This is a genomic window from Streptomyces sp. Wb2n-11, from assembly GCF_001049855.1.
Lineage (GTDB): Bacteria > Actinomycetota > Actinomycetes > Streptomycetales > Streptomycetaceae > Streptomyces > Streptomyces altiplanensis.
In genome coordinates, this window is sequence record NZ_CVPB01000001.1 from 5,876,888 (window position 1) to 6,103,097 (window position 226,210).

209 protein-coding genes, 7 tRNA genes, 5 pseudogenes and 1 riboswitch (1 of these 222 only partly in view) are annotated in these 226,210 nt (G+C 71.5%); of the genes and pseudogenes, 133 read left to right on the forward strand and 88 right to left on the reverse strand.

All coding sequences use genetic code 11. The features are described from left to right. Positions 1 to 318: 318 nt before the first annotated feature. Positions 319 to 549, reverse strand: a complete 231-nt coding sequence (locus tag BN1555_RS26785; protein WP_255306189.1) for a hypothetical protein — start codon at positions 547 to 549, stop codon at positions 319 to 321. A 218-nt stretch (positions 550 to 767) separates the two neighbouring features. On the opposite strand from BN1555_RS26785, the gene BN1555_RS26790 reads away from it, so the two are divergent. After that, positions 768 to 1,034: a hypothetical protein gene (locus tag BN1555_RS26790; RefSeq protein ID WP_093801756.1), complete on the forward strand. Its 267-nt coding sequence runs from the start codon at positions 768 to 770 to the stop codon at positions 1,032 to 1,034. Between the two features lie 4 nt (positions 1,035 to 1,038). Here the strand turns inward: BN1555_RS26790 and BN1555_RS26795 are convergent, their stop codons facing one another. The 18 genes and pseudogenes from BN1555_RS26795 to BN1555_RS41365 all read right to left on the reverse strand — a co-directional run bounded on the left by BN1555_RS26795 (position 1,039) and on the right by BN1555_RS41365 (position 13,521). Further along, the gene (locus tag BN1555_RS26795; protein WP_093801757.1) at positions 1,039 to 1,527 is read right to left on the reverse strand and encodes a hypothetical protein; all 489 of its coding nucleotides are present in this window, start codon (positions 1,525 to 1,527) and stop codon (positions 1,039 to 1,041) included. A gap of 66 nt (positions 1,528 to 1,593) precedes the next feature. Beyond that, positions 1,594 to 2,535, reverse strand: a complete 942-nt coding sequence (locus BN1555_RS26800; protein ID WP_093801758.1) for an SPDY domain-containing protein — start codon at positions 2,533 to 2,535, stop codon at positions 1,594 to 1,596. Between the two features lie 119 nt (positions 2,536 to 2,654). Then, positions 2,655 to 3,497, reverse strand: a complete 843-nt coding sequence (locus tag BN1555_RS26805) for a winged helix-turn-helix transcriptional regulator (protein ID WP_093801759.1) — start codon at positions 3,495 to 3,497, stop codon at positions 2,655 to 2,657. A gap of 25 nt (positions 3,498 to 3,522) precedes the next feature. Next, a complete protein-coding gene (locus BN1555_RS26810; RefSeq protein WP_093801760.1) occupies positions 3,523 to 4,344 on the reverse strand; it encodes a hypothetical protein in 822 nt (273 codons plus the stop codon). Continuing rightward, positions 4,341 to 5,009: a hypothetical protein gene (locus BN1555_RS26815; RefSeq protein WP_093801761.1), complete on the reverse strand. Its 669-nt coding sequence runs from the start codon at positions 5,007 to 5,009 to the stop codon at positions 4,341 to 4,343. The genes BN1555_RS26810 and BN1555_RS26815 overlap by 4 nt, the downstream gene beginning before the upstream one ends. Beyond that, positions 5,006 to 5,482 (reverse strand): hypothetical protein, encoded by a 477-nt coding sequence (locus tag BN1555_RS26820; RefSeq protein WP_093801762.1) that lies wholly within the window; start codon positions 5,480 to 5,482, stop codon positions 5,006 to 5,008. The genes BN1555_RS26815 and BN1555_RS26820 overlap by 4 nt, the downstream gene beginning before the upstream one ends. Then, positions 5,479 to 6,270: a glycosyl hydrolase gene (locus BN1555_RS26825; protein WP_093801763.1), complete on the reverse strand. Its 792-nt coding sequence runs from the start codon at positions 6,268 to 6,270 to the stop codon at positions 5,479 to 5,481. Before BN1555_RS26825 ends, BN1555_RS26820 begins: the two co-directional genes overlap by 4 nt. Beyond that, positions 6,267 to 6,872 (reverse strand): DUF4913 domain-containing protein, encoded by a 606-nt coding sequence (locus BN1555_RS26830; protein WP_093801764.1) that lies wholly within the window; start codon positions 6,870 to 6,872, stop codon positions 6,267 to 6,269. Before BN1555_RS26830 ends, BN1555_RS26825 begins: the two co-directional genes overlap by 4 nt. A gap of 93 nt (positions 6,873 to 6,965) precedes the next feature. Further along, positions 6,966 to 7,310 carry a hypothetical protein gene (locus tag BN1555_RS40640; RefSeq protein WP_255306190.1) on the reverse strand — a complete coding sequence of 115 codons (345 nt, stop codon included), beginning with the start codon at positions 7,308 to 7,310 and terminating at the stop codon, positions 6,966 to 6,968. 321 nt (positions 7,311 to 7,631) lie between these two features. Continuing rightward, positions 7,632 to 7,862: pseudogene (locus tag BN1555_RS40645) on the reverse strand (DNA cytosine methyltransferase); the annotation flags it as partial. Positions 7,863 to 7,983: 121 nt separating this feature from the next. Further along, positions 7,984 to 8,166: pseudogene (locus tag BN1555_RS40650) on the reverse strand (DNA methyltransferase); the annotation flags it as partial. A 1-nt stretch (position 8,167) separates the two neighbouring features. Then, the gene (locus BN1555_RS26840; protein WP_255306191.1) at positions 8,168 to 8,758 is read right to left on the reverse strand and encodes a hypothetical protein; all 591 of its coding nucleotides are present in this window, start codon (positions 8,756 to 8,758) and stop codon (positions 8,168 to 8,170) included. Positions 8,759 to 8,795: 37 nt separating this feature from the next. After that, positions 8,796 to 9,965, reverse strand: a complete 1,170-nt coding sequence (locus tag BN1555_RS26845; RefSeq protein ID WP_176710143.1) for a DnaB-like helicase N-terminal domain-containing protein — start codon at positions 9,963 to 9,965, stop codon at positions 8,796 to 8,798. Next, positions 9,962 to 10,201: a hypothetical protein gene (locus BN1555_RS26850; protein ID WP_093801767.1), complete on the reverse strand. Its 240-nt coding sequence runs from the start codon at positions 10,199 to 10,201 to the stop codon at positions 9,962 to 9,964. The genes BN1555_RS26845 and BN1555_RS26850 overlap by 4 nt, the downstream gene beginning before the upstream one ends. After that, a complete protein-coding gene (locus tag BN1555_RS26855) occupies positions 10,198 to 11,985 on the reverse strand; it encodes a type IV secretory system conjugative DNA transfer family protein (RefSeq protein WP_176710144.1) in 1,788 nt (595 codons plus the stop codon). The genes BN1555_RS26850 and BN1555_RS26855 overlap by 4 nt, the downstream gene beginning before the upstream one ends. A gap of 95 nt (positions 11,986 to 12,080) precedes the next feature. Continuing rightward, entirely contained in the window at positions 12,081 to 12,737 is a 657-nt protein-coding gene (locus BN1555_RS26860) for a hypothetical protein (protein ID WP_093801768.1), read from the reverse strand. A 50-nt stretch (positions 12,738 to 12,787) separates the two neighbouring features. Then, positions 12,788 to 13,270: a hypothetical protein gene (locus BN1555_RS26865; protein ID WP_255306192.1), complete on the reverse strand. Its 483-nt coding sequence runs from the start codon at positions 13,268 to 13,270 to the stop codon at positions 12,788 to 12,790. After that, entirely contained in the window at positions 13,267 to 13,521 is a 255-nt protein-coding gene (locus tag BN1555_RS41365; protein WP_304364447.1) for a hypothetical protein, read from the reverse strand. The genes BN1555_RS26865 and BN1555_RS41365 overlap by 4 nt, the downstream gene beginning before the upstream one ends. Positions 13,522 to 14,104: 583 nt before the next feature. Between BN1555_RS41365 and BN1555_RS26870 the strand changes: the two genes are divergently transcribed. Then, positions 14,105 to 15,106: an IS630 family transposase gene (locus BN1555_RS26870; protein ID WP_093801769.1), complete on the forward strand. Its 1,002-nt coding sequence runs from the start codon at positions 14,105 to 14,107 to the stop codon at positions 15,104 to 15,106. Between the two features lie 2,879 nt (positions 15,107 to 17,985). On the opposite strand, the gene BN1555_RS26875 is transcribed toward BN1555_RS26870, so the two are convergent. The 11 genes and pseudogenes from BN1555_RS26875 to BN1555_RS26925 form a co-directional block, all read right to left on the reverse strand. Then, the gene (locus BN1555_RS26875) at positions 17,986 to 18,585 is read right to left on the reverse strand and encodes a hypothetical protein (RefSeq protein ID WP_255306193.1); all 600 of its coding nucleotides are present in this window, start codon (positions 18,583 to 18,585) and stop codon (positions 17,986 to 17,988) included. 97 nt (positions 18,586 to 18,682) lie between these two features. Then, complete coding sequence (locus BN1555_RS40660; RefSeq protein ID WP_255306486.1) at positions 18,683 to 19,828, reverse strand: hypothetical protein; 1,146 nt, start codon at positions 19,826 to 19,828, stop codon at positions 18,683 to 18,685. A gap of 188 nt (positions 19,829 to 20,016) precedes the next feature. Continuing rightward, positions 20,017 to 20,622: pseudogene (locus BN1555_RS40665) on the reverse strand (hypothetical protein); the annotation flags it as partial. Positions 20,623 to 20,648: 26 nt separating this feature from the next. Further along, the gene (locus BN1555_RS26890; protein WP_255306194.1) at positions 20,649 to 21,101 is read right to left on the reverse strand and encodes a hypothetical protein; all 453 of its coding nucleotides are present in this window, start codon (positions 21,099 to 21,101) and stop codon (positions 20,649 to 20,651) included. A gap of 33 nt (positions 21,102 to 21,134) precedes the next feature. Then, entirely contained in the window at positions 21,135 to 22,640 is a 1,506-nt protein-coding gene (locus BN1555_RS26895; protein ID WP_176710145.1) for an ATP-binding protein, read from the reverse strand. Positions 22,641 to 22,665: 25 nt separating this feature from the next. Then, positions 22,666 to 23,118 carry a DUF6238 family protein gene (locus BN1555_RS26900; RefSeq protein WP_093801770.1) on the reverse strand — a complete coding sequence of 151 codons (453 nt, stop codon included), beginning with the start codon at positions 23,116 to 23,118 and terminating at the stop codon, positions 22,666 to 22,668. A 35-nt stretch (positions 23,119 to 23,153) separates the two neighbouring features. Next, positions 23,154 to 24,620, reverse strand: coding sequence for an SCO6880 family protein (locus tag BN1555_RS26905; protein WP_093801771.1), 1,467 nt, complete (start codon positions 24,618 to 24,620; stop codon positions 23,154 to 23,156). Positions 24,621 to 24,789: 169 nt separating this feature from the next. After that, positions 24,790 to 26,175, reverse strand: coding sequence for an SCO6881 family protein (locus BN1555_RS26910; protein WP_093801772.1), 1,386 nt, complete (start codon positions 26,173 to 26,175; stop codon positions 24,790 to 24,792). A 27-nt stretch (positions 26,176 to 26,202) separates the two neighbouring features. Then, positions 26,203 to 26,889 carry a hypothetical protein gene (locus BN1555_RS26915; RefSeq protein WP_093801773.1) on the reverse strand — a complete coding sequence of 229 codons (687 nt, stop codon included), beginning with the start codon at positions 26,887 to 26,889 and terminating at the stop codon, positions 26,203 to 26,205. Next, positions 26,889 to 27,197 carry a DUF6112 family protein gene (locus BN1555_RS26920; RefSeq protein ID WP_093801774.1) on the reverse strand — a complete coding sequence of 103 codons (309 nt, stop codon included), beginning with the start codon at positions 27,195 to 27,197 and terminating at the stop codon, positions 26,889 to 26,891. Before BN1555_RS26920 ends, BN1555_RS26915 begins: the two co-directional genes overlap by 1 nt. 97 nt (positions 27,198 to 27,294) lie before the next feature. Further along, a pseudogene (locus BN1555_RS26925) lies at positions 27,295 to 28,439 on the reverse strand (C40 family peptidase). A 578-nt stretch (positions 28,440 to 29,017) separates the two neighbouring features. Between BN1555_RS26925 and BN1555_RS26930 the strand changes: the two are divergent. From BN1555_RS26930 to BN1555_RS26935, 3 genes are all read left to right on the forward strand, one after another. Continuing rightward, positions 29,018 to 29,764, forward strand: a complete 747-nt coding sequence (locus BN1555_RS26930; protein WP_093801775.1) for a DNA-methyltransferase — start codon at positions 29,018 to 29,020, stop codon at positions 29,762 to 29,764. Positions 29,765 to 30,164: 400 nt separating this feature from the next. Next, a complete protein-coding gene (locus BN1555_RS38550) occupies positions 30,165 to 31,991 on the forward strand; it encodes a hypothetical protein (protein ID WP_141662886.1) in 1,827 nt (608 codons plus the stop codon). Positions 31,992 to 32,304: 313 nt separating this feature from the next. Next, positions 32,305 to 33,501 (forward strand): IS110 family RNA-guided transposase, encoded by a 1,197-nt coding sequence (locus tag BN1555_RS26935; RefSeq protein ID WP_093801776.1) that lies wholly within the window; start codon positions 32,305 to 32,307, stop codon positions 33,499 to 33,501. An 8-nt stretch (positions 33,502 to 33,509) separates the two neighbouring features. On the opposite strand, the gene BN1555_RS26940 is transcribed toward BN1555_RS26935, so the two are convergent. Then, positions 33,510 to 34,445: a DUF5655 domain-containing protein gene (locus tag BN1555_RS26940; RefSeq protein ID WP_176710312.1), complete on the reverse strand. Its 936-nt coding sequence runs from the start codon at positions 34,443 to 34,445 to the stop codon at positions 33,510 to 33,512. 319 nt (positions 34,446 to 34,764) lie between these two features. Here BN1555_RS26940 and BN1555_RS26945 point away from each other — a divergent pair, with 319 nt between their 5' ends. Next, positions 34,765 to 35,598: a DUF5677 domain-containing protein gene (locus BN1555_RS26945; RefSeq protein ID WP_141662887.1), complete on the forward strand. Its 834-nt coding sequence runs from the start codon at positions 34,765 to 34,767 to the stop codon at positions 35,596 to 35,598. 543 nt (positions 35,599 to 36,141) lie between these two features. Here BN1555_RS26945 and BN1555_RS26950 read toward each other — a convergent pair. Next, positions 36,142 to 36,999 carry a 3-hydroxybutyryl-CoA dehydrogenase gene (locus BN1555_RS26950; protein ID WP_093803678.1) on the reverse strand — a complete coding sequence of 286 codons (858 nt, stop codon included), beginning with the start codon at positions 36,997 to 36,999 and terminating at the stop codon, positions 36,142 to 36,144. 179 nt (positions 37,000 to 37,178) lie between these two features. Between BN1555_RS26950 and BN1555_RS26955 the strand changes: the two genes are divergently transcribed. Continuing rightward, complete coding sequence (locus BN1555_RS26955) at positions 37,179 to 38,429, forward strand: glycoside hydrolase family 10-like protein (protein WP_093801778.1); 1,251 nt, start codon at positions 37,179 to 37,181, stop codon at positions 38,427 to 38,429. A 92-nt stretch (positions 38,430 to 38,521) separates the two neighbouring features. Here the strand turns inward: BN1555_RS26955 and BN1555_RS26960 are convergent, their stop codons facing one another. Together BN1555_RS26960 and BN1555_RS26965 are read right to left on the reverse strand one after the other, a co-directional pair. Next, positions 38,522 to 38,722 carry a DUF1918 domain-containing protein gene (locus tag BN1555_RS26960; protein WP_093801779.1) on the reverse strand — a complete coding sequence of 67 codons (201 nt, stop codon included), beginning with the start codon at positions 38,720 to 38,722 and terminating at the stop codon, positions 38,522 to 38,524. A gap of 83 nt (positions 38,723 to 38,805) precedes the next feature. Further along, positions 38,806 to 39,759: a DMT family transporter gene (locus BN1555_RS26965; protein WP_093801780.1), complete on the reverse strand. Its 954-nt coding sequence runs from the start codon at positions 39,757 to 39,759 to the stop codon at positions 38,806 to 38,808. Here BN1555_RS26965 and BN1555_RS26970 point away from each other — a divergent pair. Continuing rightward, a complete protein-coding gene (locus BN1555_RS26970) occupies positions 39,758 to 41,200 on the forward strand; it encodes an aminotransferase-like domain-containing protein (protein WP_093801781.1) in 1,443 nt (480 codons plus the stop codon). The two genes, BN1555_RS26965 and BN1555_RS26970, sit on opposite strands and share 2 nt — an antisense overlap. Positions 41,201 to 41,236: 36 nt before the next feature. Here BN1555_RS26970 and BN1555_RS26975 read toward each other — a convergent pair whose 3' ends face one another. The 4 genes and pseudogenes from BN1555_RS26975 to BN1555_RS26990 form a co-directional block, all read right to left on the reverse strand. After that, a complete protein-coding gene (locus BN1555_RS26975) occupies positions 41,237 to 42,394 on the reverse strand; it encodes a methyltransferase (RefSeq protein WP_176710146.1) in 1,158 nt (385 codons plus the stop codon). Then, positions 42,391 to 43,230 (reverse strand): VOC family protein, encoded by an 840-nt coding sequence (locus BN1555_RS26980; protein WP_093801782.1) that lies wholly within the window; start codon positions 43,228 to 43,230, stop codon positions 42,391 to 42,393. The genes BN1555_RS26975 and BN1555_RS26980 overlap by 4 nt, the downstream gene beginning before the upstream one ends. Further along, a pseudogene (locus BN1555_RS40670) lies at positions 43,227 to 43,514 on the reverse strand (hypothetical protein); the annotation flags it as partial. The pseudogene BN1555_RS40670 and the gene BN1555_RS26980, both read right to left, overlap by 4 nt. A gap of 294 nt (positions 43,515 to 43,808) precedes the next feature. Further along, on the reverse strand, positions 43,809 to 44,657 hold the full coding sequence (locus BN1555_RS26990; RefSeq protein ID WP_255306195.1) for an alpha/beta fold hydrolase: 849 nt from the start codon (positions 44,655 to 44,657) through the stop codon (positions 43,809 to 43,811). A 57-nt stretch (positions 44,658 to 44,714) separates the two neighbouring features. Here BN1555_RS26990 and BN1555_RS26995 point away from each other — a divergent pair, with 57 nt between their 5' ends. After that, on the forward strand, positions 44,715 to 45,206 hold the full coding sequence (locus BN1555_RS26995) for a MarR family winged helix-turn-helix transcriptional regulator (protein WP_093801785.1): 492 nt from the start codon (positions 44,715 to 44,717) through the stop codon (positions 45,204 to 45,206). A 109-nt stretch (positions 45,207 to 45,315) separates the two neighbouring features. Beyond that, positions 45,316 to 45,576, forward strand: a complete 261-nt coding sequence (locus BN1555_RS27000; RefSeq protein ID WP_141662888.1) for a hypothetical protein — start codon at positions 45,316 to 45,318, stop codon at positions 45,574 to 45,576. A 181-nt stretch (positions 45,577 to 45,757) separates the two neighbouring features. Here BN1555_RS27000 and BN1555_RS27005 read toward each other — a convergent pair whose 3' ends face one another. Beyond that, entirely contained in the window at positions 45,758 to 46,258 is a 501-nt protein-coding gene (locus tag BN1555_RS27005) for a hypothetical protein (RefSeq protein ID WP_093801787.1), read from the reverse strand. Positions 46,259 to 46,380: 122 nt separating this feature from the next. On the opposite strand from BN1555_RS27005, the gene argC reads away from it, so the two are divergent. From argC to BN1555_RS27030, 5 genes are read left to right on the forward strand one after another with little or no spacing between them, the layout of a single operon-like run. Continuing rightward, a complete protein-coding gene (gene argC, locus BN1555_RS27010) occupies positions 46,381 to 47,409 on the forward strand; it encodes an N-acetyl-gamma-glutamyl-phosphate reductase (RefSeq protein ID WP_093801788.1) in 1,029 nt (342 codons plus the stop codon). After that, positions 47,406 to 48,560, forward strand: a complete 1,155-nt coding sequence (gene argJ / locus BN1555_RS27015) for a bifunctional glutamate N-acetyltransferase/amino-acid acetyltransferase ArgJ (RefSeq protein WP_093801789.1) — start codon at positions 47,406 to 47,408, stop codon at positions 48,558 to 48,560. Before argC ends, argJ begins: the two co-directional genes overlap by 4 nt. Further along, positions 48,557 to 49,462 (forward strand): acetylglutamate kinase, encoded by a 906-nt coding sequence (gene argB / locus BN1555_RS27020; protein WP_093801790.1) that lies wholly within the window; start codon positions 48,557 to 48,559, stop codon positions 49,460 to 49,462. Before argJ ends, argB begins: the two co-directional genes overlap by 4 nt. A gap of 38 nt (positions 49,463 to 49,500) precedes the next feature. Further along, positions 49,501 to 50,658, forward strand: coding sequence for an acetylornithine transaminase (locus BN1555_RS27025; RefSeq protein WP_255306459.1), 1,158 nt, complete (start codon positions 49,501 to 49,503; stop codon positions 50,656 to 50,658). 5 nt (positions 50,659 to 50,663) lie between these two features. Further along, on the forward strand, positions 50,664 to 51,206 hold the full coding sequence (locus tag BN1555_RS27030; RefSeq protein WP_069929634.1) for an arginine repressor: 543 nt from the start codon (positions 50,664 to 50,666) through the stop codon (positions 51,204 to 51,206). Between the two features lie 18 nt (positions 51,207 to 51,224). On the opposite strand, the gene BN1555_RS27035 is transcribed toward BN1555_RS27030, so the two are convergent. Together BN1555_RS27035 and BN1555_RS27040 are read right to left on the reverse strand one after the other, a co-directional pair. Next, positions 51,225 to 51,806 (reverse strand): pyridoxamine 5'-phosphate oxidase family protein, encoded by a 582-nt coding sequence (locus tag BN1555_RS27035; RefSeq protein WP_093801792.1) that lies wholly within the window; start codon positions 51,804 to 51,806, stop codon positions 51,225 to 51,227. Between the two features lie 59 nt (positions 51,807 to 51,865). Beyond that, positions 51,866 to 53,224, reverse strand: a complete 1,359-nt coding sequence (locus BN1555_RS27040; RefSeq protein WP_093801793.1) for an NAD(P)/FAD-dependent oxidoreductase — start codon at positions 53,222 to 53,224, stop codon at positions 51,866 to 51,868. Between the two features lie 678 nt (positions 53,225 to 53,902). Here BN1555_RS27040 and argH point away from each other — a divergent pair. The 3 genes from argH (at position 53,903) to BN1555_RS27055 (ending at position 57,601) form a co-directional block, all read left to right on the forward strand. Next, entirely contained in the window at positions 53,903 to 55,330 is a 1,428-nt protein-coding gene (gene argH, locus BN1555_RS27045) for an argininosuccinate lyase (RefSeq protein WP_093801794.1), read from the forward strand. Positions 55,331 to 55,502: 172 nt separating this feature from the next. Continuing rightward, on the forward strand, positions 55,503 to 56,054 hold the full coding sequence (locus BN1555_RS27050) for a TetR/AcrR family transcriptional regulator (RefSeq protein ID WP_093801795.1): 552 nt from the start codon (positions 55,503 to 55,505) through the stop codon (positions 56,052 to 56,054). Further along, positions 56,051 to 57,601 (forward strand): MFS transporter, encoded by a 1,551-nt coding sequence (locus BN1555_RS27055; RefSeq protein ID WP_093801796.1) that lies wholly within the window; start codon positions 56,051 to 56,053, stop codon positions 57,599 to 57,601. Before BN1555_RS27050 ends, BN1555_RS27055 begins: the two co-directional genes overlap by 4 nt. 81 nt (positions 57,602 to 57,682) lie before the next feature. Here the strand turns inward: BN1555_RS27055 and BN1555_RS27060 are convergent, their stop codons facing one another. Continuing rightward, positions 57,683 to 58,354, reverse strand: coding sequence for a lysophospholipid acyltransferase family protein (locus BN1555_RS27060; protein ID WP_093801797.1), 672 nt, complete (start codon positions 58,352 to 58,354; stop codon positions 57,683 to 57,685). Positions 58,355 to 58,604: 250 nt separating this feature from the next. Here BN1555_RS27060 and BN1555_RS27065 point away from each other — a divergent pair, with 250 nt between their 5' ends. The 3 genes from BN1555_RS27065 (at position 58,605) to BN1555_RS27075 (ending at position 60,951) form a co-directional block, all read left to right on the forward strand. Beyond that, positions 58,605 to 59,768: a glycerophosphodiester phosphodiesterase gene (locus BN1555_RS27065; protein ID WP_093801798.1), complete on the forward strand. Its 1,164-nt coding sequence runs from the start codon at positions 58,605 to 58,607 to the stop codon at positions 59,766 to 59,768. Positions 59,769 to 59,855: 87 nt separating this feature from the next. Continuing rightward, positions 59,856 to 60,410: a sigma-70 family RNA polymerase sigma factor gene (locus tag BN1555_RS27070; protein WP_093801799.1), complete on the forward strand. Its 555-nt coding sequence runs from the start codon at positions 59,856 to 59,858 to the stop codon at positions 60,408 to 60,410. A gap of 37 nt (positions 60,411 to 60,447) precedes the next feature. Then, positions 60,448 to 60,951, forward strand: a complete 504-nt coding sequence (locus tag BN1555_RS27075) for a GNAT family N-acetyltransferase (protein ID WP_093801800.1) — start codon at positions 60,448 to 60,450, stop codon at positions 60,949 to 60,951. Between the two features lie 92 nt (positions 60,952 to 61,043). On the opposite strand, the gene BN1555_RS27080 is transcribed toward BN1555_RS27075, so the two are convergent. Continuing rightward, positions 61,044 to 61,472 (reverse strand): hypothetical protein, encoded by a 429-nt coding sequence (locus BN1555_RS27080; RefSeq protein ID WP_093801801.1) that lies wholly within the window; start codon positions 61,470 to 61,472, stop codon positions 61,044 to 61,046. 2 nt (positions 61,473 to 61,474) lie between these two features. Next, positions 61,475 to 61,834, reverse strand: coding sequence for a hypothetical protein (locus tag BN1555_RS27085; protein ID WP_093801802.1), 360 nt, complete (start codon positions 61,832 to 61,834; stop codon positions 61,475 to 61,477). Between the two features lie 88 nt (positions 61,835 to 61,922). On the opposite strand from BN1555_RS27085, the gene BN1555_RS27090 reads away from it, so the two are divergent. The 9 genes from BN1555_RS27090 to BN1555_RS27130 all read left to right on the forward strand — a co-directional run bounded on the left by BN1555_RS27090 (position 61,923) and on the right by BN1555_RS27130 (position 74,708). Continuing rightward, complete coding sequence (locus tag BN1555_RS27090; protein WP_093801803.1) at positions 61,923 to 62,570, forward strand: HAD family hydrolase; 648 nt, start codon at positions 61,923 to 61,925, stop codon at positions 62,568 to 62,570. Positions 62,571 to 62,956: 386 nt separating this feature from the next. Further along, positions 62,957 to 64,021, forward strand: a complete 1,065-nt coding sequence (locus BN1555_RS27095) for a methionine ABC transporter ATP-binding protein (RefSeq protein WP_093801804.1) — start codon at positions 62,957 to 62,959, stop codon at positions 64,019 to 64,021. Next, on the forward strand, positions 64,018 to 64,689 hold the full coding sequence (locus tag BN1555_RS27100; protein ID WP_093801805.1) for a methionine ABC transporter permease: 672 nt from the start codon (positions 64,018 to 64,020) through the stop codon (positions 64,687 to 64,689). The genes BN1555_RS27095 and BN1555_RS27100 overlap by 4 nt, the downstream gene beginning before the upstream one ends. 81 nt (positions 64,690 to 64,770) lie before the next feature. Then, complete coding sequence (locus BN1555_RS27105; RefSeq protein ID WP_093801806.1) at positions 64,771 to 65,634, forward strand: MetQ/NlpA family ABC transporter substrate-binding protein; 864 nt, start codon at positions 64,771 to 64,773, stop codon at positions 65,632 to 65,634. Between the two features lie 161 nt (positions 65,635 to 65,795). Then, positions 65,796 to 66,443 (forward strand): GNAT family N-acetyltransferase, encoded by a 648-nt coding sequence (locus tag BN1555_RS27110; protein ID WP_255306196.1) that lies wholly within the window; start codon positions 65,796 to 65,798, stop codon positions 66,441 to 66,443. A 125-nt stretch (positions 66,444 to 66,568) separates the two neighbouring features. After that, on the forward strand, positions 66,569 to 67,804 hold the full coding sequence (cbiE, locus tag BN1555_RS27115) for a precorrin-6y C5,15-methyltransferase (decarboxylating) subunit CbiE (protein ID WP_093801808.1): 1,236 nt from the start codon (positions 66,569 to 66,571) through the stop codon (positions 67,802 to 67,804). 340 nt (positions 67,805 to 68,144) lie between these two features. Further along, positions 68,145 to 71,957: a nicotinate-nucleotide--dimethylbenzimidazole phosphoribosyltransferase gene (cobT, locus tag BN1555_RS27120; protein ID WP_093801809.1), complete on the forward strand. Its 3,813-nt coding sequence runs from the start codon at positions 68,145 to 68,147 to the stop codon at positions 71,955 to 71,957. Positions 71,958 to 72,509: 552 nt separating this feature from the next. Further along, on the forward strand, positions 72,510 to 73,784 hold the full coding sequence (cobA, locus tag BN1555_RS27125) for a uroporphyrinogen-III C-methyltransferase (RefSeq protein WP_093801810.1): 1,275 nt from the start codon (positions 72,510 to 72,512) through the stop codon (positions 73,782 to 73,784). 105 nt (positions 73,785 to 73,889) lie between these two features. After that, a complete protein-coding gene (locus BN1555_RS27130; protein WP_093801811.1) occupies positions 73,890 to 74,708 on the forward strand; it encodes a TrmH family RNA methyltransferase in 819 nt (272 codons plus the stop codon). A gap of 20 nt (positions 74,709 to 74,728) precedes the next feature. Here BN1555_RS27130 and BN1555_RS27135 read toward each other — a convergent pair whose 3' ends face one another. Beyond that, positions 74,729 to 76,054, reverse strand: a complete 1,326-nt coding sequence (locus BN1555_RS27135; protein ID WP_093801812.1) for a serine/threonine protein kinase — start codon at positions 76,052 to 76,054, stop codon at positions 74,729 to 74,731. A gap of 231 nt (positions 76,055 to 76,285) precedes the next feature. On the opposite strand from BN1555_RS27135, the gene BN1555_RS27140 reads away from it, so the two are divergent. The 4 genes from BN1555_RS27140 to BN1555_RS27155 all read left to right on the forward strand — a co-directional run bounded on the left by BN1555_RS27140 (position 76,286) and on the right by BN1555_RS27155 (position 78,616). After that, positions 76,286 to 76,552, forward strand: coding sequence for a hypothetical protein (locus BN1555_RS27140; protein WP_093801813.1), 267 nt, complete (start codon positions 76,286 to 76,288; stop codon positions 76,550 to 76,552). Between the two features lie 188 nt (positions 76,553 to 76,740). After that, positions 76,741 to 76,947, forward strand: a complete 207-nt coding sequence (locus BN1555_RS27145; RefSeq protein WP_093801814.1) for a hypothetical protein — start codon at positions 76,741 to 76,743, stop codon at positions 76,945 to 76,947. A 365-nt stretch (positions 76,948 to 77,312) separates the two neighbouring features. Then, on the forward strand, positions 77,313 to 78,260 hold the full coding sequence (locus tag BN1555_RS27150; RefSeq protein ID WP_093803680.1) for a phosphotransferase family protein: 948 nt from the start codon (positions 77,313 to 77,315) through the stop codon (positions 78,258 to 78,260). A 68-nt stretch (positions 78,261 to 78,328) separates the two neighbouring features. Continuing rightward, complete coding sequence (locus tag BN1555_RS27155; RefSeq protein ID WP_093801815.1) at positions 78,329 to 78,616, forward strand: TFIIB-type zinc ribbon-containing protein; 288 nt, start codon at positions 78,329 to 78,331, stop codon at positions 78,614 to 78,616. A gap of 18 nt (positions 78,617 to 78,634) precedes the next feature. Here BN1555_RS27155 and BN1555_RS27160 read toward each other — a convergent pair. The 5 genes from BN1555_RS27160 to BN1555_RS27180 all read right to left on the reverse strand — a co-directional run bounded on the left by BN1555_RS27160 (position 78,635) and on the right by BN1555_RS27180 (position 79,115). Then, positions 78,635 to 78,709, reverse strand: a tRNA-Val gene (locus tag BN1555_RS27160). Positions 78,710 to 78,746: 37 nt separating this feature from the next. Beyond that, positions 78,747 to 78,818: transfer RNA gene (locus BN1555_RS27165), tRNA-Val, on the reverse strand. Between the two features lie 38 nt (positions 78,819 to 78,856). Continuing rightward, a tRNA-Val gene (locus BN1555_RS27170) sits at positions 78,857 to 78,928 on the reverse strand. A 1-nt stretch (position 78,929) separates the two neighbouring features. Continuing rightward, a tRNA-Cys gene (locus tag BN1555_RS27175) sits at positions 78,930 to 79,003 on the reverse strand. Positions 79,004 to 79,042: 39 nt separating this feature from the next. Then, positions 79,043 to 79,115: transfer RNA gene (locus BN1555_RS27180), tRNA-Gly, on the reverse strand. Positions 79,116 to 79,259: 144 nt separating this feature from the next. Here BN1555_RS27180 and BN1555_RS27185 point away from each other — a divergent pair. From BN1555_RS27185 to BN1555_RS27195, 3 genes are read left to right on the forward strand one after another with little or no spacing between them, the layout of a single operon-like run. After that, entirely contained in the window at positions 79,260 to 80,318 is a 1,059-nt protein-coding gene (locus BN1555_RS27185) for a chorismate-binding protein (RefSeq protein WP_093801816.1), read from the forward strand. After that, the gene (locus BN1555_RS27190) at positions 80,315 to 81,136 is read left to right on the forward strand and encodes an aminotransferase class IV (RefSeq protein ID WP_093801817.1); all 822 of its coding nucleotides are present in this window, start codon (positions 80,315 to 80,317) and stop codon (positions 81,134 to 81,136) included. Before BN1555_RS27185 ends, BN1555_RS27190 begins: the two co-directional genes overlap by 4 nt. 52 nt (positions 81,137 to 81,188) lie before the next feature. Further along, on the forward strand, positions 81,189 to 82,028 hold the full coding sequence (locus BN1555_RS27195) for a GNAT family N-acetyltransferase (RefSeq protein ID WP_093801818.1): 840 nt from the start codon (positions 81,189 to 81,191) through the stop codon (positions 82,026 to 82,028). 39 nt (positions 82,029 to 82,067) lie between these two features. On the opposite strand, the gene BN1555_RS27200 is transcribed toward BN1555_RS27195, so the two are convergent. After that, positions 82,068 to 82,574: a DsbA family protein gene (locus BN1555_RS27200; RefSeq protein ID WP_093801819.1), complete on the reverse strand. Its 507-nt coding sequence runs from the start codon at positions 82,572 to 82,574 to the stop codon at positions 82,068 to 82,070. Between the two features lie 156 nt (positions 82,575 to 82,730). Here BN1555_RS27200 and BN1555_RS27205 point away from each other — a divergent pair, with 156 nt between their 5' ends. Continuing rightward, entirely contained in the window at positions 82,731 to 83,180 is a 450-nt protein-coding gene (locus BN1555_RS27205; protein ID WP_093801820.1) for a hypothetical protein, read from the forward strand. Positions 83,181 to 83,369: 189 nt separating this feature from the next. Then, the gene (locus tag BN1555_RS39140) at positions 83,370 to 83,522 is read left to right on the forward strand and encodes a hypothetical protein (protein WP_167368049.1); all 153 of its coding nucleotides are present in this window, start codon (positions 83,370 to 83,372) and stop codon (positions 83,520 to 83,522) included. Between the two features lie 4 nt (positions 83,523 to 83,526). On the opposite strand, the gene BN1555_RS27210 is transcribed toward BN1555_RS39140, so the two are convergent. Beyond that, positions 83,527 to 84,084 carry a CGNR zinc finger domain-containing protein gene (locus BN1555_RS27210; protein ID WP_093801821.1) on the reverse strand — a complete coding sequence of 186 codons (558 nt, stop codon included), beginning with the start codon at positions 84,082 to 84,084 and terminating at the stop codon, positions 83,527 to 83,529. A gap of 191 nt (positions 84,085 to 84,275) precedes the next feature. Then, complete coding sequence (locus tag BN1555_RS27215) at positions 84,276 to 84,689, reverse strand: SsgA family sporulation/cell division regulator (protein WP_003987206.1); 414 nt, start codon at positions 84,687 to 84,689, stop codon at positions 84,276 to 84,278. A gap of 190 nt (positions 84,690 to 84,879) precedes the next feature. Between BN1555_RS27215 and BN1555_RS27220 the strand changes: the two genes are divergently transcribed. Together BN1555_RS27220 and BN1555_RS27225 are read left to right on the forward strand one after the other, a co-directional pair. Beyond that, positions 84,880 to 85,335, forward strand: coding sequence for a TIGR02611 family protein (locus BN1555_RS27220; protein WP_093801822.1), 456 nt, complete (start codon positions 84,880 to 84,882; stop codon positions 85,333 to 85,335). Positions 85,336 to 85,412: 77 nt separating this feature from the next. Next, positions 85,413 to 85,484 (forward strand) — tRNA-Val (locus BN1555_RS27225). Between the two features lie 71 nt (positions 85,485 to 85,555). Here BN1555_RS27225 and BN1555_RS27230 read toward each other — a convergent pair. Continuing rightward, on the reverse strand, positions 85,556 to 88,000 hold the full coding sequence (locus BN1555_RS27230) for an SCO7613 C-terminal domain-containing membrane protein (protein ID WP_093801823.1): 2,445 nt from the start codon (positions 87,998 to 88,000) through the stop codon (positions 85,556 to 85,558). A gap of 93 nt (positions 88,001 to 88,093) precedes the next feature. On the opposite strand from BN1555_RS27230, the gene BN1555_RS27235 reads away from it, so the two are divergent. After that, positions 88,094 to 88,537, forward strand: coding sequence for an SRPBCC family protein (locus BN1555_RS27235; RefSeq protein WP_093801824.1), 444 nt, complete (start codon positions 88,094 to 88,096; stop codon positions 88,535 to 88,537). 39 nt (positions 88,538 to 88,576) lie between these two features. After that, a tRNA-Val gene (locus BN1555_RS27240) sits at positions 88,577 to 88,648 on the forward strand. Between the two features lie 87 nt (positions 88,649 to 88,735). Here BN1555_RS27240 and BN1555_RS27245 read toward each other — a convergent pair. After that, positions 88,736 to 89,464, reverse strand: a complete 729-nt coding sequence (locus BN1555_RS27245; RefSeq protein WP_093801825.1) for a 3'-5' exonuclease — start codon at positions 89,462 to 89,464, stop codon at positions 88,736 to 88,738. A 187-nt stretch (positions 89,465 to 89,651) separates the two neighbouring features. On the opposite strand from BN1555_RS27245, the gene BN1555_RS27250 reads away from it, so the two are divergent. From BN1555_RS27250 to thrS, 3 genes are all read left to right on the forward strand, one after another. Further along, positions 89,652 to 90,218 carry a DUF4365 domain-containing protein gene (locus BN1555_RS27250; RefSeq protein ID WP_093801826.1) on the forward strand — a complete coding sequence of 189 codons (567 nt, stop codon included), beginning with the start codon at positions 89,652 to 89,654 and terminating at the stop codon, positions 90,216 to 90,218. After that, positions 90,218 to 91,462, forward strand: a complete 1,245-nt coding sequence (locus BN1555_RS27255; protein ID WP_093801827.1) for a hypothetical protein — start codon at positions 90,218 to 90,220, stop codon at positions 91,460 to 91,462. Before BN1555_RS27250 ends, BN1555_RS27255 begins: the two co-directional genes overlap by 1 nt. An 89-nt stretch (positions 91,463 to 91,551) precedes the next feature. Next, entirely contained in the window at positions 91,552 to 93,528 is a 1,977-nt protein-coding gene (gene thrS / locus BN1555_RS27260) for a threonine--tRNA ligase (RefSeq protein WP_093801828.1), read from the forward strand. A 45-nt stretch (positions 93,529 to 93,573) separates the two neighbouring features. On the opposite strand, the gene BN1555_RS27265 is transcribed toward thrS, so the two are convergent. After that, the gene (locus tag BN1555_RS27265; protein ID WP_255306198.1) at positions 93,574 to 94,236 is read right to left on the reverse strand and encodes a potassium channel family protein; all 663 of its coding nucleotides are present in this window, start codon (positions 94,234 to 94,236) and stop codon (positions 93,574 to 93,576) included. A gap of 66 nt (positions 94,237 to 94,302) precedes the next feature. On the opposite strand from BN1555_RS27265, the gene BN1555_RS27270 reads away from it, so the two are divergent. Next, the gene (locus tag BN1555_RS27270; RefSeq protein WP_176710313.1) at positions 94,303 to 94,863 is read left to right on the forward strand and encodes an HIT family protein; all 561 of its coding nucleotides are present in this window, start codon (positions 94,303 to 94,305) and stop codon (positions 94,861 to 94,863) included. 37 nt (positions 94,864 to 94,900) lie between these two features. Here BN1555_RS27270 and BN1555_RS27275 read toward each other — a convergent pair whose 3' ends face one another. Both BN1555_RS27275 and BN1555_RS27280 read right to left on the reverse strand, forming a co-directional pair. Continuing rightward, positions 94,901 to 96,556 (reverse strand): Rossmann-fold NAD(P)-binding domain-containing protein, encoded by a 1,656-nt coding sequence (locus BN1555_RS27275; protein WP_093801830.1) that lies wholly within the window; start codon positions 96,554 to 96,556, stop codon positions 94,901 to 94,903. Between the two features lie 175 nt (positions 96,557 to 96,731). Then, positions 96,732 to 98,942, reverse strand: coding sequence for an elongation factor G-like protein EF-G2 (locus tag BN1555_RS27280; protein WP_093801831.1), 2,211 nt, complete (start codon positions 98,940 to 98,942; stop codon positions 96,732 to 96,734). Positions 98,943 to 99,211: 269 nt separating this feature from the next. Here BN1555_RS27280 and pgsA point away from each other — a divergent pair, with 269 nt between their 5' ends. From pgsA to BN1555_RS27355, 15 genes are all read left to right on the forward strand, one after another. Next, positions 99,212 to 99,892: a phosphatidylinositol phosphate synthase gene (pgsA, locus tag BN1555_RS27285; protein ID WP_093801832.1), complete on the forward strand. Its 681-nt coding sequence runs from the start codon at positions 99,212 to 99,214 to the stop codon at positions 99,890 to 99,892. After that, entirely contained in the window at positions 99,889 to 100,800 is a 912-nt protein-coding gene (locus BN1555_RS27290) for a phosphatidylinositol mannoside acyltransferase (protein ID WP_093801833.1), read from the forward strand. The genes pgsA and BN1555_RS27290 overlap by 4 nt, the downstream gene beginning before the upstream one ends. Further along, the gene (locus BN1555_RS27295) at positions 100,797 to 101,957 is read left to right on the forward strand and encodes a glycosyltransferase family 4 protein (protein ID WP_093801834.1); all 1,161 of its coding nucleotides are present in this window, start codon (positions 100,797 to 100,799) and stop codon (positions 101,955 to 101,957) included. Before BN1555_RS27290 ends, BN1555_RS27295 begins: the two co-directional genes overlap by 4 nt. Before the next feature lie 96 nt (positions 101,958 to 102,053). Continuing rightward, a complete protein-coding gene (locus BN1555_RS27300) occupies positions 102,054 to 102,602 on the forward strand; it encodes a hypothetical protein (RefSeq protein WP_093801835.1) in 549 nt (182 codons plus the stop codon). A 98-nt stretch (positions 102,603 to 102,700) separates the two neighbouring features. Then, positions 102,701 to 103,609, forward strand: coding sequence for a pyridoxal 5'-phosphate synthase lyase subunit PdxS (gene pdxS / locus BN1555_RS27305; protein ID WP_093801836.1), 909 nt, complete (start codon positions 102,701 to 102,703; stop codon positions 103,607 to 103,609). 8 nt (positions 103,610 to 103,617) lie between these two features. Further along, a complete protein-coding gene (pdxT, locus tag BN1555_RS27310; RefSeq protein WP_093803682.1) occupies positions 103,618 to 104,208 on the forward strand; it encodes a pyridoxal 5'-phosphate synthase glutaminase subunit PdxT in 591 nt (196 codons plus the stop codon). 62 nt (positions 104,209 to 104,270) lie between these two features. After that, positions 104,271 to 105,023 carry a YebC/PmpR family DNA-binding transcriptional regulator gene (locus BN1555_RS27315; protein WP_093801837.1) on the forward strand — a complete coding sequence of 251 codons (753 nt, stop codon included), beginning with the start codon at positions 104,271 to 104,273 and terminating at the stop codon, positions 105,021 to 105,023. A gap of 157 nt (positions 105,024 to 105,180) precedes the next feature. Beyond that, positions 105,181 to 105,726: a crossover junction endodeoxyribonuclease RuvC gene (gene ruvC / locus BN1555_RS27320; RefSeq protein ID WP_093801838.1), complete on the forward strand. Its 546-nt coding sequence runs from the start codon at positions 105,181 to 105,183 to the stop codon at positions 105,724 to 105,726. Then, positions 105,723 to 106,352, forward strand: a complete 630-nt coding sequence (gene ruvA, locus BN1555_RS27325; RefSeq protein ID WP_093801839.1) for a Holliday junction branch migration protein RuvA — start codon at positions 105,723 to 105,725, stop codon at positions 106,350 to 106,352. The genes ruvC and ruvA overlap by 4 nt, the downstream gene beginning before the upstream one ends. 16 nt (positions 106,353 to 106,368) lie before the next feature. Continuing rightward, positions 106,369 to 107,436 carry a Holliday junction branch migration DNA helicase RuvB gene (gene ruvB / locus BN1555_RS27330; RefSeq protein ID WP_093801840.1) on the forward strand — a complete coding sequence of 356 codons (1,068 nt, stop codon included), beginning with the start codon at positions 106,369 to 106,371 and terminating at the stop codon, positions 107,434 to 107,436. 166 nt (positions 107,437 to 107,602) lie between these two features. After that, the gene (gene yajC, locus BN1555_RS27335; RefSeq protein WP_093801841.1) at positions 107,603 to 108,088 is read left to right on the forward strand and encodes a preprotein translocase subunit YajC; all 486 of its coding nucleotides are present in this window, start codon (positions 107,603 to 107,605) and stop codon (positions 108,086 to 108,088) included. A gap of 144 nt (positions 108,089 to 108,232) precedes the next feature. Beyond that, complete coding sequence (secD, locus tag BN1555_RS27340; protein ID WP_093801842.1) at positions 108,233 to 109,969, forward strand: protein translocase subunit SecD; 1,737 nt, start codon at positions 108,233 to 108,235, stop codon at positions 109,967 to 109,969. Between the two features lies 1 nt (position 109,970). Then, the gene (gene secF, locus BN1555_RS27345) at positions 109,971 to 111,092 is read left to right on the forward strand and encodes a protein translocase subunit SecF (protein WP_093801843.1); all 1,122 of its coding nucleotides are present in this window, start codon (positions 109,971 to 109,973) and stop codon (positions 111,090 to 111,092) included. Further along, the gene (locus BN1555_RS27350) at positions 111,089 to 111,631 is read left to right on the forward strand and encodes an adenine phosphoribosyltransferase (RefSeq protein ID WP_093801844.1); all 543 of its coding nucleotides are present in this window, start codon (positions 111,089 to 111,091) and stop codon (positions 111,629 to 111,631) included. The genes secF and BN1555_RS27350 overlap by 4 nt, the downstream gene beginning before the upstream one ends. A 108-nt stretch (positions 111,632 to 111,739) precedes the next feature. Beyond that, positions 111,740 to 114,403 carry a RelA/SpoT family protein gene (locus BN1555_RS27355; protein WP_093801845.1) on the forward strand — a complete coding sequence of 888 codons (2,664 nt, stop codon included), beginning with the start codon at positions 111,740 to 111,742 and terminating at the stop codon, positions 114,401 to 114,403. Between the two features lie 69 nt (positions 114,404 to 114,472). On the opposite strand, the gene BN1555_RS27360 is transcribed toward BN1555_RS27355, so the two are convergent. Both BN1555_RS27360 and BN1555_RS27365 read right to left on the reverse strand, forming a co-directional pair. Then, positions 114,473 to 115,702: a DUF349 domain-containing protein gene (locus BN1555_RS27360; RefSeq protein ID WP_093801846.1), complete on the reverse strand. Its 1,230-nt coding sequence runs from the start codon at positions 115,700 to 115,702 to the stop codon at positions 114,473 to 114,475. Between the two features lie 143 nt (positions 115,703 to 115,845). Beyond that, complete coding sequence (locus BN1555_RS27365; protein ID WP_093801847.1) at positions 115,846 to 116,658, reverse strand: peptidylprolyl isomerase; 813 nt, start codon at positions 116,656 to 116,658, stop codon at positions 115,846 to 115,848. 161 nt (positions 116,659 to 116,819) lie between these two features. On the opposite strand from BN1555_RS27365, the gene BN1555_RS27370 reads away from it, so the two are divergent. From BN1555_RS27370 to BN1555_RS27385, 4 genes are all read left to right on the forward strand, one after another. Beyond that, complete coding sequence (locus tag BN1555_RS27370; protein WP_093801848.1) at positions 116,820 to 117,509, forward strand: MBL fold metallo-hydrolase; 690 nt, start codon at positions 116,820 to 116,822, stop codon at positions 117,507 to 117,509. A 13-nt stretch (positions 117,510 to 117,522) separates the two neighbouring features. Then, on the forward strand, positions 117,523 to 118,785 hold the full coding sequence (gene hisS / locus BN1555_RS27375) for a histidine--tRNA ligase (RefSeq protein ID WP_093801849.1): 1,263 nt from the start codon (positions 117,523 to 117,525) through the stop codon (positions 118,783 to 118,785). A 360-nt stretch (positions 118,786 to 119,145) separates the two neighbouring features. Continuing rightward, the gene (locus tag BN1555_RS27380; protein WP_093801850.1) at positions 119,146 to 119,781 is read left to right on the forward strand and encodes a vitamin K epoxide reductase family protein; all 636 of its coding nucleotides are present in this window, start codon (positions 119,146 to 119,148) and stop codon (positions 119,779 to 119,781) included. Between the two features lie 39 nt (positions 119,782 to 119,820). Continuing rightward, positions 119,821 to 121,191, forward strand: a complete 1,371-nt coding sequence (locus BN1555_RS27385; protein ID WP_093801851.1) for a replication-associated recombination protein A — start codon at positions 119,821 to 119,823, stop codon at positions 121,189 to 121,191. A gap of 30 nt (positions 121,192 to 121,221) precedes the next feature. Here BN1555_RS27385 and BN1555_RS27390 read toward each other — a convergent pair whose 3' ends face one another. After that, positions 121,222 to 121,911: a DUF2470 domain-containing protein gene (locus BN1555_RS27390; RefSeq protein WP_093801852.1), complete on the reverse strand. Its 690-nt coding sequence runs from the start codon at positions 121,909 to 121,911 to the stop codon at positions 121,222 to 121,224. Positions 121,912 to 122,096: 185 nt separating this feature from the next. Here BN1555_RS27390 and rpsD point away from each other — a divergent pair, with 185 nt between their 5' ends. Next, positions 122,097 to 122,711 (forward strand): 30S ribosomal protein S4, encoded by a 615-nt coding sequence (gene rpsD / locus BN1555_RS27395; protein ID WP_028814090.1) that lies wholly within the window; start codon positions 122,097 to 122,099, stop codon positions 122,709 to 122,711. A gap of 27 nt (positions 122,712 to 122,738) precedes the next feature. Here rpsD and BN1555_RS27400 read toward each other — a convergent pair whose 3' ends face one another. Further along, positions 122,739 to 124,946, reverse strand: a complete 2,208-nt coding sequence (locus BN1555_RS27400) for an ATP-binding protein (RefSeq protein ID WP_093801853.1) — start codon at positions 124,944 to 124,946, stop codon at positions 122,739 to 122,741. A 147-nt stretch (positions 124,947 to 125,093) separates the two neighbouring features. Here BN1555_RS27400 and BN1555_RS27405 point away from each other — a divergent pair, with 147 nt between their 5' ends. The 15 genes from BN1555_RS27405 (at position 125,094) to nusB (ending at position 138,550) form a co-directional block, all read left to right on the forward strand. Further along, the gene (locus tag BN1555_RS27405) at positions 125,094 to 125,528 is read left to right on the forward strand and encodes a DUF948 domain-containing protein (protein ID WP_093801854.1); all 435 of its coding nucleotides are present in this window, start codon (positions 125,094 to 125,096) and stop codon (positions 125,526 to 125,528) included. A 7-nt stretch (positions 125,529 to 125,535) separates the two neighbouring features. Beyond that, positions 125,536 to 125,847 (forward strand): DUF6167 family protein, encoded by a 312-nt coding sequence (locus BN1555_RS27410; RefSeq protein WP_093801855.1) that lies wholly within the window; start codon positions 125,536 to 125,538, stop codon positions 125,845 to 125,847. Then, positions 125,847 to 128,516, forward strand: a complete 2,670-nt coding sequence (alaS, locus tag BN1555_RS27415; RefSeq protein WP_093801856.1) for an alanine--tRNA ligase — start codon at positions 125,847 to 125,849, stop codon at positions 128,514 to 128,516. Before BN1555_RS27410 ends, alaS begins: the two co-directional genes overlap by 1 nt. Continuing rightward, a complete protein-coding gene (gene ruvX, locus BN1555_RS27420; protein ID WP_093801857.1) occupies positions 128,516 to 128,980 on the forward strand; it encodes a Holliday junction resolvase RuvX in 465 nt (154 codons plus the stop codon). Before alaS ends, ruvX begins: the two co-directional genes overlap by 1 nt. 126 nt (positions 128,981 to 129,106) lie before the next feature. Beyond that, positions 129,107 to 130,771: an endolytic transglycosylase MltG gene (mltG, locus tag BN1555_RS27430; RefSeq protein ID WP_093801858.1), complete on the forward strand. Its 1,665-nt coding sequence runs from the start codon at positions 129,107 to 129,109 to the stop codon at positions 130,769 to 130,771. Continuing rightward, entirely contained in the window at positions 130,749 to 131,591 is an 843-nt protein-coding gene (locus BN1555_RS27435; RefSeq protein WP_093801859.1) for a shikimate dehydrogenase, read from the forward strand. The genes mltG and BN1555_RS27435 overlap by 23 nt, the downstream gene beginning before the upstream one ends. Positions 131,592 to 131,633: 42 nt before the next feature. Beyond that, positions 131,634 to 131,822, forward strand: coding sequence for a hypothetical protein (locus tag BN1555_RS38555; protein WP_141662889.1), 189 nt, complete (start codon positions 131,634 to 131,636; stop codon positions 131,820 to 131,822). A 128-nt stretch (positions 131,823 to 131,950) separates the two neighbouring features. Then, positions 131,951 to 133,135, forward strand: a complete 1,185-nt coding sequence (aroC, locus tag BN1555_RS27440; RefSeq protein WP_093801860.1) for a chorismate synthase — start codon at positions 131,951 to 131,953, stop codon at positions 133,133 to 133,135. Positions 133,136 to 133,173: 38 nt separating this feature from the next. Next, entirely contained in the window at positions 133,174 to 133,656 is a 483-nt protein-coding gene (locus BN1555_RS27445; RefSeq protein ID WP_093803683.1) for a shikimate kinase, read from the forward strand. Next, positions 133,653 to 134,747, forward strand: a complete 1,095-nt coding sequence (gene aroB, locus BN1555_RS27450) for a 3-dehydroquinate synthase (RefSeq protein ID WP_093801861.1) — start codon at positions 133,653 to 133,655, stop codon at positions 134,745 to 134,747. Before BN1555_RS27445 ends, aroB begins: the two co-directional genes overlap by 4 nt. Next, on the forward strand, positions 134,744 to 135,184 hold the full coding sequence (gene aroQ, locus BN1555_RS27455) for a type II 3-dehydroquinate dehydratase (protein ID WP_093801862.1): 441 nt from the start codon (positions 134,744 to 134,746) through the stop codon (positions 135,182 to 135,184). Before aroB ends, aroQ begins: the two co-directional genes overlap by 4 nt. A 130-nt stretch (positions 135,185 to 135,314) precedes the next feature. Beyond that, a complete protein-coding gene (locus BN1555_RS27460; protein WP_093801863.1) occupies positions 135,315 to 136,211 on the forward strand; it encodes a Pro-rich N-terminal domain-containing protein in 897 nt (298 codons plus the stop codon). A gap of 160 nt (positions 136,212 to 136,371) precedes the next feature. Continuing rightward, a complete protein-coding gene (locus tag BN1555_RS27465; protein WP_093801864.1) occupies positions 136,372 to 137,481 on the forward strand; it encodes an aminopeptidase P family protein in 1,110 nt (369 codons plus the stop codon). Positions 137,482 to 137,552: 71 nt separating this feature from the next. Further along, positions 137,553 to 138,119, forward strand: a complete 567-nt coding sequence (gene efp, locus BN1555_RS27470; RefSeq protein WP_093801865.1) for an elongation factor P — start codon at positions 137,553 to 137,555, stop codon at positions 138,117 to 138,119. A 2-nt stretch (positions 138,120 to 138,121) separates the two neighbouring features. After that, a complete protein-coding gene (nusB, locus tag BN1555_RS27475; RefSeq protein WP_093801866.1) occupies positions 138,122 to 138,550 on the forward strand; it encodes a transcription antitermination factor NusB in 429 nt (142 codons plus the stop codon). 173 nt (positions 138,551 to 138,723) lie between these two features. Here nusB and bldD read toward each other — a convergent pair whose 3' ends face one another. Continuing rightward, positions 138,724 to 139,224: a transcriptional regulator BldD gene (gene bldD, locus BN1555_RS27480; RefSeq protein WP_093801867.1), complete on the reverse strand. Its 501-nt coding sequence runs from the start codon at positions 139,222 to 139,224 to the stop codon at positions 138,724 to 138,726. Between the two features lie 221 nt (positions 139,225 to 139,445). On the opposite strand from bldD, the gene pyrR reads away from it, so the two are divergent. From pyrR to BN1555_RS27550, 14 genes are all read left to right on the forward strand, one after another. Continuing rightward, positions 139,446 to 140,021, forward strand: coding sequence for a bifunctional pyr operon transcriptional regulator/uracil phosphoribosyltransferase PyrR (pyrR, locus tag BN1555_RS27485; RefSeq protein WP_093801868.1), 576 nt, complete (start codon positions 139,446 to 139,448; stop codon positions 140,019 to 140,021). Positions 140,022 to 140,119: 98 nt separating this feature from the next. Next, on the forward strand, positions 140,120 to 141,106 hold the full coding sequence (locus BN1555_RS27490; protein ID WP_093801869.1) for an aspartate carbamoyltransferase catalytic subunit: 987 nt from the start codon (positions 140,120 to 140,122) through the stop codon (positions 141,104 to 141,106). A 2-nt stretch (positions 141,107 to 141,108) separates the two neighbouring features. After that, entirely contained in the window at positions 141,109 to 142,395 is a 1,287-nt protein-coding gene (locus tag BN1555_RS27495) for a dihydroorotase (RefSeq protein WP_093801870.1), read from the forward strand. Continuing rightward, positions 142,392 to 142,973 (forward strand): PH-like domain-containing protein, encoded by a 582-nt coding sequence (locus BN1555_RS27500; protein ID WP_093801871.1) that lies wholly within the window; start codon positions 142,392 to 142,394, stop codon positions 142,971 to 142,973. Before BN1555_RS27495 ends, BN1555_RS27500 begins: the two co-directional genes overlap by 4 nt. After that, on the forward strand, positions 142,970 to 144,106 hold the full coding sequence (gene carA / locus BN1555_RS27505; protein ID WP_093801872.1) for a glutamine-hydrolyzing carbamoyl-phosphate synthase small subunit: 1,137 nt from the start codon (positions 142,970 to 142,972) through the stop codon (positions 144,104 to 144,106). The genes BN1555_RS27500 and carA overlap by 4 nt, the downstream gene beginning before the upstream one ends. Continuing rightward, positions 144,099 to 147,410 (forward strand): carbamoyl-phosphate synthase large subunit, encoded by a 3,312-nt coding sequence (gene carB, locus BN1555_RS27510; protein ID WP_093801873.1) that lies wholly within the window; start codon positions 144,099 to 144,101, stop codon positions 147,408 to 147,410. Before carA ends, carB begins: the two co-directional genes overlap by 8 nt. A gap of 84 nt (positions 147,411 to 147,494) precedes the next feature. Next, positions 147,495 to 148,604, forward strand: coding sequence for a quinone-dependent dihydroorotate dehydrogenase (locus BN1555_RS27515; RefSeq protein WP_093801874.1), 1,110 nt, complete (start codon positions 147,495 to 147,497; stop codon positions 148,602 to 148,604). After that, positions 148,601 to 149,440 (forward strand): orotidine-5'-phosphate decarboxylase, encoded by an 840-nt coding sequence (gene pyrF, locus BN1555_RS27520; protein ID WP_093801875.1) that lies wholly within the window; start codon positions 148,601 to 148,603, stop codon positions 149,438 to 149,440. The genes BN1555_RS27515 and pyrF overlap by 4 nt, the downstream gene beginning before the upstream one ends. A 302-nt stretch (positions 149,441 to 149,742) precedes the next feature. Beyond that, positions 149,743 to 150,066, forward strand: a complete 324-nt coding sequence (locus BN1555_RS27525; protein WP_093801876.1) for an integration host factor — start codon at positions 149,743 to 149,745, stop codon at positions 150,064 to 150,066. A 39-nt stretch (positions 150,067 to 150,105) separates the two neighbouring features. Then, the gene (gene gmk / locus BN1555_RS27530) at positions 150,106 to 150,699 is read left to right on the forward strand and encodes a guanylate kinase (protein ID WP_093801877.1); all 594 of its coding nucleotides are present in this window, start codon (positions 150,106 to 150,108) and stop codon (positions 150,697 to 150,699) included. A gap of 29 nt (positions 150,700 to 150,728) precedes the next feature. Then, positions 150,729 to 151,001 (forward strand): DNA-directed RNA polymerase subunit omega, encoded by a 273-nt coding sequence (gene rpoZ / locus BN1555_RS27535; RefSeq protein WP_028814064.1) that lies wholly within the window; start codon positions 150,729 to 150,731, stop codon positions 150,999 to 151,001. Positions 151,002 to 151,104: 103 nt separating this feature from the next. Then, the gene (gene coaBC / locus BN1555_RS27540) at positions 151,105 to 152,328 is read left to right on the forward strand and encodes a bifunctional phosphopantothenoylcysteine decarboxylase/phosphopantothenate--cysteine ligase CoaBC (RefSeq protein ID WP_093801878.1); all 1,224 of its coding nucleotides are present in this window, start codon (positions 151,105 to 151,107) and stop codon (positions 152,326 to 152,328) included. 252 nt (positions 152,329 to 152,580) lie between these two features. After that, a complete protein-coding gene (metK, locus tag BN1555_RS27545; protein WP_093801879.1) occupies positions 152,581 to 153,804 on the forward strand; it encodes a methionine adenosyltransferase in 1,224 nt (407 codons plus the stop codon). A gap of 110 nt (positions 153,805 to 153,914) precedes the next feature. Then, positions 153,915 to 156,059 (forward strand): primosomal protein N', encoded by a 2,145-nt coding sequence (locus tag BN1555_RS27550; protein WP_093801880.1) that lies wholly within the window; start codon positions 153,915 to 153,917, stop codon positions 156,057 to 156,059. Positions 156,060 to 156,281: 222 nt separating this feature from the next. Here the strand turns inward: BN1555_RS27550 and BN1555_RS27555 are convergent, their stop codons facing one another. Then, positions 156,282 to 156,839, reverse strand: coding sequence for a hypothetical protein (locus BN1555_RS27555; RefSeq protein ID WP_093801881.1), 558 nt, complete (start codon positions 156,837 to 156,839; stop codon positions 156,282 to 156,284). Between the two features lie 277 nt (positions 156,840 to 157,116). On the opposite strand from BN1555_RS27555, the gene fmt reads away from it, so the two are divergent. The 5 genes from fmt (at position 157,117) to BN1555_RS27580 (ending at position 163,228) form a co-directional block, all read left to right on the forward strand. Continuing rightward, complete coding sequence (gene fmt, locus BN1555_RS27560) at positions 157,117 to 158,067, forward strand: methionyl-tRNA formyltransferase (RefSeq protein WP_093801882.1); 951 nt, start codon at positions 157,117 to 157,119, stop codon at positions 158,065 to 158,067. A 37-nt stretch (positions 158,068 to 158,104) separates the two neighbouring features. Next, on the forward strand, positions 158,105 to 159,565 hold the full coding sequence (locus BN1555_RS27565) for an RsmB/NOP family class I SAM-dependent RNA methyltransferase (RefSeq protein ID WP_093801883.1): 1,461 nt from the start codon (positions 158,105 to 158,107) through the stop codon (positions 159,563 to 159,565). Between the two features lie 187 nt (positions 159,566 to 159,752). After that, positions 159,753 to 160,439, forward strand: coding sequence for a ribulose-phosphate 3-epimerase (rpe, locus tag BN1555_RS27570; protein WP_093801884.1), 687 nt, complete (start codon positions 159,753 to 159,755; stop codon positions 160,437 to 160,439). Between the two features lie 79 nt (positions 160,440 to 160,518). Continuing rightward, complete coding sequence (locus BN1555_RS27575) at positions 160,519 to 161,601, forward strand: sugar-binding transcriptional regulator (protein ID WP_093801885.1); 1,083 nt, start codon at positions 160,519 to 160,521, stop codon at positions 161,599 to 161,601. Positions 161,602 to 161,785: 184 nt separating this feature from the next. Next, on the forward strand, positions 161,786 to 163,228 hold the full coding sequence (locus BN1555_RS27580) for a GuaB1 family IMP dehydrogenase-related protein (protein ID WP_093801886.1): 1,443 nt from the start codon (positions 161,786 to 161,788) through the stop codon (positions 163,226 to 163,228). Positions 163,229 to 163,354: 126 nt separating this feature from the next. Here the strand turns inward: BN1555_RS27580 and BN1555_RS27585 are convergent, their stop codons facing one another. The 4 genes from BN1555_RS27585 to BN1555_RS27600 form a co-directional block, all read right to left on the reverse strand. After that, entirely contained in the window at positions 163,355 to 163,657 is a 303-nt protein-coding gene (locus BN1555_RS27585; protein WP_093801887.1) for a hypothetical protein, read from the reverse strand. Beyond that, the gene (locus BN1555_RS27590; RefSeq protein WP_093801888.1) at positions 163,644 to 164,414 is read right to left on the reverse strand and encodes a class I SAM-dependent methyltransferase; all 771 of its coding nucleotides are present in this window, start codon (positions 164,412 to 164,414) and stop codon (positions 163,644 to 163,646) included. Before BN1555_RS27590 ends, BN1555_RS27585 begins: the two co-directional genes overlap by 14 nt. A 245-nt stretch (positions 164,415 to 164,659) precedes the next feature. Beyond that, positions 164,660 to 165,031, reverse strand: a complete 372-nt coding sequence (locus tag BN1555_RS27595) for an ATP-binding protein (RefSeq protein ID WP_255306201.1) — start codon at positions 165,029 to 165,031, stop codon at positions 164,660 to 164,662. A 106-nt stretch (positions 165,032 to 165,137) separates the two neighbouring features. Further along, positions 165,138 to 166,184 carry a GDSL-type esterase/lipase family protein gene (locus BN1555_RS27600; RefSeq protein ID WP_093801890.1) on the reverse strand — a complete coding sequence of 349 codons (1,047 nt, stop codon included), beginning with the start codon at positions 166,182 to 166,184 and terminating at the stop codon, positions 165,138 to 165,140. 326 nt (positions 166,185 to 166,510) lie between these two features. Between BN1555_RS27600 and BN1555_RS27605 the strand changes: the two genes are divergently transcribed. Together BN1555_RS27605 and BN1555_RS27610 are read left to right on the forward strand one after the other, a co-directional pair. Beyond that, entirely contained in the window at positions 166,511 to 167,971 is a 1,461-nt protein-coding gene (locus BN1555_RS27605; RefSeq protein ID WP_093801891.1) for an amino acid permease, read from the forward strand. Positions 167,972 to 167,981: 10 nt separating this feature from the next. Further along, positions 167,982 to 168,437, forward strand: a complete 456-nt coding sequence (locus tag BN1555_RS27610) for an Lrp/AsnC family transcriptional regulator (protein ID WP_069929730.1) — start codon at positions 167,982 to 167,984, stop codon at positions 168,435 to 168,437. Here BN1555_RS27610 and BN1555_RS27615 read toward each other — a convergent pair. Next, positions 168,434 to 169,009 (reverse strand): Repetin, encoded by a 576-nt coding sequence (locus BN1555_RS27615; RefSeq protein ID WP_093801892.1) that lies wholly within the window; start codon positions 169,007 to 169,009, stop codon positions 168,434 to 168,436. The genes BN1555_RS27610 and BN1555_RS27615 overlap by 4 nt on opposite strands. 323 nt (positions 169,010 to 169,332) lie before the next feature. On the opposite strand from BN1555_RS27615, the gene BN1555_RS27620 reads away from it, so the two are divergent. Together BN1555_RS27620 and BN1555_RS27625 are read left to right on the forward strand one after the other, a co-directional pair. After that, a complete protein-coding gene (locus BN1555_RS27620) occupies positions 169,333 to 170,130 on the forward strand; it encodes a carbon-nitrogen hydrolase family protein (protein WP_093801893.1) in 798 nt (265 codons plus the stop codon). Positions 170,131 to 170,182: 52 nt separating this feature from the next. Then, the gene (locus BN1555_RS27625; protein ID WP_093801894.1) at positions 170,183 to 171,874 is read left to right on the forward strand and encodes a flavin monoamine oxidase family protein; all 1,692 of its coding nucleotides are present in this window, start codon (positions 170,183 to 170,185) and stop codon (positions 171,872 to 171,874) included. Between the two features lie 165 nt (positions 171,875 to 172,039). Here BN1555_RS27625 and BN1555_RS27630 read toward each other — a convergent pair whose 3' ends face one another. The 3 genes from BN1555_RS27630 to BN1555_RS27640 all read right to left on the reverse strand — a co-directional run bounded on the left by BN1555_RS27630 (position 172,040) and on the right by BN1555_RS27640 (position 175,621). After that, positions 172,040 to 172,753 (reverse strand): DUF5995 family protein, encoded by a 714-nt coding sequence (locus tag BN1555_RS27630; RefSeq protein WP_093801895.1) that lies wholly within the window; start codon positions 172,751 to 172,753, stop codon positions 172,040 to 172,042. A gap of 103 nt (positions 172,754 to 172,856) precedes the next feature. Then, complete coding sequence (locus BN1555_RS27635; RefSeq protein WP_093801896.1) at positions 172,857 to 174,257, reverse strand: uracil-xanthine permease family protein; 1,401 nt, start codon at positions 174,255 to 174,257, stop codon at positions 172,857 to 172,859. A 146-nt stretch (positions 174,258 to 174,403) separates the two neighbouring features. Beyond that, entirely contained in the window at positions 174,404 to 175,621 is a 1,218-nt protein-coding gene (locus tag BN1555_RS27640) for an MFS transporter (protein ID WP_093801897.1), read from the reverse strand. Between the two features lie 95 nt (positions 175,622 to 175,716). Here BN1555_RS27640 and BN1555_RS27645 point away from each other — a divergent pair, with 95 nt between their 5' ends. Further along, positions 175,717 to 176,889 (forward strand): ROK family transcriptional regulator, encoded by a 1,173-nt coding sequence (locus tag BN1555_RS27645; RefSeq protein ID WP_093801898.1) that lies wholly within the window; start codon positions 175,717 to 175,719, stop codon positions 176,887 to 176,889. A gap of 102 nt (positions 176,890 to 176,991) precedes the next feature. On the opposite strand, the gene BN1555_RS27650 is transcribed toward BN1555_RS27645, so the two are convergent. Next, a complete protein-coding gene (locus BN1555_RS27650) occupies positions 176,992 to 179,328 on the reverse strand; it encodes a chitinase C-terminal domain-containing protein (RefSeq protein WP_093801899.1) in 2,337 nt (778 codons plus the stop codon). 186 nt (positions 179,329 to 179,514) lie between these two features. Further along, positions 179,515 to 179,645: riboswitch (FMN riboswitch) on the forward strand. A 170-nt stretch (positions 179,646 to 179,815) separates the two neighbouring features. On the opposite strand from BN1555_RS27650, the gene ribD reads away from it, so the two are divergent. The 10 genes from ribD to BN1555_RS27700 all read left to right on the forward strand — a co-directional run bounded on the left by ribD (position 179,816) and on the right by BN1555_RS27700 (position 188,346). After that, positions 179,816 to 180,934: a bifunctional diaminohydroxyphosphoribosylaminopyrimidine deaminase/5-amino-6-(5-phosphoribosylamino)uracil reductase RibD gene (ribD, locus tag BN1555_RS27655; RefSeq protein WP_369688997.1), complete on the forward strand. Its 1,119-nt coding sequence runs from the start codon at positions 179,816 to 179,818 to the stop codon at positions 180,932 to 180,934. Further along, entirely contained in the window at positions 180,935 to 181,552 is a 618-nt protein-coding gene (locus tag BN1555_RS27660; protein WP_093801900.1) for a riboflavin synthase, read from the forward strand. It begins immediately after the preceding gene. After that, positions 181,549 to 182,202: a nicotinamide mononucleotide transporter family protein gene (locus BN1555_RS27665; RefSeq protein ID WP_093801901.1), complete on the forward strand. Its 654-nt coding sequence runs from the start codon at positions 181,549 to 181,551 to the stop codon at positions 182,200 to 182,202. The genes BN1555_RS27660 and BN1555_RS27665 overlap by 4 nt, the downstream gene beginning before the upstream one ends. Continuing rightward, the gene (locus BN1555_RS27670; RefSeq protein WP_093801902.1) at positions 182,199 to 183,488 is read left to right on the forward strand and encodes a bifunctional 3,4-dihydroxy-2-butanone-4-phosphate synthase/GTP cyclohydrolase II; all 1,290 of its coding nucleotides are present in this window, start codon (positions 182,199 to 182,201) and stop codon (positions 183,486 to 183,488) included. Before BN1555_RS27665 ends, BN1555_RS27670 begins: the two co-directional genes overlap by 4 nt. A 29-nt stretch (positions 183,489 to 183,517) precedes the next feature. Beyond that, entirely contained in the window at positions 183,518 to 184,003 is a 486-nt protein-coding gene (gene ribH, locus BN1555_RS27675) for a 6,7-dimethyl-8-ribityllumazine synthase (RefSeq protein WP_093801903.1), read from the forward strand. 35 nt (positions 184,004 to 184,038) lie between these two features. Then, a complete protein-coding gene (locus BN1555_RS27680) occupies positions 184,039 to 184,320 on the forward strand; it encodes a phosphoribosyl-ATP diphosphatase (protein WP_093801904.1) in 282 nt (93 codons plus the stop codon). Between the two features lie 63 nt (positions 184,321 to 184,383). Beyond that, positions 184,384 to 185,241 carry an ATP phosphoribosyltransferase gene (gene hisG / locus BN1555_RS27685; RefSeq protein ID WP_093801905.1) on the forward strand — a complete coding sequence of 286 codons (858 nt, stop codon included), beginning with the start codon at positions 184,384 to 184,386 and terminating at the stop codon, positions 185,239 to 185,241. A gap of 41 nt (positions 185,242 to 185,282) precedes the next feature. Beyond that, positions 185,283 to 185,735, forward strand: a complete 453-nt coding sequence (locus BN1555_RS27690) for a PH domain-containing protein (protein ID WP_093801906.1) — start codon at positions 185,283 to 185,285, stop codon at positions 185,733 to 185,735. Positions 185,736 to 185,917: 182 nt separating this feature from the next. Beyond that, positions 185,918 to 187,255 (forward strand): hemolysin family protein, encoded by a 1,338-nt coding sequence (locus BN1555_RS27695; protein ID WP_093801907.1) that lies wholly within the window; start codon positions 185,918 to 185,920, stop codon positions 187,253 to 187,255. Beyond that, the gene (locus BN1555_RS27700) at positions 187,252 to 188,346 is read left to right on the forward strand and encodes a hemolysin family protein (RefSeq protein ID WP_093801908.1); all 1,095 of its coding nucleotides are present in this window, start codon (positions 187,252 to 187,254) and stop codon (positions 188,344 to 188,346) included. Before BN1555_RS27695 ends, BN1555_RS27700 begins: the two co-directional genes overlap by 4 nt. A gap of 22 nt (positions 188,347 to 188,368) precedes the next feature. On the opposite strand, the gene BN1555_RS27705 is transcribed toward BN1555_RS27700, so the two are convergent. Together BN1555_RS27705 and BN1555_RS27710 are read right to left on the reverse strand one after the other, a co-directional pair. After that, positions 188,369 to 190,282: an AAA family ATPase gene (locus BN1555_RS27705; RefSeq protein ID WP_093801909.1), complete on the reverse strand. Its 1,914-nt coding sequence runs from the start codon at positions 190,280 to 190,282 to the stop codon at positions 188,369 to 188,371. A 327-nt stretch (positions 190,283 to 190,609) separates the two neighbouring features. Continuing rightward, positions 190,610 to 191,263, reverse strand: coding sequence for a uridine kinase family protein (locus tag BN1555_RS27710; protein ID WP_093801910.1), 654 nt, complete (start codon positions 191,261 to 191,263; stop codon positions 190,610 to 190,612). A gap of 189 nt (positions 191,264 to 191,452) precedes the next feature. On the opposite strand from BN1555_RS27710, the gene BN1555_RS27715 reads away from it, so the two are divergent. From BN1555_RS27715 to BN1555_RS27720, 3 genes are all read left to right on the forward strand, one after another. After that, on the forward strand, positions 191,453 to 192,826 hold the full coding sequence (locus BN1555_RS27715) for a peptidase C39 family protein (protein ID WP_093801911.1): 1,374 nt from the start codon (positions 191,453 to 191,455) through the stop codon (positions 192,824 to 192,826). Positions 192,827 to 192,899: 73 nt separating this feature from the next. Continuing rightward, on the forward strand, positions 192,900 to 193,052 hold the full coding sequence (locus BN1555_RS38050) for an SCO1431 family membrane protein (RefSeq protein ID WP_107081108.1): 153 nt from the start codon (positions 192,900 to 192,902) through the stop codon (positions 193,050 to 193,052). Between the two features lie 304 nt (positions 193,053 to 193,356). Further along, a complete protein-coding gene (locus BN1555_RS27720) occupies positions 193,357 to 194,529 on the forward strand; it encodes an acyl-CoA dehydrogenase family protein (RefSeq protein WP_093801912.1) in 1,173 nt (390 codons plus the stop codon). A 361-nt stretch (positions 194,530 to 194,890) separates the two neighbouring features. On the opposite strand, the gene BN1555_RS27730 is transcribed toward BN1555_RS27720, so the two are convergent. Then, positions 194,891 to 195,322, reverse strand: coding sequence for a hypothetical protein (locus BN1555_RS27730; RefSeq protein ID WP_093801914.1), 432 nt, complete (start codon positions 195,320 to 195,322; stop codon positions 194,891 to 194,893). Positions 195,323 to 195,525: 203 nt separating this feature from the next. Between BN1555_RS27730 and BN1555_RS27735 the strand changes: the two genes are divergently transcribed. The 4 genes from BN1555_RS27735 (at position 195,526) to fxsA (ending at position 199,587) form a co-directional block, all read left to right on the forward strand. Continuing rightward, a complete protein-coding gene (locus tag BN1555_RS27735) occupies positions 195,526 to 195,966 on the forward strand; it encodes an Lrp/AsnC family transcriptional regulator (RefSeq protein WP_093801915.1) in 441 nt (146 codons plus the stop codon). 56 nt (positions 195,967 to 196,022) lie between these two features. Beyond that, a complete protein-coding gene (locus BN1555_RS27740; RefSeq protein WP_093801916.1) occupies positions 196,023 to 197,669 on the forward strand; it encodes an amidohydrolase in 1,647 nt (548 codons plus the stop codon). Between the two features lie 531 nt (positions 197,670 to 198,200). Next, the gene (locus BN1555_RS27745; protein WP_093801917.1) at positions 198,201 to 198,968 is read left to right on the forward strand and encodes a polyprenol monophosphomannose synthase; all 768 of its coding nucleotides are present in this window, start codon (positions 198,201 to 198,203) and stop codon (positions 198,966 to 198,968) included. Between the two features lie 46 nt (positions 198,969 to 199,014). Beyond that, on the forward strand, positions 199,015 to 199,587 hold the full coding sequence (fxsA, locus tag BN1555_RS27750) for an FxsA family membrane protein (protein WP_093801918.1): 573 nt from the start codon (positions 199,015 to 199,017) through the stop codon (positions 199,585 to 199,587). A 134-nt stretch (positions 199,588 to 199,721) separates the two neighbouring features. Here the strand turns inward: fxsA and BN1555_RS27755 are convergent, their stop codons facing one another. The 4 genes from BN1555_RS27755 to BN1555_RS27770 all read right to left on the reverse strand — a co-directional run bounded on the left by BN1555_RS27755 (position 199,722) and on the right by BN1555_RS27770 (position 203,224). After that, positions 199,722 to 200,096 (reverse strand): RNA polymerase-binding protein RbpA, encoded by a 375-nt coding sequence (locus BN1555_RS27755; RefSeq protein WP_014044757.1) that lies wholly within the window; start codon positions 200,094 to 200,096, stop codon positions 199,722 to 199,724. A 268-nt stretch (positions 200,097 to 200,364) separates the two neighbouring features. Continuing rightward, positions 200,365 to 201,756 carry an MFS transporter gene (locus BN1555_RS27760; protein WP_093801919.1) on the reverse strand — a complete coding sequence of 464 codons (1,392 nt, stop codon included), beginning with the start codon at positions 201,754 to 201,756 and terminating at the stop codon, positions 200,365 to 200,367. A gap of 53 nt (positions 201,757 to 201,809) precedes the next feature. Next, positions 201,810 to 202,580, reverse strand: a complete 771-nt coding sequence (locus BN1555_RS27765; RefSeq protein ID WP_093801920.1) for a glycerophosphodiester phosphodiesterase family protein — start codon at positions 202,578 to 202,580, stop codon at positions 201,810 to 201,812. Beyond that, the gene (locus BN1555_RS27770) at positions 202,577 to 203,224 is read right to left on the reverse strand and encodes a membrane protein YczE (protein WP_369688998.1); all 648 of its coding nucleotides are present in this window, start codon (positions 203,222 to 203,224) and stop codon (positions 202,577 to 202,579) included. Before BN1555_RS27770 ends, BN1555_RS27765 begins: the two co-directional genes overlap by 4 nt. Positions 203,225 to 203,334: 110 nt before the next feature. Between BN1555_RS27770 and BN1555_RS27775 the strand changes: the two genes are divergently transcribed. Then, positions 203,335 to 204,834: an SCO1417 family PLP biosynthesis transcription factor gene (locus tag BN1555_RS27775; protein WP_093801922.1), complete on the forward strand. Its 1,500-nt coding sequence runs from the start codon at positions 203,335 to 203,337 to the stop codon at positions 204,832 to 204,834. Between the two features lie 32 nt (positions 204,835 to 204,866). On the opposite strand, the gene BN1555_RS27780 is transcribed toward BN1555_RS27775, so the two are convergent. After that, the gene (locus tag BN1555_RS27780; protein ID WP_093801923.1) at positions 204,867 to 206,447 is read right to left on the reverse strand and encodes a hypothetical protein; all 1,581 of its coding nucleotides are present in this window, start codon (positions 206,445 to 206,447) and stop codon (positions 204,867 to 204,869) included. A 37-nt stretch (positions 206,448 to 206,484) separates the two neighbouring features. Next, complete coding sequence (locus BN1555_RS27785; protein ID WP_093801924.1) at positions 206,485 to 206,679, reverse strand: hypothetical protein; 195 nt, start codon at positions 206,677 to 206,679, stop codon at positions 206,485 to 206,487. A 260-nt stretch (positions 206,680 to 206,939) separates the two neighbouring features. Here BN1555_RS27785 and BN1555_RS27790 point away from each other — a divergent pair, with 260 nt between their 5' ends. The 3 genes from BN1555_RS27790 (at position 206,940) to BN1555_RS27800 (ending at position 210,202) form a co-directional block, all read left to right on the forward strand. Continuing rightward, positions 206,940 to 207,332 carry an ankyrin repeat domain-containing protein gene (locus BN1555_RS27790; RefSeq protein WP_093801925.1) on the forward strand — a complete coding sequence of 131 codons (393 nt, stop codon included), beginning with the start codon at positions 206,940 to 206,942 and terminating at the stop codon, positions 207,330 to 207,332. 257 nt (positions 207,333 to 207,589) lie between these two features. Further along, complete coding sequence (locus tag BN1555_RS27795) at positions 207,590 to 209,008, forward strand: HEAT repeat domain-containing protein (RefSeq protein ID WP_093801926.1); 1,419 nt, start codon at positions 207,590 to 207,592, stop codon at positions 209,006 to 209,008. A 345-nt stretch (positions 209,009 to 209,353) separates the two neighbouring features. Continuing rightward, the gene (locus BN1555_RS27800) at positions 209,354 to 210,202 is read left to right on the forward strand and encodes a hydantoinase B/oxoprolinase family protein (RefSeq protein ID WP_093801927.1); all 849 of its coding nucleotides are present in this window, start codon (positions 209,354 to 209,356) and stop codon (positions 210,200 to 210,202) included. Positions 210,203 to 210,237: 35 nt separating this feature from the next. Here BN1555_RS27800 and BN1555_RS27805 read toward each other — a convergent pair whose 3' ends face one another. Genes BN1555_RS27805 through BN1555_RS27825 form a run of 5 tightly spaced genes read right to left on the reverse strand, consistent with a single transcriptional unit; the run spans position 210,238 to position 214,573 of the window. Beyond that, on the reverse strand, positions 210,238 to 211,107 hold the full coding sequence (locus tag BN1555_RS27805) for a 5-oxoprolinase subunit C family protein (protein ID WP_093801928.1): 870 nt from the start codon (positions 211,105 to 211,107) through the stop codon (positions 210,238 to 210,240). Further along, entirely contained in the window at positions 211,104 to 211,730 is a 627-nt protein-coding gene (locus BN1555_RS27810) for a 5-oxoprolinase subunit B family protein (protein WP_176710148.1), read from the reverse strand. Before BN1555_RS27810 ends, BN1555_RS27805 begins: the two co-directional genes overlap by 4 nt. Further along, positions 211,727 to 212,491, reverse strand: coding sequence for a LamB/YcsF family protein (locus BN1555_RS27815; protein WP_093803686.1), 765 nt, complete (start codon positions 212,489 to 212,491; stop codon positions 211,727 to 211,729). The genes BN1555_RS27810 and BN1555_RS27815 overlap by 4 nt, the downstream gene beginning before the upstream one ends. A gap of 19 nt (positions 212,492 to 212,510) precedes the next feature. Continuing rightward, positions 212,511 to 213,299 (reverse strand): putative hydro-lyase, encoded by a 789-nt coding sequence (locus BN1555_RS27820; protein WP_255306202.1) that lies wholly within the window; start codon positions 213,297 to 213,299, stop codon positions 212,511 to 212,513. Then, complete coding sequence (locus BN1555_RS27825) at positions 213,296 to 214,573, reverse strand: MFS transporter (protein ID WP_093801930.1); 1,278 nt, start codon at positions 214,571 to 214,573, stop codon at positions 213,296 to 213,298. Before BN1555_RS27825 ends, BN1555_RS27820 begins: the two co-directional genes overlap by 4 nt. A 174-nt stretch (positions 214,574 to 214,747) precedes the next feature. Between BN1555_RS27825 and BN1555_RS27830 the strand changes: the two genes are divergently transcribed. The 5 genes from BN1555_RS27830 to BN1555_RS27850 all read left to right on the forward strand — a co-directional run bounded on the left by BN1555_RS27830 (position 214,748) and on the right by BN1555_RS27850 (position 223,198). Next, positions 214,748 to 215,461 (forward strand): GntR family transcriptional regulator, encoded by a 714-nt coding sequence (locus tag BN1555_RS27830; protein WP_093801931.1) that lies wholly within the window; start codon positions 214,748 to 214,750, stop codon positions 215,459 to 215,461. A gap of 92 nt (positions 215,462 to 215,553) precedes the next feature. Then, on the forward strand, positions 215,554 to 217,080 hold the full coding sequence (locus BN1555_RS27835; RefSeq protein ID WP_093801932.1) for a hypothetical protein: 1,527 nt from the start codon (positions 215,554 to 215,556) through the stop codon (positions 217,078 to 217,080). Continuing rightward, positions 217,077 to 217,334, forward strand: a complete 258-nt coding sequence (locus BN1555_RS27840) for a hypothetical protein (protein WP_093801933.1) — start codon at positions 217,077 to 217,079, stop codon at positions 217,332 to 217,334. The genes BN1555_RS27835 and BN1555_RS27840 overlap by 4 nt, the downstream gene beginning before the upstream one ends. Next, the gene (locus BN1555_RS27845; RefSeq protein WP_093801934.1) at positions 217,331 to 218,305 is read left to right on the forward strand and encodes a hypothetical protein; all 975 of its coding nucleotides are present in this window, start codon (positions 217,331 to 217,333) and stop codon (positions 218,303 to 218,305) included. Before BN1555_RS27840 ends, BN1555_RS27845 begins: the two co-directional genes overlap by 4 nt. A 78-nt stretch (positions 218,306 to 218,383) precedes the next feature. Beyond that, positions 218,384 to 223,198 carry a hypothetical protein gene (locus tag BN1555_RS27850; RefSeq protein ID WP_093801935.1) on the forward strand — a complete coding sequence of 1,605 codons (4,815 nt, stop codon included), beginning with the start codon at positions 218,384 to 218,386 and terminating at the stop codon, positions 223,196 to 223,198. A gap of 122 nt (positions 223,199 to 223,320) precedes the next feature. Here the strand turns inward: BN1555_RS27850 and BN1555_RS27855 are convergent, their stop codons facing one another. Continuing rightward, on the reverse strand, positions 223,321 to 223,803 hold the full coding sequence (locus BN1555_RS27855; RefSeq protein WP_093801936.1) for a hypothetical protein: 483 nt from the start codon (positions 223,801 to 223,803) through the stop codon (positions 223,321 to 223,323). 428 nt (positions 223,804 to 224,231) lie between these two features. Here BN1555_RS27855 and BN1555_RS27860 point away from each other — a divergent pair, with 428 nt between their 5' ends. Then, on the forward strand, positions 224,232 to 226,210 hold the 5' portion of the coding sequence (locus BN1555_RS27860) for a sensor histidine kinase (RefSeq protein ID WP_093801937.1). 718 nt of this gene lie beyond the right edge of the window; 1,979 of the gene's 2,697 nt are visible here — the first part of the coding sequence; it begins with the start codon at positions 224,232 to 224,234; its stop codon lies off the right edge, out of view.

Here is a 226,210-nt window from a genome sequence, read left to right on the forward strand (position 1 = left end):
CCGGGTTGCTTCATCTCCTAGTCGCCGCAGGAGCAGATGGCCTGCGTGTACACGCGACCAGGGCAGCCGGGGCGGAGCGGCTTACCTGAGCTGGTGTGCTTGTGCCCCGCCGGGCAGAGAGTGCCGTCGGCGTGATGGTGGGTGAGCGGGGCACGGTACGCCATGGAGGGGCCTTCCGAGACAGAGGTCGGTAGCGCGGTCAGCGGCTGGGGGTGGCGATGAGCGCGCCGAGGAAACCGGCTACGGCCTCGGAGGGGGTGTAGAGGCCGAACTCCTGGACCCACGGGTCACCTTCGGGGTGGGCTTTGCCCGGATCTGTCAGACGATGCCGCGCTTCCAGGCAGCGGTGTCTTCGGGGAGCCAGCCGACGTAGACACGGCCGTCCGGGCTCGTCGCGTGGACGTTGGCCTCCGGGGTGTCGACGACTGCCCAGCCGAGGGCGTCGAGGAGGTCGAGCACCGGGCCCACGGAGTGGTCGGAGGAGAGCCAACAGCGGTCTTCCACGGCGGGGCGGACGACGGCGGGCAGGGGAGTGGCGGAGGTGTTCACGGTTGGACGATCCCTTCGTTGACCTGCGGTTTTTCCCGACACCCGTACGTTGGCATGCGGTGTGCCGAAGTGCGTAGTCGTTTCCCAGGGGTGACGTCTGCCGTGGGCGAACTCGCGACTGCCAGCAGGGGGCCGGCGGCCCGGGAATGGATCGGCGAACGCGGTTGTCGTACCTGGGTTGCGGCGACGGGCCGCATGGCAGTGAAGGGGGAGCAGGGATGGCAGAGGCGAGCAGACACTGGGACGGAGCCGGGCTGGAGCGCAAGATCCGTGCTGCCGGGCGGCCGTGGACGGTGGGCGACATCGCGATGGTCGCCGACGGCCAGTGGGGCGTCGGCGCGCAGCCCGACAGGTGGCCGGACGAGGAGACGGTGGTGGAGCGCCGGGTCGCGGAAGGCTGGCGCGTCGAGCTGACGCTGGAGGAGCTGGCCCGCGCGGTGGGCCCCCGCACCGAGGACGTCCACCACGGCGAAGACCTCGCCTGACCGTTCAGCGACGCGGCCCCGCAGCGGGCGCCGACGGCCCTACGACGGCCGAAGGAACGGACGGGTCGGGCACCTGGCCCGGGGCGTGCGGCGCGTGCCCGGAGCGGGCGACAGCGACCTGGGTCAGGCGAACCGCCGGGGCCCGGCCCGCGGGCGCGGCGGCTTCACGGGCCTCGACCACGCGCCTGATCGCTTGCAGGTACGTACGGCTCTCCGTGTGGGCGACGCGGAGGTCGGCCGCTGAGTCGGTGATTCGGTCCAATTCGTAGAAGGCTGGCACGTACCCGGGCTGGGACAGGGCGTGCAGACGGTCCTGGTGAACGGTCACCGAGTTGTCGGTGACGGCCAGGGCCGTACGGGTGTGCATGGCCGCGCGCAGGAGCGGGTCCTCGCAAGGGTGTCGGACCGCGAGGACTTCCAGGACTTCGATGGGCTGACCCCAGGCTTTCTCGATCATGGCCGTGGCCTGGTCGAGCATGGTGGCAGTGGGCATGACGGAACTCCCATTGTGCAGAGGCTGTTTCGGGCGGAGACGGTGTCCGAAGATCCGGGGCGGGAGTCAGCGGCCGTGCCGTGGAGGCGGCGAACTGGCTGGCGGCCGGGCGGCGGCTGCAGGTGCGAGGCTGCCCGACCGGTGCTGCGCCGCACCCGCGGAGCGGCTTTGGGCAGCCATCACCCGGAGGGCGGTTGCGGTGCGCGGTGCGCGCGCTGCGCGGTGGACGGCCTGGGTGACCGCGGTGCGGCGCACGTCGAGCGGGGTCGGAGCGCGAGAGACTTGGGGACCGGCGACCTGGCCGACCGGGGTCAGCGTGACCAGGTGCTCCATCCGTTGGTCGATCTGGTGCCGTTCACGGATCACCGGGGCCGACTCCGCCATGACGGCCGCGGTCGCGGCGATCAGGTGAGACGGGGTGCCGGCCGTGAAGATCGCCTCCGCCCGAGTGCCCCAGCCCGATGGACCGGCCCACAGGGTGACGGTCTCGTCGTCCCAGCCGGAGAGACGGTTGTCGATCAGGACGCCGGCCTGGCCGTCGAGGGCGACGATCTCGACGGTGCCGCGCTCAGCGCCGCCGTCGCGTGTCCAGCCGGCTTCGGTCAGCGGCCGGACGGCGTCGGCCCAGTACCTCGACGGGTTGACCAGGAAGCGTCCGTTGACGTCGTAGGCGTCGGCCTCGGCGTAGTCGCGGGCCAGAGCGGTGGTGAGGCCGGCGACGATCTCGGGTGGGGTGACGTGGTTGAAGGTGGCTGTCCAACGGGGTGCGGAGATGGCCTCCTTGGCGGCGGTGATCTTCCACAGCTCGAAGTCGTCGCCGAACCAGCCGATCCGAATTCGCTGGTCGGGTGAGGTGACGACGAGCTGGCAGGGGCCCTCGTCGAGGTAGTGGTGTGGCCAGTGAGCGACCGGGGCGAAGCCGGCGTCTCCGGCCCCGCTGGAGCCGGCCAGGTACATGGGGCTGACCAGGACCTCCTGGTAGCGGTGCGGGTCATCAGGGGCGTGCATGGGCGAAGCTCCGGGCGCGTAGGAGGGGAACGCGCCGCGTGCGCGGCGGAACGAACGACTGGTGCGCACGCGGACGTGGTGGCGGCGGTGAGACGGCTCTGGCTCTCAGGCCCACCGGGTCACCGGCCCGGGCCCGGTGCCGACTGGGCGGTCACGGCCGCCCGCACCCGCGGCTGCGGCTGCGGCGCATGGCTGAACAGGGCGTTCGGCGCGGCAGCGCTCCGCCGCAGAGCCGCCGCGGTCCGGGCGCCATCCGCCGCCAGCGGGACGCCGACATGGGTGCGCGTGGCCGCTGCGACGCGGGCTGGCGTTGACGAGGCCCTCCGCGCGGTGACGGGCTCGCTCCAGTGCTCGACACTCGCGTAGACGGCCCCCAGCGCCTGACCGGCATCGGTCAGCACGTAGGGGTCGCCGTGGCGCGGGCCCGTGCGGGCGACCAGGCCGTCGGCCTGGAGCCGGAGGAGCCGCTGCCGGGCGAAGCCGTTGTCCAGGCCGGCCTCCTCGGCGATGTGGACGAACCGCATCGGGCCGCCCGCGTCGAGGACCTGGATCACGGCGGTCGAGTGCCGAAGATGCAGACGGCGCAGGGCGTCCTCGACGCGTTCGGCTTCGGCCATCGTCCCGAGCGACAGGTGGGCATGGGACCAGTCCGACACGGTGTGGTGCACGGGAGACAGCGACTTGCCCAGCGCGCTGAGCCGGTAGGGGGCCCCGCGATGGTCGTCGTCCCGGGTGACCAGCCCGTCGGCGTGCATCGTGGCCAGTCGTTTGCCGACGAACTGCTCGCTGACGAAGGGGAGCCGGGTGGCGACGTCGCGCACCCGCAGGGGGCGGCCCTCTTGGGCCAGGGTCATCGCTGACCAGGCGGTCCACTTCGGCCCGATCAGGGACAGCGCGTCCTCGACACGCTGAGCATCGATCGAGCCGATGGAGAAGGCGGGAGGCTGTACGGGGGCGGGCACGGGAGCGTCCTCTCTCAGGAAGGGGTTAGCGGGAACGGGAGGGCTTGCCGACCGCCGTGGTGACGGGCAGGGCGGTCGAGTTGGCGAGGGTGCCGGAGTTCGCCGGGGCGTTGCTGCGGCTGAGGGCGGCGGACACGCGTGGCGTGGCTGTACGCGCGTCGCGGAGGGCGGCTTCGCCCTGTGGCGTGAGGGAGAGGAGCTGTCCGGGCCGGTACCGGTTCTCGCTGGTGTCCTGGTGCAGCAGCCCGTCGGCGACCAGCCGCTGGACGGTCGCGGCCAGCGGCTGGGGACGCCGGCCCGGCCCGTCCGAGAGATAGGGGTCGTCGCCGATCGCCGTCAGGCGGAACCGGAGGCCGCCGGCCTCGACAGCTTCGAGAGCCGTGAGCCGGTGATCACCCGCGATGGCCCAGTCATCGTCCCGACCGGAGTCCAGTTGGTGGTGCAGGTCATGGACCTTCGTGTTCGAGTGCGGGGCAGCATCTGGATCGGGCAGAAGACGGTGGTACGCAGAGATGGTCCGGGTGAGTTGCTCGTAGGCCGCGCCCCGGCGAGCGACCAGCAGCTCGATCTGCGGACCGGTGGTCTGCAAGATGCCGTGCCAACCGCGCATGCTCGCGTGTTCGCCCCGGGCAATGGGCGCCAGCAAGTCGAGGGCGGACTGGGCGGCGCGGGTCAGCTGGCCGTGCAGCTCGTCCACATCCCGAGCGGCCTTGGCGACCATCCTGCCGACCAGATCGAGAGGATCGCGCAGTGGATGGTTGTCACTCAGCGCCCAGGGGTCTTCGATGCCGAACTCCTCGGCGACCAGGTGGGCACCAGGCCGTTCGGTCGCGTCATGCGGGTTCACTGCGCCGCCTCCATCCGGGCGAGCAGGGAGCGGACCAGGGTAGGCAGGCTGTTGGGCCCGTCGCCGATCCAGACGTGGTCGGTTGCCTCGTCGAGGACGTACGCGGCGTCTTCGAGCAGGCCGCTGGAGATCTCCATGCAGGCGTCGGTGATCCGGGAGGCGGCGAGCAGTGACTGGGAGAGGACCTCGACGTAGTCGTCCGGCGTGAGGCCGGCGGCCTGGGCCGCAGTGCGGATCGCCGTTAGTTCCAGCGCGCTGAACGCGAAGTCGAACTCTTCGTCCCGCTCGGCGCCATCGGTCGCGGTGAGGACCGGACCCCGAGGTTCGGTGGGGATGCCCACGTGGGTGCAGATCTGGTCGACCGAGGCGGTCAGCTCGGCGAAGGACTCGGTGAGCCACCCCAGCGCGGAGGCGTAGGAGGCCAGGGTGAACAGGCCCGCCGGTGTGGCGGGGCGTGGCTCGGCGGCCACGAACCCTTCGAGGCGGTCGTTCAGCTCGCCGACGACCTGGGGCCCGGCGGACAGCGGGCCCAGCACGGGGTGCAGGTAGGAGCGGCCAGCGGCCGTCGGGTACTCGGCGGTGAGGATGCCGGAGACGCTCTGCGCGGCGCCGGTGAGAAGGTCCGCCAGTTCGGTACGGGTCAGGGGAGTGCGGTCGGCGGTCATCGCTGGGGAACCTTTCGGGGGGCGGCGGCCGGGGGCGGGGCCGCTGCTGGAGAAGTTGCCGGGCCCGTTGTAGGCCGGTCGACGGCGAGCGACGACCGGGACCGGGCGGCCTGCACTCGGGCCTGGGTGGCGGAGTCGGTCTCGACGTCTTGCTGGAGGCCGGTGCGCAGGTGGGCCGAGCGGTAGACCGCGTAGTCCTTCCGGCTTCCGGTGGCGACGAGGTAGATCTCGCGCTGGTGGGTCGAGGTCGGCGGGGCCGGGCGGAACTGGACGACCATCCGGTAGGCGACGGACGGGTCGACGTAGACCTTGTGGAAGCCGGCGAGGCGGCCCTTCAACGGCAGGCAGTCGTCGCTGCCGTGGACCAGGTTCTGCAGTTCCAGCAGCGCCAAGTCACGGATTTCATCAGGAAGCTCACGCAGGTCGGTGATGGCGTCGGGGTGCGCGGCGAAGGCGAAGCGGGCGCGGCTCACAGCAGCCTCCCCTGTACCGGACGCTGGACCGGTCCCGCCGGCGGCGTGCGAGGGGAGTCGAGGCCGGCCTTCGGTGCCACGGAGGCACCGGCCGACCGGGCGAGGGCGATACGGGCGACGCGGGCCCGGCCGACGGCGCCGTCATGATTGCGGTATTCCGGTGGCTCGGGCAGCGGGCCGCTACGGTCATCCAGCCAGCAGCGGGCGGCGCCCACGTCGGCGAAGGCGCCCTCGCGCATCGTGTACGTGTCGGCGTCGTAGTCCCACTCTTCGAGGAAGACCCGAACCGGTGCCTGACCGGCACGGGAGTCACGGGCCAGCGCCCACGTCTCGCACGGGTCGGAGTCCGAGGTGTAGGCGTCAAGGACCTCGTAGCGAGTGCCCGACTCCCGGATCTGCTGCTCGACCTGGAGGGTCAGGTCGTCGGCGGGCTTCACGTAGCCGTCGCCGACCTGGGCGATCCGCTCGGGCGGGCAGCCGCGTTCGACCAGCCAGTTCTGGGCGAAGGGCACCGTGGCGTGGTAGCTCGTCTCCAGGGTGAACGTGAACTGGCTGAGATCCCGCGCGACCGCGATGGCAACCACCTGCGGCGCACCGGGTACCCCCCACGTGGCCGACCGGTCGTGGGCGACGACGAAGCTGTGGGAGCCGTTGGGCGTGGTGCGGTGCTGGGACAGCGCCGTCAGGTCACCGGACCAGAACCTCTCCGCCGCCTCCTCGGAGGCGGCATCGGCGGGCGCGAGTTCGTCGAGGTCGAAATCGAAGGCGAAGTCGAGGCCGTCGTTCACGCCGCCACCCCCGACTGCTCGGGCGCCGGGGTGGCCAGCACGCGATGGTTGGGTCGGTTAACGCTCGTCGTGCACGCCGCGAAGGGCCCGTCGGGGGCACGGAGGTGCACCAGCGTCTGGTCCAGGTGGTCGCGGTGCCAGGTCGACGGACCGGAGAGGCCGGCCTCCGTATCGCTGAACTGCTGCCATGCGAGCCAGAGCGCGTGGAGTCGGGCGACGGCCTCGGGGTGTTCGTGCCACTGTGCGCACCACGGACGCGTGGTGCTGATCTCCCGGCCGTAGACCGGGAGGAAGAGGTAGTTCACCCAGTCGCTGAGGGCGGCTAGTTCGACGGCGTATGCCTCCCCGCCCAGGGCGAGGATGAACACCGAGGCGGGGCCGTCCGCCTGCTCGGGGTCGGCCGCCCCGGCTCCCGGAGCGCTGTCCGCCTGCTGGCCGGCAGCAGGCAGGGGATCGGGCTCGGAGCCGAGGCGGTCGAGGATGACGCCGTGCTGCCTGACCTCGGCCATGGTCTTGGCGAGGGTGCTGGCAAGGTCGTTGAGGTCCCCGTCGGGAACGCGGAACGGTTCGGGACCGGGGATGGTCGGGCTGGTGTCGGACATCGGGGCGTGCTCCATCTGTGAGACGGCGACATGCCCGAGAGGATCCGGAGAAACCGCGGCTTGGCCCGGCCGGAGAAACCCGGTAGTGGAGCGCTACCCGCCCGCGCAGCGAGGGCAGCGCGGGAAGGGCGGCGCCAGCAACTGCAGAGCCCGAGCCGCCTGTTGCGGCACGACGCCGTTGCCGAGCGCGGTGAGCTGGGCCGGTCGCCCGAGCCCCGGGGTGGCGGTGACCCAGCCGTCGTCGAGGCCCTGCATCCACTCGACGAAGTCGGCACGGAGCCGGCCGGCCGCGTCCGTGGGGGCCGGTGCGGGGCGGGTGAGCCTCTCCCATCGGGTGATGGCGGCTGCGTACGCCCCCCATCGCCAGCCTGCTCCTCGGCTTCCGGGGTCGCCTCCGTCCAGAGCGGCAGCACCACCGCCGACAAGGAAGGGCGCCACGCCTTGCCGGGGCGACGGTCCGGGGTGCCGGTGTCGCTGGCCCGCGGTGTGGGCAGCAGCGACGCCGCCGCACTGGGCAGGGTCATGTCCCCGTTGCCGTGCCGCTGGTTGGGCGAGCCCTTGATCCCGTCCGACGCCTTCGGGGTGGGCAGCAGGAGCCACTCGACCTCGTCGGCCAGGTTCGGGCCGTGGCCCCCGCTCTTCCTCTTGGACGGGTGCTGCGAGCCGCCGTTCTTGCCGATGTTGCTGGTCGGCGTCTTGAGCAGGGTGTCCGGCGGGCCAGGCGGCGAGGAAGGTCCGCTCGCGGCGGTGCGGGGCCCCGATATCGGAGGCGCGAAGCACGAGCCACTTCGCGTCGTACCCGAGGTCGGCCAGGGAGCCGAGTACGGCACCGAGTGCCCGCAGAGGAGGCTGGCCTGGGGTGTCTCCCAGACACCACGGGCAGGGTTCCACGTCGCCAGGGGAGCCGACGGGGGAGGTGAGGAGGCCGCGCACATTCTCGATCACAACCAGGCAGGGTCGGAGGGCCTTGACCGCACGGGCGACGTGCAGCCAGAGCCCGGAGCGGGTCTGGGCGTTGAGTCCGGCCCGGCGGCCGGCGACCGAGACGTCTTTGACAGGGGAAGCCCGCTGTCAAGACGCACACCCGGGAAACGGTGGACCAGTCGACGGTGGTGATGTCGCCCAGGTTGGGGACGCCGGGCCAGTGGCGGGCCAGGATGCGCGAAGCGTTCGGATCGACCTCCGCGTGCCAGGCCAGCGTGCCGCCGAAGGCAGCCTGCACGCCCAGGTCGAGGCCGCCGTACCCCGAGCAGAGCGACCCGATCAACGGGGGGTGCGCGAGGGTGGTGTGCATGTCACCGGCCCCGCGCGATCCGGCCCGGAGGAGCTGCTGCCGGGGCTGGAGGCGGAGCAGGGGAGGAAGGGAACGCTGCGGTCGTGGACCGGCTGCGGGCGGCCTGGGCACGAACGGATTCAGGCGAGATGGCCGCCGACGCGGAGCGCAGGGAGTTGGCGGTCTCGCGCAGGGCCTTGTCCGCCATGCCGAGCGCGTTGCCCATCACCAGCCTGTCTGCCTCTCGCGCGTCCTTGGCTCCGGACTCGTCGCCGAGGTGCTCGGCCTGCTCCAGAACGGAGAGCCGGTGCGCCACCGCTCCGAGAGCGGACGCCGCCTCGCAGGCAGGCCGGACGGCGGCGGCGAAGCCCACGACGGCCGGGGCCGTGCCTCCTTCCCGGCGCTGCTCGGCGGCCCGGTGAAGAACCTCGTCGGCCAGGTCGGTGATCAGCGTGCCGAGGTCGGAGAGCTGGCGGGCGACGGTGACGCTGTCGAGTGAGTGGTCGGGATTCCCGGTGACCGGGAGCTTGCCGCGCACGGCATCGAAGCCCGATGCCGTGGCGCGAAGGGCTAGGGCGTCGGAGGAGGAGGTGTCGATCAAGGCGAACTCCATGGGGAAGAACTGGAGAGGGGCTGGACGCTGAGGGGCGTCAGAGGTGGCCGCGCGAGGGTGGCCGGGCGGTGGCCGGCGTGGGAACGGGGCCGGTCCGCGCCGAGGGTGATGGGGCAGGGTGCGGTGTGCTGCGGGCGCGGGCGGCGTGCACCCGGGCCGGAGGGGGTCCGTCCGGCGCAGGCGCGGAGGCCGGCGGCTTCGGAGGTGGACTGCCGTTCGCGGTCTGCCAGCGGGCGCGTACCTCGTCGAGCGGGCCGAGCGCGTGCAGGGCGTGGTTGATCAGCCGACCGGGGACCAGGGCTTCGTCTTCGGCCAGAGCCCGGACGGCTCGCGCGGAGGCGGCTGCGGTGCGCGTGAGGGAGGAGCGCATCACCCGTTCCCCGAGCCATTCGGCGCTGCCCGGGATCACGTCGTCGCAGATGGCGGTGAGCTGGTCGGCCGAGAGCGTGCCGTCGGCCAACAGGCCACGCCGCTGCGCCTCCCAGAGCAGGGTGATTCGGTCGATGGGCTCGCCCCGGTGATGCAGCGCGCCGAGGCACCGGTAGAGCTGCCCGTGCGCCGGGCCGGCGAAGTCACCCGGTCGCAGCCAGGCCACCACCTCCTCCATGGCCCTCGGCTGCTCGGCGAGGACGGCCAGGAGGAACCGCTCGTCCTCGGCGACCTGGTCGGCTTGGACCGGCGGCGTGGCCGGGGCGGCAGCCGGCGCAGCGGCGGGCGCGACCGGACGCGGATCGGTCCCCCAACGCCGCGCAAGATCGGTGAGCACCCCGGTCAGGACATCCGCAGAGCGCAGCGTTCCCTCGACCTCCCCCTGCAGGGCGTCGGCTCGAGCCACCTGGTGGAGACGGATCGCGTGCTGAGCGACCGTGCGATGGATCGCCCCCTCCAGCACCATGCGGCCGTACACCGGAGCGTGCGCGGGACGCGGGCAGGCCGATATCAGGGTGTGGGCGTACACCGCAGTCAGCCCCCGGACGTGGAGGCCGGCCTCGCCGACGGCGTCGGTCACCCACGACAGCGGCACCGGCCCATCGGCTGAGAGCGCGGGGTGGCCGTCGCTGCGGAGCTTGCGGAGCGCGGCGAACAGCGACCGATGAACGGGCCGGTCGAAGTGATCCGGCGCGAGCCAGTCCAGGTGCGCGAGCTGGTCCGGGTCGAGGAGCACGGAGCCGAGGACCGCCTGCTCTGCACTCAACAGCGGGCTCATCGCCGGCCTCCCAGGTCTCCCGGGTCAGAAGTGGAAGACTCGCTCTGCCGGATGCGGAGGTCGGCGACCGCCCGGTCGGCAGCGGCCATCGCCTGGGCGAAGTCGTCCAGCACCGCGGTGAACGCGGGATCGGAGGCAGGGATCGAGCCGGCCCTGCCGACCAGCCACCACCGGCCGTCGCGCAGAACGACCGGCGAGTGCGGCAGCCGCCCGGGACGCGGCATGGGCGCGCTCATGCCGACAGCCCGAAGTCGTCGTGGCCGATGCTCTTCGCGAGCGCCCGCTCGGTGATGGCCTTCGTGGCGCGGGTGGAGGCCGGGCCGACCACCTTGGCGGAGGGCTCCTTGTACCAGGGCTTGAGGTTGAGCATGGCGACCCGGATGCCGGTGGCCAGCAGCAGCACCTTCCCCTTGGGAAGGGCGCGGATCGCGTCGGGCGGCAGGATTCGCTCGGTGCGCATGCTCACCGAGGTGGACTTGCCGCTCTCGCTGGTGGACACCGAGGTGGTTTGGACGTCGTGGTCACCGACCTGCCGGCTGAGTCGGTCGGCGAAGTCGGCGTCGTCGATGCCCGATCCGATGATCTTGACGGTGGCGGCGGAGTACAGGGCGTCCATGCCGGCCTCGCCCCAGCACCGCTGGCCCTGCCGATAGGACTGCAGGATCATCATGGGGATGACGCCCCGGCTGCCCAGGTGGCTGTACAGGTCCGGGAGATCCGAGATGCGGCACACGTTCGCTGCCTCGTCGAGGACGCACAGGGCGGGCGGGTCGAGCCGGCCGCCGGAGCGCTCGGCGACGATCACGGCCGCGCGCATCACGGCGTCGGCCGCCGCCGCGATGATCGCGCTCGCGCTGCCACCGCCGTCCTTGCTCAGCAGGTACAGGGTGTCGCGGGAGGTGGCGAAGGCGAAGGGCCTGAACTCGGGGAGATCCTTGCTCGGTGTGACCCAGGCTGCGATGTCCGGGTCGAGCAGGCAGCTCGCGTACTGCCTTGCCGTTTCATAGATGCCGTCGCGGGTCTCGGTCGCGCCGGAGACGGTGCCCTGGAGCTGGGCGGCGACCGCGTCGTGGCCGGCGTCGGTGAGCAGGTCCACCGGGGTGCGGTCGGCCGGCATGGCGAGCCAGGCCAGGACGTCGGTGATCGGCCGCCGGTGGGACGCGGCGGCCAGGAACAGGGCACCGAGGGTGTTGCTCGCGGCGGTGGACCAGAAGTCGGAGCCGCTCGACTCATCCACGCTCGCGGCGACGAAGTGCCCGGCCAAGCGTTTCGCCCCGGCCAGATCGCGGGCATCGGCCAAGATGTCCCACCACATCTCGCGCGGGTGGTGCGCGATTTGCTGAGGGTCAAGCGTCCAGATAGTGCCGACCTCGGCACGGGCGTCCACCGTCGCGGTGAAGGCGTCGTTCGCAGCCTTGTTACTGGTGAGCAGGACCGGACCGGGCGCCGAGAGGATCGCGGGGATTGCCAGTCCGGAGGTCTTCCCGCTTCGAGGGGCCATGACCGCGACGATCACGTCCTCCCAGGACGCGCGGACCTCCGCCCGCCCCGGGGCGAGAGTACCGAGCAGGATGCCGCGGTCAGCGGGAGCGACTTCTTTACACTCCTGGCTACTCAGGGACGGCCGCAGGCTCCTGGCCTTGGCGGTGATCTCTTTGTCCAGCAGCGGCGCCAGGTCGGCCTTCCGGGCGAGGCCGGTCTGGGAGCCGGAGCGCCAGCGCATCCACAGCACCACGCCGGTGGTAGCCAGGGCCAGGGTGAGCAGGCCGGGCACGACGCGGACGCCGACCAGCAGCGCGGTGGCGCTAAGGGCCGGCCACAGCACCTCGGGGTGCAGCAGGGCATCGGTGGCGCGGAACGGGGCCCACGGTCCGCTGCCGACGGCGGAGTTGGTGAGGTTGCCGGTCAGCCAGGCGAGGGAGCCAAAGGCCATGGCGGCGCCGAGGACGCCGAACAGGAGGTAGAGGAGCGCGTCCGACCCGGTGGTGGTCGAGGGCGCGCTGGTGCGCGGGGAGGGCACGGCGGTTCCTTGGGTGTGCGAGCGGGCGGGGGCGGGGCGCGCTCGGCTCTCGTGCAGTTCATGGGCCTACTCCTTGAGGATCGGGTGGAAGCGTTTCAGCGGGGGCGGGTGGCGGGGCGTGTCGCGGACGGGGGTGGGGCGGTGGCCGGGGTGCTGGTCGGCGACGACGGCCGTCGGGGGCCGACCTGCGGCGAGGAGGTACGGGCGGCACGCTGCCGGTCCGCTTCCGGATTTCGGGCGGAAGCCGGTACGGGGACTGTGCCGGTGCCGAGGACATCGTCGAGCAGTTCCCGGTTCTGCAGGACGTTGACCCTTTCGTGGTGCCTGGGGTCGGTCCGCTCGGCGGGGCATGCGGCGACCCCGTCCTCGGCGACCTCCAACTGCTCCTGGACGTCCAGGAGCATCACGTGGGCGGCGGCCAGCCGCGTCCAGGTCTCGAAGACGGGATTGTGGTGCGGGTCGTCGAACGCCAGACGGACACGGGTCCAGTCGGCGGCAGCAGCGACGAGTTCGGTCAGTTGAGGCAGGGCCCCGACCAGTGCACCATTGACCTCCTCGATGATCCCCGCGACCTCGTCGGGCGTCGCGTCCTCGGTAAGACGGGCAATCATCCCGGTGACGGAGTGGGGGTCGGCGGAAGCGCTGGGCAGATGACGGACCTGCAGTGGCTTGTCGGGGCCGTGGGCGAGGCGGATGTTGTGCTGCATCGCGGCACCGACGGCATCGCCGATGTTCGGATAGAACTCGGGCACGAGTGCTCCTTGATGGTTGTCCTGGGCGACCAAGCCGGGTGGGTGCCGGATCACCGCCGCGGACCAGGGGCGTGCGGCGGGCGTACGGCCGCGCTGGAATGCGCCACATCGACGCCGAGGGCCGGGGAGACCTTGGCCTTCGCCGCGGCCAGCGACGTGGCCAGAGCAGTCCGGTGGTCGGGCAACTTCGGGGCGTGCGTCCGCGTCTCGGTCTGGGGCTGCTGCGCGTTGCCGACACGGCGCAGCTCGACCTCGGAGCCGACGAGTTCGGACTGTGCCGAGCTGACGAACTCCGAGGCGAAGCCGAACCGGTTGGCGAGCGCGTAAGCCTCGTCATCGAGGTCGTTGATCTGCTCGCCCGCTGCCTCCAGCGCTTCCCGTACGCGCTCCAGAGCGCCGTGCTCGGGGTGAAGGAGGTGGTCGACCGCTTGCTGGAGAGCGGCACCGTTCTCGGCCGACCTGATCCGGTCCGTGATCTGGAGGAGTTCCGATCCGGCGGCGTAGGGCCCGAGGGGGTGTGCCGGAGTGCTCATCCGGGCCATGTCCAGGGAGGGAGGGCGACGTCGTAGCGGGCGGCGCGGAGCATCTCGGCCGCGTGGGTGGCGATGGCGACCTTGTCGGCGATTGTGGTGGTGGTGGGAAGGCGATGACGCCGGCCGTGCCAGTCGTCGATCTGCTGGAAGCCGGCGTGCTTCAGGAGTGAGGCGGAGAGATCGTCGGTGGCCCCCTTGGCCACGACGCTGCCGCTGAACTCGGACGTGATGGTGATCGGAGGAGCAGGCACGTGGGCCTCCTGGGCTCGGCGGGTCGGGTCAGAAGCGGCGGGCAGGTGCCCCAGCTCGGAGGCGAGCGATGGAACGAGGGCCCGATGGGTGGACTGTCAAGGAGAGAGTCCGCCGATTCCGGGATTTGGACCGGCCGAAGATCGCTGGTAGAGGCCGGCACTCGCCCGGCGCATCAGATCGCCGACGGGAAGAAGGGGGCCGGTGCCCCACCGCAACGGGACACCGGGCGGTCAGAAGTGAGGGTTCTCGGTCGGCCGGTCGGCCTCGGTGGCGGCCTGGAGCAGCTCGGTGAGGTCGTCCAGCTCAGAGGAGCGCTGATCGATCCATCATCCGGCGCGAAGTGTGCTGTGATCACCAGGCACCAGAGATCTCCCCTTCGATCGTCAATCCGTATCGCATTAGTTGCAGTCGTGTGCGATAAGAATCCTTATTAAGGGGCACTAGATGCATCGTCGCCCCCGGGTTACCTGCATTGAGCGCTATTGATCCGAAACGGTTTGGGTTCTGGGTCGTTGGTGGGGTGTGAACGATCTGGTGGGGGATGCGCGGCATTTGTCGCCGTCGGCGCAGGAGGTCCTGCGGTTGCGGGCGGTGGCCGCGTTGGTGGCGGGGCGGGACCGTGAGGATGTGGCGGCGGTGTTCGGGGTGTCGCTGAAGGCGGTCGACAAGTGGTGGGCGAAGTGGCAGGCCGGCGGACGAGAGGCGCTGGTCATGCAGCCGCGGGGCAAGCCGGTCGGGGTGCACCAGGTGCTCGGGGAGGCCGAGCAGGCCGCGGTGCGGCAGGCGGTCCTCGACCACCGACCCTGCGACGTGGGGCTGAGCGGACAGTTGTGGACGCGGCGGCTGATCGGTGACCTGATCGCGAAGCTGTACCGGGTGCGGCTGACCGAACCGGGAGTGGGCAAGTACCTGAAGCGGTGGGGCCTGTCCTTCCAGCGCCCGGACAAGCGGGCCGTCGAGCAGGACCCGGAGGCCGTCCGGCGCTGGCACGAGGAGACCTGGCCGAAGATCCGCGCGAAGGCGAAGGCCGAGGGCGGTGAGGTCCTCTTCGCCGACCAGGTCGGCATTCGATCCGACCAGGTCACCGGCCGCACCTGGGGAGAGAAGGGCAGGACACCAGTGGTGCGGCGGAGCGGGAACCGGTTCTCGGTGAACGCGATGTCGGCGATCAGCACCAAGGGCCGGATGCACTTCATGGTCTTCACCGAGAGCTTCACCGCGGAGGTGATGTGCCGCTTCCTGGACCGGCTCGCCGGCCACTTCGAGACCAAGGTCCACCTCGTCGTCGACGGGCACTCCGCCCACCGCTCCAAGAAGGTCCGCGACTGGCTCGCTGCCCACCCTGACGACATCGAGCTGCACTTCCTGCCGCCGTACTCGCCCGAGCTGAACCCCGACGAGCTGGTCAACGCCGACCTCAAGCACAGCCTGCCCCGGCAGCACCGGGCCCACGACCAGGCCGAACTCGCCGCCGAGACCCGCCGCTTCTTCCGCAGACGCCAACGCCAGCCGCACATCGTCCGCGGCTACTTCGGCGGCCCACACGTCCGTTACACCCTGGACGAGAACCCCATGAGTTTCTGATCAATAGCAGTGCCAAGCGGCTTGCCTCAGCATTGTCACCGACTGCAGCCCTTCTTCCAGCCAGCCATTCGAGAGCCCTGAGATTGCCAGCATCGGCGGCACGAACTATCAAGTGGTCGATCTCCTCAGCCTTGGCCTCAGTTTCTAGGCGCACTTCCGCTATGTTCAGCCATGCCCAGGTGGCCCCAGCCCTCGCGGCCTCCTCCGCAAGGCGCTCGGCTTCTTGCTGCAGTCCGGCGACTTCGGCCAGTACCCACGGTGCACGTCCTGAGCTGGCTGGGTAAGACCACACGGGAGTGTCGTACCAATCTTGTGGACTTCTGCGTGTTCGGCGACGCTGGAGGGCGACTTCGTCACCAGGAATATTAAAAGAAGCTCCTCCGGTCCGCTCCTTCCTGTTCGCCAATATGCGGTCCAACACGTTCAGAGTGTTGGGTTGGCCGGCATCAATGGCTTGGAGGGCGAACTTTTTGGCCTTATCTCGGACCCCCCTCTCCGCATACGCTATGGCTATCTGAATTCGTGGGAGTGAATCGCCGAAGTCCGTTTGTATGCAAGCTAGGCTTTGTAGATCTTCGTCTTTTTCTGCTTCGATAAGTAGCTTGATTAATTCCGTCATCGCCTTGGGGTGAGTGGCGATAACTCGCCCATAGAGCTCTGCCGCCAGTTGCTTTCGCCATCTGATATGGGCGGCGTTGGCGAAATTCATGAGATAATCGGGTGCATGGATGTGATCTGTTACAGCATTCCAGAAACCTTCAGGAGGTATGAGATAGCGGCGCTCCAGCTGGCCATGTTGTTCGATGTAATCGGCCAGCCGATACGTGGGCAAATCTAGTTTCGTGGTATCAGGTCCGGGCGGGCGCTGTCGGCGACGAGCCAGCAGGCCACGAACTCCGTGTACAGCGGCGGCGGTGTAGGCCAACGCCTTCTCCAGCCAGTCGTCGCCAAGCTGGTCCTGCTCAAATTCGTCGAGATAGGCCCACGCCGCGCTTTCTAGGAATGTCATGGGGAGGTCTAAACCGTGGCCCAGCCGGCGGGCGTCCAACGCAGCATTGACTAGGGCCCGCGCCGCTGGCGGTGCGGTCTCGTAACGCTCGACAAGGCTGGGGCCTCCGGCAAGATACTGTGTAATCCTCCCCTGCTCAGCCTGGTCAACGGCCTGACGGAGGCGTGCGTCGTCGACAGCTGCGGTCCGCAGGCTTCGCAGTGCCGCCTCGTCGAAACTTGACGACACGCGGATGGCAGTCCCGGATAGAAGTGCACGGGTCTGGGCGTGAGCTTGTGGCACGTCGCCTGATGAGGGTGCAGCAGTCAGCACATCCCAGTGGTTCGGCCACATTGTGCCCAGGACGAGGATCGGAGCACGATCAGGATCGCGCATCACGTCACGCAGGCGAGCTGCAACCTGTTCCCCGGAAGCGCCAAGGTAGTGCTGGGCTTCATTGAGCCACACCACAGTGCGCGGGCCGATCATAGGCAACTGATCAAGGACTGCCTCCGAGTGACTTGGGTCAATGGGATGCCACAGCCGCCAGTCCGCAGGCAGATACTGAACCGCTTCCCAACAAGCGCGGGTCTTACCGGTAGATGAGCCACCGACCAGGACAGCGATTCCAGTAATCCCGGCTGCCGCTCGATCAACCACCTCCCGCAGCTTCTTGTCGTGTGCACGCTGCACATACGTCGGCAGCTGCGGCAACTCAGCCCCGTCGTTTACCAGTGATACGTCAACGGCACGGTGGACTTCCAGCGCAATGGGGTCGCACTCGGCGATCGGCTGCCCCAGTGGCACAGCCATGCGGGCCTGCACCCACAAGTCCCGTGCACGCGCCCGAGCGTCGTTCGGATCCCACGCCGCCATCCGAGCCAACACCGCCGCAATTGCGGCTACATCGGCCTGGCTTGGCGGAACTTCGGCCGATACCAGGCAGCGGTGCACGGTGTCCTTACTCGGCGCACCCAGCAGTCCATCGTCTTCTGCGATCGCCGCGGCCACCTCGTCCATGCGCGGCGCGTCCGCTTCCAGGTACAGCCTGTACAGCAGCTCCTTGAGGTCTCGCAGCGGCCCCGCGGCAAGCCGCGGACGCGCGATCACACGTGGGCGTCGCGCCGTCTCTCTCCTCTTATCTCCACTCATCGCGCCATGTTCTCGCTTGTCGTCTGGGGCGGTGGCCTGAACAGCACATCCACGGTTTCGTGATCGTCCCCCATCGCAACTGAGCTGCGCTGTCCCTGCTCCAGGAATCGTGGGCTCGGAGCTGGCCAGCAGCTTGTCACAAACTGCGAACCATGGAGGTTCTCAATGCCCCATAGCCGAGACGATCGCCCGAAGCGACGAGCGCGTACCAAGGTTGCCTTCCCTGCTCTTGCCGCCATCCTCTCCGGCGCCACCCGGGCTGTGATCGGCTGGCTTTTGGACCACGCGCTGTAATCGAGTGCTGGTGCGCCGCCACCATGCTTGTCTGCGGCGGTGCACCAGCACTGACGGCACCTGCGGGCCGAAGTGGGGGCTGGAGGCTGGCTCGCCGAAGGGTCCCTCCGTCCGTGGGCCTGCTACGGATGAGCCGGGCTCTGGGCATCCAACAGCGGTAATGCAAAGCTTTGTGCTTGTACGCGCACTTCACGGGCAGCGCCTTGCTTCACAAGATGTGGCTGGCATTCCATACGTTGCGATAGTCCGGCTTACCGGCAACGGCCATGGGAATTGCTCCTTACGGGAGTTGGATCAGCGGGGGCGGGAGAACGTGATGCGGGGGTCGACCGGCCGGGCCGCCGCAGCGGGGACCGGTGCCTTGCCCGGCAGGCCAGCACGGGCCGGGCTGGCGGCGAGCGCGGCGGCGCTGACCGGAGACGTGCGGGGAGTGCCCTGGCCGCGCTCACGGGACGCGGTCGGCGCGGCAGCAGGGCGGGGGGCGCGCTGCTACGTCCTGAGCGAGGCGGGGCTGCACCGCGACCTGGACGCCGGACCGGTGCAGCGACAGCGTGGCGCCGGCGACCTTCCCCAGGGCCTCGTCACGGCTGGTGGTGGCGGGCAACGTGTAGATGTCCAGGCGCGGGTTGTGCCGCCAGCCGTGTTCCACCAGGGCGAGTCCGGTGAGCCCGGAGGCGCGGTCGTCGATGGCCGCGACGATGCCGAGCCGCGGATGCTCGGCGAAGGCGACATCGGGTTCGCCGAGCGGGACCCGGTCGCGGACGGGCGCCGCATCGGGTGCCAGCGAGGGATCGAACACAGCGTCCACGTCGACTCGATAGCCGGACTTGCGCAGCAGCGCGACTGCTCGGGTCGTACGACCCTGTCCGTCACGATTCTGATCGGTCAGGGCGTACAACGTCGGCTGGCTCGGAAGGGGGTGGAAGTCGAGCCTCTCCAGCATCCACGCGCTGGCCGCGAGGTTCTTCGGGTTAGCGGCGACGATGCCGTAGACGGAGTGGTGGCCGAAGGCGAGATCGGGCAACACGTCGTAGTGGCTGGGCATGGCGGATCCATCCGGGGTGGGCTCGGTCGCAGTGGTGGTCGAGGGCCGAATCACTTCTGCCGGTGCGGTACACGGAGAACTCCAAGGCGGTGGGTGGTCAGCGACCGGGGGTGGACGAGGGGCGTACGGACGGCAGCACGGTGCGCGCGGACGACTCTGCCGGCGGACGGACCGGGACCGTGCGCTGTCCGAGCGACGGTGAAGGTGCGAGAGCGGCGCTCACTCGTGGTGAGGCAGAGGGCGGCGGAGCGGTCCGGTCCGCCTGCGCTCGAGCCTTGTTGGGGTGGGTGGTGTGGCGGTCGGCCAGGTAGTCGCGTATCGCTCGAAGCTCGACCGCGTAGGAGTCCAAGTCCCCGGCGATGAGGCGCAGGCGGTCCGCGTAGCGGTGGTCGGCTGTGTCGCCGAACCCCTCCCACCAGCCAGCTGTCGTGTCGAGGATCTCGACGACCCGCTGGAGAACACCGTCGCCGGGAGCGGCCAGCTCGCTCAGCGAGGCGACCGCCTCGCTCGTGTGCGTTGCCGCCTGGATGGACTGGGCCAGGTGCCCGAGACGGTCGCCGAGACTCATCTCGTGGGTCAGGGCAAGAGGGAGGCTGGGTTCCAGGAGGGCAGGGGCACAGGCGAGGTGGAAGCCCTCGGCCTGCAGCATGTCGAAGGCCCGGGTCACCACCTGCCGTTGCTCGGCCGGGTCGGTCATGGCCGAGGGCAGCCGGTAGTAGTGCGCACCGCCGAACGCCACGGCGGGGACGAAGCCCGCGCGGTAGAGCACCGTGCCGGCGGCTCGTTCCTCAGCGGATCGTTTCTGCTCCGGTCGCGGAGGCACGCCGAGCCGGTCCAGGCGCGCGTCGACGGCGGCGAGCAGATCCGGGACGCTGCCGCCGTGCTGGGCATCGGGGCCGTCGGGCTCCGAGTCGTAGATCACTTCGTACACCGCGGGCTCGGCGGACCGGTGGCGGGTCACCGTCCAGCTCTCGGGGGATTCGGGGTGCTCGGAGGGCGGTTCCTGCGGGGGAGAGATGAGCAGCGAACTGCCGTCGGGAAGCTCGGCGTGGACGACGTAGTCGCTGAGGCCGTACTCGACGGTGCACTCCAGGCCGCGCTGCCGGAGGGGAGCAGTGAGGTAGTCGTACCGGTGGTCCCGTTCGGAAGCGTCATCCGCAGGTGAGACGGACGATGTACTGATCCATGCGAGGACGTGTGAGCCCTCCTGTTTGAAGGTGATGAGGGCGTTATCGGGGTGCATGGGGTTTCTCCGTTGCCGGTTGCCCCCGGGTCGGTGGTGGGAGCCGCAGATCTGTGGGGGCTGGAAGGGGAGCGGCGATTTATGAGGATCCGGCGATCGGTTGGTTTGGCGCTGCCGCGACTCGGTGCTAGGAGCGTCAGCGGGAACGACCGGGGACCGGCGGGTTCGACGCCGCGGGCGCCGGAAGCGGACCGGGCGAGGGCCACGCGCGCACGTTCGGTCTGCGAAGGCTGCTCGGGGTCCGCCCGGTCGGCCAGGTACTCGGCGGCCCGGACGAGCGCCGGGCCCTGGTAGGACAGCTCGTGCGCGTAGTGCCAGCCCTCGGAATTGCGGTGCTCCTCCGCGCGCTCCTGGTAGAGCTGGAGTGATCCCGGTTGCGAGGCGTCCATGAGCGCCATGATCTGGTCCCACTCGTGCCGGAGCTGACCTGCTCGTACCAGGGTGGTGTCGATCCCGCGCAGCCGTCGGAGGTCGTCGCTGATCGGCCCCTCGACATAGTCGGGACCGCCGGCGGCGGCGCGGACCCCGGCCAGCACCTCGGGGCCGTGATCGAGGAAGACCTCGGCGTGCCTCCACGCCTCGGCGTCGCGCTTCACCTTGCCGTCCTCGTAGCCCTTTTGGTCGATGGGCCAGCCGTCCTGGACGCAGAAGGAGTCCGAGACCGCGTCCCAGGCGTCGGACGCCTGGTTGATGCCGGCGGCGGCCGAGGCCAGTGCCGGGAGATGCCGCCGCCACTCCAGGTGATCGGTGGCCGACGGCGGCTGGTGGTCGGCCGATGGGGAAGAAGTAGACATGATCGGTCCTTGTTCCTGGCCGGTCTTCACCGTGAGCACGGCAGCGAGCGGACGGTGGCCGGAGGCAGAGGAGCAGACGTCGCGGTTGGCGGACCGGCGGAAGCTCCTCGTGCCGAGACGGCCGGGGAGGTACGGGCCGCCGTTGCCGCCCGATGCGAGCGGATCTCGTGGCCCACGCCCTCCCGCACGAGATGCAGCTCCTCGCCGAGATCGGCTAGGCGTCCGGCGAGGGCGTCCAGCTCGGCAGCGCTGCCGCAGGCGCCGTGAGTGCGGCACCACCCGGAGGCGGTTTCGAGTGTCTGGTGCAGCCGGGCCACCGCGCCGGAGTCCTCCGTGAGGATCGTGGAGAACAGCTCCTCGAACTCCTCGGGCCGGGCGGCGACGAGACGGTCGTTCCTGTCGGCGGCCGGTGTGTCGGCGACCGGAGTTCGGACGTTTTCGTGAGTCCGGTGGCCTGCCCGCAGTATGGTTGAAGGCAAGAGGCAACTCCCTTATAAAAGTGGCTGGTTGAGCTAGGCCGACATGCGGGCGTCGGTATCGAACAGCTCACGTTCCACCGGGTGCAGGATGTGCTGGGTGATGAAGCTGCGGCCGGCGACTTTCCACAGGCCCCGGCCCTTGGTCAGGGCGGACACCGCTTGGGTTTCGACTCCGGTCAGGCCGAGGAGCGACGCGGCGGCGGCGAGCTGGTCGGGTTCCTGGCGGTAGATGATGCGGGTGGAGCAGTCGGCCAGGAGGCCCTCGGCCAGTACCCGGCCGCGCGAGCCGGCATCACCCGCGCTGAGCAGGTCCGACAACCTATGGATGACCATCAGATTCGCGATGCCGAGTCCTCGGGAGAGCTTCCATTGGCTCTGCATGCGTTCCAGTAGGCCGACGTGCCGCATCAGCCGCCAGGCTTCGTCGTAGATCACCCAGCGTCGGCCGCCGTCGGGGTCGGCGAGGGCGGACTCCATCCACGCGCTCGCGCAGGTCATCGCGAGGACCAGCGCGGTGTCGTCGCCGGAGCCGCCGAGGCGGGAGAGGTCGATGGACAGCATCGGCGTGGTCGGGTCGAAGGCCACCGTCGAGGGGGCGTCGAACATGCCGCTCAGATCGCCGTGCACCAGGCGGCGCAGGGCGTGCGCGAGGTCCTGGGCGGCCGACCCCAGGCGCCCGCCTTGGTGGCCGAGGGCCAGGTCGAGGCGTTCGGGCGAGCCGAGGGCGTGGGCGATCTTGCCGAGCAGGGGCACCGTGCCATGGGCGGTGGCCTCGGCGACGACCAGGTCGAGGGCGAGGTCCAGGGCGGTGTGCTCCATCGGCAGCAGATCGCGCTTCAGCACGGTGCGCGCCAGGCCGGCCAGGAGCAGCAGGCGCCGCTTTCGGACCTCGGTCGACCAGTCCTCCTCGCTGACGGAGGCGGGCCGGGCCGGGGCGTCCAGCGGGTTCAACCTGCCCGGCAGCCCCGGGCCCAGCGCGATGCTGTAGCCGCCGAGGGCCTGCGCGACACCGGTCCACTCACCCTTCGGATCGCACGGGATGTAGATCCGGTAGCCGTGGGCGATCGACCGGGTGGCGATGGACTTCGCGAGGGCGGACTTGCCCATGCCGATGATCCCGGCGAGGACGACGTTGGGGTTGGTAAAGCCTTCGATCCGGCCGCTGCTGTACAGCGAGAACGGATCGAAGCAGAAGGCGGCTTCGGCGTGGACATCGCGGCCGATGAAGATGCCCTCCGCCCCCAGGCCGCCCTCGGCCACGAACGGGTAGGCCCCCGAAGCCGTGGCGGTGGTCATTCGGTGGGCGGGCAGGTTGAGCTTGCCGCCCCGGGCCGAGGCCGGACCGGGACGACCCGACGGCGGATAAGTCGGCCGTAGCTCCGGGTCGAGGGTCTGCTCGGCGCGGTGCTTGAGCGGGGTTCCGGCGAGGCGGGCCTGGCGGCGGGCCTCGGCGAAACCGGCGCGGGCGGCCCTCTGCTCGGCCCGTGAAGCCTTGTGCGGCACGAACAGGGGGGAGGCGCTGGCGCGGGTGCGGGGCATGAACGTTTCTCCAGGCAGAGGTGGGTCAGCGGCGGACGAGGCCGGTGAACGGCGCGTGCAGGTCGGCCGGGGTGGTGCGGCGGCGCACCAGGTGCGCGGTGCGCTGGTGGCGCTGGCAGATGGTCAGCTCCGGCGCCCCTTCAGGCAGACCTGCCTGGCACGCCTCACGCTCGGGCACCTCACCGGAGTCCGGCCGGGGCGCCGCGTGGTAGGCGGCGTGGACGTGGTCGGCGGCCTGCCAGATCCGGGTGCGGGCGGTACCCAGCTGGTCACCCTCGGCCGGCACGAGCTGACCGGTGCGGGCGGTATGGGCGTCGAGCAGGCCGTGCAGCGAGACGAGGTGGGCGTGCAGGGCGTCCAGCTCGGCGCGGGTGGTGACGAGCGGGCCGCCGGGGAGGTTGAGCGCGCGGTGGAAGTCGAGCGCGGCGGTGGCGAAGGGCACGAAGTCCTGCGCGGTCGGGCTGGCGGTGCGGGACATGAGGGTGCTCTTTCGAGGGGAGGGAAGGGCCGACGTCAGGCGGCGAGCGCGAGCGGCAGGGCGGCGGCGGTGAACGCCTCGGCCTGCTGCCAGGTCAGCGGCCGGACGTCGAGCTGGGCGCCGACGGCGGCGGTCTCCACGACCGTGCAGGCGGAGCGGAGTTCGTCCTCGGAGTCGGCCGAGACGGTCAGCAGCCCGGTCAGAGCGACATCGGCGTGCCCCGCGATGAGCTGGCGCTCGCGGGACTTGATGTCCTGGTACTCGATCGAGTCCGCCTCGGAATCGACCTGACCGCGCCGGGCCCGCTCGGCGACATCGGCGATCACGCTGGCCTTCTTGCGCTGAACGTCGCGCAGGGCGGCGTCCAGTCCCTTCGGCTCGTAGGAGAGCGACAGAGTGCGCCGGACCCCGCCGGTGAACAGGAGCTGGTGCAGGAAGCCCGCGCTGGTTTCGGTCCTCGGCCAGTTCTCCACCCAGTACGTGGCGTGGACGGCCGAGTCGGTCGCGATGTGGTCCGCCTTCTCGACCACCACGACGGGTCCGGCGGCGGCGGGCTCGGCCTCGGGGCGACCGGCGGGCGACCATCGGTCCAGCGTCGCGAGGGACTTGGGGTCGTATGCGGTGCGCACGACGGCCGCGATCTCGCGCGAGGTGAGCCACCCGGTGGGGTTGAGCCCGGCGGTCCGCGCAGCCTGATCGAAGGTGGAGGTCAGCTGCGCCAGCACACTGAAGGAACCCGTCAGACCGCCGCCGGCCTGATTGATCAGGCGTCGCGCCGCCTTGGCGTCCAGCGACACCGCGACGTACGCCTCGTGCGGGGCCGCCGCTGGGCCCGCGCTCTGGATCAGCTCGTTGTAGATCGCGCCGGCCATGGGGGCGTCGGGCTGGCCGTGCTCTTCCCAGTAGCGGCGAAGCGCGTCGCCGGAGTCCGGGACGGTGCGCTCGATCACCTGGATGCGGGTGACCTGACCGGTGCGGGCAAGCGCGGCCAGCGCACGCCCCCAACCGCTGACGTTGGCCTGCTGGGTACCCGGATCCAGCAGCGCGTAAGCACGGGAGGAGACCTTGACCACGGCGGTCAGCGTGCCGCTGTGCGGATCGTGGACCGCACCGTACCTACCGTCGGGCGCGGTGACCACGCGCAGGCTGGCGGCGGTGCCGGGCAGGTGAAGGAGACCCTCGCGGGTCGGCCGACGGGAGGGCCGGGTGAGCCAGAGGAGCTGGCCGCGCACCCGGCGCAGGACGTACCGGGTGACGATCGGCGCCCAGTCCGCCAGGGCACGGCCCCGGTGACGGACGAAGACAAGGAGGGTGATGACGGCCCACAGCGGGATGAGCTGCAGAGCGCCGACCACGCCGCGGGCCAGGACCACGGCGAGCAGAAGAAGGCCGGTGAGACCGGCGACGATCAGTTGCGGGGCGGTCAGGCCGAGAAGGATGCCGCGCCTGCTGCGGTGGGGGAACTTCACGGTGGCTGTAGGTGTCTGGTGCTTGCCGGACATGGTGGTTCCAGTCGGTGGGAGCGGGCGAAGGACGGGGTGCATGGCACTCTTCTGGACGTCATGGCGAAGCTCCTCTGGTAGCCGGGCGGGGTGGGGGCGGGCCGTGGGGTACAGCCCACCCCCTGGGCGTGATGGGTCAGGAACCCGCAGGCGGCTGAGTGGGGAACACCTAGTTCGTCGGCGTCGGAGAACCGGCGGCCGACGGTCCGGCGGGAGGTGGCGGCGCGGCCGGGGTGCCGGCGGTCGAGGGCGCGGAGCCGACAGGCGGCATGGAGGTCATGTTGCCGCCCGGCGTCGACGCGCCGGCGAGATGACCGGAGCCACTGGTGATGCTCTGGACGGTCGCCTCCGACCCTTCCGCTTCGTCCTCGCCGGGACGCGTGATCAGCGGTGGGATCCCCGGTCGCTGGATCAGGGCCCGGCCCTTGTCGCCGGTGGCGTTCGGGTCCTCGCCGTACCGGAAGCGGGCCTGCTGCCTGGGCGGCCCGGCGTCGATGCCCTCCTTGCTGAGGCTGCCGCCGGCGGGATTGATCCCGGAGGCGACCCCGTCGGCACCCGCACCGGGGACCTGGTTCGGACCCTGCGGAGCGGGGGCGCCGGTGCCGGCCTGCATCGCCAGGGTGCCCGCGGTCTTCGCCGCTCCTGCGGCGACCGCCATGCCGGCGACGCTGGTGCGGTGCAGGTCGTCGTGGCCGCCGCCGTCGCTGGCCCAGTGGACGAACTTGTACGTCGCGTACGGGCACAGCAGCACCAGGACCATCACGACGATGCCCGCCATCGCGTCGGACAGGGCCGACATGCCGTCATTGGCGTCGGTCTTGCCCATGGCGGAGACACCGATCAGGAAGACCACGGTCATCAACAGCTTGGAGACCACCAGGGTGGCGGTGGCCTCGATCCAGCCGCGCCGCCACCGCTTGGCCACCTCCCAGCCACCGCCGGCCCCGGCGAAGACGGCGAGCGCGACCATGATCAGGACGCCGACCTTGCGGGCGACCATCACACCCCAGTACAGGAAGGCTCCGATCGCACACCCCAGGGCGACCAATGAGGGGACGCCCCAGCCCAGGCCGTACATCGCCCCCAGTTCGTTGACCTTCACCACGCGCCGGATCGCATCGTCGACGGAGGTGTTGGCCGCTTGGAACAGGCCGTCGGACAGGGCGTCGACCACGGTGATGGCCACGGTGGTGAAGGCGATGGCACAGAAGCTGAACAGGACGCCGGTCATGGTGCCGATCGCGGCCTGGGCCAGGGCGCGATCGTCCCGCCGCCAGGCGGCGAACATGAGCTGGATGCAGAACGTCCCGACGGTCAGCGCGAGCCCGATGGGCAGCAGCAGCTCGTAGTTGTCCCTAAACCATCCGGCGTTGAGGTCGATGGCAGTTGTCTCGTTGACGGCCTTGGCGGCGAGATCGGCCGCGCTGGCCGCCAGTTCACCGGCCGACTTCGCGATCCACGCGCCGATGCCGTCGGTGACGGCTCCGGCGGGGTTGGCGGCGAAGTCGACGGCGCCGCACACCTTGTCCATCAGCGGGAAGTCGCAGACTCCCATGGTCGTACCTCCTTCCTTGAACGGGGGTCAGGGCGCGACGGACGGCATGACGCCGACCAGAGCGCAGGGCTGGTGGGGACGGCACTGGACCGCGAGGGTAGTGGAACGGCTCTCCGCACCGCCGGCGGGCGAGCCCTTCCAGGCGATCGACTGCTTGCCGGAGACCGTGACGGCGTAGACGTACGCCTGGGTGATCGCCCCGGGGTCTTCCTGAAGGGCCCGGGTGAAGGCGTTCGGGAAGTGCCCCTCGTGCACCTTGGCGGTGGCCAACTGGCCGTTGGCGGACATCTCCTTCCACAGCACGGGCGAAGGGACGGCCTTGTCGACCGAGGCCGGGTCGGCGTACTTCGCCTCCGTGGTCAGCCACCCGCGCAGAGCCTTCCGCAGCTCTGCCTGGGAGTACGCGCGGGTGTCGTAGGACCACAGCGCTACTGCGGCTGCCTTCCCGAACGCGATCGGGTCACGGGTCTTCGGCGGGACCGGCAGGGCACGAGGACGGGTGTGCGGCGCGAGCGGCCCGGACGAGGAAGCTGAGGAGGAAGCCGTGGGCGAACTCGACGGTGGAGCAGGGGCTTCGGAGGGACCCCTGCCGTCACGGGTGAGGTACGCGGCCAGGCCGGCGAGGGCGACGAGCACCACCAGGACGACGGTGCCGAGCAGCGCCCGGCGGCGCACACCAGATGCGCCGCCGGGGTGAGTGGAGTGAGAAGCCATCAGCGGACCTGCGTCCCCAGCGTCGAGAAGAACGCCACCACGCCATTTGCCGCGCCCAGCAGCAAGGCCGCGCCGGCGCCCACCAGCACACCCTTCTTCCCGTTCGCCTCCGCCTGATGACCGCCCGAATGGTGGCCCCAGGCCCACACGCCCGCGCTGACGGCGAGGGCGCCGACCGCCGCGACGAGGCCGAAGAGATTGATCGAGCCCATCACCTGCTTGAGGACAGACAGGCCCGGCAGACCGCCCTCGTTCGGCTTGATCCCGGGATCGTAGGCGAGCTGAATGACCTGATCGGCGAGATACATGAAGAACTCCAGTTCGATTGAATGCACGCCAAAGCCCGCGAGGGTGGAGCGGCGGTGCGAGGAGAGAAGAGGGGGAAGGGAGAGGGAGAAGCGCCGGTCAGAGGACTCGGCGGGCCGCGAGAATCCGCGGCTTCCAGGATGCGAGGGTCGTGATGCGGACCACGTTGCCGGTGTGCGGGGCGTGGACGATCAGGCCCTGCCCGATGGCCATGCCGACGTGCTCGGGCACGGCGGCCGTCCCCTCGGTGAAGAGGAGGTCGCCCGGCCGAAGGGCGTCGACCGATACCGCCTTGCCCTCCTTGACCTGCGTGTACGTCGTCCGTGTCAGGGTGACCCCGGCGGCCTTGTACGCGCCCTGCATCAGAGAGGAGCAGTCGCACCGGCCCATCGGGTTCTTGCCGTGGGAGTCGGTACAGCTCCCGCCCCACTGGTACGGCGTGCCGAGCTGCCCGAGCGCCCACCTGATCACCGTCTGGACTTCTCGCGGAGCGTCGGCCGGGATCTTGTACTCGGCCGGCATCGCGCCGGGCGGGATGGTGCCGAAGTCGGTCCCGTCCCCGTCCGCCGGACAGCCGCCTGCGGTACCGGGGGAGGACTACCGGTGCCGGCCGAGCCGGACGGCGAAGGACTCGGCGAGGTGTCGCCGGCCTTCGGCAGCAGGGGCTCGATGGCCTTCTGCAGGGCGGTGGCCAGCGGCTCCCACTTGGCGTACGCCTCCGGGAAGCCCGAGCGCTGCACCGCCTGGGCGGCCTGGGTGACCGACAGGGACTGCCAGCCCGAGACCTTCCGCAGCTCCTCATAGAACTTGGTCGAGGCGTGCACCGGGTCGAGGATCTCGTTCGCCGTGCCCCAGCCCATCGACGGCCGCTGCTGGAACAGACCCAGCGAGTCACGGTCGCCGTAGGTCAGGTTCCGCAGACCGCTCTCCTGCAGGGCGGTCGCCAGGGCCACGACCTGCCCCCGGGCCGGGATGTTCATCGCGACGCCGGTGGCCTGGATCGTCTTGGCGTGGGGCACCTGCTCGGCCGGGTCGTCCAGACCCGGCACGGAGACCGAACCCTTGTCGCCGCCCTCCACGATGGCCTTCACCTGGGTGGCGACGGCGGCGGTATCCACACCCTGTGCGCCGTCGGTCGAGCAGGAGGCCGAGGCGCTCCCGGCCCCGAAGGCAAGGACCGGAACGGCCAGCAGCAGCGGACCGGACGCGCACAGACCGAGGACGGCTCCGGTGGTCTTCTTCATCGCCGCCGCCGTTCACCGAGGCGGCGGTGCCGGCCGGGTGACGGCGGTGGGTCGGGGTGCGGGCGTATCAGGGCATGCTGCATCGCAGCGGCTCCTCGGTGTTCGTAGGAGACGCGGTGCCGACTTCTCGTGCAAAGCCGTCGGCACCGCGCCGATGTGCATCCGCCTCTCGGGCGGGCCCGGCGTCAGAGGAGTTGGTAGCTCCCGGACGCCGGTCTCAGGTCATGCGCGGCAGCCGGCCGCGCTCGTAATCTCAGGCAGTACACCGGGGCTCCTGACGGCGTGCGGAACGAGGGACGATGCCGTCTTACCCGCTGCTCGTTCGGACGAGACAGCACGGATAAGCACAGGCCAGCGGGTGTGGAGCGAGGCTCTGGCCCGGTGACACGGTGAGACAGTAGACCGGGATTTCGGCCGCGCCAAACGACTCCCGGACCCGGGCTTGCAGCGCGGCCCGCCTCGTTAGGTCGGGCCGGAGATCGCCGCTAACCTCCGGCTCAACCCCGCCCGAGATGGACTCCGTTGAGCGCTGTCCGGAGTGGGCCCAGATCCGCCGTGCCCTGAGAGAGACCCTTCCCATGAGCTACACGCTGCACCGAGGCGACGCCCTGACCGTCCTGAAGTCCCTCCCGGACGAGAGCGTCAACGCCGTGATCACCGACCCCCCGTACAACTCCGGCGGACGAACCAGTTCGGACCGCACCGGCCGCACCGCGCGAGCCAAGTACGTCACCAGCAACTCCGCCCACGACCTCGCCAACTTCCCCGGCGAGAACCGCGACCAGCGAAGCTACCGAAGCTGGCTGACCGCCCTACTCACAGAGGCGTACCGAGCCTCCACCGAGCACGCCGTCGCCATGGTCTTCACCGACTGGCGCCAGGAGCCGACGACGACCGACGCCCTGCAGATGGCCGGCTGGACTTGGAGCGGCACGATCCCGTGGATCAAGCCTGCCAGCCGACCCCGCAAGGGCGGGCCGAAGCAGGACTCCGAGTTCATCATCTGGGGCGTCAAGGGGTCCCTCGACAACACCCGCGACCTCTACCTGCCTGGGCACTACATCGCATCCCAGCCCCGTAAGGGCCGCGTTCATATCACCCAGAAGCCGGTCGAGATCATGCAGCAACTCGTCCAAATCTGCCCGGAGGGCGGCACCGTTCTCGATCCCTTCACCGGCAGCGGCTCCACTGGGGTCGCTGCCCTGCGCGAAGGCCGCCGGTTCGTGGGAGTCGAGCTGTCCGAGCACTACGCCGGTGTCGCAGAGGAGAGGCTCCGCGCGGAGTTGGCGCAGGACGAATTCGTCCTGGCTGGACCGGAGGGATGATCACGAGAGCGGAGAACCCAGGGCCGGTGGCCCGGAGATGCCGAGGGGCGGTTGACACACGGGAGACCGGTGCATCAGCCGCCCTTCGTCGTTGGTGTCCACCAACGGCTCGCCATGGAGTTGCTGGCCGGACGGTACGGGCGGCGTTAAGCGCCACACGCTTGCGGGTCTGCTGAAGCATCCGAGCATGCGATGGGTGTGGTTCAATATCGATGCCTGGCCTCTGTACGCGGCCAGACCTGAGCGTCCGGACCCGACCTTGCGGCGCTGACAGGCAATCCACGTACATGTCAGACACCTCGCAAGCAGTACGTCGTCACTTTGTGGATCATGTGGCCCTGAGTCCGTTCCAAGCAGCCTGGTCGGGAGGCAGCGGAATGTGACCAAGGAGCGCGCACCCATGAACACTTACCTCAACGTCAATGCCACTGCCGTCACCGACCTGACTGGTGAGGCATTCAGGTCGGCGAGCAACCGCCTCGCTGACCGTCGCACATGGACGCATCTTGTGGCTTCGGCCGGTCAGGATCAAGCCTTGCTCGAAGCGCTGATCTTTAGCGGGTTGGCGTCGTATCGCTCGTCGGAACGTCCTTTCGGTGTTGTGGAGGCGTTTCGTGCGAAAGGGGATCTGCTGCACCTGCGACTGGAAAGCGCCAGGGCTGTCGAAGGGCTGCTCGACTTGCTGCCGTATGCAGAGAAGCGCGGAACGAGGCGCGGCGTTCCGGGAATGCAGGCTTACATGATCGGAAAGCAACTCGAGCTGACCGCCTCGTTCGGCAACAAGATCGGCATCCGGTGGAATGTCGCAGACCCGAAAGTGCGCATTCATCTACAGGGGGACGAGCCCCTGGCTGCCGTGCTTCAAGCACGTCACGACCGTGCGATGCAGGAACGCTGCACTCCACATTGGGTACCCGGCAAGGAAGTCGCACCGCCGAGGCGCCGTCCGCCTTTGTCCCGCGATGTGATTTCCCAGCACCGTGCGAGTGCGCAGTTGGCGAGCGCGCTACTGCGCCGCCCGCGGATGTGGACAGCGCTTGTGGGGCACGATGGACTTTCGGTGAGCAGCACGGTCTCTGAGCACGGTCTGGACTGGACATTCGTACGGACAGTGGGAGGCGGGGTGGCACTGCACGATGAACGGCTCGTCGAGCTGCTTCAGGATGCAATCACAGGAGCTGACCTACAGCTCCTTGATCACGCCTGCGAGCCGAAGACCTGCACACTACGCTTCGTCGGGTATGGCGGGCGCGTCGACGGCTGGAGAGGCGTCCTCACCGTCCGCACCGAACACGGGGAATCGGCTGCGGGCCGCTCCGGGCGTGCCCTGGCTGCCCTGGGCGAGGAGCGTTCCCCCAGCCGCCCCGCCCATCGAACCAGCACTGGGAGCCGACCTGAGCCAAGGCGATGCTTCGTTCTGACATCCGGTCCCTCGTCCTCGGAAGCCGTGCACGGTGTGGCTGGGCCTGCCGCCGTTCGGCTGGTGACCGCCTGGGCTGCCGAAGGGCACGTAGCTGCCGTGCTGACCATCAACGACGCCGACTTTGATTTCAGTTGGTACAGCAGCCGAGCCTGGCCGAAGGCCAGTGTGCCGGGGTCTGCGGGTCACGTTATGCGCTGGAACCGCCTGCGCTTGACTCCGGGTAAAGGAGAAGCCTGGAGGGCGAGCCTGAACCCGGGCCAGGGTTTCTTCGCCGTCACAGACGATAAAGCCATTGATGCCGCTCTCGACGCTGCACGTGAGCGTTGCAGCCGCATCCTCGTGTTGGATCAGCGACCCTCTGCCTGGGAAGGTGGGATCACGAACAAGGGGGTTGACGGCTTGATCTTTTCCTTCGGGGCCAGCGAGTATCCAAGAAGGACGACAACTCCGGCGTGGCGCCGAGCGATTGACGGAGATCGTGGCGTGGACCTTGCGCCGGAAGATTCCGCTGCTCTTTGGCGAGAACGTCACCTGGGCCAACACGACCTGTCACGACTGCCTCTGGCAGGGCTCGTGCTTCTCCACAACCGTAAGCAACAAACGCTTTCGGATGCCTTCACGGAGCAAGTGGAAGATCACCTCAGTCGCTACGGGACCCCCGTGCTCGGATGGCTTCCTCCGGAGCCCGGAGAAGCTCGTCTTCTGCACAGCGACGCAACGAAGACTGCCCTCGACCACATGAGCCAAGAGGACCGAGCAGCCGAGGTTGCGGCAGCTTCAGCTATCGGCGGCAAGCTGTGGTGAACCCGCAGCGAATGCTGCTCTGAGTCGCCGGTGGGCTGGCGCGACAAGGAAGGTTGACGCGCCACCCTCCGCGGACTCAGGCCGCTCTACCTTCTTGATCGGGCTGATCGAGCCATTCGTAGGGTTGGGTCACCCAGGGGCGCTGGGTGTGGCTTTCAGGCCGCTGCCGTCTCGTGGCAATCGAGGCTTTGCCGCTCAGCGCCCCACGACGACTCGGCCGCCGATTAGGAAGTGCGAACAAGTCGCTGTGTAGAGCAATGCCGGCGAGGTCGTCCGTGGCACGAAGAGTACGAACACGCACGTCAGGAGCGCGATGAGCCGGATATGGGCGGGGATTGACGTCGGCAAGGGCCACCATCACGGCCTTGCCCTGGACATGGACGGCAAGACACTGCTGTCGCGGCGGGTCGCCAATGACGAACCCGAGCTGCTGAAGCTGATCGGGGATGTCCTGGACCTGGCCGACGGGCGTGAGGTCACCTGGGCGATCGACATGACCGGCGGGGAACCCGCGTTGCTGCTGGCCTTGCTGGTCAGCCACGGCCAAGAGGTCCTCTACATGCCCGGCCGACTGGTGAACCGGGCTTCCGACGGTTACCGCGGCGAGGGCAAGACCGACGCCCGTGATGCCTACGTGATCGCCGACCAGGCCCGGATGCGCCGCGACCTGCGGCCCATCCGTCCCGGTGACGAGGCAGCCATCGAGCTGAAGCTGCTGACCGGGCGCCGGTCTGACCTGGTCGAGGACCGCACCCGCGCCGTGAACCGCCTGCGCGGCACTCTGCTGAGTATGTTCCCGGCCCTGGAGCGGGCCTTGGACGTGACCAACACCGGCCCGCTCAAGCTGCTGACGGGCTACCAGACCCCGGCTGCGATCCGCCGGGTCGGCGTCGCCCGGCTGACGAAGTGGCTGGCCAACCGCAAGGTCCGCAGCGCCAGGGACCTGGCCGAAGCGGCGGTCGAGGCCGCCGCACGCCAGCACACCGCCGTGCCCGGGGAGAAGACCATCGCGAAGCTGGTCCATACCCTGGCTGAGGAGGTGATGGCCCTCAACGCGCATATTTCCGAGATGGACAAGCTCATCGAGGGCCGGTTTCGCGAGCACGAACTCGCCGACATCGTCCTGAGCGTCCCCGGCATCGGTGCGACTCTCGGTGCCGAGTTCCTCTCCGCCGTTGGCGGCGATCTGGACGAGTTCGACTCCCCGGACGCCCTGGCGGCCTTCGCCGGCGTTGCCCCAGCACCTCGCGACTCGGGCAAGGTCAGCGGCAACCTCCACCGGCCGGCCACCTACCACCGCCGACTCCAGCGCGTCTTTTACACCTCCGCGCTCGTCAGCGTCCGCTACGACCCGAACTCACGGCAGTTCTACGATCGCAAACGCGCCGAAGGGAAGAGGCACGTCCAGGCCGTGCTCGCCCTCGCCCGCCGACGTGTCAACGTCATCTGGGCCCTCATCCGCGACCGACGGTGCTACGAAGTGACACCGCCGATGGCTACGGCCGCTTGACAACAACATTAGGAAGCCTCGAACGCCCGCCGAATCAACGGCGCCGCCTTCTCCAGGTCGGCCGCCGAGCCGAGGCGCACCTCCAGGTCCCCGGTCCCCAGGTGCCCGATGCTGCGCATGTCTCGGGTGAAGCCCTCCTCCAGCGTGACTGTGCCCGGGTCGAGTCTGAGATAGACCAGGATCGCCCCGTGCTTCGGACGGAAGATCACCGACGCCACGTTCACCAGCCGTCGGTAGGCGATGTAGTGCCGCAGCGGCGCCACCTCGACCTCGCCCCACGCCGTGAGCGCGTCGTCCAGCTCCGCGTACAGGTCCCGCAGGCACTCCGGGACGAGGCCGGTACCCGTCGGCGGCGAAGTCGCCGGGGCCGTCGGCGCGCTGCCGGCCGTCGCGTTCCGCTCCCGGCCCCGCCGAGACGAAGCGGCGCTCGGCGAGCCGGGCGAGGAATCGACGAGCAGCAGGCCCAGCAGGCCACCCTCGAACACCCGATAGCGCACCAGGTCGATCCGCTCGGGCAGCCACTGCACGGCCACGCGGTCGTGGTGGGAGAAGCCGGCCGCGATGCAGACCATCCGCGGACGACGCCAGTCGATCGACTCGGCGGCCTCCGCGCCCAGCACCTTCCGCACGAGCGCCTCGAACTCGTGCTGCGCCGAGCGCAGCCAGGACAGGTAGGAGACGGCCTGCGACAGCACCCCGCTGTCGGAGCCCTTCTTGAACTCGATCACCACCGGGCTGCCGTTCTCATCCAGCCCGAGGGTGTCGATCCGCCCCCGATGCCACGGACCGGTCGCGTACTCCGACGCCACGAACCGGATGCCGAGCATCTGCTCCAGCCCGGCCTCGACCCGCCGCTGCAGCTCCGCCTCCAGCGCTACCGTCGAACCGGACAGCTCGACATCCCGCCCGTCCGCGTCCCGCCGGAACAACATCAGCTCCGCCACCAGCGCCCCCTCCCGTGCTCTTTGCAAGGAGACCAATCGAACGAAGGCACTGAATATTCCACCTGCGGTCGGCTGGCGCGGAGCGGCTTCGAATAGATATAGAACTGCCAGCGCCCCTCAATACCGTGCGTCGGGGCCCAGGCGACTTTCCAGTCGTCACCGGCGCCAGTACGGCGGAGCCTGGCGGCATGCATATCGATGGAGATGGGCGTCGGGACGACACGGCACCGGCATGCGACGGCGTAGCGGGGACGCCCGGCCCTGACCTGAGATCGAAAACCGGCGGCCGTCTGGCCGATCGCTCCGTACCGTCTGAGTCATGACGTACAAATTTGGCGCCAACCGGCAGTGTGCACGCCGGGTCGATGCGGTGCTCCCCAGGTTCCTCGACAGCGCCAATGAAGTGCTCAGCGATGAGGTGACGACGCTGGAGGAGCACCGAGAGATCTTCCCGCTCCTCATGGGCTGGTGGCTGTTCACCCGGAGTACGGCGGCAGCCATGATTCACCTGTACCGACAGGGCTTCACGGTTGAGGTCAAGCCGCTGGCGAGGAACCTCATTGCCCACGCCTTCGCGATGAGCTGGCTCGTCGACAACGGCCCAGCCGCCGTTCAGGCAGTCCATACCTACCTGAGCAAGCAGGCGAAGTCGTTCAGCAACAACCTAGTGGCGATCAAGTATCCGTTGCCCGAGTCCTCTCTCGCAGTTACCCCTCCCGTCTTCGAGACGTCGGAGGAGCGTCGTTGGCACGAGAAGCTGCTGGGTGAGATAACGTCCTTCGCCACGATGGTCGATGCGTACAACGTGCCGATGGCCTATCCGCTGTACCGGATGCACAGTGCGTATGCCCACACCTCTGCCCAGACGGCGAACGCCTTCATCACGGTCGGGACCGATGGACACGTTGGGTTCTCAGCCGAAGCTACCGAAAACCCCCTGACCGATCAGGTGTACATGGCGGTCTCTGTGTTCACCGCAGCGCAGGCAATCGGGCCGACGATCAAGGGCGATCCGATGAAGAAGCTACTGGAGAAGGCGATGCATGACCTGGGACTCTCTGGTGATCTGCGCCCCCGTCGCAAGCCGTATGCTCCTCCGCGCCGTCAGTCCAGCCCAACTGGGAACTCCCATGTAGCGACGCCTTCGGCATGATGTACGCCTGCCTGAGCGGACGCGCAGGTGGGCGTAAGGGTGCGTCGGGGGAAGGTTGTAGGAGACCTACAACCTGCGTGGAACCTCTCGTTGTCGCCATCGGTGCCCCCTCCGGTGGCCAGCCGGTGGCCGGACGCCTCTGGACGACGTAATAGCAGCGAGCACAGACCGACCAGCCGCACGTGCTCTGATCAGGCAGAACGTCACTCAGTAGCATGACCAGGCACTACGCAGCACGAACGCTCACGGTCTCGTAATGCGTAGGTCCCGGGTCCGAGTCGCCAGGGACTTTTCAGGGACTTTCAGCTCTGTCGGAGGGACATCCGAGGGAGTTTTCGCAGTACAAGCACGGAAGGCTGCGACAGCGCTGAAAGGCCCAGGGCTTCGGGCCCGCGCATCCGCGCCGTCGCTTCGTAGCGCTCCGGCATGGCGTCGGGTCGGCAGTAGGAGACGAGGCTCTCCGGGGCCGCACACGGTCCTGACCTCGGATAACGTGCCCCGGCGGGCCCGGCGGCGTGAGCGCCGGGCCCGCCGGTAGGACGGTCAGTAGGCGTAGAAGCCCGAGCCCGTCTTGCGGCCCAGCCTGCCCGCGTCCACCATGCGCTGGAGCAGCGGGGGAGCGGCGTACAGCGGCTCCTTGTACTCGGCGTACATCGAGTCGGCGACCGAGGCGACCGTGTCGAGGCCGATGAGGTCCGCGAGCTTGAGCGGGCCCATCGGGTGGGCGCAGCCCAGCTCCATGCCGTTGTCGATGTCCTCACGGCTCGCGATGCCCGACTCGAACATCCGGATCGCCGAGAGCAGGTACGGGATGAGGAGTGCGTTGACCACGAAGCCCGAGCGGTCCTGGGCGCGGATCGGGTGCTTGCCCAGCACGTTCTGCACCACGGCCTCGGCGCGCTTGACCGTCTCTTCGGACGTGGTCAGCGCGGGGATCAGCTCGACGAGCTTCTGCACCGGGGCCGGGTTGAAGAAGTGGATGCCGATGACCTGGTCCGGCCGGGAGGTGGCGACGGCCAGCTTCACCAGCGGGATCGAGGAGGTGTTGGAGGCGAGGATCGCGTCGGGACGGGTCACCACCTGGTCGAGGACCTGGAAGATCTCGGTCTTGATCGACTCGTTCTCGACGACGGCTTCGATCACGAGGTCGCGGTCGGCGAACTCGCCGAGGTCGGTCGTGAAGCTGAGACGGGCGAGCGTCTCGTCGCGCTCCTCCTCGGTGATCTTGCCGCGCTCGGCGGCCTTCGAGAGGGAGTTGTAGAGCCGGGTGCGGCCGATCTCCAGGGCCTCGCCCGTGGTCTCGGCAACCTTCACCTCGAGGCCGCTGCGGGCACACACCTCGGCAATGCCTGCGCCCATCTGGCCGCAGCCCACTACTCCGACGCGCTGCACATCCGCCATGGAGTCCGTCACATCGTGCCTTTCGCTGATCAACAGTTCGGCAGGCTCCCGGCCGTTGCCGGTGCCCGCCTCGGCCCCCGACGTTACTCCCGACCCGCGTGTACGCGACGGGCCGGGGCGGGCATGCTCTGCGGACACGACGGGACGTACGCGCGTCACCACGGAACAGGGGTCGACATATGGGTCAGATCGGTCGAAGAGGGTTGTTGGCGGGAATGGCCGGGGCGCTGTCCGCGCTGGCGGTCTCCGGGGACGCCGCCGCGGCCGGCAGGCGGCGCCGCCGCGCCCCGGAGCGTGAGCTGCGGGGGATGTGGCTGGCGAGCGTCGCCAACCGCGACTGGCCGTCCAGGGCTGGGCTGACCGCCGACCAGCAGAAGGCCGAGCTCCTGGCCCATCTGGACACGGCGGTGCGGCGCAGGCTGAACACGGTGGTGTTCCAGGTGCGGCCGACCGCCGACGCGCTGTGGCCCTCGCCGCACGAGCCGTGGTCGCAGTACCTCACCGGCGTACAGGGCAAGGACCCGGGCTGGGACCCGTTGGGAACCGCGGTGGAGGAGGCGCACCGGCGGGATCTCGAGTTGCACGCCTGGTTCAACCCGTACCGGGTGGCGAATCACACCGACCCGTCCCGGCTGGTGGCGACGCATCCGGCGCGTGTGCACCCGGAGTGGGTGCTGCCGTACGGCGGGAAGCTCTACTACAACCCGGGACTGCCGGAGGTCAGGCGCTTCGTGCAGGACGCGATGATGGACGCCGTGGAGCGGTACGACGTCGACGCCGTCCACTGGGACGACTACTTCTACCCGTACCCGGTGGCGGGACAGGAGTTCGCCGACGACGAGGCGTTCGCGCGCCACGGCGCCGGATTCCCGGACCGGGCCGCCTGGCGGCGCGACAACACCGACCGGCTGGTGCGGGAGATGTCCGACCGGATCGGGGCGGTCGGGAAGAAGGGCGGCAAGAAGGTCCGCTTCGGGATCAGCCCCTTCGGAGTGTGGCGCAACGCCGTCACCGACCCGCTGGGCTCGCCGACGCGGGCCGGGGTGCAGACGTATGACGATCTGCACGCCGACACCCGCAAGTGGGTGAAGGAGGGCTGGGTCGACCACATCGTGCCCCAGCTCTACTGGAACATCGGTTTCGAGGCCGCCGACTACGCCAAGCTGCTGCCCTGGTGGGCGGAGACCGTGCGCGGCACGGGCGTCGACCTGTACGTCGGCGAGGCGCTCTACAAGGCCGGGGACCCGGCCCAGCCCGCGGCCTGGCAGGACCCGGCCGAACTCTCCCGTCACCTGACCCTCGGCAAGAACTTCGCCGAGGTGCGCGGCCATGTCTTCTTCTCGGCGAAGGAGGTCGCGGCCGATCGCGTCGGGGCGATGGACCGGGTGGTGGCGGATCACTACCCGGCCCGGGTGCGGACGCCCCGCTGACGGTCCCCGCTGCGCCGGGGTGTACCGGCTCGGCTCCTGGGGAGCCGGCCGGGACCGGGACCGGGGCCGGGGTTGTTCGGGGCTGCTTCGCGCTATTGCGCCGGGTTCGTGTCCGTGTGCCGTACGACGGAGTCCGGGCCCGGTGACATCAGCGCCTCGTGCCCGTCGTCGAAGCGGACGCGGTACGGGGGAGTGCCTTCGGATCCCAGGACCTCGACGATCTCGGCGACCCGGTCCTCGTGCCCGACGGTCCTGCCGTGCATCAGCAGCCGGTCGCCCACGCTTGCTTGCATCGGGAGTGACCTCCTTGAGGCTGGTGTCGTGTACGGCCAGTCTACGGCCGGGGGCGGTGGTCGACCCGTTCTCGCGCTCGCGTTCAGGTCCGCGCGCGCTGGGTGACCGCGATGCAGACCAGTACGCCGACGGCCGCGAGCGGGGCCGCGGGGGAGAGGTGCTCGCCGAGCAGGGCGACCGACCAGACCAGGGTCAGCAGGGGCTGGGCGAGCTGGAGCTGACTGGCCTTGGACACGCCGATCTCGGCCATGCCGCGGTACCAGACGACCAGGCCCAGGAACTGCGAGCCGACCGCGACCCAGAGGAGCCCCGCGACGCTGTGCGCCGTGAGGTGCACCGGTTCGAAGGCGAGCGCCACGGCGGCCGCCGGCACGGCGAGCGGGAGGCAGAGGACCAGGGCCCAGCCGATGACCTGCCAGCCGGGCATCACGCGCGCGAGCCTGCCGCCCTCGGTGTAGCCCGCGGCGCAGACCAGCAGCGCGCCGAAGAGGTACAGGTCGCCGGTGGACAGGGCGCCGCCGCTCTGCTGCACCGTGAAGGCGATCACCACGGCGGCGCCGGCGAGGGCCGCGAGCCAGAACGCCCGGGAGGGGCGGGCCCCGGTGCGCAGCGCCGAGAGGGCGGCGGTGGTCAGCGGCAGGAGACCGACCACCACGGCGGCGTGCGAGGTGGTGGAGGTCTGGAGGGCGAGGGTGGTGAGCATCGGGAAGCCGAGGACCACGCCGCCGCCGACCACGGCGAGCCCCGACCAGTGGGCGCGGGCCGGTACGGGTATCCGCAGGGCGAGCAGCGCGCCGCCCGCGACGAGCGCCGCGAGGACGCTGCGTACGGCGACGAGCGACCAGGGGCCGAAGCCTTCGAGACCCCAGGCGGTGGCCGGGAACGTGAGCGAGAAGGCGACGACACCGAGCGCGGCGAGGAGCGTTCCGCTGCGGGCGGTGCCGGCGCCGGCCGTCGGTCCGGCCCCCTGCGCCCCGTTCGAACCGCTGCTGACTGCTACTGACCTATCGCGAGTAGCGCTATTCTGTGCTGTCATGCATGAGCGTAGCAGCGCCGCCGAACTGGCAGAATCCCTTAAGCGGGAACTCAACCACTACTCGCCTGGTGGAAAGCTCCCGTCGAGTCGGGTGCTGGTGGAGCGCTACCGGGTGAGTCCGGTGACGGTCTCGCGGGCTCTTGCCCAGCTCGCCGCCGAGGGCCTCGTCGTCACCCGGCCCGGCGCGGGCGCCTTCCGGACGCAGCCCCGTACGGACACGGCGGCGCCGGGCGACACCTCCTGGCAGGAGGTCGCGCTCAGCGCCGACGGAGCCACCGAACTCGTGCCGCGCTCGGTCGACGCCTCCGGGGTCCTGGTCACCCTCGCCGCCCCGTCGCCCGGCGTCATCGAGTTCAACAGCGGCTACCTCCACGCCTCCCTCCGTCCCGAGCGGGCCATGGCGGCCGCCCTCGCGCGGGCCGGGCGGCGCCCCGGTGCCTGGGGCCGCCCCCCGACCGACGGCATCCCCGAACTGCGCGAATGGTTCGCCCGGGGGATCGGCGGCGCCATCACGGCCGCCGAAGTCCTGATCGCCGCCGGCGGCCAGAGCGCGCTGACGACGGCCCTGCGCGCCCTCGCCCCGCCCGGCGCGCCGGTACTGGTCGAGTCGCCGACGTACCCCGGCATGCTGGCGATCGCCCGCGCGGCGGGACTGCGACCGGTACCGGTACCGGTCGACTCGGACGGGGTGCGCCCCGAACTCCTCGCCGCGGCCTTCAAGGCCACCGGCGCCCGCGTCTTCGTCTGCCAGCCGCTCTTCCAGAACCCGACCGGCGCGGTGCTCTCGGCCGAGCGCCGGCCCGAGGTGCTGCGGACAGCCCGCGAGGCCGGGGCCTTCGTCGTCGAGGACGACTTCGTACGGCGCCTCGTGCACGACGACGCGGGGCCGCTGCCCCGGCCGCTCGCCACCGACGACCACGACGGCGTCGTCGTGCACGTCGGCTCGCTCACCAAGGCGACCTCGCCCAGCTTCCGGGTGTGCGCGCTGGCGGCGCGCGGCCCGGTGCTGGAGAGGCTGCGCGCCATCCAGGTCGTCGAGAGTTTCTTCGTGCCCCGGCCCCTCCAGGAGGCCGCCGTGGAACTCGTCGGCTCCCCGGCCTGGCCGCGCCATCTGCGCACCGTGGCGTCGGAGTTGAGGGGGCGCCGCGACACCATGGCCGCCGCCCTGCGGCTCGGCCTTCCCGCATTCGCCCTGTCGCACGTCCCGGCGGGCGGCTACCACCTGTGGCTGCGCCTGCCCGACGGCGCGGACGAGAACGCGGTGGTCTCGGTGGCGCTCCGGGCGGGCGTCGCCATCGCGCCCGGCCGCCCGTACTTCAGCGCGGAGCCGACCGCGGGGCACATCCGGCTGAGCTTCGCGGGGGTGGCGGGGCCGGCCGAGATCACCGAGGGCGTACGGCGGCTGCGGAGCGCGTGCCAGGGGCTGCCGGGCGGCGCGTAGGCCCGGCGGGGGCCTGCGGCGCCGCCGCACCCGGTGCTACCGCTTCACCGCCCGCAGGACCACGAACTTCGGGTCGCTCGCGACCAGTTCGCTGTTGCCGAAGATCCGGCGCAGCACCACGTGGTAGCCGAGGTGCCGGTTGCCGATGACCCACAGTTCGCCGCCGGGGCGCAGCGCGTCGCGCGCACCGGCGAACATGCGCCGGGCCGTCGCGTCCGTCGTCGCCTGGTGGCTGTGGAACGGCGGATTGTTCAGTACCAGGTCCACCGTCCCCTCCGGTACGCCCGACAGGCCGTCGCCCACCAGGAACTCCGCCTTGCCGTCCGCCCCGGCGTTCGCCCGGAACGTGGCCTGTGCCGACGCCACCGCCTGGAACGACTCGTCGACGAACAGCACCTCGGCCTCCGGGTTGGCCAGCGCGGCCGCCGTACCCACCACACCGTTGCCGCAGCCCAGGTCCACGACGCGCTCGGGGCCGCGGCGCCCGGGGAGGTGGCGCAGGAAGAACCTCGTGCCGATGTCGAGGCGCTCGGCGCAGAAGATGCCCGCGTGGTTGGTGACGGTGAGACCGGACACCACCCCGACGTCGGAGGGCAGCGCATAGCTGTACGGCCACGGGTCGTCGCCCCGGGCGAGGCCGGGGTCCGGCGTGCAGAAGATGAGGCGCGCCTTCTTCACCGCCAGCGACGTCCGCGTCGTACCGAGGATCCGCTCGAAGAGTCTGAGCGTCGAGGTGTGGATCTCCTTGACCATTCCCGTGCCGACGACGACGGTGCCCGCGTGGACGTGCGGAGCGAGCCGGTGCAGCTGGTCCTCCAGGAGCGCGAGGCTCTTGGGCACGCGGATCAGCAGTACGTCGATGCGCTCCGGCGGGGGCTCCTGGGTGGACAGGAGCCGTACCCCCGACGCGTCGGCCCCGTTGCGCTCCAGGTTCACCCGCGTCGCCTGCTGGGTGAGGAACGAGTCGGTGATCTGTACGGGACGGCAGCCGGAGAGGGCCGTGGCCAGGGCGCCCCAGCGGTCGCCCACCACGACGACGGTGCCGGACAGGTCCGCGGGAGGAGCGTCGCCGGTTCCCTCGAGATGCCGCAGCAGGTACTCGTCGGCCGCGTCCCAGGCGCGGAGCCTGTCGCGGGGGTCCTCGGGGAAGCGGACGAGGTCGTACTCGCCCAGTGACGTCGTCAAATGGTTCATTGTGCCCTCAGGCTAACGGAGTCCCCGCTCCTCCCCCTTCCGTCCCGCTCCGTCCCACCCCGCTGGGCCGGGGGCCTGGCGATCACGTGGAAGACGGTGCCGAAGGGGTCGGTGATCTCCGCCATCCGGCCGTACGGAAAGTCCTCGGGGGCGCCGGCCGCGCCTCCGGCCGCGACGGCGCGCTCCGCCACCGCGTCGGTGCCCGCGACCTCGAAGGTGGTCTGCCAGACGGAGGCGGTGGCGGTCGGGTCGCCGAAGATCCCGCCGGTCCCATGGCCGTCGGGCCGGCGCAGGAAGGTGAAGTCGAAGCCGGGGAGATCCGGGTTGCCGTCCAGGGTGAAGCCGAGGAGCGCCGTGCAGAAGTCCCGCGCGGGGCCCGGCCCGGGCGTACTCAGGTCGTTGCGGACCAGGGAGCCCGGTTCGTTCACGATCCGGCAGCCGGGGTGCGTGCGGCCCTGCCAGAGCCCGAACCGGGCGCCGACGGAGTCCGAAGCGAGAGCCGCGCGCCCCCGGTCTCCGACGTCCAGCGGACCCTGCGTCAGGGCGCCGCCCGCGTCGACGACGCGCTGGGCGGTGGCGTCGCAGTCCCGCGTGGCGGAGTACATGCGCCAGAAGCCGGGGGCGGAACCGGGCGCGGAGGCGGGCCGGAACGCGGCGACCGCCAGGCCGCGCAGCAGACACGTGGTGGAGCCGTCGGACTCCGCGGTGGCGGCGGTGGTGTCGAAGGTCCGGCCGAACAGCGCGCCGTAGAACTCCTTCGCGCGTTCGAGGTCGGGAACGTCGAGGTCGATCCAGGTGGGGGTGGAACCCGGCTGGTTGCCGTCGACGGGGTTCATCCGCTGCTCCTGTGCCGTTTCGGGGCTGGTACGTCGAGGCTGGAGCCGATCCAGGACAGATCATGTCCTGCTTCCCCCGGTTCTCCCCGCTTCTCCCCGGGGCGGCGCCAGGCCTGTCTCGTACGCGATGACCCGGACCCGGTCGCGGGCGCCGGGCCCGGTGGGCACGGGGAGGCGGACCGGCCCCGGAAGCCGCCCCCGGCGCGGGGCCCGGCGGTGAAGCGGCCGCGCAGGAGCCCGACGCGCTCGCGCACGCCGACGAGGCCCCGGCCGGAGCCGCTGTCCACGGCGCCGCCGCCCGGGCGGCCCTCCGGTCGCCGGTGTCCGTCCGTGCGCCGTGACCGGTTGCGAGCACCGCACCCCGGAGGACTGGAGGAGCGGACGGCCGCAGGTGTGCCTCACCGCAAGGATCCGTCCACTGGAGAACAAGCCCGGCGCACAGGCCCGGCGCACAGGCCCGGCGCACAGGCCCGGTGGTCCGGCCCGGATGCACCGGACGGCATCGAGCGGCTCGGGCACCGGATCCCCTGTCGGGGCCGGCGGTCCTGTCGTGCCGGGGGCGATGCCGCACCGCTGCTTCAGGCAGTCGACGCGCCGTTCCCGCTGACGGCCTCCAGGAACGAGGCCAGTTCGGCGTCGAAGCGGGCCGGGTTCTCCATGTTCGGGTAGTGCGCGGTGTCCGGGAGGGTGACGGTGCGGCCGTCGGGGACAAGCCTCATCAGGCGGTCGGCCATGGCGAGGTTGTCCGGGGCGTCCACGGCGCCGTTGATCGCGCATGCGGGGACGGCGATGCCGACCGCGCGCTCCCAGGTGGCCGTGACCGGCACCCGGTGGTCGGGCTCATCGGGCGTGTGCTTGCCGAGAGTGCCGAGCGCCATCTCCCGTACCCGGCGCACCACATCGGGATCGACGGCGCCCGGACCGCGGTGCGGGCCGAAGGTGAAGCGCATGAACGCGTCGACCCAGCCGGTCGCGTCACCCGTGGCAAGCGCCTGTTCCTGGGCGGCAAACACGTCCAGGGTCCAGGAATCCCCGAAGGCGGGCTCGCTGGTGCCAACGCCGCTGACGACGACCGCGCGGACCAGTTCCGGATGTTCCAGCGCGCAGTCGACCGCGGTGGCCCCGCCCATCGACACGCCGACGAGCACGGCCGGGGCCGCCTCCAGTCCCCGCAGCAGCGCGGCGACGTCGTCGGCGTGCCGGAAGGGGCCGGCCGCGTTGTCCGAGCCGCCGTGTCCACGGGCGTCGAACGCGATGACCCGGTAGTGCGGAGCGAAGGCCCGGATCTGTTCCTCCCACATGCGGTGGTCGAGGAAGCCGCCGTGCAGGAACACCAGGGACGGCCCGGACCCCGCCTCACGGTAGGCGAGACGGCCGTCGGCGGTCTGGAGTAAACGGGTCGGGGTGGAAGCGGGTTCGGCATTCATGACAACCAAGGTGTCATCTCCGTCGAGAGTTGGCAACCAAGGTGTCATCCTGGTGGCATGACGGACGAACACACCGCAGCCCCCGCCCCCGCCCCGTCCTCTCCGGACGAGCTGGCCGAACGCCTCACCGAGGTATTCGACCTGGTCGGCCCGCTTTACCGGCGGGTCCACCGCAAGGTGGAGCAGGCGGCGCCGATCGAGGGCCTGTCGGTCGGGGTGCGCGCGGTACTCGATCTCCTGCGCACCCGGGGGCCGATGACGGTGCCGCAGATGGGGCGGGCGCAAGCGCTCAGCCGGCAGTTCGTGCAGCGCATGGTGAACGACGCGGCGCGGCACGGTCTGGTGGAGAGCGCCGCCAACCCCGTGCACCGCCGGTCGCCGCTCATCCGGCTCACCGATCAGGGCCGGGCCGCGATCGGCGCGGTGCGGGCCCGCGAGCACGCGCTGCTGCGTCGCGTGAACGGTGATCTGACCACGGCGGACATCGACGCGTGCCTCCGTGTGCTGGGCGCGATGCACGCGCTGCTCGACGACGTGGACGTGGAGTGAGCCACGGCACCGCTCCGGCACCGCTCCGGCATCGCTCCGGGCACCCGTCCGAAGGCCGTACGACCGGGCCGGGCGGCCCCGGCCGGACAGCTGGTCCACCGGCGGGCAGGTGAGCCGGGGGCGAAGCCCGCTCTTCGGTTCGGCCCGGGCGCCGCGCCGGCGGACAGGTGCGGCGATCGCGGTGTTCTGCCCGCTGAGGCCGGGGTGGACGGCGCCGCCCGGGGCCGAGTGGCGCAGGTGGCGGCCCGCGGAGAACGCCGCCACCGCCTCCGGCGGCAACGCCGACGAGGTCCTCGATGGCCACCGGCGGCCGGAGGGGAAGCGCGAGCGCGCCGCGTGGGGGTCCCTGACGGAACGGCGGTGCGCGTGAGGCCGGCGCCTGGCGCGGCCCGCCGGCTCCGCGCCGGCGGGCCGGTCCCGGTCGGACCGGTGTACCTCGGCCTGTCGCCCCCTTCGGCCGGCCGCATGCCGACGGGCGCCATGACGCGCCGGGACGGGGCGCCGGTCCGGCGGCGCCGTCGTCGGCGGGGCGGACCGAAGGAGGGATCGGCTCAGGCCCTGCGGTCATCCCGGCGGATCGCCGCCGCGGCCCACCGGGCGAAGCCCGCCACGTTGTGCGGGCAGCGCCAGCGGGACCCCGCCTCGTGCTGCTGGTCCTTCCGGCCGAGGTCTCCCCACGTGTACTCCGAGTCCCCGGCCAGCAGCGACAGAACCATCTCGAAGGACTCCAGCTGCCCGTCGGGGTCGTCGTCGCACGGATGGGCCGCGTGGGCGCACGCGTGGTTCACGACGGCCGGATCCGAGGCGGCGTCCAGCAGCGCCGCCTCGGCCTCGTCCGCCACCCCGGGCTCCGCCTCGCCCGCCGCATGGCCGTACATCAGCACCAGACCCAGCGTGAAGAACGCCGTCTCGTCAGGGTCCCGGGGCGCCGCGGCCCGGGCCCGGCGGAGCTGCTCCACGCACTCCAGCAGGGTCTCGTCGTGCTCTCCCAGGAAGTACCCCTGCCGGATCGACTCCCAGTCGTCGGTCAGCTCTTCCGCGTTCGCAATCATGATCGGTACGACGTCGGACGCGGGGTGCCGGTTCCTGGTGCGGGGCTCGCGGGGCGAGACGGAAAGTCTTTGCATAAAACTGCGTAAGTGCGTATAGTCATGCCATCGACTAGGAGGGCTCGATGGCGGTACGTGCAGCAGTGGCAGGGGCGAGTGGATACGCGGGCGGGGAACTGCTCCGTCTGCTCCTCGCCCACCCCGGGGTGGAGATCGGCGCCCTGACCGGCCATTCCAACGCGGGGCAGCGGCTCGGCTCGCTCCAGCCGCACCTGCTGCCGCTGGCCGGCCGCGTGCTGGAGCCCACCACCCCGGAAGTGCTCGCCGGACACGACGTCGTCTTCCTGGCGCTCCCGCACGGCCAGTCCGCCGCCGTCGCCGAACAGCTCGGTGACGACGTGCTCGTGGTCGACATGGGCGCCGACTTCCGGCTCCGGGACGCCGCCGACTGGGAGGCGTTCTACGGTTCGCCGCACGCCGGGACCTGGCCGTACGGTCTCCCCGAACTCCCCGGTGCCCGCGCCGCGCTCGCCGGCTCCAAGCGCGTCGCCGTCCCCGGCTGCTACCCGACCGCCGTCTCGCTCGCGCTCTTCCCGGCGTACGCCGCGCAGCTCGCCGAGTCCGACGCCGTGATCGTCGCCGCCACCGGCACCTCCGGCGCGGGCAGGGCGCTCAAGCCGCACCTGCTCGGCAGCGAGGTGATGGGCTCCATGACGCCGTACGGCGTCGGCGGCGGCCACCGCCACACCCCCGAGATGATCCAGAACCTCAGCGCCGCCGCGGGGGAGCGGGTCACCGTCTCCTTCACGCCGACGCTCGCGCCCATGTCCCGCGGCATCCTCGCCACGTGCAGCGCGAAGGCGAAGCCCGGGGCGACCGCCGAGAGCGTACGGGCGGCGTACGAGAAGGCGTACGCCGACGAGCCGTTCGTGCACCTCCTCCCCGAGGGGCAGTGGCCCGCGACCGCCTCCGTGTACGGCTCCAACGCCGTCCAGATCCAGGTCGCGTACGACGGCGCCGCCGACCGCGTCATCGCGATCAGCGCCATCGACAACCTCGCCAAGGGCACCGCCGGCGGCGCGGTGCAGAGCATGAACATCGCCCTCGGGCTCCCCGAGGACACCGGTCTTTCCACGACAGGAGTGGCACCGTGAGCGTCACGGCAGCAAAGGGATTCACCGCGGCGGGCATCGCCGTGGGGATCAAGGACAGCGGCAACCCCGACCTGGCCCTCGTGGTCAACAACGGGCCCCGCCTCGCCGCCGCGGGCGTCTTCACCTCCAACCGCGTGAAGGCCGCGCCGGTCCTGTGGTCCGAGCAGGTTCTCAAGGGCGGCCGGGTCTCCGCCGTCGTCCTCAACTCCGGCGGTGCCAACGCCTGTACGGGCCCGAAGGGCTTCCAGGACGCCCACGCCACCGCCGAGAAGGCCGCACAGGTACTGGCGGGCCACAGCGCCGGTGAGATCGCCATCGCCTCCACGGGCCTCATCGGCATCACCCTCCCCATGGACAAGCTCCTGCCCGGCGTCGAGAAGGCCGCCACCGAGCTCTCCGCACACGGCGGTGAGAAGGCCGCCATCGCCATCAAGACCACCGACACCGTCCACAAGACGGCCGTCGCGGGCGGCGAGGGCTGGACCGTCGGCGGCATGGCCAAGGGCGCGGGCATGCTCGCACCCGGCCTCGCCACCATGCTGGTCGTGCTCACCACCGACGCCGACCTCGAAGCGGACGTCCTCGACCGGGCGCTGCGCGACGCCACCCGCCAGACCTTCGACCGCGTCGACTCCGACGGCTGCATGTCGACGAACGACACGGTGCTGCTGCTGGCCTCCGGCGCGTCCGGGGTGACGCCGGAGTACGACGCGTTCGCCACCGCCGTACGCGCCGTCTGCGACAACCTCGCCCGCCAGCTCATCGGCGACGCGGAGGGGGCCAGCAAGGACATCCGGATCGAGGTCGTGGGCGCCGCGACCGAGGCCGACGCCGTAGAGGTGGGCCGCTCGATCGCCCGCAACAACCTCCTCAAGTGCGCCATCCACGGCGAGGACCCCAACTGGGGCCGTGTCCTGTCCGCCATCGGCACCACGCGCGCCGCCTTCGACCCCGACCTGCTCAACGTCGCCATCAACGACATCTGGGTCTGCAGGAACGGCTCGGTCGGCGACGACCGCGACCTCGTCGACATGCGCTACCGCGAGGTGAAGATCACCGCGGACCTGGCGGCGGGCACCGAGTCGGCGGTCGTCTGGACCAACGACCTCACCGCCGACTACGTCCACGAGAACAGCGCGTACAGCTCATGAGCGCCCGCAAGCACACCGCCCTGCCCAAGGCCCAGATCCTCGTCGAGGCGCTGCCCTGGCTCACCCGCCACCACGGCCGGACCGTCGTCATCAAGTTCGGCGGCAACGCCATGATCGACGAGGACCTGAAGGCCGCCTTCGCCCAGGACGTCGTCTTCCTGCGGCACGCCGGCCTCAAGCCGGTCGTCGTGCACGGCGGCGGCCCGCAGATCAGCGCGCAGCTCGACCGGCACGGCCTGGTGAGCGAGTTCAAGGCCGGGCTGCGGGTCACCACGCCCGAGGCCATGGACGTCGTACGCATGGTCCTGGCCGGCCAGGTGCAGCGCGAGCTCGTCGGGCTGCTCAACCAGCACGGCCCGCTCGCCGTCGGCATGACCGGCGAGGACGCCCACACCATCACCGCCACCCAGCACTTCCCGCAGATCGACGGCGAGTCCGTCGACATCGGGCGGGTCGGCGAGATCACCGCCATCGACACCGGCGCCATCCAGGCCCTGCTCGACGACGGCCGTATCCCGGTCGTCTCGTCCATCGCCCGCAGCGCCGACGACCACCACGTGTTCAACGTCAACGCCGACACCGCCGCGGCCGCGCTCGCCGCCGCGCTGGGCGCCGAGACGCTGATGGTCCTCACCGACGTCGAGGGGCTCTACGAGGACTGGCCGAACAGCGACGAAGTGATCAGCCGGCTCACCGCCAAGGAGCTGGAGAAGCTGCTCCCGGAGCTCTCCAGCGGCATGGTCCCCAAGATGGAAGGGTGCCTGCACGCCGTACGCAACGGGGTCAACACCGCCCGCGTGATCGACGGCCGCGTGCAGCACTCCATCCTGCTGGAGATCTTCACCGACGAGGGCATCGGCACGATGGTCGTGCCCGACGAGCACGAAGGGGGAGTCAGGTGACCGCGAACCAGGAGCTGGCACAGCGCTGGCGGGGCGTCATGACGGACAACTACGGCACGCCCAGGCTGTCGCTCGTGCGCGGCGAGGGCACGAAGGTGTGGGACGCCGACGGCAAGGAGTACGCCGACTTCGTCGGAGGCATCGCGGTGAACGCGCTGGGCCACGCCCACCCCGCGATCGTCGAAGCCGTCTCCCGTCAGATCGCCTCCCTCGGCCATGTCTCGAACCTGTTCGTCGCCGAGCCGCCCGTGGCCCTCGCCGAGCGGCTGATCCAGATCTCCGGCCGCCCCGGCCGGGTGTTCTTCTCCAACTCCGGCGCCGAGGCCAACGAGGCCGCCTTCAAGATCGGGCGCCTCACCGGCCGTACACACATGGTCGCCACCGAGGGCGGCTTCCACGGCCGCACCATGGGTGCCCTCGCGCTCACCGGCCAGCCCGGCAAGCGCGAGCCCTTCCTGCCGCTCCCCGGCGACGTGACGCACGTACCGTTCGGAGACGCCGAGGCGCTGCGCGCCGCCGTCACCACCGACACCGCGCTGCTGGTCATCGAGCCGATCCAGGGCGAGCTCGGCGTCGTCGTCCCGCCCGAGGACTACCTGCGGGCCGCCCGCGAGATCACCCGCGCCACCGGCACCCTGCTCGTCCTCGACGAGGTCCAGACGGGCATCGGGCGCACGGGCCGCTGGTTCGAGTACCAGGGCCACGACGGCGTCGATCCCGACATCGTCACCCTCGCCAAGGGGCTCGGCGGCGGGCTCCCGATCGGCGCGACGCTCGCCTTCGGCGAGGCGGCGGACCTCCTCAGGCCCGGCCAGCACGGCACGACCTTCGGCGGGAACCCCGTCGCGTGCGCCGCCGGACTGGCCGTACTGGACACCATCGCGGCCGACGGACTCCTCGACCACGTCAAGCGGATGGGGGAGAAGCTGCGCGACGGAATCGACTCACTCGGGCACCCGCTCGTCTCCCACGTCCGTGGCGCCGGCCTGCTCCTGGGTATCGTGCTCACCGAGTCGCTCGCTCCCCAGGTGCAGCAGGCGGCTCAGGACGCCGGTCTCCTGGTGAACGCGCCCGCCCCCGATGTCGTACGGCTCATGCCGGCGTATCTCATCGGAGACGACGAGGTGGAAACGTTCCTCCAGGCGCTGCCCGGCGTTCTCGACACCGCACACGGGGACCGACGATCCGGAGAATGACACCGATGACCGAGGCGCAGGCGCAGGACAACGAGCACGGCGGCCAGGCCGTACCGCAGACCCGCACCGCCAGGCACCGCCGGATCGTGGACATCCTGAACCGGCAGCCGGTGCGGTCGCAGAGCCAGCTGGCGAAACTCCTCGCCGACGACGGGCTGAGCGTCACCCAGGCGACGCTCTCCCGGGACCTGGACGAGCTGGGCGCGGTGAAGATCCGCAACACCGGCGGCGAGCTGATCTACGCCGTGCCGAGCGAGGGCGGCTTCCGCACCCCGCACGCGCCGCTCGGCGAGTCCGCCAAGGAGGAGCGCATGCGGCGCCTCTCCGGCGAACTGCTGATCTCCGCCGAGGCATCGGCCAACCTCGTCGTCCTGCGCACGCCGCCGGGCGCCGCCCAGTTCCTGGCCTCGGCCATCGACCAGGCCGAGCTGAACGCGATCCTCGGCACCATCGCGGGCGACGACACGCTGCTCCTGATCAGCCGCGACCCGGCCGGCGGCCAGGCGCTGGCCGACCACCTGCTGCGGCTGGCCCAGAACGACCGTTAGCGGGGCCGGGCCCCCGGCTCAGTCCGCCCGCGCGGGCAGCGGCAGCGGCAGCGCGGGCAGGCCGTCCAGGCTCACGCCGATGTAGTCCTTCTTCTCGCAGTACGCCGCGAACTCCTCGTCCGTCTTGCGGGCGAAGTGCTCGGCGTGCTGCGTCCGTTCCTCCCGGTACTCCATGAAGGGGACGGCGAAACCGCAGCTGTCGCTGATGCGCCGCGCGTGGACCACGACGATGGCGCGGGCGCTCGGCCCGTCGACGTCCTCGAACCGCTTGATGAGGCCGGCCCACCGCGGGTCGTCCCGGAACACGGCCTCGCCCTGCCCGTGCACCCGCAGCACCTTGGGCGGCCCGGTGAAGGCGCACCACATCAGGGTGACACGCCCGTTCTCCCGTATGTGCGCGACGGTTTCCGCGGTGCTGCCGCCGAAGTCCAGGTACGCCAGGGTCGTCTCGTCCAGCACGACGAGCGTCCCGGCCCTCCCCTTGGGGGACAGGTTGACGTGTCCGTCGGCGGCCAGCGGGGCCGTGGCGGTGAAGAAGACCGGCTGGTCCTCGATGAAGGTGCGGATCCTGCCGTCTATGCGGTCGTAAAGTTTTCCCATGCCACGAATTGTGCGCTCCGGCTGCCCGCCGGGGGCGGGATTTCACCTGGTGGAACGGTCTAGGACCTGGCCGCCAGCGGCCTGCTGTGTTCGCGGACCTGCTCCGGGGTGAGGTACACCGAGGTGTTCTCGAAGTCCTGGAGGGTGCCCGCCCGCCGGGACTGGAAGTCCGTACGGACGAAGTCGTCGCCCGCGACGGCGTTGAGCGTCCAGTTGGTCACGACCCGGGTCCTGGCGGTCATGGTGGGCAGGGCCAGCAGGTGGTAGCCGCGGGCCACCGCCTGGGCGGGGAGACCGTGCAGCTCCATGCCCAGGGGCTTGGAGACCGCGTCCCTGCCGCCGAGGTCCACGACCAGGCCGAGGTCCCTGTGGATGTACGGCTTCAGCGGCATGCCGCGCAGCCGGGCGACGATGTTCGACGCCAGGGCCTTGCCCTGGCGCTGGGCGTGCTGGGCGGTCGGCGGGCACACCGCGTCACCGCCCTTCGCGAGGTCGGGGACCGCCGCCGCGTCGCCCGCCGCGAACAGGCCGTCGAAGCCGGGGACGGTCAGCTGGGGCGTGGCGGCGAGGCGGCCGCGTACGGTCTCCGCTCCCAGCGTGGCCACCAGGGGGCTCGCGGCGACCCCGGCGGTCCAGATCAGGGTGTGCGACGGCAGCGTACGGCCGTCGGTGAGCTTGACGCAGGTCGCGTCCACGGAGGCGACCGAGGTGCCGAGGGAGAACTCGATGCCCCGGTAGCGCAGCATGGCCATGGCCTTCTCGCCCAGCTTCTCGCCGAGCTCCGGCAGCAGCCGCGGGGCCACGTCCACCAGGTGCCACTTGATCTGCGCGCGGTCCAGGCGCGGGTAGCGCCTGACGGCGGCGGAGGTGAGGCGCTGCAGGCAGGCGGCGGTCTCGGTGCCGGCGTAGCCCCCGCCGACCACCACGAACTGCAGCCGCGCCGCGCGGTCGGCCTCGTCGGAGGTGGCGGCGGCGATGTCGAGCTGGGCGATGACGTGGTCGCGCAGCCACGCCGCCTCGGCCAGGGACTTCATGCCGCGCGCGTGCTCTTTCAGGCCCGGGATGTCGAAGGTCCGGGTGGTGGATCCGGCGACGAGGACGAGCTGGTCGTACGGCTCGGCGATCACCTCGCCCGTGACTTTCCTGATCACGCACACCTTGGCCTTGCCGTCGATGCCGATGGCGCCGCCGGGGCAGATGCGGGTGCGGCGCAGCCGGCGGCGCAGCGACACCGCCACGGACTGCGGGGTGAGGACCCCGGCCGCCACATGCGGCAGCAGCGGAAGGTAGAGCTGGTAGTCCGACGGTGACACCAGTACCAGTTCGGCCTCGCCGGGAGACAGTTTCCGTTCCAGCCGCTGCAGGCACTCGACCCCGGCGAAACCCGCGCCGACCACGAGGATCTTCGGTCGCGTCATAGGTGTCCACTGCTCCTTACGGCTGCCGACGGCTGTTCCTTCTCCACCTTCGGCGTTCGAAGCGGCGGCCGCCCGTCGGCGAGGTGCATTCGGGGGGCGGGGCCCGGCGCGTGCCGAGGGCCGGGACACGGACCACCGGCGCCGGCCCCACTCGTCGAGTACAGCGCTCAGGCCCGCGGTGCGAAGGGCCGGGACCGGTGGGCGGCCGGGTCCGCCCGTCGGGTCCGGTGCCCGGGGCGGCGTTGACGAAACATACGGTGGAGTGCATACTTATGCCTATCGCCGCATGCGCCGCAAGGAGAAGCCCGTGACCGAGCGCGTCGTTCTCGCCCGCTCAGGCGGCCGGGGCGCCTCCGTCGCCATGACGAGCCCGGCCGGCACGTCACCGGCGACGTCCGGATGGCCCTGCGCGGTGGCCGCGCGTCGTCACCGGCCGCAAGCCCGGCGAGTCGCCGTACGGCTTCCGCCTGGCGGCGTATGACGCGGGCGACGCGTTCGGCCCGTCCGGGGCGCAGGGCTTCGTCGAGGTCTTCGGCCTGTCGTCGAAGATCACCGCACGGCGTGATCCGCAGGCACGACCTGACGTGACCCGGCACCACCAGAACTCGTTCGACAGTCGCCTCCCCTCCCCGCCGCGGCGGGGAGGCCGCACATCCCCACCCTTGAGGAGCAGTAGCTGTGAGCAGCAACAACGGTGACGTCAGGCTCTGGGGCGGCCGCTTCGCCGACGGGCCCGCCGAGGCCCTCGCCAAGCTGTCCGCGTCCGTCCACTTCGACTGGCGGCTGGCACCGTACGACATCGCCGGTTCGCGTGCCCACGCGCGCGTGCTCCACAAGGCGGGGCTGCTCACCGAGGACGAGCTGGACCGCATGCTGGCCGGTCTCGGCCGGCTGGAGGCCGACGTCGCGGACGGCTCCTTCACCGGCACCATCGCCGACGAGGACGTGCACACCGCCCTGGAGCGCGGGCTCCTGGAGCGGCTCGGCGCCGACCTCGGCGGCAAGCTGCGCGCCGGCCGGTCCCGCAACGACCAGGTCGCCACGCTCTTCCGGATGTACCTGCGCGACCACGCCCGCATCATCGGCGGCCTGATCGCCGACCTCCAGGACGCGCTCGTCGGCCTCGCCGAGGCGCACCCGGACGTCGCCATGCCGGGCCGTACGCACCTCCAGCACGCCCAGCCCGTCCTCTTCGCCCACCACGTCCTGGCTCACGTGCAGTCCCTGTCCCGGGACGCCGAGCGGCTGCGCCAGTGGGACGAGCGGACGGCCGTGTCGCCGTACGGATCGGGGGCCCTGGCGGGTTCGTCCCTCGGCCTGGACCCGGAGGCGGTCGCCGCCGATCTCGGCTTCGAGCACGGCTCCTCGGCCAACTCCATCGACGGCACGGCGTCGCGCGACTTCGTCGCCGAGTTCGCCTTCGTCACCGCGATGATCGGCGTCAACCTCTCCCGGATCGCGGAAGAGATCATCATCTGGAACACGAAGGAGTTCTCCTTCGTCACCCTCCACGACGCCTTCTCCACCGGCTCGTCGATCATGCCGCAGAAGAAGAACCCGGACATCGCCGAGCTCGCGCGCGGCAAGTCCGGCCGCCTCATCGGCAACCTCACCGGCCTCATGGCGACCCTGAAGGCCCTGCCGCTCGCGTACAACCGCGACCTCCAGGAGGACAAGGAGCCGGTCTTCGACTCCTGTGACACCCTCGAAGTCCTGCTGCCCGCCTTCACCGGCATGATGGCCACGCTCACCGTCAACCGCGAGCGCATGGAGGAACTGGCCCCGGCCGGCTTCTCGCTCGCCACCGACATCGCCGAGTGGCTGGTCAGGCAGGGCGTGCCGTTCCGGGTCGCGCACGAGGTCGCCGGCGGGTGCGTCAAGGAGTGCGAGCAGCACGGCATCGAGCTCGACGAGCTCACCGACGAGCAGTTCGCCAAGATCTCCCCGCACCTGACTCCCGAGGTGCGTACGGTCCTGAACGTCGCGGGCGCCCTCGCCTCGCGCGACGGCCGCGGCGGCACCGCCCCCTCCGCGGTCGCGGTCCAGCTCGCCGAGGTGAAGGCCGACCTGGCCGCCCAGCACGCCTGGGCCACCGCCAAGAGCTGAGCCGTTCCGGACGCCACCGGACGCCACCGGACACCGTCGGGGCACCCGGACGTCAGTCACCCCGTACGCCCTGCGCGAGCACGCCCACGAACCGCTGGGCACCGCTCGCGCGGGGCGTGCGCGTCATGACCTTGCGAGACACTGATGTCTCATTCGGGGTTATGGTCGTCCCATGACTGTCGATCGCGAGCAGGTGCTCCGCACCGCGGCCGCCCTCCTCTCCCGCAAGGCGACCGCGACCATGGACGAGGTCGCCCGGGCGGCCGGCATCGGCCGGGCCACCCTGCACCGCCACTTCGCCGGGCGGGACGCCCTGGTCAAGGCGCTCGAAGTGCTCGGCATCCGCGAGTTCGAGGCGGCGCTCGACGCCGCCCGGCTCGACGAGGGGTCCGCCGAGGAAGGGCTGCGCCGCCTCATCGCGGAGATCGAGCCCGCCGCCGGCCTGCTCGCCTTCCTCGTCACCGAGAACCAGCTCTTCGAGGGCGCCCACGTCAACGAGGGATGGGGCCGTCTGGACGCGCGGGTCTCCGCGCATTTCCGGCGCGGACAGCAGCAGGGCGAGTTCCGGATCGACCTCACCCCGGCCTGGCTGACCGAGGCACTGTACGGGCTCATCGGCACCGGCGCGTGGGCCGTCCAGGACGGCCGGGTGGCGGCGAAGGACTTCCAGTACATGATCGTCGAGTTGCTGCTCGGCGGAGCACGTCGGAACGTAGAGCAATGACGAGTAGCGGCCGGCACCAGGTGGCGCGGAGCGCCGTCCACCATCCCGGCCGCTGGCTGGCGCTCGGCGTCCTCGTCCTCGCCGTGCTGCTGGTCGCCGTCGACGCGACCGTGCTCGGCCTCGCGACACCCTTCCTCAGCGAGGACCTCCAGCCCTCCGGCACCCAGTTGCTGTGGATCGGCGACGTCTACTCGTTCGTCATCGCCGGCCTGCTCGTCTCGATGGGCAGCCTCGGCGACCGGATCGGCCGCAAGAAACTGCTGCTGACCGGCGCGGTCGCGTTCGGCGCGGTCTCCGTGCTCAACGCGTACGCCACCAGCCCGGAAATGATGATCCTCGCCCGCGCGCTGCTCGGCGTGGCCGGTGCGACGCTGATGCCGTCCACGCTCGCGCTGATCCGCAACATCTTCCACGACGCCGAGGAACGCAGCTTCGCCATCGGCGTCTGGGGTGCGGCGGCCTCGGCCGGCGCGGCCGTCGGCCCGGTCGTCGGCGGCTTCCTCCTGGAGAACTTCTGGTGGGGCTCGGTCTTCCTCATCAACGTGCCCGTGATGCTGGTCCTGGTCCTCGTCGGCGTCAGACTGCTGCCCGAGTCCAAGGACCCGGCGCCCGGCCCGTGGGACCTGCCCAGTGTCGGGCTCTCGCTCGTCGGCATGGTCTGCGTCGTATACGCCGTCAAGGAGGCGGCGGCGCACGGCTTCCGCTGGGACATCGGGCTCACGGCGGTGGTCGGTGCGGCCGCGCTCTTCTGGTTCGTACGGCGCCAGCTCACCCTTCCCGCGCCGCTGCTGGACATGCACCTGTTCCACCACCGCGGTTTCTCCGGCGCGGTCCTCGCCGACCTGCTGACCATCCTGGGCCTGTCGGGCCTGGTCTTCTTCCTCTCGCAGTTCCTGCAACTCGTACAGGAGCGCACGCCCCTGGAGTCGGGGCTCATCGAACTGCCCGCCGCGGCCGGCGCGGTGGCGGCCGGTCTGGTCGCCGGGTACGTGGCGCGCAGGTTCTCGGTCCGCATCGCGGTCACCGGCGGCCTGGTGGCGCTCGGGCTGGGGCTCGCGACCTGCATCGTGGTCACGGCGGACACCGGCGTGACCATGCTGGTCGTGGCCATGATCATCGGCGGCATCGGGGCGGGCCTGGCCTTCACCGTGACGGCGGACGTCATCCTGTCCAGCGTCCCCAAGGAGCAGGCCGGAGCCGCCTCGGCCGTCTCCGAGACGGCGTACGAACTGGGCGCGGCGCTCGGCATCGCCCTGCTCGGCTCGATCGTGACCGGCATCTACCGCGACTTCACGGTGGCGGCCGGCACCCCCGCCGATGTGGCGGACGCGGCGCACGACTCGCTCGGCGGAGCCGTGGAGTCGGCGGAGGCCCTGCCCCCCGAACAGGCCGCCGCCCTGATCTCCGCCGCGCAGGACGCGTTCACCGACGGCTTCCAGGCGGCGGCGTGGGTGGGCTCCGCGGTGCTGTTCGCGACAGCGGCCGCGGCGTGGTTCATGCTGCGGGGCCAGAAGCTGGCGAAAGGCATCGTCGAGGACCTGGACTGAGGGACGGCGTACGACGAAGGGGCCGTACCACCCGTCGGTGGTACGGCCCCTTCGTCGTACTCGCCGTACGCGCGTGGCGCCTCAGGCCGCCTTGGCCTTCGTCGCGTACATGTCCACGTACTCCTGGCCGGACAGCCGCATGACCTCGGCCATCACCGAGTCCGTGACCGCGCGCAGCACATAGCGGTCGCGGTCCATGCCCTCGTAGCGCGAGAACTCCATCGGCTCGCCGAAGCGCACCGTCACCTTGCCGGGGCGCGGCAGGCCCGCGCCGCCCGGCTGGAGCTTGTCCGTGCCGATCATCGCGAACGGCACGACCGGAGCGCCGGTCATCAGCGTGAGCCGGGCGATGCCCGTACGGCCGCGGTAGAGACGGCCGTCGGGGGAGCGGGTGCCCTCGGGGTAGATCGAGAAGATCTTGCCCTCCTCGAGGACCCGGCGGCCCGTCATCAGCGCCGCGACGCCGCCGCGGCCGCCGTCCCGGTCCACCGGGATCATGCCGCAGCTGGTGAAGAACCAGGCCATCAGCCGGCCCTTGAGCCCCTTGCCCGTGACGTACTCGTCCTTGCCGATGTAGTAGACCTGCCGGTCGCAGCAGATCGGCATGATCATCGAGTCGATGAACGTGAGGTGGTTGCCCGCCAGGATGACCGGTCCGGTCCCGGGGATGTTCCGGGCGCCCTCCACCTGCGGGCGGAACATCAGGCGCAGGATCGGTCCGAGCACTGCCTTGATGAGCGCGAGACGGGACAACGGTTCCTCCGGTGTCGTGGCCGGGCGGGCCTGCCTGGCCTGGCCTGATTCTTTTCTGGACGAAATCTGTGCAGGTGAGGACGATACTCGCGGGCCCCGCCCGACCGCACATCGGGTTCATCACTTCGATACGCGGTGTTGACGTGTGTTTCCACTGCGTTCCGTCCGGAGCCTCGTCCGCGTAAGACGCAGGCGCCTACGATCGGGCCTTCGCTTTCGGCGGGTACGGGACATCACAGGAGGAGCGTTCATGGCACAGGACGGACAGACGGACCCCGGGCGGCGCACGGTTCTCGGCATGGCCGGGCTCGGCGCGGCCGTACTCGGTGCGGGCGGCGTCACCCTCGGGCTGCCGGGTACGGCGGGAGCCGACAGCGGCAAGGGCCGCGGTGGCTACCGCGACCTGCCCGTACCGACCGTCGTCGCGCACCGCGGAGCCAGCGGTTACCGCCCCGAGCACACCATCGGCTCGTACCAGCTGGCCCTGGACATGGGCGCGCACGTCATCGAGCAGGACCTCGTCCCCACCAAGGACGGGCACCTCGTCTGCCGCCACGAGAACGACATCACGGGGACCACGGACGTCGCGGCACACCCCGAGTTCGCCGACCGCAAGGCGACCAAGTCCGTCGACGGTGTCTCCCTGACCGGCTGGTTCACCGAGGACTTCACGCTCGCCGAGCTCAGGACGCTGCGCGCCAAGGAGCGGATCCCCGGCACCCGGCGGCAGAACACGCTGTACGACGGCCGCTGGACTATCCCCACCCTCGAAGAGGTGCTGCGCTGGGCCGAACGGGAAGGGCGGGCCCGCGGCCGGCGGATCTGGCTCCACATCGAGACCAAGCACCCCACCTACTTCCGCGGTCTCGGCCTCGGCCTCGAAGAGCCGCTCGCCAGGCTGCTGCGCAAGTACGGCCGCCACAAGAAGGACGCGCCGAACTTCCTCCAGTCCTTCGAGCCCAGCAGCATGCGGCGCATGGCGGAACTCGTCGCCGCTCCGCGCGTCGTCCTGCTGGACGCCGCGTCCAGCAGGCCCTGGGACTTCGTCCGGGCGAACGACCCGCGCACCGTCGCCGACCTGATCGAACCCGAGGGCCTGGAGTGGATCGCCGGCTTCGCCCAGGGGATCGGCCCGACCCTGAACCTGATCATTCCCAGGGACGCGGCGGGCAGGCTGGGCAAGCCGACGACGCTGGTACGGGACGCGCACGCGCAGGGCCTGATCCTCCACCCGTACACGATGCGCAACGAGAACACCTTCCTGCCCGCGGACTTCAGGCGCGGTAGCGACCCGGCGGCGTACGGAGACGCCTTCGGGGCCCTCAAGGTGTACTTCGAGCAGGGCATCGACGGGATTTTCTCCGACAACCCGGACACGGCACTGCTGGCGGCCGCCGACTTCACGCGCCGCTGACACGCGGTGGGGCGGCGGATGCCCACGGACGGGTGACGGTCCCGCCGTGCGGCAACCGCCGGCCGCCGGCGGCACGTCCCGTCCGGCATGACCCCCACCACGCCCGCCGCCCCGTCCAGGGCCGCGTCGTCCCACCTCTTCAGCACGCTGCGCCCCCTGCTGGCCGCCGAGGCCGGCGCGGAGGCGGCCGGCGGGGGAGTCGATCCCGGCGACCTCGAACAGGCCGTGTGGCTACGGCTCCTCGAACTCCTGGACGGAGCGGGCCCGCCGCCCGACCCGGCGGAGTGGCTGCTGCGCGCCGTACGGGACGAGGCACGCCTGGCCCGCCGCGCGACGCGGCGCGAACTGCCGCACCCCGCCCCGCCCGCCGCGACCACGGACACCGCCTGCCCGGAACGCGCGGCGCTGACCGCGGAGCGGCGCCGCGTGCTGCGCGAGGCCGTCGGCAGACTGCCCGGCAGGTGTCCGCGGCTGCTGGACGCGATGCTGTCGCCGGCCGATCCCACCTACCAGGAAATCGCAGGGGAGTTGGGAATGTCACAAGGCAGTTTGGGGCCGATGCGTTCCCGTTGCCTGGGATGCCTGCGCAGAATGCTCGCGGCGGAGGTTGCGGCTCCTGGGCAAAGGGGAAGGGAGCGATAAGCAACCGGCGTATCAGGCGAGCGGGAGGCATGCACACATGGGCATGAGCGTGACCATCTCAGCGGCAACGGCGCAGGATGCCGAGCAGATCCTCAAGTTGCAGTACCTGTGCTACCAGAGCGAGGCCGAGCTCTACGGCGACTACACCATCGAGCCGCTCACCCAGACGCTCGACGACCTGCGGGCCGAACTCGACCGCAGCCACACCCTGGTGGCCCGGCTCGGCGACGAGGTGGTCGCGTCGGTGCGCGCAGCCGTCGACGAGGCGGGGACCGCCCGGATCGCCAAGCTCATCGTGCACCCCCGGATGCGGCGGCACGGGCTCGGCGGCCGGCTGCTCGACGCCATCGAGCAGTACTTCGCCGGGGAGCCCGCGGCCAAGCGCTTCCAGCTCTTCACCGGTCACCGCAGCGAGGGCAACCTGCGGCTGTACCGCAGCCACGGTTACGCCCCGGTCGCCACCGAGCAGATCGCCCCGGGCTTCTCCCTGGTCACCCTCCAGAAGGAGACGGCGGCCGAGGCGTACGTCGCGAGCGCGTAGGGGCGCCCACCGGGCGTGTCCCCGGTCGCCGGTCGGGCCGGATTCTTCGACCGGGGACCGGCGCCCGGGGCCGGAGCCCCACGGGGCGTCCGCTACCCGCGCCGCGCCTTCCGCAGCCACAGCAAGCCCGTGGCCGGCAGCAGCACCGGGATGAACAGGTACCCCCTGCCGAACGCCGACCAGACGGTGGCGTCCGGGAACGCGGACGGTTCGATCACCGTCCACGTCCCCACCACCAGCACACCCGCGAGTTCCGCCGCGCAGCACACCAGCGCCGCCCTGCGCGCCGTCTCCCCGCCCCGCACGAGCGTGTACGTGATGAACGCGTAGACCACGGCAGCCACGGCGGACAGCGTGTAGGCGAGCGGCGCCCGGTCGTACTCCGTGGCGATCTGGTAGGCCGAACGGGAAACGGCGCCGACCGACATGACGCCGTACAGCCACACCAGCAGCAGTCCGGGCCCCTTCACCAGCCGGGTGCGGGCGTGGCTCCGCTCCTCCTCGGCGACGGGCTCGCTCATCGTCACCCTCCCCAGATGTCGTGGAGCCGGACCTCGAGCACGGCCAGTACGACCGCGCCGGCCGCGACCGTCACCGAGCCCCAGCGGGTCCGCTCGGCCAGGGAGAGGAAGCCGGCCGCGGGCACCGCCGCGAGCGCCCCGACCAGATACGAAACGAAGATCACCGCGCCCTGGTCCGGCTTCTCGCCGCGTGCCAGCTGCACGATGCCGACCACCAGCTGGACGAGCGCGAGCAGGGACACCACGGCCATGCCGATGAAGTGCCAGTCCTTGGTGGGCTGATCGCGGTAAGCGGCGTAACCGCACCACGCGGCAAGTGCGAGCGCGGCCACGGAGACCGTGACCGTCAGGGCGTCGAGCATGACGACGAGCGTATTACGGCCCGGGCGGCGGGTGGGCGCAGGGGCGGGCGTACGGGTGGGCACACGGCCGGGCGTAGGGTCGGGCACCATGAAGATCGACGCCGAGGCCCTGCTGTTCGACAACGACGGAACGCTGCTCTCCTCCATGGAGTCGGTGATCCGCTGCTGGACCCGCTGGACGCAGGAGTACGGCATATCGGCGGAGGAGTTCGCGGCCGTGGAGCTGCACGGCCGCCCCGCGGCGGAGATCGCCGCGGATCTGCTGCCCGCCGACGCGGTGCCGGGCGCGGTGGCCCGTATCGAACAGCTCGAGGTCGAGGACGTGGCCGGAGGCGTCGTGATCCTTCCCGGCAGCGCGGAACTGCTCGCCTCACTGCCCGCCGCGCGCTGGGCCGTGGTCACCTCCGCCTCCCGCAGGCTCGCCGGGGCACGCCTCGCCGAGGTCGGCATCCACCCCGAGACGCTGATCGCCGCCGACGACATCACGCGCGGCAAGCCCGACCCCGAGCCCTTCCTGCTGGCGGCTCGCAGGCTCGGGGTCGACCCGGCGCGCTGCGTGGTCTTCGAAGACGCTCCGGCCGGGCTGCGGGCCGGCCGCGCGGCGGGGATGAGGACCGTGGCGTTGGCCACAACACACGACCGCTCGCAGCTGGTCGCGGACATCGTCGTGGAGAATCTCTCGGCGGTGTCCGTGCAGGCCACGGACGGCGGCGTGGAGATCGTCGCGGGGGACTGAGCGCACTCCGGCCACGAACCACCGCGAGACAGAGGTGTCCGCTATACGGACAGCGCTGATCGGTGCGTACGTGCGTCTGGTTTACTCATCGCATGACCACGACGAGCAGCCGCACCCTTGCGACCGAGGCGACGATGACGCCCGGTGCTCGTTGTATGTGTCGAATGTGCGCCTTCTGAGGGCCCCTGCCTGAGCCTCGCGCCCCGAAGCGAGACCCGACAGCCCGCCCCGTGTCCGCCCGAGTGCGTCCGTACTCGAAGGACCGGGCCCGCCCCGCGCACGCGTTGCCTCCCGGTACCCACCGACCCAGCCGTGCCACGTCCACAAGACGAATGCCCCGTGCCCGGCGGACACTGCGCCGCGCACTCGACAGTGACGGAAACCCTGTGATCACCACTACGGGCCTCACCAAGGTCTATCCATCGCGTGGCCGCGAAGTCACCGCCCTGGACGGCGTCGACCTGCACGTCCGCGAGGGCGAGGTGTACGGAGTCATCGGCCAGAGCGGCGCCGGCAAGTCCTCCCTCATCCGCTGCGTCAACCTGCTGGAGCGCCCCACCGCCGGCACGGTGACCGTCGACGGCCAGGACCTCACCGCGCTCGCCGGCCGGGGCCGCCGCGCCGGCAAGGAACTGCGCGAGGCGCGCAGCCGCATCGGCATGGTCTTCCAGCACTTCAACCTGCTGTCCTCGCGCACCGTGAAGGACAACATCGAGCTGCCGCTGGAAATCCTCGGCGTGTCCGGACAGGAGCGCTCCCGCAAGGCGCTGGAACTGCTCGACCTGGTCGGTCTCGCCGACAAGGCGAAGGCCTACCCCGCCCAGCTCTCCGGCGGCCAGAAGCAGCGCGTCGGCATCGCCCGCGCCCTGGCCGGCGACCCGAAGGTGCTGCTCTCCGACGAGGCCACCTCGGCACTCGACCCCGAGACCACCCGCTCGATCCTCCAGCTGCTGCGCGACCTCAACCAGCAGCTCGGCCTGACCGTCCTGCTCATCACGCACGAGATGGACGTCGTCAAGACGGTCTGCGACTCGGCCGCGCTGATGAGGAAGGGCCGGATCGTCGAGTCCGGCACGGTCGGCGAGCTCCTGGCGACGCCCGGCTCCGAGCTGGCGCACGAACTCTTCCCGGTGGGCGGCCAGGCGTCGGGCCCCGGCCGCACGGTCGTCGACGTCACCTTCCACGGCGAGGCCGCTACGCAGCCGGTGATCTCCCAGCTCTCCCGTACGTACAACATCGACATCTCGATCCTGGGCGCCGCGATGGACACCGTCGGCGGCAAGCAGATCGGCCGGATGCGCATCGAGCTGCCCGGCCGGTACGAGGAGAACGTCGTCCCCGTCGGCTTCCTGCGCGAGCAGGGGCTCCAGGTGGAAGTCGTCGACGAGGAGTCCGCGAACGTACCGGCGCAGACCGCCGCCCCCGCTCTGGTGAAGGAAGGTGCCAAGTGAACTGGTCGGAGATGCAGCCGCTGCTGACGCAGGGAACCATCGACACCCTCTACATGGTGCTGTGGTCCACCGTCGTCTCGGTCGCCGGCGGCCTGCCGCTCGGCATCCTGCTCGTCCTCACGGACAAGGGCGGACTGCTCCAGAACGTGGCCGTCAACAAGGTCGTCGGCGTGATCGTGAACATCGGCCGCTCGCTGCCGTTCATCATCCTGCTGATCGCCCTGATCCCCTTCACGACACTGGTCGTCGGCACCTTCATCGGCCCCAGCGCGATGATCGTGCCGCTCGCCATCGGCGCCATCCCGTTCTTCGCCCGGCTCGTCGAGACCGCGATCCGCGAGGTCGACCACGGCCTGGTCGAGGCGGTCCAGGCGATGGGCGGCGGCGTACCGACCGTCGTCTTCAAGGTCCTGCTGCCGCAGGCCCTGCCGTCCCTGATCTCCGGCGTCACCACGACCGTGATCGTGCTCGTCGGCTACTCGGCGATGGCGGGCGCGGTCGGCGGCGAGGGCCTCGGCTCCAAGGCCGTCACGTACGGGTACCAGCGCTTCGAGACCGAGTTCATGCTCGTCACCGTGGTCATCCTGATCGCGATCGTGACCGTGGTGCAGCTCATCGGCGACGGCGCGATCCGGCTGCTGGCGCGGCGCGGACGTACCGCCTCCTAGGACTTCCCGAACCTCCTTCCCCAGCAAGCCCGCACTCCTTGTCCGGGCGACCACCCGCACCACCAGAAAGAGGCACTTTTCGTGCGTAAGAACATCAAGATCACCGCGGCTGCCGCCGCCTCCGCCGCCATAGCCCTCGGCCTCACCGCCTGCGGCACCGCCTCCGACCCGGGCGCCAAGACCGAGTCCGGCGGCAAGGCCGACGCGTCCGAGGCGCTCGTCGTCGCCGCGTCCCCGACACCGCACGCCGACATCCTGGGCTACGTCAAGGACAACCTGGCGGCGAAGGCCGGCCTGAAGCTCGAGGTCAAGGAGTTCACGGACTACGTCCTGCCGAACACCGCCACCCAGAGCGGCGAGGTCGACGCCAACTTCTTCCAGCACAAGCCGTACCTCGACGACTTCAACAAGAAGAAGGGCACCACCATCGTGCCCGTCGCCGATGTCCACCTGGAGCCCCTGGCCCTCTACTCCAAGACGGCCAAGGGCATCAAGGACATCGAGTCCGGCCAGACGGTCGCGGTGCCCAACGACACGACCAACGAGGGCCGCGCGCTCAAGCTGCTCGCGGACAACGGCCTCATCACGCTGAAGGACGGCGCGGGCCAGGACGCCAAGCTGTCCGACATCAAGGACAAGAAGGGCCTGGAGTTCAAGGAGCTGGAGGCGGCCACGCTGCCGCGCGCCCTGGACGACGTCGACGCCGCGGTCATCAACGGCAACTACGCCATCGAGGCGGACCTCAAGCCCGCCGAGGACTCGCTGGCGATCGAGAAGGCCGAAGGCAACCCGTACGCCAACTTCCTCGCGGTCAAGAAGGGCAACGAGAAGGACACGCGGGTGCAGAAGCTCGCCGAGCTCCTCAACTCCGACGAGGTCAAGAAGTTCATCGAGGACAAGTACGCCGGCTCGATCGTGCCGGCCTTCGGTGCCGCCAAGTCCTGACGCCCGTACGGTCCTTGTGCGCGAAGGCCCCGCCCACCCCGCCGGGTGCGCGGGGCCTTCGCGCTCCCGGGCCGCCACCACCCGGCCATGCGCACGGCGGCCATGATGCTGCATGCTGTGCCTTTACGGCCTACCCGACGGTCCACGGCATGGAGCTGCGCATGACTACCACCTTCCCGGACATCTCCATCAGCACGGACCGGTTGGTGCTGCGCCCCTTCGACGAGTCGGACGTCCCGGCGCTCACCGAGATGATGAACGACGAGATGGTCGTCGCCTGGACCTCCGCGCCGCACCCCTACACCACGACCGACGCCGAGCGCTGGGTCCGCAGGATCGCTCCCGCGGAGCGCACCCAGGGCCGCGGGATCGCCCTCGCCGTCACCGAGTTCCTCACCCAGCGGCTCGTCGGGACCGTCCACCTCCGGCGCACCGACTGGCGCACCCGCGCCACCGAGGTCGCCTACGTGACGGCCCCCTGGGCACGCGGCGAGGGGTACGCCACCGAGGCGGTGCTCGCCGTCGCCCAGTGGATCTTCCGCGACCACCGGTTCGAGCGCCTGGAACTGCGCACCGCCGCCGACAACACCGCGTCCCAGCACGTCGCGCAGAAGATCGGCTGCATCAGCGAGGGCGTTCTGCGCAACGCCTGGATAGCACGCACCCGGACCGAGAACGGCGCGGACGGCGGCTGGACCGACATCCGCACCGACCTGATCGTCTGGAGCCTGCTCCCCGAGGACCTCGAAGGCGTCGCCGACCGGATGGCCGGCGCCGGCGGCTACGGGTCGTACAACGACTGGAACTGACCCTCCGCTCCCCGCCCCCGCACATCCGTGGTCCGTACCAGGTACTCTCACCCTGCCCGCGCCGCCGCCTCGGGCCGCCGCACACCACCGCCGCAACCCACGACAACTCCAGGAGACTGACAAGGATGGCCGACCGGGTCACGGTGATCGGCTGGGACGGTTCGCCCCTCACCGCAGCGGCCAGGTCCGCCCTGGCGGCCGCGACCCTCGTCGCGGGCGCCGCGCACCATCTGTCGCTCCCCGAAGTGCCACCGGGTGCCGAGCGCATCCGCCTCGGCAGCGTCGACCTCGCCGCCCGCCGCATCGCGGGGCACCGGGGCAGCGCCGTCGTCCTCGCCGACGGAGACCCCGGCTTCTTCGGGGTCGTACGGACCCTGCGCGCGCCCCAGCACGGCCTGGAGGTCGAAGTGGTGCCCGCCGTCTCGTCGGTGGCCACCGCGTTCGCCCGCGCCGGGATGCCCTGGGACGACGCCCAGATCGTCGTCGCCCACCGCCGCACACTGCGCCGCGCCGTCAACGTCTGCCGCGCGCACACCAAGGTCGCCGTGCTCACCTCACCAGGTGCCGGCCCCGCCGAACTCGCCCTGCTCCTCGAAGGGGTCCACCGCACCTTCGTCATCTGCGAGGAACTGGGCACGGCGCGCGAGCAGGTCACCGTCCTCACCTCCGACAAGGCCGCCGACCACGTCTGGCGCGATCCCAATGTCGTCATCGTCGTCGGAGGCAGCGCCGGACCCGCTTCCCCCGCCGCCCCTTCGAGCGGCTGGATCAGCGGCCGCGACCCCGGCTACCCGCCCGCCCTGCGCGGCTGGGCGCTGCCCGCGCGGGAGTACGGCGACGAGCCGGGCACCGGGGAGGGCGGGTTCGCCGGCCTGCGGGCCGCGCAGCTGGCCCGCCTCGGACCGCGTACCGGCGACCTGGTCTGGGACATCGGCTCGGGCAGCGGGGCGCTCGCGGTGGAGGCGGCCAGGTTCGGCGCCGCGGTCATCGCCGTCGACAGCGACCCGGACGCGTGCGGCCGCACCACGGCCGCTGCCCGGCGTTTCGGCGTCCAGCTCCATGTGGTGCACGGGCGGGCGCCGCACGTTCTGGAGAACCTGCCCGAGCCGGATGTCGTACGCATCGGGGGAGGCGGAGTGCCCGTCGTCTCGGCGTGCGCCGACCGCAGGCCCGAGCGCATCGTGACGCACGCGTCCACGCGTGACGAGGCGGAGGCGATCGGCCGGGCGCTCGCCGAGGGCGGCTACGCGGTCGAATGCGAACTGCTGCAGTCCGTCGAACTCGACACCGGCGCCTGGACGGAACGCGACCGCTCGGTGGTTTTCCTGCTCTCCGCGACCCCCCTGGATCGCGCCCCGTGATGATGCCGCTGCACGGCGCGGGGTAGGCTGGCCGATCGTTGTACCGCAGCCGGGCGTTCGGCACTTCGTTCGCCAATGTCCGGAAACTGGGCCCTTTTTGAAGCTCTTTGTGGTACGACGCAACCGGGGGCCGCGCAACGTGGCGCAGCCCACAGCGGACCGTGGCGGGACTTCCCGCCCCGGCGGCGAACGGCCGCGAGAATGCATGGTGTCCGCGGGGCTTTCGTGCCGCGCGACAGGGACGCTCGTTCTTGTTTGAGCGGGTGCCGGACGTGCCGCGAGCAGGCGTCACCGGCGAAGGGCCGAAGGAGCACAAGCGATGGATGGGCGAGGGGTACGCATGACTGACACCGGCCGGGTCCCGGGTGAGGGACTGCCGGAGGACGCAGGCATGGTGGCGCAGCCGGGCATCCCCGCTCCGGACGCGTACACCTTCCTCGAACCCTCCGAAGGCGCAGCCGAGGACGACGACCTGCTGCTGATGCCGGGCGCGCAGGGCGCGTGGAGCGACCATCAGACCGCGCCGGCGCCGCAGGTGCAGCAGGCACCGCAGATACACCAGATGCAACAGCAGTCGCAGGCACAGCAGCAGCACATGCTCCAGACGTCCGAGATGCCGCAGGCGCAGCTGCCGGAGCAGGCGCCCGGGATACCGCACGCGATGCAGACGCAGCACGTGCCCCAGGCGCCCGGGACCGCCGAGCCGCAGGCCGGGATCCAGGCACAGCCGCAGCCGCAGCCGCAGGTGTCTCAGGGAAGCGAGCCCGGCGCGCACGAAGCCGGCGGCCGGGACTCCGGTTCCATCGACCTCAGCGGCGTGCGTACTCCGCCGGCGCCCGTCTCCGCCCCGACACCTCCTCCGGCCCGTCGCCCGCTGCACCTCGGCCCGCCGATGCCCGATACGACCGGCGGCGTCGTGCGCTCGTTGGCCGACCGCGGGCCCGCGGTCGGCGCGGTGACGACACCGCAGAACCCTGCTCCCGCACGACACGCGGGACCGCCGACCACCGGCCCCGAGTACCTCGACATTCCGCGTGACGAGGCGGCTGCGCTGCCCGGTCCGCAGCTCGGCGTGATCCCGTCGCAGGCCGCTGCGCCCTGGCCTCAGCCTCAGGCGCCTCAGATGCCTCAGGAGACCCCAGCAGAAACGGTCGTCCCGGAAGCTATGGTTTCGCAACCACGGGATCAGGCTGCGCCCGAAGCCGCGGCCGAGGCCGTGCCGACACCGGTCGCAGAGGAGCCCGTGAGCGCCCCGGCGGACCCGGCGCCGGTCGCTGCCGCCGAGCCGGAGCCGGTTGTGCCCGAGCCGGTCGTCGCCGCCGAGCCGGAGCCGGTCGCGCCCGAGCCGGTCGTCGCCCCCGAACCTGCTGCTTCCGAGCCGGTCGCGCCCGAGCCCGTCGCTGTCGCTGAGCCGGAGCCGGTCGTCGCCCCCGAACCCGTCGCGCCCGAACCGGCCGCTGTCGCTGAGCCGGAGCCGGTTGTGCCCGAGCCGGTCGTCGCCCCTGAACCTGCTGCTTCCGAGCCGGTCGCGCCCGAGCCCGTCGCTGTCGCTGAGCCGGAGCCGGTCGTCGCCCCCGAGCCCGTCGCGCCCGAGCCGGTCGTCGCCCCTGAACCTGCTGCTTCCGAGCCGGTCGCGCCCGAGCCCGTCGCTGTCGCTGAGCCGGAGCCGGTCGTCGCCCCCGAGCCCGTCGCGCCCGAACCGGCCGCTGTCGCTGAGCCGGAGCCGGTTGTGCCCGAGCCGGTCGTCGCCCCTGAACCTGCTGCTTCCGAGCCGGTCGCGCCCGAGCCCGTCGCTCCCGAACCGCAGCAGTCCGAGCAGCCGCAACCGCAGCCGGTGTCTCAGGAACCGCAGCCCGCCGGTCAGTTCGTCCCGGTCGAGGGCTCGCTCCCGGCCGCCCCGTTGCCGGCCGAAGCGCCCGCCGTCGAGTCGCAGCCGCAGCCGCAGCCGCAGCCGCAGCCCGTCGCCGTCGTCCCCCTCGTGGCGCCCGAGCCCGAAGCGCCCGAAGCGGAGGCCGCACCCGCACCCGCACCCGCACTGATTCCGGAACCTGCCGAGGCCCCGGCTCCTGCCCCTGAGCCGGACCCCGTCGCGGTTCCGGCCCCGGAAGAGCCCCTGGCCGAGCAGCCGGTGGCCGAACCGGCGGCCCCCGTCACTGAGCCGGCGCCGACCCCGGTTCCGGCTGCGGATCCCGAGCCCGAGCCGGCCCAGGAACAGCTCGCCGAGCCCGGCACCGAGCCCGAGCCTGCGGCCACCGTCCCGACCTCCGCACCGCACGATGCCGGCCCGGCCGCCGAACTGCCGGTCCAGCCGGAGCCGGAACCGGAACCGGAGCCCGCAGCCGAAGCCACCGCGGCCCCCGAGCCCGAAGCGGCCCCGGAAACGACCCCCGAGCCCGAGCCCGAGGTTTCCGAAGCCGTCTCCGCCCCCGCTCCCGGCTACGACGACGCCGAGCGCGAAGCGGTCCTGCGCGTGATGCGCGAGCGTCGCGACATCCGCAACGGCTTCCGCAGCGACCCCATCCCGCACGAGGTCCTCCTGCGCGTCCTCGAAGCCGCGCACACCGCGCCGAGCGTCGGCCACTCCCAGCCCTGGGACTTCGTGGTCATCCGCTCCGCCGAGACCCGCCGGACGATGCACGAACTCGCCGTGCGCCAGCGCGACGCGTACGCCAAGTCGCTGCCCAAGGGCCGGGCCAAGCAGTTCAAGGAAATGAAGATCGAGGCCATCCTCGACACCCCGGTGAACATCGTCGTCACCGCCGACCCCACCCGCGGCGGCCGCCACACCCTGGGCCGCCACACGCAGCCGCAGATGGCGCCGTACTCCTCCGCGCTCGCGGTCGAGAACCTGTGGCTCGCGGCCCGCGCCGAGGGACTCGGCGTCGGCTGGGTCAGCTTCTTCGACGAGCGGGAGATGGTGCGGGCCCTCGGCCTGCCCGAGCACCTCGAGGTGGTCGCCTACCTCTGCGTCGGTTACGTCGACGAATTCCCCGAGGAGCCCGAGCTGATGCAGGCGGGCTGGTCCAAGCGCCGCCCGCTCTCGTGGGTCGTCCACGAGGAGACGTACGGCCGCCGCGCCCTGCCGGGCGAGGAGCCGCACGACCTGCTCCAGGAGACCGTCTCCAACATCCGTCCGCTGGACGCCAAGGCGCTCGGCGAGGCGTGGGAACGCCAGAAGCGCATGACCAAGCCCGCCGGCGCACTCGGCATGCTCGAAATCATCTCTGCCCAGCTCAGTGGCCTCTCCCGGATGTGCCCGCCGCCGATTCCGGAGCCCGCGGCCGTCGCGGTCTTCGCGGGCGACCACGGTGTGCACGCGCAGGGCGTCACCGCCTGGCCGCAGGAGGTGACCTCCCAGATGGTCGCGAACTTCCTCGGCGGCGGCGCGGTCTGCAACGCGTTCGCGAACCAGGTCGGCGCGGAGGTCTGCGTCGTGGACGTCGGTGTCGCGGGTGAACTCCCCGCGACCCCGGGCCTGTTGCCCCGCAAGGTGCGGGCGGGTACGGCCGACTTCACCACGGGCCCCGCCCTGACCCACGAAGAGGTGCTCGCCGCGATCGAGGTGGGCATCGAAACGGCACGCGACCTGGTGGCGGCGGGCAACAAGGCCCTGCTCACGGGTGAGATGGGCATCGCCAACACCACGGTCTCGGCCGCTCTCGTCGCCGTCTACACGGGCCTGGACCCGGCCGAGATCACCGGCCGGGGCACGGGCATCAACGACGAGATGCACGCCCGCAAGGTCGATGTCGTACGCCGCGCCCTGGAACTCCACCAGCCGGACCCGGCGGACCCGATCGGCGTCCTGGCGGCGGTCGGCGGTCTGGAGCACGCGGCGCTGGTCGGCTTCCTGTTGGGCGGTGCGTCCCTGCGCACCCCCGTCATCCTGGACGGGGTGAGCGCGGGAGCGGCGGCGCTGGTCGCCCGCGCGATCGCTCCCGAGGCCCTCGCGGCCTGTATCGCGGGCCACCGCAGCGCGGAGCCGGGCCACGTGGCTGCCCTGAACAAGCTGGGTCTGCGCCCCCTGGTCGATCTGGACCTCCGTCTCGGCGAAGGCACGGGGGCCCTGCTGGCACTCCCGGTGGTCCAGAGCGCGGCGAGGGCGATGCACGAGGTGGCCACGTTCGACTCGGCCGGAGTGACCGAGAAGTAACCCGTCACGCGTCCACGCCCCCGGCGGATCCGGGCCGGGGGCGTGTGCCGTGCCCCTCGCGCTCTCCTGCGCGGGGGGCACGCCCACGTGCCGAGGCGCCTCGCACCGCGAGCCGCCGTTGGGCCCGCGCTCGCCGTCCGCGTCGCGCGGGCGAGGCCACGGCCACGCATGCCCCGCCTCTCACGGTGCCGGGAGGGGACGCGTCGGGGCGCTCCCCGCAGGGTGTCGAACGCAACACGCCCGAACCAACCGGCGTACCCGAACGTTCGGCACCCGAGGAGACGCCACGACGCGGCACCGACCCCGTGCGCGGGGTGGCTCCGCCCCCTGAGGCCCGCCGCTATCGCCCCGGCCACCGGTGACCCCGCCCCCGGCCCGTAAGGTATTCGCGGGGCCCCGATACCCGCCCCACCAGCCGCTTCACCGTCGCAGCGGCGCAGGCCCCACGCCGGGGCCGCCAAGCCGCAAAGCGGCGAGCCACTGAGCCGCGAAGCCACAGAGCGGCGAAGCCGCAAGCCGCACCCATCTCCCCGCCCCGAGGAGCCGCACGCCATGACCGCGCCGCACGCCGCCGCAGGCGACCCGCACCCCGCCTACCCCGTCGGACTCCGCCTCGCCGGGCGGCGCGTCGTCGTCATCGGCGGCGGCCAGGTCGCCCAGCGACGCCTCCCGGCGCTCATCGCGACCGGCGCCGACATCGTCCTCGTATCACCGTCCGCCACTCCCTCCGTAGAGGCGATGGCCGAAGCGGGCGAGATCCGCTGGGAGCGCCGTCCGTACGCCGAAGGCGACCTGGCAGAAGCCTGGTACGCCCTGATCGCGTCCACCGACACGGCCGCCAACGCCGCCGCCTCCGCCGAAGCCGAACGCACCCGCACCTGGTGCGTCCGCTCCGACGACGCCGAGGCCGCCACCGCCTGGACCCCCGCCACCGGCCGCTCCGAGGGAGTGACCGTGGCCGTCCTCACCAGCGGCGGCCCCGACCCCCGCCGCACCGCCGCCGTACGCGACGCCATCGTCGAGGGCCTGCGCGACGGCAGCCTCGTCGCCCCCCACCACCGGACCCGCACCCCCGGTGTGGCCCTGGTCGGCGGCGGCCCGGGCGACCCGGACCTGATCACGGTCCGCGGCCGCCGCCTCCTCGCCGAGGCGGACGTCGTCATCGCCGACCGCCTCGGCCCGCGCGACCTCCTCGACGAACTCCCGCCGCACGTCGAGGTGATCGACGCCGCGAAGATCCCGTACGGCCGCTTCATGGCCCAGGAGGCCATCAACAACGCGCTCATCGAGCACGCCAAGGCCGGAAAGGCGGTCGTACGCCTCAAGGGCGGCGACCCCTTCGTCTTCGGCCGCGGCATGGAGGAGGCCCAGGCGCTCGCCGAGGCCGGCATCCCGTGCACGGTGGTCCCCGGCATCTCCAGCTCCATCAGCGTCCCCGGTGCTGCGGGCATCCCCGTCACACACCGGGGCGTCGCCCACGAGTTCACGGTGATCAGCGGCCACGTCGCCCCCGAGGACCCGCGCTCTCTCGTCGACTGGAAGGCGGTCGCGGGCCTGCGCGGCACGCTCGTACTCCTCATGGCCGTCGAGCGGATCGGCGCGATCGCCGAAGCCCTGACGGCGTACGGCCGCTCGCCCGAGACGCCCGTGGCGATCATCCAGGAGGGCACGACGGCCGCCCAGCGCCGCGTCGACGCGACGCTCGCGACCGTCGCCGAGAAGGCCAGGGCCGAGGACGTGCGCCCGCCGGCCGTCATCGTCATCGGCGACGTGGTCACGGTAGGACAGACGCAGACGCAGACGCAGACGCAGACGCAGCCGAAGTAAGCGAAGCAAGCCGGAGCGGTCCGGCCCGCAAGCGCCCCGACAACCAGCCGTCGGCACCGCACCCACGAGCCGTCGGCACCGCACCCACGACAAGGCAGTAACCCTGTGGCCGATCTCATCACCATCGACGACCCCGAAGACCCGCGCCTGAGCGACTACACGGGCCTGACCGACGTCGAACTCCGCCGCAGGCGCGAGCCCGCCGAGGGCCTCTTCATCGCCGAGGGCGAGAAGGTCATCAGGCGCGCCCGCCAGGCCGGCTACGAGATGCGCTCGATGCTGCTCTCCGCCAAGTGGGTCGATGTCATGCGCGACGTCATCGACGAGGCCCCGGCTCCGGTGTACACCGTGAGCCCGGACCTCGCCGAACGCGTCACCGGCTACCACGTCCACCGCGGCGCGCTCGCCTCGATGCAGCGCAGGCCCCTCCCCGCCGCCGGTGACCTGCTCGCCCCGGCCCGCCGGGTCGTCGTCATGGAGGCGGTCAACGACCACACCAACATCGGCGCGATCTTCCGCAGCGCCGCCGCGCTCGGCATGGACGCGGTGCTGCTCTCCCCGGACTGCGCCGACCCGCTCTACCGCAGGTCGGTCAAGGTCTCCATGGGCGCGGTCTTCTCGGTGCCGTACGCCCGCCTCGAATCCTGGCCCAAGGATCTGGAGCAGGTACGGGAGGCGGGCTTCAGGCTCCTCGCCCTCACCCCCGACGAGAAGGCATCGGCGATCGACGACGTGGCCCCGCACCGACTCGACCGGGTGGCCCTGATGCTCGGCGCGGAGGGCGACGGCCTGTCCAGGAAGGCGCTCGCCGCCGCCGACGAGTGGGTTCGCATCCCGATGGCACACGGCGTCGACTCACTGAACGTGGGCGCCGCCGCAGCGGTCGCGTTCTACGCGGTGGCGACGGGCCGCCCGCAGTCCTGACCGGGTCCGGCCCCGGCGGCTCAGAACGCCTGCGGGCCCTCGGGGCCCGGCTGCTCCACACCGGGAGACACGCCGAGCCCCCTGGCCGGTCCCTGACATCCCTGGGCCGCCGCGATCCCCAGCGCCACCAGCAGCGTCACCACGACGAAGACGACGATGCGCTGCCGCAGCAGCCGGGGATTCGCCGGACGCCGCCCGGTCGATGTCGTCCTCGTCCCCGGCCTGGTGCCCTGACGCCCGTTCGTGCGTCGGTCCGTGCGCTCATCTGTCCGCCGGCCCGTACGCCCGTCCGTACGCCCGTCTGTCCGCCGGTCCGTGCGCCCGCCGGAACGCCCCGCATCGCGCGCCGCCGAGGAGCGTGATCCCGAGCGCGGCAACGAGGCGCGCGGAGCCTGCGCACGCGCCCCGGACGTACCCGCCGTCCGCCCCCGCTGGGTCTCCTCCTCAAGGTACCGCTCCGGGAGCCGCCCCGTGGGGCGGTCCTGATCGGCGCGGGGCGCCGGCGGCCTGGCCTCGCCGATGCCCTGGGCCTCCCGGGCGGCGATCTCCTTGAGCCGCATCGAGAGCTGCAGCGTGCTGGGCCGTTCCTCCGGGTCCTTGGCGAGGCAGGCCCGCACCAGCGGCGCGAGGGCGTCGGGCACGCCGTGCAGCTGCGGCTCCTCATGCACCACGCGGTACAGCATGACCTCCGAACTGCCCTGCCCGAAGGGGGAGTCGGCGGTCGCGGCGTACGCCAGGGTGGCGCCCAGCGCGAACACGTCCGTGGCCGGTGTGACCGCCGCGCCGCGCACCTGCTCGGGCGCGAGGAAACCGGGGGAGCCCACCGCCGTACCGACATGCGTGAGGGTGCTCGCGCCGGTCGCCCAGGCGATGCCGAAGTCGATGATCCGCGGTCCTTTGGGCGACAGCAGGATGTTCGACGGCTTGAGATCGCGGTGCACGACCCCGGCCTCGTGGACGGCGACGAGCCCCTCCGACAGCGCCGCACCGACCGCGGCCGCCTCGGCGGCCGTCAACGGGCCCTCGTCGACGACCTTGTCGTGCAGCGAGGGGCCCGGCACGTACTGGGTCGCGAACCACGGCCGGTCGGCTTCGAGATCGGCCGCCACCAGCCGCGCCGTACAGCCGCCGCGGATCCGCCGTGCGGCGGACACCTCGCGTGCGAAGCGCGACCTGAACTCCTGGTCCTCGGCCAGGTCCGGCCGGATCACCTTCAGCGCGACCCGCTGGCCGCGCCGGTCGGAGCCCAGGTAGACGACGCCCATGCCGCCCGCCCCGAGCCGCCGGTGAATCCTGAACGAGCCGACGACACGCGGGTCCTCCCGCCGGAGCCGCATCATCGCCATGTCCGTCCCCTACCTCCGGTGAGGCCTCCCCCACCCCGCTGCTGACCGGTCCGTTCGACGTCGGACAGCTTACGTACCTGCGGCCCGGTGTGCTCATAGGCCGCGCCCTCGCGAATCGATCGATTGTCAGTGCCGAGTGGGAAACTTGAGGAGTGGCCAGGGGGCGGCCGATCCGCCACCCCCGGCCCGTGCGAGATCTCAAAGGTCCGTCGCTGAAGGGGGATTGGATCAATGAAGGGCGATCGCGTGGAGATAGTCGTCGACGCGGGAGACACGACGCGTACGTACGAAGTGGTGGCCAGCCGGGCAGGCCGGCGGGTGGAAACAGCGGTGCGCAGGGGAGTGGTGGAAGTGAGTGAAGTCACCCGCAACGGCTCCGTGGTGCGCACCGCGCGCTTCATGGCGACCAGGGTGCTGGCCCTGGTCGAACAGCCGGTCCCCAGGGAGGACACCTCCGAACACCAGGAGCGTCCCCTCCGGGAAGACCCCAGGACGTAGGGCCGCTTCTCCACCCTGGGGAGTACGCCGCGGGACGGTTGCTCATCCTCCGGGAGGCCCGGCAATCGGTACGCGGGCATGACGCCCCGGCCCCGAAGCGCCCCTAACGTTGAAGTCAAGCGGCGGGTGGAGCACCCGTCCCCCGAGGTCAGACACCCGCCGCTACCCATTACGACAGGAGAGGAACCATGGCGGACACGGCAACGCGGACGGTGATCCGCACGCAGGGACGCAGGGCATTCGCCTCGTTCGGCGGCCGTTCGTCGGGCACGCGCCACCCCCTGGTGGCGACGGCCATGGTCCTTCCCCTCGCGGCGCTGCTCGTCGTCCTCTTCGGAGGCTGGGAAGCAGTGGTCACACAGGCGTCGTCCGTGGGTGTGATGCTCGGGCGCTGAGCGGCGCCCACGGCCCGGTAGAGCGGACCGGGCCAGAGCATCCGGCCATCTCATAACCCCGTGGGGACGGGGGTGCGGCGGGCGACTGCGTTTGCCCGGACAGCTGGGGAGCTGTCCGGGCAACGCCTTTTTCCCCACCGGGACCAGCGACCCGGGGCGTTTTCCGGGCGCGGCCCGGGAAAGAGCGGGGTGGGGAAGAGCCGCCCCGCCGACCGCCCCGGCGCGGCACGTAGGCTCCCCGCGGTACCGACAGCACCGCACAGCACCCGGGGGAGACCGTGACCGCATCCGTCGCGCAAGCGCTGAGCGCCGTCGCGCACGCCGCCGCGCCCCAGTCCCGGCCCCAGTCCCGGCCCGCGCCCCGGATCACGCCCCGGCCCGTCCGGGGCGAAACGGCCGGCTCCTGCCCCTGCGCGCACCCCGACGTCCTCGCGGACCGCCCGGACGGCACGGTCGTACGCCACGGCGACGTCGTCGCCAAGTCCCACGCCCCCGACACCGATGCCGCCGCCCTCGCCGCACGCGTCGCCGCCGCCGCGGACCCACTCCTCGCCGGCGTCCTCCTGCCGCCCCTGCCCGTACCGGCGGCGGAAAGCACCTTCACCACCACGCTGCACGGCCGGCCCCTGAGCCTGTGGCCGTACGGAGCCCCCGTCGACCCCGAGGCGCCCGAAGCCGCCCCCTGGGAGGACGCCGCGACCCTCCTCGCCCGGCTGCACGCGGTCGCACCCGGCGCACTCCAGCTCCCCACGCCGCTCCCGCCCATGCGCGGCCCCGCGAAAGCCGCCCGCGCCGTCGCGCGCATGCGGGCCGCGGGCCCCCACCCCGCCGCGGCCCCCGTGCTCCGCGCCTGGGCCGGGCTGCCGACCTGGGCCCGCGACGAAGCTCCGCCGCCGCACGACCGCGCGGCCTTCTGCCACGGCGACCTCCACCTCGGCCAGCTCGTCCGCCACCCCGCACCCGGTGGCCCCTGGCTGCTGATCGACGTGGACGACATGGGCACCGGCGACCCCGCCTGGGACCTGGCCCGCCCCGCCGCCTGGTACGCCGCGGGCCTGCTCGCGCCGGACGTCTGGGACCGCTTCCTCGGTTCGTACCGGGCCGCGGGCGGTACGGCCGTGCGTCCGGACGGCGACCCCTGGCCCCAACTCGACGTGCCCGCCCGCGCCCTGACGGTCCAGACCGCCGCCCTCGCCCTCGCCAAGTCCGCCGCCGAGAACCGGCCGCTGGACGAGGTGGAGGAAATGATGCTCGAGGCCTGCGCCCGAATTGCGGCTCTACCGCCCGAGTTGGCTTCCGTCACCGCGCCGTAGGGTGAACGGACCGTCGCCGGGCACACGTTCCGGCGATGCCGAACCGACGCCGAGGAGCTGAGTCGACCATGCAGTGCCCCAAGTGCCACGCACCCATGCACACGTACAACCGCAACGGTGTCCAGATCGAGCAGTGCAGCGGCTGCCGCGGGATATTCCTCGACTACGGCGAGCTGGAGTCGCTGACCCGCCTCGAGTCGCAGTGGACGCAGCAGGCGACGCCTCCGCCGCCGGCCCCGCAGGGCTACCCCGCCGCCCCCGCGCCCGCCTGGGGCGCTCCGCAGCACGGTCCCCACGGCGGCCACCACGGTCACCACCGCCAGAAGGGCTTCGGCCGGATGCTCTTCTCGTCCTGACCGGGGGCTTCTTGCTGGTGGTGCGCGATACTGGGATTGAACCAGTGACCTCTTCCGTGTCAGGGAAGCGCTCTCCCGCTGAGCTAATCGCGCGGGATGTTCTCTTGGCCCTGCGGTACTGCGAACTGCGTGCGCGATACTGGGATTGAACCAGTGACCTCTTCCGTGTCAGGGAAGCGCTCTCCCGCTGAGCTAATCGCGCGGGACGGACCATCCGGTCACGTACGACCGGGGATCCAGTGGACGATACTGGGATTGAACCAGTGACCTCTTCCGTGTCAGGGAAGCGCTCTCCCGCTGAGCTAATCGTCCTTGGAGGTGGAGACGGGATTTGAACCCGTGTAGACGGCTTTGCAGGCCGTTGCCTCGCCTCTCGGCCACTCCACCAGGAGTGCATACAGGGGGTCGGGAAGATCCCCCACACCGAGCGGACGACGAGATTCGAACTCGCGACCCTCACCTTGGCAAGGTGATGCTCTACCAACTGAGCCACGTCCGCTTGTCTTGCCGGGGCGTTTCCGTGTCCCGGCGACGTGTTGAACTCTAGCGGATTCCGGGGCCAGTACAAAAACGCGTTTGTGCAGCGTGCTGCGCTGCCTCCGCTCCGGCGCAGGTCATCGCGGTCCGCTCTAGACTCGGGGCCGTGCACGACCTTCCCCCTCTGGCCCGCTTCGGCGGCCTTGTCGCCTCTGACCTGCGCGACGTGACCAACGATCCCACCGCGCTCGACTCCACCGGTTTCTGGGCCGTCACCGCGGACTTCGAGGGCCGTCTCGTCTGCGCCCGCTTCGGCGACGTACGCGCGGAGCCGGTCCCGGCTCCCGTGCCCGGCGCCTGGCGCGGGCCCGCGGCCGGTGACTGGACGTCATCGGTGGACCGCGCCGCGTACACGGCGGGCGTGCGCCGGATCCGTGAGCACATCGCGGCGGGCGAGGTCTACCAGACCAACCTCTGCCGCGTCCTGACCGCGCCGCTGCCCGGCCCGGCCGGTGCCGACGTCGACGCGCTCACCGCCCTGCTGGCCCGAGGCAACCCGGCGCCGTACGCAGGAACGATTCGCCTGCCCGCGCACGGCGTCGAGATAGCCACCGCGTCCCCCGAGCTCTACCTGCGGCGGGACGGGCGGACCGTCGAGTCCGGGCCGATCAAGGGCACCGGGCGGACGGCGGACGATCTCCTGGAGAAGGACCATGCCGAGAACGTGATGATCGTGGACCTGGTCCGCAACGACCTGGGGCGGGTCGCCGTCGCCGGCTCCGTGACCGTCCCGGAGCTGTGCGTGGTCGAACCGCATCCCGGCCTCGTCCACCTGGTCTCCACCGTCCGCGCCGAGCTCGCGCCCGGCGCCGGCTGGGCCGAGCTGCTCGCCGCGACGTTCCCACCGGGCTCGGTGACGGGTGCCCCCAAGTCCAGCGCCCTCACGATCATCGAGGCGCTGGAGACCGCGCCGCGCGGTCCGTACTGCGGAGGCATCGGCTGGGTCGACGCCGACCGCTCCACCGGTGAGCTGGCCGTCGGCATACGCACCTTCTGGATCGACCGCACCGCCCCCGGCGGCCCGGTCCTCGGATTCGGTACGGGCGCGGGCATCACCTGGGGCTCCGACCCCGAGCGCGAGTGGGAGGAGACCGAACTGAAGGCCTCCCGGCTGCTCGCGGTAGCGTCGGGCACGTACCAGGAGACGGGAAGGACCGCTTCATGAAGCTTTGGGTCGACGGCGGGCTGCGGGACGCGGCCACCGCCAGGGTGTCCGTACTGGACCACGGCCTGACCGTGGGCGACGGGATCTTCGAGACGGTGAAGGCGACCGGGGGGCGGACCTTCGCCCTCACCCGGCACTTGGAGCGGCTGGCCCGTTCCGCCTGTGGCCTGGGGCTGCCCGAGCCCGACCTCGACGAGGTGCGCCGCGCCTGCGCCGCCGTCCTGGAAGCCAACCCCATGGAGCTCGGCCGGCTGCGGATCACCTACACCGGCGGCCTCTCGCCGCTGGGCTCCGAGCGCGGGGACACCGGCCCCACCCTGGTCGTCGCCCTCGGGGAGGCCGGCCGCCGCCCCGACAGCACCGCCGTGATCACCGTCCCCTGGACGCGTAACGAGCGCGGCGCCCTCACCGGGCTCAAGACCACGTCGTACGCCGAGAACGTCGTCGCGCTCGCCCGCGCCCGGGAGGAGGGCGCGTCCGAGGCGCTGTTCGCGAACACCGTCGGGCAGCTCTGCGAGGGCACGGGCTCCAACGTCTTCGTCGTCCTCGACGGGCAGCTGTTCACCCCGCCCGTCTCCTCCGGCTGCCTCGCCGGAATCACGCGCGCCCTGGCCGCCGAATGGACGGGCGCCCGGGAGGCCGACCTGCCGCTGGACGTACTGGAGCGGGCCGACGAGGTCTTCCTGACCTCCACACTGCGCGACGTACAGGCGGTGCACCGGATCGACGGGCGCCAACTGCCGGGCGCGCCGGGCCCCGTGACCGCCAAGGCCATGCGCCTCTTCGACGAGCGGGCCGCCTCGGACCTGGACCCGTAAAGCACCGGCAATTCGGATGACGGGTGGCCGTCCGGCGGGTACAACTCCCCTGATGACCACAACCCTGCGGCCGACCGCGCCGCTTCAGCAAGGCGCCGACGGCGCCAGGTCGCGTACCTACGCGGTGTGCGTGAACAGCCGGTTTGTCGGTACGGTCGAACTCTCCACGGACCCCCGCTCGGGGACCGGCGTCGGCCGTATCGCCGGACTGCGCGTCGACGAGGCCGACCGGCGCCGGGGGAGGGCGACGGTCGCCGCGCTCGCGGCCGAGGAGGTGCTGCGCGGCTGGGGGTGCGGCCGTGTGGAGATCTCCGTCCCGGCCGGGGCGGAGCCCGCGCGGCGCATGGCGGCCGCCCTCGGCTACACCGAACGCAACCGCATCATGGGCAAACCCCTGCCCGCGCAGGCCCCCGTGCTGCCCGGGGGCGTCGCGGGCAGGCCGATGAGCGGAAGCGAGTTCGAGAGCTGGCTGGCCCACACCAAGACCGGCTACACGCGGTCCCTGAGCCTGCGAGGCTTCTCCGAGGAAGCCGCGCGGGCCAAGACGGAAGCCGATCACGCGGCCGCTCTCGCCGGCGGAATCGCCACCCCGGACACGTACCTGGGCGTCCTGACCCTCGACGGCGTGGCGGTGGGCACGCTCTGGCTGGCGCTGCGCCATCCCCACCCCGGCCAGAGCGGTGCGTACGTCTTCGACGTCGAGGTGGCGGAGGAGCACCGGGGGCGGGGGCTCGGCCGTGCGCTGCTGCTGCTCGCCGAGCGCGAGGCGCTGGCGGCAGGGGCCGGGCGCATCGGGCTCAACGTCTTCACGGACAACACCCCGGCCCTGCGGCTGTACGAATCACTCGGCTACGAGCCGGTGACGTACCACCTCTACAAGCAGCTGCTCTGAGGCCCGGGCCGCGGCTGCGCGGCGGTTTCCGGCGGGGGTTCAGGCGAGCAGCCGGTCGATGATCTCCTCGATGCGCTCGCGCAGCCCCTCCTGGCTCTTGCCGCCGTCCAGCCGCTCGCCGTCGATGACGTACGTCGGCGTGCCCGTGACGCCGATGGCCTTGCCCTCGGCCTGGTCGGCGTCGACGATCAGGAGGTGCCGGCCGTCGATCAGGGCGGTGTCGAACTCCTCCGCGTCCAGTCCCAGTTCGCCCGCGACCTCCAGCAGGAGCGGCTCGCCCTTCGCCGCCAGCTCCCCGGTGCGGGCGAGGACCGCCTCCACGTACGGCCAGCCCTTGCCCTGGTCGACAGCCTCCTCGGCGGCCTGCGCGGCGGCGTAGGCGTGCTTGTTCTTCTCGAGGGGGAAGTGGCGCAGGTGTACGTCGAGCCGGTCACGGTAGCGCTCGCACAGGGCGCGGACGTCGTCCAGCGCGGCGTGGCAGTCGGGGCACTGGAGGTCGCACCAGATGTCGAGGACGACGGGGCGCGCGGGAGAGGAGTCGGTCATGGGGCCAGTCTTCCAGCCCGCCGGACAGGTCCCCGACCAGGCCCTGGGGAGGAGGCCGCCCCGGAGATGTCCCTGAGGTCGTACGGGGGCGTGGCCCGGGCGGGCTCCCCCGGTGCAGGATGGAGGGGAACGCAATCCCTGGGGCTGGAGGACCGGATGCTGGCAGAGACGATCTGTTCCGCGGCGTCCGCGGCCGGTCTGGGCATCGCCGCGATCGCCGCGTACCGCAAGCGATTCCTGGCCGCGACGCGCATCGCCGCCTACGCGCTGGTACCGGTCGGCCTGGTGCTGACCGGCGTCGTCGAGTGGGTTTCGGGCATCGCCTTCAAGCCGGAGGTGTGGGTGGGCTTCGGTCTGCTCGGACTCTCGTGGCTGCTCTTCATGACGACCAGGGCGGTGGAGCGCCGTACCGGCGGCACCCGCAAGGAGCGCAGGGCCGCGCGGCGCGAGGAGGTCGCTCCGCAGGCGTCCGCGCCGCCGCTCGGGGCGGGGAGTCCGGCGGCCGCGCAGCCGAAGCGGTCCCGGCCCGAGGCGCAGCCGAAGGCCGGCGGGGCGGGAGAGGACTTCAGCGACATCGAAGCCATCCTGAAGAAGCACGGCATCTGAACGGCTCGAAGGGTCCGGACGGCCCGGACGGCCACGAGTGGAACCCCCGGCAAGGTCTCCGAAAACCTGGCAACTCGGACGCCGAAGTGATCAACGAAAGATCACGAACGGCCAAGATCGACGAACTCGCCGCGCAGATGGGCGTGTTGGTCGTCGGGGGTGGCCCCACTGCGCCATCATCGCCCCGAGATGCTGGACACGTCCCGGGGCGAAGCCCCCGCCCCCACCGAAGAACCGCGCGGCTGCCTCTTCGCGCTCTCCCAGCCACCCCTGATGATCTTCCTCGGGGTGATCGGCTTCCTGCTGCTGATGGCCGCGATGCACGATCTCTTCCTGCTGTGAGGGCTCAGCCCGCGGCTTCCTTGCGCCGTGCCCGGTACGCCGCCACATGCAGCCGGTTTCCGCAGGTGCGGCTGTCGCAGTAGCGGCGGGACCGGTTGCGCGAGAGGTCGACGAAGGCCCGGCGGCAGTCCGGGGCCTCGCAGCGGCGCAGCCGCTCGTGCTCGCCGGAGACCACGATGAAGGCCAGCGCCATCCCGCAGTCCGCCGCGAGGTGGTCCGCGACCGAGGCGCCGGGCGCGAAGTAGTGCACGTGCCAGTCGAAGCCGTCGTGATCGGTCAGCCGCGGCGTGGTGCCGGCCGCCGCCACCAGCTGGTTGATCAGCTCCGCACAGGTGCGGGGGTCGGGCGCCGCGAACACGTCCGCGAAGCGCGCTCGCACGTCCCGTACGGCCCTGAGGTCCGCCTCGCCGAGTTCACCGATGTCACTGACGTGATGGAGGCGCACAAAGGCGTACAGCGCCTCGATGTCCGCGAGCCGGTCGCTCTGGTCGCTCTCCGGCGCCGTGTTCACCAGATCGACGACGACCTCGAGGGCGCCCCTGGTGTCGTGGGGGATCAGCACGATTCGCTCCCTGGCCTGCCGCGGGCGGGCGCCCGCCGATGCTGGCCGACTTTAGCGGCTCGCGCGCGCGGCGCACCGGCGCCGTCGCCGCGGTGGAACCCGCGGCGACGGCGCCGGCGTGTGCTGTATGCGGTTGTCCGCCCCGCGCCGTCGCCCCGAGTCGGACGGCGTGGAACGGCTCCCGGCCTGGCTCAGTTCTCCGCCAGGATGTGCGAGAGTTCCGTGTCGAGATCGAAGTGGCGGTGCTCGGTGCCCGGTGGCACCGCGGCGTCCGTCCGCTTCAGGAACGACTCCAGGGCCCGCGCCGGGGCTTCGAGCAGGGCTTCTCCTTCCGGGGAGCTCAGGGCGATGCAGACGACTCCCTGGCCGTGGCTGCGGGACGGCCAGACTCTGACGTCGCCGGTACCGGTGGGCCGGTGAAGGCCCTCGGCGAGAAGATCGCGGGCGAACACCCACTCGACGGTCTCCTCGGCTCCGGTGTGGAAGGTGGCATGCACGGCGTAGGGATCAGCCGTGTCATACCGCAGGCCCGCGGGTACAGGCAGTGATGACTCGCTCGACACTACGAGGCGCAGGTGCAGCTCGCAGCTGACCGTGGTGTTCATAAGCGCCAGGGCCTTTCGCTCAGTGTGCGCTCGGGGATTCGCACGTCGGCGAAATCGACATGCCACCTACGGTGCCGTTGTAAACCCCTCTGACCTGTTTGCGGCGATTCGGATAGCTCGTACGGCTGAGAGGTACTTGATGCGATACGAGTATTACGGCCACCCGGTCGGGTCGGGTAGGTTGGGCCTTATGAATGCGGAGAGTAACGAGCGGGAAGAAGTCGTCGACCCGGCGGCCGCAATGCCCGCCACGGGGGACGCGAGCGAGGACGAGCGGGACCTGGGTTCGCGGGCGCCGCAGTTCATCAAGGCGTCGAAGCCGCTGCATCTGAGCTGGCAGGTGGGGGTATTCGTCATCGGCCTGGCGGTCGTGGTCACCGGTGTGGTCATGCTGCCGCTGCCGGGGCCCGGCTGGCTGGTGATCTTCGGCGGCATGGCGATCTGGGCGACCGAGTTCGTGTGGGCGCAGCTGGTGCTGCGCTGGACGAAACGGAAAGTCACCGAAGCGGCCCAGAAGGCGCTCGACCCCAGGGTCCGGCGGCGGAACATGATCCTCACCACGGTCGGCCTGGTGATCATCGCGGTGCTGGCCGGGATCTACGTCCGGGAGTTCGGCTTCGCGATGCCGTGGAACATCGAGGAATGACCGGCGGGGCCGGTGGGGAGTGACCGGCAATCGGTTCGGGATCCCCGCTGACATGGGGTAATGTGTGCGGAGCGCCGGGGCGATTAGCTCAGTGGGAGAGCGCTTCGTTCACACCGAAGAGGTCACTGGTTCGAACCCAGTATCGCCCACCCGGACCGAAGGCCCGGAAGACGAAAGTCTTCCGGGCCTTCGCCGTTTCCCGGCCCCGGGCGGCCCGGCCTCAGCGCATCCGGCCCAGTGTGTCCCGCAGCCGTCGGGCGTCGCGCAGACGCTGCTCGTACGTCGCCCCGACGGCCAGCAGGAGCAGGCCCGCGAGGGCCGGCGGCAGCCAGCGGGGGAGTGCGCCGACGACCTGGGCGACGTACGGCGCGAGCTCGTGCAGCGCGACCAGGGCGAGCACGGCGGCACCGAGTACCAGCAGCGCCTGGAGCCGGTGCCTGGCGCCCGTCAGGGTCAGGGCCAGGGCCGTGGCCCCGAGGAGCAGCGGGCGCAGCCAGTGCTGGTCGCCCCAGGCCGCGATCAGGCTCGGCAGGAGGGTCGCGGCGAGCCCCGGACCGTACGCCGTCCAGGAGGATGCCTCCGCGTCGCGCCGGCGGCGCAGCACGCCGACCGCGAGCGCCGGGACGGTGACGGGGAGCGTGTACGCCTCGGGCGTGACGACGTCGGAGGCGCCGAGGCGGACCCAGACGGCCAGCACGAAGAACACGACCGCCGCGTACCCGACGGGGCGCCGGTCCGCCCGTACGGCCGTGCCCGCGGCGATGACCCCGCACAGCGCCAGGACCAGCGCGAGGGCGGGGGCGTGGCCCGCGGCGAGGCCGATCGCGAGCAGCGCCGCCGCGGCGCCCGCGATCTCCAGGGGGAGGGCGGCGGCGTGGCCGCGCACCCGGGCGGCGAGCGCGGCGGCGGCCGCGGGCACGGCGAGGACCGCCCATGCGGCCTGGTGGGGCGCGAGCGTGAGCGCGGCAGTGGCGGCGCCGGTGAGCCCCGTCGCGTACACGACGGCCGCGGCGGCACAGACGGGCGGCGTGACGGGCCCCCCGGCGAACACGGCGGCCGCGCCGAACAGCGCCGTCAGGACGCCGAGCACGGTGAGCGTGGCGGCCTGTGCGGCCAGCGACAGCAGCGAGACGGAGAGCGCCGACGCGAGAGCGCAGGCGAGCGCCGTGGACGCGAGAGGCGCATGGGGCACGCGGGGCGCCGTGGCGGTTCCGGCCGGGCCGGGACGTACCGCCAGGACCAGGGACGCCGCGGTCAGGAACAGGTGCAGCGTTACGGCCGCGGGGTAGCCGAAGCCCAGTGCGGCCGGGATGGCGTGCGTCGCCGCCCACACCAGGACCAGGGCCGCGCACGCCGCCGGGGCGCGCCAGGTGTGACCGGGCGAGGCCGGACGGCGCGCCGCCGCGGCGGCAGCGGCCGAGACCGCGGCCACGGTCAGCAGGACCAGCGGGGCCGCGGCCGTCCACGGCCAGGAGAGCCCGGAGAAGAGCGCCTCGCGGACGCCGGCCGGGGCACCGGACCAGACGCGCTCCGTCTGTGCCGCGGGACCGAGCAGGCCGGCCGCGACCGGAGGCAGCGCCCACAGGACGCCCGCGGCCAGCACCGCACCGGACGCACCGGCCAGGCCGGCCGCCACGGGACGCGGCAGGCTCGCCCGTACGACGGCCGCCAGGACCACGGCGCACAGCACGTACACGGGCACCGCCCACGCGTCCCCCGCGGCGGGGCGCGCCACACCGCCGACGGCCGCCAGCGCCGCGAGACCGGCCGCCGCCGAAGGCGCCACGGCATGCGGTGCCGGGACGCGCCGGGCGGCGGCCAGGGCGAGGGCGGCAACCGCCACCAGCAGCACGCCCGGCCGCAGCGCGTCCGCCGGGCTGCCCGCCGCCATCGACAGGACGCCGGCGCCGAGCAGCGCCCCCGCGCCCGTCAGCCAGGCACCGGCGTACGCGAACGGACGCACCGCGCGGCCGGCTCCCCACAGGGCCACGGCGACATCGAGCGCGGCCGTCGCCGCCAGCGCACAGGTGAACGTCAGCGGGCCCGACCCGGCCGCCAGCGCCCACAGAACGAAGGGGAACTGAGCGGTGATCAGCGCGGCGGGCAGCGGGATCCGCAGCCGGCCGAGCCCCAGGCCGTACGCCGCCCAGAGCACCGCCAGCACGGCCGAACCGATGGCGGCGTACGCGAGCGGGTCCGTGCCGGGCAGCGCCACGCGGTGCAGGGCGTACGCGTCGAGCACCGTGAGGGCCAGACCCGGCGCGGCCACCGACTCGGCGGTCGAGACGAGGCCGCGGCGCAGCAGCAGGACCGGCGCGGCCAGCGCCAGGGCCGTCACCGCGCCCAGCACCGCCGAGCGGCCGCCGATGCCCAGATGACCCCAGCTCACCAGCGTGAAGGCGATCGCGGCGACCGTCAGCAGAACGCCGCCGAGCGCCAGCAGCACGTTCTGCGCACCGCGCGGCGAGGCGTCCTGCGGTGCGCGCGGTGCCTGTCCGGCGCCGAAGGCCCCGGTGTACGGCGTGAAGGGGGCGGGCGGAGGCTGGCGCACGGCGGTGAGCAGCCACGCCCTGCGGGCGAGCAACTGGGCGCGCCGGGCTTCGAGCAGGCCCAGCTCGCGGTCGAGGACCACCAGTTCTTCCGTCGGCGGCAGTGCGTTCTCCATGGTCGACGAGTGTGGCGCGGAACACACGGCGGGACATGGGCGCGGATACTCGGATCCCCGGTGAGTACGTGCGGGAGCGCGCAGACTTGGCGTATGGACTGGTGCCGTTACCGCTTTCGCAGCGTCTGGGATCTGCCCGCCCCGCACAGAAGGGTCTACGGCGTGCTGGAACGGGTCGACGAGTACCCGCGGTGGTGGCCGCAGGTGCGGCAGGTCACCCGCCTCGACGACCGCACCGGCATCGCCCGGTTCCGTTCCTTCCTGCCGTACGAACTGGTCGTCACCGCTCAGGAAAGGCGGCGGGCCCCGGAGGCCGGCGTCCTGGAGGTGGCCATGACCGGCGACCTCGAAGGCTGGGCGCGCTGGACCGTACAGCCGCGCGGCAGCGGCGCGCGCGCCCTCTACGAGCAGGAAGTGGAGGTGCGCAAGGCGCTGATGCGCCGGTTCGCCGTACCCGGGCGTCCGCTCCTCGTCGCCAACCACGCGCTGATGATGCGGGGCGGGCGGCGCGGGCTCTCGGCCGCGCTCGCGGTTTGAACCAACCCCCCGGCGGCCTGTATGGTTCAGTCCGTTCCCGGGCGATTAGCTCAGTGGGAGAGCGCTTCGTTCACACCGAAGAGGTCACTGGTTCGAAACCAGTATCGCCCACCCGGGAAGGCCGGTCCGTCACAGACGGACCGGCTTTTTTGTGCCGCCCCACAGTGCCGCCCCATGGTGTCGCCCCACGCCGTCCGTTCAGGCGGCGGCCGCCGGCATCTCGGGGCGCAGCGGCCACGCCGTATTCACCTCTTCCTCCGACCCGTTGCGCGCGAACCACGCCTGCAGACCGCGCGCCTGCGCCGCGTGCCACACCGCCTGGAGGGTGTGCAGCTCAGCCGGTGAGAGCCGCTCCAGACGCGAGGCGAAACGGCGGCCGAGGGCGCGCACGACCTCCAGCGAGGCCGTCGCGTCGGCGACCGCGTCGTGGGCGCCGTCCAGTTCCACCTCGTACTGCGCACACAGATCGGTGAGCGTACGGCGGCCCTTGCGGTAGCGGTCCAGATGCTTGTCCAGTACGCGCGGATCCAGCACGCACAGCGGGCGGCTTTCCAGGTAGCGCCCCAGCGACGACGCCCGGTGGCGCCTCAGCTCCCGGTCCAGCAGGGTCAGGTCGAAGGGCGCGTTCATCACCACCAGCGGCCGGCGGGCGATGCTCTGCTCGGCGAGCCCTCTGGCTATCTCCTCCATGACCGGCGCGGGCCAGCGCCCGTTGCGCTGCAGGTGATCGTCCGTCAGCCCGTGGATCCCGGTCGCCTCCGGGGGCACCGGGATCCCCGGATTCACCAGCCAGCGCATCTTCCGCACCCGTCCGCCCGGCGCGTCCTGCACGACCAGCGCGGCGGAGACGATGCGGTCCTCCTCGACATCCACCCCCGTCGTCTCGGTGTCGAACGCGGCCAGGGGTCCTTCGTACCAGCACGTCATGTCCGAACTCCTCTTGCTCCCTTGGCAGATGGCGCGCGTCCCCTGCCCGAAGCGGTGATACCCGGGTCGTTTGTCCGGTACGCCGTTTGAGGGGGATACGCAGCGGAGACAACACAAGTGACGGGGCGTGAAGTCGGCGGGCCGTCACGGGAAACTGATCGGCACAGCCCGGGAGGCACCGTCAGCCATGGCGCTCACGCAGCCCGAACCGGGCGGGCTGCTGCCCGAGCGGATCGCACCGCTGCGCGGCGGACTCGCCACCACTGCCTGCATGGAGACTCTTCAGGTGGGCTATCTGCACGCGGTCGCGGCGGCCGCGGGATGCTCTCTCTCGCAGCCGTTTCCGGACAACGGCATCGACTGGCACGTGAGCCACAGCGCTCCCGGGCACACCGTCGACGACGAAGTCACCATCAAGGTCCAGCTCAAATGCACCTACCAGATCCCGCCGCGCCCGGCGGGGGGAGCCTTCTCCTTCACGCTCGACAACGCCCATCTGGAGAAGCTCGCCCGCAGCCCGGTGTCGGTGCACAAGATCCTTGTCGTGATGCTCGTACCGCGGACCCAGGACGACTGGCTGCGCGCCGGCCACGACGGCCTCGACCTGCGGCACTGCTGCTACTGGACCAACCTGGCCGGACACCCGGTGACGGGCAGGCGCAGGACCACTGTGCGGATCCCGACCTCGCGGATATTCGACGACCGAGCACTCTGCGAGATCATGACCCGGGTCGGGGTGGGAGGGAGACCCTGATGCACCACCGGCCGATCGACGAACCCCTGCGACCGCACCCGGGCACGGAGTCCGACAGCGGCTTCGCCACGGGCCCCGGCATCTGGGACGCCGGCGCGGGCCCCGATCCCGCCCACGTCGACCCCGCCGTGCTCGGCGCGCTGCTCGCCCGGCACGGCTGGCGGCGGCGCGGGGGAGCGGCGGGTCGCTACGCCCGCTGGACCCCGCCCGGGCCGTCCGGCGGCGGGACGAGCCTGCTCGTGCCCGAGAGCCGGGCGTTCCCCGACAGCGACGACCTGCTCGGCGAGGCGCTGACCGCGCTCGCCCGCTGCGCCGCGCCCTCCGCCCGCGAGGTGATCGTCTCCCTCACCGTCCCCAGCGACGAGATCCGCTGGTGGCGTGACGTACCGGAAGGCCCCTCGGGAGCCGTCTCGTGGACCGCGCAGGAACGGCTGCGCTCGGCCGCGCGCCAGATGCTGCTCGCCGCGGCGCTGGCCTCACGCGGGCGCGCCGGGTACTACGGCGCACGGCACCGGCGGCAGGCGCAGGCGTCCCTGGAGGGCGTACTGGTGGGACCCGCGCCGGGCGGACGCGCCCTCACCGCGTTCGTACCGGTGGCGGCGGGACGCGGCGTCGTCGTACGACTGCACCACGCCCTGCACGCGGCCCGCGAGGCCGTCGACTACCAGCGGGCGACCGGCGGCATGGACGCCTTCGACACGGCGGTCGGGGCCGGTGTGAGCCGCGAGCTGACGGAGGCCCTGATCGCGCTGGTCCACGGCTCGGAGGGCGCGCGCGTGGCCCTGGAGTGGTCGCCCGCCGCCGGGGTGCCCGAGGGATGCGCGGCGCATCCCGAAGCGGTGGAGTTCTCGCCGGGCGACCTGCCGGCACTGCGGGAGGCGGGCGCACGCTACCTGCTCGACGAGCCTTCCGTGACGGTACGGATCACGGGCGCGGTGGTACGGATGCGGCGCTCGGGGCCGCGCGGGGCCGGCACGGTGCGGCTGCGCGTCCTGGCGGGTGCGGAGGTGCCGCACGTACGGATGGTGCTCGACGAGGAGGCGTACCGGATCGCGGGCCACGCCCACCTGGTCGGGCTGCCGATCAGGGTCCACGGGCAGCTGGAGAGCCGGGGCGGCTTCCGGCGGCTCACCGGCGCGCGGAGCGTGGTGCCCGTGCAGGTGGACGACGCGGAGCGGGACCGGCTGATGAAGTCGCTCCAGGAGAACCTGGACTTTTTCGAGGAGGCGTGCGGCGGGGATTAACCGTTTCGCGAGGGGGCCGCCCGGCTCGGTACAGTTGGTTACTGCGCGCGCAACAACTTACGCGCGACCCCCTCAGACAGGAGTGACCGGTGTCGGACGTCCGTGTGTTCATCCAACGCGATTCCGAGCGGGAAGAGCGCGTGGTGACCACGGGCACTACGGCGGCCGAGCTCTTCCCCGGCGAGCGCACCGTCGTCGCCGCGCGCGTGGGCGGCGAGCTGAAGGACCTGGCGTACGTCGTCGCCGACGGCGAGGAGGTCGAGCCGGTCGAGATCTCCTCCGAGGACGGCCTGAACATCCTGCGCCACTCGACCGCGCACGTCATGGCGCAGGCCGTGCAGGAGCTCTTCCCCGAGGCGAAGCTCGGCATCGGCCCGCCGGTCAAGGACGGCTTCTACTACGACTTCGACGTCGAGAAGCCGTTCACCCCCGAGGACCTCAAGGCCATCGAGAAGAAGATGCAGGAGATCCAGAAGCGCGGGCAGCGCTTCTCGCGTCGCGTCGTCACCGACGAGGCCGCGCGCGAGGAGCTGGCGGACGAGCCGTACAAGCTGGAGCTCATCGGCATCAAGGGCTCCGCCTCGACCGACGACGGCGCGAACGTCGAGGTGGGCGGCGGCGAGCTGACCATCTACGACAACCTGGACGCCAAGACCGGTGACCTGTGCTGGAAGGACCTCTGCCGCGGTCCGCACCTGCCGACCACCCGGAACATCCCCGCGTTCAAGCTGATGCGCAACGCCGCCGCCTACTGGCGCGGCAGCGAGAAGAACCCGATGCTCCAGCGCATCTACGGCACCGCGTGGCCGTCGAAGGACGAGCTGAAGGCGCACCTGGAGTTCCTCGCCGAGGCCGAGAAGCGCGACCACCGCAAGCTCGGCTCCGAGCTGGACCTCTTCTCCATCCCGGAGCAGATCGGCTCCGGCCTCGCGGTCTTCCACCCCAAGGGCGGCATCATCCGCCGGGTCATGGAGGACTACTCGCGCCGCCGGCACGAGGAGGAGGGGTACGAGTTCGTCTACACCCCGCACGCGACCAAGGGGAAGCTCTTCGAGACCTCGGGCCACCTGGACTGGTACGCCGACGGCATGTACCCGCCCATGCAGCTCGACGAGGGCACGGACTACTACCTCAAGCCCATGAACTGCCCGATGCACAACCTGATCTTCGACGCGCGGGGCCGGTCCTACCGTGAACTGCCGCTGCGCCTGTTCGAGTTCGGGACCGTGTACCGGTACGAGAAGTCCGGCGTGGTGCACGGCCTGACCCGCGCCCGGGGCTTCACCCAGGACGACGCGCACATCTACTGCACCAAGGAGCAGATGGCGGAGGAGCTCGACCGTACGCTCACCTTCGTCCTCGGCCTGCTGCGCGACTACGGCCTGACCGACTTCTACCTGGAGCTGTCCACCAAGGACCCGGAGAAGTTCGTCGGCTCGGACGAGATCTGGGAAGAGGCCACCGAGACCCTGCGCCAGGTCGCCGAGAAGCAGGGGCTTCCGCTGGTCCCGGATCCGGGCGGCGCCGCCTTCTACGGCCCGAAGATCTCTGTCCAGTGCAAGGACGCCATCGGTCGTACCTGGCAGATGTCGACCGTGCAGCTCGACTTCAACCTGCCGGAGCGCTTCAACCTGGAGTACACCGGCCCCGACGGCAGCAAGCAGCGTCCGGTGATGATCCACCGCGCCCTGTTCGGCTCCATCGAGCGGTTCTTCGCGGTGCTCCTGGAGCACTACGCGGGCGCGTTCCCGGCGTGGCTCGCCCCGGTGCAGGCGGTCGGCATCCCGATCGGCGACGCGCACATCCCGTACCTCCAGGAGTTCGCCGCCGACGCGAAGAAGAAGGGCCTGCGGGTCGAGGTGGACGCCTCCTCGGACCGGATGCAGAAGAAGATCAGGAACCAGCAGAAGCAGAAGGTCCCCTTCATGATCATCGTCGGTGACGAGGACATGAACGCGGGCACCGTCTCCTTCCGCTACCGCGACGGATCGCAGGAGAACGGCATCCCCCGCGAGGAGGCGCTGGCGAAGATCGCCGACGTCGTGGAGCGCCGCGTCCAGGTGTGACCGGCTCTCCCGTGTGAACGGTGAGCCAGGCCCCCGGCGGAGCGATCAGCCCGCCGGGGGCCTGTTCTCGTCCTCCCGCGCGAACGTCTGGATCAGCCGGGCCGAGAAGGAGCCCGTCACCGCTCCCAGCAGCACCATGCCGCCGCCCGTCATGCCGACTGCGATGAGCCGGCCGTCCCAGGTCACCGGCGCCACATCGCCGTACCCCACGGTCGTCGGCGTCGAGCAGGTCCACCACAGGGCGTCTCCGAAGGTACGGATCGTCGCGCCGGGCGCGGCGTGCTCCTGGTGGTAGACGGACAGGGCGCCGGCGAACCCCAGCAGCACGGCTGTAAGGCCCGCGTACGTGATCACCCGGGCGTGCAGGGTCAGCCGGGGCCGGTCACGTCTGCGCTGCACCGCCCAGTACACCCGCACCATGCGGACCGGGCGCAGCGGCGGAAGCACCAGCGCGACGGTGTCCAGCCAGGGGGTACGGACGAAGCCCAGTCTCCGGCCCGGGAGCCGCCAGCGCACCAGGTAGTCGGCGACGAACAGCGCCCACAGGGCCACGGTCACCGCAAGGCTCGCGTCCCGCCGGACCGGGGCCAGGTGGTGGGCCGGCACGAGGACCGCGTACGAGGCGAGGAAGAGGAGCGAAGCGGCGAAGAGCGGCAGCTCGGCCCGCTCCTCCCACCGCTCCAGCGGACTGTCGTGATCGTCGTGCATCGCCCCAGCGTGGCCGCCGGGTGGACGGCCCCGCCCCGGCGACACGTTCGGCGGGTGCCAAGTCATATGCTGCACTCCATGACGACTGAGCCGGAGCAGCAGATCGGAGTCGGGACGCCGGACGCGTTCCAGCGCCTGTGGACGCCTCACCGGATGGCGTACATCCAGGGGGAGAACAAGCCGACCGGTCCGGGGGCCGAGGACGGCTGCCCGTTCTGCTCGATCCCGGCGAAGTCCGACGAGGACGGTCTCGTCGTCGCGCGCGGTGAGCACGTGTACGCGGTACTCAATCTGTACCCCTACACGGGCGGACACCTGATGGTGGTCCCGTTCCGGCACGTCGCCGACTACACGGACCTGGAGGACGCCGAGACCGCCGAGCTCGCGCTGCTCACCAAGCAGGCGATGTCGGCGCTGCGCACGGCCTCCGGGGCGCAGGGCTTCAACATCGGGATGAACCAGGGCGCGGTCGCCGGGGCCGGCATCGCGGCGCACCTGCACCAGCACGTGGTGCCGCGCTGGGGCGGCGACACGAACTTCATGCCGGTCGTGGGGCACACGAAGGTGCTGCCGCAACTGCTGGGGGACACCCGCAAGATGCTGGCCGACGCCTGGCCCGCGGTCTGACCCCACGGGCGCCCCGCAGGCTTCCCTTCCCCGAGCGTCACGCGTCGTAGACGTCGGCCTTCCTCGGCGCCGCGTCCTGGACCATGCCGCTGAGGACCAGGGAGCGGTTGCTGAAGCGGTCGGTGTCCACGCCGTGGTCGTCGAGCACGCGGATGGCCGCGGCGTGGACCACGCGCAGTACGGGCGTGGCCGCGCGCATCGCGTCGTCGGCCATGAAGCGGTGCCGCCAGGGCTTCTCGGCCCAGGCGTGCCGCAGGCCGAAGGGCTCGGGGAGCACGATCTTGCCGCCGAAGAAGTCGAGGACCGGGGGGAACCAGGTGAACGGGGCGCGGACCGCCAGCCGCACCACCTCGTTGGCGTCGACGAGCGGCAGGTTCTTGTCGACCGTCTCCCAGAACTTGACCGCCTTGCTGACCGTCACCGTCTTGGCCGCGGGCTTCGTGGTGAAGAGCGAGTGGACCGGCCCCAGCGCGTGGCCGGTGACCTCGATGCGCAGCGTCTCGTGCAGCACGGTGACCGTGATCAGCATGGTGATGACGAGCTGGCCGTCCCACAGGGTGAACTGCACACCCAGGTAGTGCCGGTTTCCGGCGCCGAACTGCTGTTCGTTGCAGATCCGCTGTATCTCGTGGCCCTTGATCTGGAACGCGTCGACGTCCTGGCCGTCGGGCCTGGCCACCTCGCCCGCGTTCTCGCCGATCGGGGCGACGATCCAGTGCCGTACGGACGGCTTGGGGAAGCCGCCGGTGTGCAGCGGGCCGCGCTCCAGCATGCGCAGCTGGTCGTGGATGGCGCGGATGACGTCCCAGCTGCGGAAGCCGTGGATCTCCTTGCCGGCCTCCCGGGGGACGAGCTCCTCGGCGAGCTGCCAGCTGCCCCAGCGGGTGCCCATGCCCAGTATTCCCTTGGGGCCGGCGTAGAAGACCGAGTTGCTGTACTGCTCGGCGGTGAGCTTGGCGAGCGACTGGCGCAGCTGCTCGGCGGCGGACTCGTTGGGGTCGCGGGGTACGGCCTCGGGGATCTTCGCGCCCACGCCGCCGCCGCCCAGCAGGCTCTCCCAGCGGGTCCGCATGTCCACGGCCGTGGATTCGCAGATCCGCTTGGCCAGCAGCCAGCCGACGACGGGGGCGACGAGCATCGCCCGCAGGTAGATCGCCAGGAATCCGCCGAGGGGCAGCATGACGAAGAGGATCAGGAGAAGGCCGCCCACGGCGATCAGGGCGGCGGTGCCGAAGGCGCCGGCCCGCTTGCCCTGGGCGCCGGCGATCGTGCGGCGCAGTTGGAAGACGGCGAGCCAGATGAGCAGACCGGGCAGGAAGAGCAGACCGAAGAGCGCCATGACGCCGGTGAGCTTGGCGTCCCGCTCCTTGCGGATGCGGGTCGCGGCGAGGCAGTGCTCGACGACGGTCTGCGGTTCGGTGCCGAAGGACTGGATGAGCGCCTTGCGGGCCCCGCCGAGCATGCGCACCTGTACGGCGCGCGAGAAGGCCTCACCCAGGTTCGGTTCGAAGAGGGACAGTTTGCCCTTCTTGACCTCGGACTTGTGCCATTCGTTGTTGGCCTTGAGGATTTCGGTCACCGGGCTGTCGCGGTACGCCGCCGAGGCGAGGGCCTGGGTCGCGGCGGTCTGGCCCGCGGAGCCCTGGAGCGGTACCTGTGCCCCCGGTGAGAAGTCGAACCCGTCATCCGCCACTGTGCTGCCCCCATCGCCGCGCGCAACCGCCCCTGCGGCCTGCCCTCAACTGCCGTGCCCGGCACACCTTCTGAACTGGGCCCCCAGCGTATCCAGTGTGTCCAGGGTGTTCCTGCCCGTCATGGGACAGTGAAATGCCGCCCGTCGCAAGGTAATTGGACGGGCGGCTGGTGGATTATGTCCCCTTTTCGGCCTGCTCGCGTATCTTGCCCGACAGCTGGGGCGGCATCGGCTCGTGGCGGACGTACGAGCGGCTGAAGCGTCCGGTGCCGTGCGAGACCGACCTCAGGTCCAGCGCGTACCGTTCCATTTCGATCTCCGGAACCTCGGCCCGTACGAGCGTGCGCCCCTGGCCCGCCTGCTCGGTTCCGACCACCCGCCCCCGCCGCCCCGACAGGTCGCTCATGACCGGCCCGACGTAGTGGTCGGGCACCAGCACCAGCACCTCGGCGACCGGCTCCAGCAGGTGGATCCTCACGTCGGCCGCGGCCTCGCGCAGCGCCAGCGCGCCCGCCGTCTGGAACGCCGCGTCGGAGGAGTCCACCGAGTGCGCCTTTCCGTCGAGCAGCGTCACGCGTATGTCCACGAGCGGGTAGCCCGCGGCGACACCGCGCTCCGCCTGGGCGCGCACCCCCTTCTCGACGGACGGGATGAACTGGCGCGGCACCGCGCCGCCCACGACCTTGTCGACGAACTCGATCCCGCTGCCCGGCGGCAGCGGCTCCACCTCGATCTCGCAGATCGCGTACTGTCCGTGGCCTCCGGACTGCTTCACGTGACGGCCGCGGCCCCTCGCCCCGGCGCCGAACGTCTCGCGCAGCGGCACCTTGTGGGGCACGACGTCCACCCGCACCCCGTACCGGCTGCGCAGGCGCTCCAGCGCCACGTCGCGGTGGGCCTCGCCCAGACACCACAGCACCAGCTGGCGGGTGTCCTGGTTCTGCTCCAGGCGCGTCGTCGGGTCCTCGGCGACCAGCCGCGCGAGCCCCTGGGAGAGCTTGTCCTCGTCCGCCTTGCTGTGCGCCTGGACGGCGAGCGGCAGCAGCGGGTCGGGCATGGTCCAGGGTTCCATCAACAACGGGTCGTCCTTCGAGGACAGGGTGTCCCCGGTCTCCGCGCGCATCAGCTTGGCGACGCTGGCGATGTCACCCGCGATGCAGTGGTCCAGGGGGCGCTGGTGCTTGCCGAACGGAGAGGACAGCGCGCCGATCCGTTCGTCCGCGTCGTGAAGGTCCGGGCCCTCGTGGCCCCGGTCCCTGAGGCCGTGCCCCGACACGTGCACCGTCTCGTCGGGCCGCAGGGTGCCGGAGAAGACCCGTACCAGGCTGACCCGCCCGACGTACGGGTCGGACGCCGTCTTGACGACCTCGGCGACCAGCGGCCCGTTGGGATCGCAGGCGACCGGCGGGCGCGGCCTGCCGTCGGGCGTCGTGACCGCGGGCGCCTCCCGCTCGGCGGGGGTCGGGAAGCCTCCCGCGATCAGCTCCAGCAGCTCGACGGTGCCGATGCCCTGGCGGCCCCCTTCGGCCGCCGGCGCGGCGGCGAGCACGGGGTGGAAGGTACCGCGCGCGACGGCCCGTTCCAGGTCGTCGACGAGTGTCTTGTGGTCGATCTCCTCACCGCCGAGATAACGGTCCATGAGGGTCTCGTCCTCGCTCTCGGCGATGATCCCCTCGATCAGCCGGCCGCGGGCCGCCTCGATCCGGGGGGCCTGCTCGCCGTCCGGCGGTGCCTCCTGGCGCTCGCCGGAGGAGTAGTCGAAGATCTGCTGCGACAGCAGGCCGACGAGCCCCTCGACCAGGGCGTGCCCGTCGGGTCCCCGGTGCCCGTACAGCGGCAGGTACAGCGGCAGTACGGCGTCGGGGTCGTCGCCCCCGAAGGTCTGCGCGCAGAGCCGGGTCATCTCGTCGAAGTCGGACCTGGCCGCTTCGAGGTGGGTGAAGACGATCGCCCGCGGCATGCCGACCGCGGCGCACTCCTCCCACACCATCCGGGTCGAGTCGTCCACGCCGTCCGCCCCCGAGACGACGAAGAGGGCCGCGTCCGCCGCCCGCAGACCGGCCCTGAGCTCCCCGACGAAGTCGGCGTATCCGGGGGTGTCGATCAGGTTGATCTTCACACCGCCCCATTCGACCGGGATCAGCGACAGCTGCACCGAGCGTTGCTGCCGGTGCTCGATCTCGTCGTAGTCCGAGACGGTCGTGCCGTCCTCGACGCGGCCCGCCCTGTTGACCGCTCCCGCTGTCTGCGCGAGGGCCTCGGCCAAGGTGGTCTTTCCCGATCCGCTGTGGCCGACCAGCACGACGTTGCGTACGGACGAGGGCCGGTCGGCCGCCGCCGCCCTGCCGGCGGCCCCGGGGTGGCGCGCGTGTGTCTTGTCGCCCATGATCCTGCCTCCCTGTTCCGAGCACGGTGAGGAGAGGGGGCGCGGACATGTGGGAGCCGCAGTGGCGAGGCGACACCAGTGACGCCCGCGGTCATTCGAGCTTTCCACTCCGGCCACGCTCCGTCCATACGTGACGCGCGATCCACGGGGCACCGGGGCGCCCGCCGGTGGCTCACCGGTGCCCCGGCGGTGTCGCGGTTCCGGCGTCGCTACGATGGGCCAGCCGGTGGCCGCAGGGGCTGGACCGGCCACCGACCCCCGGGAAGGCCATGCTGAACAAGTACGCGCGTGCATTCTTTACGCGTGTCCTCACACCGTTCGCCGCGTTTCTCCTCCGCCGCGGGGTGAGCCCGGACGCGGTGACCCTCGTCGGTACGGCCGGAGTGATGGCGGGTGCGCTGGTCTTCTTCCCCCAGGGAGAGTTCTTCTGGGGCACGATCGTCATCACCCTCTTCGTCTTCTCCGACCTCGTCGACGGCAACATGGCCAGGCAGGCCGGGGTGTCGAGCCGCTGGGGCGCCTTCCTGGACTCGACGCTCGACCGGGTCGCCGACTCGGCGATCTTCGGCGGGATCGCCCTCTGGTACGCGGGTGCCGGCGACGACAACGTGCTGTGCGCCGTCGCCATCTTCTGCCTCGCCAGTGGCCAGGTCGTCTCGTACACCAAGGCACGCGGTGAGTCGATCGGCCTGCCGGTGGCGGTGAACGGCCTGGTGGAGCGGGCCGAGCGGCTCGTCATCACGCTCGTCGCCGCCGGGCTCGCCGGACTGCACGGCTTCGGGGTGCCGGGCATCGACGTACTGCTGCCGATCGCCCTGTGGGTCGTGGCGGTGGGCAGCCTGGTGACGCTCGGACAGCGGGTCGTCACCGTACGCCGGGAATCGGCGGAGGCCGACGCGGCGGCTGCGCCGGGTGCGGCGGCGTCGCCGGGCAGCGAGGCCACCTCGTGAGCGGAGCCAGGGAACGGCTGACGGACACGCTGTACGGCCTGGGCTGGGCCGGCGTGAAGAAACTGCCCGAGCCGGTGTCCGCCGCCCTCGGGCGCACGCTCGCCGACACGGTGTGGAGGCGGCGCGGCCCGAGCGTGCTGCGGCTGGAGTCCAACCTCGCCCGGGTGGTGCCGGACGCGGGCCCCGAGCGCCTCGCCGAGCTGTCCAGGGCCGGCATGCGCTCGTACATGCGCTACTGGATGGAGTCCTTCCGGCTGCCCGCGTGGAGCGCGGAGCGGGTGAAGGCCAGTGTCGAGATCGAGGACATCCACCTCCTGACGGACACCCTGGCCTCCGGGCGGGGCGTCGTACTGGCGCTCCCGCACCTGGCCAACTGGGATCTCGCGGGCGCCTGGGGCGCCACCGCGCTGGGGATCCCCTTCACCACCGTCGCGGAGCGGCTCAAGCCCGAGTCGCTGTACGACCGGTTCGTCGCGTACCGGGAGGGCCTCGGAATGGAGGTCCTGCCGCACACGGGTGCCAGTGCCTTCGGGACGCTGGCGCGGCGGCTGCGGGCCGGCGGCCTCGTCTGCCTGGTCGCCGACCGCGACCTGTCCGCGTCCGGCACCGAGGTGGAGTTCTTCGGCGAGACGGCACGGATGCCCGGCGGGCCCGCGATGCTGGCGCAGCAGACCGGGGCGCTGCTGCTGCCGGCGACCCTCTGGTACGACGACTCACCGGTGATGCGCGGACGCATCCACGCGCCCGTCGGCGTACCGGAGACAGGTACGCGGGCCGAGAAGACGTCTGTCATGACGCAGGCGGTGGCGGACGCCTTCGCCGCCGGTATCGCCGAGCACCCGGAGGACTGGCACATGCTGCAACGACTGTGGCTCGACGACCTCGAGCCGCGTCGGGAGTCCTCGTGAGGATCGGCATTGTCTGCCCGTACTCCTGGGACGTGCCGGGCGGCGTCCAGTTCCACATCCGGGACCTGGCCGAGCACCTGATCCGGCTGGGGCACGAGGTCTCCGTCCTGGCGCCCGCCGACGACGAGACGCCGCTGCCGCCGTACGTCGTGTCCGCGGGCCGGGCCGTCCCCGTCCCGTACAACGGCTCGGTCGCCCGCCTCAACTTCGGATTCCTCTCCGCCGCGCGGGTACGGCGCTGGCTGCACGACGGCACCTTCGACGTGATCCACATCCATGAGCCGACCTCGCCCTCGCTGGGTCTGCTCACGTGCTGGGCGGCGCAGGGGCCGATCGTCGCCACCTTCCACACCTCCAACCCGAAGTCGCGGGCGATGATCGCGGCGTACCCGATCCTGCAGCCCGCGCTGGAGAAGATCAGTGCCCGTATCGCGGTGAGCGAGTACGCGCGGCGCACGCTGGTCGAGCACCTCGGCGGGGACGCGGTCGTCATCCCCAACGGCGTCGACGTCGACTTCTTCGCGAAGGCCGACGCGAAGGCCGAGTGGCAGGGACAGACCATCGGCTTCATCGGACGCATCGACGAGCCGCGCAAGGGACTGCCCGTCCTGATGCGCGCCCTCCCCGGGATCCTGGCCGAACGCCCGGACGCGCGGCTGCTGGTCGCGGGGCGCGGCGACGAGGAGGAGGCGGTCGCCACGCTGCCGAAGGAGATGCGGGACCGCGTCGAGTTCCTCGGGATGGTGAGCGACGAGGACAAGGCGCGGCTGCTGCGGAGCGTGGACCTGTACGTCGCCCCGAACACCGGCGGCGAGAGCTTCGGCATCATCCTGGTCGAGGCGATGTCGGCGGGCGCGGCGGTGCTGGCGAGCGACCTGGACGCGTTCGCGCAGGTGCTGGACCAGGGTGCGGCGGGCGAACTCTTCGCCAACGAGGACGCGGACGCCCTGGCCTCGGCGGCGGTGCGGCTGCTGGGGGACCCGGAGCGGCTGGACGAGCTGCGGCTGCGGGGGGCGGCGCACGTGCGGCGCTTCGACTGGTCGACGGTGGCCGCGGACATCCTGTCGGTGTACGAGACGGTGACGGACGGGGCCGCGTCGGTGGACACCGACGAGCGGACGGGGCTGCGGGCGCGGTTCGGCCTGGCCCGGGACTGACCCGTGGGGTGAGCGGCTCCCCAGGGCGCCGCTCCCGGAGCGGCCCGTTCCCGGCGCCGCCCGGCGTTCCGCACCACCCCGGTAACCTTGCCGCCCGTGACCGTAACCCTCATCTGGATCGTCGTGGCCCTCGTCGCCGTCGGGCTGTACCTCAGCTGGACCGCGGGCCGCCTGGACCGCCTGCACGCCCGCATCGACGCTTCCCGCGCCGCGCTCGACGCCCAGCTGCTGCGCCGCGCCTCGGTCGCCCAGGAGCTGGCGACCTCCGGCGTGCTCGACCCCGCCGCCTCGATCGTGCTCTACCAGGCGGCGCACGCCGCCCGTCAGGCCGAGGAGGACCACCGGGAAGTGGCGGAGAGCGAGCTCAGCCAGGCGCTGCGGGCGGTCTTCGGTGAGGTGGCGCAGGTCGACGCCGTGAAGGAGGCGCCAGGCGGCGAGGACGCCGCACAGGAGCTGGCGGCGGCCGTACGCCGCGTCCCGATGGCCCGGCGCTTCCACAACGACTCCGTACGCGCGGCCCGCGCCCTGCGCCGCCATCGCAAGGTCCGCTGGTTCCGGCTGGCCGGACACGCCCCGTTCCCGCTCGCCTTCGAAATGGACGACGCGCCCCCGGTGGCACTGGCCGACCGTCCCGGCAGCCAGTAAAACGATCCACCGTCTATGCATTGGCCCTTGCATTGGACTGGTCGGGCAATGTTCTCTCAGGGGAGCAAAAACCTTCTTTCTCCGAGTGAGGTCCATCCGTGTCCAGCACCAGCAACTCCCAGGCCCCCGAGACCGGCACCGCACGCGTGAAGCGCGGCATGGCCGAGCAGCTCAAGGGCGGCGTGATCATGGACGTCGTCAACGCCGAGCAGGCGAAGATCGCCGAGGACGCGGGCGCCGTGGCCGTCATGGCGCTGGAGCGCGTGCCCGCCGACATCCGCAAGGACGGCGGCGTGGCCCGGATGTCCGACCCCAACATGATCGAAGAGATCATCGAGGCCGTGTCGATCCCGGTCATGGCCAAGTCCCGGATCGGCCACTTCGTCGAGGCCCAGGTCCTCCAGTCCCTCGGCGTCGACTACATCGACGAGTCCGAGGTCCTGACCCCGGCCGACGAGGTCAACCACTCCGACAAGTGGGCGTTCACCACCCCCTTCGTCTGTGGCGCCACCAACCTGGGCGAGGCCCTGCGCCGTATCGCCGAGGGCGCGGCCATGATCCGCTCCAAGGGCGAGGCCGGCACCGGCAACGTCGTCGAGGCCGTCCGCCACCTGCGCCAGATCAAGAACGAGATCGCCAAGCTGCGCGGCTTCGACAACAACGAGCTGTACGCCGCCGCCAAGGAGCTCCGCGCCCCGTACGAGATCGTCAAGGAGGTCGCCGAGCTCGGCAAGCTCCCGGTGGTGCTGTTCTCCGCGGGCGGTGTCGCCACCCCCGCCGACGCCGCGCTGATGCGCCAGCTCGGCGCCGAGGGCGTCTTCGTCGGCTCCGGCATCTTCAAGTCCGGCGACCCGGCCGCCCGCGCCGCCGCGATCGTCAAGGCCACCACCTTCTACGACGACCCGAAGATCATCGCGGACGCGTCCCGCAACCTGGGCGAGGCCATGGTCGGCATCAACTGCGACACCCTCCCCGAGTCCGAGCGCTACGCCAACCGCGGCTGGTAGTGCCGGACATGAGCAACCCTGTGATCGGAGTCCTGGCTCTCCAGGGCGACGTACGGGAGCACCTGATCGCCCTGGCCGTGGCCGACGCCACGGCCAGGCCGGTCCGGCGCCCCGAGGAGCTCGCCGAGGTCGACGGCCTGGTCATCCCCGGCGGCGAGTCCACCACCATGTCCAAGCTGGCCGTGCTCTTCGGCATGCAGGAACCCCTGCGCGAGCGCATCGGGGACGGCATGCCGGTCTACGGCACGTGCGCCGGCCTGATCATGCTCGCCGACAAGATCCTGGACCCGCGCTCGGGCCAGGAGACGCTCGGCGGCATCGACATGATCGTGCGCCGTAACGCCTTCGGACGGCAGAACGAGTCGTTCGAGGCGGGGGTCGAGGTCCAGGGCGTCGAAGGAGGCCCCGTGGAGGGCGTCTTCATCCGCGCCCCGTGGGTGGAGTCGGTCGGCGTCCGGGCCGAGGTGCTCGCCGAGCACGACGGCCACATCGTCGCCGTACGCCAGGGCAATGCCCTCGCCACGTCCTTCCATCCCGAACTGACGGGCGACCACCGGGTGCATCAGCTCTTCACCGAGATGGTGCGCGCCGTACGCTGACCGGACCCCGGTAGGATCTCTGCCGAACGCAGCAGTATTGGTGACGCGAAGGAGACAGGCGGATGTCCGGCCACTCTAAATGGGCTACGACGAAGCACAAGAAGGCCGTGATCGATGCCAAGCGCGGCAAGCTCTTCGCGAAGCTGATCAAGAACATCGAGGTCGCGGCGCGCACCGGTGGCGCCGACATCGACGGCAACCCGACCCTCTTCGACGCCATCCAGAAGGCGAAGAAGAGCTCCGTCCCCAACAAGAACATCGACTCCGCGGTCAAGCGCGGTGGCGGTCTCGAGGCGGGCGGCGTCGACTACGAGACCATCATGTACGAAGGCTACGGCCCCAACGGTGTGGCGGTGCTCATCGAGTGCCTCACCGACAACCGCAACCGTGCCGCCTCCGACGTGAGGGTCGCCATGACCCGCAACGGCGGCTCGATGGCCGACCCGGGCTCCGTCTCGTACCTCTTCAACCGCAAGGGCGTCGTGGTCGTCCCCAAGGGAGGACTGTCCGAGGACGACGTGCTCGGCGCGGTGCTCGACGCGGGTGCCGAGGAGGTCAACGACCTCGGTGACTCCTTCGAGGTCCTGAGCGAGGCCACCGACCTGGTCGCGGTCCGCACCGCGCTCCAGGACGCCGGCATCGACTACGACTCGGCGGACGCCAACTTCGTTCCGACCATGCAGGTCGAGCTCGACGAGGAGGGCGCGCGGAAGATCTTCAAGCTGATCGACGCGCTGGAGGACAGCGACGACGTGCAGAACGTCTTCGCCAACTTCGACGTCTCGGACGAGGTCATGGAGAAGGTCGACGCCTGAGGGCTGATCAGCACGGCGACAGTGCCCTGCACGCACGGACGGGCCGACGGGACACACTCCCGGCGGCCCGTCCGTGCGTTGTCAGACCCAACCGCTACTGTGCTGAGCAGGCAAGAACGCAGGAACAGACGGCCGGAAGCGTGAGGGGAGGGGCACGATGCGGGTACTGGGCGTGGACCCGGGGCTGACCCGGTGCGGCGTCGGCGTGGTCGAAGGCGTCGCGGGCCGCCCCCTGAAGATGCTCGGGGTCGGAGTCGTGCGCACGCCGACGGACGCGGAGCTGGGGGAGCGCCTGGTCGCCATCGAGCGCGGCATCGAGGAGTGGCTCGACGAGTACCGGCCCGAGTGCGTCGCCGTGGAGCGGGTCTTCAGCCAGCACAACGTCCGTACGGTCATGGGCACCGCCCAGGCCAGCGCGGTCGCGATGCTCTGCGCGGCCCGCCGCGGACTGCCCGTCGCCCTGCACACGCCGAGTGAGGTCAAAGCGGCGGTCACCGGTGACGGCCGGGCGGAGAAGGCCCAGGTCGGCGCGATGGTGACCCGGCTGTTGCGGCTGGACGCCCCGCCCAGGCCGGCCGACGCCGCCGACGCCCTCGCGCTCGCCATCTGCCACATCTGGCGCGCTCCCGCGCTCAACCGCCTCCAGCAGGCGCACGCCGCGGCCCGCGCGCCCCGCATCCCCGTACGGAAGGTCACGCGATGATCGCGTTCGTCAGCGGCCCGGTCGCCGCACTCGCCTCGACCACCGCGGTCGTCGAGGTCGGCGGTATCGGCATGGCCGTGCAGTGCACGCCGAACACGCTGTCCACACTCCGTGTCGGCCAGGAGGCGAAGCTCGCGACCTCCCTGGTCGTGCGGGAGGACTCACTGACCCTCTACGGTTTCGCCGACGACGACGAGCGGCAGGTCTTCGAGCTGCTCCAGACCGCCAGCGGCGTCGGCCCCCGGCTCGCCCAGGCCATGCTCGCCGTACACGCACCGGACGCGCTGCGCCTGGCGGTCGCGACGGGTGACGAGAAGGCGCTCACCGCCGTCCCGGGCATCGGCAAGAAGGGCGCGCAGAAGCTGCTCCTGGAACTCAAGGACCGCCTCGGCGAGCCGCTCGGCACCGGCGCTTCCGCGGGCGCCCAGCGCGCCGCCCCGGGACCCGCCCCGTGGAGCGAACAGCTCCAGACCGCGCTCGTCGGTCTCGGGTACGCGCCCCGGGAGGCCGAGGAAGCGGTCGCGGCGGTCGCACCGCAGGCAGAGGCCGTCCTCGCCGAAGGCGGCCGGCCGCCGGTGCCGCAGCTGCTGCGCGCCGCGCTCCAGACCCTCAACCGTGCCCGCTGATTCGAGAGATCCGTAAATGAACTGGGACGAGACCGGACCCGACACCGACCAGCGGCTGGTCGGCTCCGGCGCCGACGGCGAGGACCAGGCCGTCGAGGCCGCGCTGCGCCCCAAGGACCTCGACGAGTTCGTGGGTCAGGAGAAGGTCCGCGAACAGCTCGACCTGGTCCTGCGGGCGGCCCGCGCGCGCGGTGCCACCGCCGACCACGTGCTGCTCTCCGGCGCCCCCGGACTCGGCAAGACCACCCTCTCGATGATCATCGCGGCCGAGATGAACGCCCCGATCCGCATCACCTCGGGCCCCGCCATCCAGCACGCCGGCGACCTCGCCGCGATCCTCTCCTCCCTCCATGAGGGCGAGGTCCTCTTTCTCGACGAGATCCACCGGATGTCCCGGCCCGCCGAGGAGATGCTCTACATGGCGATGGAGGACTTCCGCGTCGACGTCATCGTCGGCAAGGGCCCCGGCGCCACCGCCATCCCGCTCGAACTGCCGCCCTTCACCCTCGTCGGCGCCACCACCAGGGCCGGCCTGCTGCCGCCCCCGCTGCGCGACCGCTTCGGCTTCACCGGGCACATGGAGTTCTACGAGCCGGCCGAGCTGGAGCGGGTCATCCACCGTTCCGCCCGCCTCCTCGACGTCGAGATCGACGTCGAGGGCGCCGCGGAGATCGCCGGGCGCTCCCGCGGCACACCGCGCATCGCCAACCGGCTGCTGCGCCGCGTCCGTGACTACGCTCAGGTCAAGGCCGACGGCGTCGTCAACCGTGACATCGCCGCCGCGGCCCTCAAGGTGTACGAGGTCGACGCCCGCGGCCTCGACCGCCTCGACCGTGCCGTCCTCGGCGCGCTCCTCAAGCTCTTCGGCGGCGGCCCCGTGGGACTGTCCACCCTGGCGGTGGCCGTGGGGGAGGAGCGCGAGACGGTCGAAGAGGTCGCCGAGCCCTTCCTCGTACGGGAGGGTCTGCTGGCCCGCACGCCGAGGGGCCGGGTGGCCACACCCGCCGCCTGGACGCACCTCGGACTCGTCCCGCCGCAGCAGGGCCAGGGCGGAAGCGGACAACAGGGCCTCTTCAGGGCGTGACGGCGCGGAGGGTCGCCCGGTCAGGAACCACGGTGCGATGCTGGGCGTTGTTCCATTGATGCGGACTCGCTTAGACTCCGCCGATGCCGCCCTTCCAGGTCGGCGTGCCCACCCCCCGTAGATCAGGCCGCTCCCCGGCGCGGTCGTGCGAAGGAATTTCCGTCCCGTGAATATCGTGACCCTCCTCCCCTTCATCGTGCTCATCGGGGCCATGTTCCTGATGACCCGGTCCGCCAAGAAGAAGCAGCAGGCGGCTGCGCAGATGCGCAACGACATGCAGCCCGGCACCGGCGTCCGGACGATCGGGGGCATGTACGCCACCGTCAAGGAAGTTCACGACGACACGGTCCTCCTCGAGGTCGCTCCCGGCGTGCACGCCCTCTATGCCAAGAACGCCGTCGGTGCCGTTCTCGAGGACGAGGAGTACAACCGCATCGTCCACGGCGACGGTGACCTCAAGATCGACACTCCGGTCGTCCCGGACGACGCCTCGTCGCTGACCGAGTCCGCGGACTCGGACGCCGACGACGTCGCACGCATCGACCTCGGCAAGAAGCCCGAGGCGGACGAGGCCGGCGAGGCGGGCAGGACCGACGCGGCCGGTGACGAGCCGAAGGACAAGAAGACCGACGGCGAGGGCGACGCGAAGTAGTCACGTAGGGGGACCGCGGCGCGCCCACCGGCGTACCCCGGTCCCCGGATCGTGTCGACTTCCGCGGGGCTGGGCCCCACATACTTCGTGGCCGCCTCGGCGCTCACCCGGCGCGGGGGCGGTTGGACAGGGAGAAACGAGAAGGTGGCAGCACCGAAGAAGGGCCGCAGGCCCGCGGGGGCTCCGGGCAGGCCGGGGCGCGCCCTGGCTCTGATCCTGATCGCCATGGTCGCGCTCACCGGCGGGATGTTCTGGTCCGGTCATGTCACGCCGCGTCTGGGCATCGACCTCGCCGGCGGTACGAGCATCACGCTCAAGGCGAAGAGCGAGCCAGGCAAGCCCGACGCGGTCAACGAGACCAACATGAACACCGCGGTCGGCATCATCGAGCGCCGTGTCAACGGTCTGGGCGTCTCGGAGGCCGAGGTTCAGACCCAGGGCAAAGACAACATCATCGTCAACATCCCCAAGGGATCGAACGACGAGTCGGCCCGCGAGCAGGTCGGCACCACCGCCCAGCTCTACTTCCGGCCCGTACTGACGTACACCGCCGGTACGCCTACGCCCGCCGCCACCCCCTCCCCGAACGCCACGGCCGGCGGCAAGGACGACAAGTCCACGCCGCCCGCGACGCCGTCGGCCGGCGCCACCACCCAGGGGCGCGCCGTGACGGACGGACTCAAGAAGGACGAGACGCCGGACCCGACGGGCAGCGCGTCCAAGAGCCCGGACAAGAGCGGCAAGCCGTCGGCCACCCCCTCGGCCGACCCCGAGATCTCGGCGCTGCAGAAGCGGTTCGAGGCCCTCGACTGCACCAAGGAGACCGAGCGCTCCAGGGCCGGCGAGAACGTCAAGCCCGAGGACCCCACGATCGCCTGCGGAAAGAACAACGGCGGCGAGTGGGAGAAGTACATCCTGGGGCCGGCCGAGGTCAACGGCAAGGACGTCGATGACGCCAGTGCCCAGCTGGACACCCAGCGCGGCGGCGGCTGGAAGGTCAACATGGAGTTCACCGACGGTGGCTCCAAGAAGTTCAACAAGATCACCGGCAAGCTCTCGCAGCAGCAGCCCCCGCAGAACCAGTTCGCCATCGTCCTCGACGGCGAAGTCGTCTCGGCCCCCTCGGTCAACCAGGCCCTGAGCGCCAACGCCGAGATCTCCGGCAGCTTCACCCAGGAATCGGCCCAGGAGCTGGCCAACATCCTGTCGTACGGCGCGCTGCCGCTCTCCTTCAACGAGGAGACCGTCACCACCGTCACCGCCGCGCTCGGCGGCGAGCAGCTCAAGGCCGGCCTCATCGCCGGTGCGATCGGTCTCGCGCTGGTCGTCATCTACCTGCTGGCCTACTACCGGGGCCTGGCGTTCGTCGCGATCGTCAGCCTCGTCGTCTCGGCGATCCTGACCTACACGATCATGACGCTGCTCGGCCCGGGCATCGGCTTCGCGCTGAACCTCCCCGCGGTGTGCGGTGCGATCGTCGCCATCGGTATCACCGCGGACTCGTTCATCGTGTACTTCGAGCGCATCCGCGACGAGATCCGCGACGGCCGCACGCTCAAGCCCGCGGTGGAGCGTGCCTGGCCGCGCGCCCGGCGCACGATCATGGTCTCCGACTTCGTGTCGTTCCTCGCCGCGGCGGTGCTGTTCGTCGTGACCGTCGGCAAGGTACAGGGCTTCGCGTTCACGCTCGGCCTGACCACCCTGCTCGACGTGGTCGTGGTGTTCCTCTTCACCAAGCCGCTGATGACGCTGCTGGCGCGTACGAAGTTCTTCGGCCAGGGCCACCCGTGGTCCGGCCTGGACCCGAAGCGGCTCGGCGTGCAGCCTCCGCTGCGCCGTACCCGTCGCATCGCCGCCCCCATCGACCCGAAGGAGGCCTGAGATGTCCCGACTCGGCAGTCTCGGCGCCCGCCTCTACAACGGTGAGGTCGGTTACGACTTCGTCGGCAAGCGGAAGATCTGGTACGGCCTTTCGGTCCTGATCACCATCACGGCCATCGTCGGCCTGGCGGTGCGCGGTCTGGTCATGGGCATCGAGTTCGAGGGCGGCGCCGTCTTCACCACGCCGAAGACCGACGCCTCCGTCGCCCAGGTCCAGGAGCACGCCGAGGAGGCGTCCGGACACGAGGTGATCGTCCAGGAGCTCGGCAACGGCGGCATGCGCATCCAGATCAGTGGTCTGGACACCTCGACCGCCACCCCGGTCCAGGACGAGCTCGCCAAGGACCTCGGCGTTCCGGCGAACAAGATCAACGCCGATCTGGTCGGCCCCAGCTGGGGTGAGCAGATCGCCAACAAGGCATGGACCGGCCTCGCCGTCTTCATGGTCCTGGTGGTCGTCTACCTCGCCATCGCCTTCGAGTGGCGCATGGCCGTCGCCGCCCTCATCGCCCTGATCCACGACCTCACGATCACCGTCGGTGTGTACGCGCTGGTCGGCTTCGAGGTCACCCCGGGCACCGTGATCGGTCTGCTGACGATCCTCGGTTACTCCCTCTACGACACCGTCGTCGTCTTCGACGGTCTCAAGGAGGGGTCGAAGGACATCACCAAGCAGACGCGCTGGACGTACAGCGAAATCGCCAACCGCAGCCTCAACGGCACCCTGGTGCGTTCCATCAACACCACCGTCGTCGCGCTGCTCCCGGTGGCGGGCCTGCTCTTCATCGGCGGCGGCGTACTGGGCGCGGGGATGCTCAACGACATCTCGCTCTCGCTCTTCGTGGGCCTGGCCGCCGGTGCGTACTCCTCGATCTTCATCGCCACTCCGCTCGTCGCCGACTTGAAGGAACGCGACCCGCAGATGAAGGCCCTGAAGAAGCGCGTGCTCGCCAAGCGGGCGGCCGCCGCCGCCCGGGGCGAGTCGCCGGACGACGCCGACGGCTCCGACGAGTCGCAGGACCGGCTCCCGGACGCTGCCGCACCCGCCGGTGCGGTCGTCGGCCAGCGCCCGGCCGACCGTGGCCACAGCGGCCGCGGCAAGTCCCCGGGCAAGCGGCGATGACGACGAGCACGCAGGACCTCCTGCTCAGCCGCATCCGGGACGTACCGGACTATCCCAAGCCCGGCGTGATGTTCAAGGACATCACCCCGCTGCTCGCGGACCCGGTGGCGTTCACGGCGCTGACGGACGCCCTCGCGGAGCTGTGCGTACGGTGCGGCGCCACGAGGGTCGTCGGCCTGGAGGCGCGCGGCTTCATCCTGGCCGCGCCGGTCGCGGTCCGCGCCGGCCTCGGCTTCATCCCCGTACGCAAGGCGGGGAAGCTGCCGGGCGCGACGCTTTCGCAGGCGTACGAGCTGGAGTACGGCACCGCCGAGATCGAGATCCACGCCGAGGACCTGACCGACGGCGACCGCGTCATGGTCATCGACGACGTCCTGGCCACCGGCGGCACCGCCGAGGCCTCGCTGGAGCTCATCCGGCGGGCCGGCGCCCGGGTCGCCGGTGTCGCGGTCCTCATGGAACTCGGATTCCTGGGCGGCCGCGGCCGTCTGGAACCGGCGCTCCGGGGTGCTCCGCTGGATGCCTTGATCACGGTCTGACCAGCACGGCTGTACGAGAAGGCGGGTCCCGGAGGAATTCCGGGACCCGCCTTCCGCGTTCCCTCTGGTGTCCGGCCCGGGGCGAACCGGAGGCCGGGGGTCGATACCATGGGATTTCCGGGCCTGACCGGGGGACCCGGACCCGCACGAGGAGCGCTCTTGCCAGACGAGGCCCAGCCACTCCCCCCCAGCTCCCGTCCGGGGGACCAAGCAGCCGCGCAGCCCGGCCGGCAGCAGGCCGCCGAGGCCGCGGCGAACCCGGCCACGCCCGCGTCCGGCACGCCGGCCACGCCCGCGAAGAGCGGCACTCCCGCGAGCGGCGGCACCCCCGCCAGGAGCGGCCCTCCCGCCAGGAACCCCGAGCCCACCGGCAAGCCGAAGACCGCCCCCGAGCGGGCCGGCGGCGCCGCGGGCTCCACGCCGCCGCCCGTCCCCGCCCTCAAGCCGGTCCAGGGCTCCGCCCCGCGCACCGGCGGCGGCTCCTCCAACCGCGTACGGGCCCGGCTCGCCCGGCTGGGCGTACAGCGCTCCAGCCCGTACAACCCGGTCCTGGAGCCGTTGCTGCGCATAGTGCGCAGCAACGACCCGAAGATCGAGACGTCGACGCTGCGCCAGATCGAGCACGCCTACCAGGTCGCCGAGCGCTGGCACCGCGGCCAGAAGCGCAAGAGCGGCGACCCGTACATCACGCACCCGCTCGCGGTGACGACGATCCTCGCCGAGCTCGGCATGGACCCGGCCACTCTGATGGCCGGGCTGCTGCACGACACCGTCGAGGACACCGAGTACGGCCTGGACACCCTGCGCCGCGACTTCGGCGACCAGGTCGCCCTGCTCGTCGACGGTGTCACCAAGCTCGACAAGGTCAAGTTCGGCGAGGCCGCGCAGGCCGAGACCGTGCGCAAGATGGTCGTCGCCATGGCCAAGGACCCGCGCGTCCTGGTCATCAAGCTCGCCGACCGCCTGCACAACATGCGCACCATGCGCTACCTCAAGCGGGAGAAACAGGAGAAGAAGGCCCGCGAGACGCTCGAGATCTACGCGCCCCTGGCACACCGCCTGGGCATGAACACCATCAAGTGGGAGCTGGAGGACCTCGCCTTCGCGATCCTCTACCCCAAGATGTACGACGAGATCGTGCGGCTCGTCGCCGAGCGCGCGCCCAAGCGCGACGAATACCTCGCCATAGTGACCGACGAGGTCCAGTCCGACCTGCGCGCCGCCCGCATCAAGGCCACCGTCACCGGCCGCCCCAAGCACTACTACAGCGTCTACCAGAAGATGATCGTCCGAGGCCGTGACTTCGCGGAGATCTACGACCTGGTGGGCATCCGCGTCCTCGTCGACACGGTCCGCGACTGCTACGCCGCCCTCGGCACCGTCCACGCGCGATGGAACCCGGTCCCCGGCCGGTTCAAGGACTACATCGCGATGCCGAAGTTCAACATGTACCAGTCGCTGCACACGACGGTCATCGGCCCCAGCGGCAAGCCGGTCGAACTCCAGATCCGTACGTTCGACATGCACCGCCGCGCCGAGTACGGCATCGCCGCGCACTGGAAGTACAAGCAGGAAGCCGTCGCCGGCGCGTCGAAGGTGCGCACCGACATCCCCAGGAACACCGGGCGCGGCCAGGACACCGTCAACGACATGGCGTGGCTGCGCCAGCTCCTGGACTGGCAGAAGGAGACCGAGGACCCCAGCGAGTTCCTGGAGTCCCTGCGCTTCGACCTCTCCCGCAACGAGGTCTTCGTCTTCACGCCCAAGGGCGACGTCATAGCGCTGCCGGCCGGTGCGACACCCGTCGACTTCGCGTACGCCGTCCACACGGAGGTCGGCCACCGGACCATAGGAGCGCGGGTCAACGGGCGGCTCGTACCGCTCGAATCGACCCTCGACAACGGCGACCTGGTGGAGGTCTTCACCTCCAAGGCGGCCGGCGCGGGCCCGTCCCGGGACTGGCTCGGCTTCGTCAAGTCGCCGCGCGCCCGCAACAAGATCCGCGCCTGGTTCTCCAAGGAGCGCCGCGACGAGGCCATAGAGCAGGGCAAGGACGCCATCGCGCGGGCCATGCGCAAGCAGAACCTGCCGATCCAGCGCATCCTCACCGGCGACTCGCTCGTCACGCTCGCGCACGAGATGCGCTACAGCGACATCTCCTCGCTGTACGCCGCGATCGGCGAGGGCCACGTCACCGCGCAGAGCATCGTCCAGAAGCTCGTGCAGGCCCTGGGCGGGGAAGAGGCCGCCACCGAGGACATCGCCGAGAGCTCGCCGCCCTCCCGCGGGCGCGGCCAGCGGCGCTCGAACGCCGACCCCGGCGTCGTGGTCAAGGGCGTCGACGACGTGTGGGTCAAACTGGCCCGCTGCTGTACCCCCGTACCCGGCGACCCCATCATCGGGTTCGTCACCCGCGGCAGCGGCGTATCGGTCCACCGCGCCGACTGCGTCAACATCGAGTCGCTGTCGAAGGAGCCGGAGCGCATCCTCGGCGTCGAGTGGGCCCTGACCCAGTCCTCGGTCTTCCTGGTCGCCATCCAGGTCGAGGCACTGGACCGGTCCCGGCTGCTCTCGGACGTCACCCGCGTCCTGTCCGACCAGCACGTCAACATCCTCTCGGCGGCGGTCCAGACCTCCCGCGACCGGGTGGCCACCTCGCGCTTCACCTTCGAGATGGGCGACCCGAAGCACCTCGGGCACGTCCTGAAGGCGGTGCGCGGCGTGGAGGGCGTGTACGACGTCTACCGCGTCACCTCGGCCCGCCGGCCGTAACGCCGTACGGGTGAGGGCCCCGGTACGGATCTCCGTACCGGGGCCCTCACCCGTAAGCGGCTCCAGCTCTCAGCCGCCGAACTCCTCCAGACCCTTCATCGCCTGGTCGAGCAGCGCCTGCCGGCCTTCGAGCTCACGGGCGAGCTTGTCGGCCCTGGCGTTGTTGCCCGCCGCACGCGCAGCGTCGATCTGCGAACGCAGCTTGTCGACGGCGTCCTGGAGCTGGCCCGTCAGACCCGCGGCGCGGGCGCGCGCCTCAGGGTTCGTACGACGCCACTCGTTCTCCTCGGTCTCCTGAAGAGCCCGCTCCACCGCGTGCATCCGCCCCTCGACCTTCGGGCGGGCGTCGCGCGGCACATGGCCGATGGCCTCCCAGCGCTCGTTGAGGGAGCGGAACGCGGCCCGGGCCGCCTTCAGGTCCTTCACCGGCACCAGCTTCTCGGCCTCGGCCGCGAGCTCCTCCTTGAGCTTGAGGTTCTCGGCCTGCTCCGCGTCCCGCTCCGCGAAGACCGCGCTGCGCGCCGCGAAGAAGACGTCCTGGGCGCCGCGGAAGCGGTTCCACAGACCGTCCTCGACCTCGCGCTGGGCGCGGCCCGCGGCCTTCCACTCGGTCATCAGGTCGCGGTAGCGGGCGGCCGTCGCGGCCCAGTCGGTGGAGCCCGACAGGCTCTCGGCCTCCGCCGCCAGCTTCTCCTTGGTCTTGCGGGCCTCCTCGCGCTGGGCGTCCAGCGAGGCGAAGTGGGCCTTGCGCCGCTTGGAGAACGCCGAGCGGGCGTGCGAGAAGCGGTGCCACAGCTCGTCGTCGGACTTCCGGTCGAGCCTCGGCAGGCCCTTCCAGATGTCCACGAGCGCCCGCAGCCGCTCACCGGCCGCCCGCCACTGCTCGCTCCGGGCCAGCTCCTCGGCCTCGACGACCAGCGCCTCCTTGGCGTGCTTCGCCTCGTCGGTCTGCTTGGCCTTCTCGGCCCTGCGCTCCTCACGGCGCGACTCGACCGTCGCGACCAGCGCGTCGAGACGCTTGCTCAGCGCGTCGAGGTCACCGACCGCATGGTGCTCGTCGACCTGCTTGCGCAGGTGGTCGATGGCGGTCTGGGCGTCCTTGGCCGACAGGTCGGTGGTCTTCACCCGCCGCTCGAGGAGGCCGATCTCGACAACCAGGCCCTCGTACTTGCGCTCGAAGTAGGCCAGGGCCTCCTCGGGAGAGCCCGCCTGCCAGGATCCGACGACCTTCTCGCCATCGGCCGTACGCACGTACACGGTGCCGGTCTCGTCGACACGGCCCCACGGGTCGCTGCTCACAGCGCCTCCTCCACATGACGCCTGCGAGGGGCTGCTCGCCCCCGGGCATCGTCCACAGTTTCTTTCGCGGGGCCACAGACGCCCTGCACACCGCCAACATAGGCGAACGGCAGGGCGGCTGTCCGCATCCCGCACTTCCGGATTTACTTGGTGACGGTCGCCTTGTCGATGACGACGGTGGCATTCGGCGCCCCGTCGCCCTGCCCGCTCGCCTCACCCGCGCCGGCGATCTTCTTCAGCACGTCCATGCCGCCCTTGATGGTCCCGAACGGCGTGTAGTTGGGGGGCAACTTGCTGTCCTGGTAGACGAGGAAGAACTGGCTGCCGCCCGTGCCCGGACCCGCGTTGGCCATCGCGACCGTGCCCGCCGGGTAGACGCCGCCCTTGAGCTTCGGGTCCTTCAGGTTCTCGTCCGGAAGCTTGTAGCCGGGCGTACCGGAACCCTGCGCGGTCGGGTCGCCGCACTGCAGGACATAGATGCCGCCGGTCGTCAGCCGGTGGCACTTCGTGTGGTCGAAGTAGCCCTTCCCGGCGAGGAAGTTGAACGAGTTCACCGTGCGCGGGGCCTTCGCCGCGTCCAGACCGAGCGTGATGTCGCCGCAGGTGGTCCGCAGCTTCATCGTGTACGGCGCGGACTTGTCGATGGTGAGCGCCGGCTCCTTCTTGTACGAGAGCTTCTTGATCGCCCCCGGGGCGGGCTTCTCGCAGGGGTCGGGAGCCTTCTTCGACGGCGTGGCACTGGGGGCCGCGTCGGCAACGGTGGCGTCCTTGGCGTCGTCGCCACCCAGAGCGCCCGTGGCGTACGCCACCGCTCCTCCCGCGAGCACCACGGCGAGCGCCGAGGCGATCACGGCGTTGCGACGGCGGGACTTGCGCCGGGCCTCGGCGCGGCGCTGCTGCTGCCGTTCGTACTTCTCCCGGGCGAGCTGGCGCCGCCGCTGATCGTTGCTGACCACCGGTGTTCTCCTCGTGCGTCTCGTCTGTCACTGCTGTCCGGCCTAGCCGAGCTTGCCCGTACCGTATATGGGTTCGCTGGGGGATGAGCGGCCCCGGTAGGCTCTGATCTGCTGCAATTGCGCACAGCAATCTCCCGCCGGACGACACATTGAGGACGATCGTGCTTATTGCCGGGTTTCCCGCCGGGGCCTGGGGGACCAACTGTTACCTGGTCGCCCCCGCCGCGGGCGAGGAGTGCGTGATCATCGACCCGGGCCACCAGGCCGCCGCGGGCGTCGAGGAAGCCCTCGCGAAGCATCGGCTCAAGCCCGTCGCCGTCGTTCTCACCCACGGCCACATCGACCACGTCGCCTCGGTCGTCCCGGTGTGCGGAGCGCACGACGTACCGGCGTGGATCCACCCCGCCGACCGGTACATGATGAGCGACCCCGAGAAGGCGCTCGGACGCTCGATCGGCATGCCGCTGATGGGTGAGCTGACCGTGGGCGAGCCCGACGACGTCAAGGAGCTGGCCGACGGCGCGGAGCTGAAGCTCGCCGGTCTCGACTTCACCGTCTCGCACGCGCCCGGCCATACCAAGGGGTCGGTGACCTTCAGGATGCCCGAGCAGGCCGACATACCGCCGGTCTTCTTCTCGGGCGACCTGCTGTTCGCCGGCTCCGTCGGACGCACCGACCTGCCCGGCGGCGACCACGCCGAGCTGCTCGAGTCGCTGGCCCGCGTGTGCCTGCCGCTCGACGACTCGACCGTGGTGCTGTCCGGCCACGGCTCCCAGACGACCATCGGCCGCGAGCGCGCCACCAACCCGTACCTGAACGGTCTGGCCGCCGCTCCCCGACGAGGAATGTGACGAGACAAGCCCCATGAGCACCTTCAAGGCCCCCAAGGGCACGTACGACCTGATCCCGCCGGACTCCGCGAAGTTCCTGGCGGTGCGCGAGGCGATCTCCGCGCCGCTGCGGGGCTCCGGGTACGGCTACATCGAGACGCCCGGCTTCGAGGACGTGGCCCTCTTCTCGCGCGGCGTCGGCGAGTCCACCGACATCGTCTCCAAGGAGATGTACGCGTTCGAGACCAAGGGTGGCGACAAGCTGGCGCTGCGCCCGGAGGGCACCGCGTCCGTCCTGCGCGCGGCCCTGGAAGCCAACCTGCACAAGAGCGGCAACCTCCCCGTCAAGCTCTGGTACTCCGGCTCGTACTACCGCTACGAGCGCCCGCAGAAGGGCCGCTACCGCCACTTCTCGCAGGTCGGCGCCGAAGCGATCGGTGCCGAGGACCCGGCACTGGACGCCGAACTGATCATCCTGGCGGACCAGGCGTACCGCTCGCTGGGCCTGTCGCAGTTCCGCATCCTGCTGAACTCGCTGGGCGACAAGGAGTGCCGGCCCGTCTACCGGGAGGCCCTCCAGGGCTTCCTGCGCGGCCTCGACCTCGACGAGGACACGCGGCGCCGCATCGACATCAACCCGCTGCGGGTCCTGGACGACAAGCGGGACGACGTACAGAAGCAGCTGGTGGGCGCGCCGATGCTGCGCGACTACCTGTGCGACGCGTGCAAGGCGTACCACGAGCAGGTCCGCGAGCTGCTGAACGCGGCGGGCGTCGCCTACGAGGACGACGAGAAGCTGGTGCGAGGCCTCGACTACTACACCCGCACCACCTTCGAGTTCGTCCACGACGGCCTCGGCTCGCAGTCCGCGGTGGGCGGCGGCGGCCGCTACGACGGCCTGTCCGAGATGATCGGCGGCCCCGCGCTGCCGTCCGTCGGCTGGGCGCTCGGCGTGGACCGCACGGTGCTGGCGCTGGAGGCGGAGGGCGTCGAGCTCGACCTGCCCGCCACCACCAGCGTGTACGCGGTGCCGCTCGGCGAGGAGGCGCGCCGCGTCCTCTTCGGTACGGTCACCGAGCTGCGCAGGGCGGGGGTCGCGGCCGACTTCGCGTACGGCGGCAAAGGCCTCAAGGGTGCCATGAAGAACGCCAACCGCTCGGGCGCCCGCTACACGATCGTCGCCGGCGAGCGGGATCTGGCCGACGGCCAGGCCCAGTTGAAGGACATGGAGACCGGCGAGCAGGTGGCGGTCGCCCTGGACGCGCTCACGGCGGAGATCCAGCGCCGCCTGGCCTGACCCGTGGCACACACCTGACACACGCACGGGCCCGGCCGTCCACCAGGGCGGCCGGGCCCTGTCGTGTCCGGTCCCGTCGGCCGAAGCGGCGGTACGCCGACGCCCCCGCGCGCACGCTTGCGCGGGTGGTCAACTTCGTGGGGGTGGATTCGTCCTGCCGGACGATGCCGGTTCTGGACGGGCCGACGCCCGGAATCGCTGCTTCACCCCGGTCACGGCCCTGCCGCGGCGAGCGCGGGAGCGTGGTGGCGGGCCCCTCCTTATGTCCGTCGAACGGTGGCCACGGGTGGCAGTGCGGCAGAATGGTCCTCCCGGCAGGTCACTCAGCCCACTCGGCTGACTCAGCGACGGAACGGCGATATGACGACTGCAGCGGTGGACGACCGCACTTCCAACGGCGTGCAGGAGGGCCAGAAGGGCACGACCGGCAGCGGTCGCCCCTTCGCCCTGCTGCTGGTGATCACGGGTCTGGCCGGGCTGCTGGCCTCGTGGGTCATCACGATCGACAAGTTCAAGCTGCTCGAGGACCCGAACTTCACACCGGGCTGCAGCCTCAACCCCGTTGTCGCGTGCGGCAACATCATGAAGAGCGAGCAGGCGGCGGCTTTCGGGTTCCCCAACCCGATGCTCGGCCTCGCCACTTACGCGGTGGTCGTCTCTATCGGCATGGGCCTGCTGGCCGGCGCACGCTACCGCCGCTGGTTCTGGCTCGGGCTGAACGCGGGAACCCTCTTCGGCGTCGGCTTCTGCACCTGGCTCCAGTACCAGTCGCTGTACAACATCAACTCGCTCTGCCTGTGGTGCTGCCTGGCCTGGGTCGCCACCATCGTGATGTTCTGCTACGTCACCACCCACAACGTCAAGCACCGCATCATCCCGGCCCCCGGCGGCCTGCGCAGCGGTCTCGTCGAGTTCCACTGGGTGCCGCCGGTCCTGTGGATCGGAATCATCGGGATGCTGATCCTGACCCGCTGGTGGGACTTCTGGACCAGCTGAGCCGTCGGCGTTGTCAGTGGGCTGGCATAGGCTTCACGCGTGGAGCCCGACCTGTTCACCGCAGCCGCGGAAGACCGCCAGCTCAAGGATCCGTCCAGCAGCCCCCTGGCCGTACGGATGCGTCCGCGCACCCTCGACGAGGTCGTCGGCCAGCAGCATCTGCTGAAGCCGGGGGCCCCGTTGCGCCGGCTGGTCGGGGAAGGCGGCGGCGGTCCCGCCGGACCCTCCTCGGTGATCCTGTGGGGCCCGCCCGGCATCGGGAAGACCACTCTGGCGTACGTCGTCAGCCTCGCCACCCAGAAGCGCTTCGTCGAACTCTCCGCCATCACCGCCGGTGTCAAGGAAGTGCGGGCCGTCATCGACGGCGCCCGCCGCGCCTCCGGGGGATACGGCAAGGAGACCGTCCTCTTCCTCGACGAGATCCACCGCTTCAGCAAGGCCCAGCAGGACTCGCTGCTGCCCGCCGTCGAGAACCGCTGGGTCACGCTCATCGCGGCGACGACCGAGAACCCGTACTTCTCGGTCATCTCCCCCCTGCTCTCCCGCTCCCTCCTGCTCACGCTGGAATCGCTCACCGACGACGATCTGCGCGCCCTGCTCCACCGGGCCCTCACCGAGGAGCGCGGCCTCGGCGGCGCCCTCACGCTCTCCGGGGACGCCGAGGCGCACCTGCTGCGGATCGCGGGCGGCGACGCCCGGCGCGCCCTGACCGCGCTCGAAGCGGCGGCGGGCGCGGCGATCTCCAAGGGCGAGGAGGAGATCACTCTCGAAACGGTCGAGGAGACGGTCGACCGGGCGGCGGTGAAGTACGACCGCGACGGCGACCAGCACTACGACGTGGCGAGCGCCCTCATCAAGTCCATCCGGGGCTCCGACGTGGACGCCGCTCTGCACTACCTGGCCCGCATGATCGAGGCGGGGGAGGATCCCCGGTTCATCGCGCGGCGGCTGATGATCTCGGCCAGCGAGGACATCGGCCTCGCCGATCCGACCGCCCTGCCGACGGCCGTCGCCGCCGCCCAGGCCGTGGCGATGATCGGCTTCCCGGAAGCCGCCCTCACCCTCAGCCACGCCACGATCGCGCTGGCCCTCGCGCCCAAGTCCAACGCCGCGACGAACGCGATCTTCGCCGCCCAGGCCGACGTACGGAAGGGTCTGGCCGGCCCGGTCCCCGCGCATCTGCGCGACGGCCACTACAAGGGCGCGGCCAAGCTCGGCCACGCGCAGGGCTATGTGTATCCGCACGACGTACCGGGCGCGATCGCCGCCCAGCAGTACGCCCCGGACGCCGTGCACGGCCGGCATTACTACGAACCCACACGCTACGGAGCGGAAGCCCGCTACGCCGACGTCGTCGGGAAGGTGCGCGGCCGGCTGCGCGGTGACGGCCCGTCCGAAGCACGTCCCTGATCCGCCGGCCCGCGCGGGCCGGCGACCGGCTCAGTGCGCGGCCGCCTCGAAGAGCTGGTGCATGGCACGGCGCAGCCCGACGATGTCGCGCACCGGTTCGCGGAAGTCGAACCGCGCGTCGAAGACGCGTCCTGTGGCGCCGCCGCTGAAACGCACCCGCAGCCCGAACCGGTCCATCGCCACGGGCACCGCACTGGTCGTCCCGGCGGCGCGGTCGCCCGCAAGGCCGCACAGCCGCCGCACCTGGTCGCTGTGGGCCGTGTGCAGATGCTGGAGCAGCTCCGCCTCGTGCTCGACGAGCGGATCCGCGGCCGCCGCCGCGAACGCCTCGGCCTCGACCATCCCCGTCCCCCACAGGTCGTCCACGCGCGCCTCGCCGACCTCGAGCCGCAGCAGCATCCGCCCCGGCCCGGCCACCCCGCGTACGCAGGTGAGCCGGCCGGAGACCCGGGCACGGCCGCGGATCCGGTTGGGCACCGAGACCGGTGCGACATCGGTGATCTCCAGCACCACGGCCAGCTCGTCGTCCTGTGCGTGCGTGGCGGCCCGTACGACCGGTGAGTCCGCGGGGAAGACCAGCAGCACTTCACCGTCGGGCCCCACGCTCCGCTCCTGCGGGACCAGCTGTTCGGGGCGGGCCACCACGGGACCGGGGAGAAGCACTACCGCGGAGCAGGTACTCTGTACGAGAGTTCGTGTGCGCTCGGCTGCTGACGGCATCCGCGCGATTTCAAGTCCGCTGGGACGCGGCTGACCACGATCTGATCGGACCTCCGTCGCGTCGACACTTCTGATGTCGGCCTTCTTTGTGTTGTCCGTGACGTGACTGGTGTTCCCCGGACGAGACATGCGATCTCCTTGAGTAAGGTGAGCCTAACCTAACCTACAACGGAGGTCTGGAGAACGTGCCTAACCAGTCGCGTCCCAAGGTCAAGAAGTCCCGTGCGCTCGGCATTGCGCTGACGCCGAAGGCTGTCAAGTACTTCGAGGCCCGCCCCTACCCGCCGGGCGAGCACGGCCGTGGACGCAAGCAGAACTCGGACTACAAGGTCCGTCTGCTCGAGAAGCAGCGTCTGCGCGCCCAGTACGACATCAGCGAGAAGCAGATGGCCCGCGCCTACGACCGCGCCAAGAAGGCCGAAGGCAAGACCGGCGAGGCCCTGGTCATCGAGCTCGAGCGCCGCCTCGACGCCCTCATCCTTCGTTCGGGCATCGCCCGCACGATCTACCAGGCCCGTCAGATGGTCGTGCACGGCCACATCGAGGTCAACGGTGGCAAGGTCGACAAGCCGTCGTTCCGCGTCCGTCCCGACGACGTCGTGATGGTCCGCGAGCGCAGCCGCGAGAAGCACCCCTTCCAGGTTGCCCGCGAGGGTGGCTACGACACCGACGGTGAGACGCCGCGCTACCTCCAGGTGAACCTGAAGGCCCTGGCCTTCCGCCTGGACCGCGACCCGAACCGCAAGGAAATCCCGGTCATCTGCGACGAGCAGCTCGTCGTCGAGTACTACGCCCGCTGATCCAGCGGCCGTAGTCGGGCACGTGCCTCAGCCCGCCGCCTCCTCGTTCCGTACGGAACGGGAGACGGCGGGCTCGCGCGTGTGCGGGGCGCTGATCCCGGGCACGGAGGCCCCGCGCGGCCGGGGCGGGACGGCCGGTGCCGGGCGGGTCGGCCCTTCGAGCGCCCTGGCCACCACCGCGTCCAGGCCGAGCGAGGCGCCCTGGCACCGGAACTTCTCGTACGGGCCGTCGCCCAGGCGCTCGCGCGCCTTCTCCTCGCACAGCGCGTGCGGCATGTTGTAGTACGCCGAACCGAACAGCGGCAGCCCCACCGACGGCCAGATCCGCCCGGCCGCCCCCTGGAGCACCGCCGCCTCCGCCGGGTCGCCCTCATCCAGGGTGACCAGCGCCAGCAGCTCCAGGGCGAGCACCACGCCCAGCAGGTCGTTGAACGTGTGGTTGATGGCCAGGCACTCCGCCAGCAGCTCCCGGGCCCGGTCCGGCCGGCCGTGCGTATGCGCCGCATAGGCCAGGACGTACAGCGCGTACGCGAGGGCCCAGCGCTCCCCGTGGTCCTCGCAGACCGTGGCGACCTCCTCGCAGATCGCGACGGCCTGGGCCAGGTCGCCGCGGAAGGCCACCGCCATCGCCAGCTCGACCTGGGCCATCAGCACATTGCTGTTGAGCTCGCCGATCTCCTCGTACCGTGAGAGGGCGTCGCGCAGCAGCTCCTCCGCCCGCCGCATGTCGTCGGAGACCAGCGCGAGACAGCCCGACCGGTGCACGGCGTACGCCGCCGCGACGGGGTTGGCGCTGAGTTCGGCGCCCTCGCGGCACTCCTGCAGGGCGGCGAGCGCCCCGATCGCGTCGCCCTGGAGTACGGCCACGTAACCCAGCACCCACAGCGCCTTCAGCCGGTGCGGCTCGTGCCTGCTCTCCGCCTCCAGGGCGTGGTCCAGCCAGTGCCGTCCCTCGGACAGGCGTCCGCAGCCGGCCCAGTAGAACCAGAGCGTGCCCGCCAGGTACTGCCCCAGATGCACGTCCTGCGGGTGCTCCAGCGAGTACTCCATCGCCCTGCGCAGATTGGGCAGTTCGCTGTCGACGCGCGCCGCCACCTCGGCCTGCCGGGGACTGAACCACTCCAGTTCGCACCAGGTCGCGAGCCCCAGGTACCAGTCGCGGTGCCTGCGGCACACGCGCTCCGCGTCGCCCATGGCCACCAGCCAGTCGGCGCCGTACTCCCTGACGGTGTCCAGCATCCGGTAGCGGACCCCCGACGCGGTGTCCTCGCGGACCACGACGGACTGCGTGATCAGATCGGTGAGCACATCGAGAACACCGAGGGCGCTTAGGGTACTGTCCCCCGGGAGTTCCGGGCCGCCGCAGACGTACTCGGCCGCCTCCAGGTCGAACTGCCCCGCGAACACCGAAAGCCGTGCCCACAGCAGCCGCTGCTCCGGCGTGCAGAGCTCGTGGCTCCAGCCGATCGCGGTACGCAGCGTCTGGTGGCGGGGGAGGGTGCCCCGGGTGGACCCGGTCAGCAGCCGGAAGCGGTCGTCGAGCCGGTCGAGCAGCTGCTCGACGGAGAGTGCCTTCAGCCGCCCGGCCGCCAGTTCCAGGGCGAGCGGAAGCCCGTCCAGGCGACGGCACAGCTCGTGCACGGTGTCGCGGTTGGCGTCCGTCAGGCGGAAGCCGGGCTGCCCCGCGGCGGCCCGGACGGTGAAGAGCCGGACCGCGTCCGGGCCGGGCATCGGCGGGAGGGGGAAGGTCTGTTCGCCGTCGACGCACAGCGGCAGCCGTCCTGCGGCCAGCACGGTCAGCCCGGGCGCGCGCCGGAGCAGCTCCCTGACCAGCCCGGCGGTGGCGTCGACGAGATGCTCGAAACCGTCGAGCACGAGCAGCAGCCGGCGTTCCGCGAGATGTTCCACCAGCACACTGCGCGGCGGCTTGCTGGTCTGGTCGGTCAGCCCCAGTGCCTCGACGACCGCGTGCTCCAGCAGGCCGGGATCGGCGAGAGCGGACAGTTCGGCGAGCCACGCCCCGTCGCAGTACCGTTCCTGCAGGTCGTTCGCAGCATGCAGCGCGAACCGTGTCTTGCCGACGCCCCCGATCCCGGTCACGGTGATCAGCCGGGTGTCCTCCAGCAGACGGCCGAGCTCGGCCAGCTCCTCGCGCCGCCCGACGAACGGATTCAGCTCCGCCGGAAGGTTGCCGTGCGCAGGGGCTTGGGGGAAGGAACGGGGAGTGCGTCGCATAGAACACGGAGCGTACCGATCCGTAAGCACTCCGTACAATCACCCCGCGTACTCCCGCCCCGTGCGCCCGTAATGCGGTACGGACCCGGAGCCCCGGCGCGATAGGCTCACAGAACGACTTTTCTCACGTACAGGGAGCGGTGCAAAGTGTCCGGTGGAGAGGTGGCCGGCATCCTGGTGGCCGTCTTCTGGGCGATCCTGGTCTCCTTCCTCGCCGTGGTGCTGGTGAGGCTGGCCCAGACCCTCAGGGCGACGACCAAGCTGGTGGCGGACGTGACCGAGCAGGCGGTCCCGCTGCTGGCGGACGCCTCCGCGACCGTCCGGTCCGCGCAGACCCAGCTGGAGCGGGTCGACGCCATCGCGACCGACGTCCAGGAAGTCACCTCCAACGCGTCCGCGCTCTCGACGACCGTCGCGTCCACCTTCGGCGGCCCGCTCGTCAAGGTCGCCGCCTTCGGGTACGGCGTACGCCGGGCGCTCGGCCGTGGCAAGGACGCTCCGGCGGCGGAGCAGCCGTCGCGTCGCACTGTGATCGTCGGCCGGACCGTGCCGTCCGCCCGGCGCAGGAAGCGGAAGGGCTGAAGCCGCAATGTTCCGCCGTACGTTCTGGTTCACCGCGGGTGCCGCAGCCGGTGTGTGGGCCACCACCAAGGTCAACCGCAAGCTCAAGCAGCTGACGCCCGAGAGCCTCGCCGCGCAGGCCGCCGACAAGGCGGTCGAAGCAGGCCACCGGCTCAAGGAGTTCGCGCTCGACGTCAAGGCGGGGATGGCGCAGCGCGAGGCCGAGCTCGGCGAAGCCCTCGGCCTCGACCCGCAGAACGACCCCGCAGCTCTCGAACACCGGCGCTTCGCCGCTCTTGACCACACCAAGCATTCGTACAACCGGAATGAGGACCACTGATGGAGTCGGCTGAAATCCGCCGCCGCTGGCTGCGCTTCTTCGAGGAGCGCGGACACAACGTCGTGCCTTCGGCGTCGCTCATCGCGGACGACCCGACCCTGCTGCTGGTCCCCGCGGGCATGGTGCCCTTCAAGCCGTACTTCCTCGGCGAGGTCAAGCCGCCCGCCCCGCGCGTCACCAGCGTGCAGAAGTGCGTGCGTACGCCGGACATCGAAGAGGTCGGCAAGACCACCCGCCACGGCACGTTCTTCCAGATGTGCGGCAACTTCTCGTTCGGCGACTACTTCAAGGAAGGCGCCATCTCCTACGCCTGGGAGCTGCTCACCAGCTCCGTGGCGGACGGCGGCTTCGGCCTCGACCCCGAGCGTCTGTGGATCACGGTCTACCTCGACGACGACGAGGCCGAGCAGATCTGGCGCGACAAGATCGGCGTACCGGCCGAGCGCATCCAGCGCCTGGGCAAGAAGGACAACTTCTGGTCCATGGGCGTGCCCGGACCGTGCGGCCCGTGCTCCGAGATCAACTACGACCGTGGCCCGGCCTTCGGCGTCGAGGGCGGCCCCGCCGTCAACGACGAGCGGTACGTGGAGATCTGGAACCTGGTCTTCATGCAGTACGAGCGGGGCGCCGGCGACGGCAAGGAGGACTTCCCGATCCTCGGGGACCTGCCGTCGAAGAACATCGACACCGGTCTCGGCCTCGAACGCCTGGCGATGATCCTCCAGGACGTCCAGAACCTCTACGAGATCGACACCTCGATGGTCGTCATCGACAGGGCCACCGAGCTGACCGGTGTCCGGTACGGCGCCGACCACGCCTCGGACGTCTCGCTGCGCGTGGTCACGGACCACATGCGTACGTCGGTGATGCTCATCGGCGACGGCGTCACCCCCGGCAACGAGGGCCGCGGCTATGTGCTGCGCCGCATCATGCGCCGCGCCATCCGCAACATGCGCCTCCTGGGCGCCACCGGCCCCGTCGTCGCCGAGCTCGTCGACACCGTGATCAATTCGATGGGCCAGCAGTACCCGGAGCTCCTGACCGAGCGGAAGCGCATCGAGACCGTCGCCCTCGCCGAGGAGGCCGCCTTCACGAAGGCCCTCAAGGGCGGCACGAACATCCTCGACACGGCGGTTTCGGAAACCAAGGCCGCCGGCGGCAAGGTCCTGCCCGGCGACAAGGCGTTCCTGCTCCACGACACCTGGGGCTTCCCGATCGACCTCACCCTGGAGATGGCCGCCGAACAGGGCCTGTCCGTGGACGAGGACGGCTTCCGCCGCCTGATGAAGGAGCAGCGGGACCGGGCCAAGGCCGACGCCAGGGCCAAGAAGACCGGCCACGCCGACGTCTCCGCCTACCGCGAGGTCGCCGACAACTCCGGCACCACCGAGTTCACCGGCTACACCCACACCGAGGGCGAGTCGACCATCGTCGGCCTGCTCGTCGACGGTCTGCCCTCCCCGGCCGCCACCGAGGGCGACGAGATCGAGGTCATCCTCGACCGCACGCCGTTCTACGCCGAGGGCGGCGGCCAGCAGGCCGACACCGGCCGCATCAAGCTGGACACGGGCGCCGTCATCCAGGTGCGCGACGTACAGCAGCCGGTCCCGGGTGTCTCCGTCCACAAGGGCTCGGTCCAGGTCGGCGAGGTGACCGTGGGCGCCTCCGCCTACGCCGCCATCGACCTGAAGCGCCGGCGTGCCATCGCCCGGGCCCACAGCGCCACGCACCTCACGCACCAGGCACTGCGCGACGCGCTCGGCCCGACCGCCGCCCAGGCCGGTTCGGAGAACGCCCCGGGCCGCTTCCGCTTCGACTTCGGCTCGCCGAACGCCGTACCCGGCACGGTCCTCACCGACGTCGAGCACAAGATCAACGAAGTGCTGGCCCGGGAGCTCGACGTCCAGGCCGAGGTCATGTCCATCGACGAGGCCAAGAAGCAGGGCGCCATCGCGGAGTTCGGCGAGAAGTACGGCGAGCGGGTGCGCGTCGTGACCATCGGCGACTTCTCCAAGGAGCTGTGCGGCGGTACGCACGTCCACAACACCGCCCAGCTGGGTCTGGTGAAGCTGCTCGGCGAGTCGTCGATCGGCTCGGGCGTGCGGCGCATCGAGGCCCTGGTCGGCGTGGACGCGTACAACTTCCTGGCCCGTGAGCACACGGTCGTCGCCCAGCTCCAGGAGCTGGTCAAGGGCCGTCCCGAGGAGCTGCCGGAGAAGATCTCCGGGATGCTCGCCAAGCTCAAGGACGCCGAGAAGGAGATCGAGAAGTTCCGCGCGGAGAAGGTCCTCCAGGCCGCCGCCGGTCTCGCATCCGGCGCCAAGGACGTACGCGGCGTCGCCGTCGTCACCGGCCAGGTGCCCGACGGCACGTCGGCCGACGACCTGCGCAAGCTCGTCCTGGACGTACGCGGCCGCATCCCGGCCGACCGCCCGACGGTCGTGGCCCTCTTCACCACCGCCAACGGCCGCCCGCTGACGGTCATCGCCACCAACGAGGCCGCCCGCGAGCGCGGTCTCAAGGCCGGCGAGCTGGTCCGTACGGCCGCCAAGACCCTCGGCGGCGGCGGTGGCGGGAAGCCGGACGTCGCCCAGGGCGGCGGCCAGAACCCGGAGGCCATCGGCGACGCCGTGGCCGCCGTCGAGCGCGCCGTCGGCGAGAGCGCCTGATGCGACGCGGCCGCCGCCTCGCGATCGACGTCGGGGACGCCCGGATCGGGGTCGCCTCGTGCGACCCCGACGGGGTCCTCGCCACTCCGGTGGAGACCGTGCCGGGACGTGACGTCCCGGCCGCCCACCGGCGGTTGAAGCAGCTCGTCGAGGAGTACGAACCGATCGAGGTCGTGGTCGGCCTCCCTCGCTCCCTCAGTGGGGGCGAGGGTCCGGCGGCGGTCAAGGTCCGCGTCTTCGTCCAGGAGCTCGCTCGCTCCGTCGCACCCGTTCCGGTACGACTGGTGGACGAGAGGATGACCACAGTGACGGCCAGTCAGGGCCTGCGCGCTTCGGGTGTGAAGTCCAAGAAGGGCCGGTCTGTCATCGACCAGGCGGCGGCTATTGTCATTCTTCAGAACGCTCTTGAGGCCGAACGGGTCTCAGGCAATCCCCCGGGCGAGGGCGTCGAAGTGGTTGTCTGATCGCGATACGGTAACGTTCCGCGCGATGCGGCGGTGTTCGAACAGCTTCCGCACAAAGAAGAGGCGGAACGGTTGCCACGCCCCAGCGCGAAGCAGCCGCCGCCTCGCGGCACACTATGGGGTTTGATGACTGAGTATGGCCGGGGCGCAGGCCACGAACCGTGGCATCCCGAGGACCCGTTGTACGGGGACCAGGGGTGGGCAGGACAGCAGGCCGCCCACGGCCAGGGTCCGTACGGCGACCAGGCGCAGCCGCAGCACTACCAGCAGCAGCCGCAACCACCGCAGCAGCCGTACTACGACGGCCGGCAGTACCAGCCGCAGCACCAGCAGCCCGGATACCCGGAGCAGGAGCACTACGGCAATGACGGCGGCTGGGACACCGGCGGACACCAGCCGCAGGAGCCGGTGCCGTACGGCATGAACCCGGCGGCCGACCCCTACACCGGCCAGCAGCCCGGCTACGGCGGCGGCGAGAGCCCCGACTACTACGCCGCACCGGACGCGTACCCCCCGCCGCAGCCCCCGGGCCGGCGCGGCCCCGAGCCGGAGCAGGCCCCCGAGCGGACCCCGGAGCCCGAGCCGGAAGCATCCGAGGAGCACCCCTTCTTCACGGGTGGCGACGCCGGTGACGACGACGAGCCCGACGAGCCGCGCGAGTCCCGCCGCGGCCGGGGCGGCGACCGGCGCGGCGGAAAATCCAAAAAGAAGAAGAGCCGCAACGGCACGGCGTGTCTCATCGTCGCGGTGGTCCTGGTCGGCGGCGTGGGCGGCATCGGCTACTTCGGCTACCAGTTCTGGCAGAACCAGTTCGGCGCGCCCGAAGACTATGCGGGCAAGGGGTCCGGTCCCACTCAGGTGGAGATCCCCCAGGGCGCCGGCGGTTACGAAATCGGCAGCCTCCTGGAAAAGGCCGGCGTGGTCAAGAGCCAGGGCGCCTTTGTCGCCGCTCAGAACAGGAACCCGCAGGGCAAGAACATCCAGGCGGGGGTGTACACCCTCAACAAGAAGATGTCCGCGGACAATGCTGTCTCGGAAATGCTCAAGCCGAGCAGCCGCAATGCCTTGATCATTCCCGAGGGCAGGCGCAACGCGTGGGTGTATGAGGAGATCGACAAGCGTCTGGAAGCGAAACCCGGGACGACCGAGGCCGTCGCGAAAAAGGATGCCGAGAGTCTCGGCCTGCCTCAATGGGCGATCAATCACCCGAATGTCAAGGACCCGCTGGAGGGCTTCCTTTTCCCCGCGAGCTATCCGGTCGCGAAGAACGCGAAGCCTGCAGATGTGCTCAAGAAGATGGTCGCCCGCGCCAACGCGGAATACGAAAAGCTCGACCTGGAGGCGAACTCCAAGTCGCTCGGCCTGAAGGGGCCCTGGGAACTCCTTACCGTCGCCAGCCTCGTTCAGGTCGAAGGCAAGACGGACGATGATTTCCGCAGGATGGGCGAGGTGATCTACAACCGCCTCAAGCCCACCAACACGGAGACGAACCAGCTGCTCCAGTTCGACTCCGCCTTCAATTACCTGAAGGGGCAGAGCGAGATCGAGATCAGCGAGTCGGAGATCAACAGAAACCAGGACCCGTACAACACGTACACCCAGAAGGGCCTCACCCCCGGGCCCATCAGCAACCCGGGTGCTGAAGCCCTGGCCGCCGCGCTCGAGCCGACGCAGGACGGCTGGATGTACTTCGTGGCGACCGACGGCCGGCACAAGACGGAATTCGCCAAGACTCACGACGATTTCCTGAAGCTCAAGGAAAAGTTCAATGAAAACAAGGGCAGTGAATGACGTCCGCAGGGCGGCGGTCCTCGGCTCGCCCATCGCGCACTCCCTCTCGCCCGTGCTGCACCGCGCCGCGTACGAGGAGCTGGGCCTGACCCACTGGTCGTACGACCGCTTCGAAGTGGACGAGGCCGCCCTCCCCGGCTTCTTCACGGAGCTCGGCCCGTCCTGGGCCGGGCTGTCCCTGACCATGCCGCTCAAGCGGGCCGTCATGCCGCTGCTCGACGAGGTCAGCGAGACGGCGGCCTCCGTGGAGGCGGTCAACACCGTCGTCTTCGCGGAGGACGGCCGGCGCCTCGGTGACAACACCGACATCCCGGGCATGATCGCCGCACTGAACGAGCGTGGCATCGAGAAGGTCGACTCCGCCGCCGTCCTCGGCGCGGGAGCCACCGCCTCGTCCGCGCTCGCCGCCCTCTCCCGTCTGTGCGCGGGCCCGGTCACCGCGTACGTCCGCAGCTCCGCCCGCGCCGACGAGATGAGGCAGTGGGGCGAACGGCTCGGAGTCGACGTACGCGTCGCCGACTGGGCGCAGGCGGCGCGGGCGTTCGACGCGCCGCTCGTCGTCGCCACCACCCCGGCCGGCACCACCGACGCCCTCGCGCAGGCCGTCCCCGACCGTCCCGGCACCCTCTTCGACGTCCTGTACGACCCCTGGCCGACCGCACTCGCCGCCGCCTGGTCGGCGCGCGCCGGCGCTGTCGTCGGCGGCCTCGACCTGCTCGTACACCAGGCCGTGCTCCAGGTGGAGCAGATGACGGGCTGCGCCACCGCGCCGCTCGCCGTGATGCGGACTGCCGGGGAACGAGCGCTCGCCGCCCCTTAGGACCTGCGGAGAAGCGCGGGTCACAACCGAGAGCATTCGATCATGAGCATGGCTATGGAGCGGACCCTGGCGGCGCCGGACCTGCTGAAAGCGGCGCTGCACTTCCTGCCGGACTGGCTGCGCGCAGCCCTCGGCGCGGCCGTTCTGCTCCTGTTGCTCGTGACCGGCGCCCGCGGGCTGCGGCGCGCCGCGGCGGTTCGCAGGCTCAGGCCACGGCGTCCCGCACACTGAGAAGGCCGTCCGTCTGCTGGACCGGGGGCCGGTCGAGCGCCCGGTCGTGGGAGGATCGGGGATGGCGGGCCAGGGCCGCGCACCCGGTCGCGCCGTTGCAGTTCCAGGCGCGAGCATGAGGAGCACCGTTGAGCAGGTTGCGCTGGCTGACCGCGGGAGAATCCCACGGCCCCGCACTCGTCGCGACGCTGGAGGGCCTTCCCTCCGGTGTCCCCCTCACCACGGAGATGGTGGCGGACGCGCTGGCCCGGCGGCGGCTCGGCTATGGACGCGGCGCGCGCATGAAGTTCGAGCAGGACGAGGTCACCTTCCTCGGCGGCGTACGGCACGGGCTGACCATGGGCGGCCCCGTCGCGATCATGGTGGGCAACACCGAGTGGCCCAAGTGGGAGAAGGTCATGTCGGCCGATCCGGTCGACCCCGAGGAGCTGGCCAAGCTCGCGCGCAACGCGCCGCTGACCCGCCCCCGTCCCGGCCACGCCGACCTCGCCGGCATGCAGAAGTACGCGCTGGACGAGGCCCGGCCGGTCCTGGAGCGCGCGAGCGCCCGGGAGACCGCCGCCCGCGTCGCGCTGGGCACCGTCGCCCGGTCGTACCTGAAGCAGACCACCGGTGTCGAGATCGTGTCGCACGTGGTGGAGCTGGCCGCGGCCAAGGCGCCGTACGGCGTGCTGCCCGTGCCCGCCGACGAGGCGAAGCTCGACGAGGACCCCGTGCGCTGCCTGGACGCGGACGCGTCGAAGGCGATGGTGGCCGAGATCGACCAGGCCCACAAGGACGGCGACACGCTGGGTGGAGTGGTCGAGGTGCTGGCGTACAACGTGCCCGTCGGACTCGGGTCGTTCGTGCACTGGGACCGTCGCCTCGATGCCCGGCTGGCCGCCGCGCTGATGGGCATTCAGGCCATCAAGGGCGTCGAGGTCGGCGACGGCTTCGACCTCGCGCGCGTGCCCGGTTCCAAGGCGCACGACGAGATCGTGCCGACCGCCGAGGGCGTACGCCGCACCTCCGGGCGCGCCGGCGGTACCGAGGGCGGCATGTCCACCGGTGAACTGCTGCGCGTACGGGCCGCCATGAAGCCCATCGCCACCGTGCCGCGCGCGCTCGCCACCATCGACACCGCCACCGGCGAGGTCGCGGCCGCGCACCACCAGCGCTCCGACGTGTGCGCCGTGCCCGCCGCCGGGATCGTGGCCGAGGCCATGGTCGCGCTGGTCCTCGCGGACGCCGTCGCGGAGAAGTTCGGCGGCGACAGCGTCGGCGAGACCCGGCGCAACGTGCGGAGCTACCTCGACAACCTGGTCGTCCGGTGACCCAGGCAGACGGCCCCCTGGTCGTGCTCGTCGGACCCATGGGGGTCGGCAAGTCCACCGTCGGCGAGATCCTCGCCGAGCGGCTGAACGTGCCGTACCGGGACACGGACGCCGACATCGTCGAGGCCGAGGGCCGGCCGATCGCCGAGATCTTCGTCGACGAGGGCGAGGCGCACTTCCGTGAGCTGGAGCGGCAGGCCGTACGGACCGCCCTCGCCGAGCACCCGGGCGTCCTCGCGCTCGGCGGCGGGGCGGTCATGGACGACGGCACCCGGGCGGCCCTGGCAGGGCGGCCCGTCGTCTACCTCTCCATGAACGTCACCGAGGCGATCAAGCGCGTCGGGCTGAACACCGCGCGTCCGCTGCTGGCCGTCAACCCGCGCCAGCAGTGGAAGCAGCTGATGGAAGCACGCCGTCACCTGTACGCCGAGGTGGCCGACGCGGTCGTCGAGACCGACGACCGCACCCCCGAAGAGGTCGCCCAGGCGGTCCTCGACGCACTCGAATTGAAGGAAGCATGACGGAGCAGGCAGTCACCCGTATCCAGATCGGCGGCAGTGAGGGCGCGGAGCCCTACGAGGTGCTGGTCGGCCGGCAGCTGCTCGGTGAGCTCCCCGGGCTGATCGGCGACCGGGCCCGGCGCGTCGCCGTCCTGCACCCCGAAGCACTCGCCGGCACCGGCGACGCGATCCGTGAGGATCTCGCGAGCCAGGGCTACGAGGCCATCGCGATCCAGCTGCCGAACGCCGAGGAGTCCAAGACCGTCGAGGTGGCGGCGTACTGCTGGAAGGCGCTCGGGCAGACCAACTTCACGCGCACCGACGTGATCGTCGGGGTCGGCGGCGGCGCCACCACCGACGTGGCCGGATTCGTCGCGGCCACCTGGCTGCGCGGGGTGCGCTGGATCGCCGTACCGACGACCGTGCTCGGCATGGTCGACGCGGCCGTCGGCGGCAAGACGGGCATCAACACCGCCGAGGGCAAGAACCTCGTCGGCGCCTTCCACCCGCCGGCCGGGGTGCTGTGCGACCTGGCCGCGCTGGACTCGCTGCCGGTCAACGACTACATCAGCGGCCTCGCCGAGATCATCAAGGCGGGCTTCATCGCCGACCCGGCGATCCTCGACCTGATCGAGGAGGACCCGGCGGCGGCCCGCACGCCCGAGGGACCGCACACCGCCGAGCTGATCGAGCGCGCGATCCGGGTCAAGGCCGACGTCGTGTCGAGCGACCTGAAGGAATCCGGTCTGCGCGAGATCCTGAACTACGGTCACACGCTGGCGCACGCCATCGAGAAGAACGAGCGCTACAACTGGCGCCACGGCGCCGCCGTCTCCATCGGCATGGTCTTCGCCGCCGAACTCGGCCGTCTCGCCGGCCGTCTGGACGACGCGACCGCCGACCGGCACCGCACGGTGCTGGAATCGGTCGGGCTGCCGCTCGCCTACCGCGGCGACCAGTGGCCCAAGCTCCTGGAGAACATGAAGGTCGACAAGAAGTCGCGCGGCAACCTGCTGCGCTTCATCGTCCTCGACGGTCTCGCCAAGCCGACCGTGCTCGAAGGCCCGGACCCGGCGGTGCTGCTCGCCGCGTACGGCGAGGTGTCCAAGTGACGCGACGGGTCTACGTCCTCAACGGCCCCAACCTCGGCCGGCTCGGCTCGCGCGAGCCCGAGGTGTACGGCGCGACGTCGTACGCCGGGCTCGTCGAGGAGTGCGGACGGCTCGGCAAGGAACTCGGTTTCGACGTCGACGTACGCGAGACCAATGACGAGGGCGAGCTGATCCGCTGGCTCCACGAGGCGGCGGACGGGTCAATTCCGGTCGTTATCAACCCGGGAGCCTTCACGCACTACTCGTACGGAATGAGGGACGCGGCGGCCCAGCGCACCGCGCCGCTCATCGAGGTGCACATCTCGAACCCGTACACACGTGAGGAATTCCGGCACACCTCGGTGGTCGCCGCCGTCGCCAGCGGTACGATCGCGGGCTTCGGCATCGGCTCGTACCGGCTCGCCCTGCGGGCCCTGGCCGAGGAACTCGGCGGCTGACAGGGCACTCTGGACCTGCCCCGGCCGTTCACATCAACGCGGCAGGGGCAGGTACCTTTCGGTAGGCCCGGGCCTGCCGAAACCGCCCTGGCCCAGTACGAGTCGCCTGTACGAGACGGAGTGGCACCGGATGCAGCACGCAGTGGGGGCTCCGCTGCCACCGCCCCACAGGCCCGGCGTCGGATGGACGCACGGCGCCCCGCACCCCGCAGGCCCCCCCGTCGGGCCACCGGCGCCCCAGGGGCCTCCGCAAGCCCCTGGAGCCCCGGGAACCGCCCCCGGCGGCCCGCAGGACCACGGACCCGGCCACGCGCCCGCCCACGCTCCGGCCCCCGGCTGGAGCGGCCCGGCCCCGCAGCACACGCCGGGGCCGCCGGCCCGGGACGTCACCGGACACATCCAGCTGCCGCCCGGCGGACCGGTCCCCGTTCCCGCGCCGCCGCCCGCCGCCGCGCCCACGGACACCGGGAGCACGACGCTGGCGGTGCTGCTCATCGGCCCCGCGGGCGCGGGCAAGACGACCGTGGCCAAGCACTGGGCCGGGCACCGCCGGGTGCCGACCGCGCACATCAGCCTCGACGACGTACGCGAATGGGTCTGCTCGGGATTCGCCGACCCGCAGTCCGGCTGGAACGACCAGTCCGAGGCCCAGTACCGCCTCGCCCGCCGCACCTGCGGCTTCGCCGCCCGCAACTTCCTGGCCAACGGCATCTCGTGCATCGTCGACGACGCCGTCTTCCCGGATCGTCCCGTCGTCGGGCTCGGCGGCTGGAAGCGCCACGTGGGGCCCGGGCTGCTGCCGGTGGTCATACTCCCCGGCCTGGAGATCGTGCTGGAGCGCAACGCCCAGCGCAGCGGCAACCGGCGCCTGTCGGACGAGGAGGTGGCCCGTATCCACGGCCGGATGGCCGGCTGGTACGGCTCGGGGCTGCCGATCATCGACAACTCGCAGTACGACGTGGAGACCACGGCCCGCGTACTGGACGAGGTGCTGGCCCGCTCCATAGCCAGCCCGCCGGCCTGGTAGGGCCGGGGCGGCGCCGCGCGACGGCCGGACAGCCCCCCACGGCCGGGCCGCTGAACCGCGCTGCCGGGCCGCCGGGCCGCTGAACCGCGCTGCCGGGCCGCGCCGCCCGGTCGGACGCGCTGAAGCGGCCGGGAGGCCGCTCCGCTCGTAGGCTCGGAACATGTCAGAGCTGTATGCGGCCCGCCGCGGCCGGCTGCGCGACCAGTGCGGCGCCGCGGCCGGCAGCGGCGCCGCACTGGTCTCACGCCCCGCCAATGTCCGCTATCTCGCGGGCGGGGCGCCGCCCGGCGCCGTGCTGCTGCTCGGGCCGGACGAGGACGTGCTGATCTGCCCCCGTACGCCGGTCGCCGATCCGGCGGACGGCCGTCCCGACGAACAGCTGCGGACCACGGTCCTGCCGGAGCCGGACGGCGACACCGTCGTCGCGGCGGCCGGGACGGCCGCGGCGGCCGGCGCGGAGTCCCTGGCCGTCGAGGAGCACCACCTGACCGTCGCCAGGCACCGGGCGCTCGGCTCGGTCGCGCCGCGACTGCGCCTGGGCGACCTCGCCGGCGCGGTCGAGCAGCTGCGGATCGTCAAGGACGAGGAGGAGATCGCGTGCCTGCGGATCGCGGCCGAGATCACCGACCAGGCCCTCGGTGAGCTGCTCGAATCGATCCTGGTCGGCCGTACGGAGCGGCACCTCGCGCTGGAGCTCGAACGCCGCCTGGTCGACCACGGCGCGGACGGGTCCGCCTTCCCCACCTCGGTGGCCACCGGGCCGAACTCGGGCCTGCGCAGGCACCGGCCGTCGGACCGGCGGGTCGAGGAAGGTGATTTTCTCTCCGTCTGCCTCGGCGCCAACTACCGCGGCTACCGCTGTGAGATCGGCCGTACCTTCGTCATCGGCACGACGCCCGCCGACTGGCAGATCGAGCTGTACGACGTCGTATTCGCCGCTCAGCGGGCAGGCCGGGAGGCTCTCGTGCCGGGAGCCGAGTACCGCGAAGTCGACCGTGCGGCACGCCAGGTACTGGCCGCGGCGGGCCACGGTGAGGCCGTCGCACCGCGGACCGGGCACGGTGTCGGGCTCGAAATAGAGGAGGACCCGCAGCTTGCACCTGGGACCATGGGTAAACTGGACGCTTGTGTGCCGGTCACCGTCGAACCGGGGGTCCACCTCCCGGGCCGGGGCGGTGTCCGGATCGATGACACGCTCGTCGTGCGCCCCGAGGCGGACGGCGGACCCGAGCTACTCACCATCACGACCAAGGAGCTGCTCGCGCTGTAGCCGTGAGCCGCAGCGCGACCCCCGAGGTCACCGCAGCCCCACCAGCCTTCAGTCCAGGAGATTCCGCAACCGTGGCTTCCACGAACGACCTCAAGAACGGCATGGTGCTCAAGCTCGACGGGGGCCAGCTCTGGTCCGTCGTCGAGTTCCAGCACGTCAAGCCCGGCAAGGGCCCTGCCTTCGTGCGCACCAAGCTCAAGAACGTGCTGTCCGGCAAGGTGGTCGACAAGACCTTCAACGCCGGCGTCAAGGTCGAGACGGCCACCATTGACCGGCGTGACATGCAGTTCTCGTACATGGACGGCGAGTACTTCGTCTTCATGGACATGGACACCTACGACCAGCTGATGGTCGACCGCAAGGCCGTCGGCGACGCCGCCAACTTCCTGGTCGAGGGCTTCACCGCCTCGGTCGCGCAGCACGAGGGCGAGGTGCTCTACGTCGAGCTCCCGGCCGCCGTCGAGCTCACCGTCCAGCACACCGACCCGGGTGTCCAGGGCGACCGCTCCACCGGTGGCACCAAGCCCGCCACGCTGGAGACCGGCCACGAGATCCAGGTCCCGCTCTTCATCACCACCGGTGAGAAGATCAAGGTCGACACCCGCACGAGCGATTACCTCGGCCGGGTGAACAGCTAACCGTGGCTGCCCGGAACACGGCGCGCAAGCGCGCCTTCCAGATCCTCTTCGAGGCCGACCAGCGCGGCGAGCCCGTGCAGACGGTCCTCGCGGACTGGATGCGGCACGCCAGGACCGACACCCGCCAGCCGCCGGTCAGCGAGTACACGATGCAGCTCGTCGAGGGGTACGCCGAACACGCGGACCGCATCGAGGACCTCATCGCGACGTACGCGGTCGACTGGGAGATCGACAGGATGCCGGTCGTCGACCGGAACCTCCTGCGGCTCGGCACGTACGAGCTGGTGTGGATGGACGAGACACCCGACGCGGTGGTGATCGACGAGGCGGTGCAACTCGCCAAGGAGTTCTCCACGGACGAGTCCCCGTCCTTCGTGAACGGCCTCCTCGGCCGCTTCAAGGACCTCAAGCCGAATCTGCGTCGCGGATAGGCTCGGGCCGGGATTTATTCAACGGCTGAAAGGGCCCGCGGCACGCTTTTGAGCATGCCGCGGGCCCTTTCGTCGCGGACGCGGCTCGGAATGCGAGAAAACGCCGGGACGGGCGGAAACCTGAAAGGTTTCCGCCCGTCCCGGCGTTACGTTTCTGCTGGTGTTGCCCGGTTTCAGGCGTCCTCGTGGGCGACCGCGCGGCGCGCGTCCGCGTCGAGCACACCCCAGCTGATCAGCTGCTCGGTCAGGACCGAGGGCGACTGGTCGTAAATGACGGCCAGCGTGCGCAGGTCGTCCTGGCGGATCGACAGGACCTTGCCGTTGTAGTCGCCGCGCTGCGACTGGATCGTGGCGGCGTAACGCTGGAGCGGGCCGGCCTTCTCGGCCGGGACGTGGGCGAGGCGCTCCAGGTCCAGGCGGAGCTTCGGCGGCGGCTCGGCGGCGCCGCCGGGCGTCGTACCGGGCAGCAGCTCCTGCACCGGGACGCCGTAGAAGTCCGCCAGCTCGGCGAGGCGCTGCACGGTCACGGCGCGGTCGCCGCGCTCGTACGATCCGACCACGACGGCTTTCCAGCGGCCCTGGGACTTCTCCTCGACACCGTGGAGGGAAAGGCCCTGCTGGGTGCGGATGGCGCGGAGCTTGGCCCCGAGCTGTTTTGCGTATTCGCTGGACATATGGCTCCCCGGACGCTGTGACGACGTGCGGCTCCGCCGCGCGGCTGGTAACTCACTGTGAGGTTACGCAGCGTTACTTGGGTGCGTCAAGCCGAATGGGTCCAGACCGCCTACGCGGGGGGTCCCGCAAGGGCAGCCGAATAGAGCTGGTACCGTGGGTGGCGCAATTTCGACGTCCTTTAAGGTCCGTCCCGTGAGGCGGAGAAGGAGGTCCGTTTCCAATGGACACGGTTAATTCCGATGCCCCGCGCCCTGTACTCGAGGGCCCTGACATCGAGCGGGTACTGACCCGCATCGCCCACGAGATCGTCGAGCGCGCCAAGGGTGCCGACGACGTGGTGCTCCTCGGCATTCCCACCCGCGGCGTCTTCCTGGCCCGCAGGCTGGCCGCCAGGCTCGAACAGATCACCGGCCGCGCGATGCCGGTCGGCTCCCTCGACATCACCATGTACCGCGACGATCTGCGCATGCGCCCCGCGCGTGCCCTCGCGCGCACGGAGATCCCCGGTGACGGCATCGAGGACCGGCTCGTCGTCCTCGTCGACGACGTGCTGTTCTCCGGCCGTACGATCCGGGCCGCGCTGGACGCCCTGGGCGACATCGGCCGCCCCCGCGCCGTACAGCTCGCGGTCCTCGTCGACCGCGGCCACCGCGAACTGCCGATCCGCGCCGACTACGTCGGCAAGAACCTCCCCACGTCGTTGCGGGAGGCGGTCAAGGTCCAGCTCTCCGAGGAGGACGGCCGCGACGCCGTGCTGCTCGGACTCCGCCAGGCCGCTCCGGTCGGCGAGCAGTAGCGCTTTCCCGTACGGACCCGGACAAACCGGGCCTGCGCGTCAGCCTGCCCTCCTGCCCGCCTCCACATACGCGCCCCTCACGAACCACGGAGCACCAGATGAAGCGTCACCTCATCTCGGCCGCCGACCTCACCCGCGACGACGCCGTGCTGATCCTCGACACCGCCGAGGAGATGGCCCGCGTCGCGGACCGGCCGATCAAGAAGCTGCCGACCCTGCGCGGACGTACGGTCGTCAACCTCTTCTTCGAGGACTCGACCCGTACCCGCATCTCCTTCGAGGCCGCCGCCAAGCGCCTCTCCGCCGACGTCATCAACTTCTCCGCGAAGGGCTCGTCCGTCTCCAAGGGCGAGTCGCTCAAGGACACCGCGCTCACCCTGGAGGCGATGGGCGCCGACGCCGTCGTCATCCGGCACGGAGCCTCCGGGGCCCCCTACCGCCTCGCGACCTCCGGCTGGATCGACGGCGCGGTCGTCAACGCGGGCGACGGTACGCACGAGCACCCCACCCAGGCGCTGCTCGACGCCTTCACCATGCGCCGCAGGCTCGTAGGGGCCGACGCCGGGAAAGGGCGTGACCTCGACGGGCGCCGGATCACGATCGTCGGCGACGTCCTGCACAGCCGCGTCGCCCGCTCCAACGTCCACCTGCTGCACACCCTCGGCGCCGAGGTGACGCTCGTCGCGCCGCCCACGCTGGTTCCGATCGGCGTCGAGCGGTGGCCCTGCGAGATTTCGTACGACCTCGACAGCGTGCTGCCGAAGTCCGACGCGGTAATGATGCTGCGAGTGCAGCGCGAGCGGATGAACGCCGCCTTCTTCCCGACCGAGCGCGAGTACTCGCGGCGCTACGGCCTGGACGGCGACCGGATGGCGCGGATGCCCGAACACGCCATCGTGATGCACCCCGGCCCGATGAACCGGGGCATGGAGATCACCGCGCAGGTCGCGGACTCCGACCGCTGCACGGCCGTCGAGCAGGTCGCCAACGGCGTCTCGACCCGGATGGCCGTCCTCTACCTGCTTCTGGGCGGCAACGAATCCGCCATCAGCCCCACCCCCGCACGCACCGAGGAGAGCAAGTAACCATGAGCAAGATCCTGATCCGCGGTGCGAAGGTACTGGGCGGCGAGCCGCAGGACGTCCTGATCGACGGCGAGAGCATCGAGGCGGTCGGAACCGGCCTGAGCGCCGAGGGCGCGACCGTCGTCGAGGCCGAGGGCAAGATCCTGCTGCCCGGCCTCGTCGACCTGCACACCCACCTGCGCGAGCCCGGCCGCGAGGACTCCGAGACCGTCCTGACCGGTACGAAGGCGGCCGCGGTCGGCGGCTTCACGGCCGTCCACGCCATGGCCAACACCTTCCCGGTCGCCGACACCGCCGGCGTCGTCGAGCAGGTCTGGCGCCTCGGCAAGGAGTCCGGCTACTGCGACGTGCAGCCCGTCGGCGCCGTCACCGTCGGCCTGGAGGGCAAGCAGCTCGCCGAGCTCGGCGCCATGCACGACTCCGCCGCGGGCGTGAAGGTCTTCTCCGACGACGGCAAGTGCGTCGACGACGCCGTGATCATGCGCCGCGCGCTGGAGTACGTGAAGGCGTTCGACGGCGTCGTCGCCCAGCACGCCCAGGAGCCCCGCCTCACCGAGGGCGCCCAGATGAACGAGGGCATCGTCTCCTCCGAGCTGGGTCTCGGCGGCTGGCCGGCGGTCGCGGAGGAGTCGATCATCGCCCGCGACGTCCTCCTCGCCGCCCACGTCGGCTCCCGCGTGCACATCTGCCACCTGTCCACGGCCGGCTCGGTGGAGATCGTCCGCTGGGCCAAGTCCAAGGGCTGGAACGTCACCGCCGAGGTCACCCCGCACCACCTCCTGCTCACGGACGAGCTGGTCCGTACGTACAACCCCGTCTACAAGGTGAACCCGCCGCTGCGCACCGAGGCCGACGTCACGGCCCTGCGCGAGGCGCTCGCCGACGGCACCATCGACTGCGTCGCCACCGACCACGCCCCGCACCCGCACGAGGACAAGGACTGCGAGTGGGCCGCGGCGGCCATGGGCATGGTCGGTCTGGAGACCGCCCTGTCCGTCGTCCAGCAGACGATGGTCGACACCGGCCTGCTCGACTGGGCCGGCGTCGCCGACCGCATGTCCCTCCGCCCGGCGGCCATCGGCCGCCTGGAGGGCCACGGCCGTCCCGTCTCGGCAGGCGAGCCCGCGAACCTCACGCTGGTCGATCCGGCTTACCGTGGAGCTGTGGACCCCGCGGGCTTCGCCTCCCGCAGCCGCAACACCCCCTACGAGGGCCGTGAGCTGCCGGGACGCGTCACCCACACCTGGCTGCGGGGCCGTGCAACGGTCGTCGACGGGAATCTGGCGTGACACCTTTCATCCATCTGGCCGCCGAGGCCGCCGCCGCGGAGCGGAAGTCCGCCGAAGTGACCGACTGGGCCGCGCGCATCGGCTGGGTCGTCGGGCTGCTGCTCTTCGTCGCGCTCATGTACTGGCTGATGCGCCAGGGCTGGAAGTGGCGCGCCGTCCTCCAGTCGGACCTGCCCGAACTGCCCGCCGCGCCCGAGACGCCGGGTGAGGCGAAGCTGAGCATGAGCGGCCGCTACCACGGCTCGACGACCGCCGGACAGTGGCTCGACCGGATCGTGGCCCACGGTCTCGGTACGCGCAGCAGGGCCGAGCTGACACTCACCGACGCGGGCCTGGAGGTCGTACGCCCCGGGGCGGCCGACTTCTTCGTCCCCGCGGCGGCGCTGCGCGAGGCCAGGCTCGACAAGGGCATCGCGGGCAAGGTCCTCGCCGAGGGCGGCCTGCTGGTCGTCACCTGGCAGCACGGCGACAAGCAGATCGACTCCGGCTTCCGCTCCGACCGCGCGGCGGAGCACACCGCCTGGGTCGAGGCCATCAACTCCATGACACGCATTTCGACGGAAGGCACCGCACGATGACCATCTCCACCCGGGGAGCCGGCAAGGCTCCCGCCGTACTCGTCCTGGAGGACGGCCGCACGTTCCGCGGCCGTGCCTACGGGGCCGTGGGGGAGACCTTCGGCGAGGCGGTGTTCAACACCGGCATGACCGGCTACCAGGAGACCCTCACCGACCCCTCGTACCACCGCCAGGTCGTCGTGATGACGGCTCCGCACGTCGGCAACACCGGCGTGAACGACGAGGACGACGAGTCGAAGAAGATCTGGGTCGCCGGTTACGTCGTGCGCGACCCCGCCCGCGTCCCCTCCAACTGGCGCTCCAGCCGCTCCCTCGACGAGCAGCTCGTCGACCAGGGCATCGTGGGCATCAGCGGCATCGACACCCGCGCGCTCACCCGCCACCTGCGCGAGCGCGGCGCGATGCGCGTCGGCATCTTCTCCGGTGACGCCCTCGCCGACGAGGAGACGCTGCTCGCCCGCGTGAAGGAGGCACCCCAGATGGTGGGCGCCTCGCTCGCCGCCGAGGTCGCCACCGAGGAGCCGTACGTCGTCCCCGCGATCGGCGAGAAGAAGTTCACCGTCGCCGCGATCGACCTCGGCATCAAGGGCATGACCCCGCACCGGATGGCCGAGCGCGGCATCGAGGTGCACGTGCTGCCGGCCACCGCCACGGCCGAGGACGTGTACGCCGTCGCCCCCGACGGGGTGTTCCTCTCCAACGGCCCCGGCGACCCGTCCACGGTCGACCTCACCGTCGTCAAGGACGTCCTCGCGCGCAGGACGCCGCTCTTCGGCATCTGCTTCGGCAACCAGATCCTGGGCCGGGCGCTCGGCTTCGGCACGTACAAGCTGAAGTACGGCCACCGCGGCATCAACCAGCCCGTGCAGGACCGCACGACCGGCAAGGTCGAGGTCACCGCGCACAACCACGGCTTCGCCGTCGACGCCCCGCTCGACAAGGTCTCCGAGACCCCGTACGGGCGCGCCGAGGTGTCCCACGTCTGCCTGAACGACGACGTGGTCGAGGGCCTCCAGCTGCTCGACCAGCCGGCCTTCAGCGTCCAGTACCACCCCGAGGCGGCAGCGGGTCCGCACGACGCCGCCTACCTGTTCGACCGCTTCGTACAGCTCATGGAGGGCCAGCGTGCCTAAGCGCACCGATATCCAGTCCGTCCTGGTCATCGGCTCCGGTCCGATCGTCATCGGCCAGGCCGCGGAGTTCGACTACTCCGGCACGCAGGCCTGCCGCGTCCTCAAGGCCGAGGGCCTGCGCGTCATCCTGGTCAACTCCAACCCGGCGACGATCATGACCGACCCGGAGATCGCCGACGCCACGTACGTCGAGCCGATCACCCCGGAGTTCGTCGAGAAGATCATCGCCAAGGAGCGCCCCGACGCGCTGCTGCCGACGCTGGGTGGCCAGACGGCCCTCAACACGGCCATCTCCATGCACGAGCAGGGTGTGCTGGAGAAGTACGGCGTCGAGCTCATCGGCGCCAACGTCGAGGCCATCAACAAGGGCGAGGACCGCGACCTCTTCAAGGGCGTCGTCGAGGCCGTCAAGGCCAAGATCGGTTACGGCGAGTCCGCCCGCTCGGTCATCTGCCACTCCATGGACGACGTCCTCGCGGGCGTCGACACGCTCGGCGGCTACCCCGTCGTCGTACGTCCCTCCTTCACCATGGGCGGCGCCGGCTCCGGCTTCGCGCACGACGAGGACGAGCTGCGCCGCATCGCCGGACAGGGACTCATGCTCTCGCCGACCACCGAGGTGCTCCTGGAGGAGTCCATCCTCGGCTGGAAGGAGTACGAGCTGGAGCTGATGCGCGACAAGAACGACAACGTCGTGGTCGTCTGCTCCATCGAGAACTTCGACCCGATGGGCGTGCACACCGGTGACTCCATCACCGTCGCCCCGGCGATGACACTCACCGACCGCGAGTACCAGCGGCTGCGTGACGTCGGCATCGCGATCATCCGCGAGGTCGGCGTCGACACCGGCGGCTGCAACATCCAGTTCGCCGTCAACCCCGACGACGGCCGGATCATCGTCATCGAGATGAACCCGCGCGTCTCGCGCTCCTCGGCGCTCGCCTCGAAGGCGACCGGCTTCCCGATCGCCAAGATCGCCGCACGTCTCGCCGTCGGCTACACGCTGGACGAGATCCCGAACGACATCACCGAGAAGACCCCGGCGTCCTTCGAGCCCACGCTCGACTACGTCGTCGTCAAGGTGCCCCGCTTCGCCTTCGAGAAGTTCCCGCTCGCCGACGCCACCCTCACCACCACCATGAAGTCGGTGGGCGAGGCCATGGCGATCGGCCGCAACTTCACCGAGGCGCTCCAGAAGGCGCTGCGCTCGCTGGAGAAGAAGGGCAGCCAGTTCGCCTTCACCGGCGACCCGGGCGACAAGGCCGCGCTCCTGGAGACCGCCAAGGTCCCCACCGACGGCCGCATCAACACCGTCATGCAGGCCATCCGGGCCGGCGCCACCCCCGAGGAGGTCTTCGACGCCACGAGGATCGACCCGTGGTTCGTCGACCAGATGTTCCTCATCAAGGAGCACGCGGACGAGCTCGCCGCCGCCGGGAAGCTCGACCCGGAGCTGCTCGCGGAGGCCAAGCGCCACGGTTTCTCGGACGTCCAGATCGCCGAGATCCGCGGGCTGCGCGAGGACGTCGTACGCGAGGTCCGGCACGCGCTCGGCGTCCGCCCGGTCTACAAGACGGTCGATACCTGCGCCGCCGAGTTCGCCGCGAAGACGCCGTACTTCTACTCCTCGTACGACGAGGAGTCCGAGGTCGCACCGCGCGAGAAGCCCGCGGTGATCATCCTCGGCTCGGGCCCGAACCGCATCGGCCAGGGCATCGAGTTCGACTACTCCTGCGTCCACGCCTCCTTCGCGCTCCGCGACGCCGGCTACGAGACCGTGATGGTCAACTGCAACCCGGAGACCGTCTCCACCGACTACGACACCTCCGACCGCCTGTACTTCGAGCCGCTGACGCTCGAGGACGTGCTGGAGATCGTCCACGCCGAGACCCTCGCGGGCCCGATCGCGGGCGTCGTCGTGCAGCTCGGCGGCCAGACCCCGCTGGGCCTCGCCCAGGCGCTCAAGGACAACGGCGTACCGGTCGTCGGCACCCCGCCGGAGGCCATCCACGCCGCCGAGGACCGCGGCGCCTTCGGCCGCGTCCTCGCCGAGGCCGGTCTGCCCGCCCCCAAGCACGGCACCGCGACGACCTTCGACGAGGCCAAGGCCATCGCCGACGAGATCGGCTACCCCGTCCTCGTACGCCCGTCGTACGTGCTGGGCGGACGCGGCATGGAGATCGTGTACGACGAGACGCGCCTGGCCTCGTACATCGCCGAGTCCACCGAGATCAGCCCCACCCGGCCGGTCCTGGTCGACCGCTTCCTCGACGACGCGATCGAGATCGACGTCGACGCGCTCTACGACGGCACCGAGCTCTACCTCGGCGGCGTCATGGAGCACATCGAGGAGGCCGGCATCCACTCCGGCGACTCCGCCTGCGCGCTGCCCCCGATCACCCTCGGCGGCTTCGACATCAAGCGGCTGCGGGTCTCGACCGAGGCCATCGCCAAGGGCGTCGGTGTACGCGGACTGATCAACATCCAGTTCGCGATGGCCGGCGACATCCTGTACGTCCTCGAAGCCAACCCGCGCGCCTCGCGCACCGTCCCCTTCACCTCCAAGGCGACCGCGGTGCCGCTCGCGAAGGCCGCCGCCCGCATCTCGCTGGGCGCGACCGTCGCCGAGCTGCGCGCGGAGGGGATGCTGCCGAAGACCGGCGACGGCGGCACGCTGCCGCTCGACGCGCCGATCTCCGTCAAGGAGGCCGTGATGCCGTGGAGCCGCTTCCGCGACATCCAGGGCCGCGGCGTGGACACCGTCCTCGGCCCGGAGATGCGCTCCACCGGCGAGGTCATGGGCATCGACTCGGTCTTCGGCACGGCGTACGCCAAGTCGCAGGCCGGCGCGTACGGTCCGCTGCCGACGAAGGGCCGCGCGTTCATCTCGGTCGCCAACCGCGACAAGCGCTCGATGATCTTCCCGGCGCGCGAACTGGTCGCCCACGGCTTCGAGCTGCTCGCCACCTCCGGCACGGCCGAGGTCCTCAAGCGCAACGGCCTCAACGCCACCGTCGTGCGCAAGCAGAGCGAGGGCCAGGGCCCGCAGGGCGAGAAGACGATCGTCCAGCTCATCCACGACGGCGAGGTCGACCTCATCGTCAACACGCCGTACGGCACGGGCGGCCGCCTCGACGGCTACGAGATCCGTACGGCCGCCGTGGCCCGCAGCGTCCCGTGCCTCACGACGGTCCAGGCCCTCGCGGCCGCCGTCCAGGGCATCGACGCGCTCACCCACGGCGACGTGGGCGTGCGTTCCCTCCAGGAACACGCGCAGCACCTGACCGCGGCCCGCGAGGTCTAGCAGTCGGCACAGGAGGGGGACACCGGATGCGGTGTCCCCCTCTTCATGAGCCCAGCCCTCCCGGCCGTCCCGAGGAAAGCACCCATGTACAAACTCTTCTTCGACCTCGTCTTCAAGCGCATGGACCCCGAGCAGGCCCACCACACGGCCTTCCGCTGGATCCGCCTCGCGGCCCGCGTCCCGGTCCTGCGCACCTTCGCCGCCGCCCTCCTCGCGCCGCGTCACGCCTCGCTGCGCACCGAGGCGCTCGGCCTGCGCATGCACGGCCCGTTCGGCCTCGCCGCCGGCTTCGACAAGAACGCCGTCGCCATCGACGGCATGTCGATGCTCGGCTTCGACCACATCGAGATCGGCACGGTCACCGCCCAGCCGCAGCCCGGCAACCCCAAGAAGCGCCTCTTCCGCCTCGTGGAGGACCGCGCGCTCATCAACCGCATGGGCTTCAACAACGAGGGCTCCGAGGCGGTGGCGGCCCGTCTGGCGGCCCGCAACCCGGTGTTCAGGACGGTCGTCGGCGTCAACATCGGCAAGACCAAGGCGGTTCCGGAGGAGGAGGCCGTCGCCGACTACGTCACCTCCACCGAGCGCCTCGCCGCCCACGCCGACTACCTGGTGGTGAACGTCTCCTCCCCGAACACCCCGGGGCTGCGCAACCTCCAGGCCACCGAGTCGCTGCGCCCGCTGCTGACCGCCGTACGCGAGGCGGCCGACCGTACCGTCACCGGCCGCCGCGTCCCCCTCCTCGTCAAGATCGCGCCCGACCTGGCCGACGAGGACGTCGACGCCGTCGCCGACCTGGCGCTGGAGCTCGGCCTGGACGGCATCATCGCCACCAACACCACCATCGCCCGCGAGGGCCTCGGCCTGAAGTCCGACCCGGCCCTCGTCAAGGAGACCGGCGGACTGTCCGGAGCGCCCGTCAAGGAGCGCTCCCTGGAGGTCCTGCGCCGCCTGTACGCGCGCGTGGGCGACCGGATCACCCTGGTCGGCGTCGGAGGCATCCAGAACGCCGACGACGCCTGGGAGCGCATCCTCGCGGGCGCCACGCTCGTGCAGGGTTACAGCGCCTTCATCTACGAAGGACCGTTCTGGGGCCGCGCGATCCACCAGGGCCTGGTGGCACGCCTCGCCGCCAGCCCGTACGCCACGCTCGCCGACGCCGTCGGCGCCGAGACCCGGGAGGCCTCCAAGTGACCCTCGCCCCCTTCGGCGCCCGTCTGCGCCACGCCATGGACACCCGCGGCCCGCTCTGCGTCGGCATCGACCCGCACGCCTCGCTGCTGAGCTCCTGGGGCCTGAACGACGACATCGGCGGCCTGGAGACCTTCACCCGCACGGTCGTCGAGGCCCTGGCCGACCGGGTCGCCGTACTGAAGCCGCAGTCGGCGTTCTTCGAGCGCTTCGGCTCGCGCGGCATCGCCGTACTGGAGAAGGCGGTCGAGGAGGCCAGGGCGGCCGGCGCGCTGGTGCTGATGGACGCCAAGCGCGGCGACATCGGTTCGACCATGGGCGCGTACGCCGCGACCTACCTGGACAAGGACTCGACGCTCTTCTCGGACGCCGTGACGGTCTCGCCGTACCTCGGCTTCGGATCGCTGCGTCCGGCGCTGGACGCGGCCAGGATCAGCGGGGCGGGCGTGTTCGTACTCGCTCTGACGTCGAACCCGGAGGGCGCCGAGGTCCAGCGGGCCACTGCCGCGGACGGCCGGTCGCTCGCGCAGCTGATGCTCGACCACATGGCGGCCGAGAACGAGGGCGCGGAGCCGCTCGGGTCGGTCGGCGCGGTGGTCGGCGCGACGCTCGGCGACGCGGGAGCGGATCTCGCCATCAACGGTCCGCTGCTGGCTCCGGGCATCGGCGCGCAGGGCGCGACGCCGGCGGACCTGCCGGGCGTCTTCGGGGCGGCCGTCGGCAACGTCGTACCGAGTGTGAGCCGTGGCGTGCTCCGCTTCGGTCCGGATGTTTCCGGACTGCGAGAGTCCGCTTCTCGCTTCGCCGACGAGGTCAGGGTGGCGGTCTCGGGGGCGTGACGGGGCGTCCGCACGGTGCCGGCACCACGTCCGCGCGACGGCTTCCGGAATCTGTGCGACCCATGTTGACGGAATCCTACCCAAAACCAGGATGTTATGTCTGATATGTCCTACTCGAGCGAGGCTGACCAGGACTTTTCGTCGTTACTCGCTGACTGGAGCGGCCCAGGCCGCTAGTCTCCGTCGAGAGCAAACGTGCAGCTCGTTGTTCGCGACCTGCTGTTCGTTGCTCGCCTGGTGTGGGGCGACCAGCTTCCTCACCGGTCCGTATCCGACAGTTCGACATCCGAGGTGACGTAGGCGTGGCTCTTCCGCCCCTTACCCCTGAACAGCGCGCAGCCGCGCTCGAAAAGGCCGCCGCGGCTCGCCGGGAGCGGGCCGAGGTCAAGAATCGACTCAAGCACTCCGGCGCCTCGCTCCATGAGGTCATCAAGCAGGGACAGGAGAATGACGTCGTCGGCAAGATGAAGGTCTCCGCCCTGCTCGAGTCCCTGCCGGGCGTGGGCAAGGTCCGCGCCAAGCAGATCATGGAGCGGCTCGGCATCTCCGAGAGCCGTCGTGTGCGCGGTCTCGGCTCCAACCAGATCGCCTCTTTGGAGCGCGAGTTCGGCGGCGGCCCCGCCTGACGTTCTCGGGCACCCCCGAGAACCTGGATAATCGCATCCATGGCTGCAACATCCCGGGGGACGACCCCCGTACCCCCGGACGTACGTCCGCGGCTGACCGTGCTCTCCGGCCCCTCCGGGGTCGGCAAGAGCACGGTCGTCGCCCATATGCGCAAGGTCCACCCCGAGGTATGGCTCTCGGTGTCGGCCACCACACGCAAGCCGCGACCCGGTGAGCGCCACGGCATCCAGTACTTCTTCGTGAGCGACGACGAGTTCGACAAGCTCGTCGCCAACGGTGAGCTGCTGGAATGGGCCGAGTTCGCCGGCAATCGCTACGGCACGCCCCGGCGTGCCGTGACCGAGCGGCTCGAAGCGGGCGAGCCCGTGCTCCTGGAGATCGATCTCCAGGGCGCGCGGCTGGTCCGTGAGTCGATGCCGGAGGCTCAACTGGTCTTCCTGGCCCCGCCCAGCTGGGACGAGCTGGTCCGCAGGCTGACCGGCCGCGGTACGGAGGCGCCCGATGTCATCGAGCGCCGCCTCGAGGCCGCAAAGATTGAACTCGCCGCGGAGGCGGAGTTCGACACCACCCTTGTCAACACCTCCGTCGAGGATGTAGCACGTGAGCTGCTAGCCTTGATGGAAGTTGCTTGATCTCTGTCCACTTTTTCGGAAGGTAGAGCGTGTCCTCTTCCATTTCCACGCCCGAGGGCATCATCAACCCGCCGATCGACGAGCTGCTCGAGGCTACTGACTCGAAGTACAGCCTCGTGATCTACGCGGCGAAGCGCGCGCGTCAGATCAACGCGTACTACTCGCAGCTCGGTGAGGGTCTGCTCGAGTACGTCGGTCCTCTGGTGGACACCCACGTCCACGAGAAGCCGCTCTCGATCGCCCTGCGCGAGATCAACGCGGGTCTGCTGACCTCCGAGGCCATTGAGGGCCCGGCGCAGTAGTCAGCAGGCGCAGGAATCTTTTTCGTCACAGGCCCGGCAGCGCGACTGCCGGGCCTGTGGTGTGTCATGGGGACGTACATCCTGGAGCGAGCGGGGAGACGCAGTGAACAAGGCGGACGGCAAGGTCATCAAGCCGAAGGTCGTGCTGGGAGTCAGCGGGGGCATCGCCGCGTACAAGGCGTGCGAGCTGCTGCGGCGGCTGACCGAATCCGGCCACGACGTGCGGGTCGTGCCGACCGACGCGTCCCTCCACTTCGTCGGCGCCGCCACCTGGTCGGCGCTCTCCGGCAACCCGGTCTCGGCCGAGGTCTGGGAGTCGGTGCACGAGGTGCCGCACGTACGGATCGGGCAGTCCGCCGATCTGGTCGTGGTGGCCCCCGCGACCGCCGACATGCTGGCCAAGGCGGCCCACGGGCTCGCCGACGACCTCCTCACGAACACCCTGCTCACCGCCCGGTGCCCGGTGGTCTTCGCGCCCGCGATGCACACGGAGATGTGGGAGCACCCGGCCACCCAGGAGAACGTCGCGACGCTGCGCCGGCGCGGCGCGGTCGTCATCGAGCCCGCGGTGGGCCGGCTGACCGGCGTCGACACGGGCAAGGGCCGGCTGCCCGACCCGGACGAAATCTTCGAGGTCTGCCGCCGGGTGCTCGCGCGCGGTGCGACCGCTCCCGACCTCGCCGGCCTCCATGTCGTGATCAGTGCGGGCGGTACGCGCGAGCCGCTCGACCCGGTCCGCTACCTGGGGAACCGTTCCTCCGGCAAGCAGGGGTACGCCCTGGCCCGTACCGCCGTCGCGCGCGGCGCGCGGGTCACGCTCGTCGAGGCCAACACCGGCCTGCCGGATCCGGCGGGCGCCGATGTCGTCCGCGTCGGGACGGCGGTGCAGCTGCGCGAGGCCGTGCTGAAGGCGGCGGCGGACGCCGACGTGGTGGTGATGGCGGCGGCCGTGGCCGACTTCCGCCCGGCGGTGTACGCCACGGGAAAGATCAAGAAGAAGGACGGTCAGGAGCCCGCCGCCGTCGAGCTGGTCCGCAACCCCGACATCCTCGCGGAGATCGCGACAGAGCGCGGAAAGCCGGGGCAGGTGGTCGTCGGCTTCGCCGCCGAGACCGACGACGTCCTCGCCAACGGCCGGGAGAAGCTGCGCCGCAAGGGCTGTGACCTGCTGGTCGTCAATGAGGTGGGGGAGCGCAAGACGTTCGGCTCCGAGGAGAACGAGGCCATGGTGCTCGACACCGAAGGCGGCGAGACCCCGGTGCCGTACGGCCCCAAGGAAGCCCTCGCCGACACTGTCTGGGACTTGGTGACAAGTCGACTCGGTTAATTCTTGACCTGTTTCGACGGGCCGCCGAATTGTCGCAAGTGTCCTCTCAAGTCCGGCATTTTGCCCTGTGATGGAGGGCGACGGGCGTACTGCGCAGTGCAGTGCCGCTGGTCACAGGGCTCCCACGAAGCGAGACACGTGGTCCGCCGAGCGGAAGCGACCGATAAACTGGTCGCGGACCGATGCCGGGCGCAGCTCCCGGACCGTTCCATCAATGCTCAGCCAGCAGCCGCTGCAACCCCAGGGAGCGATGTGTCCCGCCGCCTGTTCACCTCGGAGTCCGTGACCGAGGGCCACCCCGACAAGATCGCTGACCAGATCAGCGACACGATCCTCGACGCGCTCCTGCGGGAGGACCCGGCCTCCCGGGTCGCCGTGGAGACCCTGATCACCACCGGCCTGGTGCACGTCGCCGGCGAGGTGACCACCAAGGCCTACGCGGACATTCCCACGCTGGTGCGCAACAAGATCCTCGAGATCGGCTACGACTCCTCGAAGAAGGGCTTCGACGGCGCCTCGTGCGGTGTCTCGGTGTCCATCGGCGCGCAGTCCCCGGACATCGCGCAGGGGGTCGACACGGCGTACGAGACCCGGGTCGAGGGGTCCGCCGCAGGTGACGAGGGAGACGAGCTCGACCAGCAGGGCGCGGGCGACCAGGGCCTGATGTTCGGGTACGCGTGCGACGAGACCCCGGAGCTGATGCCGCTGCCGATCCACCTCGCGCACCGGCTGTCCCGCCGTCTGTCGGAGGTGCGCAAGAACGGGACGATCCCCTACCTGCGCCCCGACGGCAAGACCCAGGTCACCATCGAGTACGACGGTGACAAGGCCGTCCGCCTCGACACGGTCGTCGTCTCCTCGCAGCACGCGTCCGACATCGACCTGGACTCGCTGCTCGCCCCCGACATCCGCGAGTTCGTGGTCGAGCACGTACTGAAGGGTCTTCTCGAGGACGGTATCAAGCTGGACACCGAGGGCTACCGTCTGCTGGTCAATCCGACCGGGCGTTTCGAGATCGGCGGCCCGATGGGTGACGCCGGCCTGACCGGCCGAAAGATCATCATTGACACGTACGGGGGCATGGCCCGCCACGGCGGCGGCGCGTTCTCCGGCAAGGACCCGTCCAAGGTCGACCGCTCGGCCGCCTACGCGATGCGCTGGGTCGCCAAGAACGTCGTGGCGGCCGGTCTGGCCGCGCGCTGCGAGGTCCAGGTCGCGTACGCGATCGGCAAGGCCGAGCCGGTCGGTCTCTTCGTCGAGACCTTCGACACCGCCACGGTCGAGGTCGAGAGGATCGAGAACGCCATCGGTGAGGTCTTCGACCTCCGTCCGGCCGCGATCATCCGCGATCTCGACCTGCTGCGCCCGATCTACGCCCAGACCGCGGCGTACGGCCACTTCGGCCGCGAGCTGCCCGACTTCGCCTGGGAGCGCACCGACCGCGTGGACGCCCTGCGCAAGGCCGCCGGCCTGTAAGCAACCGGCACTGCTCGGCCGCGACGGCCCCGGACCACATCGGTCCGGGGCCGTCGCGCGTGCCGCGCTGCCGTGCCGCGCTGTCAGTGGGGTCTGGTAGGAATTTGGCTGTGAGCAGGAACGATGCGGGGTCCGAAGAGCCCGGGGGCGGGGCGCCGGAGCAGCTTGCGCTCATCCGGGAGAGTGTGCGGAAGGCGAAGGCCCCGAAGGCCAAGCCGCGGACGTGGCGCGGGGCGCCGCTGGCGAGGGAACTGCCCGTTGCCCGGGTCGTGGTCAACAAGGGGGTGCTGCACCTCGACCAGTTCTTCGACTATGCCGTGACCGAGGAGCTGGACGCCGTCGCGCAGCCGGGGGTCCGGGTCCGGGTGCGGTTCGGGGCCGGGGCGCACAACGTCAGGGACGGCCGCCGTGAGGGCGGGGGGATGATCGACGGGTACCTCGTCGAGCGGCGGGCCGAGTCGGACTACGCCGGGCCGCTCGCCGCACTCGCCCACGTGGTGTCCCCGGAGCCGGTGCTCAGCCCTGAGCTGCTCGCGCTGTCGCGGGCGATCGCCGACCGTTACGCGGGGAGCCTCGCCGACGTACTGCAGCTGGCCGTTCCGCCGAGAAATGGACCGGCGGAGGCCAAGGCCTCGCCCAAACCGCTGCCGCCGCCCGGTGCCCCGGAGGCCGGGACCTGGGAGCGGTACGTCCACGGGCCCGCTTTCCTGCGGGAGCTGGCGGGGGGCGGGGCGCCGCGGGCCGTGTGGAACGCGCTGCCGGGGCCGCACTGGCCGGACGAGCTCGCCCGTGCCGTGGCGGCGGCGCTCGCCTCCGGGCGGGGCGCGCTGGTCGTGCTGCCGGACGGGCGGAGCGTGGCCCGGCTGGACGCGGCGCTCACCGCGCTGGTGGGCAAGGGGCACCACACGCTGCTGACCGCCGACGCCGGGCGCCAGAAGCGGTACCGGCAGTGGCTGGCGGCACGGCGGGGGTCGGTGCGGGCCGTGATCGGGACGCGGGCCGCGATGTTCGCCCCGGTGGCGGATCTGGGTCTGGTGGCGGTGTGGGACGACGGGGATTCCAGTCACAGTGACGACCACGCGCCGTTCCCGCATGTGCGGGAGGTGCTGGAGCTGCGGTCGCAGCACGGCAAGTGCGGGTTTCTGCTGGGGGCTCTCAGCTGCACGGTCGAGGCGGCTCAGCTCGTCGAGAGCAAGTGGGCCGCGCCGTTGCGTGCGGGGCGTGAGCAGGTGCGGGCCGCGGCGCCGCTGATTCGTACGGTGGGGGACGAGGAGGTCGCCCGGGACGGGGCCGCGCGGGCCGCGCGACTGCCCAGTCTGGCGTGGCAGACCGTGCGGGACGGGCTCAGGTCCGGGCCGGTGCTGGTGCAGGTGCCCCGGCGCGGGTACGTACCGGGCCTGGCGTGCGAGCGGTGTCGTACACACGCCAGGTGCCGGTACTGCGCCGGGCCTGTCGAAGCGGCCGACCAGCGGGAACTGCACTGCGGGTGGTGCGGCCGGGACGCGGCCGGATGGCGGTGCGGCGAGTGCGGGAGCATGCGGCTCCGGGCACAGGTGGTGGGGGCCTGGCGCACGGCGGAGGAGCTGGGGCGGGCGTTTCCCGCTGTGCCGGTGCGTACGTCCGGGCGGGACCATGTGCTGGAGAGCGTGCCGGGGGCGCCCGCGCTCGTCGTCAGTACGCCGGGGGCCGAGCCCGTGGCGGAGGGCGGTTACGCCGCGGCGCTGCTGCTCGACGGCTGGGCGATGCTCGGGCGGCAGGACCTGCGCGTCGGGGAGGAGGCGCTGCGGCGTTGGATAAGCGCCTCCGCGCTGGTCAGGGGGCAGGGGGAGGGCGGCACGGTGGTGGTTGTGGCCGAGCCTTCACTGCGGCCCGTGCAGGCGCTGGTGCGGTGGGACCCGGTGGGACACGCGCAGCGTGAGCTGGCGGAACGGGCGGAGCTGGGCTTCCCGCCGGTGTCGCGGATGGCGGCAGTGAGTGGCCGGCCGGAGGCGATCGCCGCGTTTCTGGCCGCGGCGGAGCTCCCGGGGGACGCCGAGGTGCTGGGGCCTGTGCCGCTGCCGGTCGCGGCGCCGGGCAGGCCCCGCCGGCCCGGCGATCCGCCGGTGGGCGAGGCGTGGGAGCGGGCGCTGCTCAGGGTGCCGCCGGGCAGTGGGGCGGCGCTTGCCGCGGCGCTGAAGTCGGCGCAGGCGGCGCGGCTGGCCCGGGGAGGTGGCGATCCGGTGCGGATCAGGATTGACCCGCTGGACATCGGGTGACGGGAGGGGCGTGGCTTTTCCCCGGTCCGCCCGGCCCGCCCCTCCCCGTCGTGGCACTGTGCGGCCCCGCCGCGCGGGACTCCGTCCGGGCCCCGGTTCTCAATCGCCGGACGGGCCGAAGTTTTCGGGCTCGGACCGGAAGATCAAGCCCGTCCGGCGATTGAGGACACGCCCGCAAGGCGTCCGGGGGCGTGGGTGCATGCCCCCGGAAAGGGGGAGGGGTCAGCCGTTGCGGGGGCCGGGGAGGGCGCTCGGGCGGACTTCCTCGCGCAGCACATGGCCGGCTGCCATCGGCTGGGGCGGCATGGAGCGGGCGGCCGGTACGGACGGCAGGGACGGCAGGGGTGGTGGCGCGGCAAGAGTACGCGTAGCGGTCGCGGCCGCCGTCTCGACGGCGAGCTCGCCCTCGGTGGTCGCGGGGGGCTGCGTCGCGGCCCGCCGCGCGCCGTAACGGCGGTGCACCGCCTGCTTGGTCACTCCGAGCGCCGAGCCGACCGCGTCCCAGGAGAAGCCGAGCGAACGGTCGAAGTCCACGGCGGCGGTCACCAGCGTCTCGACGCTGTCCCGCAGCTCCTGTGCGAGACGGACGGTCGGCGCCGGAGCCCTGCCGTAGACGACGAAGCCCGTGGAGGGGCCGGAGCGGCGCGGGCGGTAGACGTTGCCGAGCTGGGCGCTGAGGGTGCGCAGCGCGTCCACCTGCCGCCGCACCCGCTCGATGTCCCGTACCAACAGATGAAGGCTGGCCCGTGCTTGGGCGTCGTGGGTTGCGTGGTCGGCCATGAACAAGCCTCTCGAACCGGCGTGGAAGAAGGAGTGGAAGAAGGGAAGACCGAAGGATCGGAAAGGATGGGTCGGGACCGCATGTGCGAGCCCTTTGGGTCAATCTCTCTTGACCAACGCGTCACCCGGCGCCGGGGTCACGCTCCTGGGGGCGTATGCGCATGTGCGCGGGGCGCGCGGATGTGCGTACGCCCCCAGGCGCCAGGGCTCATAGACTGGTGCGCCTCTTGACGCCGCATCCCGTTCCGCCTTCCTGCCCGAGAGGCCCGCGCCACCGATGAAGCTCGTCTTCGCAGGCACCCCCGAGGTCGCCGTACCCGCCCTGGACGCCCTGATCGCCTCCGGCCGGCACGAAGTTGCCGCCGTCGTCACCCGCCCCGACGCCCCCGCCGGGCGCGGCCGCAAGCTCGTCGCCAGCCCCGTCGCCGCACGTGCGGAGGAGGCCGGGATCGAGGTGCTCAAGCCGGCCCGGCCGCGCGACGAGGACTTCCTCGCGCGGTTGCGCGAGATCGCGCCGGACTGCTGCCCCGTCGTCGCGTACGGCGCGCTGCTGCCCAAGGCCGCCCTGGACATCCCCTCCCACGGCTGGGTCAACCTGCACTTCTCGCTGCTGCCGGCCTGGCGCGGCGCCGCCCCCGTGCAGCACGCGATCCTCGCGGGCGACGAGGTCACGGGCGCCTCGACGTTCCTGATCGAGGAGGGTCTCGACTCCGGGCCGGTGTACGGCGTGCTCACCGAGCAGGTACGGCCCACCGACACCAGCGGCGACCTGCTCACCCGGCTCGCCTTCGCCGGTTCGGGGCTGCTGGTCGCCACCATGGACGGCATCGAGGACGGCACGCTCCACGCCGTTCCGCAGCCCGCCGAGGGCGTCACGCTCGCACCCAAGATCACTGTCGAGGACGCGCAGATCGACTGGACGGCGCCCGCGCTGCGCGTCGACCGCGTCGTGCGCGGCTGCACGCCCGCGCCCGGGGCCTGGACGCTGCTGCGCGGCGAGCGGCTCAAGCTGGTCGCCGTGAAGCCGCTGCCGGACCGCACGGACCTGGAGCTGGCCCCCGGCGAGCTGTCCGCGACGAAGAAGAACGTGTACGTCGGGACCGGATCGCACCCCGTCGAGCTCCTCTGGGTGCAGCCGCAGGGCAAGAAGCCGATGCTCGCCGCCGACTGGGCGCGCGGCGTGCGGATCGCCCCGGGCGAACACCTGGGCGCGTCGGACGTACGCTGAGAGGGATCGTCCCCCTCTCCAGCGGAGCACCTTTTTCGTGAGTGACCAGCCAAGCAGCAGTCCCGCCAAGCGACCCGCCAAGCGTCCGGCCAGGCCGCACCGGCGTCCCCAGAAGGATCCGGTCCGCTTCCTCGCCTTCGAGGCGCTGCGCGCCGTCGACGAGCGCGACGCGTACGCGAACCTCGTCCTGCCGCCGCTGCTCAAGAAGGCCCGTGCCAAGGGCAACTTCGACGAGCGCGACGCGGCGCTCGCGACCGAGCTGGTGTACGGGACGCTGCGCCGCCAGGGCACGTACGACGCCGTCATCGCGGCGTGCATCGACCGGCCGCTGCGCGAGGTGGACCCGCCGGTCCTCGACGTGCTGGCGCTCGGCGCGCACCAGCTGCTCGGCACCCGCATCCCGACGCACGCCGCGGTCTCCGCGAGCGTGGAGCTGGCACGCGTGGTGCTCGGCGAGGGGCGCGCGAAGTTCGTCAACGCGGTCCTGCGCAAGATCTCCAAGCAGGATCTCGACGCCTGGGTGGAGCAGGTCGCTCCGCCGTACGACGACGACGCCGAGGCGCACCTGTCCGTCGTCCACTCCCACCCGCGCTGGATCGTCTCCGCGCTCTGGGACGCCCTGGGCGGCGGCCGGGCCGGCATCGAGGACCTCCTCGAGGCCGACAACGAGCGGCCCGAGGTGACGCTCGTCGCCCGCCCGGGGCGCTCCACCGCCGAGGAGCTGCTGGACGCACTGGGCGAGGAGTCCGGGCTGCCGGGCCGCTGGTCGCCGTACGCCGTACGGCTGGCCGAGGGCGGCGAGCCGGGCGCCATCGCGGCCGTCCACGAGGGCCGCGCCGGAGTCCAGGACGAGGGCAGCCAGCTGGTCGCCGTCGCGCTCGCCGACGCGCCCGTCGAGGGGCGGGACGAGCGCTGGCTGGACGGCTGCGCCGGACCCGGCGGCAAGGCCGCCATGCTCGCCGGGCTCGCCGCGCAGCGCGGCGCCGCGCTGCTGGCCGCCGAGAAGCAGCCGCACCGCGCCCGCCTCGTCGAGCGGGCACTGGAGGGCAACCCCGGCCCGTATCAGGTCGTCGCCGCCGACGGCACGCGCCCGCCGTGGCTCCCCGGCTCCTTCGACCGCGTCCTGGTGGACGTCCCGTGCTCCGGGCTCGGCGCGCTGCGCCGCCGCCCGGAAGCGCGCTGGCGACGCCGCGCCGAGGACCTGGACGACTTCGCCCCGCTCCAGCGCGGGCTGCTGCGCGAGGCGCTGAACGCGGTGCGCGTGGGCGGTGTCGTGGGGTACGCGACCTGCTCGCCGCACCTCGCCGAGACCCGGGTCGTCGTCGACGACGTGATCAGGGGGCGCGGCGGGCACCAGCCGGTCGAGGTCGAGTGGATCGACGCCAGGCCGCTGATGCCGGACGTACCGGCGCTGGGCGACGGGCCCGACGTACAGCTGTGGCCGCACATGCACGGTACGGACGCGATGTACCTGGCGCTGCTGCGCCGGACCGCGTAGCCGTCCGCCGGCGGCGGGGCCGGCCGGTGGACTCCTCGGTGCTGTCCGGGACTTGGGTGGTTTTGTCCGTCCTGGGCGGCCGGGAGGCCGCTCCCCGGGGCGTGCCACCGCCACGGGGACCGGAATCCCGGAAGCTTCGGTCCGTACCGGGGACGGGAACCGCCGCGGAACATGGCAGGCTTGGGTCATGGCCGCGCAGATCAATCCCAGCATCCTGTCCGCAGACTTCTCCCGGCTCGCCGAGGAGGCCAAGGCCGTCGAGGGCGCGGACTGGCTCCATGTCGACGTGATGGACAACCACTTCGTGCCCAACCTGACGCTGGGCGTCCCGGTCGTGGAAGCCCTCAGCCGGGCGACGGACATCCCGCTCGACTGCCACCTGATGATCGAGGACGCCGACCGCTGGGCCCCGCAGTACGTCGAGGCGGGTGCCGGATCGGTCACCTTCCACGCCGAGGCCGCCGCCGCACCCGTACGGACGGCGCGCGAGATCCGCGCCAAGGGCGCCCGTGCCTCCATGGCGCTGAAGCCGGCCACGCCCATCGAGCCGTACGAGGACCTGCTCCCCGAGCTCGACATGCTGCTGATCATGACCGTGGAGCCGGGCTTCGGCGGCCAGGCGTTCCTCGACATCATGCTGCCGAAGATCCGCCGTACCCGTGAGCTGATCTCCAAGCACGGTCTGGAGATGTGGCTCCAGGTCGACGGCGGCGTATCGGCGTCGACGATCGAGCGGTGCGCCGAGGCGGGCGCGGACGTCTTCGTCGCCGGTTCCGCCGTGTACGGGACGGACGACCCGGCCGCCGCGGTGCGCATGCTGCGCAATCAGGCGACCGAAGCCACGGCCACCGCGGCCTGGGCATGCAACCACTGAGCCACAGCTCGGTGAACGCCGCCCTTCGGGGCTGATCAAGGTCTCTGTCATCTGACAGGATGAACAGCGAGCCCCGTGTGTGAACAGCAGTGAGGAGAACGCGGTGTCTGCAATGTCGGCGGGCCGGTCAGCTCTGCGGATGGGACCCGCGGAACTGGTCCAGGCGGCGGCCATGGCCCGCCGCTTCTACCTGGAGGGCAAGTCCAAGATCCAGATCGCCGAGGAGTTCGGCGTCAGCCGCTTCAAGGTGGCCAGGGTCCTGGAGACCGCCCTCGAACGCGATCTCGTGCGCATCGAGATCAGGGTGCCCGCGGAGCTGGACGCGGAGCGCTCCGACGCGCTGCGGGCCCGCTACGGCCTGCGGCACGCGGTCGTCGTCGAGTCCCCGGCCGACGCCCCCGAGGACGCGCTGCCGGGAACGCCCGGTTTCGCGGGGAGCGCGCCCACCGACCCGGAGAACCTGGGCGAGGTCGCGGCCGACCTGCTCGGCGAACTGGTGACCGAGGGCGACGTGCTGGGCCTGGCCTGGGGCCGGTCCACCATCCACATGGCCGCGGCCCTGCACCAGCTGCCGCCGTGCACGGTCGTCCAGCTGACCGGCGTGTACGACGCCGGCACGGCGGAGCGCGGCTCCGTCGAAGCCGTGCGCCGCGCCGCCCAGGTCTCCGGCGGAGAGGCGCACCCCATCTACGCGCCGATGCTGCTGCCCGACCCGGCGACCGCTGCGGCGCTGCGCAGCCAGACCGGCATCGCCCGCGCCTTCGAGTACTTCGACAAGGTGACCGTCGCGGCCGTCTCCATCGGCTCCTGGGAGCCGGGCATCTCCACCGTCCACGACATGCTCTCCGACGAGGAGCGCGCGCACTACGCCTCGCTGGGCGTCGCGGCCGAGATGTCCGCGCACCTCTTCGACGCCGAGGGCCGCCGGGTCGGGCGCGACCTGGGCGAGCGGTGCATCACCGTCGAGGCCGACCGGCTGCGGCGGGTCCCCGAGGTGGTGGCCATCGCGGGCGGACTGCGCAAGGCGGCCGCCATCGACGCCGTACTGCGCTCGGGCCTGGTCACCAGCCTCGTCACGGACACCGCCGCGGCGGACTACCTGCTGAACGAGACGGGCACGGCGCCGCGGCCCGCGCTGGACCGGGCGGACCCTGACGACTGAGCCGGCCGGGCCGGAGCGCGGACGGACGTGGTTTCGTTTGGAGGATCCGACAAGGGCACCCGCTGTGACCTGGATGATTGACCCGGAGGGTGTATCGGCACGGTCGTGGGACACTGAAGTACGTGCGTTTTTCCCCGGCTGAAATGCCCGGGGGCCAACTCCGAACGACTGGGATGTTCAGCACGTGCGTTTCCTCAACGATCTGAAGCCGCCGTACGACCTCACGTACGACGACGTATTCATGGTGCCGAGCCGTTCGGCCGTCGGCTCCCGCCAGGGCGTGGACCTCACGTCGCCCGACGGCACCGGCACCACCATCCCGCTGGTCGTGGCCAACATGACCGCGATCGCCGGCCGCCGGATGGCCGAGACCGTGGCCCGTCGCGGCGGTCTCGTCGTCATCCCGCAGGACATTCCGATCGAGGTCGTCACCGAGGTCGTCTCCTGGGTGAAGACGCGCCACCTGGTGCTCGACACCCCGATCGTCCTGGCCCCCTCGCAGACCGTCGCCGACGCGCTGTCGCTGCTGCCCAAGCGGGCGCACGGCGCGGGCGTCGTGGTGGATGCGGAGCGCCGCCCCGTCGGCGTCGTCACCGACCACGACCTGACCGGCGTCGACCGCTTCACGCAGCTGTCCGAGGTCATGTCCCGCGACCTGGTCCTGCTGGACGCCGGAATCGACCCGCGCGAGGCCTTCAACCGGCTCGACCACGCCAACCGCAAGTACGCGCCCGCCGTGGACGGGGACGGCCGCCTCGTCGGCGTCCTGACCCGCAAGGGCGCTCTGCGCGCGACCCTCTACACGCCTGCCACGGACGCGGCCGGCAAGCTGCGCATCGCGGCCGCCGTCGGCATCAACGGCGACGTCGCGGGCAAGGCCAAGCAGCTCCTGGACGCCGGCGTGGACACGCTCGTCGTGGACACCGCGCACGGCCACCAGGAGTCGATGATCGCCGCGGTCAAGGCCGTGCGCGGGCTCGACCCGCAGGTCCCGATCGTCGCGGGCAACATCGTCGCCGCCGAGGGCGTGCGCGACCTCATCGAGGCCGGCGCGGACATCATCAAGGTCGGTGTGGGCCCCGGCGCCATGTGCACCACCCGCATGATGACCGGCGTGGGCCGGCCGCAGTTCTCCGCAGTCATGGAGTGCGCCGCCGAGGCGAAGAAGTTCGGCAAGCACGTCTGGGCCGACGGCGGGGTCCGCCACCCGCGCGACGTCGCGATGGCGCTCGCCGCGGGCGCGTCCAACGTCATGGTCGGCTCCTGGTTCGCCGGTACGTACGAGTCGCCCGGCGACCTCCAGCACTCCGCCGACGGCCGTGCCTACAAGGAGTCGTTCGGCATGGCGTCCGCCCGCGCCGTACGCAACCGTACGAGCGAGGAGTCGGCGTACGACCGTGCGCGCAAGGCGCTGTTCGAGGAGGGCATCTCCACCTCGCGCATGTTCCTCGACCCGACGCGTCCGGGCGTCGAGGACCTGATCGACTCGATCATCGCGGGTGTCCGCTCCTCGTGCACGTACGCCGGTGCCGCCTCGCTGGAGGAGTTCGCCGAGAAGGCGATCGTCGGTGTGCAGAGCGCCGCCGGTTACGCCGAGGGCAAGCCGCTGCACGCCAGCTGGAGCTGACGTCCCGGCAGCTGCCGCTCCCGCCTGTCACCCCCGGCCGGTCCCCGCTTCCGCGGGGCCGGCCGCGGTGCGGGCGGGGGCGCCGGCCCCGGGGACGGCTCCCGGCCGTACGGGTCCTTCGCCGCGTCACGGCCTCCTGCGCGGCCCGCTCCGGTCGCCGAAGGACCGGCCCTGTTCGCCCAGGTCGTCGATGGCCAGGTTCTCCGCCTCGCTCAGCTGCGCGTCGAGGGCGGCGCCGATGACGCCTCGGGCGTGGGACGGACGGGGAGCGACCCGCCAGTCGGCGACGAACGTGCCGACCGTGTGCTCGTCCGCGGTCCCCGACGCCTGACGCGAGCCGGGGCGGTCGAGGGAGACCACGGACTCGTCGAGGTCCCGCAGGACCCCCACGAGTTCGTCGAGGGGGATGCGGATCTCACGGGAGGACATGTCCGTCCGCCGATTCGATCCCACGCCCGGCGTCCCGGCGGAACAGGGCCGTCCAGAGGAAGGGTTCGCCGAAGGACGGGGACTCGGGCGGCTCGTCGCGCATGCGGCGCAGTTCGACCTCCGTCAGGTCGGAGAAGATCCGGCGCAGGGAATCCGGTGTGTAGGCGAGACCTCCGTGGAGGCCGGGCCGTCGGTAGAAGTCGGCGTCGGGGAGCTCGGACCCCATCGCGCCGGCCGCGAAGCAGGTGAGGGCGAAATGCCCGCCGGGCGCGAGGGCCCGGTCGAGAAGGGCGAGGTAGCTGACGCGGCGGTGCGGCGGCAGGTGGTGGAAGCAGCCGGAATCGTAGATCAGGTCGTACGGGCCGCCCAGTCCGCTGCCGGTGGGAGCGAAGGCGTCGCCGCAGTGGAACCGTACGTCGACCCCCGCCTCGCGGGCGCGGTCCTCGGCCCAGGCGACGGCTGCCGGGGAGAGGTCGACGGCGTCCACCTCGAAGCCCAGCGAGGCGAGGTGGAGCGCGTTGCGGCCCGGGCCGCAGCCCAGGTCGAGGGCGCGGCCCGCGGTGATCAGAGCGCGGTCGACGTACGAGACCAGGCTCTCGTCCGGCTTCGCCACGAAGAACGGCACCGGCTTCGAGCGGTCCGCGTAGAAACGGTCCCACCAGGGAGCCCCGCCGGACGTCCAGCGGTCCGCCTCCGGCGCGAACAGGCCGTCCAGAAGCCTCAGTACATCGTCCACCGTGCGTATGTTCCGGTCCATCCGGTCCCCTTCCCTCATCAGGGAATTTTAGGTCCGGGCACAGGAAAAGCCCAGGTCAGGCGGTGTTCCGGGGGCGCGTGGCCGACTGCGTGAGGGGCTCGGACGGGGACAGGGGCAGCCGAGTCCGCAGATGACGCCGCGCCATGTCCACGACCTCGCCGAAGGCCGTCACGGCGGCGGTCCCGGCCGGGTCGGCCCGGGTTTTGCGGGCAGTGTTCTGCGGGGAGCCCGCCGGGCGCGCCGCCCTAGTACGCCTGCGCCGGACGCGGCCAGACCGCCCGTATCCGCTTGCCTTCGGGAAGCGGGTTGACCTCCACCCGCCCCGCGAGCCTGTGCACCATGTGCCAGCCGAACCCGCCGCCGCCGGAGAAGTCCGGTTCGCGGGCGACGGGAAGCTGGTCGCTGGAGTCGTCCATCTCGATCACCAGCTCCTCCGGGCCCACGAGGAGGGTGAGGCGCCACCAGCCGGAGGTGTGCCGCACGGCGTTGGCCATCAGTTCGCCGATGACGAGCAGCACGGCGTCGAGGTCGGCCCAGGGGCAGTACCGGGTCAGGTAATCGGCGGCGGCCTCCCGGGCTGTCGCGCTGCTCTCCTGCAGCGAATCCAGGACAACCATGGGCGGCTCCTCAGTCATCACGGGCTCCCTTACCCGCTGTTTGCGTTCCCATGACCCTCTGGTCCCTCGAATGCTCACGTCGTGGGCGAACGCGGGGGCAGAGCCCTCAGGGACCCGACGGCCCGACGAAGCGCGCCTCGCGCAGGGCGGAGGTGACCGCGTCGGCCATGAGGGCGTGGCCCGCGTCGTTGGGGTGCAGGCCGTCCGCGAGATGTCCGGGGCCGAGCACACCGAGGCCGGGGAGCAGGGCCAGCCGGCCGTCGCCCGCGGCGATGCCGGCCAGGACGGCCTCCTCCAGGGCGGTGCGCAGGTCGACGAGGGTGGCACCCAGGGCGTTGGGGGCCCGTTCCGCCTCGGGGCGCAGGACGGGGGAGACGACCAGGAGCGGGGTGTCCGGGTGCCCCTGGCGTACGAGGCCGATGAAGGCTCGCACCGTCTCGTGCAGCAGGGGCGCCGAGAAGGGGGTGCGGGACCAGCAGTTGGTGCCGAAGGCGAGGGTCAGGAGATCGGCGGGCAGGCCCGCGAGCTGCTGGGCGACGGCGAGCTCACCGCGGCCGGCGCCGGCGTGGCCGAGGTTCACGGCGTCCAGGCCGAGCGTACGGCCGGCCGCGGCGGGCCAGGCGTGGGCGGGGCGGGTGGACCACCAGCCCTCGGTGATGGAGTCGCCGTGCACCAGCCAGCGGGGCTGGGGCGGGGCAGGGGAGAGGGAGCCGCCGACGGGCCGCAGGCCGAGGATCTCCGGGCACTGGCTCTCCGGGGGGTGGACCGTGAACCGGCCCGGGCGGTCCGGCAGCCCGATCCGTACGACCGTCTCCCGCGCCGGGGCCTCGCTGACCTCCGCCACGAGGGCGCCGTCGTGCCACAGCGCGAAGGTGTGCGCGAGGTCGCGCAGGACGCTGCCGGGACCGGGCAGGGCCGCGCGGTAGTGGATGTCGACGGCGGTGGCGCCGCGCGCCGTGAACTCCAGCCGTACACCGACGGGGACGGCGGAGCGCTCCACGGTGTCCCACGGCAGCCGGTCCAGGTCCGCGGGGTCGGCGCGCACGGCGCGGAGGCCGTCGCGCCAGGCGACGCCGCGCAGGAAGGGGCCGGGGTCCAGCCATCCCGCAGCGTCTGTCCGGCCCGCATGGCCTGTCCGGTCCGTTGTCGTCATGGTTGGCCTCCGGTCGTCGTGTGCGGGGGTGCGGAAGGGAGTGTGCGCGAGGTGTGCGCGGGGTGTGCGTCGTACCGGACAAAACGGAAATCGAAAGGTGAGGCGCAACAAAGAGTCATGTGTCGCGGTTGCACGCAATGATCATTCGTCGATACGCAAGGTTGCTGCATTACGGACGGGAACACACTCCTCGTAGGCTTCGCGCTGTACGTGGAGTGGCGGGGACCGCCTGCTCGGCGGTTCCCGAGCTCCGGGCTGTTCCTACACCCCGAGTGGACCGTCGCGGTCGCCGCCTTCCCGATCGGCAGCGATAAGGAGCCACCCCAGTGTTGGACGCAGCGCCACCCGTCACTCCCCAACTGGAATCCAAGCGTCCGCAGCTTGGCAGCCGGCTGATGCGGCGCAAGCCCGTCGAGCAGCTCGTCGCCGAGGGCGGCCAGGGCGAAGGCGGCGCGCTCCGTCGCTCGCTCACCATGTGGCAGCTGACGATGATCAGCATCGGTGCCACGCTCGGCACCGGGATCTTCGTCGTCCTCGGAGAGGCCACCCCCCTGGCCGGACCCGCCGTCGCGATCTCGTTCGTCATCGCCGGACTCACCGCCCTCTTCTCGGCGCTCTCCTACGCGGAGCTGGCCGGTTCCATACCGGTGTCCGGCTCCTCGTACTCCTACTCGTACGCAACCATGGGCGAAGTCGTCGCGTGGATCTGCGGCTGGTGTCTGGTGCTCGAGTACGGCGTCTCCGTCGCGGCCGTCGCCGTCGGCTGGGGCGAGTACCTCAACGAGCTGCTCGACGGCACGATCGGCGTCACCATCCCCGAGAGCGTGTCCGCCCCGCTCGGTGAGGGCGGCTTCATCAACCTGCCGGCGCTCGTCGTCATCCTGCTCGCCATGGTCTTCCTGATGGGCGGCGCCAAGGAGAGCGCCCGCGTCAACACGATCATGGTTCTCATCAAGATCGCCACGCTGGTGCTCTTCTGCGTGATCGGCTTCATGGGCATCAAGGCGGGCAACTACGCCCCGCTCGCCCCGCTCGGCGTCACCGGGATCAGCGCCGCCGCGGCGACCCTGTTCTTCTCGTACATCGGCTTCGACGCCGCCTCCACCGCCGGTGAGGAAGCCAAGAACCCCAAGAAGGACCTGCCGCGCGCGATCATGCTGTCGCTGCTGATCGTCACCGTGCTCTACTGCCTCGTCGCCCTGGTCGCCGTCGGCGCCATGCCGTGGCAGGACTTCGAAGGCACCGAGGCGGCGCTCGCGCAGATCATGAAGGACGTCACGGGTCACAGCTTCTGGGGCGTCGTCCTCGCCGCCGGCGCGGTCGTGGCCATCGCGAGCGTCGTCTTCGCCGTGCTGTACGGCCAGACGCGCATCCTCTTCGCGATGTCGCGCGACGGCCTGGTCCCCAAGGTCTTCGCCAAGGTCGACGCGCGCACCGGCACGCCGAGGGCCAACGTGGTCATCGTGTCGCTCTTCTGCGGCGTCCTCGCGGCGTTCATCCCGCTCGGCGAACTGGCCAACGCCACCAGCATCGGCACGCTCTTCGCCTTCGCCCTGGTGAACGTCGCCGTGGTCATGCTGCGGTACAAGCGGCCGGAGATGCCGCGCACCTTCCGGGTGGCGCTGTTCCCGGTGACGCCGGTCCTGGGCTTCGCCTTCTGCGCGTACATGATGTACAGCCTGCCCGGCAAGACCTGGGTCTATTTCGGTGGCTGGATGGTCGCCGGGCTCGTGTTCTACTTCTTCTACGGCCTTCGCCGCTCCAGTCTGGCCACCGCAGAGAAGTGATCCACCCGTAGTGCGACTGAACGATCTCGACGAACGCATCGTGCACGCCCTCGCAGAGGACGCCCGCCGCTCCTACGCGGACATCGGCTCCGAAGTCGGCCTCTCCGCTCCCGCCGTCAAACGGCGGGTGGACCGGCTGCGTGCCGAGGGAGCGATCACCGGGTTCACCGTACGGGTGGACCCGGCCGCCCTCGGCTGGGAGACCGAGGGCTTCATCGAGATGTACTGCCGCCACAACACGTCCCCCGAGGACATCCGCCGTGGCCTGTCGCGCTACCCGGAGGTGGTGTCCGCGTCGACCGTCACCGGCGACGCGGACGCCGTCGTCCAGATCTTCGCCTCCGACATGCGCCACTTCGAGCGGGTGCTGGAGCGGATCGCGGGGGAGCCGTTCGTGGAGCGCACCAAGTCGGTGCTCGTGCTCTCCCCGCTGCTCAGGCGCTTCTCGTCGGGCTCTCCCGCCTAGCCCTCCGCGGGGGCCTGCTCGTACCGCGGCTGCCAGGGCAGCACCTTGAAGTCGCCCGAGCCCGCCCTGGTCTTCTCGAACGGGGCGGAACTCATGCACTTGGGCAGTTCCTGCTTCTCCACGTCACGGCCGATCCAGCTGTAGCCCAGCCGGTCGTTCCTCCCCTGGTCGTGGACCGAGATCCCGACCCGTCTGCCCTTGCCCGGCCGGTCGGTGTCGGTGAGGACGCCGGTGACCACGGCGACCTTGCCGCCCGTCACGAGACAGTCGACCTTCCCCCTGGCCCAGCCCGAGGTGCCGTCCGGGAAGGCGTGCTCGAAGCGGAAGGTGCCGTACGCCTTCTCCGGGTCCATGGTGTCCTTCGCCGCCAGATGCGCGTCGAAGGTGAACGTGATGTCGTCCCCGGCCGGCCGGTACAGCTTCGCCGTGCCGGTCAGCGCCGCCGCCTCGCGCTCCTTGCCGCGCGGGACGGCGTCCCCGGCGGCGAGGGCGGTGCCGGCGGCCCCGGCGGTGATCAGCAGGGCGGCGCCGAGCGCGGCGATCTTCGTACGGTGGCGGGTCGGACGGTTCATGACAGCTCCTCGGTCGGGTGGAGTGATCCGGCTGTTGTCCGGACGCCCCTCACTCTTCCGCCGGCGCGCCTCGCGCACATCGTGCCGGAGCACGCCCCGCCGTCCGCCGCGCGGCGGGAGCCCGGCCCGTACGGTCCGCCCCGAGGCGTACGGACCGTACGGCCGCAGTCCCACCGGCGGGTGCGCAACGAATCACCGCCGCGGGCCCTGATTGCGCAACGGATCGACGGTCGGTCCGCAACGGTCGCGCCTTGTCCGGGGGTGAGCGCGGACCGTACCGTCTTAACGTCTCCCGCACGCCCCCCATCTGCCCGAGGTCTGCCATGCCGCCGCTCCGCACCGCCCTGCTCCAGAGCTCCGGCCGTCCCGGCTCCGTCGAAGCGAACCTCAAGGTCCTCGACGAGGCCGCGGGCCGTGCGGCAGCGGCCGGCGCCGGACTGCTGGTCTGCCCGGAGATGTTCCTGACCGGCTACGCCATCGGCGCGGAGGTGCACCGGCTGGCCGAGCCCGCCGACGGGGAGTCGGCCGACGCCGTCGCCGACATCGCCGTACGCCACGGGCTCGCCGTCCACTACGGCTACCCGGAGCGCGACGGCGAGCGCGTCTACAACTCCGCCCAGCTGATCGGCCCCGACGGCGCCCGCCTCGCGAACTACCGCAAGACCCACCTCTTCGGCTGCTTCGAGCAGGAGTGGTTCACGCCCGGCGACGACACGGTCGTCCAGGCGGAGCTCGGCGGCCTGACCGTCGGCCTCATGATCTGCTACGACGTCGAGTTCCCGGAGAACGTCCGCGCCCACGCGCTCGCGGGCACCGACCTGCTGCTGGTGCCCACCGCACAGATGCACCCGTTCCAGTTCGTCGCCGAGTCCGTGGTCCCCGTGCGGGCCTTCGAGAACCAGATGTACGTCGCCTACGTCAACCGGACCGGCCCCGAGGGCGAGTTCGAGTTCGTCGGACTGAGCTGCCTGGCCGGCCCCGACGGCGCCTCCCGCGCCCGCGCCGGCCGCGGCGAGGAGCTGGTCTTCGGCGACGCCGACCCCGAGTTCCTGCGGGCCTCGCGCGAGAACAACCCGTACCTGCGCGACCGCCGCCCCGGTCTGTACGCGTCCCTGGCCTGACGCTCCCGCCGCCTCCCCCCTCTTTTTCCGTTTTGCAAGGAGTCCGTACCCCATGACGTCCACGGTGCCCACCGCCGTCCAGCACACCGACGCGCAGCCGCCGATCACCATGTTCGGTCCGGACTTCCCCTACGCGTACGACGACTTCCTCGCCCACCCGGCGGGCCTCGGCCAGATACCGGCGACCGAGCACGGCACCGAGGTCGCGGTCATCGGCGGCGGCCTGTCCGGCATCATCGCCGCGTACGAGCTGATGAAGATGGGCCTCAAGCCCGTCGTCTACGAGGCCGACCAGATCGGCGGCCGGCTGCGCACCGTCGGCTTCGAGGGCTGTGACGAGTCGCTGACCGCCGAGATGGGCGCGATGCGCTTCCCTCCGTCCTCGACGGCGCTCCAGCACTACATCGACCTGGTGGGCCTGGAGACGAAGGCGTTCCCCAACCCGCTGGCCCCCGAGACCCCGTCGACCGTCGTCGACCTCAAGGGCGAGTCGCACTACGCCGTGACCGTCGACGACCTGCCGCAGGTCTACCGCGACGTCATGAACGCCTGGAACGCCTGCCTCGAAGAGGGTGCCGACTTCTCCGACATGAACCGGGCCATGCGGGAGCGCGACGTACCGCGCATCCGTGAGATCTGGGCCAAGCTCGTCGAGAAGCTCGACAACCAGACCTTCTACGGCTTCCTCTGCGACTCCGAGGCCTTCAAGTCCTTCCGGCACCGCGAGATCTTCGGCCAGGTCGGCTTCGGCACCGGCGGCTGGGACACCGACTTCCCCAACTCCATCCTGGAGATCCTGCGCGTCGTCTACACCGAGGCGGACGACCACCACCGCGGCATCGTCGGCGGCAGCCAGCAGCTCCCCGTCCGGCTGTGGGAGCGCGAGCCGGCCAAGCTCGTGCACTGGCCGCTCGGTACGTCGCTGAAGTCCCTCCACGAGGGCGAGCCCAAGCCCGCCGTGACGCGCCTGCACCGCACGGCCGGCAACCGGATCACCGTCACCGACGCGTCCGGCGACATCCGCACGTACCAGGCGGCGATCTTCACCGCGCAGTCCTGGATGCTGCTCTCCAAGATCACCTGCGACGACTCGCTGTTCCCCATCGACCACTGGACGGCGATGGAGCGCACCCACTACATGGAGTCGTCCAAGCTGTTCGTGCCGGTCGACCGGCCGTTCTGGCTGGACAAGGACGAGGAGACCGGCCGTGACGTCATGTCGATGACGCTCACCGACCGGATGACGCGCGGTACGTACCTGCTGGACGACGGCCCGGACAAGCCCGCCGTCATCTGCCTCTCGTACACCTGGTGCGACGACAGCCTCAAGTGGCTGCCGCTGTCCGCGAACGAGCGGATGGAGGTCATGCTGAAGTCCCTCGGCGAGATCTACCCCAAGGTCGACATCCGCCGGCACATCATCGGCAACCCGGTGACGGTGTCGTGGGAGAACGAGCCGTACTTCATGGGCGCGTTCAAGGCGAACCTGCCCGGCCACTACCGCTACCAGCGCCGCCTGTTCACCCACTTCATGCAGGACCGCCTCCCCGAGGACAAGCGCGGCATCTTCCTCGCGGGCGACGACATCTCCTGGACGGCCGGGTGGGCCGAGGGCGCCGTGCAGACCGCGCTGAACGCGGTGTGGGGCGTCATGCACCACTTCGGCGGTACGACCGACCCGACGAACCCGGGCCCCGGCGACGTCTACGACGAGATCGCCCCGGTCGAGCTGCCGGAGGACTGAGCCGGAGGCCCGAGCCGGGCCGCCGAGCCCGGCGACCGAGAACGTGGCCTCGGGGCCGGCCGCGATCCGGCCGGCCCCGGGGGGCCACCAACCGGCAGGCTCGGGGCGGCCGCCGGCCGGCGGGCCCCGGTGACGCCTCCCATGAGGGGCCGGGAAGGCAGTGGGTCAGTCGCCGCAGGGCAGCGGCGTCAGCAGCATCCGCCCGACCAGCCCCACCCCCGCGTCCAGCCGTTCCCTGAAGTCCTCCGCCAGGTCCGGCAGCCCCCGCAGGCCCCACAGCAGCCGGGCCGCCGACCAGGCGGCGTCGCGGGCCCGTTCCAGGCTCCACGAGCCGAGCAGGTGCGTCAGCGGATCGGCGATTTCCAGCAGGTCGGGGCCCGGCATCAGCTCCTCGCGGATATGCTCCTCCAGCGCCACGAGCGTGTCGCCCACCCGGTCGAAGTCCCCCTCCAGGTCGGCCGGCCGGCAGCCGAGCGCATGGCAGGTGTCGACCACGGCCAGCGCCAGGTCGTGTCCGATGTGCGCGTTGATCCCCGCGAGCGCGAACTGCAGCGGCCGTACGCCCGGGTGGCGCCGGTACTGCAGCAGCGGCCGCCAGCAGGCGGGTGCCCGCCGTCCCGCCGCCGAGGCGTCGACGGCTGTCAGGTAGCGCTCGGCGAAGATCACATCGAGGGCGGCGGCGGTGCGGGCGTCGGGGAACAGGCCGGCGTCGATACGCCGGTCGATCTCCTCGGTGACCGCCAGATAGACCCGGTTGAAGACCGCGAGGCCGTCCGACGGCGGCCAGTCGCAGTGGAAGGAACGCATCCGCGCCACGACAGTGTCGACCGAGGTCCGGGTGCGGTCCGCCTGAGCTGGGAAGTGCTCGATCTGCGCCATACGGGCAGCGTCCCAGTCCTGGGCTTTTCCCCGGGCGGCATAGGACGGGTCTTCCCCAGAACGGGGGAACGGACCGCCCGCAGGTGCCGCCCCGGCCCCGTCCTCAGTCGCCGGACGGGCCGGTTTTCCCGGTCTGTGTGTCGTACGTCGAGGTGCCCGCGTCCAGCAGCGGCTCCTGCTCCTTCAGGTGGGCGGGGGCCAGGGCGCGCAGGACGTGGTAGCCGGTGATGACGACGATCGTGCCGAGCGCGATGCCGCCCAGTTCGAAGTTGTCGGTGATCTTCAGGCTGACGCCGCCGACGCCGATGATGATGCCCGCCGCGGCCGGTACCAGGTTCAGCGGATTGCGCAGGTCCACCCGGGCATTGGTCCAGATCTGCGCCCCGAGCAGGCCGATCATGCCGTACAGGATGACGGTGATGCCGCCGAGGACACCGCCGGGGATGGCCGCCACGACCGCGCCGAACTTGGGGCAGAGACCGAAGAGCAGGGCGAAGCCGGCGGCGGCCCAGTACGCGGCGGTCGAGTAGACGCGGGTGGCCGCCATGACGCCGATGTTCTCGGAGTACGTCGTGTTGGGCGGCCCGCCGACGGCGGTGGACAGCATGGACCCGATGCCGTCGGCCGCGACGGCGGTGCCGAGCTTGTCGTCGAGGGGATCGCCGGTCATCTCGCCGACGGCCTTGACGTGCCCGGCGTTCTCCGCGATCAGCGCTATGACGACGGGCAGCGCGACGAGGATCGCCGACCACTCGAAGCTCGGCGCGTGGAAGGAGGGGAGGCCGATCCAGTCGGCCCGGCCGACCGCGGAGAGGTCGAGCCGCCAGTGGTCCACGGCCTCGGCGCCGCCCGCGGGCGAGTGGATCTTTCCGAAGAGCCGGTCGAAGAGCCAGGAGATCCCGTACCCGAAGAGCAGGCCGAGGAAGATCGCGATGCGGGAGAAGAAGCCGCGCAGGCAGACCACGGCCAGTCCGGTGAAGAGCATCACCAGCAGGGCCGTCCACTGGTCCTGCGGCCAGTACGTCGACGCCGTGACCGGGGCCAGGTTGAAACCGATCAGCATGACGACGGCGCCGGTGACGACCGGCGGCATCGCCGCGTGGATGATGCGGGCGCCGAACTTCTGCACGGCGAGGCCGGCGAGGAAGAGCGCCAGACCGACGACGAGGACCGCGCCGGTGACGGTGGCGCTGTCACCGCCGGAGGCGCGGATGGTGGCGGCCACGCCGACGAAGGAGAGCGAGCAGCCGAGGTAGCTGGGCACCCTGCCGCGGGTGGCCAGCAGGAAGACGACCGTCGCGACACCGGACATCATGATGGCCAGATTGGGATCCAGGCCCATGAGGACCGGAGCGACGAACGACGCCCCGAACATGGCCACCACGTGCTGGGCGCCGAGCCCGGCCGTACGGGGCCATGACAGGCGCTCGTCGGGGCGTACGACGGCTCCGGGGGCGGGGGTCCGCCCGTCGCCGTGCAGGGTCCAGCGCACCCCGAGCTTCATCGTGGCTCCTGTACAGACAGATTCGGTCATAAATGGACCAAGCCATGCTACGGCCGAAAACAACCTGCATTCGCCGTGCGGAGCGGCGGCCCGAGCCCACTGGGGCGGAGCTCTTCACCCTCCCCTTTCCGTGAGGCGCGCGCCGCCTAGTCCTTCGCCGCGGCGGCCGGGGCGAAGGCGTCGCTTCGGGTGCCCGCCGGGACGCGGCCCGCGTCGCGCAGTACCCCCGCCCCCACCACCAGGCCGAACGCCAGCACCGTGACCAGTCCGAAGGACACCACCAGCGACGTCGCGTCGGCGACCGCGCCGATCGCCGACGGGGCGATCAGCCCCGAGGTGTACGTGATGGTCGCGACGCCCGCGATCGCCTGGCTCGGATTCGGTCCGCCGCGTCCCGCCGCGGCGAAGGCCAGCGGTACGACCACCGCGACGCCCAGCCCCACCAGCGCGAACCCGGCCATCGCGAGCACCGGGTGGGGCGCCATGACGACCAGCAGGCCACCGGCCGTCGCCGCGACGCCGCCCACCCGGACCGTGCGTACCGGGCCGAAGCGGTCGACCACCCGGTCCCCGGCCAGCCGCGCCACCGCCATCGTCAGCGCGAACGCGGTCGTCGACGCGGCCGCCAGCCCCGGCGAGGTGTCCAGTACGTCCCGCAGGTAGACCGCCGACCAGTCCAGGCTCGCTCCCTCGGCGAAGACCGCGCAGAACCCGACCGCGCCGATCACCAGCGCCGACTTCGGCGGCAGCGCGAAGCGCGGCGGGGCCTCCTCGTCCGGCGCGCTGCGCAGGTCGATCACCCCCTGGCAGGCGGTGAGGCCGAGGGCGGTCAGCGCGGCGGCGGCGAGCGCGTGGTGCAGCCTCGCGTCACTGCCGAGGTGCGCGGCGACCGTTCCCGCGACCGAGCCGATCAGCGCGCCCGCGCTCCACATGCCGTGCAGCCCCGACATGATCGACTTGTCGAGCCGGTTCTCGATCTCGACACCGAGGGCGTTCATCGCCACGTCCGCCATGCCCGCCGTCGCGCCGTACGCGAAGAGCGCGGCGCACAGCGTGAGCAGATTCGGCGACAGCGCGGGCAGCGTCAGCGAAAGCGTCCACAGCACGAGCAGGCCGCGCAGCGCGCTGCGCGCTCCGAACCGGTGGCTGATCGCGCCGGCCAGCGGCATCGCCACCGAGGCGCCGATCGCCGGGAAGGCCAGCGCGAGACCGAGCTGTCCCGCGCTGACGCCGGTGTGGTCCACGATCCAGGGAATGCGGGTGGCGAAACTTCCGGTGACCGCGCCGTGCACGCAGAAGACGGCGGCCACGGCGTACCGTGCCCGCTTCAACCGCTCCTGACTGAAGATCCTGTCGTCCGGCATCCCTCGCGCCCTCCCCGCTGCGTCCCTCGTGTCCAGGTGCCGAAGTAAACTATCAGGCAGCCTGCCTGATAAATAGATCTGAGAGGATCCCCGGCATGCCCGCATCACCGAGCACCGCCCGGGCCATCAACGACCGGTTCGCCCTCAAGCTGCTCCAGGACGAGGGCCCGTTGACGGCGGCACAGCTCAAAACGCTGACCGGACTCTCCCGCCCCTCCGTCGCCGACCTGGTCGAACGGCTCCAGGGCGCGGGCCTGATCACCGTGGTGGGGGAGGCGGGTGCCCAGCGCCGGGGCCCCAATGCCAGGCTGTACGGGATCGTCGCGGACCGCGCTCACCTCGCCGCGCTCGACGTGCGCACCGAGGGCCTCTCCGTCGTCGTCGCCGACCTGCTCGGCGCCACTCTCGCCGAGGCGACCCTGCCGATCGACGCCGACGTCACCGGCACGGAACCCGCCGTCGAGCAGGCTGTGGCGCTGCTGGAACGCACCGCCCGCGAGGCGGGAGTGCGGCGGCTGCACAGCATCGGGATCGGCGCGCCGGGCCTGATCGACCCGGCCACCGGTGAACTCCGCGCGACCACGGGCCTTCCCGCCTGGCACCGCAGGCTGGTCGCCGCCCTGCAGGAGCGCCTGCCGGCCACGGTGCTGGTGGAGAACGAGACCAACCTCGCCGCCGTCGCGGAACACCGGCTCGGCGCGGCCCGCGACCGTGACACCTTCGTGCTGCTCTGGCTGGGCCGCGGCGTGGGCGCGGCGCTCATGCTCGACGGCAGGATCCGCCGCGGGGTGTCCGGCGGCGCGGGCGAGGTCGGTTTCCTGCCGGTGCCCGGCACCGTGGGCCTGCCGTCGGCGACGGACTGCGGCGGCGGGTTCCACTCCCTGGCCGGCGACGCCGCGATCGGCGAACTCGCCGCGCTCCACGGCCTCGGGACGGCCGGGACCGCTTCCGGCGCGGCCGGCGTACGGGCGGCCCTGGCCGCGGGCCCTCGCGGCGAGGCGTTCCTCGACGCCCTCGCCGGGCACCTGGCCGTCGGGGCGGCGGCCGTCTCCGCGGTCCTCGACCCGGGCTGCGTCGTCCTGGGCGGCGAGACCGGTCACGCGGGCGGCGCGGCCCTCGCCGACCGCGTCGCCGGCCGGCTGGCCGCGATGTCACCGCTGCGCACGGAAGTGAGGGCCGGGGAACTGGGCGACGGCGCGGTACTGCGGGGCGCGCTGCTCGCGGCGAGGGACGCGGTCCAGGACGACGTGTTCGCGCCCCGGAGCTGACCGGGGCGCGAACACGGGAACGAACACAGGAGCAGGAAGGGGAGCCCGGCGGCGGGAAGGGCCGGTCTCCGCCGCCGGGCGTTCAGCCGGGGACCAGCAGGCTCAGCAGGCGCCGAGGTCCTGCCAGACTCCCCACTCACCGGTGGTACCCGGCTCTTCGCCCTTGGTCCACCACTTGGACTTCCACGTGCGCGACTTGTGGGCGACGGTCGTACCGCTGCCGTACTCGGACGAAGCGCTCCACGCGGGCGCGGTGCAGGGACCGCCCGGACTCGGCGTCGGGCCGGGACCGGGGCCCGGCCCCGGTCCGGGGTCCGTCCCCGGGTCCACCACGGTCGTACCGCGTGCCAAGTCGCCTGCGAGGGCGTAGGACTGGCCGCCGAAGGTCACCGTCCAGTTGGACGGGGTCGACGTCGGCAGGTAGTAGACGAAGTCCAGCTCGACCGAGGCACCCGGCGCCAGCGTCTGCCAGGCCGGCAGCTTCAGCGAGACGCGGTTGTAGTCGCCCTTGAGACCGCCGATGTTGTGGGGGGCGGTGTGGTCGCTGCGCACGATCTTCGTGTTGAAGCCGGACTGGTCCTTGGCGTTGGCGGGCGCGGAGGTCGCGTAGTCGAACTGGAACTCCGTACCGCCCGGCAGCGTCGCCTTCGAGTTGTTCGTGATCTTCAGCTTCGGGCTGATGGGATAGTTCGAGTCCCCGAGCGGGAACTGCCCGAAGTCCACGCCGATGTCGAGCGCCTTCGCCGGCAGGTCGACGGTGGACCGCTTCGCGCCGTACGGCGGGGCCGACTTGAACTTCTCGTACATCGCCGTCGTCAGCGAGTCGCCGATCTCGTACTGGCCCTTGGCCGCGTTCCAGTCGTAGTCGCCCGCGAGCTCCCAGACCATCGTGCCGCCGATGCCCCGGTCCACCACGTAGTCGGCCTTGGCCTCGACGGACTGCTCGTCCTCCGTCGACAGGAAGACCTTCTTCTGCGCGTTCCACAGCCAGGGTGCGACGAGCGTCGAGTCGTACTTGCGGACGTACGTGCCCGTCAGCCTGGTGTCGGCGGGGAAGCCGTACTTCGTGACGTAGTCCCCGACGACGCCCTTCTCCAGGTTCTTCGCGTGCCACATCGGGTTGGAACCGGCCGGGGACTCCTTGCCCGCCGTGTCCTTGTCGTGCCAGAGGTTGTCGATGCCGACCGCGCCGTCACCGCACTTGGTCAGCCCCGCGCCGGCCGGGCAGTCCGTCGCGGGCGCCCTGCCCCACAGCCCGTCCGTACCGCCCTGCACGTTCTTGTGCCCGCGCGTGTAGTAGGGCAGACCGATGTTGATGCGGCCGGCCGGCATCGAACCGCGGAAGTAGTGGTACGCCCAGTCGGTGTTCAGATAACCGGTCCCGCCGTACTGCGCGGTGGAATACACACCCGCGGAGGCCAGCTCGGCGTCCTTGCCGTCGTCGAAGAGCGAGGCGTTGGGACCGACGTACTCGTTCCAGGCGCCGTGCAGGTCGTACGACATGATGTTGACGTAGTCCAGGTACTTCTGGACCTGGAACGTCTCCATGCCGCGCAGCAGGTAGCCGGACGAAGGCGCGGCCACGGTCAGCAGGTAGTGCCTGCCGTCGGCGGCGCCGGCCCGGTCGAGCTTCTCGCGCAGCGACTTCATCAGCGCGGCGTAGCCCTTGACCAGCCCGGCGCGGCGCGCGTTCGAGAACGAGAAGTCCAGCGGATTGCCCGCGTCCTTCATCGTCGTCGGGTACTCGTAGTCGATGTCGACGCCGTTGAAGCCGTACTTCTTGATGAACGCGACCGTCGAATCCGCGAAGGTGTCGATGCCGGCCTGGTTGACCGAGCCGTCCGCATTGGTCGCCATCGAGTAGAAGCCGCCGGAATTCACCCGGTCGCCGTTGTCCGCGAAATACCCGCCGGTCTCCGCCCAGCCGCCCACGGAGACGAGCGTCTTGACGTCCGGGTGCTTCTTCTTGAACTTGCTCAGCAGGTTGAAGTGGCCCTTGTAGGCGTACGCCGGGTCCATCTCCGCACCGGCCACGCCCGGCCAGGTCATCCCGGTCGCGGCGTTCTTCTCGCCGTCGGAGCCGACCGAGATCCTGTGGTCGCTCCCGATGTGCGCGAAGGCGTAGTTGAGGTGGGTGACCTTGTCCCACGGGATGTCGGAGGCGAGGTAGGCGGGCTCGCCGTTCTTGCCCGTACGCCAGCCGGTGAAGTAGCCGATGACGCGGCGCTGGTGGTCGGCGCCCATCTTCTCGCGGCCCTCGGTGTCGTAGACCGAGCAGTACGGGACGTCGACGCCCGGGGTCTTGTACAGCCCGTCCGGACGGCAGGACTCGTTGTCGGCGGCGTGCGAGACGCCTGCGGTGAGCGAACTGAGCAGGAGCCCGGCGACGGCGGCGCCGGTGGCGAGCAGGGAAGTTCTCGCTCGGGTGGGGGACAGCACGGTCTGTTCCTCCTGGGGAGGCTCGGCCTGGCACAGCGAACGACGGGTGATCGTCTTGTGACGCAGACGTTAAGAGGACTAGACCAGAGCGTCAATAGGTATGGACCAATCTCCTGTGAGCCGGGCCACAAGAGATCGTGTGCATGGCATCCGGCCGGGCATGGCACACTGGCCGTGTACCAGCAGCAGCGCACTCCGGGGTCGGTGTAATTCCGAACCGGCGGTTATAGTCCGCGACCCGGTCACCTCCAGTGACCGGTTGAACAGGTGAAATTCCTGTACCGACGGTGAAAGTCCGGATGGGAGGCAGTGCGCGGCGGGCCGTCACAGGTCATGGGTACGCCGCTGTCGGCGGTGTTCGGATCGTCCCTCCCGGGGCGACCCCTCTTCTCCGGCCACGGCGTCCCGTACGCACCCGTTGGCGTATCCCGCTCCCTGTCGTCATCGACAGCCCCGGAGTCCGTGCCCGAAGAGGCAGGAGGACCCGGTGGCCATCGCAGCCGAAGCAGCCACGACCGACGCGAACGCCATGCGCCGGGCCATCGCGCTGGCCGCCCGCGGACTCGGATCCACCAGCCCCAACCCGGTCGTCGGGTGCGTCGTCCTCGACGCCGGCGGACAGCTCGCGGGCGCCGGGTTCCACCGGCGCGCCGGCGGCCCGCACGCCGAGGTGCACGCCCTGCGGGAAGCGGGGGAGCGGGCGCGCGGCGGTACGGCGTACGTCACCCTCGAACCCTGCAACCACACCGGTCGCACCGGCCCCTGCGCCCAGGCGCTCCTCGCCGCCGGGATCACCCGCGTCGTGTACGCCGTCGCCGACCCGGACCCGCAGGCCACCGGCGGCGCCGACACCCTGCGGGCGGCCGGGGTCCAGGTGGAGCAGGGCCTGCTCGAGGACGAGGCGCGGGCGGGCAACACCGCCTGGCTGACCTCCGTACGCCTCGGCCGCCCCCACGTCCGGTGGAAGTACGCCGCGACGCTCGACGGCCGGATCGCGGCGGCCGACTCCACCAGCCGCTGGATCAGCTCGGCCGAGTCCCGCGCCGACGTCCACCGGCTGCGCGCCGAGGCGGACGCCGTGATCGTCGGCTCCGGCACGCTGCGCGCCGACGACCCGCACCTCGCCGTACGCGGCGTCGCGGGCGCCACCCAGCCCCTGCGCGTCGTCGTCGACACCGACGCCACCGCCGTCAAGCCGGGCGCCCGCGTCCTGGACGACGCCGCGCCCACACTGATCGCGGTCGCCGAGGACGCCGGCGCGGCGCACCTGGCCGAAACCGGAGCGGACGTCGTACGGCTGCCGCGCGCCGCCACCGGCCTCGACATCCACGCGCTGCTCGCCGCCCTGCACGCCCGCGGCGTGCGCTCCGTACTCCTCGAAGGCGGTCCGACGCTCGCCGGCGCCTTCGTCGCGGCCGGCGCGGTCGACACGGTCACCGGCTACCTCGCCCCCGTACTGCTCGGCGCGGGCCCCGCGGCCCTCGCCGACGCCGGAATCGCCACCCTCACCGAAGCGTTGCGGCTCGACGTGACCGAGACCGCCCGCATCGGCCCCGATCTGCGCATCACCGCCGTCCCCGCCACCCCCGCATCGAAGGAGCACTGAGTGTTCACCGGAATCGTCGAAGAGCTGGGTGAGGTCACCGCCGTCGAGAACCTCGGTGACGCCTCCCGTTTCCGCCTGCGCGGCCCGCTCGTCACCGAGGACGCCAAGCACGGTGACTCCATCGCCGTCAACGGGGTCTGCCTCACCGTCGTGGACTGCGGGGACGGCGAGTTCACGGCCGACGTGATGGCCGAGACGCTGACCCGCTCCAGCCTCGGCGCCCTCGCCGTCGGCTCCCGCGTCAACCTGGAGCGCCCCATGGCGCTCGGCGGCCGCCTCGGCGGACACCTCGTGCAGGGCCACGTGGACGGCACCGGCACGATCACCGGCCGCGAGCCGTCCGAGCACTGGGAGATCGTCAGGGTCTCGCTCCCCGCGGAGCTCGCGCGGTACGTCGTCGAGAAGGGCTCCATCACCGTCGACGGCGTGAGCCTCACCGTCGTCGAGGCCGGGGACGACTACTTCACCATCAGCCTCATCCCCACCACCCTCGCCCTCACCACCCTCGGCATCAAGCAGGCCGGGGACCAGGTCAACCTGGAGGTGGACGTACTCGCCAAGTACGTCGAGCGGCTGCTCGGCGCGGACCCCTCCGGCCGGAAGGAGACCGTGAAGTGAGCGCCGTGTCCTGGCTCAACAGCGAGGCGTTCACCGCCTTCGACCAGCACATCCTGTGGTCCGACATGATCGGCAACACCATCGGCCTGGTCGCCCTCGCGCTCGGCTGGCGCCGCTCCATTTGGACCTGGCCCGCCCAGTTCCTCTCCGGCCTCGTCCTCGTCGCCGCGTACTCCTCCGCGCACCTCGGTGGCGGCGTCGGCAAGCAGCTGCTCGTCATCGGCGTCGCCCTGTGGGGCTGGCGCCAGTGGCAGCTCGGCAGGCAGCAGGCCCAGGACGGCTCGATCGCCGTTCGCTTCGCCACCTGGCGCGAGCGCGCACTGCTGCTCGCCGGAGCGGCCGTCGGCACGCTGGCCGTCGGCGGCCTCTTCACCCTGTACCCGTCGCTGTCCTGGAGCCCCTGGGCCGACGCGTACATCTTCGTCGGCACGCTCGTCGCGATGGTCGCCCAGGCCCGCGGCCTGGTCGAGTTCTGGTTCGCCTGGCTGCTGGTCGACCTGGTGGGCGTACCGCTCGCCTTCAGCAGCGGGCTGGCCTTCTCCGGCCTCGTGTACGTCGTCTACCTCGCCCTCGTCCTGTGGGGTGCCTACGACTGGTGGCAGCGCTCGCGCACGAGCGTCAAGCCCGCCATGGAAGGAGCAGCAGCATGAGCGCCCTGCCCACCTGGTACAGCCCCGACAACACCGAGGACCTGGCCCTCGACCCCGTGGAGCAGGCCATCCGCGACATCGCCGCAGGCCGCCCCGTGGTCGTCGTCGACGACGAGAACCGCGAGAACGAGGGCGACCTCGTCATCGCCGCCGAGATGGCGACCCCCGAGATCGTCGCCTTCATGATGAGCGAGTGCCGGGGCCTGATCTGCGCGCCCATGGAGGGCGACGAGCTGGAGCGGCTCGAACTCCCGCAGATGGTCGAGCACAACACCGAGTCGATGAGCACGGCCTTCACCGTCTCCGTCGACGCCTCCGCCGCACACGGCGTCACCACCGGCATCTCGGCCGCCGACCGCGCCGCCACCCTCCGCCTCCTGGCGAGCGGCCGCTCCACCGCCGGCGACTTCGTCCGCCCCGGTCACGTCTTCCCGCTGCGCGCCAAGCCCGGCGGCGTACTCGTGCGCAACGGCCACACCGAGGCCGCCGTGGACCTCGCCCGGCTCGCGGGCCTGCGCCCGGCCGGCGCGATCGTCGAGATCGCCGGCGAGGACGGTGTGATGCTGCGGCTGCCCGAGCTGATCCCGTTCGCCCGCAAGCACGGCCTGACGATCATCTCCATCGAGGACCTGATCGCCTACCGCCGCACCTCCGACCCCAAGGTCCGCCGCGAGGCCACCGTCCAGCTCCCCACCGCCTTCGGGGAGTTCACGGCGTACGGCTACCGCTCGACCGTCGACGGCGTCGAGCACGTCGCGCTCGTCCACGGCGAGATCGGCGACGGCGACGACGTCCTCGTCCGGATCCACTCCGAGTGCCTGACCGGCGACATCTTCCGCTCGCAGCGCTGCGACTGCGGCCCCCAGCTGGAAGCGTCCATGCGGCGCATCACCGACACCGGCCGCGGCGTCGTCGTCTACCTGCGCGGCCACGAGGGGCGCGGCATCGGCCTGCTGTCCAAGCTGCGCGCGTACGAACTCCAGGAGCTCGGCCGCGACACCCTCGACGCCAACCTGGAGCTGGGCCTGCCCGCCGACGCACGCGACTACGCGGCCGGGGCGCAGATCCTCGAAGACCTCGGCGTGCACAGCCTCAGGCTGATGACGAACAACCCCGAGAAGACCGAAGCGCTCGTCCGGCACGGCCTGACCGTCCTCGAACGCGAGCCCATGCCCGTCATGGCGGGCGAGCACAACCTCCACTACCTGCGCACCAAGCGGGACCGGATGGGACACGACCTCCCGTGGCTGGACGGCGCCTCCGCCTCCACCTGCGGCAACCAGTAACCACGTCAGCAAGCAAGAAGGAGAGACGCGTGAGCGGCAAGGGCGCACCCGAACTGAGTGTCAAGAACTGCGGCGACCTCCGGGTCGCGGTGATCGCGGCCCAGTGGCACGAGAAGGTCATGGACGGCCTCGTCGACGGCGCCCTGCGCGCCCTCCACGAGCTGGGCATCGACGAGCCGACCCTCCTGCGGGTCCCCGGCAGCTTCGAGCTCCCCGTCGTCGCGAAGGTCCTCGCCGGCCGCGGCTACGACGCGATCGTGGCACTGGGCGTCGTCATCCGTGGCGGAACACCGCACTTCGAGTACGTGTGCCAGGGCGTCACCAACGGCCTGACCCAGGTCTCCGTCGACACCGGTGTCCCCGTCGGCTTCGGCGTACTGACCTGCGACACCGAGGAGCAGGCGCTGGACCGGGCCGGAATCGAAGGGTCCACCGAGGACAAGGGCCACGAGGCGGTCACCGCCGCCGTCGCCACCGCGACCACACTGCGCACGGTTGCCGAACCCTGGCGCTGAGTGTCCGCAGGCCACCCCGTACTCTTAGGACCATCATGGCGAACAAACCCCCCAAGAGTTTCGAAGAGCTCTTCACCGAGCTCCAGCTCAAGGCCGCCACCGGCGACCCCTCCACCTCCCGCACCGCCGAACTGGTGGGCAAGGGCGTGCATGCCATCGGCAAGAAGGTCGTCGAAGAGGCCGCCGAGGTCTGGATGGCCGCCGAGTACGAGGGCAAGGAAGCCGCCGCCGAGGAGATCTCGCAGCTGCTGTACCACGTCCAGGTGATGATGGTCGCCCGCGGGATCTCGCTCGACGACGTCTACGCCCACCTCTGAGCTCCGCCCCCTTCACTTACGTACGCACGTAGAACTCCCACCGCACAGAAGGAACCAGACCTCATGCTGCGCATCGCCATCCCCAACAAGGGCTCCCTCTCCGGACCTGCGTCGGAGATGCTCCATGAGGCCGGCTACCAGCAGCGCAAGGAGTCGAAGGAGCTCCGCCTCGTCGACCCCGAGAACGAGGTCGAGTTCTTCTACCTGCGCCCCCGCGACATCGCGATCTACGTGAGTTCGGGCCGCCTCGACATCGGCATCACCGGGCGCGACCTGCTCCTGGACTCCGGCGCCGACGCCGAGGAGATCCTCCAGCTCGGCTTCGCCCGCTCCACCTTCCGTTACGCCACCAAGCCCGGCACCGCGACGAGCGTCAAGGACTTCGGCGGCATGACGGTGGCCACCTCCTACGAGGGCATCGTCGCCAAGCACCTCGCCGACGAGGGCATCGACGCCGCCGTCGTCCACCTGGACGGCGCCGTGGAGACGGCCATCGAGCTGGGCGTCGCGCAGGTCATCGCCGACGTCGTCGAGACCGGCACCAGCCTGCGCAACGCGGGCCTCGAAGTGATCGGCGAGCCGATCATGAAGTCCGAGGCGGTCGTCATCCGCCGCACCGGCGTCTCCGCCGAGGAGGCCGTCGACCCCAAGGTGTCCCAGTTCCTGCGCCGCCTCCAGGGCGTCCTGGTCGCCCGCAGCTACGTGATGATGGACTACGACTGCCGCGCCGAGCACCTCGAAGCGGCCGTCGCCCTCACCCCGGGCCTGGAGTCGCCGACCATCTCGCCGCTGCACAACGAGGGCTGGGTCGCGGTCCGTTCGATGGTCCCGGCCAAGGACTCCCAGCGTGTCATGGACGACCTGTACGAGCTCGGCGCCCGCGCCATCCTCACCACGGCCATCCACGCCTGCCGTCTCTGACCCACCCCTCACTCCGCGCCTCCCGAAGGAACACGACCGCCGTGTCACAGCCCGAGCTCCCCGCCCTGCCGGTCACCTTCCGGCCGACCCGCACCCGGGCCGTCCTCCTGACCGTCGGGGCGGCGATGTTCGCCGTCATCACCGCTGTCGCCCTGCTCCTCGACACGCTCGGCGGCGGGGAGCGGGCCGCCTTCGTCTTCACCGCGCTGCTGCTCTTCGGCGTACTGCTGCTGCTGAGCCGCCCCAAGGTCGTCGCCGACGAGTCCGGGGTCACGGTGGTCAACCTGACCACCAGGCGCCGGCTGGAGTGGGCCGAGATCCTGCGGGTCAACCTGCGCCCCGGTGACGCCTGGGTCTTCCTCGACCTCAGCGACGGCACCAGCCTGCCCGCCCTCGGCATCCAGCCCGGCGTCGCCAAGCAGCAGGCCATCCGCGACGCCCGCGCGCTGCGCGCCCTGGTGGAATCCCGCGGCACGGGCACGCACACCGGCTGAGCCCCTGCCCGCCCCGGCCCGGTCCCGTTTACTCTGTGGAAGGCGGCGCCGAGTGCGCCCCGCTCCGCATGTCAGGGCCTCCATCGGCCCGCGGGGCACCTGCGACCCGAGGAGTGACTCCCTCCAGCAATGGACGGATCGTCCGGCAGTATCCGCGTCGCCCCTCCTTCCGGGGCGGCGGCATGACCATCCCCCTCCTGCTGCTCGCCGCAGCATTCCTCCTGATCCTCGCCAACGGCTTCTTCGTGGCCGCCGAATTCGGCCTGGTCACCGTCGAGAAGCAGGACGCCGAACGGGCCGCCGCCGAAGGCGACCGGCGCGCCCGTACCGTCGTCGCGGCGCTTCGCGAGCTGTCCTTCCAGCTCTCGGGAACCCAGCTCGGCATCACCATCACCTCGCTGGTGGTCGGCATGCTGGCCCAGCCCGCGCTCGCCCAGCTCCTGTCCGGCCCCTTCACCGCGGCCGGCATACCCGAAGCGGCAGTGCCCGGCGTCGCCGTCGTGGTCGGCATGCTGCTCGCCTCCGCCGTGCAGATGGTGATCGGCGAGCTGGTCCCGAAGAACTGGGCGGTCTCCAGACCGTTGCAGGTCGCGCGGTTCGTCGCCGGACCGCAGCACCTGTTCTCGACCGTCTTCCGGCCCGTGATCGCGCTCCTGAACGCGGTCGCCAACCGGCTCGTGCGCACGCTGGGCGTCGAGCCCACCGACCAGCTCGCGTCCGCCCGCACCCCGGGCGAGCTCGTCTCGCTCGCCCGCCACTCGGCGCGGGCCGGCGCCCTCGAACAGGACACCGCCGACCTGTTCGTACGGGCCCTCTCGCTCGGCGGACTCACCGCGCAGCACGTCATGACGCCGCGCGTGAAGGTCAGCGCCCTGCAGTCCTCCGCGACCGCCGCGGACGTACTCAACCTCACCCGTGCCACCGGCCTCTCGCGCTTCCCCGTCTACCGGGAGCGCATCGACGAGGTCGTGGGCATGGTCCACCTCAAGGACGCGCTCGCCGTGCCCGTGCACGAAAGGCGGCGCACCCCGGTGGCCCGGATCGCCGTACCACCGCTGATGGTTCCGGAGACCCTCCCCGTGCAGCGGCTCCTGGAGCGGCTGCGCAGTGAGCAGCCGATCGCCGTCGTCGTCGACGAGTACGGCGGTACGGCCGGGGTCGTCACGCTGGAGGACATCGTCGAGGAACTCGTCGGAGAGGTCCGGGACGAGCACGACGACGAGGACACCGAGTGGCCGGAACTGGCCGCGGCGCCCGCCGAGGACGGCTGCCCGGTCTGGGAGGCGGACGGCAGCTGCCGGGTCCTCACCCTGCGGCGCATAGGCCTCGAAGTGCCCGAAGGGCCGTACGAGACCGTGGCCGGCCTGGTCGCGGACCTGCTGGGGCGCATTCCGGCCCCCGGCGACCGCGCCGAACTGCCCGGCTGGCGGCTCTCCGTGCGCCGGGTGGGCCGCTACCGCGCCGAGCGGGTGCGCTTCGTCCGTACCGTTGCCGCGCAGGTCCCGGAGGCCGTGCGATGACCGCTGTCCAACTGCTGTTCGCACTGCTCCTGGTGCTGGCGAACGGCTTCTTCGTCGGCGCCGAGTTCGCACTCGTCTCCGTACGCCGCAGCCAGATCGAACCGCTCGCGGCCGGCGGCTCGGCGCGCGCCCGGCAGGTGATGCACGGGCTGGAGAACCTGCCGCAGATGATGGCGGCGGCGCAGTTCGGGATCACCGTCTGCTCGCTGACGCTCGGCGCGGTCGCGGAGCCGACCGTCGCGCATCTGCTGGAGCCGGTCTTTCACGCCGCGCACCTGCCCGAAGGGATGATCCATCCGCTGGGGTACGTGATCGCGCTCGCCGTGGTGGTCTTCCTGCACCTGGTCATCGGAGAGATGGTCCCCAAGAACCTCGCCATGGCGGCGCCCGAGAAGACCGCGCTGTGGCTGAGCCCCGGCCTGGTCGGTTTCGCACGGCTGTGCCGTCCGGCGACCGCGGGGCTCGGCGCGTGCGCGCGGCTGGTGCTGCGGCTGTTCGGGGTCGAGGCCAGGGACGAGGTCGAGGCGGTGTTCACCAGCGAGCAGCTCAACCGGCTCGTCGGGGACTCGGGCCAGGCGGGGCTGCTGGAGCCGGGGGAGCAGGAGCGCCTGGAGGACGCACTGGAACTGGGCAGCCTCCCGGTCACCGACGTCCTGCTCGACCGGGCGTCCCTGGTCACCGTCGGCCCCTCGGTCACGCCGCGCGAGATCGAGGAGCTGACGGTGCGGACCGGCTACTCGCGCTTCCCGGTGTGCGCCGACGGCGGGGCCTTCATGGGGTACGTGCACGTCAAGGACGTACTCGACCTGGAGGAGCGGGAACGGGCCGTGCCGCAGCAGGTCTGGCGCCCGATGGCGACGCTCGGCGCCGAACTCCCCCTGGACGACGCCCTGACCGTGATGCGCCGCGCCGCGACGCACCTGGCGCAGGTCGCGGACGGGGCGGGGCGGGTGCTCGGACTGGTCGCGCTGGAGGACGTGCTGGAGATGCTGGTCGGCGAGGTGCGCGACCCCGCTCACCGGGTGGTGGTGTCCCAGCTGGCCCGGGGCGCGACGGCGGCAGCGGACGGACAGGCGGCCCTGGTGGGGTGACGGGCGGACCGTCCGCGCGCGTTCAGGGCGCGGGCGGTTCCTGCCGCCCCCGGTCCGCCGGGCCGCGTCCCGACAGGACCTCGCCGTACGCCTGCATCAGGTCCGGCAGCCGCAGCGTCGCCAGGTCGTCGCGGGTGGGGGTGGCGGCGTAACCGGAGAGCCGCAGATCGCGATACGCACAGCTCTTCTCGTACAGCGTGCGCAGGAAGCGGCCGTTGCCCAGCTCGTCGATCCAGCCCTGGTCGACGACGTGCCCGCTGATGCTGCGCAGCTCCTCCAGCGCCTCCTCGTCCCACGCGTCGCCGTTCTCGGCGGCCAGCACCTCACCGATGGACGTCAGCTCCGCCGGCCGGTAACTGGGGAAGTCCACCCGGGTCGTGAAGCGGGAGGAGAGCCCGGGGTTGACGGCGAGCAGGCGGTCCATGCCCTCCGGGTAGCCGGCCAGGATCACGACGAGGTGGTCCCGGTTGTCCTCGGCGCGCTTCAGCAGCACTTGGAGGGCTTCGTCGCCGTACGCGTCGCCCTTGCTGTAACCGGAGTTGGAGAGGGAGTACGCCTCGTCGACGAAGAGCACCCCGCCGATCGCCGAGTCGATCAGATCATTCGCCTTGACGGCGGTCTGGCCGAGGAACTCGCCCACCAAGTCGGCTCGTTGGGCCTCCACCAGATGGTCGCCGCCGAGCAGCCCGAGCGCGTAGAAGACCCGCCCCAGGATCCGCGCGACCGTGGTCTTGCCGGTGCCGGAGGGGCCGGAGAAGACGAAGTGGCGCTTCGGCGGCTGGACGGGAAGGCCCTGTCCGGCCCGCAGTCTGGCCATGTTCAGCTGCGCGGACAGCGCTTTGACCTGACGCTTCACCGGTTCGAGGCCGACCATGCGCTCCAGCTCCGCCAGGGCCTCGGCGAGCAGCGCGGAATCCGGGGGACCGGCCGGAAAGACCTTGGACACCGGCCTCGGTACCATGCCCGCCTTCTCCCGTACGCCACTGTCCCCGGCGCCCGGTACCGCGCCGCCGGGCGGCTGGCCCCCGTCGCCGAGCCGCAGATCGCGCCCCTCCAGGACCTCCGGCCCCAGCAGACTCTCCGAGTCGCCCGCCGCGTCCACCGCGTCCTGGCCGATTCCGGTCAGCGACACGGTGGCGAAGCCGACGGAGTCCTCGTACCCGTCCCCCTCGGCGATCGCCGCGAGCCGCGCCGAGGTGTCCATGAAGGCCGGATCCACCCGGTGCACGGCCCGGTAGAGCGGCAGCGCGGCCGCGCTGCGCCCGGTGCCCTCGTGCGCGCGGGCCAGCCAGTAGCGCAGCTCCTTGCGCTGCGGCTGCTCGCTGCGGCAGCGCATCAGCGCGGCCGACAGCATGGGCTCGGCCTGCCCGTACATCTCCAGACGCACGCGCGCCATGCCGCCGAACAGTCCCGTCTCGATGCCGAGCAGCGGGTCGTCGACGAGCGGATCAGTGTGGCGTACGAGCTGCTCCCAGTCCTTGACCAGGTACGCACGGCAGGCGTGCAGGAACCGCACCTGCGGATCGGCGTCCACCGGCGGCAGCCCGGCCAGCGCCCGGTCGAGCTCGGGGACATGGCGGCCGTCGAGCCAGTGGGAGGCGTGTGCGAGCAGCAGGTCGCGGGGTTTCTCCAGAACGGGCTGGACCCACCAGCCCAGCCAGTACCACGAGTTGAGGGTCCGCCGGTGGCGGGCGCGCTGCTCGCCGAAGCGCTCGCGGTGGCGGTACATGCGCAGCAGGGCGGTGGTGGTGTCGACGCGCAGCGCGTGCAGCCCGAGCCAGCCGTCGGCCATGCCGGGGTCCATCCGTACGGCGGCCCTGAACTCCTCTTCGGCCTGCGGGTACGCGCCCATCGTGTACGCGTCGACACCACGCAGCCAGGCGAGTTCGGCCGGGGCGTTCACGCCCTGCGTGCCGAATTCCGTCACGTCCCCCACGAACCGTGCCCCCCGTGATGTGCCGTCGGGCTGCGCCCGGCAGCAGGTCTCAAGAACCGCTTTGCCGCGAACGGGATTTGACCGCACCGAAGGGCATCGTACCTGTGCGGGAGGCCCGAGCCTAAGGGTGGCGCAGGCCGGGAAACGACGGTGACCGAGGGTGAGCGAATAGCCTCACCTGGCGCCCCGAGAGGGGGGACGGGGACAGAACGAAGCCCCCGATCACGGGGGAACAACCGGGGGCTTCGCGTCCGCGGCGGCTTCGAAAAGCCGCACATTGAGAACGTAAGACCTGTACGCCCCCTGGGTCAAGCGGAGTTGAGGCACTCACGGGGAGGTTTTCAGGCCGTTTTCCGAGGGCGGGAGCAGGCAGTCGCGGAGCGTGACGGAACGGTCCGGCCGCGCTGTAGCGGAAGGCCCCGGTCGCCACTCGTACCCTTCCCGGCGCTGCCGTACCAGCAGATCCGCGTACGGCAGCGAAGGGTCCGCGGCGAAATGGCGGGTCTCCGCCGCCACCCAGCCGTCCCAGAACTCCGCCTGCGCCGGCCCGTCCCTGCGCCGCCCCCGCGCCCACGACTCCCGCGCACCCAGATCCATCCAGAGCAGCCGTGCGAGATCCGGACGTACGGCGGCGCGCCCGGCCCCGACCCCCTCGACCAGCATCACGGGCGCGGGGCCCAGCGGCCGCGCGGTCCCGAAGCGGCGCAGCGTCCAGTCGTACGCCGCGTAGCACGCGCTCTCGCCCCGGGAGAGCGGGCCCGTCACCTGCTCGCGCAGCCGCCCCGTCCACGCGAAGAGCTCCTCGTGGGTGGCCAGATCGTCCAGGTGCAGTACGGGCGCACCGCCGAGCGCCGCCGCCAGCCGGGCGGCGAAGGTGCTCTTGCCCGAGCCCGCGTGCCCGTCGACCGCGATCAGGCGCACCGGGCCGCAGGAGGGCGGCAGGGCGCGCAGGGAGGCGGCGAGCTGATCGAGGTGTTCCACCCCTCCCACTCTAGGACCGCCCCTGCCCCACGCGCCCACGCGCTCCCGCAGGTCGCGCCAGTGGTCGACACCAATATTGGTGTCGCGACGCGGTCCCGGGTGCTGGCAGAAGCCGGCCGGGACCGGCCATAGTTGGCCCACTGCCGTGAACCTGCTTGCGCACCCGCATCCCACCGGGGGTCCATGCCCATGACCAGATCCGCTTCGCGCCGCACCGTCCTGACCGCCGCGGCGGCCGTCGCCGCGGCGGCGTCCGCCGGCGCCACGACGGCATCCGCCACCGCAGCCCCCACCGCCGCGCCCGCCCCCCGCACCGCCGACGCCGCGGCGCCCCGGCTGGTCGACAACCGTTTCTGGTCCTCCGCCACGGACTGGCGCGGCGGCGCCGGGGCCGGTACCGAGGTCGTCGCGGGCCGCAGGCCCGGACTGGCCATCGCCGTGCCGTCGGCCCGTACCGGCTACACCGATCCGCACACCGGCGCGACCTCCATCTGGGAGAGCGCGACGTGGACCTCCCCGGTCCACCGCTCCACGGTCCCGGCGACCGAGATCATCGCCTCCTGGAACGCCCACACCCCGGCCGGCACCTGGATCGCGGTCGAGCTGCGCGGCACCTACACGGACGGCACCACGACGCCCTGGTACGTGATGGGCCGCTGGGCGGCGGGAGACGCCGACATCAGGCGCACCTCCGTCGACGGCCAGAGCGACGGCCGCAGCAGTGTCTGGACCGACACCCTCTCGGTCGACGACGCCACCACCGGCCCGCGCCTGGCCTCGTACCGGCTGAGGCTGACCCTCCACCGCAAGCCCGGCACCGGCCTCACCCCCACCGTGTGGCGGCTCGGCGCGATGGCCTCCGACATCCCGGACCGCTTCACCGTGCCCGCCTCGCGGGCCGGCGTCGCCCGCGAACTCGTCGTCCCGCGCTACTCGCAGAACACGCACATCGGGCAGTACCCCGAGTACGACAACGGCGGCGAGGCGTGGTGCAGCCCCACCTCCTCACAGATGATCATCGAGTACTGGGGCCGCGAACTCACCGCCGAGGACCTGGCCTGGGTCGATCCGGCCTTCGCTGACCCGCAGGTCTGCCACGCGGCGCGCTTCACTTTCGACTACCAGTACGACGGGTGCGGCAACTGGCCCTTCAACGCCGCGTACGCCGCGACGTACGAGGACATGAACGCCGTCGTCACCCGACTCCACTCGCTGGCCGACCTGGAGACGCTGGTCGGCGCGGGCATCCCGGCCATCACGTCGCAGTCCTTCCTCGAGGAGGAGCTGACGGGCGCGGGGTACGGCACGGCGGGCCACCTCATGGCCGTCATCGGCTTCACCCCCGAAGGCGACGTGATCGCGAACGACCCCGCCTCACCCGGCAACGAGGCCGTACGCCGGGTCTACAGGCGCCGCGAGTGGGAGAACATCTGGCTCCGCACCAAGCGCTACAACGCGAGCGGGAAAGTGGCGTCCGGCACAGGCGGCGTCTGCTACCTCTACTGGCCCGCCGGCCCCACACCCGCCCAGCAGCGGGCTCTGGCGGCCGTCGGTCTCCGCTGACCCGGGCGGACGCCCCGGGGCGTGACGAACGTCATCTACCCCGGGGCGTCCGCCCGGGGGCACTGTGGACCCCATGACTGCGACCACTGCCGACATCACCCGCATCGAGACCCGGACCGGCACCGGCGGCCCCGACGAGGACGGCCCCAAGATCCTCGAGTACGTCCTGGGCTGGACCCTCGTCGTGGTCCTCGCCATGTTCGTCACCCAGGCCGGCCTCATGTGACCCCGGCATCCGCGCCCGGAGACGGTCACGCGGCCCGCGGGGCGCGGCGCCGTGCGTGGGCCGCTCGCCGCGCTGCCGGGCGCCGCACTCCGTACGATCGAGGGACCGCGACCGAGCTGCCCGGCGCCGTCCGCGACCCCGTGACGTACGTCATTCCATCGGGCATACTCAACGCGCCACAGCCGCCTGCCTGCGACTTCCGTGATCCGGAAGGAGTGCCGGCGGCCAGGCAGTGAGACCGGCGGCGCCGCCACACCCTGCGCGCGTGCCCGCCGCAGCGCCCGACAGGGAGGAGAGCGCCGCAATGTCCGACCGCGCCCCGCAGCCGGTGGAACGTCAGCTGCCCACCGAGGAGTCCCGGGACCTGCTCGCGCTGGTGCGCGACATGATCCAGCGGGAGATCGCCCCCAGGGCCGCAGCCGAGGAGGAGGCCGGGCACTTCCCGCGCGAGATCTTCGCGCTGCTCTCCGAATCCGGTCTGCTCGGGCTGCCGTACGACGCCGAGTACGGCGGCGGAGAGCAGCCGTACGAGGTATACCTCCAGGTACTCGAAGAGCTCGCCGCCGCCCGCCTCACGGTCGGCCTCGGCGTCAGCGTCCACAGCCTCGCCTGCCACGCCCTCGCCGGCTACGGCACCAAGGAGCAGAAGGCCGCGCACCTGCCCGCCATGCTCGGCGGCGGCCTGCTCGGCGCCTACTGCCTCTCCGAGCCCGCCTCCGGATCCGACGCGGCATCGCTGCGCACCAAGGCCGTGCGGGACGGTGACGACTGGGTCGTCACCGGTACGAAGGCATGGATCACCCACGGCGGGATCGCCGACTTCTACACCCTCCTCGCCCGTACGGGCGAGGAGGGTGCCCGGGGCATCTCGGCCTTCCTGGTGCCCGGCGACGCGGAGGGGCTCAGCGCCGCAGCGCCCGAGAAGAAGATGGGCATGAAGGGCTCGCCCACCGCCCAGCTGAACTTCGACGGCGTACGGGTCCCGGACTCCCGCCGCATCGGCGAGGAGGGCCAGGGCTTCGCGATAGCGCTGTCCGCGCTCGACTCGGGGCGGCTCGGCATCGCGGCCTGTGCGGTCGGTGTCGCCCAGGCCGCTCTGGACGAGGCCGTCTCGTACGCCACCGGGCGGCAGCAGTTCGGCCGGCCGATCGCCGACTTCCAGGGCCTGCGCTTCATGCTCGCCGACATGGCGACGCAGATCGAAGCGGGCCGTGCGCTGTACCTCGCGGCCGCGCGCCTGCGGGACGCCGGGCGGCCCTTCTCGCAGCAGGCGGCCATGGCGAAGCTGTTCTGCACGGACACGGCGATGCGGGTGACGACCGATGCCGTCCAGGTGCTCGGCGGCTACGGCTACACGCTGGACTTCCCCGTCGAGCGCTTCATGCGCGAGGCGAAGGTGCTCCAGATCGTCGAGGGTACGAACCAGATTCAGCGCATGGTCATCGCCCGCCGTCTCGTGGGCCCAGAGACCCGCTGATCCGCCTCGACTCCGGCCAGGCCGGGGCCGTCACGAGCCGGGACCACTCCGGGTCGCGGCGCCCCGGCAGGGTCCGGCCCTTGCTGTGCCACTGGCGCAGGAGCGCCCGGTAGAGGGGCGGATCGGCGGGATGCGGAACCGATTCTGCGGAGACGGAGGGCGGAAGGACGAGACGTCGGAATCCGTCGCCGACCGATGTGTACTGCAGGGTCATATCGGGTCAACAGCCGCAGGGCCGCCGGGGTTATCGCCGATCCCATTCGAGCGTCCGTTCACGCGGTAATCCGCACTGCCCGCCCCTCCGGGAAGGGGCGGGGGGAACACGGGGGACGCGGCGGGAAGAGTGCCTGCCGGACGGGCCCTACGCCGCGCGCCGCAGCTGCGACACCTTGAGCGGACGCGAGCCGGGACCGCCGACGTGCGAGAACGGCTGCGTCCGCCAGTCGAACCCCTGAGGGAGCGTCAGCAGCAGCGCCGTTTCCTGCTCCTGGACCTCCAGGCTCTCGTCGGCGGGCTTGGCGTCCGCCGCCGGGCGCCCGGTGCCCGCGCACGCCGTGAGCCCGAACGGGTTCCACGGAGTGGGGCACTTCGCGTGCTCGGGCAGGACGTTCTCGTCCGCCAGCAGCGCGATCGGCTGGGTGCAGTCCGGGCAGATCACCCGGTACATCTCAAAGGTGTCGTACGCGTCGAAGTCGTCGAGATCGTCGACCTCGTTGTCGTCGACGGAGCCGACGGGTTCGACGGATTCGACAGGCTCCGGTTCGGTACGTCCGGTGTGCTTCGGGCTCTGCATGGAGACACTCCCCCTCGGGTGGGCCGACAAGGCGCTGCGACCTCGACCACAGCAAGCACTTCCCGTCACGCACGCGCGGTAATCGCACCTGCCCGACGGACACGGCCTCAGGCGTGTGGTGTTCGTCACATGCGCGTCGCAGGCGCCCCCCGGAGGGCTTCCGGCTGTGCCGGAAGCCCTCCGGGGCAATAGGTTGATCCGCTATGGAGGAGCTGGATCGTCAGATCGTGGATTTGCTCGTCAAGGACGGGCGGATGAGCTACACCGACCTGGGCAAGGCCACGGGCCTGTCCACCTCGGCCGTGCACCAGCGCGTGCGCAGGCTGGAGCAGCGGGGGGTCATCCGCGGCTATGCCGCGGTGGTCGACCCCGGGGCCGTCGGGCTGCCGCTCACCGCGTTCATCTCGGTGAAACCGTTCGACCCCAGCGCCCCCGACGACATCGCGGAACGGCTGGCGGGCGTGCCCGAGATCGAGGCGTGCCACAGCGTGGCCGGCGACGAGAACTACATCCTCAAGGTGCGGGTCGCCACCCCGCTCGAACTCGAGCACCTGCTGACCCGCATCCGTTCCCTGGCCGGCGTGTCCACGCGTACGACCGTGGTCCTCTCCACCCCGTACGAGGCCCGCCCGCCGCAGATCTGACCCCGCCCCGCCCCCCGCTCACGGAACCTCCCGCGCGAGGGGCGAGACTGGTCCCCATGACCGAGCACAACGCCCCCGCCCCCGAGGTCGAACACCGCACCGTGCTGCTGCGCGGCGGAGACGTCCACAGCCCCGCCGATCCCTTCGCCACCGCGATGGTCGTCGAGCGCGGACATGTCGCCTGGGTGGGCTCCGAAGGGGCGGCCGACGCCTTCGCCCCGGGTGTCGACGAGGTGATCGACCTCGAAGGGGCTCTGGTGACGCCGGCGTTCACGGACGCACACGTGCACACCACGTCCACCGGTCTCGCCCTCACCGGCCTCGATCTCTCCGGTGCGCGCTCCCTCGCCGGTGCGCTGGATCTCGTACGGGCGCACGCCGCCGCAGCCCCGGCGGGCCGCATCCTGCTCGGGCACGGCTGGGACGCCACGCGCTGGCCCGAACAGCGGCCCCCGTCCCGCGCCGAACTCGACGAGGCGGCCGGCGGCCGCCCGCTCTACCTGCCCCGGATCGACGTCCACTCGGCCGTCGTCACCACCGCCCTCCTCGACCTGGTCCCCGGAATCACCGGTCTGGCGGGCTACCACCCGGACGCCCCGCTCACCGCCTCCGCCCACCACGCCGTGCGCGCCGCGGCGCACGGCGCCGTCACGCCGGCGCAGCGCGCCGAGGCGCAGCGCGCGGCGCTCGCGCACGCCGCTTCGCTCGGCATCGGTGCGGTCCACGAGTGCGCGGGGCCCGACATCTCCGACGAGGAGGACTTCACCGGCCTGCTGAAGCTGGCGGCGGAGCAGCCGGGCCCGCGCGTCTTCGGCTACTGGGCCGAGCAGGTCGCGGGTGCGAAGGACGCCGAACGCGTGCGCGAACTCGGCGCGGTGGGCGCGGCGGGCGACCTCTTCGTCGACGGATCCCTCGGCTCGCACACCGCCTGCCTGCACGCCCCGTACGCCGACGCTCCCCACACCGGCACCGCCCACCTCGACACGGCCGCCGTCGCCGCCCATGTCACCGCCTGCACCGAAGCCGGGCTCCAGGCCGGCTTCCACGCCATCGGCGACGCGGCCCTCACCTCGGTCGTCGACGGGGTGCGCGCCGCCGCCCGGAAGCTCGGCCTCGCCCGAATCCGCGCCGCACGCCACCGCGTCGAGCACGCCGAGATGCTGACCCCCGCCACCATCGCCGCCTTCGCCGAACTCGGTCTGACCGCCTCGGTGCAGCCCGCGTTCGACGCGGCCTGGGGTGGCGAGGACGGCATGTACGCGCAGCGCCTGGGCGCCGAGCGGGCCCGTACGCTCAATCCGTACGCCGCCCTGCTGCGCGCCGGGGTGCCGCTGGCCTTCGGCTCCGACAGCCCGGTCACCCCGCTCGACCCGTGGGGCACGGTCCGGGCGGCGGCCTTCCACCGCACGCCAGAGCACCGCGTCTCCGTACGCGCCGCCTTCACCGCCCACACGCGGGGCGGCTGGAGGGCCGTCGGCCGCGACGACGCGGGCACCCTGGTCCCCGGCGCCCCCGCCGACTACGCGGTCTGGCGAGCCGACGAGCTCGTGGTGCAGGCGCCCGACGACCGGGTCGCCCGCTGGTCGACCGACCCGCGCTCCGGCACCCCCGGGCTGCCGGACCTCACGCCCGGCGCCGAACTCCCCGTCTGCCTGCGGACCGTGGTATTCGGACAGACCGTCTTCGTGCGGCCGAACGGGTGATGTGCACGGGTGCGGTACCGCCGATCGGTGTTCCCAGGGGGCGTTGTGCCCCTCGCGCACCTTCCGCACTGACCTGGTGATTTGAACGAACGCCGCAGGTCGAACGGCTATTGACAGAAAGCGGCCACCGGCCGGTAGGTTCGGCCGGGTCCACCGCAGGACGTCCGACCGGCAGACCTCCACGCAGTCGTCGAACGCCGCTGGGTCATGGGGCGGTGTGCCGCACCGGCGCACCAGTACTCGGAGCCAGGTTCAGCGCCCGCGCCTCGGGGGCGAGGGAAGGTTCGGCCGGGCGGGGGTCCCCCCTGCTCCTCGGGAGCCCGGGGAAGGTGGGACTCGGGTGGGGCCCGGATGTTCAGTAGACAACGGCTCTCGGCCGACCCGCAGCCGGCGGGCCCGGGGCCGGCCCGAAGGACGCCGGGCCCCGACCCGCAGAACGGCTTTCCGCTTCCTCCCGACGGCATCCGTGCAGGCCTGCCGGACCACGCTCGCTATGGTGGGGCAACTGTGTACGGACATTAAGGGGAAGCAGTGAACGACGGCGGTCAGAGGCGTTACGGCCCGCTCGGCAGAGCCTTGGTGATCATTCCGACCTACAACGAGGCCGAGAACATCAAGCCGATCGTCTCCCGGGTGCGTGCGGCGGTCCCCGACGCGCACGTTCTGGTCGCCGACGACAACAGCCCCGACGGCACCGGGAAGATCGCCGACGAGATCGCGGCCGGCGACGACCGGGTCCAGGTCCTGCACCGCAAGGGCAAGGAAGGGCTCGGCGCGGCCTACCTGGCGGGCTTCCGCTGGGGCATCGAGCACGGGTACGGCGTACTCGTGGAAATGGACGCGGACGGCTCGCACCAGCCCGAGGAGCTTCCGCGTCTGCTGACCGCCCTCAAGGGGGCCGACCTGGTCCTCGGCTCGCGCTGGGTGCCGGGCGGACGCGTCGTCAACTGGCCCAAGCACCGCGAGGTGCTCTCCCGGGGCGGCAGCACGTACTCGCGGGTGCTGCTCGGCGTACCGATCCGCGACGTCACGGGCGGCTTCCGGGCCTTTCGCGCGCAGACTCTGGAAGGCCTGAGCCTTGAAGAGGTCGCCTCCCAGGGGTACTGCTTCCAGGTCGACCTCGCCCGCCGTGCGATCGAGGCGGGACACCACGTGGTCGAGGTGCCCATCACCTTCGTCGAGCGCGAACTGGGCGACAGCAAGATGAGCCGTGACATCGTCGTCGAGGCGCTGTGGCGCGTGACGGCGTGGGGCGTCGGCTCCCGCGCGAACAAGTTCCTCGGGCGCAGGCTCACCTGATCTCTTCCTTACGCCGTCCAGGCGCCCGCCCAGGCACACTGGGGGCATGACGACCGGCTCACCGCTCCCGACAGCCCCCAAGCGCTCGCGTGCGCGCACTCTCATACCTCTCTCCGTCGCCGCCTGGCTGGTGCTGGAGATCTGGCTGCTGACCGTCGTGGCCGGTGCCGCGAGCGGATTCACGGTGTTCCTGCTGCTGGTGGCGGGCGTCGTGCTCGGCTCCGTGGTCATCAAGCGGGCGGGCCGCCGTGCCTTCAGGAACCTCACCGAGACGCTCCAGCGGCAGCAGTCGGGCGGGACGCCCGCGCAGCGGCGGGGGAGCAGCGGCAACGGCTTCCTGATGCTCGGCGGTCTGCTGCTGATGCTGCCGGGACTGGTCTCGGACGCGGCGGGGCTGCTGCTGCTCGTACCGCCCGTCCGGTCGTTCCTCGGCAGGTACGCCGAGCGTTCCCTGGAGCGCAGGATGAGCGCGGCCGGCGCCGGCAGCCTGGGCGACGCCTTCCAGCAGGCCCGCATTCACCGCCCGGACGGCAAGGTCGTGCAGGGTGAGGTCGTCCGGGAGGACACGCGGCCCGCGCCGCGGCGGGACGACGGCCTGCGGCCGCCGCTGACCCCCTGACGCCTCCGCCCGCCCCCTGGCGCGGACGCTTGTGGAATGACAAGAGCCGCGGGGCCGTGACAGCAGACTCGCTGTGTCACGGCCCCGCGGCTCTTGCTGTTGTGCTGACTGCCGTCAGGCGCAACGCCGGGGCGTTACGCGGACTTGCGGCTGTCCCGCGGATGCACCGCAATGTTCATGGCGCCGGATCGCAGTACCGCAAGCCTTTCGGCCAGGACCTCTTCGAGCTCCTCGCGGGTGCGCCTTTCCATGAGCATGTCCCAGTGCGTACGCGCGGGCTTGCCCTTCTTCTCCTCAGGCCCGTCGCCGTCCACCAGGAGTGCCGTGGCGCCGCACGCCTTGCACTCCCACTCCGGCGGAATCTCGGCCTCTACCGAGAACGGCATCTCAAATCGATGTCCGTTCGGGCATGCGTACTCCACCGCCTGGCGCGGGGCCAGATCGATGCCGCGGTCGGTCTCGTAGCTTGTAACCACGAGTCGCGTGCCGCGGAGAGCTCGCTCACTCATGAATCGTGCCTCCCGGGCTTGTCGCCCACAGGACAGGTGTCGCTGTCGTCGTCATCCGGTCAACGTCCGGTCGGCGGTAAAGATTCCCGTTGCGGGTCATGCGTCGCCCGTCGTGCCGCTGCTTTTTCCCAAAAGTTGGGTACCCACCAGTGCCCGGTTTGTCACTTGCGGCAGTAGATGTCACCCAGCGTTGTCGATATCCGAGCGCGCAGTAACGGTCCGCCTGGCAGGCCAAAGGCGTACACTACCGGCCTTTCACTTCACGTGTCTAAATTCGCTCCGGCACGGGGTTTCCGGCCGCCTCCGCGGCCCGCCGCACGGGCACCCGGACGAGCAGGGCGAATCCCAGGGCGAAGAAGGCCACGAGCGAGATGATCGCGTCCCGGTAGCTGCCGGTCAGCTGGTACGTCAGCCCGAAGACCAGCGGTCCCAGCCAGCTCATGCCCCGGTCGCTCATCTCGTAGACCGAGAAGTACTCCGCCTCCTTGCCGCGCGGCACCATGTGGGAGAAGAGGGAGCGGGACAGGGCCTGGCTGCCGCCGAGCACCAGACCGATCGCCGAGGCCAGGGCGTAGAACCAGGCGGGCTCCCCGGCGGGCAGGAAGTAGCCCGCGCCGATCGTCAGGGTCCAGGCCGCGAGCGAGCCGAGGACGGTGCGCTTGGCGCCGAACCGCTGGGCCAGCCGGCCCATACCGAGCGCGCCGGCGACCGCGAGCACCTGCACCAGCAGGACGGCCGTGATGAGCGTCGTCTGGTCGAGGCCCAGTTCCTCGGACCCGTAGATCGACGCCTGCGAAATCACTGTCTGGACGCCGTCGTTGTAGACCAGATAGGCGAGCAGGAAGGACAGCGTCAGCGGGTGGCGGCGCATGTCCTTGACGGTGGCGGCCAGTTGGCGCCACCCCGTGCCGGCCCTGCCCGGCGCGCGGTCGCCGCTCGTGCCGCTCGCCGTCGCCCTCCGGTCGCGCAGCCGACGCAGCGGCACGAGCGTGAAGGCGCCCCACCACAGGCCCGCCGAGGCCAGGCAGATCCGGACAGCCGTGGACTCCGTGATCCCGAAGCTCTCGTGTCCCGAATAGAGCACGAGGTCGAGGACGAGCACGAGGGCGCCGGACGTGTAGCCGAACGCCCAGCCGCGCGAGGAGACCTTGTCGCGCTCGTGCGGCGGGGCGATCTGGGGGAGATAGGCGTTGTAGAGCACCATCGCGACGGACTGGGCGGCGTTGGCGACGATCAGCAGGAACGCACCGAGCAGATAGCGGTCCCCGTCCAGGAAGAACATGCCCGCCGTCGCGCCCGCCCCGACGTACGCGGCGGCCGCGAGCAGCGGTTTCTTGCGGCCCGTGCGGTCCGCGACCGCGCCCGCCAGCGGCATGACGAGCACAGCCACCACGACGGACACGGAGACGGCGTACGCGAACACCGAGCCCGCCCGCACCGGGACGCCCAGCGGGTGGACGAAGCCGTCCGCGTCCGCCGCAGCCTTCGCGACCGCCGTCAGGTAGGGGCCGAGGAAGACCGTGAGCACACTCGTCGAATAGACGGAGCACGCGAAGTCGTAGAAGTACCAGCCGCGTTGCTCGCGCCTGCGGCCGGCCGCCCCGTCCGGGCCGTCCGCCTCCTCCGCGCCGTCGGTACGGTCCACGGTGCCAGCGCTCACCGCGCACCCCCTCGCTCGTCCCCGCGCCGTCGCGGGCACGGGACGGCACGGGGTCAGGCCCAGGCACCCCGCTCGGTCAGTACCGTGCGCAACGTCTCGATGTGATCCGTCATGATGCCATCCACGCCGAGATCGAGAAGCGCCGCCATCCGGCCCGGATCGTTGACCGTCCACACGTGGACCTGGAGACCGAGGGTGTGCGCCGTCCGCACGAAGCGGTGATCGACCACTCCGACACCGCTCCGGGCCTCCGGTACCTGGGCGCACACCGCGCTGCGGCGCACGGGGGCGGGCAGCGAGCGTGAACGCAGCCACAGCCCCAGGACGCCCGAAGTGCCGAAGGAGGTGGCGAGGCGGGGGCCCGCGAGGCGCTGCGCCCTCGCCACCCGGTTCTCGTTGAACGATCCGACACACACGCGCTCCCATGCGCCGGTCCTGCGGATCAGGTCGACCAGGAGCGCGAGGGCGGGCTCGGCCTTGATGTCCACGTTCCAGCGGGCTTCGGGGAACTCTTCGAGCAGTTCCTCGAAGAGGGGCAGCGGCTCGTCCCCCGTCACCCGCGCGCGGCTGACGACGCTCCAGGGAAGCGCGGAAATGCGGCCCCGCGCGTCCGTCACCCGGTCCAGGGTCGCGTCGTGGAACGCGACGAGCCGGCCGTCCGCCGTGGCGTGCACGTCCGTCTCGAAGTACCGGTACCCGGCTTCACGGGCACGCCGGAACGCCGCCGCGGTGTTCTCCAGGCCGTCGGCCGCCCCGCCGCGGTGGGCGAACGCGAGTGGCGCGGGGTGGTTCAGATAGGGGTGGCGTACGCGGTCACGGTTCACCGGGGGATTGTCGCGCCTTCCCGTGAACCGGCGACGACGACCGTGGCGCCGGCGTCCGGCGCCGGAACGGCGAAGACACGCAGGAAGAGCTGGGCGAGCGGTCCGATGGCGAGGGCGTAGACGACGGTGCCGACGCCGAGGGAGCCGCCCAGGACGAAGCCGGTGGCGACGACGGCCACCTCGATCGCGGTGCGCACGAGCCGGATGGAGCGCCCGGTGAGGCGGTTCAGGCCGGTCATCAGCCCGTCGCGCGGACCGGGCCCGAACCGGGCGGCGATGTACAGGCCCGTCGCCATGCCGTTGAGCACGATGCCGGCGAGCATCAGTGGGATCTGCCCGGCCAGACCGTGCACGTCGGGTACGAGGGCGAGCGTGCCGTCCATCGCGATGCCGATCACCACGACATTGGAGACGGTGCCGAGCCCGGGGCGCTGCCTGATCGGAATCCAGAGCAGCAGGACCAGGGCGCCGACGCCGATCGAGACCACGCCGATCGTCAGCCCGGTCTTCTCGGCGAGGCCCTGGTGCAGCACTCCCCAGGGTTCGAGGCCGAGGCCCGCGCGTACGAGCACCGCCGAACTCACTCCGTACAGCGCCAGACCGACGTACAGCTGCAGCAGCCGGCGGGTGAGATCCCTGGACAAGAGGTGCTCCTCGGATAGAGATGGTGGCATCAGTGGACCGCTGCGTGACACTGTGTGGCTTGGAAGAAGATGCTATCCATGGCCAATTCGAGTTAGGTGGACTGGAAATTATGGCGCAGTGGACTTCGGCGGTCGGTGCGGCCCAGCTCGCCAGACAGCTCAACGCCCAGCAGGCGCGCCCGCAGGGGCCCGGCACGCGCAAGCCGCCGGCGTACCGCGCCCTCGCCGACGGCATAAGGCTGCTGGTGCTCGAAGGGCGTGTGCCGGTCGCCGCGCGGCTCCCCGCCGAGCGCGAGCTGGCCGTGGCCCTGGCCGTCAGCCGTACCACCGTGGCCGCGGCGTACGAGGCCCTGCGTGCCGAGGGCTTCCTGGAGTCGCGCAGGGGCGCGGGCAGCTGGACCGCCGTCCCCGCGGGCAACCCGCTGCCCGCGCGCGGCCTCGAACCCCTGCCGCCCGAGTCCCTGGGCTCCGTGATCGACCTCGGCTGCGCCTCCCTGCCCGCGCCCGAGCCGTGGCTCACCCGCGCCGTCCAGGGCGCGCTGGAGGAGCTGCCGCCGTACGCGCACACGCACGGCGACTACCCGGCGGGCCTGCCCGCGCTGCGGCAGATGCTCGCCGACCGGTACACCGAGCGCGGCATCCCGACCATGCCCGAGCAGATCATGGTCACCACCGGCGCCATGGGCGCGATCGACGCCATCTGCCATCTCTTCGCGGGCCGGGGCGAGCGGATCGCCGTCGAGTCGCCGTCGTACGCCAATATCCTCCAGTTGATGCGCGAGGCGGGTGCCCGGCTGGTGCCCGTCGCGATGGCCGAGGGGCTCACGGGCTGGGACCTGCCGCGATGGCGGCAGGTCCTGCGCGACGCCGCCCCGCGCCTCGCGTACGTCGTCGCGGACTTCCACAACCCGACCGGCGCCCTGGCCGACGAGGACCAGCGGCGCGGGCTCGTCGACGCGGCGCGCTCGGCCGGGACCGTTCTCGTCGTGGACGAGACCATGACGGAGCTCTTCCTGGACGCGGATGTCGCCATGCCGCGGCAGGTCTGCGCCTTCGACCCGTCGGGCAGCACGGTCCTGACGGTGGGCTCCGCCAGCAAGGCATTCTGGGCGGGCATGCGCATCGGCTGGGTGCGGGCGGCGCCGGACGTGATCCGCAGCCTGGTGGCGGCCCGCGCGTACGCCGACCTCGGGACGCCCGTACTGGAACAGCTCGCCGTCAACTGGCTGATGAGTACGGGCGGCTGGGAACAGGCTGTGGAGATCCGCCGCACGCAGGCGCGCGAGAACCGCGACGCGCTCGTGGAAGCGGTGCGCAGGGAACTGCCCGACTGGGAATTCGACGTCCCGCGCGGAGGGCTGACGCTCTGGGTCCGCACCGGGGGGCTGTCGGGTTCGCGGCTCGCCGAGATGGGCGAGCGCGTCGGTGTGCGGGTCCCCTCGGGGCCGCGTTTCGGCGTCGACGGGGCCTTCGAGGGATATGTCCGGCTGCCGTTCACCGTCGGGGGGCCGGTGGCGGACGAGGCGGCGGTGCGGCTGGCGGCGGCCGCGAGGCTCGTGGAGAGCGGAGCGAGCTCCGGCATCGAAGCCCCGCGGACGTTCGTCGCCTGACCCGCGTCCGCCGGCTCTCCGGGCCGTCGGGGTCAGCCCTCGGCGGGCACCGGCTCCGGTTCCTGCGCGGGGGGCAGGAACCGGGGCTGCTTCTCGGAACGCGCCTCCGGCACGTCCAGACGCTCGGGAAGCAGGTCGATGACGGCCTGCCGGTGTGCCTCGCTCGTCGCGTCGTCGTACGGGTCGGGCGTCGCCGGGACCTGGAGCCGCATCACGGGACCGGCGCCGAGCCGTGCGTAACCGCGGCCGGGAGGGGTGTCGGGGGTCGGTGTCGTGTGCGGCGGCTCTCCCAGGACGGACTCCACCTGCCCGGGAGCGGACGGACCGAGCACCACACGTGCGCGTGTGTGGGAGCGTACGGTCTCGCTCAGGGCCTCCACGGTGTCGAACTGCTCCGCCACCACCACCGTGACGTTCGCCGCCCTGCCGTGCCGCAGGGGCACCTGGAGCAGCTGCTGGGGATCGGTGCGCCCGTCGGCGGCCGCCAGGTGGCCGAACACGCTCGGCCGGTCCAGCAGGATCCACAGAGGGCGTTTCGTGTCTTCCGGGGCGGGGTGTCCCGCCTGGCGGGCGCGGTTCGCGGCGATCAGCCGCCGCTCGGTCTCGTGCGCGGCCCATTCCAGGCTGGCGAGCGCTCCCGCGACGCTGCATTCGACGGCCAGTACGCCGTCGCGTCCGGTGAGGCACGCGTACTCGCCGGTGCCGCTGCCCTCGACGATCACCACGTCGCCGTACTGGAGGGCCTGCAGGGCGATCGAGCGGAGCAGGCTGGTCGTACCGCTTCCCGGGTGTCCCACGGCGAGCAGGTGCGGCTCGGTGGAGCGCGGACCCGTCCGCCAGATCACCGGGGGAGCGTGGTACGTCCTGTCGCCCTCCGTGACCGGTACGGTCCGCTGGACCGCCCCGGCGTCGGTGAAGCCCAGTACGGTCTCGCCCGGGGCGGTGACGAAACGCTGGGCGGCGATGGCGGTGGACAGCGCGGGGAGCACCGTCATGAGGAGCTGGTTGCCCTCCTCGTCCCAGGCGAAGTGGTACTCGCGGCCGCGGCCCGACTTGGCGTGCAGCAGCCGCTCGACGCGGGCCCGGGAGGAGGCGTCGCCGTCCGTGAAGTACGCCGGGTAGCGCACCAGCAGCCGGACGAGCCGGCCGTCGTCGAAGGCGTACTCGGGGAACGCCTTGTCCCACTCGCCGCCGTGGGTGAACAGCGGGGCGGGGTCCTCGGCCACCGAGAAGTGCGGCACCAGGGCCTCGTAGACGGCCCGGAGCCGGTCCTTCTCGGCTTCGCCGGGTCCGGGTGCGGGGGTGCGTTCCCGCCCTTTCCAGGCGGCCGCGGCCATCACCGTGATCAGGACGAGCAGCGGCCCGTACGGGATGAGCGCGACCACCAGTGCGACGGCTGACGCCAGGAACAGCGCGGGACCACGCCGGTCCTTGGGCATGGCGGTCCATGTGCGCCGGCCGGCGGCAGCCAGCCGCCGGAGACCACGTGTGACGGTGATCAGCGGATGGAGGACGTCGGTGGCGCTGTCGGCTGCGGTGCGCACGATCTCGCGGCTGCGGGTGATCGAGGCACTGCTGCTGCTCGGAATGCGGGGGAGTGGGCGCCGGGCCACTTCGGCCTCCTGGTGGTGTTGGAGCGGTTGCGGCAGGTCAGAACTTGATCCCGCCCAGCAGGCCCGCGAGGCTGGCGCCTCCGGCCTTGATGCTCGGGGCGATGGCCGTGCCTGCCAGGTAGAAGCCGAACAGTGCGCAGACGATGGCGTGCGAGGCCTTGAGGCCGTCTTTCCGGAAGAAGAGGAAGACGACGATGCCGAGCAGTACGACGCCTGAGATGGACAGGATCATGAGGTTCTCCTGGTTGAGGGGACAGTCACCATGAGTTCTTCCAGGCTCACAGCATGTAGCTATACGGCAAAAGGTGCAAATGGGGTACTTTTCAGGTTTTTCGCCGAGGTGGCCGATGGTGGTCCGCTCGCCGTGATCTTTGCCGCCGACGGGCCGGGTCATGTCGGCGGGCGGGCAGTACCCTGACGATTCACTCGTACGGCTCCGATGTCGTACGTACAGGTCACAGCAGTGAACGGCAGTGGAAGGCGGTCCGTCCGATGAGCGAAACCCCGGATCCCGAGGTGGTCGAGCTGGCTACCAAGATCTTCGACCTGGCGCGCCGGGGCGAGGCCGAGACGATCGCCGCGTACGTCGACGCCGGAGTGCCCGCGAACCTCACCAACGACCGGGGCGACTCTCTCGTGATGCTCGCCGCCTATCACGGCCATGCCGACGCCGTGCAGGCCCTGTTGAGCCGGGGCGCCGACCCGGACCGGGCCAACGACCGGGGGCAGACGCCGCTCGCCGGAGCCGTCTTCAAGGGCGAGGAGGCGGTGATCCGCGCGCTGGTCGACGGTGGCGCCGACCCGTCCGCCGGAACGCCGTCGGCCGTGGACACGGCACGGATGTTCGACAAGAAGGACCTGCTGGAGCTGTTCGGCGCCCAGTGACCGGGGCGTCGTAAATGTGGTCGCGTCGGCGAAATGGCTGGGTCATCATGACGACGGATTCACATGTGCGTGGCCCGGCGGAAGCCGCCGGGCCACGGGGAATGTGAACGGGCCCGCTCCGGGCCCACCGACGAGAGGCGGAGGAAGATGGTCTACAGCGGGCAAGAGACGACGGCGGACGACCGGACAGGGTGTCGCGCGGCCTAGGCACGGCACGTATCCCGGTTGCGTCGACAGCTTGATGTGAGGCTTTTCCCATGTTCGATCCAGTCATAGCGCCGAGCGGCACCCTGCTCGGCCTCCTGCAGAGGGGCCGCGGCGACGGCACGCTGCACGCGCTCGCCGCGCCGCGCCCCGAAGCGCTCGCGGCCCTCAACCACTGCGTCCTCGACGACCCCCGCCACGACTGGCACGTCGAGAACCGCTCCCTGTACTACGCGCGCCTCTACCTGGATCTCGACGGCGGGCTCGAAGCGATCGAGCAGCACCTCTTCGACCCCGAGGACCTCGTCGACACCGACGAGGGCAGGACCGGCCTCGCCCTCGCCGTACTGGGCCACCTCGCCTCGTACGGCAGGAACGACGCCGTGGCGCTGCTGCGGCGGTACACCAGGACCGGTGCCAACTGGACCTGGGCCCTCGACGAGCTCGCCCTGCGCGACGACGACGCCGGACTGCGCGGCCTCGCCCTGCCCGTGCTCGCCCGGTTCCCCGCCACCCCCGAGGGTGAGGCCGCACTGGCCTCCGCCGTACGGGACGCCTTCGAGCCCCGGCCCTGGCGGTTGTGGTCCGAGGACCCGCGCGAAAGCGTCGGCGCCCGCGTACGGACGGCCCAGGAACAGGGGTCGTTCGCCCGCTGGCAGCGGCAGATGCGACCGTCCGGGCCCCGCCCCGGCTGGAGCGTCCAGGCGGTGTTCGACTGGGCCCAGCAGGGCCTGGACCGCGGTACGCCGCTGCATGGGCCGGCCGCCCGGTGCCTGACGGCCGTCGCGGGACCCGCGGACCGGTCCGCGATCGTCGAGGCCGCCCGCAGCGGCCAGGACGGCGCGCGCAGCACCGCCCTGCACTACCTCGCCGCGTCACGCGACCCTGCCGCGCTCGACCTCATCGAGGCGGCGGCCCAGAGCCCTTCCCGTACCGTCGCGGAAGCCGCCGTCGCCTCCTTCGAGCGGATGTGCGGCGCCGACGCGGTGGACCGGGCCCGCGGCTGGGTGCACCGCCCCGACGCCCTGGGGGCGTCGGCCGCCGGTGTGCTCGCCTGCCGGGGCGAGGCCGGGGACGCCCCGCTCGTGCTCGGTGCGCTGCGGGAGACCGTACGGGCGGACGGGCCCGACGCACCGCTCCTGTGGACCCTCGTGGACGGCGCGGGGCGGCTGGGCATCTGTGCCGCGGCGCCCGTACTGCGCCACGTCTACCGGGAGACGGCCTCCTCGCACCTGCGCGGCCGCGCGGCGCGCGCCCTGGCCGCCACCGACCCGTCGTACGCCACCGGCTTCGCCGTCGAGTGCCTGTGGGACTGCGAGGAGACGACCAGGGAGCTGGCCGCGCTGCACGCCGAGACCGGCGACGCGCGCGTGGCGGAGAGACTGCGGCGGCTCGCCGCCGATCCGGCCGAGGAGGCCGAGGTGCAGACCGCAGTACGCAGCAGGATCGGGCCCGACGCGCCCGCCCTCTGAGCGGGCGTGACGGCGGCTGTCCGAGTGGGTGCGGAAGGGCGTGCGGGAACGCGTGACGGGCGCGGGCACGGGGGCCACACGCTCGTAGGACGTTCCTCGGCCGGACAGATCCAAGCGGGCCGGGCCACTCCCGGCCTGACGACGACACGGGTATGCGTGTCGTCGTCCTCACCGAATCCTTGTCCCCGGCGTCAACGGCGTTGCCCGCTGCGCCCTGCGGACCGCCCGCCACCTTGTCGCCCGCGGAACCGGCGCGCGGCTCGGTCTGCGCGCTTCCCAGGCGTTCTCGGCCGCGCTCGCCGCCGTACCCGCGCCGACCGCGACGCTCCTTGCCAGAATGGGTGAATGAGCGGGCGCTGGGAATTCTGGATCGACCGTGGCGGCACTTTCACCGATGTGGTGGGCCGACGGCCCGACGGAAGGCTCGTCACCCGCGAACTGCTCTCGCACGACCCGGAGCGCCACCGGGACGCGGCCGTCGCCGGAATCCGGCTGATGCTGGGGCTCGGACCGGACGATCCGGTCCCGGCCGACCGGATCGACACCGTCAGGATGGGCACGACAGTCGCCGCCGACGCGCTCCTGGAACGGCGCGGCGAGCCGACCGTGCTCATCGTCACCGAAGGCTTCCGGGACGCCCTCGTGGCGGGCAATGTCGAGACCTCGCAGGCGGTGACCGGCGCGCTGTACGCCGCGCTCGGCGTCCAGGCCGAGGGCTCGGGGACCATGAACAACGTCACCTTCGGCAACGACCGCGTGCAGTACTACGAAACCGTGGCGAGCGGCTCGGGGGCGGGCGACGGATTCGACGGGGCCGACGCCGTGCAGACCCATATGACCAACTCGCGCCTCACCGACCCCGAGGTGCTGGAGTGGCGTTACCCGGTGCGCCCGGAGAGCTTCTCCGTGCGGGAGGGCAGCGGAGGAACCGGCCGGTGGCGGGGCGGCTGCGGCGCGGAACGCAGGATCCGCTTCCTGGAGCCGATGACGGTGGCGCTGCTCTCCGGCCACCGCCGCGTCCCGCCCTGCGGCATGGCCGGCGGCGGGCCGGGAGCGACCGGCAGCAACTTCGTCGAGCGCGCCGACGGCACCGTCACGCCGCTGGAGGGGTGTGACACGGCCGAAGCCGGGCCGGGGGACACGCTGGTGGTCCGTACACCCGGCGGGGGCGGCTACGGCCGGCCTGAGGACTGATGGCTGAGGACGCCTGAAAGCTTTCTTGCGGGCCCTCAGCGCCGGCCGGCCGGGACGAAGCGGACGGGCGTGCCGGGCGCGGCCTGCGCCGCCGCGGCCAGGTCTTGTTCTTCGACGACGGCGACCACCGGGTAGCCGCCCGTGGTGGGGTGGTCGGCCAGGAACACCACGGGGCGCCCGTCGGGCGGCACCTGCACCGCGCCGAGCACCATGCCCTCACTCGGCAGTTCACCGGCCACGGCGCGCTCCAGGGGCGGACCGTCGGTGCGCAGTCCGATGCGGTTGCTCGCGGAGGACACCCGGTAGACCGCCGTGGCCAGGGTGCGCAGCGCCCGCCCGGTGAACCAGTCCGTACGGGGCCCGGGGCCGGTCCGCAGTACCAGTTCCTCCGGAGGGCCCTGCCAGGGCACGGCATCGGCGTACACCGGTGGCCCCGATCCGTCTCCCAGCGGCAGCACCGCACCGTCGGCCAGCGGCGCGGGGCCGAGCCCCGACAGCAGATCGGTGGAACGGCTGCCCAGCACGGGCTCGGCGGCGACCCCGCCGGCGAACGCGAGATAGCTCCGTACGCCGCGCACCGCACGCCCGAGCTCCAGTACGGCTCCCGCCGCCACACGCACCGGTGCGCCCCAGGCGGCGGGACGCCCGTCCACGGTGACGGGGCACGGCGCGCCCGTGACCGCCACGGTGACCGCGCAACGCGGCCGTACCGCGCACCCGTCGAGAGTCGTCTCCAGGAGAGCCGCCTCCGGCGGATTGCCGGCCAACCGGTTCGCGAGAGCGCCCGCCGGCCGGTCCAGCGCGCCCGAGAGCGGCACCCCCAGATGGGCGTGGCCGGGCCGCCCCAGGTCCTGTACGGAGGTCAGGGCCCCGGCCCGTACGACCGCGAAAGCCCGGTCCGTCACAGCTCCTCCGGTACGAAGCGCACCCGGGTGCCCGGCGTGAGCAGCGCGGCGGGCGTCCGGGTGTGGTCCCACAGCACTGCCTCCGCCGAGCCGATGAGCTGCCAGCCACCGGGGGAGGCGCGCGGATAGACCCCCGTGTACGCGCCGGCCAGCGCGACGGCGCCCGCCGGGACCGCCGTGCGCGGTGTGTCCCTGCGCGGTACGGCGTACCGCTCGTCGAGGCCGGTCAGATAGCCGAACCCGGGCGCGAACCCGCAGAACGCCACCCGGAACACGGTCGCCGCGTGAATCCGCCCCACCTCGCCTTCCGGTACGCCCCACAGCCCGGCCACCGCCGTGAGATCGGGGCCGTCGTAACGCACCGGGATCTCGATCGCGCCCCCGGCGCCCGGCGCGAGCGGCGGGACCTCCCAGCCGGCCAGCCGCCGAGCGAAGTCCCCGGGATCGTCGAGGCCGTCGAGCAGCACGGTGCGCGCCGCCGGCACGATCTCCCGCACGGCGGGGAGCGTGCCCTGCGCGCGGCGGCGCAGCAGTTCGGCGTGGAGCGCCTCCGCCTCCTCGCCGCTGCCGAGTTCGACCAGCAGGGCACGGTCACCGGCCGGCAGCGCCCTCAGGGCACTCATGCGAAGGCCTCCACGCGGACGCCCGCGCCCTCCAGGCGCTCCCGTACGCGGCGGGCAAGGCCGACGGCGCCCGGGGTGTCCCCGTGCAGGCACAGCGAGCGGGCCCGCACGCCGACCGGCCTGCCGCAGTGCGAGGTGACGACGCCGGACCGGGCCATGGAGAGGGAGCGTTCGACGACCGTCACCTCGTCGGTGACGACGGCGCCCTCCTGCCCGCGCGGAACGAGCGTCCCTTCCGCCGTGTACGCGCGGTCCGCGAACGCCTCGGCGACGACCGGCAGGCCGGCCTTCGAGGCGATGCCGAGGAACCGCGACCCCGGCAGTCCGAGAACCGGCCGCTGTCCGCCCGCGAGCAGTACACCCTCGACGACGGCGGTGGCCTGCTCCTCGTCGCGCACCACACGGTTGTAGAGCGCGCCGTGCGGTTTGACGTACGAGACGCGCGAACCCGCCGCTCGTGCGAACACTTCCAGCGCGCCTATCTGGTAGGCGACTTCGGCGGCGAGTTCGTCTGCGGGGACGTCCATGGAGCGCCGTCCGAAGCCTGCCAGATCGCGGTACGAGACCTGCGCGCCGATCCGTACCCCCCGCTCGGCGGCGAGGTCGCAGACGCGGCGCATGGTCGCCGCGTCACCGGCGTGGAAGCCGCAGGCGACATTGGCACTGGTGACGACGGACAGCAGCTGTTCGTCGTCGGTCAGCCGCCAGCGTCCGAAACCCTCCCCGAGGTCGGCGTTGAGATCGATCGATGCCGAGGTCATGTACGGATCCGTCTCCTGGTCAGGCCACACGGAACTGCTCGTCGCGGGCGTCGGTGATGAACATCCGGCCCGGTGCGTGGGTGATCGCGAAGGGCGGCCGTGAGGCCGTCACGGCCGCCTGCAGCGTCACTCCGCAGGCCCAGAACACCGGAACGTCACCGGGCTGTGCTTCCACGGGGTCGCCGAAGTCCGGCCGCCCGAGGTCCATGATGCCGAGGCCGGCCGGATCGCCGCAGTGCACCGGGCCGCCGTGCACGTCGGGCAGCAGGGCGCTCTCCCGGACGGCCGTGGAGACCAGGCCGGGAGGAACGGGGCGCATCGACACCACCATCGGGCCGTGCAGCCTCCCCGCGGGCCGGCACGGGCGGCTCGTCGTGTACATCGGGACGTTGCGCCCCTGCTCGATGTGACGCATCGGCACACCGGCTTCCGACAGGGCCGCCTCGAAGGTGAAGCTGCAACCGATGAGGAAGGACACCAGGTCGTCGCGCCAGTGACCGGTGACCTCGGCCGGTTCGCAGGCGAGTTCACCGTCCCGCCAGACCCGGTACCCGGGCAGGTCGGTGCGCAGATCGGCGCCGGGTGCCAGCGGGGTGGTCCAGGACCCGGCGTCGGTGACGTCGAGCACCGGACAGGGCTTCGGGTTGCGCCGGCAGAAGAGCAGCACCTCGTACGCCCAGTCCGCGGGCACCGAGAGGAGGTTGGCCTGCGCGTACCCGGGCACCCAGCCCGCGGTCGTCGCGCCGACCCCCGTGCGGAACAGGGCGCGTGCTTCCCGGGGGCTCCCGGCCCTCGCGGCGACGTTCACCGGAGTTCCTTCCCGCGCGTCTCGGGAAGCCCGAACAGCGCCACTACGGCGAGTCCGTAACCGATGGCACCGAAGACGAGAGCGCCCCCGACTCCCCAGCTGCCCGCCAGGAAGCCGACGAGGGTCGGGAAGAACGCGCCCACGGCGCGGCCCGTGTTGTACGTGAACCCCTGGCCGGTCCCGCGGACCGCCGTCGGATAGAGCTCACTGAGGAACGAGCCGAAGCCGCTGAAGATGGCCGACATGCAGAACCCCAGCGGGAAGCCCAGGACGAGCACCACGTTGTTCGCCCCGGCCGGGATGTTGGTGTAAGCGAGGATGCAGGCGGCGGAGAGGAACGCGAAGAGCGCGATGTTCTTCTTGCGGCCCAGCCTGTCGGTGAGGTACCCGCCGGTGAGGTAACCGATGAACGCACCCGAGATCAGGAACGTCAGGTAACCGCCGGTGCCGACGACGGTGAGGCCCCGCTCCGTCTTGAGGTAGGTGGGCACCCAGGTGGCGAGGGTGTAGTAGCCGCCCTGGACGCCGGTGGACAGGAGTACGCCGAAAAGCGTGGTGCGCAGCAGGTCCTTCTTGAAGATCGCCGTGAACGATCCCTTGTCGCTGCTCGCGAGACGCCGTTCGGCTGCTTCCGGCGCGTCGCTGACGTGGCGGCGTACGTAGACCACCAGGAGCGCGGGAAGCGCGCCGGTCCAGAACATCACGCGCCAGGCCGTGTCCGGGTCCAGGTACTGGAACACCACCGTGTAGACGATGACCGCGAGCGCCCAGCCGACCGCCCAGGAACTCTGGACGACGCCGAGCGTACGGCCGCGGTGCCTGGCAGAGGAGTACTCGGCGACCAGGATCGCGCCGACCGCCCACTCGCCGCCGAAACCGAGGCCCTGGAGGGCGCGGAAGACCAGCAGCGTCTCGTAGTTGGGGGCGAACCCGCACAGGACGGTGAACAGGGCGTAGGTGATCACTGTGATCATCAGCGCCTTCACCCGGCCTATGCGGTCGGCTGCGATGCCGGCGATGGCGCCGCCGATCGCGGAGACGACCAGGGTGACGGTCGTGAGCAGACCGGTCTGCCCGGTGCTGAGACTGAAGTACGCGGAGATCGCGACCATGCTCAGGGGCAGCGTGAAGAAGTCGTAGGAGTCGAGGGCGTATCCGCCGAACGCTCCGCCGAACGCGCGGCGGCCGCGCGGCCCGAGGGCGCGCAGCCAGGCGAACGCCCCGTTGTCGTCGGGGAGCTCGTTCTGCTCCGGCTGTGCCTGGGTGGTACTCATCTGCACCTCGCAGGAGGGGAGGAGGGAGGAGTGCGCTGAGACCGTGCGGTGTCGTCAAGGTAGGGGATTGTTGAACGATCCGACAAGAGTCATGTCGGTTCGTTCTTGCTTCTACGATGGACACCGCACGCCACCGGGAGCGGCCGGTCCGCGGGAACCGAGGGAGAGGGCGCTGTGAACACGACGGAGTCCGAGGCCGGAGGGCTGGCTGACGACCGCCCCCTGCTGGGCCGCACCAGCACGGCGGAGCGCGTCGCGGACATCCTCCGCACCCGTATCGCCGAGGGCTATTTCCCGCCGGGGGAGCGCCTCTCGGAGGACAGCATCGGCAAGGCGCTGGGCGTCTCGCGCAACACCCTGCGCGAGGCGTTCCGGCTGCTGACCCATGAGCGGCTGCTCGTCCACCGGCTCAACCGCGGCGTCTTCGTCCGGGTCCTCGCCGTCGAGGACGTCGAGGACATCTACCGCACCAGACGGCTGATCGAATGCGCCGTCGTCCGCGGCCTGGGCGCACCTCCCTTCCCCCTCGGCGGCCTTGACAAGGCCGTCACCGACGGTGAGCGGGCGGCCCGCCGACGGGAGTGGAAGGGGGTGTCGACGGCCAACATCCACTTCCACCGTGAACTCGTCGCCCTCGCCGGCAGCCCGCGCACCGACGAGCTGATGCGCGGCGTCCTGGCCGAACTGCGCCTCGCCTTCCACGTGGTGGCAGATCCGCGTCGGCTGCACGAGCCCTATCTCGTACGGAACCGGCAGATTCTGGAATGCCTGCGGACGGGCGACAGCGCGGCCGGTGAACGACTGCTCGCCGGCTATCTCGACGACTCGCGCACCCAGCTCGCCGAGGTGTACGCGCGCCACATCGAGGCCGGGGACTGGGGGGCCTGAGCGCCTGCCGGACCCCCTGCTCCGGCCCGCCCCGAGGGGTCGCTTCTGCGCCGTTTCGACCGGTGTCAGTGCGAGGACCTAATCTGGGCCACGTGACTTCGCCTGCATCGACGGAATTGGTTCCGCCCCAGCTCAGCGCGGGGCCGCGGCCCGCACAGGGCCCGGCCGCCGACGAGGGGCTCGCGCGGCGGCTCCGCGCGCTCGCCTGCACGGCGCCGCTCCATGATCTCGACGTCCGCAAGGCGAACCTCGCAGGCGAGTACTCGGTCTACGCGATGGCGGAAGTCGCCCTCGCCGCGATCGACATGGTCACCCTCAACATGGACTTCGACACGGGCGCCGACCATGAGCAGATAGTGGCCAGGCTGCTCCCGCGCGTCGCCGCCCAGGCCCCGCACCGCCCACTCGCCGAGCACGAACGCGTCGCCCGCTGGGTCCTGGAGAACCTGATCAACGTGGGAAGCGTGGACCGCGGTTTCCGCGCGGTCTACGGAACGTTCGGCCCGGACGGCGCCTACGTGCGCAGGGACTACGACTTCAAGCTCCTCGAGGAGGTCCCCGGACACGGCGGCAGTGTCTACCTGCGGACCACCGACGAGGCGGTCAACGTCCTCGTCGGCGCCCTCGACACGGATGTCACCAGCGCGCAGATCGCCGCCGAGGTCAAGCTCGAAGTCCTGATCAGCCGGGGCCGGCTCGCCGACGCCCAGCTCGCCGCCGAGCAGGCCCGCTACCGGACCGTGCAGTACGCCGAGACGCTGCGCAGGACACTGGAGGCCACCCGGCGCAATGTGCGCGCCGTCGACTGGCTCAACTCCGTGCCCGACATGATCGCCGAGGCGCTCGACCACGTGGCCGACCGCTACCGGCACGAGAACGCGATCCTCACCAACATCCGCAAGGCGCGCGACGAGGCCGAGGGCCCGGAGAACAAGCGGCGCGCGGCCGAACTCGTCGACATCGTCAAGGACTGCATCCGCAGGCACACGCAGCTGCAGTCCCGGCTGCTGGAAGCGGGACCGCTGTTCCGCGCCGAGCAGGACCGCCAGGCCTTCGCCACGCCCACGGCCCGGTCGGGACTCGATCTGTACGGCCAGCTGGTCGCTCCGCTGCTGCCGCTGCCGGTCGAGCAGGCGATCCGGGTCACCGACGCCTTCTTCGCGCGCGGCACCGGGCTGCGCACGCCCGTCGCCGTACGCGTCGGAGACCTGGTCGACCTACTGCTGACGCCGCCGGTGGAGCGGGAGCACCTGGGCGCCGAGATGCCCGAGCCCGACCTGATCGCCACCCCCGACGACAGCCGGTTCAGCGAGGAGCAGCTGGCGAGCGCGATGGAGCTGCTCGATCTGCCGCACGACGCACCGCGCAGGCTGTCCGGGCTGCTGGCGGACGCCCGGCGCCGCGACCCCGAGCTCCCGTACCTCGTCGCGCTGCTCGCGGTCCACGCGGCGAGCCCGCCGGTCGGCACCGCGTACCGGCAGGGCGAGGAGCGGCTGCTGTTCGCCGTGGACGACGGCACCGAGCTCGACGACCCGGAGTTCGGCGGCGCCGACCTGATCGTGGGCATGGCCCTGCTGGACGCGGCCGGGATGACCGCGGACCGCAAGGAGACGGCATGAACACGAGGCGCGGGACCGCTCCGGACAAGGCCGGCGCCCCGGCTCCGCCGCCCCCGGTCCGCCCGGAGCCGGCCTCTTCCTCCGCCACCGGCCCGGCAGCGGTGATCCACGCCACTGATCACGCGTCTTACCGGCAGGCGCCGCCCGGTGGCCGTGCCGTCGCTGCCGCGAGTCCGGGCACCCCGGACGCCGGGCGCGCCACCCCGTCCGTACCCGAAACCGAGAACTTCCGCACCGAGGAGCAGCAGCCGTGAGTGACCACCACGCAGAGCACGCCGACGCGTGGAGGGAGCGGCCCGCCGGTGACGCGGCCGGCGCGGCCACCGCCGCCGAGCCGGCCGAGACGTCCGCGACCGCTCCCTCACCTCCCCCGCACGTCGCGAACGCACCCGTCGCGAACGGCGCGGTCACGCCCGCCGACGCCGCCGACGCCGCCCGGCTCGTGTCCTTCGGGCTGCAGCCCAAGCTGCTGCCCGCCCGAGACATCGAGTACGCCGACCTCCTCCGCCGCTACCGCGAGGAGCCCGCCTTCGCCCGGCTGGCCGACGCCGTCGCGACCGGGCTCGGGCTCGTCGTCCTCGAAGTCTCCACGCGCGCCGGCATGGCGGTCTCCGCCGGAGAGGACTCCGTCTTCGCCGTACGCATGGGCGACTACGCCCGGCGTGCCTCCGCCGACTCCGCCGACCGGTTCCTGCACGGCCTCGCCCACCTGGCTGTCGCCGCGCTGGCGTTCCCCCGCCCCGAAGACCTCGCCGACGACAACTACATCGGCCGCATCACGGTCAACGGCGTCGACGCCTTCGTACGGCAGGCATGCCGCCGTCTCGAGGACCGCGCCGACGCCCAGGGCGAGAACACCGACCCGGCCACCGAGGCCCCCGGCCTCGAAGCGGCCTGGCGGATATACGCCCGTCGCAGCGCGACCGGCGCCACCAAGGACGCGCGACGGCTGGCCGGTTCCACCACCGGCATCGTCGGCAAGGCCGTCGCCTTCCTCACCGATTCCGGCTTCCTGCAGCGCACGGGTGACGACGCCGGAGGGGCGTACCGCACCACCGCCCGCTACCAGCTGCAGGTCCGTGACATGGCGGGCAGCGCCGCCATGGCCGAGCTGCTGGAACTGGGCGTGGTGCCGGTGACCGACGGCGGCGCGACGCTCGTGCCGCCGCCGGACGCCGACGACCTCGAACTGACCGCCGAGGCCGGCCTGCCCTTCCACGCCTGACCCAGCCGGTCCCCAGCCGGTCCCCGGCCGGCCACCGCACACCTGCCGCTTCACGACTTACGACGAGAGTCCGCCGCCATGTACGAGTTGTCCCGGGTCCGCCTCTACTCCATCGGGCCCGCCGGTGCGCGCTACGCCGACACCGTGCTTGACCTGCGCGGAGTCGGCAAGCCCGTTCCCCACCCCGCCCCCACCCAGGCGGAGTTCTTCGAAGAGGACCCCGTCGGCCCGCCGCGCAGACCCGCGCCCGCCGGCGTGCTCTTCCTGGAGAACGGCGGAGGCAAATCCGTCCTGCTCAAGCTGATCTTCTCGGTGATGCTGCCGGGCCACCGCAATACGCTCGGCGGCGCGAGCTCCGGTGTGCTGCGCAAGTTCCTGCTCGCCGACGACTGCGGGCACGTGGCACTGGAGTGGCAGCACACGCTCACCGGTGAGTGCGTGGTCGTCGGCAAGGTGAGCGAGTGGCGCGGGCGGCAGGTGTCCAACGACCCGCGGAAGTTCGCGGAGGCCTGGTACTCCTTCCGCCCCGGCCCCGGACTCAGCCTCGACTCGCTGCCGGTCGCCGAGTCCACCGCCGTCCGCACGCCCGGCGAGGGCGCTTCGGGCGCGAAGGGCCGCCGCCGCACCATGAAGGGCTTCCGTGACGCGATCACCGAAGCGGGCAAGGTGTACCCGCACCTCGACGTCCACTGGGAAGAGATCCACGACCGCTGGAACGAGCACCTCGGGGACCTCGGCCTCGATCCCGAGCTCTTCCGCTACCAGCGCGAGATGAACGCGGACGAGGGCGAGGCGGCCGGTCTCTTCGCGGTCAAGAAGGACTCCGACTTCACCGACCTGCTGCTGCGCGCCGTCACCGACACCAGGGACACCGACGGCCTCGCCGACCTCGTCCACGGCTTCGGCAACAAGCTGGGCCGCCGGGCCGAGCTCACCGCCGAGAGGGACTTCACGGCGGGCTCCGTCGACCTGCTCGGACGCATCGTCGAGGCGGCCGAGACGCGCGTGCGCGCCCGCGACGTCCACGCGGGAGCCGAGCGGAGGACCCGTACGCTCGCCCGAAGGCTTTCCGCGCGCGCCGCCGAGGAGCGCGGCCGGACCGCCGAGCTCGCCCAGCAGGTCACCGCCGCCGCGCACACCGTCACCGAGGCCGAGCAGGCCCGCAGCCGCAGTGCCCTCGTCGCCAGCGAGCTGGCCTACCGGCACGCCTCGCTGGCTCTCACCGCTGCGGAGAAGGCGGCAGGCGCGCAGCGCCGCGAGCTGGCCGACGCCCGTACCCTGCACGCCGCCTGGCAGGCCGCCGAGGCCGTACTGCGCCACCGCGCCGCCGCGGACCGCTCCGCGCGCGTGGCCGTCGCCATCCGCGAGGCCGAGCGGGACGCCGCCCCGGCGCTGGCGGCCCGTGCCACGGCCGCAGGCGAGCTCGTACGGGCCCTGCACGCGGCAGCCGAGGACGGTGAACGCGTGGCCGCCGAGGAGGAAGAGCGCTCGGCCGCCCTCCAGGAGGCGGGCGAGGCGGCGCACCGCGACGCCACCACGGCCGCCACCCAGGCGCAGCGCGCCCGCAGCGAGGCCGGCCACCTGCGCCAGCGCCTCACCGAGGTCGAACAGGAGACGGCCGAAGCGGTACGTGCCGGCTGGCTCGACGACACGGCCCCGGACGCCGACCCGGCACGGGCGGCGCTGGCCGCCACCGACGCGGAGAAGGCGGCGGTCGCCGCCTGGGACACGGCCCGTGAAGCCGCCCGGGCGACGGGGGAGCAGGCGAAGGAGGCCGCCGGCGCCGAGTCCCGCGCCGAACTGGCGGCGGCCCGCGCGGCGGACGCCGCACAGGGCGCGGAGCACGCGTACGAAGCGGAGCGCCGCGCGGCGCAGTCGCTGGCGGCGGAAGACCGCCTGGCGGAGCTGCTCAGCCTGCCGGCGCCCCATGTGACCGCCGCCGTACCGCAGCCCCGCCGAGGCACGGCCGGAACACCGCCGGACGGCACCGCCGCCACTGAGGCGGCAGGCCCGGACGGCACGGCCCCCGCAGCCGCCGACGGCACAGCGATCCCGACGGACGGTGGCGCCGGTGCCCGCACGGACGCGTTCGGCCGGTTCACCACATCCGCGTCCGGATCCGCGCAGCTCCAGTCCGTCCACGTCCCCCGAAGCGCCGCCGAGGGCCCGCTCACGGTCGAGGAGCTGGACCGCAACGCCGAGGACCTCCTCGCTCTGCTCGACCAGAGCATCACCTCCGCCGAGCGGCAGCTCTTCGAACTGCGTACCGCCGCCGCCGACGACGCGCGCATCCTCGGGGCACTCGGCGACGGAGGGCTGCTGCCCCCCGGCCCCGACGTCCTGGCCACCGTCGAGTTCCTCGGCGAGCACGGCATCCCCGCCCTGCCGGGCTGGCGCTACCTCGCGCAGGCCGTCGACCCCGCCGACCACGCCGCCGTGCTCGCCGCCCGGCCCGAGCTGGTCGACGGCGTCGTCATCACCGACCCCGACGCGCACGTCAGGGCCCGCGAAACCCTCGCCGGCGCCGCGCTGCTGCCCCGCTCGGCGGTCGCCGTCGGCACCGCCGCCGCGCTCCTGGCGCCCGTACCCGCGCCCGGCGCCGCCCCGTCGGGCCGCGCCGACGTCTTCCTCGTACCGCCGAACCCGGCGATGCACGACGAACACGCGGCCGACGAGGAGCGCCAGGCGCTGCGGGCCAGGGCGACCGCCCGCGACGAGGAGATCCGCGGGCTCGCCGCCCGGCTGACCGGTGACCGTACGCTCGCGGCCCGCCTCGGTTCCTGGCGCGCCGACTGCCCGCCCGGGATGCTCGCCGAGCTGGCGGAGGCGGCCAGGAGGGCGGGCGAAGCGGCCGGGACCGCCGAAGCGGCGCTCGCCGAGGCCCGTACGGTCCGCGCCGAGGCCGACGAGGCCGCGGCCGAGGCCGCGCGTGTCAGGGACGAACGGCAGGAGGCCGCCCAGCGTGCCCGCCGTGTCGCCGACGCCCTCGCGGGCCTCGCATACCGCCTGCGGGAGCGCGCCGGCTGGCTGGTCAAGGTGCGCGAGCTGACCGAGGAGGCCGCGGAGCTGGAGGCCAGGGCCGCGGTCTGCCTGGAGCGCGCCAAGGCGGCCGACGAAGACCGCCGCGCCGCCCAGCGCGCCGCCGACGACGCCCACAGGACCGCGCGCACGCTGCGCGCCGAGCGGGCCGAGATCGCCGGTGTTCCCGAGACGCTGCCGGAGCCGGACCAGGACGCACCGCGCATCGCGCTGCCCGCGCTGCGTGAGGCGTACCGTGCAGCGTCCCAGCTGTACGAGAAGGTCGGGGTCGGCGCCGATCTGCGCGCCGAGCAGGCCAGGGCGGAGAGCGAGGAGAGCGCCGCCCTCGCCGAGCTCAACCGGCTCTCCAACAAGGTCCGCACCAGGGCCGCCCTGATGCTGGAGGGCACGGACGGTGCCGACGGCCCGTCCCGCCAGGCCGCCGTCGCCCGCGCCGAATCCCTCGTGCAGATGCTGGAGTCGAGGGCGTCCGCCGCGAGCGAGCAGCTCGGCAGACTCCGCGGCGAGGCCGAGCGCCTCGCCCCCGAGGACGGCACGGCGCACACCGAACTGCCCGACGGCCTCGTGCCCGCCGACGCGGAGCACGCGCAGGCGCTCCTGCGCACCGCCACCTCCGAACTCGCCTCCCGCACCGACGCCCTGGACTCGGCCCGCGCGGCCCACGCCGAGCTGCTGCGGGCACACCGCGCGGCCGAGGACGCGGCGGGCGGTTTCGACGAGACGGCGGCGCTGCTGCGCGACCTGCTCAGGGACTACCACCAGGAGGACGAGGCCGCCGAGGGGCCCGGCCCCTACCCGGGCAGTCTGGAGGAGGCCCGGCAGTCCGCAGCCGAGTCCCGCCGTTCGCTGCGCGGCTGCTCGACCGACCTGTCCGCCGCCGAGGCCTCGGTGCGCGAGGCGAGCGACGTACTCGTACGGCATGCCAACTCCACGCGGTACGAGCAGGTACGCACCCCCGCGCGCCAGCAGATCCGCGAGCTGCCGGCCGCCGCGCTGCCCGAGCACGCCGCCGCGTGGGCGGCGGCGTTCGCGCCCCGGCTGCGTGTACTGACCGACGAGCTGGAGCAGCTGGAGCGCAACCGCGACAGCATCGTCGACCGGCTCCGGGGCCTCGTGGAGTCGGCCCTGGCGACGCTCCGCTCGGCCCAGCGCCTCTCCCAGCTGCCGGAAGGCCTCGGCGAGTGGTCCGGCCAGGAGTTCCTGCGGATCCGCTTCGAGGAGCCGGACCAGGTGACGCTCGTCGAGCGGCTCGGAGAGGTCATCGACGAGGCGACCAGCGCGGCCGTCAAGAAGAACTCGGACCTGCGCCGGGACGGAATGTCACTCCTGCTGCGGGGTGTTCAGGCCGCGCTCCAGCCGAAGGGCGTCTCGGTCGAGATCCTCAAGCCGGACGCCGTGCTGCGCGCCGAGCGGGTGCCGGTCGGGCAGATGGGCGACGTCTTCTCGGGCGGCCAGCTGCTGACGGCCGCGATCGCGCTGTACTGCACGATGGCCGCGCTGCGCAGTAACGACCGGGGCCGCGACAAGCACCGGCACGCGGGGACGCTGTTCCTCGACAATCCCATCGGCCGCGCCAACGCCACCTACCTGCTGGAGCTCCAGCGGGCGGTGTCCGACGCCCTCGGCGTCCAGCTGCTCTACACGACCGGGCTGTTCGACACGACCGCGCTCGCCGAGTTCCCGCTGGTCATCCGGTTGCGCAATGACGCCGACCTCAGGGCGGGGCTGAAGTACATCAGCGTGGAGGAGCACTTGAGGCCGGGCCTGCCGCAACAGGATCCGGACGGTGAGACGGTGCACGGCGAGATCACGGCGACGCGGATGTTCAAGCGCACGCCGGAGCGGGCCGAGTAGCGGGGCGACGTCTGTGAGGGGCGGGCGCGGCGCAGGCCCGGGCCCGGGCGGTTCCGGGCATGTCCGGGGCCCCGGGTCTGTGGTTCGTCCAGGTCTGTGGTTCCTCCAGGCCCGTCCGGGTCTCAGGCCTGGGAGAGCCGGCCCGTCCCCCGCCGGGCCCGCTCCTCCCGTTGCCGTGTCCGGGCGGACCTGCGGGCCGCCCGGCGGGCTTTCCGCCGCTCGCGCCGCAGCCGGCGCGCCGTACTGCTCGGGACCGACACCACGCCGTGGCGCTGGTTCCATACTTGCCGGGTGACCCATACGTCCAGAACGCCCCAGGTGGCGACCACTGTGCTGCCCACGCTGCTCAGCACCATCGGAAAGGCCAGCCACGATCCCGCCAGTGTGCACAGGTAGGCCACCATCGCCTGGATCAGCGTCAGGGACGTGATGAGGACGGAGCGGACGGCGGCCGTACGGACCGGATCGGGCAGCCGCGGCCGTACCGCCGGCTCGTCCACCCACAACTGCCGCTGGACCTCAGCCGCCTCGGGCTCCGGGGAATCCACGGCGGCCTCGAACGTCACGGGCGCCGCAGACGCCGTACGGCGCTCTTCCGTCTCCATCGAACTTCCACTCCCCACCACCGCGCCTGGCGTGCACTCAACTCGGGCGCGCGACGCGCGCTTTCACGAGTGGCTGCCCGCCTTGCGTCCCTTTACGCCGTCCCCCGGACCGAATGTGGCATGTACTACGGCCTCATCCGGTCCGCCCCTCGTACAGCAGGACGAATGGCAGACCTCGAAAATTCCCACAGAACGTAGAATTCCAGCCATCTGCCCCAACGGGGTGAGAGGCGTACGCGCACGTGTCCTTCGCCACAACGGCGCCTGCCGACTCCCGGAATCGCATGAAAATTCGCGATCAACTCACCTTTGCGCGGCCGAAAATCGCCCGGACGTTCCTTCGGGTTGCGCGAGTGTCAGTAGTAGGCTCACGCCGTTTATTGACGGAACACCACCCCTGCCCGGCGGGGGTCGAGCTGGGGGAGGCCATGCGCTTTCGCGGGAAGTCCATCCGCAGGAAGATCGTGGCGTTGCTGCTGGTGCCGCTCGTGTCCCTCACCTCGCTCTGGGGATTCGCCACCGTGATCACCGGTCGCGAGGCCGGCCACCTGCTGGATGTGGCCCACACCGTCGAGCAGGTGGGCCGTCCCGTCGAGGACGCGGTCGAGGTGATCCAGCAGGAACGGCGCCAGACGCTGATCTATCTGGCGGACCCCCGGGCCTCCGACGCCCTCGCCGCCCTCCGCCGCGAGCGCGGGACCACCGACGAGGCCGTCGCGAAGATCAGGGACCGGGCACAGGACCCCGGAGCACGCGACGGCATGCGGCCCTCGGCGTCCAAGCGGCTGACTTCCCTCCTCAAAGCCTTCGCGGACATCGAGGCGCTGCGCCGCTCCGTCGAGAGCAGCACCGTCACCAGACGCGAGGCCCTCGACCGCTACAACCGGCTCGTCGACCCCTGCTACTCCTTCCTCACCACCCTCCACGTCCTCGAAGACGTGGAGCTGGACAAGCAGGGCCGTGCCCTGGTCGGCGTCGCCCGCGCGCACGAGATGCTCTCCCGCGAGGACGCCCTCATCGCGTCCGGCCTCGTCGCCGGCCGGTTCGACCCGCCCGAGCTGCGCGAGATCTCGGCCCTGGCCGCGAACCGCAAGCTGCTGTACGACGTCAATCTCGAACTCCTCCCCGCGACCGAGCGCGAGGCCTTCGCGGACTACTGGGACAGTCCGGCCACCCAGCCCCTCCGTGCCACCGAAGAACACCTCGTCACCGCGGGCGCCGCCAGGAGCCCGCACGCCGTCACCGCGAAGAGCTGGAACGAGACCGCGACCGGCGTGCTCGACCACCTCGCCCGTGAGAGCAAGGACGCGGGCGACCGCTACCAGGACCGTGTCGACCCGGTCGCTCTCGGTGTCTTCGTCACAGCGGGCGCCGCCGGCGTGCTCGGCTTCGCCGCCCTGGTCGTTTCGCTGGTCCTGTCCGTACGGATCGGCCGCAGCCTCGTCCGCGACCTCTCCCATCTCCGCAGGGAGGCCCACGAGGTCTCCGGCGTACGGCTGCCCAGCGTCATGCGCAGACTCGCCGCCGGCGAGGAGGTCGACGTGGAGACCGAGGTGCCGCGCCTGGAGTACGACAAGGACGAGATCGGCCAGGTCGGCCAGGCCCTCAACACGCTTCAGCGCGCGGCCGTCGAATCGGCCGTCAAGCAGGCCGACATGCGGCGCGGCGTTTCCGAGGTCTTCGTCAACCTGGCCCGCCGCAACCAGGTTCTGCTCCACCGCCAGCTCACGCTCCTCGACACCATGGAACGCCGTACCGAGGACACCGACGAGCTCGCCGACCTCTTCCGCCTCGACCACCTCACCACCCGCATGCGCCGCCACGCGGAGGGCCTGGTCATCCTCTCGGGCGCGGCTCCGTCCCGCCAGTGGCGCAAGCCCGTCCAGCTCATGGACGTCGTACGGGCCGCCGTCGCCGAGGTCGAGGACTACGAGCGCATCGAGGTACGCAGGCTGGCGCGCATCGGTGTCGGCGGCCCGGCGGTCGCCGACCTCACCCACCTGATCGCCGAACTCCTGGAGAACGCCACGGTGTTCTCTCCCCCGCACACCGCGGTGCAGGTGCATGGCGAACGGGTCGCCAACGGCTTCACCCTCGAAATCCACGACCGTGGCCTCGGCATGACGCCCGAAGCCCTCCTCGACGCCAATCTGCGGCTCGCCGAGACCCCCGAGTTCGAGCTGTCGGACACCGACCGGCTCGGCCTCTTCGTGGTCAGCCGGCTCGCTCAGCGCCAGAACGTCCGGGTCTCGCTCCAGCAGTCGCCGTACGGCGGAACCACCGCGGTCGTCTTCGTTCCGGCAGCCCTGCTCACGGACGCGCCCGAGACGAACGGCACCGGCTTCCGGCTCGACCGCAAGCACTCCGCCGGGGAGGCGGGGACCGGAGCGGCGACGGGGGGCAGCGG

What these genes read in the sequence shown, in the direction of transcription:
- BN1555_RS26790 (WP_093801756.1), top strand. Translation starts at nt 768, where the DNA reads ATGGCAGAGGCGAGCAGACACTGGGACGGAGCCGGGCTGGAGCGCAAG.
- BN1555_RS26795 (WP_093801757.1), bottom strand. Translation starts at nt 1,527, where the DNA reads ATGCCCACTGCCACCATGCTCGACCAGGCCACGGCCATGATCGAGAAA.
- BN1555_RS26800 (WP_093801758.1), bottom strand. Translation starts at nt 2,535, where the DNA reads ATGCACGCCCCTGATGACCCGCACCGCTACCAGGAGGTCCTGGTCAGC.
- BN1555_RS26815 (WP_093801761.1), bottom strand. Translation starts at nt 5,009, where the DNA reads ATGACCGCCGACCGCACTCCCCTGACCCGTACCGAACTGGCGGACCTT.
- BN1555_RS26830 (WP_093801764.1), bottom strand. Translation starts at nt 6,872, where the DNA reads ATGTCCGACACCAGCCCGACCATCCCCGGTCCCGAACCGTTCCGCGTT.
- BN1555_RS26840 (WP_255306191.1), bottom strand. Translation starts at nt 8,758, where the DNA reads ATGGAGTTCGCCTTGATCGACACCTCCTCCTCCGACGCCCTAGCCCTT.
- BN1555_RS26845 (WP_176710143.1), bottom strand. Translation starts at nt 9,965, where the DNA reads ATGAGCCCGCTGTTGAGTGCAGAGCAGGCGGTCCTCGGCTCCGTGCTC.
- BN1555_RS26850 (WP_093801767.1), bottom strand. Translation starts at nt 10,201, where the DNA reads ATGAGCGCGCCCATGCCGCGTCCCGGGCGGCTGCCGCACTCGCCGGTC.
- BN1555_RS26865 (WP_255306192.1), bottom strand. Translation starts at nt 13,270, where the DNA reads ATGAGCACTCCGGCACACCCCCTCGGGCCCTACGCCGCCGGATCGGAA.
- BN1555_RS26875 (WP_255306193.1), bottom strand. Translation starts at nt 18,585, where the DNA reads ATGCCCAGCCACTACGACGTGTTGCCCGATCTCGCCTTCGGCCACCAC.
- BN1555_RS40660 (WP_255306486.1), bottom strand. Translation starts at nt 19,828, where the DNA reads ATGCACCCCGATAACGCCCTCATCACCTTCAAACAGGAGGGCTCACAC.
- BN1555_RS26895 (WP_176710145.1), bottom strand. Translation starts at nt 22,640, where the DNA reads ATGCCCCGCACCCGCGCCAGCGCCTCCCCCCTGTTCGTGCCGCACAAG.
- BN1555_RS26900 (WP_093801770.1), bottom strand. Translation starts at nt 23,118, where the DNA reads ATGTCCCGCACCGCCAGCCCGACCGCGCAGGACTTCGTGCCCTTCGCC.
- BN1555_RS26905 (WP_093801771.1), bottom strand. Translation starts at nt 24,620, where the DNA reads ATGTCCGGCAAGCACCAGACACCTACAGCCACCGTGAAGTTCCCCCAC.
- BN1555_RS26910 (WP_093801772.1), bottom strand. Translation starts at nt 26,175, where the DNA reads ATGGGAGTCTGCGACTTCCCGCTGATGGACAAGGTGTGCGGCGCCGTC.
- BN1555_RS26915 (WP_093801773.1), bottom strand. Translation starts at nt 26,889, where the DNA reads ATGGCTTCTCACTCCACTCACCCCGGCGGCGCATCTGGTGTGCGCCGC.
- BN1555_RS26920 (WP_093801774.1), bottom strand. Translation starts at nt 27,197, where the DNA reads ATGTATCTCGCCGATCAGGTCATTCAGCTCGCCTACGATCCCGGGATC.
- BN1555_RS26930 (WP_093801775.1), top strand. Translation starts at nt 29,018, where the DNA reads ATGAGCTACACGCTGCACCGAGGCGACGCCCTGACCGTCCTGAAGTCC.
- BN1555_RS38550 (WP_141662886.1), top strand. Translation starts at nt 30,165, where the DNA reads ATGAACACTTACCTCAACGTCAATGCCACTGCCGTCACCGACCTGACT.
- BN1555_RS26935 (WP_093801776.1), top strand. Translation starts at nt 32,305, where the DNA reads ATGAGCCGGATATGGGCGGGGATTGACGTCGGCAAGGGCCACCATCAC.
- BN1555_RS26945 (WP_141662887.1), top strand. Translation starts at nt 34,765, where the DNA reads ATGACGTACAAATTTGGCGCCAACCGGCAGTGTGCACGCCGGGTCGAT.
- BN1555_RS26950 (WP_093803678.1), bottom strand. Translation starts at nt 36,999, where the DNA reads ATGGCGGATGTGCAGCGCGTCGGAGTAGTGGGCTGCGGCCAGATGGGC.
- BN1555_RS26955 (WP_093801778.1), top strand. Translation starts at nt 37,179, where the DNA reads ATGGGTCAGATCGGTCGAAGAGGGTTGTTGGCGGGAATGGCCGGGGCG.
- BN1555_RS26960 (WP_093801779.1), bottom strand. Translation starts at nt 38,722, where the DNA reads ATGCAAGCAAGCGTGGGCGACCGGCTGCTGATGCACGGCAGGACCGTC.
- BN1555_RS26970 (WP_093801781.1), top strand. Translation starts at nt 39,758, where the DNA reads ATGCATGAGCGTAGCAGCGCCGCCGAACTGGCAGAATCCCTTAAGCGG.
- BN1555_RS26965 (WP_093801780.1), bottom strand. Translation starts at nt 39,759, where the DNA reads ATGACAGCACAGAATAGCGCTACTCGCGATAGGTCAGTAGCAGTCAGC.
- BN1555_RS26975 (WP_176710146.1), bottom strand. Translation starts at nt 42,394, where the DNA reads ATGAACCATTTGACGACGTCACTGGGCGAGTACGACCTCGTCCGCTTC.
- BN1555_RS26980 (WP_093801782.1), bottom strand. Translation starts at nt 43,230, where the DNA reads ATGAACCCCGTCGACGGCAACCAGCCGGGTTCCACCCCCACCTGGATC.
- BN1555_RS26990 (WP_255306195.1), bottom strand. Translation starts at nt 44,657, where the DNA reads ATGAATGCCGAACCCGCTTCCACCCCGACCCGTTTACTCCAGACCGCC.
- BN1555_RS26995 (WP_093801785.1), top strand. Translation starts at nt 44,715, where the DNA reads ATGACGGACGAACACACCGCAGCCCCCGCCCCCGCCCCGTCCTCTCCG.
- BN1555_RS27005 (WP_093801787.1), bottom strand. Translation starts at nt 46,258, where the DNA reads ATGATTGCGAACGCGGAAGAGCTGACCGACGACTGGGAGTCGATCCGG.
- argC (WP_093801788.1), top strand. Translation starts at nt 46,381, where the DNA reads ATGGCGGTACGTGCAGCAGTGGCAGGGGCGAGTGGATACGCGGGCGGG.
- argB (WP_093801790.1), top strand. Translation starts at nt 48,557, where the DNA reads ATGAGCGCCCGCAAGCACACCGCCCTGCCCAAGGCCCAGATCCTCGTC.
- BN1555_RS27025 (WP_255306459.1), top strand. Translation starts at nt 49,501, where the DNA reads ATGACGGACAACTACGGCACGCCCAGGCTGTCGCTCGTGCGCGGCGAG.
- BN1555_RS27030 (WP_069929634.1), top strand. Translation starts at nt 50,664, where the DNA reads ATGACCGAGGCGCAGGCGCAGGACAACGAGCACGGCGGCCAGGCCGTA.
- BN1555_RS27035 (WP_093801792.1), bottom strand. Translation starts at nt 51,806, where the DNA reads ATGGGAAAACTTTACGACCGCATAGACGGCAGGATCCGCACCTTCATC.
- BN1555_RS27040 (WP_093801793.1), bottom strand. Translation starts at nt 53,224, where the DNA reads ATGACGCGACCGAAGATCCTCGTGGTCGGCGCGGGTTTCGCCGGGGTC.
- BN1555_RS27050 (WP_093801795.1), top strand. Translation starts at nt 55,503, where the DNA reads ATGACTGTCGATCGCGAGCAGGTGCTCCGCACCGCGGCCGCCCTCCTC.
- BN1555_RS27055 (WP_093801796.1), top strand. Translation starts at nt 56,051, where the DNA reads ATGACGAGTAGCGGCCGGCACCAGGTGGCGCGGAGCGCCGTCCACCAT.
- BN1555_RS27065 (WP_093801798.1), top strand. Translation starts at nt 58,605, where the DNA reads ATGGCACAGGACGGACAGACGGACCCCGGGCGGCGCACGGTTCTCGGC.
- BN1555_RS27070 (WP_093801799.1), top strand. Translation starts at nt 59,856, where the DNA reads ATGACCCCCACCACGCCCGCCGCCCCGTCCAGGGCCGCGTCGTCCCAC.
- BN1555_RS27075 (WP_093801800.1), top strand. Translation starts at nt 60,448, where the DNA reads ATGGGCATGAGCGTGACCATCTCAGCGGCAACGGCGCAGGATGCCGAG.
- BN1555_RS27080 (WP_093801801.1), bottom strand. Translation starts at nt 61,472, where the DNA reads ATGAGCGAGCCCGTCGCCGAGGAGGAGCGGAGCCACGCCCGCACCCGG.
- BN1555_RS27085 (WP_093801802.1), bottom strand. Translation starts at nt 61,834, where the DNA reads ATGCTCGACGCCCTGACGGTCACGGTCTCCGTGGCCGCGCTCGCACTT.
- BN1555_RS27090 (WP_093801803.1), top strand. Translation starts at nt 61,923, where the DNA reads ATGAAGATCGACGCCGAGGCCCTGCTGTTCGACAACGACGGAACGCTG.
- BN1555_RS27110 (WP_255306196.1), top strand. Translation starts at nt 65,796, where the DNA reads ATGACTACCACCTTCCCGGACATCTCCATCAGCACGGACCGGTTGGTG.
- cbiE (WP_093801808.1), top strand. Translation starts at nt 66,569, where the DNA reads ATGGCCGACCGGGTCACGGTGATCGGCTGGGACGGTTCGCCCCTCACC.
- cobT (WP_093801809.1), top strand. Translation starts at nt 68,145, where the DNA reads ATGACTGACACCGGCCGGGTCCCGGGTGAGGGACTGCCGGAGGACGCA.
- cobA (WP_093801810.1), top strand. Translation starts at nt 72,510, where the DNA reads ATGACCGCGCCGCACGCCGCCGCAGGCGACCCGCACCCCGCCTACCCC.
- BN1555_RS27135 (WP_093801812.1), bottom strand. Translation starts at nt 76,054, where the DNA reads ATGGCGATGATGCGGCTCCGGCGGGAGGACCCGCGTGTCGTCGGCTCG.
- BN1555_RS27140 (WP_093801813.1), top strand. Translation starts at nt 76,286, where the DNA reads ATGAAGGGCGATCGCGTGGAGATAGTCGTCGACGCGGGAGACACGACG.
- BN1555_RS27145 (WP_093801814.1), top strand. Translation starts at nt 76,741, where the DNA reads ATGGCGGACACGGCAACGCGGACGGTGATCCGCACGCAGGGACGCAGG.
- BN1555_RS27155 (WP_093801815.1), top strand. Translation starts at nt 78,329, where the DNA reads ATGCAGTGCCCCAAGTGCCACGCACCCATGCACACGTACAACCGCAAC.
- BN1555_RS27190 (WP_093801817.1), top strand. Translation starts at nt 80,315, where the DNA reads ATGAAGCTTTGGGTCGACGGCGGGCTGCGGGACGCGGCCACCGCCAGG.
- BN1555_RS27195 (WP_093801818.1), top strand. Translation starts at nt 81,189, where the DNA reads ATGACCACAACCCTGCGGCCGACCGCGCCGCTTCAGCAAGGCGCCGAC.
- BN1555_RS27200 (WP_093801819.1), bottom strand. Translation starts at nt 82,574, where the DNA reads ATGACCGACTCCTCTCCCGCGCGCCCCGTCGTCCTCGACATCTGGTGC.
- BN1555_RS27205 (WP_093801820.1), top strand. Translation starts at nt 82,731, where the DNA reads ATGCTGGCAGAGACGATCTGTTCCGCGGCGTCCGCGGCCGGTCTGGGC.
- BN1555_RS39140 (WP_167368049.1), top strand. Translation starts at nt 83,370, where the DNA reads ATGCTGGACACGTCCCGGGGCGAAGCCCCCGCCCCCACCGAAGAACCG.
- BN1555_RS27215 (WP_003987206.1), bottom strand. Translation starts at nt 84,689, where the DNA reads ATGAACACCACGGTCAGCTGCGAGCTGCACCTGCGCCTCGTAGTGTCG.
- BN1555_RS27220 (WP_093801822.1), top strand. Translation starts at nt 84,880, where the DNA reads ATGAATGCGGAGAGTAACGAGCGGGAAGAAGTCGTCGACCCGGCGGCC.
- BN1555_RS27230 (WP_093801823.1), bottom strand. Translation starts at nt 88,000, where the DNA reads ATGGAGAACGCACTGCCGCCGACGGAAGAACTGGTGGTCCTCGACCGC.
- BN1555_RS27235 (WP_093801824.1), top strand. Translation starts at nt 88,094, where the DNA reads ATGGACTGGTGCCGTTACCGCTTTCGCAGCGTCTGGGATCTGCCCGCC.
- BN1555_RS27245 (WP_093801825.1), bottom strand. Translation starts at nt 89,464, where the DNA reads ATGACGTGCTGGTACGAAGGACCCCTGGCCGCGTTCGACACCGAGACG.
- BN1555_RS27250 (WP_093801826.1), top strand. Translation starts at nt 89,652, where the DNA reads ATGGCGCTCACGCAGCCCGAACCGGGCGGGCTGCTGCCCGAGCGGATC.
- BN1555_RS27255 (WP_093801827.1), top strand. Translation starts at nt 90,218, where the DNA reads ATGCACCACCGGCCGATCGACGAACCCCTGCGACCGCACCCGGGCACG.
- BN1555_RS27265 (WP_255306198.1), bottom strand. Translation starts at nt 94,236, where the DNA reads ATGCACGACGATCACGACAGTCCGCTGGAGCGGTGGGAGGAGCGGGCC.
- BN1555_RS27270 (WP_176710313.1), top strand. Translation starts at nt 94,303, where the DNA reads ATGCTGCACTCCATGACGACTGAGCCGGAGCAGCAGATCGGAGTCGGG.
- BN1555_RS27280 (WP_093801831.1), bottom strand. Translation starts at nt 98,942, where the DNA reads ATGGGCGACAAGACACACGCGCGCCACCCCGGGGCCGCCGGCAGGGCG.
- pgsA (WP_093801832.1), top strand. Translation starts at nt 99,212, where the DNA reads ATGCTGAACAAGTACGCGCGTGCATTCTTTACGCGTGTCCTCACACCG.
- pdxT (WP_093803682.1), top strand. Translation starts at nt 103,618, where the DNA reads ATGAGCAACCCTGTGATCGGAGTCCTGGCTCTCCAGGGCGACGTACGG.
- BN1555_RS27315 (WP_093801837.1), top strand. Translation starts at nt 104,271, where the DNA reads ATGTCCGGCCACTCTAAATGGGCTACGACGAAGCACAAGAAGGCCGTG.
- ruvC (WP_093801838.1), top strand. Translation starts at nt 105,181, where the DNA reads ATGCGGGTACTGGGCGTGGACCCGGGGCTGACCCGGTGCGGCGTCGGC.
- ruvA (WP_093801839.1), top strand. Translation starts at nt 105,723, where the DNA reads ATGATCGCGTTCGTCAGCGGCCCGGTCGCCGCACTCGCCTCGACCACC.
- ruvB (WP_093801840.1), top strand. Translation starts at nt 106,369, where the DNA reads ATGAACTGGGACGAGACCGGACCCGACACCGACCAGCGGCTGGTCGGC.
- secF (WP_093801843.1), top strand. Translation starts at nt 109,971, where the DNA reads ATGTCCCGACTCGGCAGTCTCGGCGCCCGCCTCTACAACGGTGAGGTC.
- BN1555_RS27350 (WP_093801844.1), top strand. Translation starts at nt 111,089, where the DNA reads ATGACGACGAGCACGCAGGACCTCCTGCTCAGCCGCATCCGGGACGTA.
- BN1555_RS27355 (WP_093801845.1), top strand. Translation starts at nt 111,740, where the DNA reads ATGGGATTTCCGGGCCTGACCGGGGGACCCGGACCCGCACGAGGAGCG.
- hisS (WP_093801849.1), top strand. Translation starts at nt 117,523, where the DNA reads ATGAGCACCTTCAAGGCCCCCAAGGGCACGTACGACCTGATCCCGCCG.
- BN1555_RS27380 (WP_093801850.1), top strand. Translation starts at nt 119,146, where the DNA reads ATGACGACTGCAGCGGTGGACGACCGCACTTCCAACGGCGTGCAGGAG.
- BN1555_RS27390 (WP_093801852.1), bottom strand. Translation starts at nt 121,911, where the DNA reads ATGCCGTCAGCAGCCGAGCGCACACGAACTCTCGTACAGAGTACCTGC.
- BN1555_RS27400 (WP_093801853.1), bottom strand. Translation starts at nt 124,946, where the DNA reads ATGCGACGCACTCCCCGTTCCTTCCCCCAAGCCCCTGCGCACGGCAAC.
- BN1555_RS27410 (WP_093801855.1), top strand. Translation starts at nt 125,536, where the DNA reads ATGTTCCGCCGTACGTTCTGGTTCACCGCGGGTGCCGCAGCCGGTGTG.
- alaS (WP_093801856.1), top strand. Translation starts at nt 125,847, where the DNA reads ATGGAGTCGGCTGAAATCCGCCGCCGCTGGCTGCGCTTCTTCGAGGAG.
- ruvX (WP_093801857.1), top strand. Translation starts at nt 128,516, where the DNA reads ATGCGACGCGGCCGCCGCCTCGCGATCGACGTCGGGGACGCCCGGATC.
- mltG (WP_093801858.1), top strand. Translation starts at nt 129,107, where the DNA reads ATGACTGAGTATGGCCGGGGCGCAGGCCACGAACCGTGGCATCCCGAG.
- BN1555_RS27435 (WP_093801859.1), top strand. Translation starts at nt 130,749, where the DNA reads ATGAAAACAAGGGCAGTGAATGACGTCCGCAGGGCGGCGGTCCTCGGC.
- BN1555_RS38555 (WP_141662889.1), top strand. Translation starts at nt 131,634, where the DNA reads ATGAGCATGGCTATGGAGCGGACCCTGGCGGCGCCGGACCTGCTGAAA.
- BN1555_RS27445 (WP_093803683.1), top strand. Translation starts at nt 133,174, where the DNA reads ATGGGGGTCGGCAAGTCCACCGTCGGCGAGATCCTCGCCGAGCGGCTG.
- aroB (WP_093801861.1), top strand. Translation starts at nt 133,653, where the DNA reads ATGACGGAGCAGGCAGTCACCCGTATCCAGATCGGCGGCAGTGAGGGC.
- BN1555_RS27460 (WP_093801863.1), top strand. Translation starts at nt 135,315, where the DNA reads ATGCAGCACGCAGTGGGGGCTCCGCTGCCACCGCCCCACAGGCCCGGC.
- BN1555_RS27465 (WP_093801864.1), top strand. Translation starts at nt 136,372, where the DNA reads ATGTCAGAGCTGTATGCGGCCCGCCGCGGCCGGCTGCGCGACCAGTGC.
- bldD (WP_093801867.1), bottom strand. Translation starts at nt 139,224, where the DNA reads ATGTCCAGCGAATACGCAAAACAGCTCGGGGCCAAGCTCCGCGCCATC.
- pyrR (WP_093801868.1), top strand. Translation starts at nt 139,446, where the DNA reads ATGGACACGGTTAATTCCGATGCCCCGCGCCCTGTACTCGAGGGCCCT.
- BN1555_RS27490 (WP_093801869.1), top strand. Translation starts at nt 140,120, where the DNA reads ATGAAGCGTCACCTCATCTCGGCCGCCGACCTCACCCGCGACGACGCC.
- BN1555_RS27495 (WP_093801870.1), top strand. Translation starts at nt 141,109, where the DNA reads ATGAGCAAGATCCTGATCCGCGGTGCGAAGGTACTGGGCGGCGAGCCG.
- carA (WP_093801872.1), top strand. Translation starts at nt 142,970, where the DNA reads ATGACCATCTCCACCCGGGGAGCCGGCAAGGCTCCCGCCGTACTCGTC.
- BN1555_RS27515 (WP_093801874.1), top strand. Translation starts at nt 147,495, where the DNA reads ATGTACAAACTCTTCTTCGACCTCGTCTTCAAGCGCATGGACCCCGAG.
- gmk (WP_093801877.1), top strand. Translation starts at nt 150,106, where the DNA reads ATGGCTGCAACATCCCGGGGGACGACCCCCGTACCCCCGGACGTACGT.
- BN1555_RS27555 (WP_093801881.1), bottom strand. Translation starts at nt 156,839, where the DNA reads ATGGCCGACCACGCAACCCACGACGCCCAAGCACGGGCCAGCCTTCAT.
- fmt (WP_093801882.1), top strand. Translation starts at nt 157,117, where the DNA reads ATGAAGCTCGTCTTCGCAGGCACCCCCGAGGTCGCCGTACCCGCCCTG.
- rpe (WP_093801884.1), top strand. Translation starts at nt 159,753, where the DNA reads ATGGCCGCGCAGATCAATCCCAGCATCCTGTCCGCAGACTTCTCCCGG.
- BN1555_RS27585 (WP_093801887.1), bottom strand. Translation starts at nt 163,657, where the DNA reads ATGTCCTCCCGTGAGATCCGCATCCCCCTCGACGAACTCGTGGGGGTC.
- BN1555_RS27590 (WP_093801888.1), bottom strand. Translation starts at nt 164,414, where the DNA reads ATGGACCGGAACATACGCACGGTGGACGATGTACTGAGGCTTCTGGAC.
- BN1555_RS27595 (WP_255306201.1), bottom strand. Translation starts at nt 165,031, where the DNA reads ATGGTTGTCCTGGATTCGCTGCAGGAGAGCAGCGCGACAGCCCGGGAG.
- BN1555_RS27600 (WP_093801890.1), bottom strand. Translation starts at nt 166,184, where the DNA reads ATGACGACAACGGACCGGACAGGCCATGCGGGCCGGACAGACGCTGCG.
- BN1555_RS27615 (WP_093801892.1), bottom strand. Translation starts at nt 169,009, where the DNA reads ATGAACCGTCCGACCCGCCACCGTACGAAGATCGCCGCGCTCGGCGCC.
- BN1555_RS27620 (WP_093801893.1), top strand. Translation starts at nt 169,333, where the DNA reads ATGCCGCCGCTCCGCACCGCCCTGCTCCAGAGCTCCGGCCGTCCCGGC.
- BN1555_RS27625 (WP_093801894.1), top strand. Translation starts at nt 170,183, where the DNA reads ATGACGTCCACGGTGCCCACCGCCGTCCAGCACACCGACGCGCAGCCG.
- BN1555_RS27630 (WP_093801895.1), bottom strand. Translation starts at nt 172,753, where the DNA reads ATGGCGCAGATCGAGCACTTCCCAGCTCAGGCGGACCGCACCCGGACC.
- BN1555_RS27635 (WP_093801896.1), bottom strand. Translation starts at nt 174,257, where the DNA reads ATGAAGCTCGGGGTGCGCTGGACCCTGCACGGCGACGGGCGGACCCCC.
- BN1555_RS27640 (WP_093801897.1), bottom strand. Translation starts at nt 175,621, where the DNA reads ATGCCGGACGACAGGATCTTCAGTCAGGAGCGGTTGAAGCGGGCACGG.
- BN1555_RS27645 (WP_093801898.1), top strand. Translation starts at nt 175,717, where the DNA reads ATGCCCGCATCACCGAGCACCGCCCGGGCCATCAACGACCGGTTCGCC.
- BN1555_RS27670 (WP_093801902.1), top strand. Translation starts at nt 182,199, where the DNA reads ATGAGCGCCCTGCCCACCTGGTACAGCCCCGACAACACCGAGGACCTG.
- BN1555_RS27680 (WP_093801904.1), top strand. Translation starts at nt 184,039, where the DNA reads ATGGCGAACAAACCCCCCAAGAGTTTCGAAGAGCTCTTCACCGAGCTC.
- hisG (WP_093801905.1), top strand. Translation starts at nt 184,384, where the DNA reads ATGCTGCGCATCGCCATCCCCAACAAGGGCTCCCTCTCCGGACCTGCG.
- BN1555_RS27695 (WP_093801907.1), top strand. Translation starts at nt 185,918, where the DNA reads ATGACCATCCCCCTCCTGCTGCTCGCCGCAGCATTCCTCCTGATCCTC.
- BN1555_RS27700 (WP_093801908.1), top strand. Translation starts at nt 187,252, where the DNA reads ATGACCGCTGTCCAACTGCTGTTCGCACTGCTCCTGGTGCTGGCGAAC.
- BN1555_RS27715 (WP_093801911.1), top strand. Translation starts at nt 191,453, where the DNA reads ATGACCAGATCCGCTTCGCGCCGCACCGTCCTGACCGCCGCGGCGGCC.
- BN1555_RS38050 (WP_107081108.1), top strand. Translation starts at nt 192,900, where the DNA reads ATGACTGCGACCACTGCCGACATCACCCGCATCGAGACCCGGACCGGC.
- BN1555_RS27720 (WP_093801912.1), top strand. Translation starts at nt 193,357, where the DNA reads ATGTCCGACCGCGCCCCGCAGCCGGTGGAACGTCAGCTGCCCACCGAG.
- BN1555_RS27730 (WP_093801914.1), bottom strand. Translation starts at nt 195,322, where the DNA reads ATGCAGAGCCCGAAGCACACCGGACGTACCGAACCGGAGCCTGTCGAA.
- BN1555_RS27735 (WP_093801915.1), top strand. Translation starts at nt 195,526, where the DNA reads ATGGAGGAGCTGGATCGTCAGATCGTGGATTTGCTCGTCAAGGACGGG.
- BN1555_RS27740 (WP_093801916.1), top strand. Translation starts at nt 196,023, where the DNA reads ATGACCGAGCACAACGCCCCCGCCCCCGAGGTCGAACACCGCACCGTG.
- fxsA (WP_093801918.1), top strand. Translation starts at nt 199,015, where the DNA reads ATGACGACCGGCTCACCGCTCCCGACAGCCCCCAAGCGCTCGCGTGCG.
- BN1555_RS27755 (WP_014044757.1), bottom strand. Translation starts at nt 200,096, where the DNA reads ATGAGTGAGCGAGCTCTCCGCGGCACGCGACTCGTGGTTACAAGCTAC.
- BN1555_RS27775 (WP_093801922.1), top strand. Translation starts at nt 203,335, where the DNA reads ATGGCGCAGTGGACTTCGGCGGTCGGTGCGGCCCAGCTCGCCAGACAG.
- BN1555_RS27785 (WP_093801924.1), bottom strand. Translation starts at nt 206,679, where the DNA reads ATGATCCTGTCCATCTCAGGCGTCGTACTGCTCGGCATCGTCGTCTTC.
- BN1555_RS27790 (WP_093801925.1), top strand. Translation starts at nt 206,940, where the DNA reads ATGAGCGAAACCCCGGATCCCGAGGTGGTCGAGCTGGCTACCAAGATC.
- BN1555_RS27795 (WP_093801926.1), top strand. Translation starts at nt 207,590, where the DNA reads ATGTTCGATCCAGTCATAGCGCCGAGCGGCACCCTGCTCGGCCTCCTG.
- BN1555_RS27800 (WP_093801927.1), top strand. Translation starts at nt 209,354, where the DNA reads ATGAGCGGGCGCTGGGAATTCTGGATCGACCGTGGCGGCACTTTCACC.
- BN1555_RS27810 (WP_176710148.1), bottom strand. Translation starts at nt 211,730, where the DNA reads ATGAGTGCCCTGAGGGCGCTGCCGGCCGGTGACCGTGCCCTGCTGGTC.
- BN1555_RS27815 (WP_093803686.1), bottom strand. Translation starts at nt 212,491, where the DNA reads ATGACCTCGGCATCGATCGATCTCAACGCCGACCTCGGGGAGGGTTTC.
- BN1555_RS27825 (WP_093801930.1), bottom strand. Translation starts at nt 214,573, where the DNA reads ATGAGTACCACCCAGGCACAGCCGGAGCAGAACGAGCTCCCCGACGAC.
- BN1555_RS27840 (WP_093801933.1), top strand. Translation starts at nt 217,077, where the DNA reads ATGAACACGAGGCGCGGGACCGCTCCGGACAAGGCCGGCGCCCCGGCT.
- BN1555_RS27850 (WP_093801935.1), top strand. Translation starts at nt 218,384, where the DNA reads ATGTACGAGTTGTCCCGGGTCCGCCTCTACTCCATCGGGCCCGCCGGT.
- BN1555_RS27855 (WP_093801936.1), bottom strand. Translation starts at nt 223,803, where the DNA reads ATGGAGACGGAAGAGCGCCGTACGGCGTCTGCGGCGCCCGTGACGTTC.